The 230,686-nt window shown below is 70.3% G+C and carries 197 protein-coding genes, 1 tRNA gene, 2 pseudogenes and 4 riboswitches (1 of these 204 only partly in view); of the genes and pseudogenes, 94 read left to right on the top strand and 106 right to left on the bottom strand.

Going from position 1 to position 230,686, the window contains the following annotated elements; genetic code table 11:
• A protein-coding gene (locus GCN81_RS21590) for an alpha/beta fold hydrolase (RefSeq protein ID WP_156726256.1) crosses the window boundary here: on the top strand, positions 1-457 show its 3' portion. 419 nt of this gene lie to the left of the window's left edge; only the last 457 of its 876 coding nucleotides appear in the window; its start codon lies beyond the left edge, outside the window; the stop codon is at positions 455-457.
• Positions 458-571: 114 nt separating this feature from the next.
• Here the strand turns inward: GCN81_RS21590 and pruA are convergent, their stop codons facing one another.
• A complete protein-coding gene (pruA, locus tag GCN81_RS21585; protein WP_156726255.1) occupies positions 572-2,203 on the bottom strand; it encodes an L-glutamate gamma-semialdehyde dehydrogenase in 1,632 nt (543 codons plus the stop codon).
• Positions 2,204-2,336: 133 nt separating this feature from the next.
• Entirely contained in the window at positions 2,337-3,263 is a 927-nt protein-coding gene (locus GCN81_RS21580; protein WP_156726254.1) for a proline dehydrogenase family protein, read from the bottom strand.
• A gap of 218 nt (positions 3,264-3,481) precedes the next feature.
• Between GCN81_RS21580 and GCN81_RS21575 the strand changes: the two genes are divergently transcribed.
• Entirely contained in the window at positions 3,482-4,714 is a 1,233-nt protein-coding gene (locus GCN81_RS21575) for a PucR family transcriptional regulator (RefSeq protein WP_156726253.1), read from the top strand.
• 116 nt (positions 4,715-4,830) lie between these two features.
• On the opposite strand, the gene serA is transcribed toward GCN81_RS21575, so the two are convergent.
• The 6 genes from serA to GCN81_RS21545 form a co-directional block, all read right to left on the bottom strand.
• Positions 4,831-6,432, bottom strand: a complete 1,602-nt coding sequence (gene serA / locus GCN81_RS21570; RefSeq protein ID WP_156726252.1) for a phosphoglycerate dehydrogenase — start codon at positions 6,430-6,432, stop codon at positions 4,831-4,833.
• A 398-nt stretch (positions 6,433-6,830) separates the two neighbouring features.
• Positions 6,831-7,832, bottom strand: coding sequence for a ketol-acid reductoisomerase (gene ilvC, locus GCN81_RS21565; protein WP_156726251.1), 1,002 nt, complete (start codon positions 7,830-7,832; stop codon positions 6,831-6,833).
• A gap of 160 nt (positions 7,833-7,992) precedes the next feature.
• Positions 7,993-8,517, bottom strand: a complete 525-nt coding sequence (gene ilvN, locus GCN81_RS21560; RefSeq protein ID WP_156726250.1) for an acetolactate synthase small subunit — start codon at positions 8,515-8,517, stop codon at positions 7,993-7,995.
• Between the two features lie 26 nt (positions 8,518-8,543).
• On the bottom strand, positions 8,544-10,445 hold the full coding sequence (locus tag GCN81_RS21555; RefSeq protein WP_156726249.1) for an acetolactate synthase large subunit: 1,902 nt from the start codon (positions 10,443-10,445) through the stop codon (positions 8,544-8,546).
• Between the two features lie 202 nt (positions 10,446-10,647).
• Positions 10,648-13,851, bottom strand: coding sequence for an EAL domain-containing protein (locus GCN81_RS21550; RefSeq protein ID WP_156726248.1), 3,204 nt, complete (start codon positions 13,849-13,851; stop codon positions 10,648-10,650).
• Between the two features lie 208 nt (positions 13,852-14,059).
• A complete protein-coding gene (locus GCN81_RS21545; RefSeq protein ID WP_156726247.1) occupies positions 14,060-15,013 on the bottom strand; it encodes a 2-hydroxyacid dehydrogenase in 954 nt (317 codons plus the stop codon).
• A gap of 82 nt (positions 15,014-15,095) precedes the next feature.
• Between GCN81_RS21545 and GCN81_RS21540 the strand changes: the two genes are divergently transcribed.
• The 3 genes from GCN81_RS21540 to GCN81_RS21530 all read left to right on the top strand — a co-directional run bounded on the left by GCN81_RS21540 (position 15,096) and on the right by GCN81_RS21530 (position 17,571).
• The gene (locus GCN81_RS21540) at positions 15,096-16,094 is read left to right on the top strand and encodes an aldo/keto reductase (RefSeq protein WP_156726246.1); all 999 of its coding nucleotides are present in this window, start codon (positions 15,096-15,098) and stop codon (positions 16,092-16,094) included.
• A gap of 100 nt (positions 16,095-16,194) precedes the next feature.
• Positions 16,195-17,367 carry a PQQ-dependent sugar dehydrogenase gene (locus tag GCN81_RS21535; protein ID WP_231626885.1) on the top strand — a complete coding sequence of 391 codons (1,173 nt, stop codon included), beginning with the start codon at positions 16,195-16,197 and terminating at the stop codon, positions 17,365-17,367.
• A gap of 24 nt (positions 17,368-17,391) precedes the next feature.
• Positions 17,392-17,571 carry a DUF6191 domain-containing protein gene (locus GCN81_RS21530; protein WP_156726245.1) on the top strand — a complete coding sequence of 60 codons (180 nt, stop codon included), beginning with the start codon at positions 17,392-17,394 and terminating at the stop codon, positions 17,569-17,571.
• An 8-nt stretch (positions 17,572-17,579) separates the two neighbouring features.
• Here GCN81_RS21530 and GCN81_RS21525 read toward each other — a convergent pair whose 3' ends face one another.
• The 13 genes from GCN81_RS21525 to GCN81_RS21470 form a co-directional block, all read right to left on the bottom strand.
• The gene (locus tag GCN81_RS21525) at positions 17,580-20,651 is read right to left on the bottom strand and encodes a helix-turn-helix transcriptional regulator (RefSeq protein WP_156726244.1); all 3,072 of its coding nucleotides are present in this window, start codon (positions 20,649-20,651) and stop codon (positions 17,580-17,582) included.
• A 197-nt stretch (positions 20,652-20,848) separates the two neighbouring features.
• Positions 20,849-21,016 carry a hypothetical protein gene (locus GCN81_RS31980; RefSeq protein ID WP_197287729.1) on the bottom strand — a complete coding sequence of 56 codons (168 nt, stop codon included), beginning with the start codon at positions 21,014-21,016 and terminating at the stop codon, positions 20,849-20,851.
• Between the two features lie 187 nt (positions 21,017-21,203).
• Entirely contained in the window at positions 21,204-21,821 is a 618-nt protein-coding gene (locus tag GCN81_RS21520) for a hypothetical protein (protein ID WP_156726243.1), read from the bottom strand.
• An 82-nt stretch (positions 21,822-21,903) separates the two neighbouring features.
• Positions 21,904-24,114 (bottom strand): MMPL family transporter, encoded by a 2,211-nt coding sequence (locus GCN81_RS21515; protein ID WP_156726242.1) that lies wholly within the window; start codon positions 24,112-24,114, stop codon positions 21,904-21,906.
• A 188-nt stretch (positions 24,115-24,302) separates the two neighbouring features.
• Positions 24,303-25,814, bottom strand: a complete 1,512-nt coding sequence (gatB, locus tag GCN81_RS21510; RefSeq protein WP_156726241.1) for an Asp-tRNA(Asn)/Glu-tRNA(Gln) amidotransferase subunit GatB — start codon at positions 25,812-25,814, stop codon at positions 24,303-24,305.
• A 16-nt stretch (positions 25,815-25,830) separates the two neighbouring features.
• On the bottom strand, positions 25,831-26,070 hold the full coding sequence (locus tag GCN81_RS21505) for a hypothetical protein (protein ID WP_156726240.1): 240 nt from the start codon (positions 26,068-26,070) through the stop codon (positions 25,831-25,833).
• Positions 26,067-27,572, bottom strand: a complete 1,506-nt coding sequence (gene gatA, locus GCN81_RS21500) for an Asp-tRNA(Asn)/Glu-tRNA(Gln) amidotransferase subunit GatA (RefSeq protein ID WP_156726322.1) — start codon at positions 27,570-27,572, stop codon at positions 26,067-26,069. The genes GCN81_RS21505 and gatA overlap by 4 nt, the downstream gene beginning before the upstream one ends.
• 23 nt (positions 27,573-27,595) lie before the next feature.
• Complete coding sequence (gatC, locus tag GCN81_RS21495; RefSeq protein WP_015036350.1) at positions 27,596-27,892, bottom strand: Asp-tRNA(Asn)/Glu-tRNA(Gln) amidotransferase subunit GatC; 297 nt, start codon at positions 27,890-27,892, stop codon at positions 27,596-27,598.
• A gap of 475 nt (positions 27,893-28,367) precedes the next feature.
• Positions 28,368-30,503 (bottom strand): putative bifunctional diguanylate cyclase/phosphodiesterase, encoded by a 2,136-nt coding sequence (locus GCN81_RS21490; RefSeq protein ID WP_156726239.1) that lies wholly within the window; start codon positions 30,501-30,503, stop codon positions 28,368-28,370.
• 303 nt (positions 30,504-30,806) lie between these two features.
• On the bottom strand, positions 30,807-33,008 hold the full coding sequence (gene ligA, locus GCN81_RS21485) for an NAD-dependent DNA ligase LigA (RefSeq protein ID WP_156726238.1): 2,202 nt from the start codon (positions 33,006-33,008) through the stop codon (positions 30,807-30,809).
• An 88-nt stretch (positions 33,009-33,096) separates the two neighbouring features.
• Positions 33,097-34,113, bottom strand: coding sequence for a methionine synthase (locus tag GCN81_RS21480; RefSeq protein WP_156726237.1), 1,017 nt, complete (start codon positions 34,111-34,113; stop codon positions 33,097-33,099).
• A 49-nt stretch (positions 34,114-34,162) separates the two neighbouring features.
• On the bottom strand, positions 34,163-34,852 hold the full coding sequence (locus GCN81_RS21475; RefSeq protein WP_156726236.1) for an SDR family oxidoreductase: 690 nt from the start codon (positions 34,850-34,852) through the stop codon (positions 34,163-34,165).
• 20 nt (positions 34,853-34,872) lie between these two features.
• A complete protein-coding gene (locus GCN81_RS21470; RefSeq protein WP_156726235.1) occupies positions 34,873-35,412 on the bottom strand; it encodes an LOG family protein in 540 nt (179 codons plus the stop codon).
• Between the two features lie 53 nt (positions 35,413-35,465).
• Between GCN81_RS21470 and GCN81_RS21465 the strand changes: the two genes are divergently transcribed.
• Complete coding sequence (locus GCN81_RS21465; RefSeq protein WP_156726234.1) at positions 35,466-35,792, top strand: DUF427 domain-containing protein; 327 nt, start codon at positions 35,466-35,468, stop codon at positions 35,790-35,792.
• Between the two features lie 41 nt (positions 35,793-35,833).
• Here GCN81_RS21465 and GCN81_RS21460 read toward each other — a convergent pair whose 3' ends face one another.
• The gene (locus tag GCN81_RS21460) at positions 35,834-36,241 is read right to left on the bottom strand and encodes a RidA family protein (RefSeq protein ID WP_156726233.1); all 408 of its coding nucleotides are present in this window, start codon (positions 36,239-36,241) and stop codon (positions 35,834-35,836) included.
• A gap of 224 nt (positions 36,242-36,465) precedes the next feature.
• Between GCN81_RS21460 and GCN81_RS21455 the strand changes: the two genes are divergently transcribed.
• The 3 genes from GCN81_RS21455 to GCN81_RS21445 all read left to right on the top strand — a co-directional run bounded on the left by GCN81_RS21455 (position 36,466) and on the right by GCN81_RS21445 (position 39,258).
• A complete protein-coding gene (locus GCN81_RS21455; protein ID WP_156726232.1) occupies positions 36,466-36,852 on the top strand; it encodes an amino acid ABC transporter permease in 387 nt (128 codons plus the stop codon).
• Positions 36,853-36,856: 4 nt separating this feature from the next.
• Positions 36,857-38,698: an alpha/beta hydrolase gene (locus GCN81_RS21450; RefSeq protein ID WP_231626884.1), complete on the top strand. Its 1,842-nt coding sequence runs from the start codon at positions 36,857-36,859 to the stop codon at positions 38,696-38,698.
• Between the two features lie 98 nt (positions 38,699-38,796).
• Positions 38,797-39,258 carry a hypothetical protein gene (locus GCN81_RS21445; protein WP_156726230.1) on the top strand — a complete coding sequence of 154 codons (462 nt, stop codon included), beginning with the start codon at positions 38,797-38,799 and terminating at the stop codon, positions 39,256-39,258.
• Between the two features lie 39 nt (positions 39,259-39,297).
• On the opposite strand, the gene mnmA is transcribed toward GCN81_RS21445, so the two are convergent.
• Positions 39,298-40,419 carry a tRNA 2-thiouridine(34) synthase MnmA gene (gene mnmA, locus GCN81_RS21440; RefSeq protein WP_156726229.1) on the bottom strand — a complete coding sequence of 374 codons (1,122 nt, stop codon included), beginning with the start codon at positions 40,417-40,419 and terminating at the stop codon, positions 39,298-39,300.
• A gap of 86 nt (positions 40,420-40,505) precedes the next feature.
• Between mnmA and GCN81_RS21435 the strand changes: the two genes are divergently transcribed.
• On the top strand, positions 40,506-41,156 hold the full coding sequence (locus tag GCN81_RS21435) for an N-acetylmuramoyl-L-alanine amidase (protein WP_156726228.1): 651 nt from the start codon (positions 40,506-40,508) through the stop codon (positions 41,154-41,156).
• Between the two features lie 54 nt (positions 41,157-41,210).
• Here the strand turns inward: GCN81_RS21435 and GCN81_RS21430 are convergent, their stop codons facing one another.
• Entirely contained in the window at positions 41,211-42,431 is a 1,221-nt protein-coding gene (locus GCN81_RS21430) for a cysteine desulfurase family protein (RefSeq protein WP_156726227.1), read from the bottom strand.
• A gap of 53 nt (positions 42,432-42,484) precedes the next feature.
• Here GCN81_RS21430 and GCN81_RS21425 point away from each other — a divergent pair, with 53 nt between their 5' ends.
• Positions 42,485-43,327 (top strand): alpha/beta fold hydrolase, encoded by an 843-nt coding sequence (locus tag GCN81_RS21425; protein ID WP_156726226.1) that lies wholly within the window; start codon positions 42,485-42,487, stop codon positions 43,325-43,327.
• Positions 43,328-43,347: 20 nt separating this feature from the next.
• Here GCN81_RS21425 and GCN81_RS21420 read toward each other — a convergent pair whose 3' ends face one another.
• From GCN81_RS21420 to GCN81_RS21380, 9 genes are all read right to left on the bottom strand, one after another.
• Complete coding sequence (locus GCN81_RS21420) at positions 43,348-44,196, bottom strand: thioesterase family protein (RefSeq protein WP_156726225.1); 849 nt, start codon at positions 44,194-44,196, stop codon at positions 43,348-43,350.
• 71 nt (positions 44,197-44,267) lie between these two features.
• Positions 44,268-44,948: a trimeric intracellular cation channel family protein gene (locus GCN81_RS21415; protein WP_231626883.1), complete on the bottom strand. Its 681-nt coding sequence runs from the start codon at positions 44,946-44,948 to the stop codon at positions 44,268-44,270.
• A 55-nt stretch (positions 44,949-45,003) separates the two neighbouring features.
• Positions 45,004-46,074 carry an ABC transporter ATP-binding protein gene (locus tag GCN81_RS21410; RefSeq protein ID WP_156726223.1) on the bottom strand — a complete coding sequence of 357 codons (1,071 nt, stop codon included), beginning with the start codon at positions 46,072-46,074 and terminating at the stop codon, positions 45,004-45,006.
• Positions 46,071-47,186, bottom strand: a complete 1,116-nt coding sequence (locus GCN81_RS21405) for an ABC transporter ATP-binding protein (protein ID WP_156726222.1) — start codon at positions 47,184-47,186, stop codon at positions 46,071-46,073. The genes GCN81_RS21410 and GCN81_RS21405 overlap by 4 nt, the downstream gene beginning before the upstream one ends.
• 4 nt (positions 47,187-47,190) lie before the next feature.
• Positions 47,191-48,144, bottom strand: a complete 954-nt coding sequence (locus GCN81_RS21400) for an ABC transporter permease (protein WP_156726221.1) — start codon at positions 48,142-48,144, stop codon at positions 47,191-47,193.
• A complete protein-coding gene (locus GCN81_RS21395) occupies positions 48,144-49,148 on the bottom strand; it encodes an ABC transporter permease (RefSeq protein ID WP_156726220.1) in 1,005 nt (334 codons plus the stop codon). Before GCN81_RS21395 ends, GCN81_RS21400 begins: the two co-directional genes overlap by 1 nt.
• Before the next feature lie 142 nt (positions 49,149-49,290).
• Positions 49,291-50,976: an ABC transporter substrate-binding protein gene (locus GCN81_RS21390; protein ID WP_156726219.1), complete on the bottom strand. Its 1,686-nt coding sequence runs from the start codon at positions 50,974-50,976 to the stop codon at positions 49,291-49,293.
• Between the two features lie 229 nt (positions 50,977-51,205).
• Positions 51,206-52,000, bottom strand: a complete 795-nt coding sequence (locus GCN81_RS21385) for an enhanced serine sensitivity protein SseB C-terminal domain-containing protein (RefSeq protein ID WP_156726218.1) — start codon at positions 51,998-52,000, stop codon at positions 51,206-51,208.
• 108 nt (positions 52,001-52,108) lie between these two features.
• Entirely contained in the window at positions 52,109-52,897 is a 789-nt protein-coding gene (locus GCN81_RS21380) for an enhanced serine sensitivity protein SseB (RefSeq protein ID WP_156726217.1), read from the bottom strand.
• A gap of 132 nt (positions 52,898-53,029) precedes the next feature.
• Positions 53,030-53,127: riboswitch (glycine riboswitch) on the top strand.
• Positions 53,128-53,285: 158 nt separating this feature from the next.
• Here GCN81_RS21380 and gcvT point away from each other — a divergent pair.
• The 6 genes from gcvT (at position 53,286) to GCN81_RS21350 (ending at position 60,191) form a co-directional block, all read left to right on the top strand.
• Entirely contained in the window at positions 53,286-54,413 is a 1,128-nt protein-coding gene (gcvT, locus tag GCN81_RS21375) for a glycine cleavage system aminomethyltransferase GcvT (RefSeq protein WP_156726216.1), read from the top strand.
• Positions 54,414-54,545: 132 nt separating this feature from the next.
• Positions 54,546-54,923: a glycine cleavage system protein GcvH gene (gene gcvH, locus GCN81_RS21370; protein WP_156726215.1), complete on the top strand. Its 378-nt coding sequence runs from the start codon at positions 54,546-54,548 to the stop codon at positions 54,921-54,923.
• 29 nt (positions 54,924-54,952) lie between these two features.
• Positions 54,953-56,212: a serine hydroxymethyltransferase gene (gene glyA, locus GCN81_RS21365; RefSeq protein WP_156726214.1), complete on the top strand. Its 1,260-nt coding sequence runs from the start codon at positions 54,953-54,955 to the stop codon at positions 56,210-56,212.
• A gap of 333 nt (positions 56,213-56,545) precedes the next feature.
• Positions 56,546-57,928, top strand: coding sequence for an L-serine ammonia-lyase (locus tag GCN81_RS21360; RefSeq protein WP_156726213.1), 1,383 nt, complete (start codon positions 56,546-56,548; stop codon positions 57,926-57,928).
• 82 nt (positions 57,929-58,010) lie between these two features.
• Positions 58,011-58,697 (top strand): intradiol ring-cleavage dioxygenase, encoded by a 687-nt coding sequence (locus GCN81_RS21355; RefSeq protein ID WP_156726212.1) that lies wholly within the window; start codon positions 58,011-58,013, stop codon positions 58,695-58,697.
• A gap of 129 nt (positions 58,698-58,826) precedes the next feature.
• Positions 58,827-60,191 (top strand): DUF2254 domain-containing protein, encoded by a 1,365-nt coding sequence (locus GCN81_RS21350; RefSeq protein WP_156726211.1) that lies wholly within the window; start codon positions 58,827-58,829, stop codon positions 60,189-60,191.
• Positions 60,192-60,307: 116 nt separating this feature from the next.
• Here the strand turns inward: GCN81_RS21350 and GCN81_RS21345 are convergent, their stop codons facing one another.
• Positions 60,308-61,621: a cysteine desulfurase gene (locus GCN81_RS21345; protein WP_156726210.1), complete on the bottom strand. Its 1,314-nt coding sequence runs from the start codon at positions 61,619-61,621 to the stop codon at positions 60,308-60,310.
• On the bottom strand, positions 61,608-62,987 hold the full coding sequence (locus GCN81_RS21340) for a family 2B encapsulin nanocompartment shell protein (protein ID WP_156726209.1): 1,380 nt from the start codon (positions 62,985-62,987) through the stop codon (positions 61,608-61,610). Before GCN81_RS21340 ends, GCN81_RS21345 begins: the two co-directional genes overlap by 14 nt.
• 391 nt (positions 62,988-63,378) lie before the next feature.
• Here GCN81_RS21340 and GCN81_RS21335 point away from each other — a divergent pair, with 391 nt between their 5' ends.
• Together GCN81_RS21335 and GCN81_RS21330 are read left to right on the top strand one after the other, a co-directional pair.
• Positions 63,379-64,077 carry a GNAT family N-acetyltransferase gene (locus GCN81_RS21335; protein ID WP_156726208.1) on the top strand — a complete coding sequence of 233 codons (699 nt, stop codon included), beginning with the start codon at positions 63,379-63,381 and terminating at the stop codon, positions 64,075-64,077.
• A gap of 50 nt (positions 64,078-64,127) precedes the next feature.
• A complete protein-coding gene (locus tag GCN81_RS21330; RefSeq protein ID WP_156726207.1) occupies positions 64,128-64,514 on the top strand; it encodes a VOC family protein in 387 nt (128 codons plus the stop codon).
• Positions 64,515-64,559: 45 nt separating this feature from the next.
• On the opposite strand, the gene GCN81_RS21325 is transcribed toward GCN81_RS21330, so the two are convergent.
• From GCN81_RS21325 to glgX, 6 genes are all read right to left on the bottom strand, one after another.
• On the bottom strand, positions 64,560-65,228 hold the full coding sequence (locus GCN81_RS21325) for an ADP-ribosyltransferase (RefSeq protein WP_325065123.1): 669 nt from the start codon (positions 65,226-65,228) through the stop codon (positions 64,560-64,562).
• A gap of 101 nt (positions 65,229-65,329) precedes the next feature.
• On the bottom strand, positions 65,330-66,529 hold the full coding sequence (locus tag GCN81_RS21320; RefSeq protein ID WP_156726205.1) for a YncE family protein: 1,200 nt from the start codon (positions 66,527-66,529) through the stop codon (positions 65,330-65,332).
• Positions 66,529-67,317 (bottom strand): polysaccharide deacetylase family protein, encoded by a 789-nt coding sequence (locus tag GCN81_RS21315; protein WP_197287743.1) that lies wholly within the window; start codon positions 67,315-67,317, stop codon positions 66,529-66,531. Before GCN81_RS21315 ends, GCN81_RS21320 begins: the two co-directional genes overlap by 1 nt.
• Before the next feature lie 390 nt (positions 67,318-67,707).
• A complete protein-coding gene (locus GCN81_RS21310; protein WP_156726203.1) occupies positions 67,708-68,316 on the bottom strand; it encodes an ATP-binding protein in 609 nt (202 codons plus the stop codon).
• Between the two features lie 146 nt (positions 68,317-68,462).
• Positions 68,463-69,239, bottom strand: a complete 777-nt coding sequence (locus tag GCN81_RS21305; protein ID WP_156726202.1) for an enoyl-CoA hydratase/isomerase family protein — start codon at positions 69,237-69,239, stop codon at positions 68,463-68,465.
• A 9-nt stretch (positions 69,240-69,248) separates the two neighbouring features.
• The gene (gene glgX, locus GCN81_RS21300) at positions 69,249-71,528 is read right to left on the bottom strand and encodes a glycogen debranching protein GlgX (RefSeq protein ID WP_156726321.1); all 2,280 of its coding nucleotides are present in this window, start codon (positions 71,526-71,528) and stop codon (positions 69,249-69,251) included.
• 220 nt (positions 71,529-71,748) lie between these two features.
• Between glgX and GCN81_RS21295 the strand changes: the two genes are divergently transcribed.
• The 16 genes from GCN81_RS21295 to GCN81_RS21220 all read left to right on the top strand — a co-directional run bounded on the left by GCN81_RS21295 (position 71,749) and on the right by GCN81_RS21220 (position 97,873).
• Entirely contained in the window at positions 71,749-72,975 is a 1,227-nt protein-coding gene (locus GCN81_RS21295) for a L,D-transpeptidase (RefSeq protein WP_156726201.1), read from the top strand.
• Positions 72,976-73,149: 174 nt separating this feature from the next.
• Complete coding sequence (locus tag GCN81_RS21290) at positions 73,150-74,412, top strand: L,D-transpeptidase (RefSeq protein WP_156726200.1); 1,263 nt, start codon at positions 73,150-73,152, stop codon at positions 74,410-74,412.
• 82 nt (positions 74,413-74,494) lie between these two features.
• Positions 74,495-75,469 carry a LysR family transcriptional regulator gene (locus GCN81_RS21285; RefSeq protein ID WP_156726199.1) on the top strand — a complete coding sequence of 325 codons (975 nt, stop codon included), beginning with the start codon at positions 74,495-74,497 and terminating at the stop codon, positions 75,467-75,469.
• Positions 75,470-75,581: 112 nt separating this feature from the next.
• On the top strand, positions 75,582-76,991 hold the full coding sequence (locus GCN81_RS21280) for a carbohydrate-binding protein (protein ID WP_156726198.1): 1,410 nt from the start codon (positions 75,582-75,584) through the stop codon (positions 76,989-76,991).
• A 332-nt stretch (positions 76,992-77,323) separates the two neighbouring features.
• Complete coding sequence (locus GCN81_RS21275; RefSeq protein WP_156726197.1) at positions 77,324-79,372, top strand: M4 family metallopeptidase; 2,049 nt, start codon at positions 77,324-77,326, stop codon at positions 79,370-79,372.
• A gap of 230 nt (positions 79,373-79,602) precedes the next feature.
• Complete coding sequence (locus GCN81_RS21270; RefSeq protein ID WP_156726320.1) at positions 79,603-80,184, top strand: AMIN-like domain-containing (lipo)protein; 582 nt, start codon at positions 79,603-79,605, stop codon at positions 80,182-80,184.
• A 99-nt stretch (positions 80,185-80,283) separates the two neighbouring features.
• The gene (locus tag GCN81_RS21265) at positions 80,284-82,092 is read left to right on the top strand and encodes an ABC transporter ATP-binding protein (protein ID WP_156726196.1); all 1,809 of its coding nucleotides are present in this window, start codon (positions 80,284-80,286) and stop codon (positions 82,090-82,092) included.
• The gene (locus tag GCN81_RS21260) at positions 82,089-83,990 is read left to right on the top strand and encodes an ABC transporter ATP-binding protein (protein WP_231626880.1); all 1,902 of its coding nucleotides are present in this window, start codon (positions 82,089-82,091) and stop codon (positions 83,988-83,990) included. Before GCN81_RS21265 ends, GCN81_RS21260 begins: the two co-directional genes overlap by 4 nt.
• Positions 83,991-84,200: 210 nt before the next feature.
• Positions 84,201-86,864, top strand: coding sequence for an alpha-glucan family phosphorylase (gene glgP, locus GCN81_RS21255; RefSeq protein WP_156726195.1), 2,664 nt, complete (start codon positions 84,201-84,203; stop codon positions 86,862-86,864).
• Positions 86,865-87,341: 477 nt separating this feature from the next.
• Positions 87,342-89,351, top strand: a complete 2,010-nt coding sequence (locus tag GCN81_RS21250) for an alpha-1,4-glucan--maltose-1-phosphate maltosyltransferase (protein ID WP_156726194.1) — start codon at positions 87,342-87,344, stop codon at positions 89,349-89,351.
• Positions 89,348-91,066 (top strand): maltose alpha-D-glucosyltransferase, encoded by a 1,719-nt coding sequence (gene treS / locus GCN81_RS21245; protein WP_156726193.1) that lies wholly within the window; start codon positions 89,348-89,350, stop codon positions 91,064-91,066. Before GCN81_RS21250 ends, treS begins: the two co-directional genes overlap by 4 nt.
• 57 nt (positions 91,067-91,123) lie before the next feature.
• Complete coding sequence (locus GCN81_RS21240; protein WP_156726192.1) at positions 91,124-92,569, top strand: maltokinase N-terminal cap-like domain-containing protein; 1,446 nt, start codon at positions 91,124-91,126, stop codon at positions 92,567-92,569.
• Positions 92,570-92,609: 40 nt separating this feature from the next.
• Positions 92,610-94,922 carry a 1,4-alpha-glucan branching enzyme gene (gene glgB, locus GCN81_RS21235; protein WP_156726191.1) on the top strand — a complete coding sequence of 771 codons (2,313 nt, stop codon included), beginning with the start codon at positions 92,610-92,612 and terminating at the stop codon, positions 94,920-94,922.
• A 145-nt stretch (positions 94,923-95,067) separates the two neighbouring features.
• Positions 95,068-97,266, top strand: coding sequence for a serine/threonine-protein kinase (locus GCN81_RS21230; protein WP_231626878.1), 2,199 nt, complete (start codon positions 95,068-95,070; stop codon positions 97,264-97,266).
• A gap of 68 nt (positions 97,267-97,334) precedes the next feature.
• Entirely contained in the window at positions 97,335-97,619 is a 285-nt protein-coding gene (locus GCN81_RS21225; RefSeq protein ID WP_156726190.1) for a type II toxin-antitoxin system Phd/YefM family antitoxin, read from the top strand.
• Entirely contained in the window at positions 97,616-97,873 is a 258-nt protein-coding gene (locus tag GCN81_RS21220) for a Txe/YoeB family addiction module toxin (RefSeq protein WP_156726189.1), read from the top strand. Before GCN81_RS21225 ends, GCN81_RS21220 begins: the two co-directional genes overlap by 4 nt.
• A 194-nt stretch (positions 97,874-98,067) precedes the next feature.
• On the opposite strand, the gene GCN81_RS21215 is transcribed toward GCN81_RS21220, so the two are convergent.
• The 3 genes from GCN81_RS21215 to GCN81_RS21205 all read right to left on the bottom strand — a co-directional run bounded on the left by GCN81_RS21215 (position 98,068) and on the right by GCN81_RS21205 (position 101,327).
• Positions 98,068-100,371, bottom strand: coding sequence for a HelD family protein (locus tag GCN81_RS21215; RefSeq protein WP_197287726.1), 2,304 nt, complete (start codon positions 100,369-100,371; stop codon positions 98,068-98,070).
• 190 nt (positions 100,372-100,561) lie between these two features.
• Positions 100,562-100,897, bottom strand: coding sequence for a thioredoxin family protein (locus GCN81_RS21210; protein WP_156726187.1), 336 nt, complete (start codon positions 100,895-100,897; stop codon positions 100,562-100,564).
• Positions 100,881-101,327: a MerR family transcriptional regulator gene (locus GCN81_RS21205; RefSeq protein WP_156726186.1), complete on the bottom strand. Its 447-nt coding sequence runs from the start codon at positions 101,325-101,327 to the stop codon at positions 100,881-100,883. Before GCN81_RS21205 ends, GCN81_RS21210 begins: the two co-directional genes overlap by 17 nt.
• 143 nt (positions 101,328-101,470) lie before the next feature.
• Between GCN81_RS21205 and GCN81_RS21200 the strand changes: the two genes are divergently transcribed.
• The 5 genes from GCN81_RS21200 to GCN81_RS21180 all read left to right on the top strand — a co-directional run bounded on the left by GCN81_RS21200 (position 101,471) and on the right by GCN81_RS21180 (position 106,200).
• A complete protein-coding gene (locus tag GCN81_RS21200; RefSeq protein ID WP_156726185.1) occupies positions 101,471-102,043 on the top strand; it encodes a hypothetical protein in 573 nt (190 codons plus the stop codon).
• 196 nt (positions 102,044-102,239) lie between these two features.
• The gene (locus tag GCN81_RS21195) at positions 102,240-102,440 is read left to right on the top strand and encodes a DUF397 domain-containing protein (protein WP_156726184.1); all 201 of its coding nucleotides are present in this window, start codon (positions 102,240-102,242) and stop codon (positions 102,438-102,440) included.
• Positions 102,437-103,045, top strand: coding sequence for a DsbA family protein (locus tag GCN81_RS21190; protein WP_231626876.1), 609 nt, complete (start codon positions 102,437-102,439; stop codon positions 103,043-103,045). Before GCN81_RS21195 ends, GCN81_RS21190 begins: the two co-directional genes overlap by 4 nt.
• A gap of 122 nt (positions 103,046-103,167) precedes the next feature.
• A complete protein-coding gene (locus GCN81_RS21185; protein ID WP_156726182.1) occupies positions 103,168-104,178 on the top strand; it encodes a TAXI family TRAP transporter solute-binding subunit in 1,011 nt (336 codons plus the stop codon).
• A gap of 15 nt (positions 104,179-104,193) precedes the next feature.
• The gene (locus GCN81_RS21180; protein WP_197287725.1) at positions 104,194-106,200 is read left to right on the top strand and encodes a TRAP transporter permease; all 2,007 of its coding nucleotides are present in this window, start codon (positions 104,194-104,196) and stop codon (positions 106,198-106,200) included.
• Positions 106,201-106,217: 17 nt separating this feature from the next.
• Here GCN81_RS21180 and GCN81_RS21175 read toward each other — a convergent pair whose 3' ends face one another.
• The gene (locus tag GCN81_RS21175) at positions 106,218-106,898 is read right to left on the bottom strand and encodes a maleylpyruvate isomerase family mycothiol-dependent enzyme (protein ID WP_325065122.1); all 681 of its coding nucleotides are present in this window, start codon (positions 106,896-106,898) and stop codon (positions 106,218-106,220) included.
• A 115-nt stretch (positions 106,899-107,013) separates the two neighbouring features.
• Between GCN81_RS21175 and GCN81_RS21170 the strand changes: the two genes are divergently transcribed.
• A complete protein-coding gene (locus tag GCN81_RS21170; protein WP_156726179.1) occupies positions 107,014-107,481 on the top strand; it encodes a MarR family winged helix-turn-helix transcriptional regulator in 468 nt (155 codons plus the stop codon).
• 74 nt (positions 107,482-107,555) lie between these two features.
• On the opposite strand, the gene GCN81_RS21165 is transcribed toward GCN81_RS21170, so the two are convergent.
• Positions 107,556-109,313, bottom strand: coding sequence for an MFS transporter (locus GCN81_RS21165; protein ID WP_156726178.1), 1,758 nt, complete (start codon positions 109,311-109,313; stop codon positions 107,556-107,558).
• A gap of 111 nt (positions 109,314-109,424) precedes the next feature.
• Here GCN81_RS21165 and GCN81_RS21160 point away from each other — a divergent pair, with 111 nt between their 5' ends.
• The gene (locus GCN81_RS21160) at positions 109,425-110,087 is read left to right on the top strand and encodes a TetR/AcrR family transcriptional regulator (RefSeq protein WP_407698000.1); all 663 of its coding nucleotides are present in this window, start codon (positions 109,425-109,427) and stop codon (positions 110,085-110,087) included.
• Between the two features lie 166 nt (positions 110,088-110,253).
• On the top strand, positions 110,254-110,970 hold the full coding sequence (locus GCN81_RS21155; protein WP_407697999.1) for a helix-turn-helix domain-containing protein: 717 nt from the start codon (positions 110,254-110,256) through the stop codon (positions 110,968-110,970).
• Positions 110,971-111,051: 81 nt separating this feature from the next.
• Here the strand turns inward: GCN81_RS21155 and GCN81_RS21150 are convergent, their stop codons facing one another.
• Positions 111,052-112,077 carry a 6-phosphofructokinase gene (locus GCN81_RS21150; RefSeq protein WP_156726176.1) on the bottom strand — a complete coding sequence of 342 codons (1,026 nt, stop codon included), beginning with the start codon at positions 112,075-112,077 and terminating at the stop codon, positions 111,052-111,054.
• 240 nt (positions 112,078-112,317) lie between these two features.
• Here GCN81_RS21150 and pta point away from each other — a divergent pair, with 240 nt between their 5' ends.
• From pta to GCN81_RS21115, 7 genes are all read left to right on the top strand, one after another.
• Positions 112,318-114,432, top strand: coding sequence for a phosphate acetyltransferase (gene pta, locus GCN81_RS21145; RefSeq protein ID WP_156726175.1), 2,115 nt, complete (start codon positions 112,318-112,320; stop codon positions 114,430-114,432).
• Entirely contained in the window at positions 114,429-115,673 is a 1,245-nt protein-coding gene (locus tag GCN81_RS21140) for an acetate kinase (protein WP_156726174.1), read from the top strand. The genes pta and GCN81_RS21140 overlap by 4 nt, the downstream gene beginning before the upstream one ends.
• A gap of 113 nt (positions 115,674-115,786) precedes the next feature.
• Positions 115,787-117,217, top strand: coding sequence for a pyruvate kinase (pyk, locus tag GCN81_RS21135; RefSeq protein ID WP_156726173.1), 1,431 nt, complete (start codon positions 115,787-115,789; stop codon positions 117,215-117,217).
• A 204-nt stretch (positions 117,218-117,421) separates the two neighbouring features.
• On the top strand, positions 117,422-118,654 hold the full coding sequence (locus tag GCN81_RS21130) for a helix-turn-helix domain-containing protein (protein ID WP_267904597.1): 1,233 nt from the start codon (positions 117,422-117,424) through the stop codon (positions 118,652-118,654).
• Positions 118,655-118,760: 106 nt separating this feature from the next.
• On the top strand, positions 118,761-118,997 hold the full coding sequence (locus GCN81_RS21125; RefSeq protein ID WP_156726172.1) for a hypothetical protein: 237 nt from the start codon (positions 118,761-118,763) through the stop codon (positions 118,995-118,997).
• 294 nt (positions 118,998-119,291) lie between these two features.
• A complete protein-coding gene (locus GCN81_RS21120) occupies positions 119,292-119,480 on the top strand; it encodes a hypothetical protein (RefSeq protein WP_156726171.1) in 189 nt (62 codons plus the stop codon).
• 327 nt (positions 119,481-119,807) lie between these two features.
• A complete protein-coding gene (locus tag GCN81_RS21115) occupies positions 119,808-120,365 on the top strand; it encodes a Uma2 family endonuclease (RefSeq protein WP_156726170.1) in 558 nt (185 codons plus the stop codon).
• A 247-nt stretch (positions 120,366-120,612) separates the two neighbouring features.
• Here the strand turns inward: GCN81_RS21115 and GCN81_RS21110 are convergent, their stop codons facing one another.
• The 3 genes from GCN81_RS21110 to GCN81_RS21100 are packed head-to-tail and all read right to left on the bottom strand — an operon-like array spanning position 120,613 to position 121,976.
• Positions 120,613-121,023 (bottom strand): PIN domain nuclease, encoded by a 411-nt coding sequence (locus GCN81_RS21110; RefSeq protein ID WP_156726169.1) that lies wholly within the window; start codon positions 121,021-121,023, stop codon positions 120,613-120,615.
• Positions 121,020-121,286, bottom strand: coding sequence for a type II toxin-antitoxin system VapB family antitoxin (locus tag GCN81_RS21105; protein ID WP_156726168.1), 267 nt, complete (start codon positions 121,284-121,286; stop codon positions 121,020-121,022). Before GCN81_RS21105 ends, GCN81_RS21110 begins: the two co-directional genes overlap by 4 nt.
• A 39-nt stretch (positions 121,287-121,325) precedes the next feature.
• A complete protein-coding gene (locus GCN81_RS21100) occupies positions 121,326-121,976 on the bottom strand; it encodes a TetR/AcrR family transcriptional regulator (protein WP_156726167.1) in 651 nt (216 codons plus the stop codon).
• Positions 121,977-122,322: 346 nt separating this feature from the next.
• Between GCN81_RS21100 and GCN81_RS21095 the strand changes: the two genes are divergently transcribed.
• The 4 genes from GCN81_RS21095 to GCN81_RS21080 all read left to right on the top strand — a co-directional run bounded on the left by GCN81_RS21095 (position 122,323) and on the right by GCN81_RS21080 (position 126,516).
• Entirely contained in the window at positions 122,323-123,297 is a 975-nt protein-coding gene (locus GCN81_RS21095) for a tetratricopeptide repeat protein (protein ID WP_156726166.1), read from the top strand.
• A gap of 630 nt (positions 123,298-123,927) precedes the next feature.
• Positions 123,928-124,560 (top strand): DUF6230 family protein, encoded by a 633-nt coding sequence (locus GCN81_RS21090; protein ID WP_156726165.1) that lies wholly within the window; start codon positions 123,928-123,930, stop codon positions 124,558-124,560.
• Between the two features lie 140 nt (positions 124,561-124,700).
• Positions 124,701-125,204 carry a DUF6114 domain-containing protein gene (locus tag GCN81_RS21085; protein WP_156726164.1) on the top strand — a complete coding sequence of 168 codons (504 nt, stop codon included), beginning with the start codon at positions 124,701-124,703 and terminating at the stop codon, positions 125,202-125,204.
• 106 nt (positions 125,205-125,310) lie between these two features.
• Positions 125,311-126,516, top strand: a complete 1,206-nt coding sequence (locus GCN81_RS21080) for a hypothetical protein (protein ID WP_231626872.1) — start codon at positions 125,311-125,313, stop codon at positions 126,514-126,516.
• Between the two features lie 84 nt (positions 126,517-126,600).
• On the opposite strand, the gene GCN81_RS21075 is transcribed toward GCN81_RS21080, so the two are convergent.
• The 3 genes from GCN81_RS21075 to GCN81_RS21065 all read right to left on the bottom strand — a co-directional run bounded on the left by GCN81_RS21075 (position 126,601) and on the right by GCN81_RS21065 (position 129,266).
• On the bottom strand, positions 126,601-128,301 hold the full coding sequence (locus GCN81_RS21075; RefSeq protein WP_156726163.1) for an acyl-CoA mutase large subunit family protein: 1,701 nt from the start codon (positions 128,299-128,301) through the stop codon (positions 126,601-126,603).
• 74 nt (positions 128,302-128,375) lie between these two features.
• Complete coding sequence (locus tag GCN81_RS21070; protein ID WP_156726162.1) at positions 128,376-128,702, bottom strand: DUF3817 domain-containing protein; 327 nt, start codon at positions 128,700-128,702, stop codon at positions 128,376-128,378.
• Positions 128,703-128,756: 54 nt separating this feature from the next.
• Complete coding sequence (locus GCN81_RS21065; protein ID WP_156726161.1) at positions 128,757-129,266, bottom strand: MarR family winged helix-turn-helix transcriptional regulator; 510 nt, start codon at positions 129,264-129,266, stop codon at positions 128,757-128,759.
• A 163-nt stretch (positions 129,267-129,429) separates the two neighbouring features.
• On the opposite strand from GCN81_RS21065, the gene GCN81_RS21060 reads away from it, so the two are divergent.
• Positions 129,430-130,488, top strand: coding sequence for a glycoside hydrolase family 6 protein (locus GCN81_RS21060; RefSeq protein ID WP_231626871.1), 1,059 nt, complete (start codon positions 129,430-129,432; stop codon positions 130,486-130,488).
• Between the two features lie 48 nt (positions 130,489-130,536).
• Here GCN81_RS21060 and glxA read toward each other — a convergent pair whose 3' ends face one another.
• From glxA to GCN81_RS21025, 7 genes are all read right to left on the bottom strand, one after another.
• Entirely contained in the window at positions 130,537-132,492 is a 1,956-nt protein-coding gene (gene glxA / locus GCN81_RS21055; RefSeq protein ID WP_156726160.1) for a radical copper oxidase GlxA, read from the bottom strand.
• A 3-nt stretch (positions 132,493-132,495) separates the two neighbouring features.
• Positions 132,496-134,373, bottom strand: a complete 1,878-nt coding sequence (locus GCN81_RS21050; RefSeq protein WP_156726313.1) for a glycosyltransferase family 2 protein — start codon at positions 134,371-134,373, stop codon at positions 132,496-132,498.
• A gap of 179 nt (positions 134,374-134,552) precedes the next feature.
• Complete coding sequence (locus GCN81_RS21045; protein WP_156726159.1) at positions 134,553-135,221, bottom strand: TetR/AcrR family transcriptional regulator; 669 nt, start codon at positions 135,219-135,221, stop codon at positions 134,553-134,555.
• On the bottom strand, positions 135,218-135,907 hold the full coding sequence (locus tag GCN81_RS21040; protein WP_156726158.1) for a DUF4166 domain-containing protein: 690 nt from the start codon (positions 135,905-135,907) through the stop codon (positions 135,218-135,220). The genes GCN81_RS21045 and GCN81_RS21040 overlap by 4 nt, the downstream gene beginning before the upstream one ends.
• Positions 135,904-136,608, bottom strand: coding sequence for a hypothetical protein (locus GCN81_RS21035; RefSeq protein WP_156726157.1), 705 nt, complete (start codon positions 136,606-136,608; stop codon positions 135,904-135,906). Before GCN81_RS21035 ends, GCN81_RS21040 begins: the two co-directional genes overlap by 4 nt.
• A 150-nt stretch (positions 136,609-136,758) precedes the next feature.
• Positions 136,759-137,052, bottom strand: coding sequence for an MTH1187 family thiamine-binding protein (locus tag GCN81_RS21030; protein ID WP_156726156.1), 294 nt, complete (start codon positions 137,050-137,052; stop codon positions 136,759-136,761).
• A complete protein-coding gene (locus tag GCN81_RS21025; protein WP_156726155.1) occupies positions 137,049-137,414 on the bottom strand; it encodes a DUF3817 domain-containing protein in 366 nt (121 codons plus the stop codon). The genes GCN81_RS21030 and GCN81_RS21025 overlap by 4 nt, the downstream gene beginning before the upstream one ends.
• Positions 137,415-137,515: 101 nt before the next feature.
• On the opposite strand from GCN81_RS21025, the gene GCN81_RS21020 reads away from it, so the two are divergent.
• The 4 genes from GCN81_RS21020 (at position 137,516) to GCN81_RS21005 (ending at position 140,179) form a co-directional block, all read left to right on the top strand.
• Complete coding sequence (locus tag GCN81_RS21020; RefSeq protein ID WP_156726154.1) at positions 137,516-138,154, top strand: AIM24 family protein; 639 nt, start codon at positions 137,516-137,518, stop codon at positions 138,152-138,154.
• A complete protein-coding gene (locus GCN81_RS21015; protein ID WP_156726153.1) occupies positions 138,154-138,804 on the top strand; it encodes an AIM24 family protein in 651 nt (216 codons plus the stop codon). The genes GCN81_RS21020 and GCN81_RS21015 overlap by 1 nt, the downstream gene beginning before the upstream one ends.
• A complete protein-coding gene (locus GCN81_RS21010) occupies positions 138,801-139,517 on the top strand; it encodes an AIM24 family protein (RefSeq protein ID WP_231626870.1) in 717 nt (238 codons plus the stop codon). The genes GCN81_RS21015 and GCN81_RS21010 overlap by 4 nt, the downstream gene beginning before the upstream one ends.
• Positions 139,518-139,702: 185 nt before the next feature.
• Positions 139,703-140,179, top strand: coding sequence for a MarR family winged helix-turn-helix transcriptional regulator (locus GCN81_RS21005; protein WP_156726152.1), 477 nt, complete (start codon positions 139,703-139,705; stop codon positions 140,177-140,179).
• Positions 140,180-140,240: 61 nt separating this feature from the next.
• Here the strand turns inward: GCN81_RS21005 and meaB are convergent, their stop codons facing one another.
• Both meaB and GCN81_RS20995 read right to left on the bottom strand, forming a co-directional pair.
• Positions 140,241-141,197 (bottom strand): methylmalonyl Co-A mutase-associated GTPase MeaB, encoded by a 957-nt coding sequence (gene meaB, locus GCN81_RS21000; RefSeq protein WP_156726151.1) that lies wholly within the window; start codon positions 141,195-141,197, stop codon positions 140,241-140,243.
• Positions 141,198-141,330: 133 nt separating this feature from the next.
• Entirely contained in the window at positions 141,331-142,533 is a 1,203-nt protein-coding gene (locus GCN81_RS20995) for an acetyl-CoA C-acetyltransferase (RefSeq protein ID WP_156726150.1), read from the bottom strand.
• A gap of 140 nt (positions 142,534-142,673) precedes the next feature.
• Here GCN81_RS20995 and mce point away from each other — a divergent pair, with 140 nt between their 5' ends.
• From mce to GCN81_RS20960, 7 genes are all read left to right on the top strand, one after another.
• Positions 142,674-143,114: a methylmalonyl-CoA epimerase gene (gene mce / locus GCN81_RS20990; protein ID WP_156726149.1), complete on the top strand. Its 441-nt coding sequence runs from the start codon at positions 142,674-142,676 to the stop codon at positions 143,112-143,114.
• Positions 143,115-143,399: 285 nt separating this feature from the next.
• Positions 143,400-147,359, top strand: a complete 3,960-nt coding sequence (gene scy, locus GCN81_RS20985; RefSeq protein ID WP_156726148.1) for a polarized growth protein Scy — start codon at positions 143,400-143,402, stop codon at positions 147,357-147,359.
• A 183-nt stretch (positions 147,360-147,542) separates the two neighbouring features.
• Complete coding sequence (locus GCN81_RS20980) at positions 147,543-148,484, top strand: coiled-coil domain-containing protein (protein WP_156726147.1); 942 nt, start codon at positions 147,543-147,545, stop codon at positions 148,482-148,484.
• A gap of 94 nt (positions 148,485-148,578) precedes the next feature.
• A complete protein-coding gene (locus GCN81_RS20975) occupies positions 148,579-149,640 on the top strand; it encodes an ATP-binding cassette domain-containing protein (RefSeq protein WP_197287723.1) in 1,062 nt (353 codons plus the stop codon).
• A gap of 4 nt (positions 149,641-149,644) precedes the next feature.
• Positions 149,645-150,415 (top strand): ABC transporter permease subunit, encoded by a 771-nt coding sequence (locus GCN81_RS20970; RefSeq protein ID WP_156726145.1) that lies wholly within the window; start codon positions 149,645-149,647, stop codon positions 150,413-150,415.
• 162 nt (positions 150,416-150,577) lie between these two features.
• On the top strand, positions 150,578-151,798 hold the full coding sequence (locus GCN81_RS20965) for an ATP-binding cassette domain-containing protein (RefSeq protein ID WP_156726144.1): 1,221 nt from the start codon (positions 150,578-150,580) through the stop codon (positions 151,796-151,798).
• Positions 151,798-152,700, top strand: a complete 903-nt coding sequence (locus GCN81_RS20960) for an ABC transporter permease subunit (RefSeq protein ID WP_156726143.1) — start codon at positions 151,798-151,800, stop codon at positions 152,698-152,700. Before GCN81_RS20965 ends, GCN81_RS20960 begins: the two co-directional genes overlap by 1 nt.
• A gap of 11 nt (positions 152,701-152,711) precedes the next feature.
• Here GCN81_RS20960 and GCN81_RS20955 read toward each other — a convergent pair whose 3' ends face one another.
• Entirely contained in the window at positions 152,712-153,059 is a 348-nt protein-coding gene (locus tag GCN81_RS20955; protein WP_197287722.1) for an ATP/GTP-binding protein, read from the bottom strand.
• A gap of 233 nt (positions 153,060-153,292) precedes the next feature.
• Between GCN81_RS20955 and GCN81_RS20950 the strand changes: the two genes are divergently transcribed.
• The gene (locus GCN81_RS20950; protein WP_156726142.1) at positions 153,293-154,321 is read left to right on the top strand and encodes an LLM class flavin-dependent oxidoreductase; all 1,029 of its coding nucleotides are present in this window, start codon (positions 153,293-153,295) and stop codon (positions 154,319-154,321) included.
• Between the two features lie 138 nt (positions 154,322-154,459).
• On the opposite strand, the gene GCN81_RS20945 is transcribed toward GCN81_RS20950, so the two are convergent.
• Complete coding sequence (locus tag GCN81_RS20945; protein WP_156726141.1) at positions 154,460-154,852, bottom strand: SCO5389 family protein; 393 nt, start codon at positions 154,850-154,852, stop codon at positions 154,460-154,462.
• 256 nt (positions 154,853-155,108) lie between these two features.
• On the opposite strand from GCN81_RS20945, the gene nucS reads away from it, so the two are divergent.
• Positions 155,109-155,780: an endonuclease NucS gene (nucS, locus tag GCN81_RS20940; protein WP_156726140.1), complete on the top strand. Its 672-nt coding sequence runs from the start codon at positions 155,109-155,111 to the stop codon at positions 155,778-155,780.
• A gap of 264 nt (positions 155,781-156,044) precedes the next feature.
• Here the strand turns inward: nucS and GCN81_RS20935 are convergent, their stop codons facing one another.
• The 3 genes from GCN81_RS20935 to GCN81_RS20925 form a co-directional block, all read right to left on the bottom strand.
• Complete coding sequence (locus GCN81_RS20935) at positions 156,045-158,690, bottom strand: P-loop NTPase family protein (protein WP_156726139.1); 2,646 nt, start codon at positions 158,688-158,690, stop codon at positions 156,045-156,047.
• Between the two features lie 258 nt (positions 158,691-158,948).
• Positions 158,949-159,263: an STAS domain-containing protein gene (locus tag GCN81_RS20930; RefSeq protein ID WP_156726138.1), complete on the bottom strand. Its 315-nt coding sequence runs from the start codon at positions 159,261-159,263 to the stop codon at positions 158,949-158,951.
• 168 nt (positions 159,264-159,431) lie between these two features.
• Positions 159,432-160,280, bottom strand: coding sequence for a 3-hydroxyacyl-CoA dehydrogenase family protein (locus GCN81_RS20925; protein ID WP_156726137.1), 849 nt, complete (start codon positions 160,278-160,280; stop codon positions 159,432-159,434).
• A gap of 213 nt (positions 160,281-160,493) precedes the next feature.
• Between GCN81_RS20925 and GCN81_RS20920 the strand changes: the two genes are divergently transcribed.
• The gene (locus GCN81_RS20920) at positions 160,494-161,066 is read left to right on the top strand and encodes a cob(I)yrinic acid a,c-diamide adenosyltransferase (protein ID WP_156726136.1); all 573 of its coding nucleotides are present in this window, start codon (positions 160,494-160,496) and stop codon (positions 161,064-161,066) included.
• A gap of 13 nt (positions 161,067-161,079) precedes the next feature.
• Here GCN81_RS20920 and GCN81_RS20915 read toward each other — a convergent pair whose 3' ends face one another.
• A complete protein-coding gene (locus GCN81_RS20915) occupies positions 161,080-161,649 on the bottom strand; it encodes a hypothetical protein (protein ID WP_156726135.1) in 570 nt (189 codons plus the stop codon).
• 180 nt (positions 161,650-161,829) lie between these two features.
• Between GCN81_RS20915 and GCN81_RS20910 the strand changes: the two genes are divergently transcribed.
• Complete coding sequence (locus tag GCN81_RS20910; protein WP_231626869.1) at positions 161,830-163,026, top strand: sensor histidine kinase; 1,197 nt, start codon at positions 161,830-161,832, stop codon at positions 163,024-163,026.
• Positions 163,023-163,697 carry a response regulator gene (locus GCN81_RS20905; RefSeq protein WP_156726134.1) on the top strand — a complete coding sequence of 225 codons (675 nt, stop codon included), beginning with the start codon at positions 163,023-163,025 and terminating at the stop codon, positions 163,695-163,697. The genes GCN81_RS20910 and GCN81_RS20905 overlap by 4 nt, the downstream gene beginning before the upstream one ends.
• A 74-nt stretch (positions 163,698-163,771) precedes the next feature.
• On the opposite strand, the gene GCN81_RS20900 is transcribed toward GCN81_RS20905, so the two are convergent.
• The 25 genes from GCN81_RS20900 to GCN81_RS20780 form a co-directional block, all read right to left on the bottom strand.
• Positions 163,772-164,218 (bottom strand): DUF2550 domain-containing protein, encoded by a 447-nt coding sequence (locus tag GCN81_RS20900; RefSeq protein WP_156726133.1) that lies wholly within the window; start codon positions 164,216-164,218, stop codon positions 163,772-163,774.
• Positions 164,219-164,417: 199 nt separating this feature from the next.
• Positions 164,418-164,795: a F0F1 ATP synthase subunit epsilon gene (locus tag GCN81_RS20895; RefSeq protein WP_156726132.1), complete on the bottom strand. Its 378-nt coding sequence runs from the start codon at positions 164,793-164,795 to the stop codon at positions 164,418-164,420.
• 129 nt (positions 164,796-164,924) lie between these two features.
• The gene (gene atpD, locus GCN81_RS20890; RefSeq protein WP_156726131.1) at positions 164,925-166,379 is read right to left on the bottom strand and encodes a F0F1 ATP synthase subunit beta; all 1,455 of its coding nucleotides are present in this window, start codon (positions 166,377-166,379) and stop codon (positions 164,925-164,927) included.
• Complete coding sequence (locus GCN81_RS20885) at positions 166,379-167,311, bottom strand: F0F1 ATP synthase subunit gamma (protein ID WP_156726130.1); 933 nt, start codon at positions 167,309-167,311, stop codon at positions 166,379-166,381. The genes atpD and GCN81_RS20885 overlap by 1 nt, the downstream gene beginning before the upstream one ends.
• A gap of 20 nt (positions 167,312-167,331) precedes the next feature.
• Positions 167,332-168,936: a F0F1 ATP synthase subunit alpha gene (gene atpA, locus GCN81_RS20880; RefSeq protein WP_156726129.1), complete on the bottom strand. Its 1,605-nt coding sequence runs from the start codon at positions 168,934-168,936 to the stop codon at positions 167,332-167,334.
• A 176-nt stretch (positions 168,937-169,112) separates the two neighbouring features.
• On the bottom strand, positions 169,113-169,934 hold the full coding sequence (locus tag GCN81_RS20875; protein WP_156726128.1) for a F0F1 ATP synthase subunit delta: 822 nt from the start codon (positions 169,932-169,934) through the stop codon (positions 169,113-169,115).
• Complete coding sequence (locus tag GCN81_RS20870; RefSeq protein ID WP_156726127.1) at positions 169,931-170,470, bottom strand: F0F1 ATP synthase subunit B; 540 nt, start codon at positions 170,468-170,470, stop codon at positions 169,931-169,933. Before GCN81_RS20870 ends, GCN81_RS20875 begins: the two co-directional genes overlap by 4 nt.
• A gap of 40 nt (positions 170,471-170,510) precedes the next feature.
• Entirely contained in the window at positions 170,511-170,747 is a 237-nt protein-coding gene (gene atpE, locus GCN81_RS20865; RefSeq protein WP_156726126.1) for an ATP synthase F0 subunit C, read from the bottom strand.
• An 82-nt stretch (positions 170,748-170,829) separates the two neighbouring features.
• Positions 170,830-171,624, bottom strand: coding sequence for a F0F1 ATP synthase subunit A (atpB, locus tag GCN81_RS20860; RefSeq protein ID WP_156726309.1), 795 nt, complete (start codon positions 171,622-171,624; stop codon positions 170,830-170,832).
• Between the two features lie 236 nt (positions 171,625-171,860).
• On the bottom strand, positions 171,861-172,298 hold the full coding sequence (locus GCN81_RS20855; protein ID WP_156726125.1) for a hypothetical protein: 438 nt from the start codon (positions 172,296-172,298) through the stop codon (positions 171,861-171,863).
• Between the two features lie 251 nt (positions 172,299-172,549).
• Positions 172,550-173,920, bottom strand: a complete 1,371-nt coding sequence (locus tag GCN81_RS20850) for an MraY family glycosyltransferase (RefSeq protein ID WP_156726124.1) — start codon at positions 173,918-173,920, stop codon at positions 172,550-172,552.
• 135 nt (positions 173,921-174,055) lie between these two features.
• Positions 174,056-175,345 carry a serine hydroxymethyltransferase gene (locus GCN81_RS20845; protein WP_156726123.1) on the bottom strand — a complete coding sequence of 430 codons (1,290 nt, stop codon included), beginning with the start codon at positions 175,343-175,345 and terminating at the stop codon, positions 174,056-174,058.
• Positions 175,346-175,442: 97 nt separating this feature from the next.
• A complete protein-coding gene (locus GCN81_RS20840; RefSeq protein ID WP_156726122.1) occupies positions 175,443-176,093 on the bottom strand; it encodes an arsenate reductase/protein-tyrosine-phosphatase family protein in 651 nt (216 codons plus the stop codon).
• Positions 176,090-176,737 carry an L-threonylcarbamoyladenylate synthase gene (locus tag GCN81_RS20835; protein ID WP_156726121.1) on the bottom strand — a complete coding sequence of 216 codons (648 nt, stop codon included), beginning with the start codon at positions 176,735-176,737 and terminating at the stop codon, positions 176,090-176,092. The genes GCN81_RS20840 and GCN81_RS20835 overlap by 4 nt, the downstream gene beginning before the upstream one ends.
• A 116-nt stretch (positions 176,738-176,853) precedes the next feature.
• On the bottom strand, positions 176,854-177,699 hold the full coding sequence (gene prmC, locus GCN81_RS20830; RefSeq protein ID WP_156726120.1) for a peptide chain release factor N(5)-glutamine methyltransferase: 846 nt from the start codon (positions 177,697-177,699) through the stop codon (positions 176,854-176,856).
• 83 nt (positions 177,700-177,782) lie between these two features.
• On the bottom strand, positions 177,783-178,862 hold the full coding sequence (gene prfA, locus GCN81_RS20825; protein WP_156726119.1) for a peptide chain release factor 1: 1,080 nt from the start codon (positions 178,860-178,862) through the stop codon (positions 177,783-177,785).
• 106 nt (positions 178,863-178,968) lie between these two features.
• Complete coding sequence (rpmE, locus tag GCN81_RS20820) at positions 178,969-179,187, bottom strand: 50S ribosomal protein L31 (protein ID WP_156726118.1); 219 nt, start codon at positions 179,185-179,187, stop codon at positions 178,969-178,971.
• Between the two features lie 192 nt (positions 179,188-179,379).
• Positions 179,380-180,495, bottom strand: coding sequence for an LCP family protein (locus tag GCN81_RS20815; RefSeq protein ID WP_156726117.1), 1,116 nt, complete (start codon positions 180,493-180,495; stop codon positions 179,380-179,382).
• A gap of 200 nt (positions 180,496-180,695) precedes the next feature.
• A complete protein-coding gene (gene rho, locus GCN81_RS20810; protein WP_156726116.1) occupies positions 180,696-182,828 on the bottom strand; it encodes a transcription termination factor Rho in 2,133 nt (710 codons plus the stop codon).
• 386 nt (positions 182,829-183,214) lie between these two features.
• Positions 183,215-184,132, bottom strand: coding sequence for a homoserine kinase (thrB, locus tag GCN81_RS20805; RefSeq protein ID WP_156726115.1), 918 nt, complete (start codon positions 184,130-184,132; stop codon positions 183,215-183,217).
• Positions 184,133-184,434: 302 nt separating this feature from the next.
• On the bottom strand, positions 184,435-185,514 hold the full coding sequence (thrC, locus tag GCN81_RS20800; RefSeq protein WP_156726114.1) for a threonine synthase: 1,080 nt from the start codon (positions 185,512-185,514) through the stop codon (positions 184,435-184,437).
• Between the two features lie 12 nt (positions 185,515-185,526).
• Positions 185,527-186,825 (bottom strand): homoserine dehydrogenase, encoded by a 1,299-nt coding sequence (locus GCN81_RS20795; RefSeq protein ID WP_156726308.1) that lies wholly within the window; start codon positions 186,823-186,825, stop codon positions 185,527-185,529.
• Between the two features lie 120 nt (positions 186,826-186,945).
• Positions 186,946-188,337, bottom strand: coding sequence for a diaminopimelate decarboxylase (lysA, locus tag GCN81_RS20790; protein ID WP_156726113.1), 1,392 nt, complete (start codon positions 188,335-188,337; stop codon positions 186,946-186,948).
• Positions 188,338-188,353: 16 nt separating this feature from the next.
• Positions 188,354-189,403, bottom strand: coding sequence for an ArgS-related anticodon-binding protein NrtL (gene nrtL, locus GCN81_RS20785; protein WP_156726112.1), 1,050 nt, complete (start codon positions 189,401-189,403; stop codon positions 188,354-188,356).
• 168 nt (positions 189,404-189,571) lie between these two features.
• A complete protein-coding gene (locus tag GCN81_RS20780) occupies positions 189,572-190,123 on the bottom strand; it encodes a response regulator (RefSeq protein ID WP_156726111.1) in 552 nt (183 codons plus the stop codon).
• Positions 190,124-190,289: 166 nt separating this feature from the next.
• On the opposite strand from GCN81_RS20780, the gene GCN81_RS20775 reads away from it, so the two are divergent.
• A tRNA-Arg gene (locus tag GCN81_RS20775) sits at positions 190,290-190,361 on the top strand.
• A 350-nt stretch (positions 190,362-190,711) separates the two neighbouring features.
• Here the strand turns inward: GCN81_RS20775 and GCN81_RS20770 are convergent.
• The 3 genes from GCN81_RS20770 to GCN81_RS20760 all read right to left on the bottom strand — a co-directional run bounded on the left by GCN81_RS20770 (position 190,712) and on the right by GCN81_RS20760 (position 193,232).
• Positions 190,712-191,440, bottom strand: coding sequence for a hypothetical protein (locus GCN81_RS20770; protein WP_156726110.1), 729 nt, complete (start codon positions 191,438-191,440; stop codon positions 190,712-190,714).
• Between the two features lie 207 nt (positions 191,441-191,647).
• Positions 191,648-191,965: a hypothetical protein gene (locus GCN81_RS20765; protein ID WP_156726109.1), complete on the bottom strand. Its 318-nt coding sequence runs from the start codon at positions 191,963-191,965 to the stop codon at positions 191,648-191,650.
• 37 nt (positions 191,966-192,002) lie between these two features.
• Positions 192,003-193,232 carry a tyrosine-type recombinase/integrase gene (locus tag GCN81_RS20760; protein WP_231626867.1) on the bottom strand — a complete coding sequence of 410 codons (1,230 nt, stop codon included), beginning with the start codon at positions 193,230-193,232 and terminating at the stop codon, positions 192,003-192,005.
• A gap of 316 nt (positions 193,233-193,548) precedes the next feature.
• Between GCN81_RS20760 and GCN81_RS20755 the strand changes: the two genes are divergently transcribed.
• From GCN81_RS20755 to GCN81_RS20745, 3 genes are all read left to right on the top strand, one after another.
• The gene (locus GCN81_RS20755; RefSeq protein ID WP_156726107.1) at positions 193,549-193,812 is read left to right on the top strand and encodes a CopG family transcriptional regulator; all 264 of its coding nucleotides are present in this window, start codon (positions 193,549-193,551) and stop codon (positions 193,810-193,812) included.
• Positions 193,809-194,222, top strand: coding sequence for a DNA-binding protein (locus GCN81_RS20750; protein WP_156726106.1), 414 nt, complete (start codon positions 193,809-193,811; stop codon positions 194,220-194,222). The genes GCN81_RS20755 and GCN81_RS20750 overlap by 4 nt, the downstream gene beginning before the upstream one ends.
• A gap of 352 nt (positions 194,223-194,574) precedes the next feature.
• Positions 194,575-195,381, top strand: coding sequence for a hypothetical protein (locus tag GCN81_RS20745; protein WP_156726105.1), 807 nt, complete (start codon positions 194,575-194,577; stop codon positions 195,379-195,381).
• Between the two features lie 36 nt (positions 195,382-195,417).
• On the opposite strand, the gene GCN81_RS32515 is transcribed toward GCN81_RS20745, so the two are convergent.
• A complete protein-coding gene (locus tag GCN81_RS32515; RefSeq protein WP_231626866.1) occupies positions 195,418-195,555 on the bottom strand; it encodes a hypothetical protein in 138 nt (45 codons plus the stop codon).
• 534 nt (positions 195,556-196,089) lie between these two features.
• Here GCN81_RS32515 and GCN81_RS20735 point away from each other — a divergent pair.
• The 6 genes and pseudogenes from GCN81_RS20735 to GCN81_RS32510 form a co-directional block, all read left to right on the top strand.
• A pseudogene (locus tag GCN81_RS20735) lies at positions 196,090-196,338 on the top strand (transposase); the annotation flags it as partial.
• A 224-nt stretch (positions 196,339-196,562) separates the two neighbouring features.
• A riboswitch (cobalamin riboswitch) is annotated at positions 196,563-196,771 on the top strand.
• Between the two features lie 43 nt (positions 196,772-196,814).
• Positions 196,815-197,852: an ABC transporter substrate-binding protein gene (locus GCN81_RS20730; protein ID WP_156726104.1), complete on the top strand. Its 1,038-nt coding sequence runs from the start codon at positions 196,815-196,817 to the stop codon at positions 197,850-197,852.
• Positions 197,849-198,913 (top strand): FecCD family ABC transporter permease, encoded by a 1,065-nt coding sequence (locus tag GCN81_RS20725; RefSeq protein ID WP_156726103.1) that lies wholly within the window; start codon positions 197,849-197,851, stop codon positions 198,911-198,913. The genes GCN81_RS20730 and GCN81_RS20725 overlap by 4 nt, the downstream gene beginning before the upstream one ends.
• Complete coding sequence (locus GCN81_RS20720; protein ID WP_407697998.1) at positions 198,910-199,788, top strand: ABC transporter ATP-binding protein; 879 nt, start codon at positions 198,910-198,912, stop codon at positions 199,786-199,788. The genes GCN81_RS20725 and GCN81_RS20720 overlap by 4 nt, the downstream gene beginning before the upstream one ends.
• Positions 199,789-199,853: 65 nt before the next feature.
• Positions 199,854-200,074: riboswitch (cobalamin riboswitch) on the top strand.
• Between the two features lie 177 nt (positions 200,075-200,251).
• A complete protein-coding gene (gene metE / locus GCN81_RS20715) occupies positions 200,252-202,570 on the top strand; it encodes a 5-methyltetrahydropteroyltriglutamate--homocysteine S-methyltransferase (protein WP_156726102.1) in 2,319 nt (772 codons plus the stop codon).
• Between the two features lie 208 nt (positions 202,571-202,778).
• Positions 202,779-202,892 (top strand): annotated as a pseudogene (locus GCN81_RS32510) (DNA-binding protein); the annotation flags it as partial.
• Positions 202,893-202,950: 58 nt separating this feature from the next.
• On the opposite strand, the gene GCN81_RS20705 reads toward GCN81_RS32510, so the two are convergent.
• From GCN81_RS20705 to GCN81_RS20695, 3 genes are all read right to left on the bottom strand, one after another.
• Complete coding sequence (locus GCN81_RS20705; RefSeq protein ID WP_156726101.1) at positions 202,951-203,718, bottom strand: TIGR03943 family putative permease subunit; 768 nt, start codon at positions 203,716-203,718, stop codon at positions 202,951-202,953.
• A complete protein-coding gene (locus GCN81_RS20700) occupies positions 203,715-204,767 on the bottom strand; it encodes a permease (RefSeq protein WP_407698002.1) in 1,053 nt (350 codons plus the stop codon). Before GCN81_RS20700 ends, GCN81_RS20705 begins: the two co-directional genes overlap by 4 nt.
• A gap of 171 nt (positions 204,768-204,938) precedes the next feature.
• Positions 204,939-205,583 carry a class I SAM-dependent methyltransferase gene (locus GCN81_RS20695; protein ID WP_156726100.1) on the bottom strand — a complete coding sequence of 215 codons (645 nt, stop codon included), beginning with the start codon at positions 205,581-205,583 and terminating at the stop codon, positions 204,939-204,941.
• A gap of 301 nt (positions 205,584-205,884) precedes the next feature.
• Here GCN81_RS20695 and GCN81_RS20690 point away from each other — a divergent pair, with 301 nt between their 5' ends.
• The 5 genes from GCN81_RS20690 to GCN81_RS20670 all read left to right on the top strand — a co-directional run bounded on the left by GCN81_RS20690 (position 205,885) and on the right by GCN81_RS20670 (position 211,421).
• Positions 205,885-206,991 carry a radical SAM protein gene (locus GCN81_RS20690; protein ID WP_156726099.1) on the top strand — a complete coding sequence of 369 codons (1,107 nt, stop codon included), beginning with the start codon at positions 205,885-205,887 and terminating at the stop codon, positions 206,989-206,991.
• A complete protein-coding gene (locus GCN81_RS31970; RefSeq protein ID WP_197287721.1) occupies positions 206,984-207,898 on the top strand; it encodes an Rv1678 family membrane protein in 915 nt (304 codons plus the stop codon). The genes GCN81_RS20690 and GCN81_RS31970 overlap by 8 nt, the downstream gene beginning before the upstream one ends.
• Before the next feature lie 84 nt (positions 207,899-207,982).
• Positions 207,983-208,903: a putative selenate ABC transporter substrate-binding protein gene (locus GCN81_RS20680; RefSeq protein WP_156726098.1), complete on the top strand. Its 921-nt coding sequence runs from the start codon at positions 207,983-207,985 to the stop codon at positions 208,901-208,903.
• Positions 208,900-209,646, top strand: a complete 747-nt coding sequence (locus GCN81_RS20675; protein ID WP_156726097.1) for a phosphonate ABC transporter ATP-binding protein — start codon at positions 208,900-208,902, stop codon at positions 209,644-209,646. Before GCN81_RS20680 ends, GCN81_RS20675 begins: the two co-directional genes overlap by 4 nt.
• Positions 209,643-211,421 (top strand): PhnE/PtxC family ABC transporter permease, encoded by a 1,779-nt coding sequence (locus GCN81_RS20670; protein WP_156726096.1) that lies wholly within the window; start codon positions 209,643-209,645, stop codon positions 211,419-211,421. Before GCN81_RS20675 ends, GCN81_RS20670 begins: the two co-directional genes overlap by 4 nt.
• Before the next feature lie 105 nt (positions 211,422-211,526).
• Here GCN81_RS20670 and cobN read toward each other — a convergent pair whose 3' ends face one another.
• Complete coding sequence (gene cobN / locus GCN81_RS20665) at positions 211,527-215,132, bottom strand: cobaltochelatase subunit CobN (RefSeq protein ID WP_156726095.1); 3,606 nt, start codon at positions 215,130-215,132, stop codon at positions 211,527-211,529.
• 120 nt (positions 215,133-215,252) lie between these two features.
• Positions 215,253-215,341: riboswitch (cobalamin riboswitch) on the bottom strand.
• Positions 215,342-215,482: 141 nt separating this feature from the next.
• Between cobN and GCN81_RS20660 the strand changes: the two genes are divergently transcribed.
• Genes GCN81_RS20660 through GCN81_RS20650 form a run of 3 tightly spaced genes read left to right on the top strand, consistent with a single transcriptional unit; the run spans position 215,483 to position 218,999 of the window.
• A complete protein-coding gene (locus GCN81_RS20660) occupies positions 215,483-216,826 on the top strand; it encodes a nitrite/sulfite reductase (protein WP_197287737.1) in 1,344 nt (447 codons plus the stop codon).
• Positions 216,823-217,464, top strand: a complete 642-nt coding sequence (locus GCN81_RS20655; RefSeq protein ID WP_156726093.1) for a precorrin-8X methylmutase — start codon at positions 216,823-216,825, stop codon at positions 217,462-217,464. Before GCN81_RS20660 ends, GCN81_RS20655 begins: the two co-directional genes overlap by 4 nt.
• A gap of 8 nt (positions 217,465-217,472) precedes the next feature.
• Complete coding sequence (locus GCN81_RS20650; protein ID WP_267904596.1) at positions 217,473-218,999, top strand: precorrin-2 C(20)-methyltransferase; 1,527 nt, start codon at positions 217,473-217,475, stop codon at positions 218,997-218,999.
• Positions 219,000-219,031: 32 nt separating this feature from the next.
• Here GCN81_RS20650 and GCN81_RS20645 read toward each other — a convergent pair whose 3' ends face one another.
• Positions 219,032-219,799 (bottom strand): cobalt-precorrin-6A reductase, encoded by a 768-nt coding sequence (locus tag GCN81_RS20645; protein WP_156726092.1) that lies wholly within the window; start codon positions 219,797-219,799, stop codon positions 219,032-219,034.
• An 18-nt stretch (positions 219,800-219,817) separates the two neighbouring features.
• On the opposite strand from GCN81_RS20645, the gene GCN81_RS20640 reads away from it, so the two are divergent.
• Positions 219,818-220,972, top strand: coding sequence for a cobalt-precorrin-5B (C(1))-methyltransferase (locus tag GCN81_RS20640; RefSeq protein WP_156726091.1), 1,155 nt, complete (start codon positions 219,818-219,820; stop codon positions 220,970-220,972).
• 45 nt (positions 220,973-221,017) lie between these two features.
• Here GCN81_RS20640 and cobM read toward each other — a convergent pair whose 3' ends face one another.
• On the bottom strand, positions 221,018-221,767 hold the full coding sequence (cobM, locus tag GCN81_RS20635; protein ID WP_156726090.1) for a precorrin-4 C(11)-methyltransferase: 750 nt from the start codon (positions 221,765-221,767) through the stop codon (positions 221,018-221,020).
• Positions 221,764-223,059 carry a precorrin-6y C5,15-methyltransferase (decarboxylating) subunit CbiE gene (gene cbiE / locus GCN81_RS20630; RefSeq protein ID WP_197287720.1) on the bottom strand — a complete coding sequence of 432 codons (1,296 nt, stop codon included), beginning with the start codon at positions 223,057-223,059 and terminating at the stop codon, positions 221,764-221,766. The genes cobM and cbiE overlap by 4 nt, the downstream gene beginning before the upstream one ends.
• Before the next feature lie 174 nt (positions 223,060-223,233).
• On the opposite strand from cbiE, the gene GCN81_RS20625 reads away from it, so the two are divergent.
• Complete coding sequence (locus GCN81_RS20625; RefSeq protein ID WP_156726088.1) at positions 223,234-224,349, top strand: amidinotransferase; 1,116 nt, start codon at positions 223,234-223,236, stop codon at positions 224,347-224,349.
• Positions 224,350-224,452: 103 nt separating this feature from the next.
• On the opposite strand, the gene GCN81_RS20620 is transcribed toward GCN81_RS20625, so the two are convergent.
• Complete coding sequence (locus GCN81_RS20620; protein WP_156726087.1) at positions 224,453-225,601, bottom strand: alkaline phosphatase PhoX; 1,149 nt, start codon at positions 225,599-225,601, stop codon at positions 224,453-224,455.
• A 99-nt stretch (positions 225,602-225,700) separates the two neighbouring features.
• On the opposite strand from GCN81_RS20620, the gene GCN81_RS20615 reads away from it, so the two are divergent.
• The 3 genes from GCN81_RS20615 (at position 225,701) to GCN81_RS20605 (ending at position 230,162) form a co-directional block, all read left to right on the top strand.
• Positions 225,701-225,868 carry a hypothetical protein gene (locus GCN81_RS20615; protein ID WP_156726086.1) on the top strand — a complete coding sequence of 56 codons (168 nt, stop codon included), beginning with the start codon at positions 225,701-225,703 and terminating at the stop codon, positions 225,866-225,868.
• A gap of 47 nt (positions 225,869-225,915) precedes the next feature.
• Positions 225,916-228,411 (top strand): SpoIIE family protein phosphatase, encoded by a 2,496-nt coding sequence (locus GCN81_RS20610; RefSeq protein WP_156726085.1) that lies wholly within the window; start codon positions 225,916-225,918, stop codon positions 228,409-228,411.
• A gap of 86 nt (positions 228,412-228,497) precedes the next feature.
• Positions 228,498-230,162 carry a GMC oxidoreductase gene (locus GCN81_RS20605; RefSeq protein ID WP_156726084.1) on the top strand — a complete coding sequence of 555 codons (1,665 nt, stop codon included), beginning with the start codon at positions 228,498-228,500 and terminating at the stop codon, positions 230,160-230,162.
• An 11-nt stretch (positions 230,163-230,173) separates the two neighbouring features.
• Here GCN81_RS20605 and GCN81_RS20600 read toward each other — a convergent pair whose 3' ends face one another.
• Positions 230,174-230,665, bottom strand: a complete 492-nt coding sequence (locus GCN81_RS20600) for a carboxymuconolactone decarboxylase family protein (RefSeq protein ID WP_156726083.1) — start codon at positions 230,663-230,665, stop codon at positions 230,174-230,176.
• Positions 230,666-230,686 lie beyond the last annotated feature (21 nt).

Here is a 230,686-nt window from a genome sequence, read left to right as displayed (position 1 = left end):
GGAGGGCTGGGCGCCCGTGCTCGCGTTCATCGCGGACCCGACGAATCCGGAGACCGCCGCGCCGGTACGGGCCATCCGCTCGCTGGAGGGCATCCGGTGGCAGTACACCCACGGGGTGCCGGACCCGACGCTGGTCAGCCCGGACGCGTACCACCATGACGCCGCCCTGATGGCGCGTGAAGGACAGGACGCGATCCAGCTCGGCCTGATCGGTGACTACGGCAGCAACTTCGACCTCTACCCCGCCTTCCAGGAGTACTTCCGCGACTCGCAGGTGCCGCTGCTCGCGGTCTGGGGCGCCCATGACGAGATCTTCGTCCCGGATGGCGCCCTCGCCTTCCAACGCGACCTGCCCAAGGCCGAGGTGCACCTGCTGCCGACCGGGCACTTCGCCCTGGAGACCCACGCGGCACAGATCGCCACGCTGATCGGTGACTTTCTCGCCAGGAACCCATAGGTCCGCGAGGCCCGGGAAGAACGCACACCGCCCCCGTCCGGGGTGCAGGCCGGACGAGGGCGGTGGTCGGTGGGGGCGGGCCCCAGGCGTGGGGGCGGGCCCCCGAGGCGTGGGTCAGCCCATGTGCGGGTAGCGGTAGTCGGTCGGCGGGACCAGCGTCTCCTTGATGGCGCGGGTCAGCGTCCAGCGCATCAGGTTCTGCGGGGCGCCCGCCTTGTCGCAGGTGCCGGACGCGCGGCCGCCGCCGAAGGGCTGCTGGCCGACGACAGCGCCGGTCGACTTGTCGTTGATGTAGAAGTTGCCCGCCGCGTAGCGGAGCTTGTCCATCGCGTCGGCGGCCGCCGCACGGTCACCGGCGATGATCGAACCGGTCAGGGCGTACGCCGAGACCGACTCCATCTGGGCCAGCATCGTGTCGTACGCGTCGTCCTCGTAGACGTGGACCGCGAGGATCGGGCCGAAGTACTCCGTGGTGAAGACCTCGTTGGCCGGGTCGGAGCACTCGATGACCGTGGGGCGGACGAAGTAGCCCACCGAGTCGTCATAGCTGCCACCCGCGATGATCTTGCAGGTCGGGTCCGTCGCCGCGCGGTCGATCGCCGCCTTGTTCTTGGCGAAGGCACGGTCGTCGATCACGGCGCCCATGAAGTTCTCAAGATTGGTGACATCACCCATCTTGATGGCGTCGACCTCGGTCGCGAACTCCTCGCGCAGGCCGCTCTCCCAGAGCGAGCGCGGGACGTACGCGCGCGAGCTCGCCGAGCACTTCTGGCCCTGGAACTCGAACGAGCCACGGGTCAGCGCCGTCTTCAGGATCGCCGGGTCGGCCGACGGGTGGGCGACCACGAAGTCCTTGCCGCCGGTCTCGCCGACGATGCGCGGGTACGACTTGAACTTCTCGATGTTGTTGCCGACCGTCTTCCACAGGTGCTGGAAGGTCTTGGTCGAGCCGGTGAAGTGGATACCCGCGAGGTCCGGGTGGCTGAGCGCCACGTCGGAGACCGCGAGGCCGTCGCCCGTCACCAGGTTGATGACGCCCTTCGGCAGACCCGCCTCCTCCAGCAGCTTCATCAGCAGCACGGCGGCGTGGGTCTGCGTCGGGGACGGCTTCCAGACCACGACATTGCCCATGAGGGCCGGGGCGGTCGGCAGGTTGCCCGCGATCGCGGTGAAGTTGAACGGCGTGATCGCGTAGACGAAGCCCTCGAGCGGGCGGTGGTCCAGACGGTTCCAGACACCCGTCGAGTTCGCGACCGGCTGCTCGGCGAGCAGGTCACGGGCGTACTTGACGTTGAAACGCCAGAAGTCGATCAGCTCACAAGGCGTGTCGATCTCGGCCTGCTGCGCGGTCTTCGACTGGCCCAGCATGGTGGAGGCCGCGAGGGTCTCGCGCCAGGGGCCGGACAGCAGCTCGGCCGCGCGCAGGATGATCGCGGCGCGGTCGTCGAAGGACATCGCGCGCCAGGCCGGGGCGGCGGCCAGGGCCGCGTCGATCGCGTCCTGCGCGTCGGCCTCGGTGGCGTTGGCGTACGTGCCGATGACGGCCTTGCGGTTGTGCGGCTGTACGACGTGGAAGCGCTCGCCGCCGCCCATCCGCTTCTCGCCGCCGATGGTCATCGGCAGGTTGATCGGGTTCCCGGACAGCTCCTTGAGCTTCGCCTCCAGGCGGGCGCGCTCCGGGGAGCCGGGAGCGTAGGAGTGAACCGGCTCGTTGACCGGCATGGGGACCTGGGTTACAGCATCCATGACGCCGAATCTCCTTAGGGGGTAGCGGGGGTGTGTGAGTCGGTTGCCAGCTCGGCCACGGGCATCGTCAGCCGTTGCGTCCTAGGCAGTCGAGTCCTAGGCAGTCGAGTCCTAGGCGGTTGAGTCATAGGCATCAGCCTCGGCTCACCAGCGAGCGCAGGAAGAACGCGAGGTTGGCCGGGCGCTCGGCGAGACGGCGCATGAAGTAGCCGTACCAGTCGGTCCCGTACGGGATGTAGACACGCATGCGATGCCCTTCGGCGACCAGACGCCGTTGCTCGGCTTCGCGGATGCCGTACAGCATCTGGAACTCGTACTCATCCAGTTTGCGCCCGTTGCGGCGGGCGAGCTCCTGACCGATGGCGACCATCCGCGGGTCGTGTGAGCCGATCATCGGGTAGCCCTGGCCCGCCATCAGGATCTTGAGGCAGCGGACGTACGCCTTGTCGACCTCGGCCTTGTGCTGGTACGCGACGGACGCGGGCTCGTTGTAGGCGCCCTTGACCAGCCGCACCCGCGAGCCTTCCCCGGCGAGTGCGTGGCAGTCGTCCTCCGTACGGAACAGATAGGACTGGACGACGGCGCCGGTCTGCGGGAAGCGCTCGCGTAGCTCGGCGAGGATCGCGAGGGTGGAGTCGACCGTGGTGTGGTCCTCCATGTCGAGCGTCACGGTGGTGCCGATCTCGGCGGCGGCCTCGACGACCGGGGTGACGTTCTTGAGGGCCAGGTCATGGCCTCCGGGGAGCGCCTGACCGAACGCGGAGAGCTTGACCGACATCTCGGCGCGCTCGCCAAGGCCGAGCGGCTTCAGGGAGTCGGTGAGCGCGAGATACGCGTCGCGGGTACGGAGTGCCTCGGCCGGGTCGGTGATGTCCTCGCCGAGGTGGTCGAGGGTGACTTCCAGGCCCTTGTCGGCCAGTCCCTGGACGGCACGCATGGACTCGTCGAGATGCTCGCCGGCGACGAAGCGGTCCACGACGGGGCGGGTGACCGGCGCGGCCGAGACGATACGACGGATGAGGTCGCTGCGCGCGGCGGCGAGGAGCACGGGACCCAGCACAGGGCACCTCCACGAAAGTGGGACGAATGTTGGCCGAACCCCGCTGGTGGGCTGCTTGGGCGCTCTCCCGAGCACCTCTGCGAACACCCCTGTGAACCCAGCGGGAACAGCACGGAGAACCACTGTGAAACCTAAGGATCGCTCCCTTCGCTAGCCATCGACAGCTGTCACGCATCCGTGTCCCGGATCTCAGACAATTGTATGAAGCGAGGGCGCCGATGCCGCAGAATGGCTGGGTGAAGGGCGACTACCAGGAACTGGTCGACGAGGTCTCGGCGCTGCTCGGCGCCCCCGCGACGCTGGAGGACCGCGATTTCGGGCTGATCGCGTTCGGTGCGCACGACAGCGACGACGACAGCGAGATGGACCCGGTCCGCACCCGGTCGATCCTGACCCGCCGCTCGACCCCGGCGGTGCGGGCCTGGTTCGAGGAGTACGGCATCGCGCGGGCGAAGGGTCCGATGCGGATTCCGGCGGCGCCGGACGCGGGGGTGTTCCGGGCGCGGCTCTGCCTGCCGGTACGCCACCGGGGTGTCGTCCACGGCTATGTCTGGCTGCTCGACACCGACCCGGGCCCTTCCGACGCCCAGCTGGCCGCGGCCATGGAGGTCACGGAGCGCATCGGTGTGCTCCTCGCGGACGAGGCGTCGGCGGGCGACGAGGTGGCCCGCGAGTTCCGCGCGGCCCTCGCCGCCGACCAGGACTGGCAGCGGGACACGGCGATGGCGGCGCTCCGGGCGGCCCTGGGGCCGGGAGCGGACGACCTGTTCGTCCTCGTCTGCGTCACGCCCTGGCCCACCGACGACGCCCGCAAGATCCCTGGCACGGTAGCGGTCTGCACACTGCCGTGGCCCGCCCCGACCACCGCCGCACCCACCCACGCCGCTCCCACCCACGCCACGCACGCCCTCGCCGCACTGGTCCGGGTGCGCTCCGCCGGGGCCCTGTCCCCCGCGCTGACCGCGGCCCACCGGCTACTGGAGTCGCTGGGCACGGGGACGGGAGCCAAGGCCGGACCCGGGGCCGGGTCTGGGCATCGGGGCGCGGCGGGAATCGGTGGGGTGCTGCGCAGGCTGGCGGGCCTGTCGACCGGATGGGCGCAGGCGGCCGCCGCCGCGCGCAGTGCCCTCGCACAGCCCGCGCTCGGCCCGGTCGCCGAGTGGTCGGCCATCGGGCCCTACCGCCTGCTCACAGCGCTACCCGCGGGCGCCGCGCGCGACCCCTCCGTACAGCCGCTGCTCTCCCCGGCCCAACTCGAACTCGCCCGCACGGCAGAGGTGTTCCTCGACCACGCCGGACAGGCGGGGCGCACCGCCGCGGCGCTCGGCATCCACCGCCAGACGCTCTACTACCGCCTGTCGCGGGTCGAGCAGCTCACCGGCCTCGACCTGGACGACGGCCAGCACCGCCTGCTCCTGCACATGGCGCTCAAGGCGGCCCGCCTGGGGTGAGCCCCTGGCTTCGAACCGGGTGCGTACGCGGGCGGGGCCGGTCACCGTGCGTACGGTGACCGGCCCCGCCGACGTGCTCCAGCGCGGGGGCTGACGCGCAGATCAGTTCGCGCGGATCAGTCCGTCAGGTTGACCGAGCGCGCTGAGGTCGCGCCGATCTCCTCGGCCAGCTCCGCGAGCACCGCGGGCGGCACCGTGTCGTCGACCGTGAGCACCGCGAGGGCCTCGCCGCCGACGTCCGCGCGGGAGACCTGCATGCCGCCGATGTTCAGCCCGGCTTCGCCGAGTACCCGGCCGACCGTGCCGACGACGCCGGGGCGGTCGGCGTAGCGCAGGACCGCCATGTGGTCGGCGAGCGCCAGGTCGATGTCGTGCTCGCCGATGGCGACGATCTTCTGCAGGTGCTTGGGCCCGGCCAGCGTGCCGGAGACCGCGATCTCCTCGCCGCCGGTGAGGGTGCCCCGCACGGTGACCATGTTGCGGTGGTCGGGCGACTCCGAGCTGGTGGTCAGCCGGACCTCGACGCCGCGCTCCTGGGCGAACAGCGGAGCGTTGACGTAGGAGACCGTCTCGTCGACGACGTCCTCGAAGACGCCCTTGAGCGCGGAGAGCTCCAGGACCTTGACGTCGTGCTGGGTGATCTCGCCGTACACCTCGACGTCGAGGCGTACCGCGACCTCGCCCGCCAGCGCGGTGTAGATCCGGCCCAGCTTCTCGGCGAGCGGCAGGCCCGGGCGTACGTCCTCGGCGATGACCCCGCCCTGGACGTTGACCGCGTCCGGTACCAGCTCACCGGCGAGCGCGAGGCGCACCGACTTGGCGACGGCGATACCGGCCTTCTCCTGGGCCTCGTCCGTGGACGCGCCGAGGTGCGGGGTGCAGACGACCTGGTCGAAGTCGAAGAGCGGGGAGTCGGTGCACGGCTCCTTGGCGTAGACGTCAAGACCGGCGCCCGCGACCCGGCCCTCCTTGAGGGCGGAGAACAGCGCCTCCTCGTCGACGATGCCGCCGCGCGCGGCGTTGACGATGCGGACGCTCGGCTTGACCTTGTGCAGCGCCTCGTCACCGATGAGACCGAGGGTCTCGGGGGTCTTGGGCAGGTGCACGGTGATGAAGTCCGAGACCTCGAGCAGCTCGTCGAGGGTCAGCAGCTTCACGCCCATCTGCGCGGCGCGCGCGGGCTGTACGTACGGGTCGTACGCGACGATCTTCATGCCGAAGGCGGACATGCGCTGGGCGACCAAGACGCCGATGCGGCCGAGACCGACGACACCGAGGGTCTTCTCGCTGAGCTCGACGCCGGTGTACTTGGAGCGCTTCCACTCGTTGTTCTTGAGCGCGGTGTTGGCCTGCGGGATGTTGCGCGCGGTGGCGATGAGCAGGCCGCAGGCGAGCTCGGCGGCGGTGACGATGTTGGACGTCGGGGCGTTGACGACCATCACGCCGGCCTTGGTGGCGGCGGACACGTCGACGTTGTCCAGGCCGACTCCGGCGCGGGCGACGACCTTCAGCTTCTTCGCGGCGGCGATCGCCTCGGCGTCGACCTTGGTCGCGGAGCGGACCAGGATCGCGTCGACGTCGGCGATGGCGGGGAGCAGCTCGGCGCGGTCCGCTCCGCTGCAGTGCCGGATCTCGAAGTCCGGACCCAGCGCGTCCACGGTGGCGGGCGACAGCTCTTCGGCGATCAGTACGACAGGTTTGGCAGGGTTCGAGCTCACGTGTGTCCTCACAAGTCCATTGCGGACGGCCGTCCCGACGGCCGCAGGCGGTGGGAGGGGAAGCGGCGCCGGGGAATTGCGGGTGCGTTCCCGCGTCGTTCGGTGCGTGCTCTCGGCGTGCCGGACGAAGGTCCTCGTAGCGGAGCTACTAGGACCTTTGGCCGGTGCGGCGAGAGTGCGTGCCGGGCGGCGTGGGGATGTGCCTGAAATTCCTCGGGGTCGCTTTGCCGCGTGGAAGACGCACGACGCTGTGGGCCTGACGCGTATGTGGTGTGCAGTCTAGTGCCGACGCGCGGCGGGTTTTCCGCCTGAGCGGAAGGATCACCCATCCGTGGTTGGACGGGCTGTCCAAAGGTGTGCGGCGGGCCGGACCGCCGGTCCGGCCCGCCGCGCTTGCCTCAGGCCTCGTCGTTGTCGACCCAGCTCATGAGCTTGCGGAGCTCCTTGCCGGTGGTCTCCAGGAGGTGGTTCTCGTCCTGCTTCTTGTACTCGTTGTACTTGGGCAGGCCGCTGTGGTACTCGGCCATCCAGTTCTTGGCGAAGGTGCCGTCCTGGATCTCGGCGAGGACCTTCTTCATCTCGGCCTTGGTGGCGTCGGTGATGATCCGCGGGCCGGTGACGTAGTCGCCCCACTCGGCGGTCTCGGAGATCGACCAGCGCATCTTCTCCAGGCCGCCCTCGTACATGAGGTCCACGATGAGCTTGAGCTCGTGCAGGCACTCGAAGTACGCGATCTCCGGCTGGTAGCCAGCCTCGGTCAGGGTCTCGAAGCCCGCCTTGACCAGCGCGGCCGTACCGCCGCAGAGGACGGCCTGCTCGCCGAAGAGGTCGGTCTCGGTCTCCTCGGTGAAGGTCGTCTTGATGACACCGGCGCGGGTGCCACCGATCGCCTTGGCGTACGAGAGCGCCAGCGCGAAGCCGTTGCCGGTGGCGTCCTGCTCGACGGCCGCGATGCACGGGACGCCACGGCCCTCTTCGTACTGGCGGCGGACGAGGTGGCCCGGGCCCTTGGGAGCGACCATGGCGACGTCGACACCGGCCGGGGGCTTGATGAAGCCGTAGCGGATGTTCAGGCCGTGGCCGAAGAAGAGGGCGTCGCCGTCCTTCAGGTGCGGGGCGATGGACTCCTCGTACACCTTCGCCTGCAGCGGGTCCGGAACCAGGACCATGATGACGTCGGCCTCGGCGGACGCCTCGGCGGGGGTCACCACGCGCAGGCCCTGCTCCTCGGCCTTGGTCTTGGACTTGGAGCCCTCGTGCAGACCGACGCGGACGTCGACGCCCGAGTCGCGCAGGGACAGCGCGTGGGCGTGGCCCTGGCTGCCGTATCCGATGACCGCGACCTTGCGGCCCTGGATGATGGACAGGTCTGCGTCGTCGTCGTAGAACAGCTCGGCCACTTGAGGTCTCTCCTTGGTGATGGCGGCAGCGGATGCCGGGTTACCCACACAGTACGTGCGGGTGGGGGGTGCGTTGACGGTCAGTCTCGGGATGCGGGACGTGGGTCGCGGGCCACGGGTCCTAGTGAGGCGACCCGCGGCCCGGGGGTCGAGAAGGCTCTCAGGCCGAGCGGTCCAGGGCGCGCAGGCTGCGGTCCGTGATGGAGCGCGCGCCCCGGCCGATGGCGATCGTGCCGGACTGGACGAGTTCCTTGATGCCGAAGGGTTCCAGCATCTTGAGCATCGCCTCCAGCTTGTCGCTCGATCCTGTGGCCTCGATCGTGACTGCCTCGGGCGAGACGTCCACGGTCTTGGCGCGGAAGAGCGAGACGATCTCGATGATCTGGGAGCGCGTCTCGTTGTCGGCGCGCACCTTCACCAGAACGAGTTCACGCGCGACGGCCGCCGCGTCCTCGAGTTCGACGATCTTCAGGACGTTGACGAGCTTGTTGAGCTGCTTGGTGACCTGCTCCAGCGGCAGATCCTCGACCTGCACCACGATGGTGATACGGGAGATGTCGGGGTGCTCGGTGACGCCGACGGCGAGCGAGTCGATGTTGAAGCCGCGGCGGGAGAACAGGGCGGCGATCCGGGCCAGGATGCCGGGCGTGTTCTCGACCAGGACGGAGAGTGTGTGCTTGGACATGGGCTTGAAGCTCTCTCTCGGCTCTCTCAGTCGTCTTCGTTGTCGCCGAAGTCGGGGCGGACACCCCGGGCGGCCATGACCTCGTCGTTGGAGGTGCCTGCGGCGACCATCGGCCACACCTGGGCGTCCTCGTGGACGATGAAGTCGACCACGACGGGTCGGTCGTTGATGGCGTTGGCCTTGGCGATCACCGCGTCCAGCTCGGCCGGGTCCTCACAGCGCATCGCGACGCAGCCCATGGCCTCGGACAGCTTCACGAAGTCCGGGACGCGGGTGCCCTTGCGGGCGCCCTCGCTGGCGCCGACCTGGGAGCCGGGGCTGCCGTGGCCGGTGTCCTCGGCGTGCAGCACGGTGTTGGAGTACCGGCCGTCGTAGAACAGGTTCTGCCACTGGCGGACCATGCCGAGCGCGCCGTTGTTGATGATCGCGACCTTGATCGGGATGTTGTTGAGCGCGCAGGTGACCAGTTCCTGGTTGGTCATCTGGAAGCAGCCGTCGCCGTCGATCGCCCAGACCGGCGCCTCGGGCTTGCCCGCCTTGGCGCCCATCGCGGCCGGGACCGCGTAGCCCATCGTTCCGGCGCCGCCGGAGTTGAGCCAGGTCGCGGGCTGCTCGTAGTCGATGAAGTGGGCGGCCCACATCTGGTGCTGACCGACGCCCGCGGCGAAGATCGTGCCCTTGGGGGCCAGCTGACCGATGCGCTCGATGACCTGCTGCGGCGCCAGGCTGCCGTCGTCGGGCTGGTCGTAGCTGAGCGGGTAGGTGTCGCGCCAGCGGTTGAGGTCGTTCCACCAGGCGGCGAATCCGCTGGCCGCCTCCTCGCCGAGCGCACCCTCGCTGTGCTCGGCCTGGACGGCCTGGACCAGGTCGGCGATGACCTCGCGCGCGTCGCCGACGATCGGCACGTCGACCGCGCGGTTCTTGCCGATCTCGGCCGGGTCGATGTCGGCGTGGATGACCTTGGCGTACGGGGCGAAGCTGTCCAGCTTGCCGGTGACGCGGTCGTCGAAGCGGGTGCCGAGCGCGATCAGCAGGTCCGCCTTCTGCAGCGCGGTGACGGCGGTGACCGCACCGTGCATGCCGGGCATTCCCACGTGCAGCTCGTGACTGTCGGGGAACGCGCCGAGCGCCATCAGTGTGGTGGTGACGGGAGCTCGGGTGAGTTCGGCGAGGACCTTCAACTCGGCGGTCGCGCCTGCCTTGAGGACGCCACCGCCGACGTACAGGACCGGGCGCTTGGCCTGGCCGATCAGCTTGGCGGCCTCACGGATCTGCTTGGCGTGCGGCTTGGTGACCGGGCGGTAGCCGGGCAGGTCGTGGGTGGGCGGCCAGCTGAAGGTCGTACGGGCCTGCAGGGCGTCCTTGGCGATGTCGACCAGGACCGGGCCCGGGCGGCCGGTCGAGGCGATGTGGAAGGCCTCGGCGATGGTGCGCGGGATGTCCTCGGCCTTGGTGACGAGGAAGTTGTGCTTGGTGATCGGCATGGTGATGCCGCAGATGTCCGCCTCCTGGAAGGCGTCCGTGCCGATGGCCTTGGAGGCGACCTGGCCGGTGATCGCGACCAGCGGCACGGAGTCCATGTGCGCGTCGGCGATCGGGGTGACCAGGTTGGTGGCGCCGGGGCCGCTGGTCGCCATGCAGACGCCGACCTTGCCGGTGGCCTGCGCGTACCCGGTGGCCGCGTGACCCGCGCCCTGCTCGTGGCGGACCAGGATGTGGCGGACCTTGCTCGAGTCCATCAGCGGGTCGTACGCGGGCATGATGGCGCCGCCGGGAATGCCGAATACCGTCTCGGCGCCGACTTCCTCGAGAGAACGAATGAGGGACTGCGCACCCGTCACATTCTCGACGGGGGCGGACTGGTGTCCTCCGGAACGGGGCCGCGGCTGCGGATGGTGGGCCCCGGTGGCCTGCTCGGTCATCGGCATTCTCTTCTCGAAGCTAAGGGTGATTTGCGAGGGTATGTGCGGTGCCAGTGCAACAAAAAACCCCTCGTGCCCGGAGGCAAGCGAGGGGAGCGCGTCGGTGCGTTCGCTGAGTCTTCACGACTCGGCTTCAGCCGACGCGCTTTCCAAGTACGAGAATTCGGGTGCGCATGACAGTGACCTTCCCTCTGGAGCCCTAGGACTGTCAAGTGGGTGGGACGGCCGTCTCATTATGTGAGCGGCCGATCGTGTCATCGATGAGCCTGACCGCGCCGTTGCCCGAACCGTTGATCACGCTGTTGACCTGGCCGTTCGTGCCGTTCTTGGTGCCGTTCTTGGTGCCGTTCCTACCGCCGCCTCCCACGGGGCCACCGACGCGCACCGGTTCGATCGGGCCATGCGGCAGGGGGTAGTGGCCCCCGGTCAGCGCACGGCGCAGCCGGTACTCGTCCAGCGGGCCGGAGAAGGCCATGCCCTGGCCGTGCGTACAGCCCATGGCGCGCAGCGCGACCACCTGCTCGGGCAGGTCGACGCCGTCCGCGACGGAGCGCAGCCCCAGATCGGCGGCGATCCGCAGCAGGCCACTGGTGATCTTGTGCAGCCGGGCGGACTCCACCACGCCCTCGACCAGGGAGCGGTCCAGCTTGAGTACGTCGACGGGGAGGCGGCGCAGTGCGGTGATCGCCGCGTGACCACTGCCGAAGCCGTCCAGCGCGATGCTGACGCCCAGCCTGCGCAGCGCGGTGAGGCGGCGCTCCAGGTCGTCGAGGGAGACCCGGGCGTCGCTGTCGGCCAGCTCGATGACCAGGGCGCCCGAGGGCAGCCCGTGCCGGGTCAGCAGCGCCTCGATGGAGCCAAGCGGCAGGGACCGGTCAAGGAGTCGGTGAGCGCTCATCCGGACGGCGACCGGGACGGCGAGTCCGCTGCGGCGGCGCTCGGCCGCCTGCTCTACGGCCTCTTCGAGCATCCAGCGCCCGAGCTCCGGGGAGCGGTCGCCCGCGGCGGCGGGCTCGGAGTCGGCGACGCGCAGGAACTCCGCGGGAGTGAACAGGATGCCCTGGGACGACCGCCAGCGGGCCTGGGCGCAGACCGAGGTGATCCGGCCGGTGTCCAAGCTGACCACGGGCTGGTGCAGCAGGGCGAACTCGCCGTCGTGCAGCGCGGAGCGCAGCCGGGTGGCCAGTTCCGACTTTCGGACGACTTCGGACTGCATCTGGGGGGCGTAGAGCACGACGCGCCCCTTGCCCGCGGCCTTGGCGCGGTACATCGCGAGGTCGGCGTTACGCAGCAGCTCGCCCGCGGTGACGCCGTGTTCGGCGAAGGCGACGCCGATGGACGCGGCCACCCGTACCTCGCGGCCGTCGATGGTGTACGGCTCGGAGAGGGCGAGCCGCAGCCGGTCGGCGAGCTCGCGGATGTGGTACTCCCGAGCGGCGCGGTCGCGGGTGCCGTCACCGAGGATGAGGGCGGCGAACTCGTCACCGCCGAGCCGGGCGGCGGTGTCCCCGGAACGTACGGAATCGGCCAGTCGCCGTGCCGCCTGCACCAGCAGCTCATCGCCCGCCTGGTGGCCGATGGTGTCGTTGACGGCCTTGAAGCCGTCGAGGTCGATGAAGAGCACGGCGGTGCCCCGGTCGCTGCTGCGTCGGCCGCCGAGTGCCTGTCCGACGCGCTTGGTGAACAGTGCGCGGTTGGGCAGGTCGGTCAGCGGGTCGTGCTCGGCGTTGTGCTGCAACTGCGCTTGCAGACGGACGCGTTCGGTGACGTCCCGGCTGTTGAAGATCAGGCCGCCCTGGTGGCGGTTGACGGTCGACTCGACGTTGAGCCACTCGCCGGATCCGGACTTGAAGCGGCATTCGATACGGGTCGTGGGCTCGTCCATGGGCCGGGCGGTGAGGAACCTGCGGATCTCGTGGGCCGCCTGGCCGAGGTCCTCCGGGTGGATGAGCATGGCCAGTTCCGTGCCGACCAGTTCCTCGGCGTCGCGGCCCCAGACTCCGGCGGCGGCCGGGCTGACGTACCGCAGGATTCCGCTGGGCGCGGCGATCATGATGACGTCGCTCGATCCCTGCACGAGGGAGCGGAAGTGGTTCTCCTTCTGGGCCAGTTCCTGGGTGAGCGAGATGTTGTCCAGGAGCATGATGGCCTGGCGTACGACCAGCGCGAGCACCACCGTGCAGGCCGTGACGAGGACGACCCGGTCGACACTGCGGCCGTTGAGTACGTTGTTCAGGATGCCCAGTGTGCAGACGGCGGCGGCCAGATACGGGGTGAGGGCGGCCAGCGAGCCACCGATCGGGCGGGTGACCTGGCCGCCGCGGCGCACCATGCTCGCCCAGTGCTCGTCGGTCCGCTCGGCGCTCCCCTGCGCGTAGGCGGTGTCCTGCACGTACGCATACCCTTCGCTGCCGGGCCGTGGCGTGACCCAGGGGGCGTAGGCCAGGAGCAGGGAGCCCGCGAACCAGCCCGCGTCCAGGATCTCGCCGGACTGATAGGTCTCCCGCAGCAGCGGTGAGGTGAACAGGGCGTCACACAGGACGGTCAGGGCGAGTGCGGCGACCGCGGTGTTGATCGCCGAGCGGTTCGCCGACGTACGCCGGAAGTGCAGCACGAGCACCATGCTGACCAGCGCGATGTCCAGCAGTGGATAGGCCAGTGAGAGCGCGGCGTGGGGGACGCTGGTGTCGTCGAACTCGGCGGTGTGCGCGAGCGCCAGGCTCCAGGACAGGGTCAGCAGGGAGCCGCCGATCAGCCAGGAGTCCAGCCCCAGACAGACCCACCCGGCCCGGGTGACCGGCCGCTTGGCCAGCACCAGCAGTCCGACGATGGCGGGCGGCGCGAAGCACAGGAAGAAGAGGTCGGCCATGCTGGGCGTCGGCACCGGAACCCGCAGCACGACCTCGTACCAGCCCCAGACGGCGTTCCCGATGGCCGCCATCGCCGAGGACAGGGCGAACAGCAGCCAGGCGGGTCGAAAGCGGCTCTGCCGGGTGCGGGCGTAGAGGAAGCAGGAGACGGCGGCCGTCGCGGCGGCCAGGCTCAGCCCGAAGTCCCCCATGATGAGGGCGAGGCGCTCGGAGCCCCAGCCGAGGGCGGAGCCCGTTGCGTAGGCCGCGCAGATCACCGCGAGCACCAACTGCGGCACCAGGCCCGTCGTCCGGCCGCCCCCGGGGGCGGCGCCGACGGCCGGCCACACACCGGGGGTGCTCACGGGGCCGCCTGGTTCTGCTGGGTCCGCGGCGTCGAGCCGCTCTGCCGGGTCCCGCTCGGCCGGGTCCCGCTCAGCTGGGTACCGCTCAGCTGGGTACCGCTCCGACAGGTCCTGGGAGTCGCCGGGCGCCGGCGCCAGCCCGTCAGGGAGCGCGAGGGTCGTCGGCGACGTCCTCGCCGCGTCGGATGGTTCGTGCATAGGCCGTGCATCGCCCGTCGCCCCCCTCGCTGTCTGATATCTCCCCGGCGCCGAACTCCGCGTGGCGCTGCCCCAGTCGGGACGATACACCAGTCTCGTCACTCAGGGACATAGCGTCTCTACGCTCCGTGACGACCAGGAAGAATGTGGGCACGGGGTGCGCATGAGCGATCGCTGAGCGTACGTAAAGCGACTGCCGCGGCGACGGCTACCCGGCGGTGAGGACGACGTTGTCCAGCGGTTCCCCGGCCACGTAGCGCGTCACCTGCCGCGCGAGCAGCCGCTTGGCACGCGGCCAGAACGCGGAGGAACTGCCGCCCACATGCGGGCTGATGAGGAGGTTCGGAGCATGCCACAGGGGGTGCCCCTGGGGCAGCGGTTCCGGGTCGGTGACATCGACGGCGGCGCTGATCCGGCCGGTCGCCAGTTCGGCGACGAGGGCCTCGGTGTCGACGACGGGGCCGCGGGCGACGTTCACCAGCAGGGCGCCGTCCTTCATCCGGGCCAGGAAGTCCGCGTTCGCCAGACCTTGGGTGGTCTCGGTGAGCGGCGTGGAGAGGATCACGACGTCGGCTTCGGGCACCAGGGAGGGCAATTCGGAGAGCGGATGTACGGCGCCGCGCGCCGTGGTGCGTCCGGAGCGCGCGACGCGCGCCACCCGCGCGCACTCAAAGGGGGCGAGCCGGTCCTCGATGGCGGCGCCGATGGACCCGTAACCCACGATCAGTACGGACTTGTCGGCGAGCGCCGGATAGAAGCCGGAGCGCCACTCCTCCCGCTGCTGCCCGCGGACGAAGCCGGGGATGTCGCGCAGCGAGGCGAGGATCAGCGCGAGCGTGAGCTCGGCGGTGGAGGCCTCGTGCACCCCCTTGGCGTTGCACAGCCGCACCCCGGGGCGCAGCAGCCCGAGTCCCGGCTGTACATGGTCGATGCCCGCGGTCAGGGTCTGGACGACGGCGAGCGACGTCATCACCGACAGGGGGCTGATGGAGACCTCGGTGGACTTCATGTAGGGGACGGCATAGAAGCCGCAGCCGGCGGGGTCCCCGGGGAAGTCCCGGTCGCCGTCCCAGTGGCGGTAGGTGGGCCCCGGCGGGAGACCGGGGACGTCCTCGGCGGGGAGCGGGAGCCAGATCTCGCCGTATGTGTTCGGGTCGTTCATGGTCAGGAGGCTATGCGACGCTGCTCCGGGCCCAGAGGTTAGTTTGGGGCCTCGGGTTTGGCAGGTGGGAGGGCACAGGCAGGTGGAGCGCAGGACGATCGGCGCGGGGGCGCTCGATGTGGGCGCGATCGGGCTCGGCTGTATGCCGATGAGCTGGGCGTACACGGGATCGCGGCAGCGTGGGGAGGAGTCGCTGCGTACCGTGCACAGCGCGCTCGACGCGGGCGTGAGCCTGCTCGACACCGCGGACATGTACGGCCCGTTCACCAACGAGCTGCTGGTGGGACGGGTGCTCCGGGAGCGCCGCGCGGACGCCTTCGTGTCGACCAAGTGCGGGCTGCTCGTGGGTGAGCAGCACATCGTGGCCAACGGCCGCCCCGGGTATGTGAAGCGGGCCTGCGATGCCTCGCTGCGACGCCTGCAGACGGACGTGATCGACCTGTACCAACTGCACCGGGCCGACCCGGAGGTGCCCGTCGAGGAGACCTGGGGCGCCATGGCGGAGCTGGTCACGGCGGGCAAGGTGCGGGCGCTCGGGCTGTGTGCGGTGGGGGCGCGTGCGGGCCGCAGGGCCGGGGCGGCGCTCCATGACGGAACGATCCGGCAACTGGAGCGCGTCCAGCAGGTCTTCCCGGTGAGCGCGGTGGAGGCCGAGCTGTCGGTGTGGTCGCCGGAGGCGCTGGACGCGCTGCTGCCATGGTGCCGGTCGCGCGGAGTGGGCTTCCTGGCGGCGATGCCGCTGGGCAACGGCTATCTGACCGGGACGCTGACGCCTGGTCAGGGCTTTGAGCCCGATGACGTACGGGCCCGCCATCCGCGGTTCACGTCCGAGATGATGGCCGCGAACCAGCCGGTGGTGGCCGGGCTGCGGCGGGTCGCCGAGCGGCACGGACCCGAGGTGACCCCGGCTCAGGTGGCGCTGGCCTGGGTGTTGACGCGGGGGCGGCAGGTGGTGCCGGTACCCGGGGCCAAGCGGGAGCGGTGGGCGGTGGAGAACGCCCGGGCCGCGTCGCTGGAGCTGACCGCGGCGGATCTGACGGAGATCGCGGAGCTGCCCGCGGCGCAGGGGTCGTGGGACTGACCTCGTCCCCTTCCGGCGCGAGTGAACGGGAACCTTTGGGGCGGCCGCGGTGTATGAAGAGGAGAAGGAGTCAACGGCCACCGCCGAAGGGACTGCAATCGTGCGACGTACTGCTGTGGCTGCCGTAGGAGTCACCACCGCGCTGCTCCTCGCGGCGGGCTGCACATCGGACAGTGACGACGGGCCGGTCTTCCCAGGGAAGGACGACAGCGCGGCGCCGAGCGGCCCGTCGCCCTCGGGCGTCGCGGATCAGGCACCGCCCGCCACGGGGTCGGCGAAGGTCGTGGACACCGTCACCGAGGACCTTGAGTCGCCCTGGGGGCTGGCTCCGCTGCCCGACGGCGATCTGCTGGTCTCCTCGCGGGACGAGGGAACGATCACCCGGGTCGACGGGGACAGCGGGAGGAAGACCGAGCTCGGCTCGGTGTCCGGAGTCGACCCCGGCGGCGAGGGCGGCTTGATGGGCCTGGCTCTCTCCCCGTCGTTCGCCTCCGACCGCATGGTGTACGCGTACTTCACCACGGCGTCGGACAACCGCATCGCCCGGATGCGGTACGACGAGGAGCGGCCCGACGGCAGGCAGCTCGGCGAGCCCTCCACGGTCCTGCGGGGCATCCCCAAGGGCATCAACCACAACGGCGGGCGGATCGCCTTCGGCCCGGACAAGATGCTCTACGCCGGAACCGGCGAGACGGGCGACCCGGACCTGGCGCAGGACAAGGAGTCGCTGGGCGGCAAGATCCTGCGGATGACCCCGGACGGCCAGCCCGCCGAGGGGAATCCGGAGGCGGACTCGGTGGTGTACTCGTACGGTCACCGCAATGTGCAGGGCCTCGCCTGGGACAAGGACAAGCGACTGTGGGCGTCCGAGTTCGGCCAGAACACCTGGGACGAGCTGAACCTGATCGAGGCGGGCGAGAACTACGGCTGGCCGGAGGTGGAGGGCGGGGCGACGGGCGACGGTGGGGGCGGGGGCGAGTTCACCGATCCGGTCGTGCAGTGGAAACCGTCCGAAGCCTCGCCGAGCGGCATCGCCTGGGCCGATGGGTCGGTCTGGATGGCGGGGCTGCGCGGGCAGCGGCTGTGGCGCGTCCCGCTCGACGGAACTGAGCCGGTGGCCAAGCCGCAGGCGTTCCTGGCGGACGAGTACGGGCGGCTGCGGACGGTGGTGTCGGCGGGCGACGGCAAGCTGTGGGTGGTCACGAATGAGACGGACTCGCGGGGAACGCCCGAGGAAGGCGATGACCGGATCCTGCTCGTGGAGATCGAATAGATCGAATAGGTGGTGGGAGGCACGATGTTCAACATGTTCGAGGAGTTGTTCTCTCCGGGACGCAAGCACACCAACGAGGAGCGCAAGCGCCTGGAACTCACCCGGGTCGACCTGAACGACGCCGACCCGGGAAACGGCCCGATAGACCTCACCTCGGGCAAGGTCACCGTCCGCCTGCCGACCCGGCAGGCGGACGACGGCTGACAAACAGATCAGGCCCCTGCGCGCTGCGGCTCGGCGGGGAACAGCCGTAGGCGGTGGGCCAGGGCCGCTGCCTCGCCTCGGCCGGAGACGCCCAGCTTGGCGAGGATGTTGGAGACGTGGACGCTCGCCGTCTTCGGGGAGATGAAGAGTTCCTCGGCGATCTGGCGGTTGCTGCGGCCGACCGCGACGAGGCTGAGCACGTCCCGCTCCCGGCTGGTGAGGCCAAGCGACTGGGCCGGGTCGTCGGGGGCCTGGGCGGGGGCGGGCACCGACGGCGCCGGTCCGGACAGGGTGAGCCGGGCGCGCTGGCTGAGCTGGGTGATGTCCTCGGCGAGCGGTCGGGCGCCGAGCCGCTCCGCCACCTCGCGGGCCTGGCCGAGCAGCCCGGCGGCCCTGCGGCGTGCGGCGTCGTCCGGGGCGGCCGAGAGCAGGGCTTCGGCGAGGCGGTGCTGTACCTGGGCCAGGTCGTAGGGGCGCTCCAGGGGCTGGAAGGTGTCGAGTGTCTCGTCCCAGTCGGCGACCGTGTCGCGTCCCTCGGCGCGCAGGAGTTCGGCGCGGACCCAGCGCTCGTATCCCTTCCAGACGGGCACCAGGGTCGCCACGGGCTTGGCGACGGCCCGGATACGTGCGATGGCCTCGCCGCGGCCGGGCTCGGCCGCGGGCAGCCCACGGGCGGCGGCCTCCGCCTGGGCGGCGACCAGGAGCAGCGGCCAGACATAGCGCCGCGCGCCTGCGGGAAGGCCGTGCTGGGCTGCCTTGGCCAGGCCGTCCCGGACATCCTGAAACCGGCCCCCGGCTGCGGCGATGGACATCTCCAGGCGGGCCAGCGGAATGACGTCCTGCGGTACGGGGTCATGGCTGCCGAAGTGCTCGCGGGCCGCCTCGAGTTCCGTTGCCGCCGTGGCCACGTCTCCCCGGGCCAGCGCCAGGCTCGCGAGCAGCCGGGACGCCGTGCCCCGTGGGTGACGGCTGGTCGACTTGCGACGGGCCCACAGCGCGGCCTTGGCGGACTCCTGGAACCGGCCGAGAGACAGGAGTGACTCGGCCTTGTTGGCCAGGAGCCAGGCCTTGGCGTCCAGCCCTCGGTACGCGCGGCAGCGTTCGGTGCCCTCGGTGGCTATCTCGACCGCTTCGCTCGAACGCCCGACGCCTTCCAGCTCGGATGTGAGGTTGATGTAGCTGCGGCCGGTCTGCGAGGCCAGGCCCTGCTCGACCACGCGCTTCTTGACGTCGTACATCTCGGCGAGTCCGGTGTCGATGTCGCCAGCGTCCACCAGGATGCCGCCGTAGGTGAGCCGCGCGTGCAGTTCGATGCGCTCGGCACCCAGCATGCGCGCGTACTCGACGGCACGCTCGGCCGCCTCCAGGCTCTCCGCTCCGGGTTCATGCAGCATGCCCCAGGCGGCGGCGACGGACAGCACTTCGGCGTGCACTTCGGACGGCGGCAGGCCACGCACCAACTCCTGCGCGGCGGCGATCTCCTGCCAGCCGTCGCTGCGGCCCAGGGCGGAGCACAGCCAGGAACGCTGCACCCAGAACCACGCCGACCGCAACGGGTCGCTCGCGTCGTCCAGCAGCCGCAGGGCCTGCTTGGTGATCTTCAGGGCGCGCTCCCGCTCGCCGCAGAGCCGCCCCGCGACGGTCGCTTCGGCCATCAGGTCCAGGTAGCCGAGCGGGGTGGTCTCGGGGTCGCAGCCGCAGGGCGGGTACGCCTCGGCGTAGTCCACGGGGCGCAGGGCGTCCCGTACCTCCTGCGGCACGTCCTCCCACAGCTCCATCGCGCGCTCCAGCATCCGTAGTTGCTCGGAGTGCGCGTGGCGGCGCCTGGCCTCGACGGAGGCGCGCAGCACGGCGGGCAGGGCCTTGGCCGCGTCGTGGGCGTGGTACCAGTAGCTGGCCAGGCGCGGGGCACGCTGATCGGCGCGGACCAGCGAGGGGTCCTCTTCCAGGGCCTCGGCGTAGCGGCGGTTGAGCCGGGAGCGCTCGCCGGGCAGCAGGTCGTCGCTGACGGCCTCGCGGACCAGGGAGTGCCGGAAGCGGTAGCCGTCGCCGTCGTCGCTGGCCAGCAGGATGTTGGCGCCAACCGCCGACCGTAGGGCCTCGATCAGGGTGTCCTCGGTGAGGCCCGCGACGGCGGCCAGGAGTGCGTACTCGACCGTGGAGCCGCCTTCGGCGACGAGCCGGGCGATGCGCTGGGTGTGCTCGGGCAGTGCCTCGACCCGGACGAGAAGGAGGTCGCGGAGAGTGTCGGGCAGGCCTGTGGTGCAGCCCTCGTCCTGGGCGGCGGCCAGTTCCTCCACGAAGAAGGCGTTGCCGTCGGAGCGCTGGAAGACCTGGTCCACCAGGGATTGGTCCGGCTCGGCCGCCAGGATTCCGGCCAACTGGCGGCGGACTTCCAGCGGGGTGAAGCGGGCCAGCTCGATCCGCCGGACGGTGCGCAGCCGGTCCAGCTCCGCGAGCAGGGGGCGCAGCGGATGGCGGCGGTGGATGTCGTCCGCGCGGTAGGTGGCGATGACGACGAGACGGCCACGGTGCAGGGTGCGGAACAGGTACGAGAGTAGATGGCGGGTCGAGGCGTCGGCCCAGTGCAGGTCCTCGATGACAAGAACGACGGTGCGCCGCGCGGCGATCCGCTCCAGGAGGCGGGCGGTCAGCTCGAAGAGGCGGGCGGTGCCCTCCTCGTCACTGGGGCCCGACCTGGCGTACGGCCCCCGGCTCACTTCGCCGATCTCGGGCAGCAGCCTGGCCAGTTCCTCCTCCTGGCCGTCGGCGGCGGCGGCCAGTTCGTCGGGCAACTGTCTGAGCAGGGAACGCAGCGCGGTGGAGAAGGGAGCGAACGGCAGCCCCTCGGCGCCTATTTCGACGCAGCCGCCGAGCGCCACGACGGCGTCCTCCCGGCAGGCCCCGGCGGAGAACTCCTCGATGAGCCGGGTCTTGCCGACCCCGGCCTCACCTCCCACCAGCAACGCCTGCGGCTCGCCCGCGGCGGCGCGGGCGAGCGCATCGTTCAGGGTGGCCAGCTCACTTGTGCGGCCGACGAACACGGGGCTGAGGGACCTGTTTTCCACAGCGTTGAGCATCGCACAGGGGTCTGACAGCGCGGCACTCGTTTTCGGCGCTCCCGAGCACCTCGGGCGCCTGCCGGAAACCCGCGCGCCCGCAGGTCGTGGACCTGCGGGCGCGGGGATGGCGGACGGTGGGATGGCGGACAGTGAGCGGGCGGGCGGTGGGATGGCGGGCCAGGGGGTCGCCGTGTCCTGGCCCGCCTGGGCCCGGCTCACGCGGCGCGGGCGAAGCGTGACCGCCAGGACCGCGCTCTCACCTGCCCTTCGGGTTCTTGCTCGGCGATGTCGCGACCGGTGCGGGCCTGGGCGGCCAGGCGGTGGGCGTCGGCCTCGCGGCGCAGGTCGGCCTGGCGGATCTGGTGCAGCGCGTACGTGTACATCTTGGTCTCCCCCGGTGGGTTGTCGTATCGCTCTCTGCGATGTCTCCACTTTCGCCTCCCAGGGGGTACCGCCACATCGGGAGATCGCCGCATCTCTGACGGGACCAGGGCCTTAGGCCGCCCTAGGAGGAGTCCTAGGACGGTCCTGGGGCGGCCTAAGGCCCCGGCCGCCAAACCGCCATCCGCCTTAGGCGGATGGCAGGCCGAGGATCAGACCCGCGTACTTGGCGATGGCCAGCAGCAATCCCAGCACGCCGAGTACCACCCCGGCCCAGGCGACGGACGTGACCCAAGGAGCCTGAACTCGCCCGGAGGTGCCGAACGCGGGCCTGGCCAGCACCACGGCTCCCACCACCAGCGCGGCCAGCGCGAAGGCGCCGCCGATCAGGGCGGTGAGCTGCCAGGAGTCGCCGTACATGGCCTGGATCTGCTGGGCGACGCTGGCGCTCTGCTGGGTCTCCAACTGGCCGATCAGCGTGGAGCGGGCGGCGGCGACCGTGCCGACCCAGCTGCCGGTCATCGCCACGACCGCGAGTCCTACGGAGACGATCGCGGCCGCGCCCTGGCCGACTCCCGTACGGGGCTTGTCGCCGACCACGGCTGAAAGCTCGGCGTCGTCGGCGTCGTCGGCGTCGTCGCTGTCGCTGTCGGCGGTGTCGTCGAGCGGGGCTTCCGCCTCGCTCGCGTGGTCGGTGTCGGTGTCGGTGTCGGTGTCAGTAGCGTGCCCGGGCTCGTTCTCGGCCTCAGCCTCGGTGGCGTTCCCGTCCGCGCTAGCGGCTTTGTCCTGGTTCGTCGCAGTCGTCATACGGCGCACGCTAGGTGCCCCGCCTGAGAGCTTCCTTCACACCAGGCCTCCCGTCTGAGAGAGGCCTTAACGCCCCAGGCCACTAGCGGGACGCGCCCACCTCGACCCGCTCCGGCTCCTCGCCCTCCCGCTGCCCGGGAAGCACCGGCGTACGGAGGTCGGGCGGCTCGATACTGATCCTCGGCAGCCACCGGTCCAGCCACTTCGGCAGCCACCAGTTCGCGCCGCCGAGCATGTGCATCAGCGCGGGCACCAGCAACGTCCGCAGCACGAACGCGTCCAGCGCGACTGCCGCCGCCAGCGCGATGCCGAACATGGCGATCACCCGGTCACCGCTCAGCACGAACGCCAGGAAGACCGAAATCATGATCACGGCCGCCGAGTTGATCACCCGGCTGGTCTCGGCGAGGCCGACGCGTACCGCCCGCCGGTTGTCGCCGGTCTCCAGCCACTCCTCGTACATCCGGCTGACCAGGAAGACCTGGTAGTCCATCGAGAGCCCGAAGAGTACGGACACCATGATGACCGGCAGGAACGGCTCGATCGGCCCAGCCCGCCCGAGGCCGAGCAGCTCACTCCCCCAGCCCCACTGGAAGATCGCGACCACCACGCCGAACGACGCGGCGACCGCGGCGACGTTCATCGCGGCGGCCTTGAGCGGGATGCCGATGGACCGGAACGCGAGCAGCAGGAGCAGGCTTCCGAGGCCGATCACGACCCCCACGAAGAGAGGCAGCTTCCCGATGATGACCTCGGCGAAGTCGTCGTAGCTCGCGGTGATCCCCCCGACGTACGTGTCGACCGACGCTCCGGCCCCCGGCAGCACCTCGTCGCGCAACTGGCTGACCAGGTCGCTGGTGGCCTTCGACTGCGGAGCCGAATCGGGGACGACGGTCAGGAAGCCGATCTCGCCGTTCGGGGCGTACGTCACCGGGGTGACCGATGCGACGCCATCCGTGTCCCGCAGCGTGTCACCGAGCCGGTCGAGAGCGACCGTGCCCTGCGGGCCGTGAACCTCGCCGACGACGGTCAGCGGCCCGTTCACGCCGGTGCCGAAGCCCTCGGCGAGCAGGTCGTAGGCCTGCCGGGTGGTGGCGCTCGTGGGGTTGTTGCCCTGGTCGGATGTGCCGAGCCGGAGCGAGAGCGTGGGCAGCGCGAGCGCGGCCATCAGCAGCAGCGCGAGCGCGCCCAGCGCCTTGGGGCGGCGCTCCACGAACGCCGACCAGCGGGCGGCGAAGCCGGTGGGAAGCTCGGGCTGCGGGCCGTGCTCGTCGAGCCGTCGGCGCTCACGCCGGGACAGCGCCCGGGGTCCGATGAAGGAGAGCAGGGCGGGCAGCAGCGTCACCGACGCCGCGACGGTGAGGAGGACGGTGAGCGAGGCGGCGATCGCCACGCCGTTGAGGAAGTTCAGCCGCAGGATCAGCATCCCCAGGAGCGCGATACACACGGTGGCGCCCGCGAAGACGACCGCGCGCCCGGTGGTGGCGACCGCGTTCTCGGCCGCCTCGCGCACCGGAAGGCCGCGTTTGAGGCCACGTCGGTGCCGGGTCACGATGAACAGCGCGTAGTCGATACCGACGCCGAGGCCGACGAGCATGCCGAGCATCGGGGCGAAGTCGGCGACCGTCATCAGATGGCCGAGCAGTACGGTGCCCGCGTACGCCGTACCGACGCTGACCAGCGCGGTGGCGATCGGCAGCATACTGGCGGCGAACGAGCCGAACGCGAGGAAGAGGACAACGGCGGCGACGGCGACTCCGACGGCCTCCGCGATATGCCCGCCCGGCGCCTCGGTGACCCCTATGGCCGTGCCGCCGAGTTCCACCTGCAGGCCATCGGCCTCGGCGGCCTTGGCGGTCTTGACGACGGTCGCCACCTGGGCCTCGTCGAGCTCGTTGGCGGGCTTGTCGAAGGCGATGGCGGCGTAGGCGGTGTGCCGGTCCTGGCTGATCTGCGCCTCGCCCGCCGCGTGGTACGGGCTGGTGACGGAGGCGACGCCGGGCAGTTCCGCGACCTTGTCCAGCGTCTCGGCCATCGTGTGCTGGACGTCGACGGCGCGCACCGTGCCCTGGTCCGTGTGCCAGACGATAGTGCCGGTTTCGCCACCGAGGTCGGGGAAGCCGGACTTCAGCAGTTCGGTGGCGCGGCCCGAGTCAGTGCCGGGGACCTTGTAGTCGTTCGAGTACGCGGACCCGGCGATCTGGGCGGCGGCGCTGACGCCGCCCAGGGCGAGCAGCCACAGAAGAACGGTGACGAGTCGGTGCTGTACGCACCACCGTGCGATGACTGCCACGCAGTTGCTCCCTGTGTTCGTTATCCGCGGCGGGAAACAGCCCGTGACGTACGCACGCTCGCACCCGTTCCTCGCCCACTTTTACAGTAGGAAGAGATCATTTGTCCTTTTCGTGTTTCTCTTCACAGCGCGAAGGGCGGTGCACCGGTTGATCCGGTGCACCGCCCTCGCTCACACGACGCGTGGCGTCAGCCCTCGACGCCCAGCTTCTGCAGGATGAGTTCCTTGACGCGGGCCGCGTCCGCCTGGCCGCGGGTGGCCTTCATGACGGCGCCGACCAGCGCACCGGCCGCGGCGACCTTGCCGCTACGGATCTTGTCCGCGATCGCCGCGTTGGCCGCGATCGCCTCGTCCACGGCCGCGGTGAGCGCGCCCTCGTCGGAGACGACCTTCAGACCGCGCTTCTCGACGACGGTGTCCGGGTCACCCTCACCCTTGAGTACGCCGTCGATGACCTGGCGGGCCAGCTTGTCGTTCAGGTCGCCCGCCGCGACCAGCGCGGTGACCCGGGCGACCTGGGACGGGGTGATCGCCAGCTCGTCCAGCGCACGGCCGGACTCGTTGGCGCTGCGGGCCAGCTCGCCCATCCACCACTTGCGGGCGGACGCGGCGTCCGCGCCCTCCTCGATGGTGGCGGCGATCAGGTCGACCGCGCCCGCGTTGAGGATCGACTGCATGTCGTGCTCGGAGACGCCCCACTCCTCGCGCAGCCGGTTGCGGCGCACCCGCGGCAGCTCGGGGAGACCCTTGCGGAGCTCCTCGACCCACTCGCGCGCGGGAGCCACCGGGACCAGGTCCGGCTCCGGGAAGTAGCGGTAGTCCTCGGCGTTGTCCTTGATCCGGCCCGCGGTCGTGGAACCGTCTTCCTCGTGGAAGTGCCGGGTCTCCTGGACGATGGTGCCGCCCGACGACAGGACGGCCGCGTGCCGCTGGATCTCGTAGCGGGCCGCGCGCTCGACGCTGCGCAGCGAGTTGACGTTCTTCGTCTCGCTGCGCGTACCGAAGGTCTCGGTGCCGTGCGGACGCAGCGACAGGTTGACGTCGCAGCGCATCTGGCCCATCTCCATCCGGGCCTCGGAGACGCCCAGCGCCTTGATCAGCTCGCGCAGCTCGGCGACGTACGCCTTGGCGACCTCGGGTGCGCGCTGGCCCGCGCCCTCGATCGGCTTGGTGACGATCTCGATGAGCGGGATTCCGGCGCGGTTGTAGTCCAGCAGGGAGTGCGAGGCGCCGTGGATACGGCCGGTCGCGCCACCGACGTGGGTCGACTTGCCGGTGTCCTCCTCCATGTGGGCGCGCTCGATCTCGACGCGGAAGACCTCGCCGTCCTCCAGCTGGACGTCCAGATAGCCGTTGAAGGCGATCGGCTCGTCGTACTGCGAGGTCTGGAAGTTCTTCGGCATGTCCGGATAGAAGTAGTTCTTCCGGGCGAAGCGGCACCATTCGGCGATCTCGCAGTGCAGCGCGAGGCCGATCTTGACGGCGGACTCGACGCCGATCGCGTTGACGACCGGGAGGGAGCCGGGCAGGCCGAGGCAGACGGGGCAGGTCTGCGAGTTGGCGTCGGCACCGAGCTCGGTGGAGCAGCCGCAGAACATCTTCGTCTTGGTGCCGAGCTCGACGTGGACCTCAAGGCCCATGACGGGGTCGTACGTCGCCAGAGCGTCCTCGTACGACGCCAGGTCAGTCGTGACAGTCACGGTGAAACTTTCCCTCTCAGCCCAGCAGGACGTCGTCGTCGCCCAGGCGCTTCAGCTCGCGGTAGAGCAGAGCGATGCCGGTGGCGATGGCGGCGGCGGAGACGACGGCGTCGACCAGCTGGAGCGTGTCGTGCTCATTGCGGGCCTTCTTGGCCCGCTTGATCACGCTGATCGCGCCGAACGCGGTGGTGCCGATGGACAGATACGTACCGGCCTTGGACTTCTTGAAGCCCTTGGCCTTGGCCAGCGTGCTCACAGCGACGGAGCCTCCTCTAGCAGCGGGTGGCCCCACTTTTCCACGAAGGCCGCCTCGACGGCAGCTCCGACCCTGTACAGCCGGTCGTCCTTCATGGCGGGGGCGATGATCTGCAGACCGACCGGAAGGCCGTCCTCCGGCGCGAGGCCGCAGGGCAGCGACATGGCGGCGTTGCCCGCCAGGTTGGTCGGGATGGTGCACAGGTCGGCAAGGTACATCGCCATCGGGTCGTCCGCGCGCTCACCGATCGGGAAGGCGGTGGTCGGCGTGGTCGGGCTGACCACCACGTCCACCTGCTCGAAGGCCTTCTCGAAGTCCTGGGTGATCAGGGTGCGGACCTTCTGGGCGCTGCCGTAGTACGCGTCGTAGTAGCCGGAGCTGAGCGCGTACGTGCCGAGGATGATGCGGCGCTTGACCTCGTCGCCGAACCCGGCCTCACGGGTGAGCGCGGTGACGTCCTCGGCGGACTTGCTGCCGTCGTCGCCGACCCGCAGGCCGTAGCGCATGGCGTCGAAGCGGGCCAGGTTGGACGAGCACTCGGAGGGCGCGATCAGGTAGTACGCGGAGAGGGCGAGGTCGAAGGACGGGCAGTCCAGCTCGACGATCTGGGCGCCCAGCTCCTTGAGCAGCTCGACGGACTCGTCGAAGCGCTGCATCACACCGGCCTGGTAGTGCTCGCCGCGGAACTGCTTGACGACGCCGACGCGCATGCCCTGGACCGAGCCGTTACGGGCCGCCTCGACGACCGGCGGGACCGGGGCATCAATGGAGGTGGAGTCCATCGGGTCGTGGCCCGCGATCGCCTCGTGCAGCAGGGCCGCGTCCAGGACCGTACGGGCGCAGGGGCCGCCCTGGTCGAGGCTGCTGCTGAACGCCACCATGCCGTAGCGGGAGACGCCGCCGTAGGTCGGCTTGACGCCGACTGTGCCGGTGACGGCGGCGGGCTGGCGGATGGAGCCGCCGGTGTCGGTGCCGATGGCGAGCGGGGCCTCGAAGGAGGCGAGGGACGCGCTGGAGCCGCCGCCGGAGCCGCCGGGGATGCGGGTGAGGTCCCAGGGGTTGCCGGTCGGCCCGTAGGCGCTGTTCTCGGTGCTGGACCCCATGGCGAACTCGTCCATGTTGGTCTTGCCGAGGATGACGACGTCGGCGTCCTTGAGCTTCTTGGTCAGCGTCGCGTCGTACGGCGGGACCCAGCCCTCGAGGATCTTCGAGCCGACCGTGGTCGGCATGTTCATGGTGGTGAAGATGTCCTTGAGCGCGAGAGGTACTCCGGCCAGCGGGCCGAGCTTCTCGCCGCTGGCCCGCTTCTCGTCGACGGCGCGGGCCTGCGCGAGGGCGCCCTCACGGTCGACGTGCAGGAACGCGTGCACCTTCTCGTCGACGGCCTCGATCCGGGCCAGGTGGGCCTCGGTGACCTCGACGGCGGTGAGCTCGCCGGAAGCGATCTTCGCGGCGATCTCGGCCGCGGTGAGCCGGATGATCTCGGACTTGCTGTCCGTCATATCTGTCATGTCCGTCATGGTGATTAGTCCTCCCCCAGGATCTGCGGCACCTTGAAACGCTGCTGCTCCTGGGCCGGGGCGCCGGAGAGCGCCTGCTCGGGGGTGAGCGACGGACGGACCTCGTCCGCGCGCATGACGTTGGTCAGCGGCAGCGGGTGGGAGGTCGGCGGTACGTCTTGGTCGGCGACCTCGGAGACGCGGGCGACCGCGCCGATGATGTCGTCGAGCTGGCCGGCGAAGTGGTCGAGCTCTTCGCCCTTCAGCTCCAGACGCGCCAGCCGTGCGAGGTGGGCGACCTCCTCGCGCGTGATGCCAGGCATGCGGATCCTCACGGGGTGACTGTGATGGTGTTGGGGCCAATCCTATGGGCCCAGGCCCCATGCCCGTGAAACGGTTAACCGGCGCGACGCCGATCGTGCTCCCAGGGCTGAGCCAATCCCGCGGCACGAGCTGCCCGACCCCACCGCGCCGAGCGTCCCGACACCGGCCTGCGGCCGGGGTCTCCGCACCCACTCGCCCGTATGCAGGGGCGCGGGAGCGAGGGCACTGGACGCCGCAGTCGCCGACGGCGCTGCGCCCCCCACACACAAGGGCCACCCGCACCCGACAACGCAACCCGCACGGGTGGTGCGGGTGGGAACCACGCCCGGCCGCAGGCCGGGCACACCCACCACCGGCCCGAGGCCACCAACGACACACACAGCCGACGCGCCGCAGGCACACCCGCCCCACAGGGCGCACCCGTCTCCGCAGGGGGCACCCCTCTCCGGAACGCGCCCCGGCGCAGCCGAGCGGCTAGTTCACAACTTGGCCGGACGGCCGCTCCGCCTCCTGCGGCGGGGCGGCGGCCCCCGCGTCGGCCTCCGCCGCAGCGGCCCGCGCCGCCGCCAGCAGTTCGGCGGGCCGCTGCCACCCGCGCGACCCCCGCGCCCGTAGCCACGCCGTGGTCTCCTCGGGCGGCATCGCCGCGGCGACCAGCCATCCCTGCACGGCGTCGCAGCCAAGGTCCCGCAGCCGCTCCCAGGTCTCGTCGTCCTCGACGCCCTCGGCGACGACCAGCAGGCCGAGGGAATGCGCCAGGTCGACCGTGCAGCGGACGATCTCCGCGTCCTCGTTGTCGACGGCGAGCCGCGCCACGAAAGACCGGTCGATCTTGAGTTCGCTCACCGGAAGCCGCCGCAGGTGCACCAGTGAGGAGTACCCGGTCCCGAAGTCGTCGAGCGACATCTTCACGCCGTGCCCGGTGAGCCCCGCCATCGTGTCCGCGGCCCGCTGTGGGTCCTCCAGCAGCACATGCTCCGTTATCTCCAGTTGCAGCGCGCCCGCCGGGACCCCGTGCCGGGCGAGCCGCGCGGCGACCGAACCGGCGAATCCCGGCGTGTGGACGTCCCGTGGCGAGACGTTGACGGCGACCGGCACCTTCAGGTCCTGCGCCTGCCAGCGCGCGACCTGGGCGAGCGCGGTGTCCAGCACGTACTCGGTCAGGTGGGGCATCAGCCCCGACGACTCGGCGATCGCGATGAACTCGTCCGGCGGCACCTTCCCCCGCTCCGGATGCACCCAGCGCACCAGCGCCTCAAGCCCGGCCACCTGGCCGTCGAAACGGACCTTGGGCTGGTAGTGCAGCTCGACCTCGTTGGCGTCCAGGGCGCGGCGCAGGTCGCCCAGCAGGCCCAGCCGGTCAGGCGTGTTGGAGTCCCGCTTGGACTCGTAGACCTCCACGCCCGTACGGTCCCGCTTGGCCTGGTACATCGCCACGTCGGCCCGCCGCAGCAGCCCCTCCGCGTCGACGGCGTGGTCAGGGAAGACGGCGAGCCCGGCGCTGGCTTCGAGCACCAGGGTCAGCCCGTCCAGGTCGAGCGGCGAACTGAGCTCGGCGACCAGCGTGCGTGCCACCCGCTGCGCGCTGGTCGTGGAGTCGCAGGTCGGCAGGAGTACGGCGAACTCGTCGCCGCCGAGCCGCGCGGCCTCCGCCCCGCGCGGCAGTGCCTGCCGCAGCCGGTCAGCGATCTGCAGCAACAGCCGGTCGCCCGCGAGGTGTCCGAGCGTGTCGTTGACGGAGCGAAAGCGGTCCAGATCGATCAGGACGAGCGCGGAGCGCGCGCCGACCCGCTCGGCGTCGTCCAGGGCGGTCCAGGTCCGGTCCAGGAGCCACTGCCGGTTGGGCAGCCCGGTGAGCGGGTCGCGCAGTTGCTCCTCGGCTCTGGCCCGGGCGATCCACAGCGTGGAGTCGAGCGCGATCAACGGGACCGCGAAGAGCGGCAGCAGGACCGGCAGCGCGACGGCGACCACGCAGATCAGTGGCGCGATGCCGAGCAGCGCCACACCCACCAGGCCCTGCCTGACCAGCGCCGGACGGGCGACGTTCGGCAGCCCTACGGGGCGCGGCGCGTGGACGTACCACACCAGCAGGCGGGTCACCACGAGATACGCGGCCGCCGCCAGAGCCACCTCGGGGATGGTCCAGAGGCTCCAGCTCTCTGGTTCCCAGGGGTGTTCCGCCGAGGGGTGCTTGCCGAAGGCGTGGAGCACCAGGGCGCCCGCGCCGATCCCCAGGACGTCGACCGCGCCGTGCACCATGCTCTGGCGTCTGCGGCCGCTGCGCACCGCGCCGACCAGAACGACCACGGTGAGGCTGACCATCGCGGCCGGAACCCAGCCGTAGAGCAGCAGGACGGCGAGGCTGAGGGCGGCGCCCGAGCCGGTGCCGCCCCACCAGCGCTCGCGGCCGAGTGCGACCAGGTGGGCCACGATGATGCCGGTGAGCACGGCGAGGGACCAGCCAGCGGCCGATCCCGGGAATAAGGCCTGGCCGTCGGAGAGCGTGCGGAGGAGTCCCACCGCTAACAAGGCAGTGGCCCCGGCCACGACAGCGACCGGGAGGAATCGGTGCGTCCGCGAGGCCTGCGTGGCACTCTCGGTCGGTTGCATCGGCATCTTCTCGCCTACTGGTAGGGTGAGTTCGCCCTTTGGGCGGCATTTCAGCCGTTTCGGTCTACCGCAGAGGCTGCGGTACGTGAAGTCTGCGGAGCTCGTGTAAACCCCGCCCTGCGAGGGCTGGACTCCCTCCGCTCTCGGAGACCGAGAACCCACCACCCGATGAGGCACGGCAGGCGCACACTTCAACAGTAGGCCGCAGAAGGCGTCCAGGGGCGGCGGTCGTTCACGGTTGCCCGAATGCGACCCGGCCACCCGTATGCATCTGGTATGCGCTGAACGGGTGGCCTTCAACCGCTACTCGCCGGTCGAATCCTCCGTCGGCAGCGCCACTTCACGGGCGGCGTCCGGACCCTGTTCCAGCAGGACAGTGAGGCCCTCTTCGTTGAGGACCGGAACCTTCACCTGCATCGCCTTGTCGTACTTCGACCCGGGGTTGTCCCCCACCACGACGAAGGACGTCTTCTTGGAAACTGACCCTGTCACCTTCGCGCCCTGGCTCTGCAGCGCCTCTTTTGCGCCATCCCGTGTATGCCCCTGCAAGGTGCCGGTGACAACTACCGTAAGGCCCTCCAGCGGCCGCGGGCCGGTGTCCTCGGCGCCTTCCTCCTCAAGCCGCACTCCCGCGGCCTGCCACTTGCGCAGGATCTCCCGGTGCCACTCCTCCGCGAACCACTGCTTGAGCGAGGCGGCGATCCGCGCCCCGACTCCCTCCACCGCGGCCAGTTCCTCCTCGCTCGCCTGCTCGATCCGCTCCAGGGAGCGGAACTCGCGGGCCAGCGCCTCGGCGGCCACCGGTCCGACGTGGCGGATGGACAGGCCCGTGATGATCCGGGCGAGCGGGCGCTCCTTGGCCGCCGCGATGTTCTCCAGCATCGCCAGCGTGTTGGCCTTGGGCTCGCCCTTCTGGTTGGCGAAGAAGGTGACGATCTTCTCCTCACCGGTCTTCGGGTCCCGCTTGGGCAGTCCGCTGTCCTGGTCGAGTACATACGACTTGATGGGCAGCAGCTGCTCGACGGTCAGGTCGAACAGGTCGCTCTCGTCGCGCAGCGGCGGCTCGGCGGGCTCCAGTGGCTGAGTGAGGGCGGTCGCCGCGACATAGCCGAAGTTCTCGATGTCCAGACACTTACGGCCCGCCAGGTAGAACAGTCGTTCCCGCAGCTGGGCGGGGCAGGAGCGGGAGTTGGGGCAGCGCAGATCGATGTCCCCTTCCCTTTCCGGCTTCAGCGGCGTCGCGCACTCGGGGCACTCGGCGGGCATCACGAACTCCCGCTCGCTGCCGTCCCGCAGGTCAGCGACCGGCCCGAGGATCTCGGGGATGACATCCCCGGCCTTGCGCAGCACCACCGTGTCTCCGATGAACACGCCCTTGGCCTTGACCACTTCCTGGTTGTGCAGGGTGGCGAACTCGACCTCGGAGCCCGCGACGGTGATCGGCTCCACCACCGCGTACGGCGTCACCCGGCCGGTGCGTCCGACGCCGACCCGGATGTCCACCAGCTTGGTGTTGACCTCCTCGGGCGGGTACTTCCAGGCGATCGCCCAGCGCGGCGCGCGCGAGGTCGAGCCGAGGCGCCCCTGGAGCGGGATCTCGTCCAGCTTGACGACGACGCCGTCGATCTCGTGCTCGACGGAGTGGCGGTTGTCGCCGAAGTACGCGATGAAGTCCCGTACGCCCTGGAGGTCGCCGACCACCTTGTTGTGCTGGGCGGTGGGCAGGCCCCACTCGTGCAGCAGCTCGTAGGCGTGCGACAGGCAGTCGATGTCGAAGCCCTCGCGGGCGCCGATGCCGTGGACGACCATGTGCAGCGGCCGCGTCGCGGTGACGCGTGGGTCCTTCTGGCGCAGCGAGCCCGCCGCGGCGTTGCGCGGGTTGGCGAACGGCTTGTCACCGCCCGCCACCAGGCGGGCGTTGAGCTCCTCGAACCTCTCCATCGGGAAGAAGACCTCGCCGCGGATCTCGACGAGGGCGGGAACGCGGTCGCCCTTGAGGCGGTCGGGGATGTCCGAGATCGTCCGGACGTTCGGGGTGATGTCCTCGCCGGTGCGGCCGTCGCCTCGGGTGGCGGCGCGGGTCAGGCGGCCGTTCTCGTAGGTGAGGTTGACCGCGAGTCCGTCGATCTTCAGTTCACACAGGAAGTGGTGGTCGGGTGTGCCGACGTCCCTGGCGACCCGCTCCGCCCAGGTGGCCAGCTCGGCGTCGTCGAAAGCGTTGTCCAGGGACAGCATGCGCTCGCGGTGCTCGACCGAGGTGAACTCGGTCTCGTAGGCGCCCGCGACCTTCTGGGTCGGCGAGTCCGGCGTCCTGAGCTCCGTGTACTGCTCTTCCAGGGCCTCCAGGGAGCGCAGCAGCTTGTCGAACTCGCCGTCGCTGATGACCGGCTGGTCCTTCACGTAGTACCGGAAGCGGTGCTCCTCGATCTGCTCAGCGAGCTGCGCGTGCTTCTCGCGCGCCTCCGAGGGCGCCACTGTGTGCTGTGCGTGCTCTTCGCCGGCCACCGTCTCAGTCCTCCCGTAGTCCCGATAGTCCCGTCGCCGGGGGTGCCCCGTCGCCGGGATGTCCCGCCGCGGGACAGCTCACGCGTGATTACTCAGGGTTGTCCGCAAGTGATCGCGCGGCCCGGACGCAATGGGCGAGCGCCGCACGGGCGTACGCGGGTGAAGCCCCCGCGAGACCGCACGACGGTGTGACCACGACCGACCCCGCGAGACTCCCCGGAGCCAGCCCCAGCCTGCGCCACAACGTCCTGACACCACTGACGTTACTGGCAGGGTCTGACAATGCGGCGTCGGCGGACGGTACGACGCCCGCGAACAGCTGAGTCCCCGCCTCGACGGCCTCGCCGATCGTCTCCTCATCACGCTCGGTGAGGAGAGAGGCGTCGAAGGACACCCCCGCGGCCCCGGCCCTGCGCAGCAGCGCGAACGGCACGTCGGGGGCGCAGGAGTGCACGACCACCGGCCCGTCGTGCACCGCCACCAGATCGCGCAGCGCGCTCTCCACGGTCTGCCGGTCCACGGCCCGGTGGGTGCGGTACCCGCTGGCCGTCTTGATCTGCCCGCGCAGCACGGCCGTCAGGGACGGCTCGTCGAGCTGGAGCACCACCTCGGCGCCCGGCACCCGGCGCCGTACCTCCGCGAGATGCTCCGCGAGCCCCTCCGCGAGCGAGCCCGCGAGGTCGCGGCAGGCCCCGGCGTCGCCGAGCGCGGACTCGCCGTTCCTCCGCTCCAGCGCCGCGGCGAGCGTCCACGGCCCGACGGCCTGCACCTTCAGCGGCCCCCGGTACCCCTGGGTGAACTCCTCCAGGGCATCGAGGTCCTCCCCCAGCCACGACCGGGCCCGCCGGGTGTCCATCCCCGGCCGGTCCCCGATCCGCCAGCCGCTGGGCTCCACGCGCGCGTACACGTCGACCAGCAGCCCGGCGGTCCGTCCGATCATGTCGGCGCCGGGCCCGCGCGCGGGCAGCTCCGGCAGAAACGGCATGCCTTGTTCCGGGGTCTCAAAGGTCCCGGCGACGGTTCTCGCGGCTTCCCGCGCGTCGCCTCCGGGCATCGAACCGACCCCGGTGGCGGGGCCCCAGCTGAACTTGCTCTTTTCGCTCACCCCGGAAGCGTACGGAACGCCACTCGCTCCAGCCTCGATGGAGCCGTGCTCACCGCCCGGGGCGCACCGAGAGGTCATTGACCTCCGCGTCGTGCGGCAGGTCGATCGCCATCAGGATCGTGGTCGCGACGGACTCCGGGTCGATCCAGCGGGACGGCTCGTACTCCTTGCCCTCCTGCTGGTGGACCTTGGCCTGCATCGGGCTCGCGGTACGCCCCGGATAGACCGAGGTGACCCGAACGCCGTTCGGCTTCTCCTCCTGCCGCAGCGAGTCGGCGAGCGCCCTGAGTCCGTGCTTGGAGGCGGCGTACGCGGACCAGTCGGCGTGCGCGTTGAGCCCGGCACCCGAGTTGACGAAGACCACATGCCCCTGTGTGAGCCGCAGTTGGGGCAGGAAGTGCCGGGTGAGCTCGGCCGGGGACACCAGGTTCGCGTTCAGCTGCGCCTGCCAGACCTTAGGGGTGAGCTCCCCGACGGGCCCGAGGTCGACGACACCCGCGATATGCAGCAGGGAGTCGACCCGGTCCGGGAGGCTCTGGTGCGAGAAGGCCCAGGACAGCCGCTCCGGGTCCGCGAGGTCCCCCACGAGGGTACGGGCGCCGGGGTACTCGGCGGCGAGCTCCTTGGCCCGCCCCGCGTCCCGCGCGAGCAGCACCAGCTCGTCCCCGCGCGCGTGCAGACGGCGGGTAACAGCCGCGCCGATGCCGGAACCAGCCCCAGTGATCACATGTGTAGCCATACCGACATGATGACACCCCCCTACTGGGTTCCGACCGACTCCTCCAGATAGGCGAGCGCGGCCACCGGCTCCTCGGCGAAGAACACCAACTCCGTGAGCGGAAGGGGCAGGAAGCCCTCGTCCTCCATCCGCCGGAACTGCTCCTTCAGCCCGTCGTAGAACCCTGCCGTATTGAGCAGCACGACCGGCTTGTCGGTCTTCCCGTGCTTCTTCAGCTCCATGATCTCGGTGGCCTCGTCCAGCGTGCCCGTCCCGCCCACCATGACGACGACAGCGTCGGCGTTCTCCAGCAGCAGCGCCTTCCGCTCGGCGAGGTCCCTGGCGATCACCATGCGGTCGACTCCAGGGCGCGTCTTCGCCGCGAGGAAGTCCACCGACACCCCGACGAGCGCCCCGCCCGCCGCCTCTACCCCGTCGGCCACGACCTTCATCAGCCCGACGTCCGAGCCGCCCCACACCAGCGTGTGCCCTCCCTTGGCGAGGAGTTCGGCGAATTCCCGGGCCGGTCGGGTGTAGCGCTCGTCGAGGTCAGCCGCGGAGAGGAAGACGCAGATATTCATGACCACAGGGTAGGCGCGGGAAGAACGCGCGCCGGGCGTCTGCTGTAGGAGGTATGACCACCACAGGACACAAGATCACCATCGAGCAGGGCACGGACCCGGTACGGGTCACCCACCAGGGCCAGATCGTCGCGGAGAGCTCCCGCCCCCTGCTGCTCCACGAGACGGGCTACCCCGTGCGCTACTACCTGCCTCCCCAGGACGTACGCACCGACCTCCTGACCCCGTCCGAGACGCACACGTACTGCCCCTTCAAGGGAACGGCCTCCTACTGGTCGCTACCGGAAGCGGCGGACCGGGTGTGGGCGTATCCCGACCCGAAGCCGGAGGTGGCCCAGATCAAGGACCACTACTGCTTCTACGAAGTAGAAGCCCTCTAACGACACGTTCGACCGATGACACCCTCGGCACCCTGTCCGTCTCAGTCGAGGACCGCTGTGGCTTCGACTTCGACCAGATGCTCGGGTACGTCCAGTGCCGCGACGCCCAGCAGCGTGCCCGGCGGCACCGGGGTGCCTCCCAGCTTCGGGGCCGCCCGAGTGATCCCCTCCAGGAGCTGGGGCATCTTGTCGGGGGTCCAGTCGACGACGTAGACGGTCAGTTTTGCCACGTCGGCGAAGGAACCACCCACCTCGGCCAGGGCGGTGCCGATGTTGAGGTAGCACTGCTCGACCTGAGCGGCGAGGTCGCCCGCGCCGACGGTGCCCCCGTCGGCGTCCCAGGCGACCTGCCCGGCGATGAAGACCAACTTCGATCCGGACGCGACCGACACCTGCCGGTAGGCGTCGACTTCCGGTAGTCCGCTGGGGTTTACCAGAGTGATGGACATGCCGCCTGCCTCCTCATTGGTTTCTTGTGGTTACTCAGGAACCGTAAGAGAGTGGCCGCTGACATGGAAGAACGCACTTTTCAGTGACCGGGGAACCCGACGGTGACCAGCGTGAAGGGGTAGGCGGAGGGCGTAGGCGGAGGGCGCTGCCGCCCGTCCCGTGTCCAGCGGCGTCGCCTCCTCGTTGCCCCTGCTGAAGCAGCGGAACGGGGAGGGTGCCGACGGTGGCCTGGGACGAGTGGGAACGGCTGAAGGCCGACGCGGCGGGGCAGAAGTCCGCACGCGGTACCGGTCAACTCCGGCACAGCGACAAGCCGTGGACGGACGCGACGACCGTCGCGCGGGAGTTGCGTTCCAGCATGGCCACGGGCAGGACCGACCTGAGCCAGGCGCACGGCGACGTCGCCGCCGGGACAACGGGGCTGGCGAGCGCGGCCGCCCTGAAGACCGTGCTCACATCCTGGGAGAGGCGGTTGGAGTCCGTACGGGACGAGTGCGGGGCGCTGGCTCCGAAGCTGCGCCAGGCGGCGAAGGAGCAGCGCGGGACCGACGCGGGCGTGAAGTCGGACGTGGACTCGGTGCGGGTTCCTGACGGAGGGCTGCGGCGGTGACCCGGTGCTGAGTTGGCAACAACTGCGGGACCTGGACTGTTCCCGTCTGACGGACGCCGCCGACGGCTGGGGCAAGGTCAGCAACCGTGCCGATGCCGCGCGGGACCGGGTGGACGCGGAGATGACCGGCCGGTTGGCGAAAACGCAGGAGGGCGAGGCGGCCCAGGTGGTGGTGCGGCGCCTGCGGCGGCTGAACCGGAACTTCGCGTACCTGTACACCGAGTGCGGCCTGATCCGCTCGATGCTGAACGGCCTGGCACACGAGCTCCAGGCTCCGCAGAAGCGCCTGAAGGGGGCGCTGGAGGACGCGGCGTCCTTGAACTTCACGGTGAACACGAACGGTTCGGTGAGCTACCCGCCCGCTGGCGAGGACCTCACGCAGGGCAACGGCTCCAAGCACCCCGGGGGCTCGGCGGCCGGACGCGGCTCCCTCTTCGACCCACGGCCGCCGTCCCCGGACGGGCGGCTGCTCCCCGGCGGGGGCACCCCCCTGCTCCCCGCCCTCAACCCGAACCACGCCAAGGCCGAGGCCATCGCCGACCGCATCGCCCACGCGCTATGCGAAGCGAACGACATCGACGGCCGCTTCAGCCGCGCCCTGAACAAGCTCAGGGCGGAGCCGGGCCTCACCGTCAACTCGGCCACCTGGACGGACGCGGCCGGGGACGCGGACGCGGTGCGCGACATCGCGTACAAGTACCTGAAGGACGACTTCCCGCAGGACAAGTCCCCTGCCGAACGCAAGGCGTGGTGGGACAGCCTGTCCCCGGAGCGCCGGGAAGAGTACCTGGCGGTGTACCCGGACCTGATCGGGAACCTGGACGGGATTCCGGCGGAGGTACGGGACCGGGCCAACCGCGACAACCTGCGGTTGCTGATCGGACAGTTGGAGGGTCAGGACGACGACAAGTCGAGGACGATGCTGGCTGCCCTGAAGGACATCGACAGGCAGCTGGCGGAGAACGTCCGGGACCGCCTGGAGCTGGGCAAGGAGCCGCCGCCCCCGATGTACCTGCTCGGAATCAGCGACGAGGGCAACGGCCGGGCGATCGTCTCCTACGGAAACCCCGACACGTCGAGGAACGTTTCGGCGTTTGTTCCAGGTCTCGGTTCGAAATTGGACACCGCGTTCACGGGAGACGACGGCTTGAAACGGGCATTGGACACCGCCAGAGGGGCCCAGCGATACGATCCGTCCACTGCCTCCATCGCCTGGCTCGGATACGACGCACCACAACTCCCGGCTGAGAGTCTCGCGAACAACACGGACATCGCACTCACGGGTAACGCCAAGGCCGGGGCATCCTCATACAACGAGTTCATGGCTGGCATCTCCGCAACCAACGAGACCCCTGATCCGCGTGTCACCGCGATTGGTCACTCATACGGTTCCCTCACCGTCGGACAGGCCGCCCAGCAACCGGGTGGCATCACGGGCGCCGACAACATCATCCTGGTTGGCAGCCCAGGAACCGGCGCGAACTCCGCACAGGATCTGAACGTCGACCAGGGCCACGTCTTCGTTGGCGCAGCCGACAACGACCTGGTAACCAAAGCCCCCTCTAAGGAACATACTGCAGCAGCCTTGGCGTTCCCCGGACCCATCGGTGTCGCAGTCGGACAGGTTGCCGACCCAGGAAATGACAACCTCTGGTTCGGTAGAGATCCGGCCAGCGAAGCATTCGGCGCCACACGCTTCGAAGTGAACAACGGCCCGCATGTCATCACGGGGGGCGTTGACGCGCATACCAACTACTTTGACCCGAAAGCCGACAGGGTGTCCGCAGACAATATCGCCAGGATCGTCGCAGGCGAACCCAATATCAAGACAGAAGAGCGGCGATGAAATTCAAGCCCCTGCTGGCAGCCGCATCAGCAGCGACGCTACTGACGAGTTGCACGGCGATTGAATCGGCAAGTCAGTCCGGAAAGAGGTGCCCCGACATGAACATGCAGGAGGCGGCAGAGCAAGCGGATGTGATTCTTGACAACACACTCAACACCATCAAGCCGGGGGTCCAGTGGGCGCACGGGATCACCTCTGCGGGGCACGAGAGCATCTCGCGCGACCGCACTGTCATGACGATCATTTCGGATGAACGGCGCGGCGCGTTCCTCGGAATCGTTGAGCGTTTCTGGAAGGAGAGCGGATACACCATTAAGTCAGTCAACAGCAGCGAGCGGACTCCGGCGATTTTCGCTCAATCCCCTGACGGCTTCGGGATCTCCCTGATCATCGGCGGTAAGGGCCAGGCCTACTTCGTAGTAGACAGCCCTTGCGTCCAGAAGTCCGACGTCGCCGACCCCACCACTCCCCCCAGCTACCAGGGCGAGTACCCCCTCCCCCGCCCCAACGTCCACTCCGACTTCTGGTCCGCCAACACTCCACTTCCACCCAATCCATAACTCGGCAGACGGGGTGCCGGTCCGGCTCTTGAGGTCCGGTCAGGCCACAGCCGAAGCGCGCCGCGTCGTCGCGATCGTGGCCGAGCCGACCACCCGCGTCCCGTCGTACAGCACCACCGCCTGACCGGGGGCCACCCCCCGTACCGGCTCCGTGAAGGTGATCTCCAGGGCGTCGTCGGCCAGCTCGGCCGTCACCGGCGTCTCGTCGCCGTGGGCGCGGAGCTGGGCCGTGTACGAGCCAGAGCCGGTCGGCGGGGTGCCGCACCAGCGGGGCTTGATGGCAGTGAGGGCGGTGACGTCGAGGGCGTCGACCGGGCCGACCGTGACCGTGTTGTTCACGGGGGAGATGTCCAGGACGTAGCGCGGCTTGCCGTCGGGCGCGGGAGTGCCGATGCGGAGGCCCTTGCGCTGGCCGATGGTGTAGCCGTACGCGCCCTCGTGGGTGCCGAGCTTGGTGCCGGACTCGTCGACGATGTCGCCCTCGGCCTTGCCGAGGCGGGAGGCGAGGAAGCCCTGGGTGTCGCCGTCCGCGATGAAGCAGATGTCGTGGCTGTCGGGCTTCTTGGCTACCGCGAGGCCACGGCGCTCGGCTTCCGCGCGGATTTCGTCCTTCGTCGTAGTCGTGTCGCCGAGAGGGAAGAGCGCGTGGGCTAGCTGGCGCTCGTCGAGGACGCCCAGGACGTAGGACTGGTCCTTGGCCATGTCGGAGGCGCGGTGGAGTTCGCGGGCGCCGTCCGCGCCACGGATGACCTGGGCGTAGTGGCCGGTGCAGACCGCGTCGAAGCCGAGGGCTAGGGCCTTGTCCAGGAGCGCGGCGAACTTGATCTTCTCGTTGCAGCGCAGGCAGGGGTTCGGGGTGCGGCCCGCCTCGTACTCGGCGACGAAGTCGTCCACCACGTCCTCGCGGAAACGCTCGGCGAGGTCCCAGACGTAGAACGGGATGCCGATCACGTCGGCGGCGCGGCGGGCGTCGCGGGAGTCCTCGAGGGTGCAGCAGCCTCGGGCGCCGGTGCGGAAGGACTGCGGGTTGGCCGAGAGCGCCAGGTGCACTCCGGTCACGTCGTGTCCCGCTTCGGCGGCCCGGGCGGCGGCGACGGCGGAGTCCACGCCGCCGGACATGGCGGCGAGTACGCGGAGGGGGCGCTGGGGGGTCTCAGTCATAACCCTTCCAGGGTAGTCGGAACCTTTGGGTGGGTCTCAAGCGTTTCTCGGGGCACAGAGGCGACGGCAGGGGGAGGTGTTGGTCCATGGCCAAGATCAGCAGGCGGGCGCTGCTCATAGGGGGCGGAGCCACCGTCGCGGCCGGTACGACGGCCGCCGTGTACGGCGAGGAGTTGTCGCGGCTGTACTGGCGGCTCCCGGGGGTCGACAAGCAGCGCACCGAGGGTGAGGTGGACCACCCCGGAGTGCGCTGGATCGCGGCCTCGCGCGGCAATCTGCGGTATGCGAACCGCCCGTCGGACTACCGGATCGACCGCATCGTGATCCATGTGACACAGGGCAGCTTCGCTACGACACTGCGGGTGTTCCGTGATCCGCTGCACGCCGCGGCAACTCACTATGTGATTCGCGCCAAGGACGGGCACATCGCGCAGATGGCCCGCGAGCTGGATGTCGCCTTCCACGCGGGGAATCGTGATTACAACGAGCGCAGCGTCGGGATCGAGCACGAGGGGTTTGTGGACAAGCCCTCGTCTTTCACGGATGTGATGTACCGGTCGTCGGCGAAGTTGTCGGCCGACATCTGTCGGCGGTACGAGATACCGGTGGACCGGGAGCACATCGTGGGACATGTGGAGATACCCGGGACGGATCACACCGATCCGGGTCCGCACTGGGACTGGGATCGGTATATGCGGCTCGTGCGGGAGGCCGCGGACTCCCGCGAGAGCGCATAGGCGCTACGCCGTCAGGACAGACCCGTACTTCCGTCAGGGCAGACCGCGCTCCCGTCAGGACAGGCCCGCCGTCCGGGCCCGTTCCACCGCAGGGCCGATCGCCTGTGCCACCGCTTCGACATCCGCCGTGGTCGACGTGTGGCCGAGCGAGAAGCGCAGGGTGCCGCGGGCCAGGTCGGGGTCCGTGCCGGTGGCGAGCAGGACGTGGCTCGGCTGGGCGATGCCCGCCGTGCACGCGGAGCCGGTGGAGCACTCGATGCCCTGCGCGTCGAGGAGCAGGAGGAGGGAGTCGCCCTCGCAGCCGGGGAAGGTGAAGTGGGCGTTGGCGGGCAGCCGCCCGAGCAGGGAGGCAGAGCCTGATGCCGGGGCCGAGGCCGGGGCCTGGGGCGGACCCTGGGGCGGGGCGCCGCCCAGGATCGCGTCCGAGACGGCCGCGCGTACCGCCGCGATCAGGTCGTCGCGCAGGCCGCCGATCTCGCGCGCGAACCACTCCTGGCGTTCGGTGGTGATCCGCGCCGCCTCCGCGAAGGCGGCGATCGCGGGGGTGTCCAGGGTGCCGGAGCGGACCTGCCGCTCCTGGCCGCCGCCGTGCAGCACGGGCACCGGGGTGTACTCGCGGCCGAGCAGCAGTGCCCCGATGCCGTAGGGGCCGCCGATCTTGTGGCCGCTGACCGTCATCGCGGCGAGGCCGGATGAGGCGAAGTCCACCGGGAGCTGGCCCACGGCCTGTACCGCGTCGGCGTGCAGGGGGACGCCGAACTCCGCTGCGACATCGGCCAGTTCGCGGACGGGCTGGACGGTGCCGATCTCGTTGTTGGCCCACATCACGGTGGCGAGCGCGACGTTGCCGGGGTCGCGGGCGATGGCCTCGCGCAGCGCCTCGGGGTGTACCCGGCCCACGGTGTCCACGGGCAGGTACTCGACGGTGGCGCCCTCGTGCTCGCCGAGCCAGTGGACGACGTCCAGTACGGCGTGGTGCTCGACGGGGCTGGCCAGCACGCGCGTTCGGCGCGGGTCCGCGTCCCTGCGGGCCCAGTACAGGCCCTTCACGGCGAGGTTGTCGGCCTCGGTGCCGCCCGAGGTGTAGACGACCTCGCTGGGGCGGGCGCCCAGTGCTTCGGCGAAGGTTTCACGGGCCTCCTCGACCGTGCGGCGTGCCCGGCGCCCCGCGCCGTGCAAGGAGGAGGCGTTGCCGACGGCGGTGAGCTGGGCGGTCATCGCCTCGACCGCCTCCGGCAGCATCGGAGTGGTCGCGGCGTGGTCGAGGTAGGCCATGGTGGCCGCAATTCTACTGACAGGACGCGACAGGAGTCATTAGGGTTATGGTCATGACAGTAGAAGACGCCTGGGTTCTCGACCGTACGTTCCCGAGCTCGTCCGGTGAAGTCCGTTGGGCCGCGCTCGGCTCACCGGAGCTGCCGCCCGTCGTCCTCGTGCACGGGACACCGTTCTCGTCGTACGTCTGGCGGGCCGTGGCGCGGGCTCTGGCACGCGACCACCGGGTCTACGTCTGGGACCTGCCCGGTTACGGCGCGTCCGAGAAGCACCCGGACCAGGACGTGACCCTGGGCGCGCAGGCGCGGGTCTTCACCGAACTGCTGGACCACTGGGGTCTTGACCGGCCCGCCGTGGCCGCCCATGACTTCGGCGGCTGCGTCGCCTTGCGCGCCCATCTGCTGCACGGCGCCCGGTACTCCCGGCTCGCCCTGGTCGACCCGGTGGCGCTGGCGCCCTGGGGCTCACCGACGTACCGCCACCTCGGCGCGCACGCGGAGGTCTTCGAGCAGCTGCCGCCCGCGCTCCATCGGGCGCTGGTGCGCGAGTACGTCGGTTCGGCGAGCCACCAGGGGCTGCGTCCGGCGGTACTCGACCGGCTGGTCGATCCGTGGTGCACGGCGGAGGGGCAACGCGCCTTCTACCGGCAGATCGCGCAGAACGACCAGCGGTTCACCGATGAGATCCAGGGCCGGTACGGGGAGTTGGAGCTGCCTGTGCTGATCTGCTGGGGCACCGAGGACAGCTGGATTCCGGTGGCCAAGGGGCACGAGCTGGCCAAGGGGATCCCCGGCGCCGAGCTACGGCTGATCGCGGGGGCGGGCCATCTCGTACAGGAGGACGCGCCCGCGGAACTCACGGCGGAGCTCAGCCGTTTCCTGCGTACCGCTCTGTAGCGGACGCGACCGAAGGCCTGTCAGTCGCGCGGCGCCCGTGCCAGTTGGCGGGACTGGGCTACCAGGCGGTCGGCGCTGTCCCAGACCTCGGCGTCTTCCTCCAGGAAGCCGCCCGCCAGGTTGCGGGTGGTGATCGCGATGCGCAGCGGGCCGGGGGCCGGGCGGCAGCGCACGTGCGCGGTCAGCTCGACCGTCGGGACCCAGCCCTTGAGGCCGATCTCGAAGGCGGTGGGCGGGAGCGCGTCGACCGCGAGGAGGAGGGAGAGCGGATCGTGGTCGCGGCCGTCCGCGAGGCCGAACCAGCCGCGCATCTCACCCCTGCCCGACGGGGCCCCGAGCGCCCAGCCGAGCGTCGCCGGGTCCAGCTTCAGCCACAGGCGGTCGGTGATCGCGGAGGAGCCGGGGATGGGGGCGGGGCTGTCGTCAGGGCCGAAGCACTGCTCGACCGGCGGGATCGCGGGCGGCGTCGCGCTGGTGCGCACGTCGTCGGGGAGCGCGTCCAGGTCTCCGTACGAGGCCACGGCCCTGATCCGCTCGACCTCACGGCCCTCCTCGTCGTACTGGAAGAGCGAGGCCTGGCCGGTGGACAGGCTGCGGCCCGAGCGGACCAGCTCGGTACGGATGACGGCGGGACCCGGCTGGGACGCTGTCAGATAGTGCGCCGAGATCGTGAACGGGTGCGGGTGCGGCAGTGCCTCGCTGAGCGCGCGGCCGAGCATGGCCAGGAGATAGCCGCCGTTGACGGCCGTGATGATCGTCCAGCCCGCCGAGAGCTCCGCGTCGTAGACGCCGGGCTCGCGCAGGGTCACCGCGGTGTCGCGGTCGAACTCGCTGGCCCCGATGGCTACCTCTGTCATGCCCTGAGTCATGCGATAAACGCTACAACAGGAAACTACTAAGCGGTAGCTTTTTCTCTGAGCCGCCTCACCACACGTACCCGCTACGCCTCCCCCTCCACCCCCGCCGACCTGCGGTTCCAGGCGCGCGGTGCCCTCCAGTGGTAGTGGATCGCGAGCAGCCGGAGCACGAAGGCGGTCACCGCGGCCAGCGCGTTGGTGAAAAAGTTCAGCGCGTCATAGCGGATGCAGAGGGCCACGATCACCGCCCCGACGATGGCCGGTACCGCGTACAGATCACGGTCCCAGCGCAGCAGCCTCGGCGAGTCGTTGGCGAGTACGTCGCGCAGCACGCCGCCGCCCACGGCCGTGGCCAGGCCGAGCAGGGCGGACGCGGTCAGGCCGAGCCCGTACTCGTATGCCTTGACCGTGCCGGTGACACAGAAGAGGCCGAGCCCGGCCGCGTCGAAGACGCTCACGGCACCGTTGATCCGCTCCACCTCGGGGTGCAGGAAGATCACCAGGACTGCCGCGAGGAGCGGGGTCACGAAGTAGCCGAGCTCCGTGAACGCCGCAGGGGGCACCGCCCCGATCACCACGTCGCGGAACAGCCCCCCGCCCAGCGCGGTGACCTCGGCCAGCACCGCGATGCCGAAGACGTCGAAGTTCTTGCGTACGGCGAGCAGTGCGCCGGAGATCGCGAAGACGAAGATCCCGGCGAGGTCGAGTCCGTGCTGGACGGAGGGCGAGAAGACGTCGGTGAGGTCGGTGAGGTCCTGGAGCACCTGGCAATTGTGCCGGGTGCTCCAGGCCTCCCCGGTCCCGGCTGGGTCGGGACGCTCAGGGCGCGACCACGCTGGCCGGTTCCCTGCCTTCCTTCGCATCGTCCTCGTCGGCCGCCTCCCCGGCCCGGACCACGGTCCCGGCCGCGATCTCGGCGGCGTAGTGGCACGCCACCTTGTGCCCGTCGCCGAGGTCCGTGAGCACCGGGCGCTCGGTGTCACACAGGGTGTCCTGCTTCCACGGGCACCGCGTGTGGAAGCGGCAGCCCGTCGGCGGACTGGACGGCGACGGCAGGTCGCCCTGGAGCAGAATCCGCTCGCGGTCGTCCTCGACCGAGGGGTCGGGGATCGGCACGGCGGACATCAGCGCCCGGGTGTACGGGTGCTTCGGCTCCGCGTACAGCGCGTCGCTGGGCGCCTCCTCCACCAGCGAGCCCAGGTACATCACCCCGATGACATCGGAGATGTGCCGCACCACCGCGAGGTCGTGAGCGATGACCACATAGGTCAGGCCCAGCTCCTCCTGAAGCTCCTCCAGGAGGTTGACCACCTGCGCCTGGATGGACACGTCGAGCGCGGAGACCGGCTCGTCGCAGATGATCACATCGGGCTCCAGGGCCAGCGCGCGGGCGATGCCGATGCGCTGGCGCTGTCCGCCGGAGAACTCGTGCGGATAGCGCGACAGGGAGTTCTCGGGGAGGCCGACCTTGTCCAGGATGCGCAGGATGCGCTCCCGCCGCTCCGCCTTGTCGGCGCCAATGCCGTGGGCCTCCATGCCCTCGGCGAGCGTCGACTCGATGTTCTGCCGCGGGTCCAGGCTGCCCAGCGGGTCCTGGAACACCATTTGCAGCCGACTGCGTTGGCGGCGCATCTCTTCGGGTGGCAGCTTGGCCAGGTCGGTCCCGTCGAAGACGACCTCACCGTTGGTGATGTCGACCAGCCGCAGGATGGCCCGGCCCAGGGTCGTCTTGCCGCAGCCGGACTCGCCGACCAGGCCGTACGTCTGTCCGGCCTCGACCGAGAGCGAGACGCCGTCGACCGCGTAGACATGGCCCACCGTTCGGTCGAAGAAGACGCCCTTCTTGATCGGGAAGTGGACCTGTACGTCGCTCAGTTCGAGCAGGCTCATGACGGGGCCTCCGTCTTCTTGGCAGCAGCTACGGGGGACTCGCTGGCCACATCGGCGGCGTCGGCCACGTCGGCACCAGCCGCATCGGCGGCGTCGGCCACATCGGCGTCGGCCACATCCGCGCCGACCACATCGGCCGCGGGCAGCACCGGATTGACGCACCGTACGTGATGCGCGGGCTCCCGTGGTTCGGTCAACTCGACGGCTCCGCTGAGGCATTCCAGGGTGTAGGAGTCACAGCGGGGCGCGAAGGCACAGCCGTCGGCCCAGTCGATCCGGTCGTTGATGGAGCCCCGGATCGGCTTGAGCGGCTCACCACGCGGCGCGTCCAGGCGCGGGATGGAGCCGAGCAGCCCGTGCGCGTACGGGTGGGTCGGCGCCTCGAACAGCGCGCGCCGCCCGGCCGACTCCACCACCTTGCCCGCGTACAGGACGTTGACCTCGTCGCACAGTCCGGCGACCACCCCGAGGTCGTGGGTGATCATCAGCAGTGCGGTGCCCTCCTCGTCGACGAGTTCCTTGAGGAGTTCCAGGATCTGCGCCTGGATCGTCACGTCGAGCGCGGTGGTCGGCTCGTCGGCGATCAGCAGGCGGGGCGCGCACGCCACGGCCATGGCGATCAGCGCACGCTGCCGCATTCCGCCGGAGAGCTGGTGCGGATACTCCTTCAGCCGCCGGGTCGGGTCCGGGATGCCGACGCGGTCCAGCAGGTGCGCGGCCTCCTTACGGGCTGCGGCGCCCTTCAGGCCCCGGTGCCGGGAGAGGATCTCGGTCACCTGGACGCCGATCGGGACGACCGGGTTCAGCGAGGAGAGCGGGTCCTGGAAGATCATCGCGATCTGCGAGCCCCGCAGATCACGCAGGCGGCTCTGGCTCATGGTGAGCAGGTCGCCGCCGTCGAACTCGGCCCGGCCCCCGAGCCGTACGCCACGGTCGGGCAGCAGGCCCATCAGGGCGAGCGAGGTGACGCTCTTACCGCACCCCGACTCGCCGACCAGGCCCACGACCTGGCCCTGGTCGACATCGAAGGACACCCCGGACACGGCCTTGATGTCCCGACGGCCTCGTCCGGTGAACGTGATGGACAGTTCGTCCACAGAAAGCAACGCCATGTCATCAGCTCCGCAGTTTCGGGTCGAGCGCCTCACGCATGGCCTCGCCGAGCAGGGTGAAGCCCAGGGCCGTGATGATGATGCCCAGCGCCGGGTAGACCGCGAGCATCGGTGCCTGGTCGAAGTACTTCTGTGACTGGGCGAGCATCACGCCCCACTCCGGAACGGCCGCGTCCGGGTTACCGAGGCCCAGGTACGACAGTGCCGCGGCCTCGATGATGGCGGTGGCCAGGCTCAGCGTCGTCTGGACGATCACCGGGCTCAGCGAGTTGGGCACGATGTGCGCGAGGACGATACGCCGTCTGCGCACCCCGAGCGCTCGGGTGGCGAGCACGTAGTCGGAGCCGCCCTGAGCGAGCATCGAACCGCGCAACAGGCGGGCGAAGATGGGGATCTGCACGACACCCACGGCGATCATGACCGTGGTGATGCTCTGCCCGAGCATCGCCGCGATGCTGACCGCGAGCAGCAGCGAGGGCAGCGCCAGCATCATGTCGATGAAGCGCATGATGACGGAGTCGATCCGGCCGCCGACCTTGCCGCCGAGCGTCGCGGCCGCGCCGGACACGGTGCCGATCAGAGCGCCGATGGCCAGACCCAGCAGCGTGGAGACGATGCCCACGAGCAGCGTCTGCCGGGCGCCGACCAGAATGCGGGAGAACTGGTCACGGGCCAGGTGGTCCAGGCCGAACCAGTTCTCGCCCCGCATGCCGATGAATATGCCCTGGTTGGTACGGACTTCACCGCGCCACAGCTGGGCGGTGGGGTCGTACGGGGCGACCCAGGGCCCGAGGACGGCGAGGATCACGAACATACCGATGATGCAGCCGCCGATGACGGCCATCTTGCTGGCCCGCAGCCGCCGCATCGCCTCGACCCAGAGGCTGCTGCCCGTACTGGTCTCGCTCTGGGCGGTGAGTTCCGCGAGCCGGTCGATCTTGTCGGTCTTGGTGCTCATCAACGCACCCGCACTCTCGGATCAATGAGGCTGTACGCCAGGTCGACGAGCAGGTTGATGACGACGAAGACCAGCGCGATGAACAGGATGAAGCCGACCAGCACGGGGTAGTCGCGGCCGTCGATGCCGGTCTTGAGGAACGAGCCGATACCGCCGAAGGCGAACACCGACTCGGTGAGCACCGCACCCGACAGCAGGCTGCCGGTGAGCAGGCCGACCGCGGTGACGACGGGCAGCAGCGCGTTCCGCAGCACATGGCGGCCGCGTACGACGCGCTGGTGCAGGCCCTTGGACTCGGCGGTACGGACATAGTCCTCGCCGAGGACTTCCAGGACGCTGGCGCGGGTCATCCGGACGATCACGGCGAGCGGGATCGAGGACAACGCCACGGCGGGCAGCATCAGGTGGCTGAGCGCGTCCCAGGCCGCGTCGAACTCGCCGGTGAGGACGCCGTCCAGGACGTAGAAGCCGGTCACCTCGGTCGCGTCCATGCCCGTGGACAGGCGCCCGAAGCTGGGGAACCAGCCCAGTTCGACGGCGAACACGGCCCGGAGCAGGAAGGCCAGGAAGAAGACGGGAATGCAGATGCCGAGCAGCGATCCGGACACCGCGGCCACGTCAAGCCAGCCGCCGCGTCGCCGGGCGGCGAAGTAGCCGAGCGGCACACCCACCAGTACGGCGAGCAGGATGGCGGCCAGGCCGAGTTCCACGGTCGCCGGGAAGCGCAGGGCGAACTCGTCCCACACAGGCTGGCCGGTCTGGGACGAGGTGCCCAGGTCAAGCTGGACCAGCCGCTTCAAGAAGCGGCCGTACTGGACGTACCAGGGCTGATCGAGCCCCAGCGCCGCTTCGATCTGCCGTACGTCCGCTTCCGAAGCCCGCTCACCGAGCATGGCCGCCGCGGGCCCGCCAGGTAGGCGGTTCAGCCAGACAAACAGCAGGACCGACAGGCCCAGCAGGGTGGGTATCAGCTGTAGCAGTCTTCGTACGACGAGTCGCAGCACCCCGCATGCCCCTTTCTCACTCTAAGCAGCGCGTCCGCCCGGCCGCCGGGGTGGCCGGGGCCGGACGGACGCGTACTGGATCGGGTGGTACGTGTCTTACTTGGTGCGTCTTACGCGTGATGCGTCCTACGCGTGGTGCGTCTTACTTGAAGGTGATCTCGCCAAAGTTCTCCTGCGTCAGCGGGGAGACCTTGGGCGGGTTCACGTTCTTGGCGAACGCGAGGCCGGGCGGGGACGAGGAGATCGGGACGCCGGGGATGAAGTCCATGACGACCTCGTTGGCCGCCTTGTAGAGCTCGGTGCGCTTGGTGGCGTCCGGCTCGGTGGAAGCCTTCTGCAGGGCGTCGAAGACCTTGTCGTTCTTGAAGCCCCACTGCTTGTCGTAGCTGTCGAACCAGGTGCCGATGAAGTTGTAGCCGTCGTTGAAGTCACCGGTCCAGCCGAACAGGTACATCGGGCACTCACCCGTGGTGACGGCCTTGACGTAGTCCGGGTTCCACTTCATGGCACGCGGCTTGACCTTGATACCGGCCTTCTCCAGGTCGGTCTTCATCAGCTCGTACATGTCAGCCGGGGCGGGCATGTACGGGCGGGTGACCTCGGTCGGGTAGCAGAACTCGATCGTCGGGCTCTTCTCACCGGCGGCGGCGAGCAGCTTCTTGGCCTTGTTCACGTCGTAGTCGTACGTCGTGACCTTGTCCGAGAACCCGGCCACGGTGTCCGGCATGAACTGCGAGGCCACCACGCCACCCTCGGGCAGCTGGGTGTCGACGATGTTCTTCCGGTCGATCGCGTGCGCGATCGCCTGCCGGACCTCCTTCTTCTTCAGCGGCCCGGCACCCTTGTTGTCCTGGGTGAAGCCCATGTAGAAGATGTTGAAGACGTCACGGACGGGCGTCTGGAAGCCGCCCTTGGACAGCGTCTCGACGTCGGCGGGCGCGACCAGGTCGTAGCCGTGGATGTCACCGGCCTGCAGCGCCTGGCGGCGGCCTTCCTCGGTGTCGATGGTGCGGAAGACCAGCTTCTCGACACCGGCCTTGTCGCCCCAGTAGTCGTCGAAGCGGTCCAGGGTGATTTCCTTGTTGCCCTTGTTCCACTCCGAGATCTTGAACGGCCCGGTGCCCGCGACGACGCCAGCCTTCTGGCTGTACGCGGGACGCTTGATCGCTTCGCCCTCGCCGGTGGCGCCCTGCTTCGCGTAGGCGTCGACCGACTTCGGGGAGTGGATGGCCAGCGCCTGGAGCGAGAAGCCGCCGGGCAGGTTCGCGGTGGCTTCCTTCACCTTGATGACGGGCGTGAGCTCGTCCTTGGCGGTGCAGCCCGCGTAGTTGGCTTCCGGGGTGTCCTTGTCCTCGTTCTTGGCGAAGCCACCCATGATCGCGCGCCAGTAGTACGCGATGTCGCTGTTCTGGTCGGAGCCGGTCTTGTTGAACCAGAAGTCGTAGTTCTTGCAGACCACTTCGGCGGTGAGCTTCTCACCGTCGTGGAACTTCACGCCCTTGCGGAGGTTGAAGGTCCACTCGGTGGCGTCCTCGTTGGACGACCACTTCTCGGCGAGGCCGCCGACCAGGTCCGTACCGCCCGGCTTGTGCTCGATGAGCGCCTCGAACGCCTGGCGGGTGACGCGGAACGTCTCACCGTCGGACGACAGCGCCGGGTCCAGCGAACTCGGGTCACCAGCCGCTCCGAAGACGAAGGTGCCGTCGCCCTTGCCCTTGCCCTTGGAGCTGTCGTCGTCACCACGCTCGCTGGAGCATCCAGTGGCGACCACCGCGACCGCGAGGGCCGCCGTGACCGCACGCGCGGCACCTGTTCTAAGTATTCGCATGGTTTCCCCAGTGGTCAGCACAGCCGAGAGACAGTGAACTTCGCCGCACCATACAGTCACCGCTCACCATGGTGAACGTTCCGCATAGCGGTGATATCCATCTGAGACCCAGAGGGCCAACAAACCACCCACGCAAGGGACATCGCGCCCATGGCGCCCATCCCGCGCCCAACGCCCCATCAGCAGCCACCTCCAACGAAACAGGACCCCACCGGTGGTGGGGTCCCGTTCAGTAAGTACTGGGCGCGGCAGGCGGGTAGCCGTACCCCGCGGGAGCGGGCGCTGGTGCGTGCGCCTCACGGTCGTAGAACGGGCGGGCGCTCGCTCGCAGCCACATCGCGACCGGGTCGTACGCGTCCGACATCGCGACCGTCGACACCGGCAGCCCCTCCGGGACCGCCATGATGGCCTGCCGCATCATCGCGCGCACCGCGTCCACCGACGCCGCGGTGGTGTCGTAGACGTCGAGTCCGATGGCCAGGTACGGCTGGCCGAGTACGGGCTGTACCCAGGCGCGGCGCAGCGAGCGGACCGCGGGGGTGCGGTGGGCGTGCTGGCTGAGCTGCGCGTAGAACTGCGGCAGGTCGATGGTCGGCTCGGACAGCCGCAGCGGACCCGCGGGCAGCCGGTCCAGGCCGGTGGCGATCCGGCGCAGATCGAGCCAGGGGATACCGACGCCACCGCCCGGCGCGTGCGGGTTCAGCCAGATCCCGTAGTGGTCGGGGTAGAGGGCGCGGGCCGCGTCGAGGCCGCTGACCACCTCGTGCGCGCGGTTCCAGCCGGAGGCGGCGAGCTCCTGCGCGGAGGTGACACAGGGGGCGTATCCGACGCCGTCCACGTCCATGTTTCCGTACTGGGCGTCCGGTGATCCGGCCTGGCCGTGCCAGAGCAGCATCCAGACCCGCCCGGACGCGGGGTCGGCGAGTGCCCGCAGCAGCGCCTCGTACGCGTCGTAGCGCCCGGGTGTCACCTGGCGCAGCATCTGCTCGATCTGCCCGGCCGCAGCCGCGCCCGACGCGCTCACCGTCGACCGGCCCCCTTTTGCCACAGTCCCGTACACCATTGCCGCTTCTCCCCGTCCCGGTGTGAACCGGGTGATGACCCCACCTTATGCGGCCGCACCGACACCGGTTCAGCCCTGCCGGGCATAGAACGGCCGCACCGTGTCGAGCATCCAGTCGCCGACCCGGTCCTGGGCCACATCGAGCAGCACCAGGTTCACCGGCCAGGCGACCGGAACCCGGCCCAGTGCGCGGCCGAGTGCGTCCATGGGGAGGTTACGGGCGGGGCCGTCCCACTGCGAGACCTCCACGCCGACGAACATCACCGGGTCGCCGCCCTCGATGCTCGCCAGGCACCGGCGCGCGCTGCGCACCACGCCTGTGGCCTCGAACTCCTCGGCGGCCACGGACAGGAAGTCCACGGGGTCGACCTGCCAGTCCGGCTCGAAGAGCCGCACCCGGCCGCCGCTGGCGGGGCCGTCCAGCGGCGTACGCCCGGCCCGGCACAGCTCCGCCACGCCCGCGGGCGGCACCGGGACACCGACAGCGCCGTCCGGGTTCACGGCGATCCCGACCTGCGGGGGCAGGCCCCGAGCGAATTCGACGGCGGGCGCCACGGTGTACGCCATCAGCTCCCCGGCCACGCGCTTGAACTGCTGCTCGGAGCTGAAGACCGGCACGTAGGCGGCGCCACCGAGTTCCACCATGGGCAGGTCGAGGTCCGGGCTGCCGGGGCCCCCGCCGTTCGGCAGCGGCACCCAGAGCTGGCTACGGCCGAGCACCTCGATGATCCGTCCGGCCACGGAGGGTGACGGCTCGGCGTCGACCGACGCCGCGAGCACCTCTTCGAGCTCGTTGCCTGGCCAGCCCTCGTACGGAAGGCCGTACCCGCCCGCTGCGCCCTGCGCCGGAATGTCCATCTGCACCCTGCCTGCTCGCCACCGCTCCGTCTGCGCATCGACCTTAACTCCGCCCAGGTCCGGCCGGGACGGGACGGCGGGAGTCGTGCAATGATGTGCCAGCTAACTGCGTCCAACTCCATACAGGCCGCTTGAATCCGCGCGGGAGAGTCCCTGGCCGACACTGGTCGGGGCGCCGAAGGAGCAAGACCCTCCCTTGAATCTCTCAGGCCCCGTACCGCGCGGATGAGGCAACTCTGAAAAGCGGGTCGGCCCTTTTCTGGTCCGGCTCCACCCAAGGTGCAAGCCCCTGTCCGCGTGTACGTGTGGCCGGGGCGAACCTCTCAGGTTTTGATGACAGATGGGGAGGATTTTCGTCCTCGCCAGTCATGCCCTGGGAGCCCTAACGATGAGCAACGCCCCCCGTCTCACCGCACTCGATGCCCTGCACCGGTCACTGGGCGCGACCATGACCGACTTCGCGGGCTGGGACATGCCGCTGCGGTACGCCAGTGAGCGCGACGAGCACAACGCCGTCCGCACCCAGGCCGGTCTCTTCGACCTCTCGCATATGGGCGAGATCACCGTCACCGGCCCGCAGGCCGTCGACCTGCTGAACTACGCCCTGGTCGGCAACATCGGCTCGGTCTCCGCAGGCCGCGCCCGCTACACCATGATCTGCCAGGAGGATGGCGGGATCCTGGACGACCTGATCGTCTACCGCCTCGCCGACACCGAGTACATGGTCGTCGCCAACGCGGGCAACGCCCAGGTCGTCCTGGACGCGCTGACCGCCCGCGCCGACGGCTTCGACGCCGTCGTACGGGACGACCGGGACGCGTACGCCCTGATCGCCGTGCAGGGCCCGGAGTCCCCCGGCATCCTGAAGTCGGTCACCGCCGCCGACCTGGACGGCCTGAAGTACTACGCGGGCCTGCCGGGCACGGTGGCCGGGGTCCCGGCGCTGATCGCCCGTACCGGCTACACGGGCGAGGACGGCTTCGAGCTGTTCGTGGCGCCCGGCGACGCCGAGAAGCTGTGGCAGGCGCTGACCGAGGCGGGCGCGCCCGTCGGCCTGATCCCCTGCGGCCTGTCCTGCCGGGACACACTGCGCCTGGAGGCGGGCATGCCGCTGTACGGGCATGAGCTGACGACCGCCCTGACGCCCTTCGACGCCGGTCTCGGCCGGGTCGTGAAGTTCGAGAAGACCTCACACGGCGATGACTTCGTCGGCCATGACGCGCTGGCCGCGGCCGCCGCGAAGGCCGAGACCGCCCCGCCGCGCAAGCTGGTCGGCCTGATCGCCGAGGGCCGCCGCGTGCCGCGCGCCGGATACCCGGTCGTCGACGCCGACGGCACGGTGATCGGCGAGGTCACGTCCGGAGCGCCGTCCCCGACGCTGGGCAAGCCGATCGCGATGGCGTACGTGGACGCCGCGCACGCCGCGCCGGGCACGGCCGGGGTAGGCGTGGACATCCGGGGCAAGGCGGAGCCGTACGAGGTCGTCGCCCTGCCGTTCTACAAGCGCCAGAAGTAGCGCGCTACACGCTCCAGAAGTAGGGCACCCCGCGTTCGCCGCGGGCACCCCTTTCGGGCAGCGCCCTCACCTCGACTGCCTCTTGAGTACCTCGTTCACCACCACTCCCCCGCGTACAGGAGAATTCAGGCCATGAGCAACCCCCAGCAGCTGCGTTACAGCAAGGAGCACGAGTGGCTGTCGGTCGCCGAGGACGGCGTATCGACGGTCGGCATCACGGAGCACGCGGCCAACGCGCTCGGTGACGTCGTCTTCGTTCAGCTCCCCGAGGTCGGGGACACCGTCACCGCGGGCGAGACCTGCGGTGAGCTGGAGTCCACCAAGTCGGTCAGCGACCTCTACTCGCCGGTCACCGGCGAGATCGTCGAGGCCAACCAGGACGCCGTGGACGACCCCTCACTGGTCAACTCCGCCCCGTTCGAGGGTGGTTGGCTGTTCAAGGTGCGCATCACGGAGGAGCCGAAGGACCTGCTCTCCGCGGACGAGTACACCGAGTTCTCCGGCTCCTGAATCTCCTGAGAATCCAAGGACGTATGCCGATGTCGCTTCTCAATTCCTCCCTGCACGAGCTCGACCCGGACATCGCCGCCGCGGTCGACGCCGAGCTGGACCGCCAGCAGTCCACCCTCGAGATGATCGCCTCGGAGAACTTCGCTCCGGTCGCGGTCATGGAGGCCCAGGGCTCGGTCCTGACCAACAAGTACGCCGAGGGCTACCCCGGTCGCCGCTACTACGGCGGCTGTGAGCACGTCGACGTGGTCGAGCAGATCGCAATCGACCGGATCAAGGCGCTGTTCGGCGCCGAGCACGCCAACGTCCAGCCGCACTCGGGCGCCCAGGCCAACGCGGCCGCGATGTTCGCGCTGCTGAAGCCGGGCGACACGATCATGGGTCTGAACCTGGCGCACGGCGGGCACCTGACCCACGGCATGAAGATCAACTTCTCCGGCAAGCTCTACAACGTGGTCGCGTACCACGTCGACGAGCAGAGCGGCGAGGTCGACATGGCCGAGGTCGAGCGCCTCGCCAAGGAGTCCAAGCCGAAGCTGATCGTGGCGGGCTGGTCGGCGTACCCGCGCCAGCTGGACTTCGCCGCCTTCCGCCGGATCGCCGACGAGGTCGGCGCGTATCTGATGGTGGACATGGCCCACTTCGCGGGCCTGGTCGCGGCGGGGCTGCACCCCTCCCCCGTACCGCACGCGCATGTGGTCACCACCACCACGCACAAGACGCTGGGCGGCCCGCGCGGCGGTGTGATCCTGTCCACGCAGGAGCTCGCCAAGAAGATCAACTCCGCGGTCTTCCCTGGTCAGCAGGGTGGCCCGCTGGAGCACGTCATCGCGGCCAAGGCGGTCTCCTTCAAGATCGCCGCGTCCGACGACTTCAAGGAGCGCCAGCAGCGCACCCTGGAGGGCGCGCGGATCATCGCCGAGCGGTTGGTCCAGGAGGACACCAAGGCGGTGGGCGTGAGCGTGCTCTCCGGCGGTACGGACGTCCACCTGGTCCTGGTCGACCTGCGCGAGAGCGAGCTGGACGGCCAGCAGGCCGAGGACCGTCTCCACGAGGTCGGCATCACGGTCAACCGCAACGCGATCCCGAACGACCCGCGGCCCCCGATGGTCACCTCGGGTCTGCGGATCGGTACGCCCGCGCTGGCCACCCGTGGTTTCGAGGCCGATGACTTCCGCGAGGTCGCGGACATCATCGCCGAGGTGCTCAAGCAGTCGGCCGACACCGAGTCGCTGAAGGCCCGCGTCTCGGCGCTGGCCGAGAAGCGCCCGCTGTACCCGACGCTGTAGTCCGTACGGTCACGAAGGGCCCGGCCCGCGGTCCCGCTCCGCGTGCCTGGGCCGGGCCCTTCTCCGTACGCAGCCGTACGCAGCCGTACGCAGCCGTACGCGCGGCTGCCCACCGCCGCTCCACTCCTGCTCCCCTCCTGCTCCGCTCCTGCTCCCCTGGCGCTTCTCGGGTGTTTCCCAAAGCGCGTTACGCTCGATTCACCGAGTACCCGGCAACACCGGCAACGCGGACATAATCCGCACCCCCTCCGCCGGACCCGCTTTTGTCCCACTCCCCCCACCCCTTCACGGCCTGCCCGCACACCCCACGAGCAGACATAGGAGTCCGCCACCGTGGCTATTTCCGTATTTGACCTCTTCTCCATCGGCATCGGCCCATCCTCATCGCACACGGTCGGTCCGATGCGGGCCGCCCGGATGTTCGTGGGCCGCCTGAAGAAGGACGGGCTGCTCGCCCAGACCGACTCGGTGCGCGCCGAGCTCTTCGGGTCGCTGGGCGCCACGGGGCACGGCCACGGCACCCCCAAGGCCGTACTTCTGGGCCTGGAGGGACACTCTCCGCGCACTGTGGACGTGGAGAGCGCCGACGACGAGGTCGCGCGCATCCGCTCCACCGGCAGGCTGCGGCTGATGGGCGCGGAGATAGGCGACGCCCACGAGATCGCCTTCGACGAGCCGAACCAGCTGATCCTGCACCGCCGCCGCTCACTCCCGTACCACGCCAACGGCATGACGCTCTTCGCGTACGACGCCTCGGGCGCCCCGCTGCTGGAGAAGACGTACTACTCCGTGGGTGGCGGCTTCGTCGTGGACGAGGACGCGGTCGGCGAGGACCGGATCAAGCTGGACGACACCGTCCTGAAGTACCCGTTCCGCAGCGGCGACGAGATGCTGCGCCTCGCCAACGAGACGGGCCTGTCCATCTCCTCGCTGATGATGGAGAACGAGAAGGCCTGGCGCACCGAGGACGAGATCCGCGAGGGCCTGCTGGAGATCTGGCGGGTCATGCAGGCCTGCGTCTCGCGCGGCATGTCCCGCGAGGGCATCCTGCCGGGCGGCCTGAAGGTACGCCGCCGCGCCGCGTCGTCCGCCCGCCAGCTGCGCGCCGAGGGCGACCCGCTGCTGCACCGCAGCGAGTGGACGACGATCTACGCGATGGCGGTCAACGAGGAGAACGCGGCGGGCGGCCGCGTGGTGACCGCCCCAACCAACGGCGCCGCGGGTGTCCTGCCCGCCGTCCTGCACTACTACATGCACTTCGTGCCCGGCGCCGACGAGGACGGCATCGTGCGCTTCCTGCTCGCGGCGAGTGCGATCGGCATGCTCTTCAAGGAGAACGCCTCGATCTCCGGCGCCGAGGTCGGCTGCCAGGGCGAGGTCGGCTCGGCCTGCTCGATGGCGGCGGGCGCGCTGGCCGAGGTGCTCGGCGGCACCCCGGAGCAGGTGGAGAACGCCGCGGAGATCGGCATGGAGCACAACCTGGGCCTGACCTGCGACCCGGTCGGCGGCCTGGTGCAGATCCCGTGCATCGAGCGCAACGGCATGGCGGCGGTCAAGGCGGTCACGGCGGCGCGGATGGCGATGCGCGGCGACGGCAGCCACAAGGTGTCCCTCGACAAGGTCATCAAGACCATGAAGGAGACCGGCGCGGACATGAAGGTCAAGTACAAGGAGACGGCGCGGGGCGGGCTCGCGGTCAACGTCATCGAGTGCTGAGCGTCACCGCGGGGTTTACTGGGTCGTGGTTCTGTCCGTAGAGGTCGTCCGTCCCGTCCGCCCGCTCCGAAGGGGGATCACCATGTCCGCGCCCCGCAGGACAGTCCTGGCCGCCGCGGGGTTCACCGCGGCGGCGCTGACGGTGCCCGGGTGCGGCGCCAGTGGTGGCTCCGCTGACGAGGAAGCCACGGGTTCGGGGTCCCCGAGCCCCCGTACCCCCGACTGCGCGCTGTCCCCCGAAGCCACCGAAGGCCCGTTCTACCGTGACCTGAAGCTGGTACGTCGGGACATCACCGAGGGGCGCCCCGGAGTCCCGCTCCGGCTGCGCTGCACCGTCCTGGACACCGCCACCTGCGAGCCGCTGCCCGAAGCCTCCGTCGACATCTGGCACGCCGACGCCGAAGGCGTCTACTCCGGCTTCGAAGAGGGGCGCGGCGCGCGGTTCCTGCGTGGGGTTCAGGTCACCGACCGCGCGGGCACCGCCACGTTCGAGACCATCGTCCCGGGCTGGTACACCAACCGGACGATGCACATCCACATCAAGGTCCACGTCGGCGGGGACACCGTCCACACCGGCCAGCTCTACTTCGACGAGGAACTGGCCGAGGCGGTGACCGGTGCCCAGCCCTATGCCCAGCGCCAGGACCCCCGTACCGGAAACGCCGACGACTCCCTCTTCGCCCAGGGCGGGGACCAGTCGGTCCTCAAGACCACCGGTTCCGTACGGACCGGGTATCAGGCGGCGATCTCCCTGGGCGTCCGCAGCTGACGGCTGGCCCGCGTCGCCGGTCGTCGGCCGTCGGTCGTCGGCCGTCGGTCGTCGGTCGTCGGTCGTCGGTCGTCGGTCGTCGGTCGTCTCGGTGATGCCGGAATCACGCCGTATGGCTAGGTTTGGGGCATGGGTCGCGGGACGTGGTCGAAGTGGTACCTCACGCGCCACCGGCTGCGCGCGCCCCGTATCTGGCCGGTGCCGGTCGTGCTGCTGGGTGCGGGCCTGTTCCTGTCGTGGCTGTTCCCGCTGATCGACCGTGAGGTCACCTATCTGGAGGACGAACTCGGCGAGACCTTCTTCCGCTATCTGGACGCTGGTTCGATGGCCACCCTGCTCTCCGCCGTCGCGGGCGGCATGATCACGCTGACCGGTCTGGTCTTCACCGCGATCACGCTGGCCATGCAGTTCGGGGGCTCACAGCTGTCGGTGCGCGTGGTGCCGATGCTCCAGCAGGACTGGGTGATGCGCTGGGCGATGGGCACGTTCATGGCCACGTTCGTCTACACCCTGATGATCTCGGTGCGGCTCGCGGTGGGCCAGGAGGACTACCGGCCGGTCATCTCGATGTTCTTCGCCATCGCGCTCTCGGTGGTCTGCGCGGTGCTGTTCTTCGCGCTTGTGGCGCGGGTGACGGCCACCCTGAACTCGGGGCAGCTGCTGCGGTATCTCGCCGCCGAGGGGCGTCGGGCGGTGGATCGTACGCATCCGAGGCACGGGGCGGCCGGGGAGCCACCCCTCGCCGAGGCCTCCTCCGGGTCCCGGCCCGCAGACGGCGCCGGCGCCTCCGCCGACCCGGAGGTGATCCGGCTCGGCGCGCCGCCCAAGCGCGGCCAGATCCTGATCGCCTGCCACAAGGAGGGTCTGGAGCGCATCGCCCGCAGGACCGGCGCGCGCATCCAGCTGGTCCCGGTGTTCGGGGACTTCGTCGCCCAGGAGGCCCCGCTGTTCCTCGTACGCCCGGGCGCCAGACCGGTCCGCCGCGAGGACCTGACGCGCTGCCTGCTGTTCGGCGCCACGTACAGCGCGGGCATCGACCCGGCGGGGGCGCTGCGCTCGTTCGTCGACATCGCCCTCAAGGCCCTCTCCCCCGGCATCAACGATCCGGGGCGCGCCGTACAGTGCCTCGACCACATCGAGGACCTGCTGGTGCTGATCGCGCCCCGGCTCGCGGGGCGGCCCCCTGGCGAACCGGCCGAGTTCTTCCGGCACCGGACCCGCTCCTGGGCCGACTACGTCTGCATCGCCACCGACGAGATCCGGCACTTCGGGGCCACCTCGATCCAGGTGCAGCGGCGCCTGCGCGCGCTGTACGCCACGGTCGCCGAGGTCTGCTCGCCGGATCAGGTGGCCCCGCTGCGGTCGCGGCTGGCGACGATGGACGCGGAGGTCTCCGGGCAGTGGCCGCAGGACCTCGACCGGTGCCTGGCCCGCCGCCCCGACTCGCAGGGCCTGGGCACCGAGAACGGCGACACGCTGGGCGGGGTCGGATAGTCGGGCCGATGACCCCGTACGCCCGTCCGCCGCCGGTCCGCCGCTCCGGTCGGGGTGACGCGCGGAGGGGGCGTGCCGTGTCGCCACGGCACGCCCCCGAGTCGCGGGGAGGCGACTCAACCCGCCTGCTGTCGCAGGCTGGTGAGGGATGAGACCAGTGCGTCCACCTCCTCCGGGGTGTTGTACAGCGCGAGCGACGCGCGGGCCGCGCTGTCGAGGCCGAAGTGGCGCAGCGCGGGCTGCGCGCAGTGGTGACCGGCCCGGACGGCGATCCCGTCCCGGTCGAGCCAGTCGGCGACGGTCGCCGGGTCGAATCCGGCGAGGGTGAAGGTCAGGACGGCGATACGGTCCGGGGCCGCGCCCACCAGCTCAAGCCCCGGCACGGTGGCCAGGGCCCGCTGGGCGTATGAGAGGAGCGCGCCCTCGTACGCGGTGACGGCGTCCCGGTCCAGCGCGGTCAGCCAGTTCAGCGCGGAGAGCAGGCCGACCGCTCCGGCGATGTGCCCGGTGCCCGCCTCGAAGCGGTGCGGGACGGGCGCGTACGTCGTTTCGCCGAAGTCGACCGAGTCGATCATGTTGCCGCCGCCCTGCCAGGGCCGCATCGCCGCCAGCAGCTCCGGCTTGCCGTACAGCGCGCCGATGCCGGTCGGGGCGAACAGCTTGTGCCCGGAGAACGCGTAGAAGTCGGCGTCCAACTCCCGTACGTCCACCGGGAAGTGGGCGACCGCCTGGGCGCCGTCGACCAGCACCCTGGCCGCGTGACGGTGCGCCAGCGCGATCATCTCGCGCAGCGGCGGCACGGTGCCCAGCACGTTGGACGCATGGCTGATCGCGACGAGCTGGGTCCGGTACGAGAGCAGGTCGGCGTACGCGTCGACGTCGATCCGCCCATCCGCGAGGAGCGGCACCGGGACCACCCGGGCGCCGCGCTCCTTGGCGATCAGCTGCCAGGGGACGATGTTGGAGTGGTGCTCCAGGGCCGGGACCAGGATCTCGTCACCGGGGCCCAGGTTGTCGCGTCCCCAGCTCTGGGCGACCAGGTTGATCGCCTCGGTGGTACCACGGGTGAAGACGATCTCCGCGGGCGAGGGGGCGCCGAGGAACGCGGCGACCGCGGCCCGGCTCTCCTCGAACACCGCGGTCGCCTCGCGGGCCATGGTGTGCGCGCCGCGGTGGATGTTGGAGTTGGCGACGCCGTAGAACGCGCCGAGCGCCTCGATCACCTGGCGGGGCTTCTGGGTGGTCGCGCCGTTGTCCAGCCAGACCAGGGGGCGGCCGTTGACGGGACGGTGCAGCACCGGGAAGTCGCGTCGGACCGCTTCGGGGTCGAAGGGGCCGCCCGCGGTGCTGGGGCTCATCGCGGGCGGCGCCGCCACGAGGCTCTCCACAGCCCCGGGGCCAAGGCCTCCGCCAGGGTCAGGAGTAGTCATGGTACTTGGACACCTCGACGTTCTGGAGGACCGCGACCGCGTCCTCGACCAGCACCGCGGTGCTGAAGTACGCGGTCATCAGATACGAGGTGATGGCCTTCTGGTCGGTACCCATGTTCCGCATGGACAGGCCGGGTTCGACCTCGTCCGGCACCGACGCCGGACGCAGCCCCACCACGCCCTGCTCCGCCTCGCCTATCCGCATCAGCAGGATCTCGGTCGTACCGAGCCCGGCCCCACCGCTGAACCGCACCTTGTCGGACGGCAGCAGCGGCACCCCACGCCAGGTCAGCAGTGGGCTGCCGAACCGGCTGTCGGTCACCGGGGGCACCCCACGCCGGGTGCACTCGCGGCCGAACGCGGCGATCGCCTTGGGGTGGGCCAGGAAGTAACCGGGCTGCTTCCAGACCTTGGTGAGCAACTCGTCCAGGTCGTCGGGCGTGGGCGCGCCGGTCCGCGTCTGGACGCGCTGCCCGGGGGCGACGTTGTGGAAGAGCCCGAACTCGGGGTGGTTGAGCATCAGGTTCTCCTGACGCTCGCGCAGCGCCTGGATGGTCAGATGCGCCTGCTCCCGCGTCTGGTCCATGGGCTGGTTGTAGAGGTCCGCGACCCGGCTGTGCAGCCGCAGCACGGTCTGCGCGAGGCTCATGTGGTATTCGCGCGGCGCGCCCTCGTACTCCGCGTAGGTGCCCGGCAGTTCCGGCTCCCCGACGTGCCCGCCGGAGAGCTCGATGGGCACCTCGGCGCCCGGCATGTCGCCGCTCGCGCCGTAGGTCTCCACGGCGGCGCGCAGGGCGTCGTCGCGCTCGGTCAGGGTGGTGAGGTCGGTGCGTTCGACGCACAGGGCCACACCCGATGTCAGGGCCTGCACCCGATACGGCAGCGGCTCGGCGCGCGTCCAGCTGTCCAGGTCGAAGAACTGCCCGTCGCCGATGACCTCGACCAGGGCGTCTTCGCCGTACCGCCCGGTGAGGCGCTTCTCCGCGCGCCCGCGCACCAGCACCCACAGCCGGTTGGCGACATCGCCCTCGGAGGCGAGCGTGTCCCCGGCCTCGAAGCTGACCGCGGTGAACCGCTGGGCCAGCGCGACGAGTAACTCCGCGTCGGCGTCCCGCAGATAGGGCAGCTCACGCAGGTCTTCGGGTACGACGGCGTGGGTGCCGTTCTCGCTGTACGTGGCGATCCGGTCATCGCCTATCTGGAAGCTGAGACGACGGTTGACCCGGTAGACGCCGGATTCGACGTCCACCCAGGACAGCGCGCGGAGCAGATAGCGCGGGGTGATGCCGCGCATCTGCGGGGTGGTCTTGGTGGTGGTGGCCAGTTGCCGTGCGGCATCCGGGCCAAGCGTCAGTCGATCACTCATGCGACGTACTCCTCTGGGGGCATGCCGGGGCATGGAGGACGGCCGCAGCGGGGCGTGTGAGCACCGCTCCGGCCATCCCCTGGACGAGGCCCGATCGTTGTGTTGACCGAAGTGCGACACAAGAGGGCAATTTGCTGCACAGGCCGGAATCGTTCGCTGCCAATGAATGCCCGAATTACTACAGAAATCGACAACTTCGGCTCCGCGCACCGCACAAACCAGGGCCACGCCCCAAGCCCGCCCCCACCAGCCGGGCACCGACCGGAAGATCACCCAGGCGCCTTTACCTGGCAGGCAAAGCGCCGAGTTTGGCGCTATTCCTATGGCGGCTCGGCAGTACGATCACCGAACAGGCCTGGGAGGCCTGCGAGTTCGCGAGAGGAACCCTCGGATGACGACGACAGCGGCAGTCTCACAACCCAAGGGAGAGCCCCCGCCGCCCCTACGACGGATCCTCGACGCGGCGGCCCGCGGCCAGTTCCCCCCGCCCGACGGCGCCACCACCGTCCTCCCCCAGCCCAGCCACCGGGACGCCGGGGTGATCGCCTTCACCGCGCACTCCGTGATCTTCACGGACGAGGACCCGGCCTGGGTCCGCGCCGCCCTCGCCGCCACTGCCTGCGACGCCCTGGCCGCGACCATGAACCCCCGCTTCCTCACCGCCCTGATGGACCGCACCGGCCGCACGACGGACACCATCGACGTCCTCCACACCGCTACGGCCCTCCCCGGCGCCCCCTCGCTCCCCCTCACGCTCCCCGCCCCCCTCCAGGAGATCCGCGACCCGGGCCACCCCCGCGTGACCCGCGCCCGCAAGCGCCGCGACGAGGTCCGGGTCTGGGCGGCCGACGGCGGCGTGGTCGTCCTGGGCCGGGGCATAGCGGGCCGCTGGGAGGTGGCCATCGAGGTGGCCGAGCCCGTACGCCACCAGGGCCTCGGCCGCACCCTGGCCAGAGCAGCCCGCCACCTGCTCCCACCCGACACCCCCCTCTGGGCCCAGGTCTCAGCGGGAAACGCCCGCAGCCTCCGCGCCTTCCACGCCGCGGGTTACCGCCCCGTCGCCTCGGAAGCCCTCCTGACCGCCCCCTGACGCCTGGGCGGCCGATGGATGAGCCCTCCGTCTCCGGGTACCCGGTCCGCATGACAGCACCGAGCGACAAACAACCCGTACTCGTCCTGGACGCCCAAGACGCCCAAGACCTCGCGGAGTTCTACGCGAGGTTCTTGGGCGCGACCGCCCGGCCCACCACGAACCCCGAGTTCATCGAGATCGTCGGAGAGCGCGGCATCGTTCTGGCCATCCACCGGAAGCACACCTACGCACCACCCAGCTGGCCTCGACCGGAGAACTCCCAACAGGCCCACCTGAGCATCCTGATCGCCCCGGACGACATGGACGCGGCGGAGCGTGAGGCCATCTCCCTCGGAGCGACCCCTGTCGACACGGACAGCTCCGCGGTGCCCGGCAACAGTCGCATGTACGCGGACCCGGCGGGCCACTCCTTCATCCTGGCCGCCGCGCACTAGGCTGTCGCACGCGGCGAACACGCTCCGGAGCGTTCGCGAAGCGGGTCAGCTGCCGGTGGGGTGGTAGTGGGGGTTGCTGCGGCACTTGGACATGATTTCGGTGCGGGTTTCCTTGTTGATCGGGCAGACGCCGATGACGAACTCGCGTGCGATGCCGCCGGGGAAGGCCACCTCGACCTGGTCGGCGTACTTGTGCGTGTCGCCGATGGTTTTGTTGACGTCGATGCCGTGGGGGGCGTCGATGTAGTAGTTGAAGGCGCCGGGCTTCAACCACTTCGCCCACTCCTTGAACAGGTCGTGGTCGTAGCTGGTGGAGACGAAGGGGGACGGCTGGTTCTTGAGGACGTAACTCTCCAGGTCGTACTGGCCGTTCACCGTGTCCTTGGGGTGGAAGCCCTCCTTGAAGACGACCTCGGGACCACGGCCGTCCGCGCGGTAGAGGGTCTTGCAGTCGTCTCGGAACACCGGCTCCGGGGTGATCCTGTTGAGGTCGATGGGGCGTACGGCCGCCGCGTGCAGTTTGTCCGGGAAGACCGGGCAGGAGGGCGGAGTGAACGCGGCGGGCGCGGAAGCAGGTGTGGAAGCGGGCGCGAGGGCGGGCGCGGGCGGGAGCGCGGGCGGGGCCGCGGCTTCGGTGGCGGCCGCGGGGACCAGGAAGGCCGTCAGGGACAGGGTGACGGCAGCGGCCCGCCGCCGCAGGCGAGTAGTGATCACGGGAGTCATGGTGATCAGCATCTCGGTGTCGCGGTGGCGGGCCGTGGACTGTCACCCGAAGGTGAGTGTGTCCGTGTCGCGAGACGGCAAGTCCTCGCGTGTCAGCGGAAGATGCCCGTGTGGCCCAGTGAGTAGCGGCCCGGCTGCGGGTACACCGTCAGACCGTGTGGGCCGCCGCCGACGGGGATACGGGCCAGCTGGACGCCGGTCTGGGTGTCGATGGCGTACACCTCGTCGTCGTAACGCCCGGAAAGCCAAAGCACCTTGCCGTCGGCGGAGATGTTGCCCATGTCGGGGCTGCCGCCGTCCGGAAGCCACCACTTCTTGGTCAGCTTGTTCTTGGCGAAGTCGAAGACCGAGATGGAGCCCTCACCGCGGTTGGGGACGAACATCTCCTTGGAGTCACGGCTGATGTAGAGGCCGTGGCAGCCCTTGCCGGTGGGCAGGAGGGTTGGTTCGGTGAACTTCTCGCCGTCCAGGACCCACATGCCGTGGGCCTTCATGTCGGCGATGTAGAAGGTCTTGCCGTCCGGGGAGATCTTCACGTCCTGCGGCATCGCGCCCTTGAAGGGGAGCTTCTGCTGGCCGATGACCTTCATCTTCTCGGTGTCCACCTTGAGGAGTTCACCGGAGAACTCGCAGGAGACGATGAAGTAGCGGCCGTCCAGGGAGAAGTCGGCGTGGTTGACTCCTGCGCAGGTGACCGGCTCCGTGTGCACCCGGTCCATGGTGTGCGGATCGCGGAAGACCAGCTCGCGGTCCATCGAGGCCATCACCACGGCGTGCTTGCCGTTCGGCGTGAAGTAGAGGTTGTACGGGTCGTGCACCTCGACCGGCTTGCCCGCCTTACCGTTGGCCGGGTTGATGGGCGTGAGCGTGTGGCCGCGGTTGTTGTTGACCCAGAGGGTCTTCATGTCCCAGGAGGGGACGACGTGCTGGGGCTGGACGCCGACCGGGATGGTCTCGATGACCTCGTACTTCTCGGGGTCGATGACCGAGACCGTGTTGGAGTGGGTGTTGGGGACGTACACCCGGTGCGGGAAGTCCTTGACCACGGGGGAGAGTTTGTTCGGCCGGTTGGCGGCGTAGATGTCCGTGGGGTCGAGCACCGGTGGCATACCGGGCAGTCCGTAGATCGGCTTGGGGCCCGTGGGCTTGTCGGGCTTGGCGGGAGCCTTCTCGCCGGTCGCCTCGCTCGCGGACGTGTCGTCGCCCGGACTCGCGCAGCCCGCGAGGAGCGCTCCGGTGGCCAGCAGGGCGCCGACGAGCAGCGCGCGGGTGCGTTGGGTGAGGTGCAGCATCAGGTCAGCAGCTCCGTGGTGGTGACCGCGCTCAGGCCGCGGCGTTCGATTTCTTCCAGGACGGCGGGCAACGCGGCGACCGTGTCCGCGTACCCGAAGTGCAGGCTCACCACCGATCCCTTACGGACCTGGCCGGCCACCGTGCGGATGACGGCCGTGGCGCCCGGCGAGGTGAAGTCGAGAGAGTCGAGGTCGTACGAGAGGACATGCGGGTATCCCGCGCGGTGGGCCAGCCGTTGGACCAGGGGGCTCGCCCGATGGGCACGGGAGGGACGGAACCAGGCGCCGATGGAACCGGTCAGTCGGCGCAGGCGCTGGGCGCAGGCGGTGATCTCCGCGTACGCCTGCTGCTCCGGCATGGTGTTGATGTCGAGGTGGCGTTGGGTGTGGTTGCCGAGTTCATGGCCGCCGTCGAGGATGCGGCGGGCCATGGTGGGGTGTGCGTCGAGCCAGCGGCCGACGGCCAGCACAGTGACCCGGGCACCGGCGCGCTCGGCCTCGGTGAGCAGGGCGCGGGCGGTGGCGGGGTCGCCCTCGCCGTGGAAGGTGAGGGCGACGCGGGCCCGGTCGGGGGGTCCGTGCTCGATCTGGGCGGGGCGGCCGGGGAAGCGGCGTGGGCCTGGGGCGGGGGGTGCGGCGGACCGTCGCGCGACGTCGGGGGCGCGCTGTGCGGTGGAGCAGCCGGTGGCGAGTGTCCCGGTCAGGGCGAGCAGGGCACCGGCACGCAGGGCACCGCGGCGGTCGGTCGTGGTCACGCGTCCATTTAAGGGGCGAAAGCCCCGGATCATCATGATTGACCGGATTTTTGCCCTTTGCGGGTCGGGGTGCCGACGAGGAAGTAATGGAGTGGCGAGCCACTGAACACTTAGCTCGCAGCTTATTTAGGCAGCATTTATAAGGCGAGTGTGCTAGATCACCAAGGATTCATCTTTGAGATGGGGTGATTTGGGGTGGTATGTACGAATATAGGTGTTTGGATCGGAGGGCGGCGATCTGCCATAGTCGGAGCCAACGACCCCCATTGACCCGGGCCAGGTCGTCAAGGCGGCCGCGGATCACACCCCTGAAGATCCCGGCGCCCCCCATGGAAGCCCCCGCGGCGCGCCACACCACGGCGCGAGGGGGCTTCCGTGCGTACGGGGACCGCCGTCGATGCGGCCCCGCTCAGCGACCTCGACTCAGCGGTCGGCGATCCGCATCTCGAACCACGTCGTCTTGCCGCGCGGCAGCAGATCCACGCCCCACCGGTCGGAGAGCTTGTCCACCAGAAAGAGCCCCCGGCCGCTGATGTCCAGCTCATGAACCGGCATCAGACACGGCAGCCCGCGCGAGGGGTCACGCACCTCGACCCTTATCCAGCCGCGCCGTCGGTCCATCCGCAGCCCGAACACCCGGGCGCCGGTGTGCCGTACCGCGTTGCCGACGAGTTCGGAGACCAGGAGCACGGCGATTTCGGCGACCTGCGGGGAGAGCGCCCACTGGCGCAGTACGACCACCTGGGTGAGGCGACGCGCGGTCCCCGCCGACTCCGGCCGGGACGGCAGCGGGACCTCTGCCTCCGTCGGGTTACCGAACAACTCCAGTGCTTTGAGCGCCCGTTCGTCCTCGACGGCCGGTGTCCATCGCACCGCGGTCACACTCCCGTGCCGCCGCGCCGACTCACTGCCCTCCAGCCCCGCCATGCCCCCATCATGGCCGGACAGCACGGCTCTTGGGGGCTTTCCAGGGGAATACGCCCCCCGGAACCAACGGTTCCGGGGGGTCGATTCGGCATATGCCGAAGGCACTTAAGATCTCGTTACGGCCTACCTGAGCTGCGATAACAATCCGTCGAGGAATGATCACACACAGTCCGCAGCGCGCCATGCTTAAGGTTGACTTAAGGCGCAGATAAGGTTCCCCAAGGGGGGTAACCCGGTCAACTGACGCTGCCTCAGAGGAATTTCGCCTTGCCCGGGCCCTCATCGACGAAGCTGCGCATCCCCCGCTCGCGGTCCTCGGTGGCGAACAGCCCGGCGAACCAGTTCCGTTCGATCGCGAGGCCGGTGGTGATGTCCGTCTCCAGGCCCGCGTCGATCGACTCCTTGGCCGCGCGCAGCGCGATGGCCGGTCCCTGGGCCAGCTTCGCCGCCCAGGCGTGCGCCTGCTCGTACACCTCGGCGGCCGGGACGATCCGGTCCACCAGGCCGAGCGTGAGGGCCTCGTCGGCCTTCACCATCCGGCCGGTGAAGATGAGGTCCTTCGCCTTGGACGGGCCGACCAGGCGGGACAGCCGCTGGGTGCCGCCCGCGCCCGGGATCAGGCCGAGCAGGATCTCCGGCTGGCCCAGCTTGGCGTTGTCGGCGGCGATGCGGTAGTCGGCGCAGAGCGCCAACTCGCAGCCGCCGCCGAGGGCGTAGCCGGTGACGGCGGCGACGACCGGCTTGGGGATCTGGGCCACGGCGGTGAAGGCGTCCTGCAGGCCCCGGGACCGTACGACCATCGCCGCGTGGTCCATGGCCTGCATCTCCTTGATGTCCGCGCCAGCCGCGAACACCTTCTCACCGCCATAGATGATCACAGCGCGGACATCGTCGCGGCGGGCCGCCTCTTCGGCGAGCTCCTTGAGCCGGTCCTGGGTGGCGATGTCCAGGGCGTTCATCGGCGGGCGGTCCAGGCGAAGGGTGCCGACGCCATCGGAGACTTCGAGATTCACGGTCGTGGAGGTCATGGAGGCAGGTTAACCGTGACTAACGGGGGTGGGGGCGGTGGCGGGGGCGGTGCCGTTCGTCACAGCCGGTACCGCTTTCAGGAGCAGCACCGAGCGCGCCGGGAGCGTCACGGCCGCACCCGCCCCGTACAGCCTGCCGGGGGCCGTGCCCTGCTCCTCCAGCGAGGTGTCCACCACGACCTCGTACGAGCCTGCCCAAGGCGCCCCGGGCAGGACGAACCTCGCCGCCTCGTCGCTCGCGTGCAGCACCGCCAGAAAGCTGTCGTCCTCCACCGGCGCGCCCCGCGCGTCCCGCCCCGGGATGTCCCGCCCGGACAGGTACATCCCCACCGTCGACGCCGGCGCGTACCAGTCCCGCTCCGTCATCTCCGTACCGCCCGCCGTGAACCAGGCCAGATCCCGCAGCCCGTCCGCCGCGTGCGCCCGCCCCGAGTAGAACGCGCGGCGGCGCAGCACCGGATGGGCGTGGCGCAGCGCGGTGAGCCGGGAGGTGAGCGCGAACAGTTCACGCCAGCCAGGCTCTCCGGGTTCGCCGGGCTGTTCGAGCAGCGACCAGTCCAGCCAACTGGTCGGCCCGTCCTGGCAGTAGGCGTTGTTGTTGCCGCCCTGGGTGCGCCCCATCTCGTCCCCCGCGACCAGCATCGGCACCCCGGTGGACAGCAGCAGCGTGGTCACCAGGTTCCGCAGCTGCCGCCGCCGCAGGGCGGTCACGGCCGGGTCGTCGCTCTCGCCCTCGGTGCCGCAGTTCCAGGAGCGGTTGTCGTCGGTGCCGTCGCGGTTGTCCTCGCCGTTGGCCTCGTTGTGCTTGCGCTCGTAGGTGACCAGGTCGCGCAGGGTGAACCCGTCGTGCGCGGTGACGAAGTTGACCGAGGCGTACGGCCTGCGCCCGCCCCACGCGTACAGGTCGCTCGACCCGGAGAGCCGGTACCCCAGGTCCCGTACATCAGGCAGCGCGCCACGCCAGAAGTCGCGTACCGCGTTCCGGTAGCGGTCGTTCCACTCGGTCCACAGCGGTGGGAAGGCGCCCACCTGGTAGCCGCCCGCGCCCACGTCCCACGGCTCGGCGATCAGCTTCACCCGGCGCAGCACCGGGTCCTGGGCGATCACCGCGAGGAAGGGGGACAGCATGTCGACATCGTGGAAGGACCGGGCCAGTGCCGCCGCCAGGTCGAACCGGAAGCCGTCCACGCCCATCTCGGTGACCCAGTAGCGCAGCGAGTCGGTGATCAGCCGGAGCACCTGGGGCCGCACCACATGCAGCGTGTTGCCGCAGCCCGTGTAGTCCGCGTAGCGGCGCGCGTCCGACTGCAGCCGGTAGTAGCCGCCGTTGTCGATGCCGCGCAGCGAGAGCATCGGCCCCAGCTCGCCCGCCTCGGCGGTGTGGTTGTAGACCACGTCGAGGATGACCTCGATGCCCGCCGCGTGCAGCGCCCGCACCATCTGGCGGAACTCGCCGACCTGCTGCCCGGTGCTGCCGCTCGCCGCGTAGGCCGCGTGCGGAGCGAAGTAGCCGATGGAGTTGTAGCCCCAGTAGTTGCGCAGGCCGCGCCGCAGCAGATGGTCCTCGTGCGCGAACTGGTGCACGGGCAACAGCTCGACGGCGGTCACGCCAAGGCGCTGGAGGTGGTCGATGGCGGCGGGGTGGGCGAGACCGGCGTAGGTGCCGCGCAGGTGTTCGGGGATGGCTGGGTGGAGCTTCGTGAAGCCTTTCACATGGAGTTCGTAGATGATCGAGTCGGCCCAGGGGGTCTTCGGCCTGCGGTCCTCGCTCCATTCGTCGCCGGGCGCCTCGTCGTGCACCACCACGCCCTTGGGGACGTACGGCGCCGAGTCGCGGTCGTCGCGCACGGTGTCGGCGATGTGCTGCTCGGGCCAGTCGCGGACGTGGCCGTAGACCTCGGGGGGCAGCGCGGTGTAGCCCTGCCCGGCCGGGCCGTCGGCCGCGTCGACGGCCTTGGCGTACGGGTCCAGGAGCAGCTTGGCGGGGTTCCATCGGGCGCCGGTCCACGGGTCCCAGCGGCCGTGCACGCGGTAGCCGTACCGCTGGCCTGGGAGCACACCCGGGACGAAGCCGTGCCAGATCTCGTGGGTCAGTTCGGTCAGCGGGCAGCGGGTCTCCCGGCCCCGCTCGTCGAAGAGGCAGAGTTGGACGGCCTCGGCTCCGCCCGCCCACAGGGCGAAGTTGGTGCCGGTGGCTCCGTCGGGTCCGGCCTTGAAGCGCGCGCCGAGCGGGGTGGGGGCGCCGGGCCAGGCCGGGCGGGTACTGGGGGTGGCCTGGGTGCTGCCCACCGTGGCCTGGGTGGCCTGCGTGGTCTGGGTGGTCTGGGTGCTGCCCGGGGTGGCCGGTCCGCTTCCGTCGGAAACGGACCCGGTCGACTCCCGCTCGGGTGCCCTCGTCACCTGTCAGCCTCCCGCGGCTCGATGGGACCGTGGTCCTCCCCCTCTGTTGTGCCCCCAACCGGGCCCGCACTCACGTTTCCCACGGAGGGGGGCGGTCGTTGGGGACCATGTGAGACAGCATGCGAGACGCGCGCGGCGCGCAGGGGCCGCACTGGCCGCGGTACTGACCTGGGCAGCACTACTGACCGGCTGCTCCGTGGACGGAATCGGTACGGTGTTCGGGAAGCAACGCGCGCCCGCCGACGCCATTCAGGTCACCCCGGACGACGGCGAGCGGGACGTCCCGGCCAACGCGGGGCTCGAGGTGCGGGTCCCTGACGGCCGCCTGGAGTCGGTGACGGTGGTCAGAGACCAGGACGCCCGGGAGCACCCGGTGCCGGGCCGGATCTCCACCGACGGGCTGAGCTGGGAGCCCGACGACAAGAAGCTGGCGCTCGCCGCCAGGTACGTGGTGGACGCGGTCGCCCTGGACGGCCACGGCCGCCGCCAGGCCCGCCGCACCACCTTCACGACGTACGTTCCCGACGAGCGCTTCATCGCCTATGTGACCCCCGAGAACCGCTCGGTCGTCGGCACCGGAATGATCGTCTCGCTGGAGTTCAACCGCGAGGTCAAGGACCGCGCCGCCGTCGAGCGCGCCATCAAGGTCACCGCGGACCCCGCCGTCCCGGTCGCGGCCCACTGGTTCGGCGCGTCCCGCCTGGACTTCCGTCCCAAGGACTACTGGCGGCCCGGCACCGAGGTCACCGTCGACCTGGCGCTGCGCGACGTACAGGCGGCACCCGGCGTCTACGGGCTCCAGCACAAGACGTTCGGCTTCACGATCGGCCGTAGCCAGGTGTCCCTGGTGGACGCGGAGAAGAAGACTATGGAGGTACGCAGGGACGGCGAGCTGGTCTCCACCGTCCCGATCACCGCGGGCGCCGCCAAGACCACCACGTACAACGGGAAGATGGTGGTCACCGAGATGCTCGAGGTGACCCGGATGGACGGCGCCACCGTCGGCTTCACGGACAGCGACGGCAAGGGCGAGTACGACATCCCCGACGTGCCGCACGCCATGCGGCTGACCACGTCGGGAACCTTCCTGCACGGAAACTACTGGGCGTCGACGGACACCTTCGGGAAGGCGAACGTCAGCCACGGCTGTGTGGGGCTGCGCGATGTGAAGGGCGGGGACCAGGACACCCCCGCGCGCTGGTTCTTCGACGGCAGCCTGATCGGCGATGTGGTCGAAGTGCGCAACTCCCGCGACAAAACGGTCGCACCCGACAACGGCCTCAGCGGCTGGAACCTGAACTGGGCCAAGTGGCGGGCGGGCTCGGCCCTGCGCTGAGACGCACTGCGGCAGACCCGGCAGCGAACGTCCGAGCAGTTGGTTCCGAACGGTGACAATCGCGCGGGCCCATACCCCCTGACCATGTGATTACCTGACGCCGTGCGCTGGGTGGGGCCTGGCCACATGGCCGGATGGCGAGCCTGACCAGGGCCGTGCGAGGGGAGAACGAACGTGAACGGGCGACCGATATCGGGGGCATCGGTTGGGGTGCGGCGGCGGCGCCGTGGCGCGGGGCCGCTGGCCCTGGCGCTCGGCGCCGTACTGCTGGCGACCACGGCGTGCGGACCGGGTGACTCAGGCAAGGGTGGGGACGGAGACGGGAACGGCGGCAAGAAGGCCGGCGCCGACCCGACGCCCACCGACAACCGGCCCTCCGAGGCGGTGGTGGCGGTCGCGCCCAAGGACGGCGCCGAGGCCGTCGCCACCAGCGGGACCCTGAAGGTCACCGCGGCCAAGGGCAAGCTGACGAAGGTGACGGTCAAGGACACCGCGGGCAACACCATCCCGGGCGAGATAGCCAAGGACGGCGCCTCTTGGAAGCCTGCCCTGCACCTGGCCGCGTCGACCAAGTACAAGGTGCACGTCACGGCGAAGGACTCTGCGGGCCGGACCGCCGCGAAGGACACCTCCTTCACCACACTGACCCCGCAGAACACCTTCATCGGCCACTTCACGCCGGAGGACGGCTCCAAGGTCGGTGTCGGGATGCCGGTCTCGTTCAACTTCACCCGCGGGATCACCAACCCCGCCGACGTGGCGAGGGCCATCGAGGTCACCGCCGAACCCAAGGTCGAGATCCGGCACAAGTGGCACGGCAACGACCGGCTGGACTTCCGCCCGGAGAACTACTGGAAGCCCGGCACCAAGGTCTCCGTGAAGCTCAACCTCGACGGCGTCGAGGGCCGCGACGGCGTGTACGGCACGCAGGCCAAGACCGTGAAGTTCACCGTCGGCCGCAGCCAGGTGAGCGTGGTCGACGCCAAGAAGAAGACCATGACGGTGAAACGGGACGGCAAGACCCTCAAGACGATCCCGATCACCGCGGGCGCGCCCTCGACCACCACGTACAACGGCCAGATGGTCATCACCGAGAAGCTCCCGGTGACCCGGATGGACGGCGCCACCGTCGGCTTCGGCGGCGAGTACGACATCAAGGACGTACCGCACGCGATGCGGTTGTCGACCTCGGGCACGTTCATCCACGGCAACTACTGGGCGAGCGCCTCCACCTTCGGCTCGGAGAACGTCAGCCATGGGTGTATCGGACTGCGTGACGCGCGCGGCGGCTATGACGACAAGACGCCGGGCGCCTGGCTCTTCAAGAAGTCGATGATCGGCGATGTGGTCATCGTGAAGAACTCCAAGGACAAGCAGATCAAATGGTTCAACGGCCTGAACGGCTGGAACCTGGCCTGGGACGAGTGGGAGAAGTAGGGGAAGGCAGGGAAGTCAGGGAAGCAGCATTGGTCTGGACCGGAGTCTTGCCCCCGCACGCGGCGCGGACCAAGCTCACCCTATGGACCTGGAGTTGCGGCATCTGAAGACGATCCGCGCGATCGCCGACGCGGGCAGCCTCACCAAAGCCGCCACCGCACTCGGTCTCGCCCAGCCCGCGCTCAGCACCCAGCTGAAGCGTATCGAACGCATCCTGGGCGGGGAGCTGTTCGAGCGCGGGCGGCACGGGGTGCGGACCACCGCGCTGGGGGATTTCGTACTGGACCGCGCTCGCGTCGTCCTGCCCGCGGTGAGCGGCCTCCAGCGGGAGGCGGCGCGGTTCGCCCACGCGGCCGACGAGGGACGCGGCTTCCGGATCGGCGGCACACACGGCCCGCTGCTGGGCGGTCTGGTGGACCGGCTCGCGACGGCCTGTCCCGGAGCGCGGGTGACGACGCACACCTCGTGGTCGGAGCGCGAGATCGCGGCGCTGACGGCCGAGTCGCGGCTGGACTTCGCGCTGATCGGGACCTGCGGCGCGAGCCAGCCGCCGGAGGGCGAGCGGCTGATCTGGCGGGAAATCGCGCGGGACCCGGTGTTCGTGATGCTCGCCACCGACCATCCGCTGGCCGGGTGCGCGGAGATCGACCTGGCCCGTCTGTCGGCCGAGTCGTGGACGGACGTGCCGGGCGACGGCTGCTTCGGCGACTGCTTCACGGCCGCCTGCGCCCGGGCGGGGTTCACGCCGGCCGGTGTGTACGAGACGGACACCGCGTCATGCGTCCACCTCGTCCAGGTCGGCCGGGCGGTCGGGCTCTGCCGGGCGACCTTCCCACCCACCGCGGGCGTGGTGACCCGGCCTCTGACGGGCGCTCCGCTGACCTGGCGGCATCTGCTCGGCTGGCATCCCGCGGGACCGGCCGCGGCCCACGCGCCCGCGGTGTACGCACAGACGCGCGCGGCGCACACGGACGCGGCCGCCCGCAGTGACACGTACACGGCCTGGCTCGCCGACAGCCACCATCCCATCCATAACACTGGGCAAAGGGTCAACTGACAGCTTCTGAAGAGAAGTTCACGGTTCTACGGTTTCGGCGACTCCACCTCCCCGCGAACTCCGCATCAACGTTCGCATCGCACTCCGCATCGAAACCGAGGAGACCTCCCCCATGCTCCACAGAAACGCCAAGGGCGCGGCAGCCGCCGCACTGGCCGCGGTCGGCGCGCTCGCGCTGACCGCGTTGCCTGGCACGGCGATGGCCAAGACGGCCGCCCCGGAACCCCCCACACACTCCGCCACCCAGTCCGCGACCCTGTCCGCCGCGGAGACAGCCGCCGTGACCGAGGCCTCCCCCGGTCTCCTCAAGGCCATGCAGCGCGACCTGGGCCTCACCGCCACCCAGGCCAAGCAGCGCCTGGTCAACGAGGCCGAGGCGGGCGCCGTCGCGGGTGCGCTGCGGAGCACCCTGGGCGCCGACTTCGCGGGCGCCTGGGTTCAGGGCGCCGACTCCGCGCGACTCACCGTGGCCACCACCGACGCCTCGGACGTCAAGGCGATCGAGGCCAAGGGCGCGCGGGCCAAGCTCGTACGGCACTCGACCTCGGAACTCGACGCGGCCAAGGCGGAGTTGGACCGGGCCGCGAAGAAGGCCGCCAACAAGTCCGTCGCCCAGGACGCCCCCGTCTGGTTCGTCGACCTCGCATCGAACAGCGTCGTCGTCCAGGCGGTCAAGGCGTCGGCGGCCAAGAAGCTGGTCGCCGCGGCGGGCGTCGACGCGGCGCTCGTACGGGTCGAGAAGACCGCCGAACGCCCGCGCCCGCTCTACGACATCGTGGGCGGTGACGCGTACTACATGGGCAGCGGCGGCCGTTGCTCCGTGGGCTTCTCCATCACCCGGGGCAGCCAGCAGGGCTTTGTCACGGCCGGGCACTGCGGGCGCGCGGGCACGACGACCCGGGGCAGCAACCAGGCGGCGCAGGGGTCCTTCCAGGGGTCCATCTTCCCCGGTCGCGATATGGCCTGGGTGCTCACCAACTCCAGCTGGACCGCGACCCCGTACGTCCGTGGCTCCGGCGGCCGCCTGATGCCGGTCGAGGGTTCCACGCAGTCTCCGGTAGGCGCGTCGATCTGCCGTTCAGGGTCGACCACCGGATGGCACTGCGGCACCATCCAGCAGCACAACACCAGTGTCACCTACCCCGAGGGCACCATCTCCGGGGTGACCCGGACCTCGGTCTGCGCGGAGCCGGGCGACTCGGGCGGCTCCTACATATCGGGCACCCAGGCGCAGGGCGTCACCTCGGGCGGCTCGGGCAACTGCCGCAGCGGGGGTACGACGTTCCACCAGCCGGTGAACCCGATCCTCCAGCAGTACGGGCTGACGCTGAAGACCACGTCGGGCGACCCCGGTGACCCGGGCGACCCGGGTGAGCCCGGCGGCAGCTGGTCCGCGGGCACCGTCTACACGCCGGGCGACCAGGTCACGTACGGCAACGCCACGTACCGCTGCATCCAGGGGCACCAGGCGCAGACCGGCTGGGAGCCGCCGAGGACCCCGGCGCTCTGGCAGCGGCTGTGAGCTGACGGGCCGTTGAGGCACTGAGGGGCTGAAGCGCCGAGGCGCTGAGGCGTCGACGGGGCCGCGCATCGGGGGGTGCGCGGCCCCGTACGCGTACGCCGGGTGCGCGTACCTGCCGCACTACACCCGCCACACGTACGCCTGGCACAGACACGCCAACTGACCGGATAACGAACGTCGTTAACCGTTCAGCGTGCGTTTTGAGCCAACATGTTGACGCGCCCCTGACACGCATAGGGGTCTGCTGTCACTCTTCCGAGGATCGGGCGCGCGGCACCCCCCACGTTCCGTGCGCGGTTCTCTGAGCTCCATCACACGTACAGGAGTCAGTGTTGAGATCACTCTCAGGCAGACGCACCTCCCACACCCGCGCCAAAGCTACCGGCGCTCTCATCGCCGCCACTGCCCTGCTCGCCGTAGGCATCCAGACCTCCGTCGCGGGCGCCTCAACCCCCCAGGCGGCCGCACCCGCCGCCGCGGACAAGGGAGCCGACCCCGGCGCCCTGCCAGCCAAACTCTCGCCCGCCCAGCGCACCGCGCTGATACGCGAGGCCGACGCGTCCAAGGCGGAGACCGCCAAGGAGCTCGGCCTCGGCAAGAAGGAGAAGCTCGTCGTCCGCGACGTCGTCCAGGACCGGGACGGCACCACGCACACCCGCTACGAACGCACCTACGGCGGACTCCCGGTGCTCGGCGGTGACCTGATCGTCAGTCAGGACAAGTCCGGCGAGGCGGAGTCCGTCTCCAAGGCGTCCACGGCGAAGCTGAAGGGCATCGCCACCAGCGCCAAGATCGCGGCGTCCACCGCCGAGAAGCAGGCGCTGGGCGCGGCGAAGGCCGAGGGCGCCAAGAAGCCCGCCGCCGAACAGGCCCCGCGCAAGGTCGTCTGGATGGCCGACGGCGAGCCGACCCTCGCGTACGAGACGGTCGTCGGCGGGCTCCAGAAGGACGGCACCCCGAACGAGCTGCATGTCGTCACGGACGCCGCCTCCGGCGCGAAGCTGTACGAGTGGCAGGCCGTCCACAACGGCGACGGGCACACGCAGTACAGCGGCGACGTCGAGCTCGGCACGGCGCGGTCCGGCAGCAACTACACGCTGTCCGACACCAACCGCGGCAACCACCGTACGTACAACCTGAACCGCGGCACGTCCGGCCAGGGCACGCTCTTCTCGGGACCGGACGACGTCTGGGGCAACGGCACTCCGCAGAACCTGGAGACGGCCGGCGCTGACGCCCACTACGGCGCGGCGCTCACCTGGGACTACTACAAGTCCGCGTTCGGCCGTGACGGCATCCGTGGCGACGGCGTCGGCGCGTACTCGCGCGTCCACTACGGCAACAACTACGTCAACGCCTTCTGGCAGGACAGCTGCTTCTGCATGACGTACGGCGACGGTGACGGCAACGCCAAGCCGCTGACCTCGATCGACGTGGCCGCGCACGAGATGACCCACGGGCTCACCTCATCCACCGCCGGTCTGCGCTACAGCGGCGAGTCCGGCGGCCTGAACGAGGCCACCAGCGACATCATGGCCGCCGCCGTCGAGTTCGCCGCGAACAACTCGAAGGACCTCGGCGACTACCTCGTCGGCGAGAAGATCGACATCCGTGGCAACGGCACCCCGCTGCGCTACATGGACAAGCCCAGCCGGGACGGCAACTCCAAGGACTACTGGTACTCGGGCATCGGCAATGTCGACGTCCACTACTCGTCGGGCCCGGCGAACCACTTCTTCTACCTGCTCTCCGAGGGCAGCGGCAAGAAGACCGTCAACGGGGTCGACTACGACTCGCCGACCTCCGACGGGCTTCCGGTGACCGGCATCGGCCGCGAGAAGGCCGCGCTGATCTGGTACAAGGCGCTCAGCACCAAGTGGGGCACCACGACCAACTACGCCGGCGCGCGCACCGGCACCCTTGAGGTGACCGCCGACCTGTACGGCGGCGACAGCGACGAGTACAAGGCGGTCCAGCACGCGTGGGCCGGAGTCAACGTCGGCGAGCGGCCCGACGACGGTGGTCCGGGCGAGCCCGGTGACACGTACGAGAACGGCACCGACGTCCAGATCCCGGACTACGGCTCAGCCGTCACCTCGTCGATCACCGTCGACCGGGACGGCAACGCGCCGAGCGCCCTGAAGGTGGGCGTGGACATCGAGCACACCTGGCGCGGTGACCTGGTCATCGACCTGATCGCCCCGGACGGCACGGCGTACCGCCTGAAGAACGCCAGTGGCGGTGACTCGGCGGACGACGTCAAGGAGACCTACACGGTCAACGCGTCGTCGGAGACGGCCGCGGGGACCTGGAAGCTGCGGGTGCAGGACGTGGCCCGCTGGGACACCGGCTACATCAACAGCTGGAAGCTCACCTTCTGAATCTGGAAGCTCACCTTCTGATCAGAAAATGATCGGCCGAGAATGCCGCGTCCGTGCCCCTGGCGTTGCCAGGGGCACGGACGCGTGACACCAGCCGGACGCGGGCTGGCGGTTGAGGCATCTGGCGAGATTCCCTGTTTGCTCCCGTCTGGTGTACAACCTTCCAGCCGCCGGGCTGTCTCACTAAGCAGCGGAGTGACACGACACCCGATGCGACCCAAGGGGACATGATGCGACGGACTGGAGCGGTAGCGGCGGTACTCGTGCTCGCGGGTGCCACGCTGGGGATGGCGGCGGGCACCGCGGGCGCGGCCCCAGCGGAGGGCTCGCGAGCGGCGGCAGCGACTGTCTGCCCGACGGGCTGGGGCAGCGGCACCAAGAGCGGTACCTTCACGGGCGCCGAGCACCTGAAGAACATCAGAACCGGAAAGCACGAGTGCTTCGACCGCATGGTGTTCGACGTGCCCGGCGGCGGCAACGAGATCGGCTACTACGTCCAGTACGTGGACCAGTTCTACACGGACCCCGCGGGCCAGCACATACCGGTCGCGGGTGGGGCGATACTCGACATCCACGTCGGCGCGTGGAGCTACGATCTGGAGGCGGGCGAGCAGACCTACCCGGGCAAGGTGGGCGAGCCGCTGCCCGACGTGAACATCAGCGGGTACAGCACCTTCCGGGACACCCGGTACGGCGGCACCTTCGAGGGCCAGACCCAGGTCGGTCTCGGCGTCCGCGCCCGACTGCCGTACCGCGTGTTCCAGTTGAACGACCGGGTCGTGGTCGACGTGGCCCACAGCTGGACGAGCTAGGACTGGTTCTTCTCCAGGTCAGCGATCACGAGCCGATCTTGGACGGCGGGTGAAAAACCCGTTGGGGGCTGTCAGTGGTGAACCCTAGGCTCGCTCCTGATGTCCGCTGACCACGCGCCCGAAGCCGCGCCCCCCAAGGACCGATCCGCCGTACGTTCCCTGCTGCGTCTGTGGCCGTACGTGCGGCCGGTGCGGGCGCGGCTGTCCGTCGCGGCAGTGGTGGCGATCGTCGCCTCGTGTGTGGCGCTGGTCATCCCGCTGGTGCTCAAGTGGATCGTGGACGGGCCGGTGGCCGCGGGTGATCCGGGTGGGGTGTGGCTGGGTGCGCTGCTCCTGCTGGTGATCGGTGTGGGCGAGGCGCTGCTGTTCGGGTTTCGGCGGTGGTTGGTGGCGCGTCCGCTGGCCGGGGTCGAGGCCGCGATGCGGGCCGATCTGTTCCGGCATCTGCAGCGCCTTCCGGTGGCGTTCCATGACCGGTGGGCGTCCGGGCAGCTGCTGTCCCGGGGCACCACGGATCTGATGCTGCTGCGGATGTTCCTCGCCTTTCCGTTGACGTTCTTGCTGGTCAACGGCGTGACGATCCTGGTTGGCGTGATCATTTTGCTGGCTCAGGAGTGGACGCTCGGGCTGGTGATCCTCGGTCCGGTGATTCCGCTGGTGGTCATCTGCTCGATCTTCGAGCAGCGCTATTCGCACGCCGCGCGGCGCGCGCAGGACCAGGTCGGGGACCTCACCACGGTCGTCGAGGAGAGCGTGCTCGGGGTCCGGATCATCAAGGGCTTCGGCCGCCACCGCGCGCAGGCGCGGGCCTTCAGGGAGCTGTCCCACACCCTGCGCGGCACGGAGCTGCACAAGGCCCGGCTGCTCGCCGGGATCTGGGCGGCCATCGTGCTGCTGCCCGAACTGGCCGTCGGCGCCGCCCTGGTGCTCGGCACGGTGCAGGTGGCGGACGGGACGCTGTCGGCGGGCACGCTGGTCGCCTTTCTGTCGACGGCGCTGGCGCTGCGCTGGCCGGTGGAGTCGATCGGCTTCCTGCTGGCCATGAGCCAGGAGGCGGCTACGGCGACGGATCGGTACTTCGAAGTACTGGACGCGGAGCCGGAGTCCGCGTCGGATCGCCCTGCGGGCGAGCGGATACCCGGCCGCCCGGCAGGCTCGGCTGGGCTCCAGTTCCACGGCGTGCGGTTCCGCTACCCCGACGCCCCCGCTGACGCGGCCCCCACCCTGGACAGGATCGACCTGCGCATCAGGCCCGGCGAGACGCTGGCGCTGGTCGGCGCGACCGGCAGCGGAAAGACCACGCTCACCGCGCTGGTCCCGCGCCTGCACGAGGTGACGGGCGGCAGGATCACGCTCGACGGCCAGGACATCACCGAGATGCCCCGGGAGCGGCTGCGCGAGCTGGTGGCCGTCGCCTTCGAGGAGCCGACGCTGTTCTCCGCCACTGTCGGCGACAACGTCCTGATGGGCGCCGACCCGAAGGCCGGGGACGCGGAGCTGTGCCGCGCCCTGGACGTCGCTCAGGCCGACTTCGCGCACGCGCTGCCGCACGGCACCGCGACCCAGGTGGGCGAGCAGGGCCTGAGCCTGTCCGGTGGGCAGCGCCAGCGGCTCGCCCTGGCCAGGGCCGTGGTGGGTCGCCCGCGCTTTCTCGTACTGGACGATCCGCTGTCGGCGCTCGACGTCCACACCGAGGCTTTGGTCGAGGCGGCGCTGCGGCGGGTTCTCGCGGACACCACCGCCCTGGTCGTGGCGCACCGCCCGTCGACGGTGCTGCTCGCCGACCGCGTCGCGCTGCTGTCCGGCGGCCGGATCGCCGCCGTCGGCACCCATCAGGAACTGCTCCGTACCAACGCCGAGTACGCCTGGCTGATGTCGGGCGCCCCGATCCCTGAGGAGGCCCGTTGACGACCACGGTGGACAACCAGCCCGCGGACGTCGACCCGCCACCGCCGCCGCACGAGCCGGAGAAGGGTCAGGCGCAGGGGCAGGCGCGGGAGCAGGCGCAGGAACAGGACGCGTTCTCGCAGGACACGCTGCCCGCCCCCGACGGCGCGACCGGCGCCCTGCTGCGCTCCCTGCTGGCCCCGCTCAAGGGCCGGGTCGCGTTCACCGCCGTCCTGCTGCTGCTTCAGCAGGCGGCCGTGCAGGCGGGCCCGCTGCTGGTCGCGTACGCCATCGACCGCGGCGTACCGGCGGTCCGCGCGAACGACTACGGGCCGCTGATCGCCGTGGCGGTCGGCTACGCCCTGTGCTCGCTGGGCGGTGCCGCGCTCCAGTACGGCTTCATCCGGTCCGCGGCCCGGGTCAACCAGGACGTCCTGCTCGATCTGCGCGGCCGGATCTTCCGGCACGCCCAGGCGCTGTCCGTCGATTTCCACGAGCGCTACACGTCTGGACGGCTGATCTCCCGCTCCACCACCGACGTCGAGTCGCTGCGGGAGCTGCTCGACGAGGGCCTCCAGGAACTGATCACCGTCATCCTGTCCACCGCCTACATCCTGGCCCTGCTGCTCTGGCTTGACCTGGGCATCGGCGGCGTCGCGGTGGGCTCCTTCGTCCTGCTGTATCTGCTGGTACGCGTCTACCAGCGCCGGGCGGCGGCGGTCTACCGGAAGCGGTCCACCGCGATCGCCGCGGTCATCGTGAAGTTCACCGAGACCCTGAACGGCATCCGGCCGGTACGGGCCTTTCGGCGCGAGCGGGCGAACGACGCCGAGTTCCACCGGCTCAACCGCACCCACGAGCACACCAACGGCGACGCGATGCTGGAGATGGCCCGCTATGTGGTCGGCTCTCGGCTGGTCGCCAACACCGCGGTCGCCGGGATGGTCCTCTGGGGCGCCTACCGAGTCGCCGACGACACCCTGGCGCTCGGCGTGCTCGCCGCCGCCGTCCTCTATCTGCGGCGGCTGTACGACCCGATCGACCGGCTTGGGATGTTCCTGAACTCCCACCAGTCGGCAGCCGCGTCGCTGGAGAAGATCGCGGGCCTGCTGGCCCAGGCGCCGACCGTCCCCGAGCCCGCCGCACCCCGCGAGCTCCCGGCGCTCGCCTCCCAACACCCCGGCCGCGCGGTCGAGTTCAGCGGCGTGTCGTTCTCGTACCGCACCGGCGGCGAGGTGCTTCCGCGCTTCGACCTGACCATCCCCGCTGGTCAGACAGTGGCCGTGGTCGGCTCCACCGGCGCGGGCAAGTCCACCCTGGCCAAGCTGCTGGCCCGCTTCTACGACCCGACCGACGGCCGGGTCCTGCTCGACGGCACCGACCTGCGTGACCTGGCGGTGCCCGAACTGCGGCGCGGGGTGGTCATGGTGACGCAGGAGGCGTTCCTGTTCTCCGGCACGGTCGCCGAGAACATCGCCATCGGCCGCCCGGAGGCCAGCCGCGAGGACATCGAGCGCGCCGCGAAGGCGATCGGCGCGCATGACTTCATCGCGGCTCTCCCGGACGGCTACGACACCGATGTCCGCAAGCGCGGCGGCCGCATCTCCGCGGGCCAGCGCCAACTGGTCGCCTTCGCCCGCGCCCTGCTCGCCGACCCGGCCGTACTCATCCTGGACGAGGCGACCAGCTCCCTCGACGTGCCTGGTGAGCGGGCCGTACAGCGGGCGATGGACACCGTGCTGCATGGGCGCACGGCGGTGGTGATCGCCCACCGGCTCTCCACGGTGGAGATCGCCGACCGGGTCCTGGTGATGGCGGACGGCCGCGTGGTGGAGGACGGAACCCCGGCCGAACTCACCGCGAGCGAGGGCCGCTTCGCGCGGCTCCACCGCGCCTGGCGGGACAGCCTGGTGGGCTAGGGGCGCCTCCCAGGGCCTGTTGCGACAGCGGATCAAGCACATCAGAGGTGTCCCCCTGGCCGACGCGGGCGCGCGGCGGCCAGGGGGACACCCGCGCCCCTCCTCCCCCAGCCGCCCCCTCGTGCGCCGCGTGCGCCGTGGCAGGGTGGGGGCTCGCGCCGCTACCGTCGGGAGCGCCCGCATGCCACAGCGCACCGAGGGAGCCCGACCGTGAAGGCTATGCGTCGGTTCACCGTACGGCCCGTACTCCCCGACCCTCTCCAGCCGCTCAGCGATCTCTCCCGCAATCTCCGCTGGTCCTGGCATACCGCAACGCAGGAGCTCTTCCAGTCCGTCGACCCTGGGGCCCGAACCCAGGACCCCTGCCGCCTGCTCGGCCAGGTACCGACCGCGCGGCTCACCGAACTCGCCGACGACCCCCAGTTCCTGAGTCAACTTCAGGCCGCCGCCGACGATCTGCGGGAGTACCTGGAAGGCCCCCGCTGGTACCAGGAGCAGCAGAGCCAAGCGCAAGGCGGCGAACTTCCGGAAGGCGGCGAACTTCCCGCCGCCATCGCCTACTTCTCGCCCGAGTTCGGGATCACCGCCGCGCTGCCGCAGTACTCGGGCGGGCTCGGCATCCTGGCCGGTGACCATCTGAAGGCGGCCAGCGACCTCGGGGCGCCGCTGGTCGGGGTCGGACTGCTGTACCGGCACGGCTACTTCCGGCAGTCGCTGTCCAGGGACGGCTGGCAGCAGGAGCACTATCCGGTCCTTGACCCGCACGAGCTGCCGCTCACGCCGCTCCGCGAGGCGGACGGCACGGCGGCTCAGGTGGCGCTCGCGCTGCCCGGCGGGCGGTCGCTGCGGGCGCATATCTGGCTGGCCGATGTGGGCCGGGTGCCGCTGCTGCTGCTCGACTCGGACGTCGAGGACAACGACCCGGGCGAGCGTGACGTGACGGACCGGTTGTACGGCGGCGGCAGCGAGCACCGGCTGCTCCAGGAGATGCTGCTCGGTATCGGCGGGGTGCGCGCGGTCCGTACGTACTGCCGCCTCACCGGCCACCCGCACCCGGAGGTGTTCCACACCAACGAGGGCCACGCGGGCTTCCTCGGCCTGGAGCGCATCCGCGAACTCACCCACGAGGGGCTGGACTTCGACGCGGGCCTGGAGGCGGTGCGGGCCGGAACGGTGTTCACCACGCACACCCCCGTGCCCGCCGGTATCGACCGCTTCGACCGCGAGCTGGTCGCCCGGCACTTCGGCGACGGGGCCGAACTGCCGGGCGTCGACGCCGAACAGGTGCTGCGGCTGGGCATGGAGACCTATCCGGGTGGTGAGCCCAACCTGTTCAACATGGCGGTGATGGGCCTGCGGCTCGCTCAGCGCGCCAACGGCGTCTCGCGCCTGCACGGCAGCGTCAGCCGCGGCATGTTCGCGGGTCTCTGGCCGGGCTTCGACGCGGACGAGGTGCCGATCAGCTCGGTGACCAACGGGGTGCACGCCCCGACCTGGGTGGCGCCCGAGGTGTTCCGGCTCGGCGCGCGGCAGATCGGTGAGCGGCGGACCCAGGACGCGTTGAGCGTCGGTGATTCACCGCGCTGGGACGCGGTCGCCGAGATCGGCGACCAGGAGATCTGGGAGCTGCGGCGTTCCCTGCGCGAGCAGTTGGTGGGGGAGGTACGGCAGCGGCTCGGCGTCTCCTGGCGTCAGCGCGGCGCGGCGGAGACCGAACTGACCTGGCTGGACGGAGTGCTTGACCCGGATGTGCTGACCATCGGGTTCGCCCGCCGGGTCCCCTCGTACAAGCGCCTCACGCTGATGCTGCGCGACCGCGACCGGCTGATGGAGCTGCTGCTGCACCCCGACCGGCCAATCCAGATCGTGGTGGCGGGCAAGGCGCACCCCGCCGACGACGGCGGCAAGCGCCTGATCCAGGAGCTAGTGCGGTTCGCGGACGACCCACGGGTACGGCACCGGATCGTGTTCCTGCCGGACTACGGCATGGCGATGGCGCAGAAGCTGTACCCCGGTTGCGATATCTGGCTGAACAACCCGCTGCGCCCCCTGGAGGCCTGCGGCACCTCCGGCATGAAGGCCGCGCTCAACGGCTGCCTCAACCTGTCGGTCCTGGACGGCTGGTGGGACGACTGGTTCCAGCCGGACTTCGGCTGGGCCATCCCGACAGCCGACGGCACGGCGGTCGACGCGGACCGGCGCGACGAGCTGGAGGCGACCGCGCTGTACGACCTGCTGGAGCAGCGCATCGCGCCGCGCTTCTACGAGCGCGGCCCCGGCGGGCTCCCTGACCGGTGGATCGACATGGTCCGCCAGACCCTGACCACGCTCGGCCCGAAGCTGCTGGCCGGTCGCATGGTCCGGGAGTACGTGGAGGGGCTCTACGCCCCCGCGGCCCGTGCCCACCGCGCCCTGGACGCCACGGCGGCACGGGAGTTGGCGGCGTGGAAGAGCCGGGTCCGGGCGGCCTGGCCCTATGTCGCCGTCGACCACGTGGAGGCGGCGGCGGCCCAGGCGGACCGGCCGGTGGGTGCGGGCAGCGAAGAGCTGGGCTCGACGCTCGCGCTGCGGGTGCGGGTCAGGCTCGGTGAACTGCGGCCCGACGATGTGGAGGTGCAGGCGGTCACGGGCCGGGTCGACCCCGAGGACCACCTCACGGACACCTCGGTGACGGGCCTCAAACCCGCCGCGGGGCCCGACCTGGAGGGGCGCTGGATCTACGAGGGCCCGCTCGCCCTGGATCGTACGGGGCCCTTCGGCTACACCGTACGCATTCTCCCCGCGCACCGGCTGCTGGCGAGCGGCGCCGAACTCGGGCTGGCCGCGGTGCCTTCCGAGGGCACGGGTGAGGTGGCGGGGGTGCTCCTGCGCTGACCACTGGCGACGGGGGAGGCCCGGGCGGCATGGGGGACCACCCGGGCCGGTATGGGAGCGTGCGGGCGTGCCATGTGAGAAGAGAGTGGCATTTCCGCCACGGTCATGTCATCGGGATGAACAGAGGTTGGCTGGAACTCGTCCGGTGTACGGCCACTCCCATCCGATATACGGACCAGGCGCCAACTCGCCGCCGCGACACCGCCACCTCGCCGCCACCTCTCCGCGACATCGCCGCGACTTCGCCGCGACTTCGCCGCGACTTCGCCGCCACACCGCCACTCTCCGCCATCTCGCCGCTGCGAAACACGACTCAAATCCGCGCGCCTTACTGAGCAGTCCGTCTTGTCTGATCCCTTACGCGCTAGTAAGCAACAAAGCACCGGATTGCCCACCACGACGTGGCGGGAAGGCTCCCCCCGTGCGCTCCGTACCACCGACCCCGCCGTACTCTCCGAACCCTCTTCAGGTGGTCATGTGAACTCATCCTCAGGACGCATCCCCGTCCTGGACGTCCGCCCGAGCGTCGACTGCGGCCGCCGCCCAGCGAAGGCGGTGGCCGGTGAGACCTTCCAGGTCACCGCCACCGTCTTCCGCGAAGGCCACGACGCGGTCGCCGCCCAGGTCGCACTCGTCGACCCCCGGGGCCGTACGGGCCCGCTGATACCGATGCGCGAACTGGCCCCAGGCACCGACCGCTGGGGCGCCGATGTCACCCCCGACACCGAAGGCGACTGGACGTTCCACGTCGAGGCCTGGAGCGATCCGGTCAGCACCTGGCGGCACCGCGCGCGGATCAAGATCCCGGCCGGGCAGGACACCGAACTGACCCTCGAAGAGGGCGCCCAACTCCACGAACGAGCCGCCGCCCAGGCCCCCGAGCCGCACTCCCGGCACACCCTGAGCCAGGCCGCCGCCGCGCTACGGGACATCACTCGCCCCGCACCGGCCCGGCTCGCGGCGGCCCTGACGCCCAGCGTGGACGAGGCGCTCGCCCGCCACCCGCTGCGCGAACTGGTCACCGCCTCCGCCCCGCTCCCGCTCAGGGTGGAGCGGCCACGCGCCCTGTACGGCTCCTGGTACGAGTTCTTCCCGCGCTCCGAAGGCGCCGTACTGCGCGAGGGCGAGCCGCCCGTCAGCGGCACCTTCGCCACGGCCGCCAGGCGCCTGCCCGCGATCGCCGCGATGGGCTTCGACGTCGTCTACCTGCCGCCCATCCACCCCATCGGCACCACCCACCGCAAGGGCCGCAACAACACCCTCTCGGCCGAACCGCACGACGTCGGCGTGCCGTGGGCCATCGGCTCCCCGGACGGCGGCCACGACGCCGTGCACCCCGACCTCGGCACACTCGACGACTTCGACGCGTTCGTCCACGCGGCGGCGGACCTCGGCCTGGAGGTCGCCCTGGACTTCGCGCTCCAGTGCTCTCCCGACCACCCTTGGGTGGACAAGCACCCCGAGTGGTTCCGCCACCGGGTCGACGGCAGCATCGCGTACGCCGAGAACCCGCCGAAGAAGTACCAGGACATCTACCCGCTCGACTTCGACCAGGACCTGCCAGGCCTCATCACCGAGACGTTACGCATCCTGCGGTTCTGGATCGACCACGGCGTACGGATCTTCCGCGTCGACAACCCGCACACCAAGCCGCTGCTCTTCTGGGAGCGGGTCCTCGATTCCGTCCGGCGTACCGACCCCGATGTGATCTTCCTGGCCGAGGCGTTCACCCGGCCCGCGATGATGCACCGGCTCGCCGCGATCGGCTTCCAGCAGTCGTACACCTACTTCACCTGGCGCACCACCAAGCGGGAACTCACCGAGTACGCCACCGAACTCACCGGCGAAGCGGCCGCGTACATGCGCCCCAACTTCTTCGTGAACACCCCCGACATCCTGCACGCCTACCTCCAGGACGGCGGCCGCCCCGCCTTCGAGATCCGGGCGGTACTCGCCGCTACCCTCTCCCCCACCTGGGGCGTCTACAGCGGATACGAACTCTGCGAGAACACCCCGCTGCGCCCCGGCAGCGAGGAGTACCGGGACGCCGAGAAGTACGAACTACGCCCGCGTGACTGGGAGTCCGCCGAGCGTGCGGGCCGTTCCCTGGCACCGCTGATCACCACACTCAACCGGATCAGACGCCGCAGCCCCGCCCTGCGCCAGTTGCGGGACCTGCACTTCCACCACGCCGACAACGACGCGGTGCTCGCGTACTCCAAGCGGCAAGGTTCGAACACGGTTCTGGTGGTCGTCAACCTCGACCCCCACCACACCCAGCAGGCCACGATCTCGTTGGACATGCCGACGCTCGGGCTTGACTGGCACGAGAGCGTGCCGGTGCGCGACGAGCTCACCGGCGAGACCTACCACTGGGGCAGGGCCACCTACGTACGCCTGGAGCCGGGCCGCGCGCCCGCTCCCGCGCATATCTGCACCGTCCTGCGACCGTCCTCACCGTCCCCCGGAGGGTCACCCACATCATGATCGTCAACGAGCCTGTCCCGGACACCTTCGAGGACACCCCCGCCAAGGACCGTGACCCCGACTGGTTCAAGCGCGCCGTCTTCTACGAGGTCCTGGTCCGCTCCTTCCAGGACAGCAACGGCGACGGCATCGGCGACCTCAAGGGCATCACCGCCAAACTGGACTACCTCCAGTGGCTCGGCGTGGACTGCCTCTGGCTGCCGCCGTTCTTCAACTCCCCGCTCCGCGACGGCGGTTACGACGTCTCGGACTACACGTCCGTACTCCCCGACTTCGGCGACCTGGCCGACTTCGTGGAGTTCGTGGACAGCGCGCACCAGCGCGGTATGCGGGTGATCATCGACTTCGTGATGAACCACACCAGCGACCAGCACCCGTGGTTCCAGCAGTCCAGAACCGATCCGGAAGGACCGTACGGCGACTACTACGTCTGGGCCGACGACGACAAGCAGTACCAGGACGCCCGGATCATCTTCGTCGACACCGAGACCTCCAACTGGACCTTCGACCCGGTCCGCAAGCAGTACTTCTGGCACCGCTTCTTCTCCCACCAGCCGGACCTCAACTACGAGAACCCGGCCGTCCAGGAGGAGATCATCTCGGCCCTGCGCTTCTGGCTCGATCTGGGCATCGACGGCTTCCGTCTCGACGCGGTCCCGTACCTCTACGCCGAGGAGGGCACCAACTGCGAGAACCTGCCCCGCAGTCACGCGCTGCTCAAGCGGGTCCGCATGGAGATCGACGCCCACTATCCGGACACCGTGCTGCTGGCCGAGGCCAACCAGTGGCCGGAGGACGTCGTCGACTACTTCGGCGACTTCGCGGCGGGCGGCGACGAGTGCCATATGGCCTTCCACTTCCCGGTGATGCCACGGATCTTCATGGCGGTACGCCGCGAGTCCCGCTATCCGGTCTCCGAGGTGCTGGCGAAGACCCCGGCGATCCCGTCCGGCTGCCAGTGGGGCATCTTCCTGCGCAACCACGACGAGTTGACGCTCGAGATGGTCACGGACGAAGAGCGCGACTACATGTACGCCGAGTACGCCAAGGATCCCCGGATGCGCGCCAACATCGGCATCCGGCGCCGTCTGGCCCCGCTGCTGGACAACGACCGCAACCAGATCGAGCTGTTCACCGCGCTACTGCTGTCGCTGCCCGGATCGCCGATCCTCTACTACGGCGACGAGATCGGCATGGGCGACAACATCTGGCTGGGCGACCGGGACGCCGTACGCACCCCGATGCAGTGGACCCCGGACCGTAACGCGGGCTTCTCCTCCTGCGACCCGGGACGGCTCTACCTCCCCACGATCATGGACCCGGTGTACGGCTACCAGGTGACGAACGTCGAGGCGTCGATGTCGTCCCCGTCCTCGCTGCTGCACTGGACCCGTCGGATGATCGAGATCCGCAAGCAGAACGCGGCGTTCGGACTCGGCTCCTACACGGAACTGCCGTCCACGAACCCGGCCGTGCTCGCCTTCCTGCGGGAGGCCCCGGGGCCAGGCTCAGGCGACGACGACCTCGTGCTGTGCGTCAACAACTTCTCGCGGTTCCCGCAGCCTACGGAGCTGGACCTGCGCGCGTATAAGGGGCGGCATCCGGTGGAGCTGATCGGCGGGGTGCGCTTCCCGGCGATCGGCGAGTGGCCGTATCTGCTGACGCTGGCCGGGCACGGCTTCTACTGGTTCCGGCTGCGCTCCGAACACAGCTAGGACAGGCACAGGCCCTAGCACTCTTCCCTGTCCGCCCCAGCGGAAGGACGCGATGCCATGTCGGAAGCCCACACCCGTCCTGGACGCCCCGGTGCACCTGGCGTACCTGGTGCGACCGCCGTCGCTCTGCTCTCCTCGCTCGATCCGCTGCTGCGTCGGTGGCTGCCGGAGCAGCGTTGGTTCGCGGGCAAGGGCCGGGAGGTCAGCGGCTTCGAGCTGGTGGCGGCGACGGAGCTGCTGCCGCCCACGGCGTCGCCTGGGCTGCTGCATCTGTTGGTACGGGTGCGGCAGCCGGTGGTGGTGCCGGGACAGGGGGTGCCGGGGCCATCGGTGCCGCCGGGGCCGTCCGTGCCTCCCGCCGACTGCTATCAGCTGCTGCTCGGCGTGCGGCCGACCCTGCCGCCGCACCTCGCGCCCGCGCTGATCGGCCGCCCGGCGCGGGGGCCACTGGACGGATGGACCGTCTACGACGCACTGGGCGACCCACGGCTCGCGGAGATTCTCCTGGAGCGGCTACGGATTCCGGGGCGGATCGGCGGGCTCAGCTTCGCACGCGACGAAAAGGTGGAGATCCCGGCGAACCTGACGGCGCGCGCGCTCGGCGCCGAACAGTCCAACTCCTCGATCGTGTACGGCGACACCTACGTCCTGAAGCTCTTCCGCCGGGTGGTGCCCGGCATCAACCCGGACCTGGAGCTGCCGCTGGCCCTCGCGCGCGCGGGGTGCGGGCGGGTGCCAGCGCCGGTGGCGTGGTTCCACGCGGCGTCGGCGACGCCTGGTGAGCCGTACGTACTCGGCCTGCTCCAGCCCTACCTGGCGGGCGCCGAGGACGGCTGGGAGCTGGCCCTGCGGATGCTCGCCAAGGGCGCCGACTTCACCCTGGACGCGGCCGCGCTGGGCCGCGCCACGGCCGAGGTGCACGACGCGCTCGCCGCCGCGCTGCCCAAGGTGACCCTCGGCAGGCCACAACGGGAGCTGATCGCCTCCGGGATGCGCGAGCGGCTGGCCGCGACCGCGCGGGCGGTGCCCGCGCTACGGCCGTACGCGGCGGGACTGGCCGACGCGTTCGACGCGGTGCGGGGGCCCGCGGGCGAGGAGTTCGGGTACGCCCAGCGCGTGCACGGCGATCTCCACCTCGGCCAGTGCCTGCGCGCCCGCACCGGGTACTGGTCCCTGATCGACTTCGAGGGCGAGCCCGTACGCCCACTAGCCGAACGGCGCCTCCCGCAGCCACCCGTGCGCGATGTGGCCGGCATGCTCCGCTCCTTCGACTACGCGGCCCGCTCACACCAGCCCTGGTCACCCCGGTGGGCCGCCGACTGCCGGACCGCGTACTGCACGGGATACGCGGAGGTGTCGGGCCGGGACCCGCGCGCGGAGGCCGTACTGCTGCGCGCCTACGAGACGGACAAGGCCGTGTACGAGGTCCTCTACGAGGCCCGGCACCGCCCTGACTGGCTCCCCGTACCGCTGGCCGCCGTACGCCGACTCGCCACTGGCTGACCACCCACGCCCGCCCTGAGGACTTAGGAGGCGCACCTCCGTGACCGCCCGCCGCCCGCCCCGCCAGCCGTCCACCAAGGCCAAGCCCAAGTCCGATCCCAAGTCCGACCCCAAGGCCAACACCACGGTCGACACCACCGCCAGCACCACGGCCAGCACCACACCGAACGCCCAGGTCCCCCGCTCCGACCGCGCCCGCCTCCTCGATGGCTCGCACCACGACCCGCACTCGGTACTCGGCGCGCACCCCGTCCCCGACGGCGTGGCGTTCCGCGTGCTGCGCCCGTACGCCCTGAAGGTGACCGTCATCGCCGACGGCTTCCGCGCCGCACTGCACGACGACGGCGAGGGTTTCTTCACCGGCGTGCTCCCGCTCCCCGAGCCGGTCGCGTACCGCCTCCTGGTCACGTACCAGGACACCGAGCTCGACACCCACGACCCGTACCGCTTCCTTCCATCCCTCGGTGACTTCGACCTGCACCTGATAGGCGAGGGCAGACACGAACAGCTCTGGCGGGCCCTGGGCTCGCAGCCCATGACACACCAGGGCGTGACCGGCACCCGCTTCACCGTCTGGGCGCCGAACGCGCGCGGTGTGCGGATCGTCGGGGACTTCAACTACTGGGACGGCACCGGCTTTCCGCTGCGCTCGCTCGGGCGCTCCGGCGTCTGGGAGGTGTTCGTTCCCGGCCTCGGTGAGGGTGAGCTCTACAAGTACGAGATCACCAGGCCGGACGGTTCGAAGACGCTACGCGCCGATCCACTGGCCCGCCGCACGGAGGCACCGCCCGCCAACTCCTCGATCGTGCACGCCTCGCACCACGTCTGGCGGGACACCGACTGGATGACGGCCCGGGCCACCCGCCGCCCCGTCCACACCGCACCCTTCTCGGTCTACGAGATACACCTCCCGTCCTGGCGCCCAGGCCTGACCTACCGTCAACTGGCTGACCAGCTCCCCCCGTACGTCAAGGACCTGGGCTTCACCCATGTCGAGCTGATGCCTGTCGCCGAGCACCCCTTCGGTGGCTCCTGGGGCTACCAGGTCACCGGCCTCTACGCACCGACCGCCCGCCTGGGCACCCCCGACGACTTCAAGTACCTCGTGGACGCGCTGCACCGCGCGGGCATCGGCGTCCTGATGGACTGGGTCCCCGCGCACTTCCCGCGCGACGACTGGGCACTGGCCGAGTTCGACGGAAAGCCGCTGTACGAGCACGAGGACCCGGCGCGGGCCGCGCACCCCGACTGGGGAACCCTGGAGTTCGACTACGGCCGCGACGAGGTCCGCAACTTCCTGGTCGCCAACGCGGTGTACTGGTGCGAGGAGTTCCACCTCGACGGGCTGCGCGTGGACGCCGTCGCCTCCATGCTCTACCTCGACTACTCACGCGAGGACGGCGACTGGACGCCGAACGCGCGCGGCGGCCGCGAGAACCTCGACGCGGTGGCCTTCCTCCAGGAGCTGAACGCCACCCTGTACCGGCGCGAGCCCGGCATCGTCACCATCGCCGAGGAGTCCACCGCGTGGGACGGCGTCACGCGCGCGACGCACCACCTGGGGCCTGGTGGCTTCGGCGGCTTGGGCTTCGGCCTGAAGTGGAACATGGGCTGGATGCACGACTCACTCGCGTACATGTCCAAGGAGCCCGTCCACCGCAAGCACCACCACAACGAGATGACCTTCTCGATGGTGTACGCGTACAGCGAGAACTACGTCCTGCCCATCTCCCACGACGAGGTGGTGCACGGCAAGCGGTCCCTCGTCTCCAAGATGCCCGGCGACTGGTGGCAGCAGCGCGCCAACCACCGCGCCTACCTGGGCTTCATGTGGGCCCACCCCGGCAAGCAACTCCTCTTCATGGGCCAGGAGTTCGCCCAGGGCGCGGAGTGGTCCGAGGCGCACGGCCCTGACTGGTGGCTGCTCGACCCGTCGTACGGGGCGGCGGCCGACCACCTGGGCGTACGCGACCTGGTCCGCGACCTGAACACGGTCTATCTGCGCTCGCCGTCCCTGTGGGAGCGGGACACCGACCCCGGGGGCTTCGCCTGGGTCGTCGGCGACGCGGCCGACGACAACGTCCTCGCCTTCCTCCGCTACGACGCCGACGGCTCCCCGCTGCTGGCCGTCTCCCACTTCTCCCCGGTGGTCCGGCACGCGTACCGCTTGGGGGTGCCGGACGACGTCCCGGCCTGGACGGAGGTCATCAACACGGACGCGGCGCGCTACGGCGGGAGCGACGTCGGCAACCCGCCCGCCCTCAAGCCGGACGCGTCCCCCGCCCACGGCCGCCCGGCCAGCCTGCGGCTGACCCTGCCGCCGCTGGCGACGGTGTGGCTACGGCCCGCGTGACACCCCCATCTGCTCCAACTCCGCCCTCCGGGCCTGCTCCTGGGGGGTCTGACCCGTACCGGATGGGCGCGCCCGGTGAGTAGCCATACGCCTGGGTACGCTGTCGTCCGCAATGGTGCAGGCGTCAACAGGAGAGGCTGGTGGGATGGCCCGCTTCACGGTTCTCGAGTCCAGCGATCCCCAGCAGGTGGGCCAGTACCAGATCGCCGCGCGGCTCGGGGCGGGCGGTATGGGGCGGGTGTACCTGGGCCGTTCGCCCAGTGGCCGTGCCGTTGCCGTCAAGGTGATGCGGCCGGAACTGGCCGAGGATGCCGGTTTCCGGCAGCGCTTCGCCCGTGAGGTGGCGGCCGCCCGGCGGGTGACCGGGTTCTTCACCGCCGCCGTGGTGGACGCCGATCCGGACGCCTCGCCGCCATGGCTGGCCACGGCGTACGTGCCGGGGATGTCGCTTCAGGAAGCGGTCGGCGCGCACGGGCCGCTGCCCGCGCAGTCGGTACTGGCCCTCGGCGCGGGGCTGGCGGAGGCACTGGACGCCATTCACCGGGCGGGGGTGATCCACCGGGATCTGAAGCCGTCCAACGTTCTGCTGACCGGGGACGGTCCGCGGGTCATCGACTTCGGGATCTCGGTGGCGGCCGACGCGACGGCGCTGACCCAGACCGGCGCGGCGATCGGCACTCCCGGCTTTATGTCGCCGGAGCAACTGCGGGACCTCCCGGTCGGGTTCGCCAGTGACACCTTCGCACTGGGTGCGGTGCTGGCGTTCGCCGCGACCGGCGGCAGCCCGTTCGGTACGGGGGCGACCCACGCGCTGCACTACCGGGTGGTTCATGAGCAGCCGCGACTAGGGGAGGTACCAGAGCCGCTGCGCGATCTCCTGGCGCGCTGCCTGGAGAAGGACCCGGAGCACCGGCCCGCCGACGCCGCGCTCATCAGCGAACTGGCGCGGGCGGCCGGTGGCGGACAGGAGCAGGAGGGTGTGGCGGGGCTGCTCTCCGGGGCCGACTGGCTGCCCCCGGCGGTCGCGGCGGCCATCGTGGACCACGAGGGCGAGCCAGGCGGGGCGCACCCCCCGACGGAGGCTGGGGTCCATGCGCTGCGGACGCAGACCGCTGCCGCACCGCCGCCACCGCCCGCCGCGCCGCCCTCGGTGCCCTCGGTGCCCTCGGTGCCCGCGCCGCCCGCGCCGTTCGTAGCGCCCTCCGCCGGACGGACGCGCCGCCAGGCGCTGACCGCCATCGTCGGCCTGGCGGCAGCCGGTGGTGCGGCGGTGGCCGGGTGGCGGGTCTTCGGCGCCGGTTCGAAAGGTGGCGAAGACGACCCCGGCACGGCAGGAACCGGCGGCACCGGAGACAAGGAGCCGCGCGCCGAGGGGCCCGACGTGTCCGGGTACTCCGCCGGTGAGGTGCTGTGGACGATCGAAACGGCCGAGGCGGTGGTGTCGCCGGTCATCGTCGGCGATTCCCTCTGCTTCGTCTCGGACCGTACGGTGTACAGCGTCGACGCCGGGACCGGCAACGAACGCTGGTCGCACCGCCTCGACAGGCGCGCTGGCCCGCCGATCTCTGGCGGCGACACCCTCTACTGCAGCAACAGCGGCAAGCTGACGGCCCTGGCCAGCGAGACCGGCAAGCAACGCTGGTCGGTCGCCGTGGACGAGCGCATCTCTCCCCCCACCAGGCCCGCCGACGGAACGCTGTATGTGGCCAGTACGAACGGCCAGGTGTACGCGTACGCGGCCGACACCGGCGCGGAGCGGTGGGTGTACGAGATCGGCGAGTGGATCAACTCGTCCCCGGTGGTCGCGGACGGCACGGTCTTCGTGGGCGGCTACGACCGCAACGTCCACGCGATCGACGCCGCCACCGGGGACCGACGCTGGATCTTCCCCACCAAGGCGGCCGTACAGGACAGGCCGGTGGTGGCCGACGGCACCGTCTACGTCGGCGCTGCGGACGAGAGCTTCTACGCCCTTGACGCCGCGACCGGCAAACAGCGCTGGGTGCATCGCACCAACGGGGATGTGCTGGCCGCGGTCACGGTCGCGGACGGCACGGTCTACTCCGGCAGCAGAAAGGAACGCGTGGTCTACGCCATCGATGCCGCGACCGGCAGGCAACGGTGGACCTTCACCACACGGGCGTTCGTGATGGAGGCCGTGCGCGTGCAGGACGGGACCGTCTACGGCGGCAGCTTCGACGGCACGCTCTTCGCCCTCGACGCCACCACCGGAAAGCTGATCTGGAGTACCCCCACCTGGGAACGTATATCGGGCGTCCCGGCGGTCGCGGACACCGTTGTGTACAGCGGCAGCAGGAAGGGCGTGCATGCGGTGGTCCGCTGAGCGCCACCCACGCCACGCCGGTGCGACTGGTACCGCATTCCCGTACCAGTCAATGAGAGGGAAAGCTCATGGCCATAACCGCCTCCGAAGCCCGCGCCCGCCTGTTCCCACTCATTCAACAAGTCAACGACGATCACGAGCCGGTAGAGATCACCTCCAAGGGTGGTGATGCCGTTCTCATGTCCGCCGACGATTACCGCTCCTGGCAGGAGACCGTTTACCTGCTGCGATCCCCGGCCAACGCCGCCCACCTCATGGCCGCAGTCGCCGCTGACAAGGCCGCTGACACCCCCGTGATCACCAGGACCACGGAGGAGCTGAAGGCCTTGGCGGAAGGAGAAGGTGACCGGTGAGGGACGTCCGGTTTCGTCCCAGCGGCTGGGACGACCTTCTGTACTGGCAGTCGACGGACAAGAAGCTGTTCCGTAACCTCGTCCGCCTCATCGGAGAAGTCCAGCGCGACCCGTTCACCGGCATCGGCAAGCCCGAACCCCTGAAGGGCGACCTGTCCGGCTACTGGTCTCGCCGCATCGACGACGAACACCGCTTTGTCTACCGGGCCACCGAGAAGGAGGTCGTCATCCTCAAGGCCCGCTACCGCTACTGACCACAGTGAGGGGCGCACGTAGAAACCAGGTCAGGTCCACGGCGAGTTCGGCGCCCGGCCAGCCTGCGGCTGACGCTGCCACCGCTGGCGACAGTGTGGCTACGGCCCGCGTGACACCAACCAGCCCGGCCGGCGTTTGAGGCCAATCCTTAAGCCCGTCCGGCGAGGACTTTCGGGAAGGGGCGGGGTGGGGGCTAATTCCCTGCCCCCAGCCCCAATCCCACCGGCAGCGTCCCCGTGTACAGCACCCCCAGCGTCTGCGTCGCCCGAGTCAGCGCGACATACAGATCGCTGGTCTTCAGCTCAGCGGGCTCGACGACAATCACCGCGTCGAACTCAAGCCCCTTCGACTGCCGCGCGTCGAGCAGGACGACCCGCCGCGTCAGGTCAGGTGCGCCCCCGGCCACCACCCCGTCCAGCCGCGCCGCCAGCTCCTCATGGAGCGTACGGGGCGCGATCACCGCGAGCCGCCCCTCGGCCGGAAGATCACGGGCGACGGCGTCCGCCACCGCGCCCGGGAGGTCGGTCGTGGCTCGCACCCACGGCCGCACTCCCGTCGCCCGTACCGAGCGCGGCGGCTCGAACTCCGGGTTCCGCGCCCGCAGCACCCCGGCCGCCAGCTCCATCACCTCGGCCGGAGTCCGGTAGTTGACCCCGAGCCGTACCAACTCCCAGCGGTCATCGACGTACGGCGCGAGGATCGACGTCCACGATCCGCACCCCGCCTCGTCCCCGGTCTGCGCCGGGTCGCCGACGAGCGTCATGGACCGCGTCGGCACGCGGCGCATCAGCAGCCGCCAGGCCATCGGCGACAGCTCCTGCGCCTCGTCCACGATGATGTGCCCGAACGCCCACGTCCGGTCGGCCGCCGCCCGCTCCGCGGCGCTGCGATGGTCGGCTTCCTCGTGCCGCTCGGCCATCCGCTCCGCGTCGACGATGTCGTGCGCGAGCAGCACCTCCGAGTCCTCGTCGTCCTTGTCCTCGAACTCGTAGGTACGCGAGGCGTACGACACGTCGAGCACGCCCTGCGCGTAGTCGATGCGCTGCTGCCGCTCGGCCTCCTCGGCGGCCCGCGCGGCGGAGTCGTCCACGCCGAGCAGTTCGGCGGCCTCGTCAAGGAGCGGCACGTCGGCCGGAGTCCAGGAAGCACCGGCACCCCGCTGGATCACCTTCTGGATCACCTTGGCGTCCGCGTCGGGCAGATACCCCTCCGGCTCCGCCAGGAAGTCGGCGATCAGCCGCTGCGGGGTGAGCGCGGGCCATAGCGAGTCGATCGCCGCGTGTACGTCCGTGCTGGTGGCGATCTCCTTGCCCAACTGGGCGACGTCATCGGGTCCCAGCAGGTTCGGCCCGCCGAACGGATCGGCCCCGAGCCGCTCGACGAGCTGGTCGGTCAGAGCATCGATGATCTGGAAGGCGAAGTACGGGCGGGCCAGGTTGTGCGGCAGGTGCTGCGCTCGCGCGTACGCGCGGGCGTCCTCCGCCATGGCTCGCTCCAGGAACAGCGTCCCGTACCCCTCGTGGTCGATCTCCAGCACCGGGTCAGGCACCGACTGCCGCGCCCGCACCACCGCCGCGATCACGTCGGCCATGTCCGCGCGCCCCTTCACGGCGGCCGCCTCCGCGCTCTCGGTTCCTTCCGCGTGCACCCCCGGGAACAGTTCTCCCAGAGTCGCCAGCAGCACACCCGTCTCACCCAGCGAGGGCAGCACCTCACCGATATAGCCGAGGAACGCCGGGTTCGGCCCGACGATCAGTACCGCGCGCTTGGCCAGCACCTCGCGGTGCGCGTACAGCAGATACGCGGCTCGATGCAGCGCCACCGCGGTCTTGCCGGTACCTGGGCCGCCCTCGACGACCAGGACGCCCTGGTGCGGGGCGCGGATGATCCGGTCCTGCTCGGCCTGGATGGTCTGCACGATGTCGCCCATCCGGCCGGTCCGGGCGGCGTTCACGGCGGCGAGCAGGACGGCGTCGCCGTTGGGGTCCTCGTATCCGGTACGGCTGGTGTCCCCGACGTCCAGGATCTCGTCGTGCAGCGCGGTGACCGTACGCCCCTGGGTGGTGAGGTGGCGTCGGCGGCGCAGCCCCATCGGCGTATGACCGGTGGCGAGATAAAAGGGCCGGGCGACGGGCGCGCGCCAGTCGATCAGCAGCGGAGTGCGTTGTTCGTCGTCGGCGCGGATTCCGATACGCCCGATGTGATGGTGGATCGCCGCGCCATCCGACGTATCCGCGCCCTCCGCGCCCTCCGCGCCTTCCGCGCCGCCCTCAGGTACGGCCGCGAGATCAATTCGCCCGAAACAGAGCCCGGATTCGACACCGTCCAGCTCGGCGACTTCCCGGCTACGCTCCTCAGCGACCACATCCCGTTCGAGCCGCGCCTGCAGACCCCGCCCCACCTGCTCCAACGCCCTGCGCGCCTGCTCCTGGGCCTCGGCGCGGAGCGCGTCGAGACGGCCATACAGGCGGTCGATGAATTGCTGCTCGTTCTGCAATTCAGCAGAGTCCCCGGTTGACAATTCGACTCCTCGTGGGATACGGTGCCTTTAGTCGGCCCCCACTGAGGGGCCTTTTCTGTACCTATACAGAAACACCCAATATACCCAGAGGAATACCCCGGCCGTCAAACAGCCGGGGTATCGCTGTTAAGGCCGAGGAACGCCGAAGCCGAAGTACGCCCTCGGCTCAGAGGACGTCCGCCAGCTCACCCAACAGCTTCCGCTTCGGCCGCGCCCCCACCATCGACCGCACCGGCTCACCACCCCGGAAGACCACCAGTGTGGGCGTAGACAGCACGCCGTACGCGATCGCCGTCTCCGGACTGGCGTCCACATCGACGGCCACGACCTTGAGCCTCTCGCCCTCCTCCCGCGCGACCGTGCTCAGTACGGGCGCCAGCTGTCGGCACGGCCCGCACCACTCGGCCGTGAACTCGACCAGTACGGGCAGCCCCGCCCCCAGCACCTCCCGCGCGAAGTCCGCGTCGGTCACCACCGCCACACCCTCAGGCCGTGCGCCCATGACTGCCCCTCTCCGTCCCCAGTTCACATCGTGGCTCCGGACCGCCCGGAACCGCCGCATCGGCCACCAGCGCGTCCCGCGCCCGCTCGGCCCGCGCCAACTGCGCGCCGACCTGAGCCCGTACGCCCTGCAACTGCCCGATCAGCGCGTCGAGTTCCTCGACCTTGCGCCGGTAGACGGCGAGCGAGTCCGGGCAGGAATCCCCCTCCGGATGCCCGGCCCGCAGACACTCCACGAACGGCCGGGTCTCCTCCAGCTCGAACCCGAAGTCCCGCAGCACCTGAATCTGCCGCAGCAGCCGCAGATCCTCGTCGCCGTACGTCCGATACCCATTGCTCGTCCGCCGTGCGGGCAGTAGCCCCAGGGACTCGTAGTACCGCAGGGCCCGCGTGGTCGTCCCGGCCTTCTCGGCCAGCTCTCCGATGCGCATACGTTCGACGGTAGACGTTGACGCCGACGTCAAGGCCAGTCCGTGGCTGGCCAGGAACCCCGCACCCGAACAGCCGTACGCCCCCACGGCATAATCAATCGTCCCGCTCGCCCCCGTCTCCGTACGCCGGAATGGAGTCCTTCGTGAAACGCCCGCTGCTGGCAGTCGCCCTCGGCCTGCTCGTCCTCACCGGCTGCGGCACGGAACGCGCCAGCGACTCGGCCCGCACCTCGCCGGGCCCATCGGCCTCGCCCACGTCGCAGGACACCGCCCTCGCGAAGCACGACCGGCTCTTCCAGGACGTGGCGGCCCGCTGCACGGACAGCACCCCGAGCCCCTCGCCCACCAGGTCGGCGGACGGCGAGCCGCCGAACCCCGAGGCGGAGAAGTACGCCGAAAACCATGCGTACAAGCGGACCATGCCGCTCAAACCCGACGCCCAGTGCCGGGGCCAGGCCCACGCCGACCGCATCACCAAGGCCCTGTCCACGGGAGACGTACGCGACAAGCAGGCCTTGAGCGCCGCCCTGGAGAAGCTGTCCTACCCGAAGAACGGCACCCAGATCCACGCCGTGGGCGAGACCCTCGTCTTCTCCCTCTTCATCCCCGAGACGGGCCCCTGCCTCTCAGGCAAGGTGACCTCCCCCGACGCCGAGGTCACCCCCCACGGCCCGTACATGGAGGGCGGCTGCACGGAACCCACCGGCGGCCACTAACGCATACGCCCGCCCCGCGGCCCCACGCCCCTCAGGCTGGGGCGCCGGAAGCCCCCGCTGCCATGCGCGCACGTACCGTCTTACCGAGCGTTGGGCGCACGATCCAGGTGATCCCCTTCCGCTGGGGATACCGCTCGACCAACGACTTCGCCATCCTCGACTTCAACGACCAGCTTCCGGCGAGAGTTGTAGGCCCATGACCACTCAGTTCACCGCACCCGAGCATGCCTGGCGCAAGTCGTCCTACAGCGAACCGAACCTGAACTGCGTCGAGATGGCCGACGTGATCCCCGCCCCACACCCCGCCATAGCCATCCGCGACTCCAAGAACCCCACCGGCCCCGCCCTCCTCTTCCCGCCCTCCGCCTGGGCCGCCTTCCTGGACCAGTGGAGGTGAGTGCGGCGTACCAGCCCGTCGACTTCTGGTTCGACCCCGTGTGTCCGTACACCTGGGTCACCTCGCGCTGGTTGCGCGAAGTGGAGCGGGTGCGGGACATCGACGTGCGGTGGCGGGTGATGAGTCTCGCCGTGCTGAACGAACACCTGGACGTCGACCCGGAGGACCCCGAGGGGCAGTGGGGCGAGTACCTGCGCGCCCCGTCTCGGGTGTGTGCCGCTGTACGGGAGCGGCACGGCAGCGCGGCGCTGGGGGCGTATCTCGACGCGCTCGGCGCGCGGCTGCACGAGCACGGGGACTGGGAGGGCGTCGGGCGAGCCCTCCAGGACGCGGGGCTGCCGACAGAGTTGGCGGGCGTGGCGTGGAGTGATGAGTACGACCCCGTGGTGCGGGCCTCGCACGAGGAGGGCATCGCGCTGGTCGGCACCGGGGTGGGGACGCCCGTGCTGTCCGCGCCCGGTGTCGGGGCGCTGTTCGGGCCCGTCGTCTCACCCGCGCCGCGCGGCGAGCGGGCCGGGCGGCTATGGGACGGGGTGCTGCTGATCGCGGGTGTGCGGGGGTTCCACGAGCTGAAACGGGCCGCCGCTGAACCGGACTTCGGCTGAGGGACGAGAGACGCACGGGGTTTGACTCGTCCCGTTCCCTGGGCAGATGGGAGCGAGTACGTCGATCAATCTCACGCCCAGACCAGCTCGTGGAATCAGACCAGCTCGTGGAAGGAGTCGTCGTGCGGAGTCGTTCCCTCACGATGGCGACGGCCGGCGCCCTCGCGCTGCTGCTCGCCGCCTGCTCACAGCCTGCGGAGTCGGGTAGGGACTCGGGGTCGGGAAGGAAGGACCTGTCGATCGCGACCGGCACCAAGGAGGGCGTCTACTACCCGGTGGGCGGCTCCATGGCCGAGATCATCAAGGACGACGTCGACGGTGTCACCGCCACCGCCGAGGAGACCGCCGCGTCGGTCGAGAACATGCGGCTGCTGGCGTCCAAGGAGAGCGACCTCGCCATCGTGCAAGGCGATGTCGCCTACCAAGCGGCCAATGGGCAGGGCGACTTCGACGGGAAGAAGATCGACAACCGGGCGCTGATGGTGCTCTACCCGAACGTCTACCACGCGGTGTCCCTCAAGTCCGTACACGACAGCAAGAAGCTGGACTGCTTCAAGGACGTCCAGGGCAAGCGCTTCTCGGTCGGCGCGCGCGGCAGCGGCAACGAGGTCGCGACCAATCTCGTACTGGACGCTCTCGACCTGTCGCAGAAGGACCTGAAGGTACAGCGGTACGCGTACGGCGAGACCGCGCGGGCGCTGCGCGAGGGCCAGATCGACGCGGGGTCCTGGGTCGTCGGTGAAGGGCACGCCACGCTCAAGGAGTTGGAGGCGAGCGAGCCGATCCATCTCGTCCCCGTCTGCGCCGACGAGCAGAAGAGCATCACAGACAAGTACTCGTTCTACGCGCCGCACACCATCAAGGGCGGGACCTACACGACGGTCAGCGAGGACGTGCCGACCATCGCTCTGTGGAACCTCCTCGTGGTGCCCGCCGACTACCCGGAGGACCAGGCCTATGACGTGGTGAAGGCCCTGTACGAGAACATCGCCGAGATCAACAAGGTGTACCAGCCGGGCGCGAAGTACCTGAGCCTGGAGTCGCTAAAGCACAGCACGGTCCCGCTGCACCCGGCCGTCATCCGGTACGCCGAGGAGCAGGGCGTCGAGATCCCGGCCGATCTCAAGCCCTGACGCCGGATGACAAACGTGACCGCTGAGTCCCAGGCCCCGCAGGACCCCCAGGCCTCCGAGGCCCCGCCCGCCCCACCCGCCCCGCTCTGGCACCGGCTGGCCGCCGAGCGCTGGGGCGACGGGCGGGCCGCCACGGCCGTGGGGATCGCCACCCTGGTGATCGCCGTCGCGCTGGGCGCCTTCCAGCTCTACACCGCCGTCCAGTTGGACATGGACGCGTACATCCAGCGCGCGCTGCACCTGATGTTCGTGCTGGTGCTGGTGTTCCTGCTGAAGGGGCGGCGCGGCCTGCTCGCGGCGAGCCTGGACCTGGTGCTCGTGCTGGTCGCTGTCGCGGTCATGGTCTACCCGGTCGTGTACTTCGACGAGATCGCCCGCCGTACGGGCGATCCGACCACCGCCGACCTGGTCATGGGCGGCCTCGCGATGCTGCTGCTCCTGGAGGCGACCCGCCGGACCATCGGGCTGTTCATGGTCCTGGTGATCGTGGGGTTCCTGGCCTACGCGTGGTTCGGGCCCTGGCTGCCGGACGCGATCGCGCACCGTGGCTTCACCATCCAGCGCATCATCCACCACAGCTATCTCTTCCAGGGCGGGATCTTCGGCATCCCGCTGGGCGTGGCCGCGACCTTCGTCTTCATGTTCATCTTCTTCGGCGCGGTACTGGAGAAGACCGGTGGCGGCGCCTTCTTCATCAACACCGCGACCGCCCTGACCGGCAGGTACCGGGGCGGGCCCGCGAAGGCGGCGGTCGTCGGCAGCGCGTTCATGGGGTCGGTCTCGGGCAGTGCGATCGCCAACGCGGTGACCACCGGGACGTTCACGATCCCGCTGATGCGGCGGGTCGGCTACAAGCCCCACGAGGCGGCCGGGGTGGAGGCCGCGGCGTCCACGGGCGGGCAGTTGCTGCCGCCGATCATGGGCGCGGGCGCGTTCATCATGGCGCAGATGAGCGGGATTCCGTACACCGAGATCGTCAAGGCGTCGATCATCCCCGCGCTGATGTACTTCGTCACGATCTTCTTCTTCGTCGACATCCTCGCGCGTCGCGGAGGCCTGTCCGGCCTCTCCGGCCCCGACCTTCCCGCGCTGCGCCCCGTCCTGGCCTCCGGCTGGCACTTCGTGATCCCGTTCGCCGTACTGGTGTGGCTGCTGGCCGAGGACAGGACGCCGCTGGTGGCGGGGCTCTACGCGACGGTCGCACTGACCGTCGTCGCCCTGACCCGCGTCGCCTACGCGAGGCTGCGCGCCCGCGAGGGCCTCGACCTGCGGGCGGTGGCCAGCGGTACGGGCGAGGCCTTCGTGATCGCCGCGCGGAACACCCTGGGGGTCACCGTCGCCACCGCGGCCGCCGGGATCGTCGTGGGAATGGTCGGGCTGACCGGGCTCGGGCTGAAGTTCTCCAGCCTGATGGTGGACCTGGGGCAGGGCCAACTGCTGCTCACCCTGCTCACGGTCGCGGTCGCGTCCCTGATCCTGGGGCTCGGCCTCCCCGTCACCGCCTCGTACGTCGTCCTGATCGTGCTGGCGGGACCGGCGCTGACCGACCTCGGGCTGCCGGTGATCGTCGCGCACATGATCGTGTACTGGTACAGCCAGGACTCCAACGTCACCCCACCGGTCGCCCTGGTCGCCTTCGCCGCTTCCGGTATCGCGGGGTCGAGCCCGACCCGGACGGGCTTCGCCGCCTGGAAGTTCGCGAAGGGGCTCTATCTCATTCCGGTGATGATGGCCTACTCGCCGCTCCTCGGGGGCGGCACGCCCCTGGAGATCGCGGCGGCGGCCGCCTCCGGGACGCTCGCGCTGCTCGCCTTCGCGGTGGCCATCGAGGGCTACTGGCTGACGCCGGTGAACCTCGCCACCCGTCTGGCCCTTGGCCTGGCGTCGGTGCTGCTGCTGGTTCCCGCCCTGCTGTCACCGGACGAGCCGCTGCTGGCGGGGGTACCGGGGGCGGTGCTTGTCGCGATCGTACTGGCACTACAGGTACGCGGACGGGAGCGGGCGCCGAAGACCGCTCCCTGACCCGACACCGACCGCGCTCAGAGTTCGTTCTTCGACTTCGGCTTCGGCTTCGGCTTCGGTTGTACGGAGGTCTCCAGGCCGGGGCCCACCAGGTGCGGGCGTGCCGCCTGTTCGCGTCCCGTGAGCAGAAGCAACAGCGCGGCGATCGGCCCCCGGATCTCCGGTCCTTCGCCGCGTTGCCAGTCCGCGTCGGTGGCGGTCAGGCGGCGGTCCCCCAACCGCCGCCTGACCTGGAAGGGATAGCTCATGCGGTACACCCGGTCGGCCGCGTCGCAGGCGGCGTCGACCGGCATCGGGCGCTCGCGGCCCACCGCCAGGGCGATGTCCTGGCCGTGCACCAGGATGTCGAGCAAGGACTCGCGCCGCGTCGTGCCGACTACCGGGCGGTGCCAGCCGACCAGGGCGCGCAGGTCGGCGGCGATCTGGTCGGGGCGGCGGGACGCTGCCTGACGGCACGCGGTGTCGTGGATCATACGGTCGAAGTTGCCGCGGGCGCGGGCGAGTTCGACCAGGACCCGGCCAAGGCCGATGCGCGGGGCGAGGGTGAGGTGTGCGGCGACGTCCCGTACCCGCCAGCCCTCGCACTGGGTCGGGAACTCCCACTCCGCCGGGCTCAGTGTGTCGAGCAGCCCGGCCAGGCTGAGCCGTTCCCTGTCGACCGCCTGCCAGCGCTCCTCGCCGGTCAGTGTGCCGCTCATGGTGACCACCGCCTACAGGAATGGTAAGCTTCCCTGACTAAATTAGTCAGATACACTGACCAATGTCAAGCCGACAACGGCACGTCGCAACGTCAAGTCAGAGGGAGCGGGACGGATGTCCGGGGAGGTCGCCGGGGAACAGGCCACGGACGGGCAGGAGCTCAACGTGGGACTACTGCTGTTCATCCCCTACCGGGCCATGGAGGACCGGATCTTCGCCGCGCTCGCCGAGGCGGGGTTCGACGACTTCACCGTCGCCCAGGCCCGGGTCATGCAGCGCATCGGCCCCGACGGCACCCGCCTCACCGACCTCGCCGAGCAGGCGCAGATCACCAAGCAGACGGCGGGGTTCCTGGTCGACCGCCTTGAGCGCGCGGGTTACGTCGAACGAGTCCCCGACCCCCGCGACCGGCGGGCCCGACTGGTGAAGATCGCCGCTCGCGGGGCCGCGGCGATCCCGGTGGCCGAGAGCGTGGTCGCCGAGGTGGAGGCGGAGTGGGCCGCGCACCTCGGCAAGCGCCGGATGGCGCAGTTGCGCGAGACCCTGACGCGACTGCGGGAGATCACCGACCCGTACGCATGACCGTGCGCCCGTACGAGGATTCGTACGGGCGCACAGGTGGCGCTACGCGCGCGTGCCCCCGCGCGCGGACAGCTTCAGTCGCGGTCGCCCGCGGATACAGAATCGGCTGCGGCCTTGGACGCGACCTTGGAGTCGGCCTTGGAATCGGACGCGGACTCGCGGTCCGCCGCCTCCTCCACCGACCCCGCCGACTCGGCTTCCGCGCCGCCCCGGCGGTGACGCGGCAGCAGTACCGCCACCAGCACCGTGCCGACGCCCAGGATCACCGCGCCGATCAGGCTCGTATGCGCCACCGAGTCGCTGAACGCGGCGCCCACCGAGTCCGCCATCTGCCGGGCCCCGTCGGCGAGTTGCTCCGCCTGGCCCTTGAGCTGCGCGGCCTGCTCGGGGGTGCCCGCCTGGGCGGCCTTGCCCGCGACTTCCTTGGCCTGATCGCCGATGCCCTGCGCTACGGCGTATCCGGCGCCCACCGAGTCCTGCGCGGTCTCCAGCGCGCCAGCCGGAAGCTTGGCGTCCGATGCCGCCGCCGCGTCGGAGAGGTTCGTCGAGTACGTGCTCGCCAGTACGGACCCGAGTACGGCGATGCCGAGCGAGCCGCCGAGTTCGATCGAGGTGTCGTTGACCGCGCCGCCCACGCCCAGTTCGGCCTCCGGGAAGGCGCCCATGATCGCGTCGGTGCAGGGTGACAGCGCGAGACCGATGGCCAGGCCGAGGATCATCAGCGGGGCGAGGAAGGCGTCGTACGACGAACCGCTGTCGATCTGGGTGAGCAGCGCGAGCGCCGCCGTACCGCCGACCATTCCGGCCGTGACGGTGATCTTCATGCCGATGCGCGGGGTGAGGTACCCGGTCAGCGCGGAGCCCACGAAGACCGCACCGGCCAGCGGCAGCATCCGTACGCCGGTCTCCAGCGGGTTGTAGCCGAGGACGAACTGCAGGTGCTGGGTCAGGTAGTAGAACGCGCCGAAGACCGCGAGGAAGAAGAGCGCGACCGCGAGGTTCGAGCCCGCGAAGCCGCGGTTCAGGAAGCGGCGGACGTCGAGTACGGGGTGCGGGTGGCGCAGCTCCCAGACGATGAAGAGGACGAGGGCGACGGCCGCGATGACCGCCGAGCTGATGGCGCCCACGCCCCAGCCGAAGTGCGGCCCGTCGATGATCATGTAGATCAGCGCGCCGACCCAGACGACGGAGAGCAGGCCGCCGACGTAGTCGATGCTGCCGTGCCGGGCGGCCTTGGACGGCGGTACGAGGGTGAGCGTGCCGATGATCGCGACGACGGCGACGGGCACGTTGATCAGGAACGTCGAGGCCCAGCCGTGGCTCTCCAGGAGCAGTCCGGCGACCAGCGGTCCGGCCGCGATCGCCAGGCCCGCGGTGGCGGTCCACATCACGATCGCCTTGGCCCGTTCGGCGCGCGGGAAGGTCGCGGCGAGCAGCGAGAGCGTGGCGGGCATGATCATGGCGGCGCCGACGCCCATCACGGCACGGGCCGCGATGACGCCGGTGGCGCTGTCCACGAGGGAGCCCGCGACGGCGCCGCCGCCGAAGACGACCAGGCCGAGTATGAGGGCGCCACGGCGGCTGTACTTGTCGCCGATCGCGCCGAGCAGCAGCATCAGCGCCGCGTACGGGACGGTGTAGCCGTCGATGACCCACTGGAGGTCGGCGCTGGTGAGGCCGAGGTCCTGAGTCATGTCGGGGGCCGCGACGGTGAGCGCCGTGTTGGCCATCACGATGATCAACAGACTCAGGCAGAGCACCAGCAGTGCCCACCAGCGACGGGCGTAGGGCCCGTCCATCTTCTCTACCGGCTCGTCGATGACGAGGCGCATCCGGTGCCGCCTTCCCTTGGAACTCAATCTGCACAGCTATGTGCAACTACACAGTGATGTGCAAGTTACGTGATTGCACAGGGCTGTGCAAATGGAGGAGGGCTGTGCAGAATGGACGGCATGACCACGGCCCGCAGCACCACGGCCCGCGACGCCGCTACCCCCGTTGCCCCCGTCGGCGGCGGCCGCGCGGACGCCAACCGCCGCCGCATCCTCGACGTCGCCTTCGCCGAGCTGCTGCGCGACCCCGACGCGTCGATGGACCAGGTGGCCCGCGCGGCGGGGGTCGTGCGCCGTACGGTCTACGGCCACTTCCCCAGCAGGGACGCGCTGATCAGCGCGCTCACCGACAACGCCGTCGAAGCGGTCGCCGCCACCCAGGCCCAGGAGTATCCCGACGCGTCGGACGCCGCCGAGGAGCTGGCCCGCCGCACCCTGGCCGTCTGGCCGATCGCCGACCGCTACCGGCTGCTGGTCTCGCTCGCCCAGCGCAGCGTGACGATGGCGGGCATCAGGCAGCGCCTCGCGCCGGTCCGCGAGAACCTGACCCAACTGCTGCGCCGGGGCCTGGACGCCGGGGTCTTCGCCTCGCCGCTGCCGCCCGAAGCGTTGGCGTACGTCCATGAACAGGTGCTGTTCGGCCTGATGGAGGCGGTCAACGACGGCACACTCCCGGCCGGCCGGGCGGGCGAGTCCGCCGCGGCGACGGCCCTGATCTCGGCCGGAGTCCCGGTCACGCGCGCGACGGAACTGGCGGCCCGGCTCGGCCGTTAGACGCCGTACGGGGGCGCGGATCCCGTACGGGGCACAGATCCCGCGCAGATCCCGTACCGTATCCATGAGCGGAGGGTGACCCGCCGGTAACAATCATCGTAGGTTCCTACGAGTGGTGGTCCTGGGGGAACGCACCGTAGTCGTCAAGGACCACTACCCCTAGCGTGTGCCCGTGCACCAGATCCAGCCATCCCCGCCCGTCCCCCCGTTCAACGCTCCCGCGGCCCGTCGACTGCGCCAGGCGCTGGGCATGGCTACCGGCCATGTCGCGTACGGCATGTACGCCTCGTACGGGCTGACGCATATCACCGCCGACACCATCGACGCCTGGGAGCGCGGCCGGGCCACCCCGACGGCCACCGAGCTGGCTGCGCTCGCCGGGGCCCTGTGGTGCGCGCCCGCCGAGCTCATGGGCGCGGCGACGACGCTGCGGGAGCACCGGCTGGCGCGGGGGCTGGCCCCGGAGGACGTGGCCCACGCGGTCGGCGTCGGCCTGGCGGCGTACGTACGGATGGAAGAGTCCGGGAAGTGGCGGGGTAACGAGCGGCAGACGGCCGCCCTGTCCGAGGCGCTCGGGCTCTCGGCGCGGGACTTCGCCACGGTCACCGGGCTGGACGAGAAGCTGGCGGACATGCTGCGCAGCGCGGTGACCACCCGCTGGCAGGCGTACACCCGCCCGATCGCGAAGGTACTGCCGCTGGAACGGTCCCAGCTGGACACCGCGCTGGAGCGGCTGCACGGCGACTACCAGTCGATGATGGTCGGCACGCTCAGCTGGGGCGGCGGCAGCGGCTCCGATGACGCGGCGGGCAAGCGGTTCCTGGACCAGATCCTGGACCACTTCTGGTCCCGGGTCGCCCCGGGCCCCCGCCACCGCGCCTGACGCCAGGGCGGGCAGTCTGTCAGGCCCGGCAGCCCCCAGGCCCGACAAGCTCAGGCCCGAAGCCCAGGCCCAGCAACCCCCTCAGAAGACCGACTCCGCCTCCGCCATCCGGTACTCCGGAACCGTCTTGAGCGCGGTGACCGCGTCCGCGAGCGGCACCATGGCGATGTCCGTGCCGCGCAGGGCGGTCATCTTGCCGAACTCGCCCCGGTGGGCGGCCTCGACCGCGTGCCAGCCGAAGCGGGTCGCGAGGACCCGGTCGTACGGGGTCGGGGTGCCGCCCCGCTGGACATGGCCGAGGATGACCGGCCGGGCCTCCTTGCCGAGGCGGTGCTCCAGCTCGTGGGCGAGCGCGGTGCCGATGCCCTTGAAGCGCTCGTGGCCGTACTGGTCGACCTCGCCCTTGCCGTAGTCCATGGTGCCGTCGGCCGGGTGCGCGCCCTCGGCGACGCAGATGACCGCGAACTTCTTCCCGCGGGCGAATCGTTCCTCCACCATCTTGCAGAGGTCGCCGGGGTCGAAGGGCCGCTCCGGCAGGCAGATGCCGTGGGCGCCGCCCGCCATGCCGGACTCCAGGGCGATCCAGCCCGCGTGGCGCCCCATCACCTCGACGACCATCACGCGCTGGTGCGACTCGGCGGTGGTCTTGAGGCGGTCCATCGCCTCGGTCGCCACGCCCACCGCGGTGTCGAAGCCGAAGGTGCGGTCGGTGGACGAGATGTCGTTGTCGATCGTCTTCGGGACTCCGACGACCGGCATTCCGGCGTCCGAGAGCATCCGCGCGGCGGTCAGCGTGCCCTCGCCGCCGATGGGGATGAGGGCGTCGATTCCGAGCTGCTTGGTGAGTTCGGGGGCGTTGGCGACGGCCTCCTGCAGGCGGCCCTTCTCCAGCCGGGTCGAGCCGAGGATGGTGCCGCCGCGGGCCAGGATGCCGCTCACGGCGGTCAGGTCGAGCGGTCGGTAGTGCCCGTCGAGCAGCCCCTTGTAGCCGTCCTCGAAGCCGATGACCTGGTCGCCGTGGGCCGCGACGGCGCGGTGCACGACCGACCGGATCACTGCGTTGAGTCCAGGGCAGTCGCCGCCCGCGGTGAGAACTCCGATACGCATCGTGCCAAGTCTCCTGCTCGCTAGTGGTGCGCGTGAGCCGGGTTCCGATTGTTTCACGGGTCGTCACCGCCCGCTGCTTCCCCTACTCCACCGGAAGGGACCTTAATGGAGTCCGCTGACCGGTACCCTGGGGCCCTTTGTCCGGCGGGCGCCCTATCCACCCTCCGGAGTATTGTCAAGAGGACAAGCCCGCCATAGCGGGTACTTTTTCATGAGCGAGCGACGAAACGGAGAGCACGCGTGACGCGCAGCGTGTACGTGACCGGGATCGACCGGGGCGACGGCCGCCAGGTCATCGAGCTGGGAGTGATGGAACTCCTGACCCGTCAGGTCGACCGGGTGGGCGTCTTCCGCCCCCTTGTGCACGACGGCCCGGACCGCCTGTTCGACCTGCTGCGGGCCCGCTACCGACTCGGCCAGGAGGCGTCCTCCGCGTTCGGCATGTCGTACGCGGACGCCTCGGCGCTACAGGCCGAGAAGGGCACCGACGAACTCGTCTCCCGACTGGTGGGCCGCTTCCACGAAGTGGCCCACGACTACGAGGTGGTGCTGGTACTCGGTACCGACTTCGCCCACACCCAGCTCCCCGACGAACTGGCCCTCAACGCCCGGCTCGCCAACGAGTTCGGCGCCTGGGTGCTGCCGGTAGTCGGCGGCAAGGCGCAGGACACCGACTCGGTGCGCGCCGAGGCCCGTAACGCCTTCCGTGCCTACGAGGCGCTCGGCTGTGACGTACTGGCCCTGGCGGTGAACCGGGTCGCGCCCGAGGACCGCGCGCTCATAGCGGAGCGGCTCGGCGCCCGGCTGCCGGTGCCCTGTTACGTGCTGCCCGACGACCCCGCGCTCGCCGCGCCCACGGTCGCGCAGATCACCCACGCGCTGGGCGCGACGGTGCTGCTCGGCGACGACGCCGGACTGGCCCGCGACGCGCTGGACTTCGTCTTCGGCGGCGCCATGCTGCCGAACTTCCTGAACGCCCTGACCCCCGGCTGCCTGGTGGTCACCCCCGGCGACCGCGCCGACCTGGTGGTGGGCGCGCTCGCCGCGCACAGCGCCGGTACGCCGCCCATCGCGGGCGTGCTGCTCACCCTGGGCGAGCGGCCGACCCCCGATGTGCTGCGGCTCGCCGAACGCCTGGCGCCTGGCACCCCGGTCCTCTCGGTGGCCGGGAACTCCTTCCCCACGGCGGGCGAGCTCTTCGCACTGGAGGGGAAGTTGAACGCGGCGACGCCACGGAAGTCGGAGACCGCGCTGGGTCTCTTCGAACGCTACGTGGACGGGGCCGAACTCCTCGACCGGGTCCAGGTCTCGCGGAGCGACCGGGTCACTCCGATGATGTTCGAGCACAAGCTGATCGAGCAGGCCCGCTCCGGCCGCCGCCGCGTGGTGCTGCCCGAGGGCACCGAGGAGCGGGTGCTGCGCGCGGCGGACGTCCTGCTGCGCCGGTCGGTGTGCGAGCTGACGCTGCTCGGCGATGTGGAGGCGATCCGGAAGAAGGCCGCCGACCTCGGTGTCGACCTGGCGGGCGCCCAGCTCATCGACCCGCAGACGTCGCCGATGCGGCAGAAGTTCGCCGAGGAGTACGCCCAGCTGCGGGCCCACAAGGGCGTCACGGTCGAGCTCGCCCACGATGTCGTCTCGGACGTCAACTACTTCGGCACGCTGATGGTGCAGAGCGGCCTGGCCGACGGCATGGTCTCCGGCTCGGTGCACTCCACGGCGGCGACGATCCGGCCCGCCTTCGAGATCATCAAGACTAAGCCGGACGCCAAGATCGTGTCGTCGGTGTTCTTCATGTGCCTGGCCGACAAGGTCCTGGTGTACGGCGACTGCGCGGTCAACCCGGTCCCGAACGCCGAGCAGCTCGCCGACATCGCCGTCCAGTCGGCGGCCACCGCCGCCCAGTTCGGCGTCGAGCCGCGTATCGCCATGCTGTCGTACTCGACCGGGACCTCGGGCTCGGGCGCGGACGTCGACAAGGTACGGACGGCCACCGAGCTGGTGCGCGAGCGCCGCGAGGACCTGATGATCGAGGGACCGATCCAGTACGACGCCGCGGTGGAGCCGTCCGTGGCGGCGACCAAGCTGCCGGGCTCGGAGGTCGCGGGCCAGGCCTCGGTGCTGATCTTCCCGGACCTCAACACCGGTAACAACACCTACAAGGCCGTGCAGCGTTCGGCCGGCGCGATCGCGGTCGGCCCGGTGCTCCAGGGTCTGCGCAAGCCGGTCAACGACCTGTCCCGGGGCGCGCTGGTCCAGGACATCGTCAACACGGTCGCCATCACGGCGATCCAGGCCCAGACCACCCCCGACCCCACCGCCGCCCCGACTCAAGAGAGCACCATCCGCCGATGACCGCGACCCCGACGCCGCCCCCGAACCCGACTCGTATCCTCGTCCTCAACTCCGGCTCCTCGTCGGTGAAGTACCAGCTCCTGGACATGCGCGACAGCTCGCGTCTCGCCGTCGGCCTGGTCGAGCGGATCGGCGAGGAGACCTCCCGCCTCAAGCACACCCCGCTGACCGAGGGCACGGAGGGCGAGGGCGCGCAGGCCCGCGAGCTGAACGACCCGATCGCCGACCACGAGGCCGCCCTGAAGGCCGTCGCCGCCGAACTGGCAGCCGACGGACTGGGCCTGGACTCCCCCGAGCTGGCGGCCGTCGGCCACCGGGTCGTACACGGCGGGAAGTCCTTCACCAGCCCCACCGTGATCGACGACGAGGTGCTCGCCGAGATCGAACGCCTGGTGCCGGTCGCCCCGCTGCACAACCCGGCGAACATCACCGGTATCAAGGTCGCCCGGGATCTGCGCCCCGACCTCCCGCAGGTCGCGGTCTTCGACACGGCGTTCCATACGACGATGCCGGAGCACGCCGCCCGGTACGCGATCGACGTGGCGACCGCCGACGCGTACCGCGTACGCCGCTACGGCTTCCACGGCACCTCGCACGCGTACGTCTCGCGGGAGACCGCGAAGCTGCTCGGCAAGGCGCCCGAGGACGTCAACGTGATCGTGCTGCACCTGGGCAACGGCGCCTCGGCGTCCGCGGTCAGGGGCGGGGTGTGCGTGGACACCTCGATGGGCCTGACCCCGCTGGAGGGCCTGGTGATGGGGACCCGCTCCGGCGATCTCGACCCGGCCGTGATCTTCCACCTGTCGCGGGTCGCCGGGATGTCCATCGACGAGATCGACACCCTGCTCAACAAGAAGAGCGGCATGGTCGGCCTGTGCGGGGACAACGACATGCGGGAGATCACCCGCCGCATGGACGAGGGTGACGAGCAGGCCAAGCTGGCCTTCGACATCTACGTACACCGGCTGAAGAAGTACATCGGCGCCTACTACGCGGTGCTCGGCCGGGTGGACGCGGTGGCCTTCACCGCGGGCGTCGGCGAGAACGCCGCCCCGGTGCGGCAGGCCGCGGTCGCGGGTCTGGAAGAGCTGGGCCTCGCGCTGGACGCGGAGCGCAACGCAGTGCGCGGCGACGAGCCGCGGCTGATCTCGGTGAACTACTCGCGGGTAGCCGTGGCCGTCGTACCGACCGACGAGGAACTGGAGATCGCCACTCAGGCGTATGCCCTGGTCAGCCCATGATCGGGGCGGCGGGCACGCCCTCCTGTGCGGGCACACCTGAGCGCACCTCCGCCCATTTGGACCTTCCGCCAGACGGAATATTCCGCTCTGAAACAAACCGATAGGATCGCCTTATGCGCCGTTCCAAAATCGTCTGCACACTGGGCCCCGCCGTCGACTCGTACGAGCAGCTGAAAGCGCTCATCGATGCCGGTATGAACGTGGCCCGTTTCAACTTCAGCCACGGGTCCCACGCAGAGCACCAGGAGCGTTACGACCGCGTCCGCCAGGCTGCCGATGACACCGGCCACGCCATCGGCGTCCTGGCCGACCTGCAGGGTCCCAAGATCCGCCTGGAGACCTTCGCCGAAGGCCCCGTCGAGCTGGTGCGCGGTGACGAGTTCACCATCACCACCGAGGACGTCCCGGGCGACAAGTCCATCTGCGGCACCACCTACAAGGGCCTGCCCGGCGATGTCGCCAAGGGCGACCAGATCCTGATCAACGACGGCAACGTCGAACTGAAGGTGACCGACGTCAACGGCCCCCAGGTCAGGACAATCGTCATCGAGGGCGGAGTGATCTCCGACCACAAGGGCATCAACCTGCCCGGCGCGGCCGTGAACGTCCCCGCGCTGTCCGAGAAGGACGTCGAGGACCTGCGGTTCGCCCTGCGGATGGGCTGCGACCTGGTCGCCCTCTCCTTCGTACGGGACGCCAGCGACGTCAACGACGTCCACAAGATCATGGACGAGGAGGGCCGCCGGGTCCCCGTCATCGCCAAGGTCGAGAAGCCGCAGGCCGTCGCCAACATGGAGAGCGTGGTCGCGGCCTTCGACGCGGTCATGGTGGCCCGTGGTGACCTGGCCGTCGAGTACCCGCTCGAGAAGGTCCCGATGGTGCAGAAGCGCCTGGTGGAGATGTGCCGCAGGAACGCCAAGCCGGTGATCGTCGCGACCCAGATGATGGAGTCGATGATCACCAACTCGCGGCCGACCCGCGCCGAGGCGAGCGACGTCGCCAACGCCATCCTGGACGGCGCGGACGCGGTCATGCTGTCCGCCGAGTCCTCGGTCGGCGCGTACCCGATCGAGACGGTCAAGACCATGTCGAAGATCGTCCAGGCGGCGGAGCAGGAGCTGCTCGCCAAGGGCCTCCAGCCCCTCGTCCCCGGCAAGAAGCCCCGCACCCAGGGCGGCTCGGTCGCCCGCGCGGCCTGCGAGATCGCGGACTTTCTGGGCGGCAAGTCGCTGGTCGCCTTCACCCAGTCCGGCGACACCGCGCGCCGCCTGTCCCGCTACCGCGCCGAGCAGCCGATCGTGGCCTTCACCACCGAGGTGTCGACCCGCAACCAGCTGGCCCTCAGCTGGGGCGTCGAGTCCCGCATCGTGCCGCACGTCGACAACACCGACGCGATGGTCGACCTGGTCGACGCCGAGCTGCTCAAGCTCAAGCGCTTCAACGAGGGCGACATCATGATCATCACCGCCGGTTCGCCCCCCGGCGTACCCGGCACGACCAACATGGTCCGGGTCCACCACCTGGGCGGCGGCGAACGCGACTGAGGTCGTACGCGCACCGGCCGCGAGCGCGCGGCCGAGCGTGGGCCGGTGGGCCGCACCCCTGGGCGGAGGGGGTGCGGCCCACTTTTGCGTCTCAGGCAGGCGTCAACGCAAGTCCTCACGAGGGACGTTATCGATTGCTGCCCAAGGGCAGGACACCGGCCGTACGCTGGCCGAAACGGCCAACGCCACACCGGAGGGGCACACGTGGACATCCCCGAAGACCTCAGCATCGGCGAACGAATCAGACTCCTGCGAGAGTCCCGAGGCATGTCCCGCCCGATCCTCGCCGGACTGTGCGGACGCGGCCCGGACTGGCTGAAGAAGATCGAGACCGGGGAACGTGAGCTGCGCTCCCACACTCTGCTGCTCAACCTCGCGGCCGCGCTCCAGGTCTCCGACCTGTCCGCGATCACGGGCCGCTCATCGGACGTCGCGGCTACCGTCCCGCTCGGCAGGCTCAACCACCCCGGCATGCCAGCCATCTGGGCCGCGGTGATGAACCGCGCCCTGACTCCGGCCACGGACGGCACTGCCAACGTTTCCGCGCTCCAGGGGCGCGCTGACCAGACCTGGCGGCTGTGGCACACCTCCGCACGCAACCGCACCGAGGTAGGCGCGCTGCTGCCCGACCTGATCCGCGACGCCGAGGCCGCCGTGCGCGCGCTGGGCGGTACGGAGCGCAGGGACGCCCTGGTGGTGCTCTCCGACGTCTACCGGCTCACGGGACAGGCCACCGCCTACGTGGCCCCGGCCGAACTCGCCTGGGTCGTAGCCGACCGGGCCCTGTCGGCAGCACAGGACGCCGACCAGCCCGCCGCCATCGCCGCCGCCGCGTGGAACATGGGCAACATCCTCCGTGAGACCTCGTACCCGGATGAGGCGTTGCGCGTCGTCACCGAGGCCGGGGACCTGATCCGCCCGCACCTCGATGGCGCCCCGGACGACTGGCGCGGCGTCTACGGCGCACTCCAGCTCCACGCCGCTGTCACCCACGCCCGCGAAGGGCACGAGGGCGACGCGTGGCGCTACTGGGACAAGGGCCACCAAGTCGCCAAGTCCCTCCCGAAGGCATACGTCCACCCCTCCACGGTGTTCAGCCGCGCCAACGTCGATTTCCACGCCGTCAGCGTCGCCACCGACCTGCGTAGCTCCGGTAAGGCCCTGTCGCTGGCCGACGACATCGACCCCGACGTGATGCCCTCCCGAGAGCGCCGCGCCCGCCTGTGGGTCGAGGTAGCCCGCGGACACCTCCAGCGCGGGGACCGCACGGCTGCCCTGCACGTCATGAAGCTCGCCCACGAGATCGGCGCCGAGACCGTCACCTTCACCCCGTCGGCCCGCGTGGTCGCCGCGGACCTGTGGCGTAAGGCGCCGCGCGCCCTGCGCGGGGAGGCCGGGCGCCTAGCTGAAGCGGTCGGCGTGACCGCCACTGGGTGAGTAGAGGGGCACCTTGAGTCACGGGGACAATCTGTCCCCGTTTCCCGTCCGGCGACCCCCTACGGTGACGCTCCCGAAACGGACCGTCTACCCATCGGGAGTTCCCATGGCCAACCTCGCCCAATGGCACGCCTCACCTCAGCGAGGAGGCGCAGCACACAGCGACGGCGGCACCAGAGAGATCCGCGTACCGCTGTCGCTGTTCCTGTTCGACGAGCACCAGGTGGACATAGAACTGGTGCTCGCCCGCGTCGAGGGTGAGGAACTGCTGGCGGGGCTGCGCTCGGCCCTCGCCGCCTCGGCGGAATCCTCGCTGCGGACACGCCCGGAGGCGGTCCAGTGAACGACGAACCTACGCCCGTCGAGCTAGGCGCCGCGCCCGAGCCAGAGTCCGCGCTTCGTCCGGTGAGCATGCACCCGCGCGTGGGTGCGACGGCGGGGGACGCGGAGCGCACGAACCTCACCACCTCCGTGACCTTCCTCGCCCCGCCCCGGCAAGGAGGTGCGGAGTGAGCCCAGTGTGGGACAACGACCGCAACCGCGACGCATACGTAGCACTGCTCAACCACGCATCCGAGTGCCCGGCATGCCGCACGGGCCCGGTTCTGTGCCCGGACGGTAAGGACCTGGCGGACGTGTGGCGTACAGCCCGGAGGGAGGCGAACGCGTCGTGATCTGCTGCCGCTGCGACCGGGCGATCAGGCCAGGCGAGAAGTACGAGAAGACCGTCCACGACCGGGCGACCGGGGTGCCGTTGGTCGTCTACAGCCACCGCGCTCACGCCGACTGCACGGCACCGGGATTGCGCCCGAAGCGGCACGGATGACCGGTCGGCGCACGGTCACCCGCGCCCACACTCGGCCACAAGGCCGATCCTGCTCACCGGCTCCGCCTGGTACGCAGTCGCCCAGACGGCCAGGCCGGTCGAGTACCGGGCAGCCTGCGGGCCCTGATCGAGACCCTGGCGACACAGCTCACTGACGAAGCGGTTTGCCCCGCGCCGCCAACCACACCACCGCGCTCTTCGCCGGATGAGGACGGTGGCCGTGGCGGTCGGGGCCAGCAGGACCAACAGAACGCGCCCGGCCCGCCGCTTACCTTTCCGGTCATACAGTGGGGGGACGTTGAACCTCATAGCCTGCGAGGACACCCGATGAGCGCCCAGCCGCACTCCTACGACGGCGTTGATCCCGAGCACGCCCTCAAGTACGCCGTACAGCACATGCCCGAGGGCACTCGGGTCCAGCTCGTAGAAGGACAGTTCGAGATCATGACGCCGACCTGGGCCCACGAGAACGCGGCCGACCTCATCCGCGAGCAGATCGGGCCCCGCATGCGGGAACTTGGCATGCGTGCGGGGTCGGGGAACCTCGATCTGCCCGGAACGCCGAACTACTACGTGCCCGACCTTGCCGTGGTGCCCAGCGAGGCGGCGAAGACCGAGGGCGCGCTCCTGCCCTCGGACACCGAACTCATCGTTGAGGTCACCTCCCCCTCGAACGGCGAGACGGACCGGATCGTCAAGCGACGCCGCTACGCGCAGTACAGCGCACCGCTCTACCTGCTCGTGGACCGGCAGGACGGCACTTGCACGCTGTTCTCCGAGCCTGGCCAGCTCGGCTACACCACCGCGCAGGGACCGTACCCCTTCGGTACGCCCGTCCACCTGCCCAGCCCGTTCAATGTGGACCTGGACACCACCGGCTTCTGACGTGCCTCGGCAGGCGAACGCGTCGTGATCCGCTGCCGGGTTGGTGCGGACTTTCGGATGCCTCTTCCATCCAGCAAGGGAGCGTGGCAAGCCAGCTGACCGTCGCTGACGGGGGTCGGGGGGAGGCGTTCATGGTGACGGTGACCCGACGGGAAGAGGCCCGGCGATTCAAGGCCCAGGCCCAACAGCTTCCCGGGACTTGAGCGCGCGCCGCCACCGCATGCGAGCGCGACCAAGCCGTACTGCCCTACGGGCGCCGAACGTCCCGCTGGTCGAGGTCTTTCAGGATGCGGGCGACGGTGGCGAAGTCGTTGTCGCGGTGTAGCACGGTCAGGCCGTGGTGGGCGGCGGTGGCGCACAGAATCAGGTCGATGACTCCGGCTGAGCGGTGCTGGCCGTTCTGAGTGAGTTTGTATTGGGTGGTGTTCACCCAGCGCCAGGCGCCCTTGGGGATATGCACGGCGCCGTAGAGGGAGGACAGCCTCTCGTCGATTTCGTCGCGGTCGGCGGGTCCGGTAGCGCTATAGAGGATCTCCGCGCGGGTGGCCTCGCAGATGCCGATGGCGCCGGTCTCGATCTCCGCATCCCACCGGTTGACGGCTTCGGGGTGCGTGGACAGATGGACATGGGCACTTGTGTCGATCAGATAGCGGATCACACAGCGCCCTCGGCGGGGGTGGCCTGTTGGCCGGGGGTTTCGCCGTGCTGGGCCGCCTTACGGGCTTGCCAGTCCTTCTCCAGTTGGTCGAAGTCGCCGCGTGCGCCGCGTTCGGCGAAGTACTGGGCGGCCTGGCGGCGCTTGTGACGCTTTATGACCTCTTCGAGGGCGGTGTTGATGGTGTCCTTCTTGGTGGTGGTGCCGAGCAGTTTGGCGGCTTCGGCGAGTACGTCGTCGTCGAGGTCGACGTTGGTTACGGACATGATCCCCCTTCCGTGGGTCATGTGGGATCTGTTCCCATATTACCCACGTTCCATGGGCGGAGCCACCGCCGTCAGGCCGTTCAGGATCAGGTGGGTGAAGGCGTGGGCCCAGGCCTCGTCGATGGGTTCTGAGGAGACCAGGGTGCGGTGGACCACCGCGCCCGCGATCACGTCGAAGATCAGGGATGACGTGCGGGCCGCCACGGCCGGGTCGGTTTCCGTGGGGAGTTCGCCTCGGGCCTGGGCTCGGGCGCGGCCTTCCAGGACCAGGCGCTTCTGGCGGTCGACGATGGAGGTGCGGATGCGGGCCTGGAGTGCGGGGTCGTGTGTGGACTCGGCTACCACCGCCATCAGCGCCGTCTTCGTCTCCGGGCGGTCGAGGAGCTCGGCGAACCGTAGGACGACGCCCTCCACGTCGGCGGCGAGACTGCCCCGGTCGGGGAGGTCGAGCTCGTCGAAGAGCAGGGCTACCGCGTCGATGACCAGCTCGCTCTTGTTCGCCCAGCGGCGGTACAGGGTCGTCTTGGCGACCTTGGCGCGGCTGGCCACATCGCCCATCGTCAGCTTCGACCAGCCCAGTTCGACGAGCGCGGCCCGGGTCGCCTCCAGGATCGCGGCGTCCGCGGCGGCACGGCGGGGGCGGCCGGTGCGCGGGCTGAGGCCGGGGCCGGAGCTGGGGCTGCTGGACATGGGCTCGACTGTACTCACGGGTTACTCGTGTGCCGTGGCCGAGATCACTGCCGGGGCCTGTCGGCAGGCCGGGGGATGCAGTTACGCTACGACCCGTAGCGAAACCTCATACGTGAGGCGGAGCGACAACCACTGGCGCGAGGGTGGGGACCCAGCGTCGACCCGGGCTTTCTCGGGGAGGTCAGAGATCGCGGTCTGTCCGTACGCCCCGCAAACCGGCGGGAGGCTGCGGACAGCCGCGGTCCATCCCGTACCTGTGAGGGCGGCCCCGCACTCGGGATGGCGACGCGATGCCGGATGTCCAGGCGCTTTTCGCGGTCGCGCGCCGAGGGGGGAGGATAGGGGCATGCAGCCACGGAACATGTCCATGAGCGGAGTCGTCGACCTCGCCGCGGTGAAGGCGGCCCAAGAGGCCAAGGCGAAGGCGGAGCAGGCGCGCGCCGAACAGGCCAGGCAGGGGGGCGGCGGTGCCGTACCGCCGACCAGCCTGGTGATTGACGTAGACGAGGCCGGATTCGAGAACGACGTCCTGCAGCGTTCCGCCGAAGTGCCGGTCGTCATCGACTTCTGGGCCGAGTGGTGTGAGCCCTGCAAGCAGCTCAGCCCGCTGCTCGAGCGCCTCGCGGCCGAGTACAACGGCCGGTTCGTGCTCGCGAAGGTCGACGTCGACGCCAATCAGATGCTGATGCAGCAGTTCGGAATCCAGGGGATTCCGGCGGTCTTCGCGGTGGTGGCCGGGCAGGCCCTGCCACTCTTCCAGGGGGTCACGCCCGAGCCGCAGATCCGGGCGACCCTCGACCAGTTGATCCAGGTGGCCGAGGAGCGCTTCGGGCTCACCGGCATCACCGTCGAGCCCAGCGCCGAGGGCCCGGCGCCCGCCGAGGCGGCCCAGGAGCCGGCCGGTCCGTACGACGCCCTGCTCGAGGCCGCCGTACAGGCGCTGGACGCCGGTGATCTCGGCGGCGCGGTACAGGCGTACAAGAACGTCCTCAGCGACGACCCGGGCAACACCGAGGCCAAGCTGGGCCTCGCCCAGGCCGAACTCCTGCGGCGCGTCGAGGGTCTGAACCCGCAACAGGTACGCAAGGACGCGGCGGACAAGCCGGGCGATGTCGCCGCGCAGATCACCGCCGCGGACCTGGATCTGGTGGGCGGCCACGTGGAGGACGCCTTCGGACGGCTCGTCGACACGGTCAAGCGCACCGCGGGCGAGGACCGGGACGCCGCGCGGGTGCGGCTCCTGGAGCTCTTCGAGGTGGTCGGGTCCGATGACCCGCGGGTGGCGGCGGCCCGTTCGGCACTTGCCAGGGCGCTCTTCTGACCCAGAAGTAAGAAGTCTGACCCAGAAGTAAGAAGTAGGGGCGAAGTACGGAAGAAGTACCGGTCCAGTGGCCGCGCTTTACCGAAAATTGGTAAAGCGCGGCCACTGTTACTTGGAGTAACCCACCCTCGGCCACCCGTACGCACCTGTCCGTCATTTCCGGATGAATGACCCGCGCACGGCCCACCCTGAGTACAGTCCTGGGCGCTGCGTCGAGATCAGGGTTACCGCGCCTTTACCCACGAGTAACGAACCCTCTTGTGCGGGCGCCGTCCATGCACCACGATCGGCGACGCTCGGTCCATTCCGGTAGCCCGACAGCCAGTTCGGGACACGGGTCGTGGGTCCCCACCGAGTGGCCTGAGGCGCGCGCCGAAGGCCATCAGGGCAGGGGTGCCGCCATCCGGCGGGGTCCTGTCCGCCAGGTCGTGTGTCCTCAGTGAGCAGTAAGGCAGTGAGGCGCGGCCAGTGGTTGTCGCTCGGGAGTGATCGCCGGTGACGCGGGCGCGGTGCGCGCCGACGCAACGGGCGCTCTCCTTCCCGAGGACGTAGCACTTCTCCCATCCCTGCCCGGCTGAGCCGCCGAGGAGCAGTCAGGGCCGGGGTGTACGTCCGCGAAGGAGGAAAGTCATGGAATCCGTGGCTCGTGGCGGAACCCGATGGAAGCGGTTCGCCGTGGTCATGGTGCCGAGCGTCGCGGCGACCGCCGTGATAGGTGTCGCCCTCTCGCAGGGTGCGCTCGCGGCATCGTTCAATGTGTCAGGTCAGCAGTTCAAGCTGACCGTCGCCAAGCTGGAAGGCGAGGGATTCGTCCAGTACGGGGCGTTGGACAACACCCCGGACGGCAAGAAGCCGGTCGCCGTGGTCGGCCTGGACTCGGCCAAGATCACCGAGCTGTGCCAGTCCGTGGTGATTCCGGTACCGGTCTTCGGCGATGTGTCGATGAACCTCACGGCCGGTGCCAAGGGCGGCCCCAAGGTCGAGGCCAAGAAGCTCTACATCGACGCCGACGACCTGTCGACCGACGCCACGTTCACCAACATCGACATCGGCGTCTCGATCGACTCCACCACCAAGGGCCCCGGCCCGTCGAAGGTGGGCAAGGACGGTCAGGGCTCGTACGTCCCGGGCTCCTTCGCCCAGCAGGCGGAGAGCGTGGTGTTCACCGACGTCAAGCAGCGCGCGTGGGCCACCACGGCGGGCACCTTCAAGCTCTCCGGCCTCAGCATGAAGGTCAAGAAGGGCAAGCACGAGTGCTACTGAGGCACGCACCTCGCTGACCGGCCGGGTGCGGGTTGTTGTGGGTGCGGGGCGTCGGTGGCCAGGCCACTGCCCACCGGCGCTCCCGTGCCCGTACCGGCACATCACACAGAACCATCGCCTTTCCCGAGGAGCTGTACGACATGAGCGCCGACGAGCGAGGAGGGCTGGGCGGCAAGCTCGGCCGGATGCGCCGATCGTTCCGAGGGTGGCGCGGTCAACGCCCGTTCTGGGGCGGTCTGCTGACCCTCCTGGGTGGCATCCCGATCATGTACTTCCCGTACGCCAGCATCCCGCTGGGTGCGTTGACGATCAGCATGTCGACCACGGCGGGCGCCGGATCTCTGATCATCGGTGTGCTGCTGGTCGTGCTGGGGCTGACCTTGTGGTTTCAGACGCAGTCGCGTGTCTTCGCGGGCGTCGCGGCGATTCTGCTGGCGCTGGTCTCGTTGGTGGTGTCCAACTTCGGCGGCTTCGTGATCGGTTACCTGATGGCGCTGATCGGTGGTGCGCTGGGCATCTCCTGGGTGCCGGACAAGTCGAGGGCCGCGGGCGAGGACGCCGTGGACACCGAGGACGCCGTGGACGCCAGCGCGGGAGCGAGCCCGACCAACGGCGGAGCGAACGGGAGGCACAGTGCTGGGTGACGACGTGCGGGCTCCTGAGGACGGGGCCGCCGCCACGGACAGGCCCCGGGGCAGGTCCGGGCCACGGCACGCAGCCCCCAGGAAGCCGCTGCTGACGAGGTTGCAGATGCCCGCGGGCAAGGCGATATCCCTCGCCGCGATGCCCAGTGCCGTACTCATGGGCATGGGCCTGACACCGACGCTCGCACAAGCCAAGCCGCAGCCGGACAACCCTTTCCGGGACGGCCCGTGCGTCACGGCCCCGGACACCGAGGCCGAGGACAACACCGCCGAGGACGCGGACGAGACCGAGGACGCGGACGGCGCGACCGAGGGACCCGGAGAGGCCGACGCCTCGGCGAGCCCGGAGCCCTCCGACTCCAAGGAGCCGACACCCTCACCTTCCGCGAGCGCGTCCAGCTCCGGCCCCCCTGCAGCTGAGCCCACCCCGTCGCCCTCCCCGTCCGTGTCGGACGAGCAGCCCGCCGCGCCGGAGCCGAGCCCCTCACCGTCCGCGACGAAGAACCCACTGGACCCGCTGGGTGTCGGAGACGCGCTGAAGCAGTTCGGTGAGGACGTCCGGGACTTCCTCACACCGGACGACAAGCAGGACACAGACACGGATACGGACACGGATACGGACACGGAGGACGCTGACGGCACAGAGTCCCCGTCGCCCACCGCGCCGGACACAGTCAAGGACGCGGCGGACAAGGCAGATAGAGCCGACAAGGCCGAGAACCCAACGAACACCGAAGCCGACGCCAGCCCCGAACCCTCACCCGAGGCGACCACCCCCGCCGCGACTCCCACCCCCGACGACCCCCTGGCCCCCGACGCGGACGGCAAGGTGCCCTTCCCCTGCGTCGTCGAGAAGAAAGTCGCGGGCGACGACGAGACCCCACCGGCCCCGATCCCCAACGACCCCTGGGAGCTGGAGGCGAGCTCCCTGCTCCTCAAGGGCCTCGACTACAAGGGCGTCGTCAACCTCCGCACCCCAGACGGCCGCGTCAAGCAGGCGCTGAAGTTCACCGTCGACAACGGCACGGACATCGGCGACCTGCACCAGATCGTGCCCGGCCCCGGCGGCAGGAGGTACCACGTCGAGGCGGCCAAGGGCTCCACGTCCACCATCCGCGACGGCCAGACGATCATGTACACGGAGCGTCTGGAGGGCAACCTCTTCGGGCTGATCCCGATCGTCTTCGACCCGGAGAACCCGCCCCCGCTGAACGTCCCGATCGCGTACTTCACCAAGGTGAAGGTGACCCAGGCCGCGCAGTTCGGCGGCACCCTGCATGTCCCCGGTCTGCACCAGTCGATCAGCGGCTGACCCCCCTGGCCCGCACCCTGACCACCCCACACGCGCCGCGCCCCGCCAGAAGTCGCCTGGCAGGGCGCGGCGCGCGTACAGACATCAGAAGCCCGGCGGCTCCGTGTACGTGCCCCACTCGTCCCGCAGCGCGTCGCAGATCTCGCCGAGGCTGGCCTCCGCGCGGACCGCGTCCAGCATCGGCCCGATCATGTTCGACCCGTCGCGTGCGGCGCCCAGCATCGCCTCGATGGCGGCGCGCACCTTGGCGTCGTCCCGGCCGCTCTTACGGTCGGCGAGTACCCGTACCTGCTCGCGCTCGACCTCGTGGCTGACCCGCAGGATCTCCAGGTCACCGGTGACCGAGCCGTGGTGGGCGTTCACGCCCACGACCCGCTTGTCGCCCTTCTCCAGCGCCTGCTGGTACTGGAAGGCGGACTCGGCGATCTCGCCGGTGAACCAGCCGTCCTCGATGCCGCGCAGGATGCCGGAGGTGATCGGCCCGATGGGGTGCTTGCCGTTCGGGTGGGCCCGCAGGCCGCGCTCCTTGATCTGGTCGAAGATCTTCTCCGCGTCGGCCTCGATGCGGTCGGTGAGCTGCTCGACGTACCAGGAGCCGCCCAGCGGGTCGGCGACGTTGGCGACGCCGGTCTCCTCCATCAGCACCTGCTGGGTGCGCAGCGCGATCTCGGCGGCCTGCTCGGACGGCAGCGCGAGGGTCTCGTCGAGGGCATTGGTGTGCAGCGAGTTGGTGCCGCCGAGTACCGCGGACAGGGCCTCGACCGCCGTACGTACGACATTGTTGTACGGCTGCTGGGCGGTCAGCGAGACACCGGCGGTCTGGGTGTGGAAGCGCAGCCACTGCGCCTTGTCGGTCTTCGCGCCGTAGACCTCCTTCATCCAGCGGGCCCAGATCCGGCGCGCGGCACGGAACTTGGCGATCTCCTCGAAGAAGTCGAGGTGCGCGTCGAAGAAGAAGCTGAGCCCGGGCGCGAAGACGTCCACGTCCATGCCGCGGCTGAGGCCGAGCTCGACGTATCCGAAGCCGTCCGCGAGGGTGTACGCCAGCTCCTGCGCGGCCGTCGCGCCCGCCTCACGGATGTGGTAGCCGGAGACCGAGAGCGGCTTGTACGCGGGGATGTCGCGGGCGCAGTGCTCCATCAGGTCGCCGATCAGGCGCAGATGGGGCTCGGGCTGGAACAGCCACTCCTTCTGGGCGATGTACTCCTTGAAGATGTCGGTCTGGAGTGTGCCGTTGAGTACGCCGGGGTCGATGCCCTGCCGCTCGGCGGCGACGAGGTACATACAGAAGACGGGTACGGCGGGCCCGGAGATCGTCATCGAGGTGGTGACATCGCCGAGCGGGATGTCCTGGAACAGGACCTCCATGTCGGCGGCCGAGTCGATGGCGACCCCGCAGTGCCCGACCTCGCCGAGCGAGCGCGGGTCGTCGGAGTCGCGGCCCATCAGCGTCGGCATGTCGAAGGCGACGGAGAGTCCGCCGCCGCCGTTGCCGAGGATCTGCTTGTAGCGCTCGTTGGTCTGCTCAGCGTTGCCGAACCCGGCGAACTGGCGGATGGTCCAGGTGCGGCCGCGGTAGCCGGTCGGGTACAGCCCACGGGTGAAGGGATACTCGCCGGGCCAGCCGATCCGCTCGAATCCCTCGTAGGTGTCCCCCGGCCGTGGCCCGTAGACCGGCTCGACGGGATCACCCGAGAGCGTGGAGAAATCGGCGTCCCGCTTCTTCGCGGAGTCGTACCGGGCCTGCCAGCGGCGGCGGCCCTCTTCGATGGCGTCAGCGTCCATACCCACGAATTTACTAGGACGTCCTAGTAAATGTCGATGGGCAGCCGCCGCGCGTTGCTCGCGCGGCGGTGGAGTTACGCCTTAGCGACCGCCTGCGGACTGTCCGTGATCAGCGCCCTGGCCTCGCGGGTGATCTTCGGCTCGACGAAGAACGAGGCGACGGGGATGCACCCCGCGGCCAGCACCCACAGGAGCTTGCCGAACGGCCATTTCGCCTTGGAGCCCAGGTCGAAGGCGAAGATCACGTAAATAATGAACAGCACCCCGTGGATCTGGGAGATCACCATGGTGTCACCGGCATCGAAGCCGTACTTCGCGATGATCGCCACGGTGAAGACCAGCAGCCAGACGGCGGTGATGTACGCCATCACCCGGTAGCGGGACAGCACATTCGACTTCATGGCATTGAGCGTAACCGCGCGCGACGGGCGATCTTCGCGCGGGTTGGGCTGAGGCTAAGCCTCCTCGAAGTCGTGCGCGGCCACCCGCAGCGGGCGCAGCATCGCGAAGATCTCCGCGCACTCCTCCGCGTCGTACGTCCCGAGCCCGAAGTCCATCGCCATCAGGTCGCGGGTGGCGGCGTCGACGGTCTCGCGCCCCTTGTCGGTGATCGAGGCGAGGGTGCCGCGCCCGTCGTTCGGGTTGGGCCGCTTGGCGACCAGGCCGGACCGCACCAGCCGGTCCACGGTGTTGGTCACCGACGTCGGGTGCACCATCAGCCGCTCGCCGATCTTGGACATCGGCAGCTCACCCGCCTTGGAGAAGGTGAGCAGCACCAGCGCCTCATAGCGCGCGAAGGTCAGTCCGTACGGCTTGACCACCGCGTCGACCTCGGCGAGCAGGATCTGGTGGGCGCGCATGATCGAGGTGATCGCGGCCATGGACGGCACGGAACCCCAGCGCTGCTTCCAGAGTTCGTCGGCTCGGGCGATGGGATCGAAGGGAAGGCTGAGCGGCTTCGGCACGCAGCTGACCCTACCGGCCGGTCATATCGCGGTCAGCCCCGTCTCGGAGTTCGGGCGACGGGCGGCTCGAAGTGATGCGTACGGGTGTGGCAGCCAGGCATGACCTGCGCCTTATGCCAGGATTACCCGGAATCATCCGCGCGCCGTCGTCCCAGGGGGCTGGATGTCCGCCTTTCCCACCCGCACCGCACACCTCACCCGTGCCATCAGGACGGCCGCCGCCGTAGGCGCGCTGGTGCTCATGCTCGGCTGCTCGTCGGAGCCTGAGCCTGAGCCACGGGAGGCGGCGCTGGTACGCGGGCCGTCCAACGCCACCCCGTCGGCCGGCACGTCCACGGCCGACGACAGCCCCTTCTGGGTGGACCCGGACAGTCCCGCCGCCCGGCAGGCCGACCAGTGGCGTGCGCAGGGCCGCGCCCAGGACGCCGAGCTGATCGAGCGCATCGCGTCCCAACCGGTCGCGGTGTGGCCCGCGGGCGACGATCCGGGGCCGATGGTGCGGACGGCCAGGGACGGCGCCGCGCGGGACGGGCGCACCGCCGTCCTGGTGGCGTACAACATCCCGCACCGCGACTGCGGGCAGTACTCGGCGGGCGGCGCCCACAGCGTGGACTTCTACCGGCAATGGCTCAGCGCCTTCGCGGACAACATCGGGGACGCCAAGGCGATCGTGATCCTGGAGCCGGACGCGATCCCGCACACCGTGGACGGCTGCACCCCCGCGGTGTTCCACCAGGAGCGCTTCCAGTTGCTCGCGGAGGCGATCGACCGGCTCAAGCAGCAGCCGAACGTCAAGGTGTACCTCGACGCGGGCAACCCCGACTGGATCAAGAGCCCGGAGAAACTGGCCGGGCCGCTACGGAACTCGGGGATCGCGGCCGCCGACGGCTTCGCGCTGAATGTCTCCAACTTCCAGACCGACAGCGCCGTACGAACGTACGGGCATCAGCTGTCGCGGGTGCTCGACGGCATGCCCTTCGTCGTCGACAGCAGCCGCAACGGCAACGGCCCGCTGCCCGGCGCCCGGACGGACGCCTGGTGCAACCCGCCAGGCCGCGCGCTCGGCAAGCGGCCGACCACCGACACCGGGGACCCACTGATCGACGCCTACCTGTGGATCAAGCGCCCAGGCGAGTCGGACGGCGAGTGCCGCGGCGGACCCAAGGCGGGCAAGTGGTGGCCCGACTACGCGCTCGGCCTGGCCCGCAACAGCAAGGCATAGGACCGTCGGAGCACCGAGGGAGAGCACCGGCACACCTGCCGCACACGCTCACTTGACGTGGATCCACTGGGCCTCGGACGGTGTCCCCTCGCTGTCGATGGCGAACACCATGTACCAGCCGGGCGGCACCAGCGCCTTGTCGTCCGGCACGGTCACGGTCACGGAGTCCTCGCCCTTGGACAGTTCCAGGGCGATCGAGCGCTGTTCGACATCCGTGACGTGGGTGACGGCGCTGGGCCGCATCAGCCGCGCCCGCTCGATCCGCTGCGGGTCCTTGGTCTTGAAGGTCGCGCGCCCCTTCTGGTCCAGCTCCTGGGGGCCGTCGCTGAGGACTGGCCGGTCGTCCTGGTTCTTGTGCAGGTACGGCGGCGTGTAAACCTCCACGCGCTGCTCGAAGGTCCCCAGCTTGGTGTTCTGCTTGTCGGCGAAGAGCGGGTCGGAGCCGAAGGTCGCCACCCGCCCGTCGGGCAGCAGCAGCGCCTCGGCGTGGTAGTTGCGGCCGACGGTGGGGTCGGCGGCGGGGGTGAAGGCGTTGGTCTGGGGGTCGTAGAACTGCGCCTTGAGGACGTCGCTGGCACCCCGGCCCCGGTAGTCCTTGGAGCCGCCGGTGGTGAACACCGAGTCGTCCGGCAGGATCACGCTGTTCAGGTAGCGGGTGCCCTGTGGGAGGCGGGGGCCGTCCTCAAAGGCGGGGTTGTCGTCCTTCAGGTCGATCAGTGCCGTACGGGCGGTCGACTTCGTCGACTCACCGACGCCACCGCCGCCGAGGATCATCACCTTCTGGTCCTGCGCGGGAGGCAGCAGCAGGGAGGCCGCCGTCTCGGTCTGGTTGATGTCGGTGAGGCCGGGGACCTTCTCGAAGGTGTTCTTCTTCAGATCCCAGATCCCGGGAGTACGGCCCTTGTCTGCTGGTCCGTAACCGGCGTTGGCGGCCGGGTAGAAGAGCTTGCCGCCCTTGGTCAGGAAGAGCGCGGGGTAGGTCGGGAAGTAGCGGGTCGGGCCCTTGGACCACTTCTTGGTCTTGGGGTCGTAGATCTCGTTGTCGCCCGGGTCCACCACGCCGACCTCGTCGAGCCCGGAGACAGCCAGCACCTTGCCGTTGTCCAGGGTGACCAGGGTGGGGTACCAGCGGGCCTTCTTCATCGGGTCGACGGGAATGTACTTCTCGGCCTTGGGGTCGAACTCGTAGGCCGCCTTGATTCCCTGGAAGTCCTGGTCCTCGGTGGTGAGTTTCTGGGCGATGCCATAGACGTTGTCCGCGTCCTTGCCCTTGAGGCCGACCACCTCGTACTGCGCGGCCTGCGTGGTCAGCCCGCCGGGGCCCTCCTTGACGGCTTCCACGAAAACCTGGACCTCGGAGGCGGTCACCTTGGTCTTCCAGGGCTTCATCGCCCCCGACTTGGAGTAGCTGATCTCGAATTCGCGCTTGGCCTTGGGGACGGTCACATCCGCCCGGGTGACGTACTCCACGCCGGTGGGCGACCGGAACCTGGTGCCCTTCTTCAGCGTGACCGGGGCGTCCGGGCTCTCGTTCTTCACCCGCATCGCGCCGCCAGCCCGTGTGACGTCGTCGCCCAGGACCTCGTAGCGGGCCGTGCCGCCGGCCACCAGCAGACGCCCGTCCGGCAGTTGGGAGTGGCCCGCGCAGAAGAAATCCTCGGGCGTCTCGATCGTCTTGAAGGAGTTGTCCTTCGGGTCCCACAGGGTGGTCGAGAAGGTGCCCGCGTCGAACTGCGCCTGGTTGTTGCCCGAGCCCGCCACCAGGAGCACCTTGCCGGTGTGCAGCAGGGCGGCGTGGATGGCGTTCAGCTGGTAGCCCTCGGGGAGGTCCATGGTCTTCCAGGAGCCGTACCTCGCCTTGTAGCCAGGCTGGGCGATCTTGTAGTCGTGGTACTTCTCCTCGGCGAACGAGACAGCGGCCGGGGCGTTCAGCGCCGCGAGCAAGGTGGCCGCTCCGACGCCGAGTACGGTCTTCTTCAGCCGCTTGCTTGGCCGGTACGCCATAGCTCAGTTACCTCCTGTCGTCGTGCTGGAGACGGTTCCGGAGACCGTGCTGGAGACGGGTCCGGAAACGGTGCTGGACACCGTTCCGGAGACGGTGCTGGAGACCGTTCCGGTGACGGTGCTCGCCACCGTGCTGGATGTGGCGAACGCGGGCTCCGGCTCGCCTTCCGCGACCGGGACGCGCCGAGGCTGCCGGGCCGCGGACCTCCCGCGTCCGCGTAGCTGGCCGCAGCCCCAGACGGTGACGGGCGCGAGCGAGAGGGCCAGGGCCAGGAAGGCCCAGGTCCGCATCGCCACATGACTGTGGTCCAGAACGAACGACGCCGTCAGCGCGCTGGCCACCACGACCGCCCAGCCGAGGTGGATACGGAAGGTCAGCAGCCGGTCCGGGCTGGCGTCGCCGCCCTTGGGGGTGACCACGAACCTGCTGGGCAGCCGGAGCGCGGCCTCGCCCAGCGACTTGGCGTAGATGGGTGCGGAGAGCGCGGACATCACCATGCCCGCGAGGCCGCCGGATCCCTCGGGTTCGTGCGGGGAGACGTTGTGGCGGCGGTTCCACAGGTACAGGCCGATCTGCAGGGCCGCGGCGTCGCTGTAGAGCATCAGCCAGATCGACGCGGCGACCTGGGTTCCGGAGGCCCCGAACCACAGGAAGAGCGAACAGCTGAGGATGCCGAGTACCCAGGTGAGGGCGGCCATCGGGTAGAAGACCAGCATCAGTGAGTAGTTGAAGAGGCGGCCCGGTGGCATCCGGAAGATTCCGCGCCAGTACTGCTTGATGAGGGTCTCGTACGTCCCCCGTGACCAGCGCATCTGCTGGGTGAAGAAGTCCGTCCAGGACTCCGGGCCCTCGCCGACGGCGAGCACGTCCGGGGTGTAGACCGAGCGCCAGTGGCGGCCGGTGTCCGGATTCCTTCGGCGGTGCAGTTCGAAGCCGGTGGCCATGTCCTCGGTGATCGAGTCATGGAGGCCGCCGACCTGCTTCAGCGCGGATATCCGTACGGCGTTGTTGGTGCCGACGAACATGGGGGCGCGATAGCGGTTGCCCGCGCGCTGGATCAGCGCGTGGAAGAGGAACTGCTGGGACTCGGCCGCCTTGGTGACGGCGCTGGTGTAGTTGCCGTACACCTGCGGTCCGACGACGAAGGCGATGTCCGGGTCACGGAAGTAGCCGAGCATCCGCTCCAGAAAGTTGGGGAGCGGTACGTGGTCGGTGTCGACGGACGCGAAGAACTCGTATCCGTCGCCGTGCAGGGCGAGCCAGGCGTTGTAGTTTCCGTGCTTGGTCTTCGCCTTGTGGGCGCCCTTCTTACGGTTCCACTCGGGGACCCCGCGCCGGGTGAAGTGGCGTACGCCGAGCTCCGCGCAGAGCGCCTTGGCGGCGCTGTCGTCGCCCTCGTCCAGGAGCCAGACGTCGAGCGGGCCGTCGTGGCGCAGGGCGACGGCGCCCTCCAGGGTGGCCCGGACCATGGATATCGGCTCCTTTCCCGGTACGTACGTGGTGAGGAACGCGACGCGGGTGCCGGGGCGCGGCCTGACCGGTATCGGGTCTCTGGCGACCATGGTGGCGTGGGCGATCGAGACCACGTTGATGAGCATGAACAGCTCGATCAGACCGATCGCGATGAGCATGGTCATGTCGAGACCGACCAGCCACCGGTCAGCTCCCTCGCGCCTGGTCCAGTTGGACGGCCAGACGAGATAACCGAGCAGCAGCGCGGTGAGCAGCGGCGCCATGCACATCATCAGGATGGCGCGTATTCGGTGTGGCTCTCGAGACAGGAGCTTTCGGTACCGCACCTGGTACGGGCCGGGTTCCGGCTCGGTGAGCGGTCCGGCCAGCCTGCTGTGGGTGTCGTAGTCGTAGCCCTCCGGCCGCACAGCGCCCTCCAACCGATCGAACGTGCCGATATCCCCACACAAGGGGAGATTTGTCGGCGTGTCGAACGGGAGACGGCCGTGCGAGCGGTTTTCGTTTCGCCGGGTTTGGCGATCTCGGAGCTGGGGCGCGTCGCGGGTGCGGTCTGAGTCCGCGCCGCTGACGCGCTCGCTGGGTGCGCTCAGCGGCGGGTCGTACGGCGCAACCGGTGCCGTACCGCGCGCTGGGCGACGGGGCCGAGCTCCTCCAGCGCCGCGACCAGCACGGTCAGCTGCTCCAGGGCATCCAGGGCGCGCTGCGCGCCGCCGGGGTCGACACCTTCGTACAGCTCGATTCCGACGAAGGAGGCGGCGACGGCGCGGGCGAGGCCCACCGGGTCGGCGAACTCGCCGAGCGGCGTGGTGGCCAGCACCCGGGCCAGCACCTTCTCGATCTCGGCCATCCACAGGTCGAGACCGGCAGCGGTGGCGGGGGCCAGGCGCGGCTGGGTCTGAGCACCCGCGAGAAGCTGGCCCAGTACGGCGACGTGGCCGAGTTCGCGCTCCCGCGCGTGCATCTCCCGCCCGAAGGCCAGCAGCTCGGCGAGGCTGGTGACCTCGTCGAGCCGCTCGCGGTAGAGCGCGACGCGCTGCTCCGTGCCGTACCGGCAGGCCGCGGCGAGCAGCTCGTCGACCGAACCGAAGTGGTAGAAGACCAGCGCCTGGTTGACGCCCGCGGCGGCGGCGACGGTACGCGCCGAGGTCTTGGCGATGCCCTGCTCGGTGAGGGTGCGCAGCGCTCCGGCGAGCAGCTTCTCCTTGGTCTCCTGGCTCTTCGCGGTTTCGGCGGCGGCCTTGCTCGCCGGGCTCACGCGCGGGCCTCCTCGCGCACCGGGCGCAGCCCCGGGCGTACGCCGCACCGCCGGACGTCCGCGTACGACGCCGTGAAGGATCCCTCGTACCCGAAGAGCGGCCCGAAGCGGCGGTTGGTGACGCGGACCCGGATACGGAAGCGGCCGCTGCGGTCGTCGAAGGACTCGCGGACCTCGGCGTCGGCGCCGATCAGCTCGGGAACCCGGACGTCGACGGGCCCCTCCCGGAAGCGGTGTTCTGAGGAGCGGATGACCAGACCGCCCCGGCCGTCCGTGGAGAAGTGCAGCTCGGACGCGAGGTGTTGGTGGGTGCCGAGGTAGTCGAGGACGCGGTCGCCCTGAGTGGCGAGGACCATCTGGGCGTCGAAGCGGCGGGGGCCGCCGGGGAGTTGGAAGGTACGCACGAAGCTCACCGTCTCACGGCCGTAAGTGTCGCTGTACGGCACGTTCTCGATGACGAACGGCACATCGCGGCCCGCACGGGGCACCAGGATGTTGCGGACGCCGCCCACGGCGAGGAACGGCTTGACGAAGCTGCCCCCGTGCCAGACGCGGTCCATCACGCCGCGCCCGGTGCAGGCCTCGCCGCTCGCGAGCCCGACCGAGAACCGGCGCTGGAGCGCGGGGTGGAGCCGGTCGAACTCGGCGCCCATGGCGGTGCGGAAGATCGAGGCGGCCTGGCTCATCGCGACTCCTGGGGGGCGAGGGTGTGGAGGATCTTCGGGGCACGCGCGCGCAGCGGCGGTTTCCGCAGACAGCGGCGGGCGGCGGGGGTGGTCGGCAGCGGTCGCAGCAGCGCGGCGAGTACGGCGATGAGCACCCCGGCCGCTGGCGAGAGCAGCGCCACGCCCCCCACACACGCCAGCCGCAGCAGCACCTCGGCGAGTGCGGACAGCAGCGAGTGCTCGGGGCTGACCCCACGCTCCAGCCAGATCCGCAGCCGGTCGAAGGACCAGGCGGTGGCCCAGCCCATCAGCGGCCGGAAGACGAGCCGGTCGGCCAGGCTCCCGAAGCGGCCCCAGCGCGGCCGGTAGTCGTACCCGGTGATGAAGCGGACGCCGCCGCCGTCACCGTCTGGGACGTACCGCCAGTAGCCACTGCCCTCTTCGATGAGGGACAGCGGGTGCGGTGAGCTGAACCGCAGGGCGGAGGTACGAGTGCCGTCCGGCCGGTGCCGCTCACCGGCGGAGATCCCGGTGCCCGCGACGGTGAGGCCGGGCAGCACCCGGGTGCTGTACCGGAAGTGCTGCGGCTCCCCCGGGGCCATCGGCAGGTAGTCGATCTCGGTGAAGCGCAGGTCCCAGCGCTGATGCTGGGCCGGGTCCTGGCTGTGGGACCAGAGCGCGTCGATGTCGGTGCGGATGCGTGCCTCGATGTACAGACTCACGGAACCCCCCACGTCAGGCATGTTTGAGCGACTGCTCAAAATGAAGGTACAGAGTTTTGAGCAGTCGCTCAACTCTCGGCTGCGAGAAACCCCCGACCGATATCGGCCGGGGGTTCGGGGTGTTCCAGCGGGCGAGCGTGAGCGCGAGCGCTAGGCGGACAGGTGACGCTCCACGGTGGCCACCTTGGAGCTGAGGCCGTCCGTCACGCCGGGGCGGATGTCCGCCTTCAGGACCACGGAGACCCGGGGCGCCCGCGCCTCCACCGCCGCGACGGCACGCTTGACGACCGCCATCACCTCGTCCCACTCACCCTCGATCGAGGTGAACATCGCGTCGGTGTGGTTCGGCAGCCCGGACTCACGCACCACGCGGACGGCATCGGCGACGAGTTCCCCCACATCCTCGCCGACGCCGAGCGGAGTGACCGAGAAGGCGACGATCATGCGCCGACGGCCCCTTCCTTCTCGCCCTCCTTGCGGGCCCGTGCGGCGATGACCGCGCCGACCGCGTCCTCGGCCTCCTGCTTGAGCTTGCGCTCGGCGAAGAAGCCGCCGGCCGGAAGCACCGAGAGGACGAAGTACAGGGCGGCGCGCTTGACGTCCCACCTCGTGCGGTTCCAGGCGTCCAGCCAGAAGATCACGTACAGGATGAAGAGCACTCCGTGGATCGCGCCCATGACCGGCACCGCGTTGAAGTCCGTGGTGCGCTTGAGCACCGAGCAGACGAGCAGCAGCAGGAAGGAGATGGCCTCCGGCGCGGAGACCAGACGGAGGCGGCGGAGGGCGGATGCGGTCTTGATGTCCACGACGGGGGCACCTTCGGTGGGAGGAAACGGAGTCTCCTCAGAGTACGTATCAGCCGTGGGGATCTGTCGGCGGGCCACCCCTGACGGATACGGTCACCCTCGTGGCAACGTTCCGACTCCAAGGCAGCAGGGTGCTCGCCGTCGACCTGACCGGGGACGCCGTCAAGGCGAAGAACGGCTCGATGGTCGCCTACGACGGGCAGATGACCTTCAAGAAGATGACCGGCGGCGGTGAGGGCCTGCGCGGCGCGGTGACCCGCCGTCTGACCGGCGAGCAGATGGCCGTGATGGAGGTGAGGGGACAGGGGGTCTGCTACTTCGCGGACCGGGCCAGCGACATCAACCTCGTACGACTGCACGGCGACAAGCTGCACGTCGAGGCGAGCAATCTGCTCTGCACGGACGCCGCGCTGCGCACCGGCACCACGTTCACCGGGCTACGCGGCGCCTCGCAGGGCAACGGCCTGTTCACGACCGTCGTGGAGGGCACCGGGCAGGCCGCGCTCATGTCGGAGGGTCCGGCCGTCGTGCTGCGGGTCGCGCCCCAGTTCCCGCTGATCGTCGACCCAGGGGCGTATATCGCGCACCAGGGGCAGCTGAACCAGTCCTTCCAGTCCGGTGTGAACTTCCGCACGTTCATCGGGGAAGGCTCGGGAGAGGCGTTCCAGATCCGCTTCGAGGGCGACGGTCTGGTCTACGTACAGCCCAGCGAGCGCAACACGATCGGAGGGAACCTCTGATGGCGTTCCGCGAGCTCAACTCCAAGATGGTCGAGGCCACGATCACTCCCGGGCAGCGGCTCTTCAGCCAGCGTGGCGCGATGCTCGCGTATCGCGGCGAGGTCTCGTTCACGCCCAGCATCCAGGGCGGGCAGGGCGGCCTGGGGTCGATGATCGGGCGCCGGGTGGCGGGCGAGGCGACGCCGCTGATGACGGTCGAGGGCAGCGGCACGGTGCTGTTCGGGCACGGCGGTCACCACATCCAGGTGATCAACCTGGCCGGGGACACCTTGTACGTGGAGGCGGACCGGCTGCTGGCCTTCGACGGGTCGTTGCGGCAGGGCACCATGTTCATGGGCTCCCAGGGCGGCGTGATGGGCATCGTACGCGGCCAGGTCAGCGGCCAGGGGCTGTTCACGACCACGCTCGAAGGGCATGGCGCGGTGGCCGTGATGGCGCACGGCGGGGTCATCGAGGTCCCGATCACTCCGCAGCGCCCGGTGCACGTCGACCCCCAGGCGTACGTCGCGCACCACGGCGACGTACGCAACAAACTCTCCACCGCGATCGGCTGGCGCGACATGGTGGGCCGCGGCTCGGGCGAGGCCTTCCAGTTGGAGCTTTCCGGCAGTGGCACGGTGTTTGTCCAGGCATCCGAAGAGAAGTTGTGAGCGACTCAGTGACCCACGGTCCCGTGATCTACGACCCGACGACGCTGCCGGTCGATGACAACGTCAACGCGTACACCTTCTGTGTGGACCTCGACGGCAGCCAGTGGTTCCTGCAGAAGGGCAAGATGATCGCCTTCTACGGGGCGATCGAGTTCAACGGCATCGGGCATGGCCCGCTCGACAACCTGGTGCGTTCGAGCTTCCACTCGCCGCTGCACGCGAGCGACTGGGTGGTCGCCCAGGGCAAGGGCAAGATGCTGCTCGCCGACCGCGCCTTCGACGTCAACTCCTTTGATCTGGACGAAGGCAACCTCACCATCCGATCGGGGAACTTGCTCGCGTTTCAGCCAAGTCTCCGGCTGAAGCAGTCGATTGTGCCCGGCTTTGTGACGCTGATCGGTACGGGGAAGTTCGTCGCCGCGTCCAACGGCGAGGTGGTGTTCATGGAGCCGCCGATCCGGGTCGACCCGCAGGCGCTGGTGGGCTGGGCGGACTGCCCCTCGCCGTGCCACCACTACGACCACGGGTATCTGCGCGGATTCCTGGGCGGCGTACGGGGTCTGACGGGGCTCGGGGGTACATCGGGCGAGGAGCACCAGTTCGAGTTCGTCGGCGCGGGAACGGTACTGCTGCAGTCGAGCGAGGCGCTGCTGGACGAGCGGGCGACGGGGGCGGTGCCGCGCCAGGACGGGGTGCCGGGGCAGGCGCGGTAGGCCGGGTGGCAGGTGGCGGGGGGTATCCGGCCAGGTCGGCTACCCCCTGCATCACTCCGTGCGGTGAGCGGTAGTCTGCGGAGTGTGACATCGAACGCGTGCGCCCCTGGCGTACCGCGTCCGAGTGCCGCGTCGAGACGACCCCTCATTCATTTACATTTCAACTTCTTAGGTAGAATCGATTTATGGAGACCGAGACGGCCACCCCCTGGCTGACCGACGCCGAGCAGTGCGCCTGGCGTACCCATCTGGACGTCAGCAGGCTGCTGATGCACCAGCTTGAGAAGGACCTCCAGCCCTTCGGGCTGACCAACAACGACTACGAGATCCTGGTCAACCTCTCTGAGGCGGAGGAGCTGCGCATGCGGATGAGCGATCTGGCCACCTCGACCCTGCAGTCCAAGAGCCGGCTCTCGCACCAGATCACCCGTATGGAGAACGCGGGCCTGGTCCGCCGGGCGAACTGCGAGTCGGACCGGCGCGGGCTGTTCGCCGTGCTCACCGACCATGGCCTGGCCACCATGCAGAAGGTCGCGCCGCACCATGTGTCGTCCGTACGCAGGCACTTTATCGACATGATCGACCCCGAGCGCCTGCAGGAGCTGCGGGCGACCCTGCAACCCGTCGCCGAGCACCTCCGCGAGCAGCGCGGCCGGAGCTAGGGCCTAGGGCCTGCCCCTCGGCTAGCGGCCTCCCGCACCCGGACTGTCAGCGCTTGGGCTGTCAGCGCTCGGTGAGGCCCGCCACCAGCTGGTCGGCCGCCGCGTACGGGTCCAGCTCACCGGCGGTGATGCGCTCCGCCAGGGCGCTCAGGCGCCGATCGCCGTGCAGATCGCCGATCCGCTCCCGCAGGGCCGTGACCGCGATGGTCTCCACCTCATGGGACGCCCGGGCCAGCCGCCGCTCCGCGAGCGCGCCCCGCTCCTCCATCCAGGCACGGTGCTTCTCCAGCGCCTCGACCACCTCGTCGATGCCCTCACCCCGGGCCGCGACCGTCTTCACGATGGGCGGCCGCCAGGCGCCAGGGCCCCGGGACTCGCCGAGCCCCAGCATGTGGTTGAGCTCGCGGGCGGTGGCGTCGGCGCCGTCCCGGTCCGCCTTGTTGACCACGTAGACGTCGCCGATCTCCAGGATTCCGGCCTTCGCCGCCTGAATGCCGTCGCCCATGCCGGGCGCGAGCAGCACCACCGAGGTGTCCGCCTGCGAGGCGATCTCGACCTCGGACTGTCCGACACCCACCGTCTCGACCAGGACCACGTCGCAGCCCGCCGCGTCCAGCACCCGGATGGCCTGCGGCGCCGCCCAGGCCAGGCCGCCGAGGTGGCCGCGGGTGGCCATGGAGCGGATGTAGACGCCGGGGTCGGACGCGTGCTCCGACATCCGGACCCGGTCACCGAGCAGCGCGCCGCCGGAGAACGGCGAGGACGGGTCGACGGCCAGGACGCCGACCCGCTTGCCCGCCCTGCGGTAGGCGCTGACCAGTGCCGAGGTCGAGGTCGACTTACCGACACCGGGCGAGCCGGTGAGGCCGACGACGTACGCGCCGCCGGCCAGCGGCGCCAGCGCGGCCATCACCTCACGCAGCTGTGGGGACGCCCCCTCCACGAGCGAGATCAGCCGGGCCACGGCCCTCGGCCTGCCCTCCCGGGCCTGGGCCACCAGCTGGGGGACGTCCACCATCACAACTCCGTTCTCCGGGCGGGTCTGTCGAGCCGCGTACGCCGATCATTCGCGTACGCGGCTCAGCGGATCAAGTGCGTACGGGGATCACGCGCCTCCACGTACGCGGATCACGCACTCCTGCGTACGCGGATCACGCGCGCGGCACCCGCACGATCAGCGCGTCACCCTGACCGCCGCCACCGCACAGCGCGGCCGCGCCCGTGCCACCGCCGCGCCGCTTCAGCTCCAGCGCGAGATGCAGCACCAGACGCGCGCCGGACATGCCGATCGGGTGGCCCAGGGCAATCGCGCCGCCGTTGACGTTCACCTTTTCCGGCGTAACGCCGAGGTCCTTCATTGACTGCACGGCGACCGCGGCGAAGGCCTCGTTGATCTCGATCAGGTCGAGGTCATCGACGGCGATGCCCTCCTTGCTGACCGCGTGCTTGATCGCGTTGGACGGCTGGGACTGCAGCGAGCTGTCCGGGCCCGCCACATTGCCGTGGGCACCGATCTCGGCGATCCAGTCCAGGCCCAGCTCGATGGCCTTGGCCTTGCTCATCACCACGACCGCCGCCGCGCCGTCGGAGATCTGCGAGGCCGTACCGGCCGTGATCGTGCCGTCCTTGGCGAAGGCCGGGCGCAGCTTGCCGAGCGACTCGGCGGTCGTCTCGGCGCGGATGCCCTCGTCCTGCGCGAAGACGACCGGCTCGCCCTTGCGCTGCGGGATCTCGATCGGGGTGATCTCGGCCTCGAACAGGCCGTTCTTCTGGGCGGCGGCGGCGCGCTGGTGGCTGAGCGCGCCGATCTCGTCCTGCTCGGCGCGGCCGAGGCCCAGGCGGGTGTTGTGCTTCTCGGTGGACTCACCCATCGCGACGCCGTCGAAGGAGTCGGTCAGGCCGTCGTACGCCATCGAGTCGATCATCTCGATCGCGCCGTACTTGTGGCCCGCGCGGGAGTTCGGGAGCAGGTGCGGGGCGTTGGTCATGGACTCCTGGCCACCGGCCACCACGATCTCGAACTCGCCGGCGCGGATGAGCTGGTCGGCGAGCGCGATCGAGTCGAGGCCGGAGAGGCAGACCTTGTTGACGGTGAGCGCCGGGACGGACATCGGGATGCCGCCCTTGACCGCGGCCTGGCGGGCGGGGATCTGGCCCGCACCGGCCGTCAGCACCTGGCCCATGATCACGTACTGCACCTGGTCGCCGCCGATACCGGCGCGGTCGAGAGCGGCCTTGATCGCGAAGCCGCCGAGGTCGGCGCCGGAGAAGGACTTCAGTGAGCCCAGCAGACGCCCCATGGGCGTACGGGCCCCGGCGACGATCACCGAAGTCGTGCTGTTCGTTCCAGACATGAGGCACGGCCCCTTGGATGAGAGGGAGTGAACGAGGGTTTACTTGCAATGTACTGACCGGTACCCGCCAGCGTCACCGGCCAGCCAGTGTGATCGCGCGCACGTTGCGTAATCACGCCTGGAGACGCTGCACTGGAGAGATGCTGACGCGCATCGACCACATCGGAATCGCTTGTTTCGATCTCGACAAGACAGTTGAGTTCTACCGCTCCACCTACGGATTCGAGGTGTTCCACACCGAGGTCAACGAAGAGCAGGGCGTACGTGAGGCCATGCTGAAGATCAACGAGACCTCGGACGGCGGTGCCACCTATCTCCAGCTTCTGGAGCCCGTCAACGACGAGTCCACCGTCGCCAAGTGGCTGGCCAAGAACGGCGAGGGTGTCCACCACATCGCCTTCGGCACCCCGGACGTGGACGCGGACGCCGCGGCCATCGGGGGCAAGGGCGTCAGGGTGCTGTACGAGGAGCCCCGGCGCGGTTCCATGGACTCCCGGATCACCTTCCTGCACCCCAAGGACTGCCATGGCGTACTGACCGAACTCGTCACTTCTGCCCCGGAGCCGCCAGCCGAGCACTGATGTCCCCATACCTGGGCCGGTAGGGTGAGGGGCGATCGCCCGGCGTGCCGGGCGATCGCGGTCCGGGGTCCGGGTTTCGGGGGGCAAGCATCGGGGCAGCGGTCCCTACTGCCCCGTTGATCTGACACCATTCCCCGGGGGCCCCGTTCAGCGGATGGGCGGAGCTCGCTTGGAGAGGCTTGCGACCAGGAGTGGGGTCTCCCCTGCTCGAACGAGCTGAGGGCTTGGAGTGGGGTCTCCCCTCTCGAAGCGAGCTGAGAGCTTGGGGAAGGATGGGACCGCGCAGTGCGGGGCTACGAACGCCAGGAGGCTGACGTCGACCACCTCTCACGGTTCGAAGCCGAGATGGAACGGCTGAAGACCGAGCGGGAGAAGGCCGTCCAGCACGCCGAGGACCTCGGCTATCAGGTCGAGGTGTTGCGCGCCAAGCTCCACGAGGCGCGGCGCAACCTCGCGAATCGCCCTGCCTACGACAGCGCTGACCTCGGCTACCAGGCCGAGCAGCTGCTGCGGAACGCCCAGGCCCAGGCCGACCAGCTGCGCGCCGACGCCGAGCGGGAACTCCGCGACGCCCGCGCGCAGACCCAGCGCATCCTCCAGGAACACGCCGAGCAGCAGGCCCGGCTACAGGCCGAGTTGCACGGCGAGGCGGTGTCCCGGCGGCAGCAGCTCGACCAGGAGCTCGCCGAGCGGCGGCAGACCGTCGAGTCGCATGTCAACGAGAACGTCGCCTGGGCCGAGCAGCTCAGGAACCGCACCGAGCAGCAGGCCCGCCGGCTGCTCGACGAGTCCCGCGCCGAGGCCGACCAGGCGCTGGCCGCCGCCCGCGCCGAGGCCGCCCGGCTCACCGCGGAGGCCAGCCAGCGCCTCAGCGGCGAGGCCGAGGCCGCGCGCGCCGAGGCGGAGGCGATCCTGCGCCGCGCCCGCGCCGACGCCGAACGGCTGCTGAACGCCGCGTCGACGCAGGCCCAGGAGGCCACCGACCACGCCGAGCAGCTCCGCTCCAGCACCGCGACCGAGGCCGAGTCGTCCCGCCGCCAGGCCACCGAGCTCAGCCGCAATGCCGAGCAGCGGATGCAGGAGGCGGAGACGGCGCTTCGCACGGCGCGCGGCGAGGCCGAGAAGGTCGTCACCGAGGCGAAGGACGCGGCGGCCAAGCGGCTGGCCGCGGCCGACGCCGCCAACGAACAACGCACCCGCACCGCCAGGGAGCAGGTCGCCCGGCTGGTCGACGAGGCCACCAAGGAGGCCGAGACCGCCAAGGCCGAAGCCCAGCAGGCACTGGCCGACGCCCGCGCCGAGGCCGAGAAGCTGATCGCCGAGGCGCGCGAGAAGGCCCGTACGGAAACCGCCGAGGAGGCCGCGTCCCAGCTGGCCACCGCGGCCCGTACCGCTGAGGAGGTGCTCACCAAGGCCTCCGCCGACGCCAAGGCGACCACCGCCGCCGCGACCGAGGAGGCCGAGCGCATCCGCCGTGAGGCCGAGGCCGAGGCCGACCGGCTGCGGGACGAGGCCCACGACATCGCCACCGAGCTCAAGGGCGCGGCGAAGGACGACACCAAGGAGTACCGCGCCAAGACCGTCGAGCTCCAGGAGGAGGCGCGGCGGCTGCGCGGCGAGGCCGAGCAGCTGCGCGCGGACGCGGTCGCCGAGGGCGAGCGCATCCGTGGCGAGGCGCGGCGCGAGGCCGTCCAGCAGATCGAGGAGGCGGCCAGCTCCGCCGAGGAACTGCTGACCAAGGCCAGGGCCGACGGCGACGAGCTGCGTACGGCCGCGACCACCGAGGCCGAGCGGGCGCGCACCGAGGCCATCGAGCGCGCCACCACGCTGCGCAGGCAGGCCGAGGAGACCCTGGAGCGCACCCGCGCGGAGGCCGAGCGGCACCGCGCGGAGGCCGCCGACCAGGCCGAGGCGATCAAGGCCGAGGCCGAGCGGGCGGCCCAGCGGCTGGCGGACGAGGCCGAGCAGAGCATCACCCAGCGGCAGACCGAGGCCGCCGCCGAGATGGAGCGGCTGCGCACGGAGGCCGAGGAGCGGCTGACCGCTGCCGAGCAGACGGTCAGCGAGGCCAGCGCCGAGGCCGAGCGGCTGCGCCGGGAGGCCGCCGAGGAGACCGAGCGGCTGCGCGCCGAGGCCGCCGAGCGGGTGCGTACGCTCCAGGCGCAGGCCGAGGCGGAGGCCGAGCGGCTGCGTACCGAGGCCGCCGCCGAGGCCGCCGAGAACCGCGCCGACGGCGAGGCGGCCGCGGCCCGGCTGCGCAGTGAGGCGGCCGGTGAGGCGGAGCGGCTGAAGACCGAGGCGCAGGAGAGCGCCGATCGGGTACGGGCCGAGGCGACCGCCGCCGCCGAGCGGGTCTCCGCGCAGGCCGCCGAGGAGCTGTCCGCGGCTCAGGAGGAGGCCGGCCGCCGCCGCCGCGAGGCCGAGGAGCTGCTGACCGCCGCGCGCGCCGACGCCGACCGTGAGCGGGAGCGGGCCGGTGAGCAGAGCGAGGAGCTGCTCGCGGCGGCCCGCAAGCGGGTGGACGAGGCGCAGGCCGAGGCGCACCGGCTGGTCGAGGAGGCGGACCAGCGGGCCACCGACCTGGTCGCCGCCGCCGAGCTGACCGCCCAGCAGGTGCGCGACTCGGTCGCCGGGCTTCAGGAGCAGGCGGAGGAGGAGATCGCCGGGCTGCGGTCGGCCGCCGAGCACGCCGCGGAGCGCGTCAGGACCGAGGCCCAGGAGGAGGCCGACCGGGTACGGGCGGACGCCCACGCCGAGCGGGAGCGGGCGGCCGCCGACGCCACCCGGCTCAGGACCGAGGCGCAGGAGGAGACCGACGCCGCCAAGGCGCTGGCCGAGCGCACCACGACGGAGGCGATCACCGAGGCCGAGCGGGTCAGGTCGGAGGCGTCCGAGCACGCCCAGCGGCTGCGTACCGAGGCGTCGGACACGGTGGCGTCCGCCGAGCGGGACGCGTCGCGCACCCGCGCCGAGGCCCGCGAGGACGCCAACCGCATCCGTGGCGACGCGGCCGCCCAGGCCGACGCGCTGATCAGCGAGGCGACCAGCGAGGCCGAGCGGCTGCACGAGGAGACGACCGCCGAAGCCGAGCGGCTGCGCACGGAGACCATCGCCGAAGCCGAGCGGCTGCGCACGGAGTCGATCGCCGAAGCCGAGCGCGTACGCGACGAAGCGACCACTGAAGCGGAACGGCTCCGTACCGAGTCCACCGCCGAGGCCGAGCGGCTGGTCGCCGACGCGACCTCCGAGGCCGAGCGGCTGCGCGCCGAGGCCGCCGACAACGTCGGCAGCGCGCAGCGGCACGCCGAGCACACCCGCGCCGAGGCGGAGCGGGTCAAGGAGGACGCGGAAGCCGAGGCCGAGCGGCTCAGGAGCGAGGCGCGGGCCGAGGCCGAGCGCACCCTGGACGAGGCCCGGAAGGAAGCCAACAAGCGGCGCAGCGAGGCCGCCGAGCAGGTCGACCTGCTGGTGTCGGAAGCCGCGGCCGAGGCGGACAAGCTGGCGGCGGACGCGCAGGAGAAGGCCCGCAAGGCCACCGCGGACGCCGAGGAGCAGGCCGACACCATGGTCGGCGCCGCCCGCAAGGAGGCCGAGCGGCTGGTCGCCGAGTCGACCGTCGAGGGCAACTCGCTGGTGGAGAAGGCCCGTACGGACGCGGACGAGCTGCTGGTCGGCGCGCGCCGGGACGCCACCGCCATAAGGGAGCGCGCCGAGGAGCTCCGCAACCGGATGACCACCGAGATCGAGGAGCTGCACGAGCGGGCCCGGCGGGAGTCCGCCGAGACGATGAAGTCGGCGGGCGAGCGGTGCGACGCGCTGGTCAAGGCCGCCGAGGAACAGCGGGCCGAGGCGGAACGCAAGGCCAAGGAGCTGATCTCGGACGCCAACTCCGAGGCCGGGAAGGTCCGGATCGCCGCCGTGAAGAAGGCCGAGCAGCTCCTCAAGGAGGCCGACCAGAAGACGGCCAAGACGCTGCGCGAAGCCGAGCGGGTCAAGAGCGAGGCCGAGGCCGAGGCCGAGCGGCTGGTCGAGGAGGGCAAACGTGAGCTGGAGGTGCTGGTCCGCCGCCGTGAGGACATCAACGCCGAGATCTCCCGTGTCCAGGACGTCCTCGAGGCGTTGGAGTCTTTCGAGGCCCCGACCGGCGGTGCCCCGTCGGGCGGCGGGTCCGCCGCAGGCGGTGGCGTCAAGGCGGGGGCTACGGTGGGAGCCCCTCGTTCGGGTGGCAAGCAGTCAGAGGGCTAGCGCGAACGTCATGTCCTGTGCTCTACAGGGACATTCCGCCGCGGCCCTGGCAAGCGTTCCGACGGTTAGCCACCCAAAAGGAGGTTCATTCTCCAGATCAAACGGGCAACTGCTCGATGACACGCCGCCTCGGCCCCTAGGATTCCCCCTATCACCTCACCGGTCTCATTCGACAGGAACCCAATGAGCGACACTTCCGCCTCCCCTTACGGCTTCGAGCAGGTGCGGCGTGGTTACGACCGCGCTCAGGTGGACGACCGCATTTCCAAGCTCGTCTCCGACCGCGACAGCGCTCTGGCACGTATCACCGCTCTGGAGAAGCGCATCGAGGAACTCCACCTCGAGACGCAGAACGCTCAGGCCCAGGTCGCCGACGCGGAGCCGTCGTACGCCGGTCTCGGCGCGCGCGTAGAGAAGATCCTCCGGCTCGCCGAGGAGGAGGCCAAGGACCTGCGCGAGGAGGCCCGCCGCGCGTCCGAGCAGCACCGCGAGCTCGCCGAGTCCGCCGCCCAGCAGGTGCGGAACGACGCCGAGGCGTTCGCCGCCGAGCGCAAGTCCAAGGCCGAGGACGAAGGCGTACGGATCGTTGAGAAGGCCAAGGGCGAGGCGACCGTCCTGCGGACCGAGGCGCAGAAGGACGCCCAGTCCAAGCGCGAGGAAGCCGACGCGCTGTTCGAGGAGACCCGCGCCAAGGCCGCCCAGGCCGCCGCGGACTTCGAGACGAACCTGGCCAAGCGCCGCGAGCAGTCCGAGCGCGACCTGGCCTCGCGTCAGGCCAAGGCCGAGAAGCGGCTCGCGGAGATCGAGCACCGCGCCGAGCAGCTGCGCCTGGAGGCCGAGAAGCTGCGTACGGACGCCGAGCGCAGGGCCCGCCAGACCGTGGAGACCGCGCAGCGCCAGGCCGAGGACATCGTGGCCGACGCGAACGCCAAGGCGGACCGTATCCGCAGCGAATCCGAGCGCGAGCTGGCGGCGCTCACCAACCGCCGCGACTCGATCAACGCCCAGCTGACCAACGTCCGCGAGATGCTGGCGACGCTGACCGGCGCGGCCGTGGCCGCCGCCGGAACGCCGGGCGAGGACGAGCCGGCCACCCGCGGTGTCCCGGCCCAGCAGTCCCGGTAGTTGGTACGCGAGCCCGGACACGGGCTCTCAACGGGGTCAGGCCCGCCGCCACGCCAAGTGGCAGCGGGCCTGACCCCGTCTTAGCGTGGTCGGCATGATCGAGCTCGCGGGCCTGACCAAGCGATACGGCGAGAAGGTCGCGGTGAACCAGCTGACCTTCACCGTCCGACCGGGCGTCGTCACCGGCTTTCTGGGCCCGAACGGCGCGGGCAAGTCCACGACGATGCGGATGATGCTCGGCCTGGACCGCCCCACCTCGGGTGACGTCCGCATCGACGGCAGGCACTACGACCAGATCCGGCACCCGCTCAAGTACATCGGCGCCCTCCTGGACGCCAAGGCCATGCACGGCGGCCGCAGCGCCTTCAACCACCTGCTGTGCCTGGCGCAGTCCAACGGCATCCCGACCCACCGCGTCCACGAGGTGCTGGACACCGTCGGTCTCACCTCGGTCGCGAAGAAGAAGGCCAAGGGCTTCTCCCTCGGCATGGGCCAGCGCCTGGGCATCGCGGGCGCCCTGCTCGGCGACCCGAAGATCCTGATGTTCGACGAGCCGGTCAACGGCCTCGACCCGGAAGGCATCCACTGGATTCGCCATCTGATGAAAGGCCTCGCCGCCCAGGGCCGCACGGTCTTCGTCTCCTCCCACCTGATGAGCGAGATGGCGCTGACCGCGGACCATCTGGTGGTCATCGGACAGGGCCGGTTGCTCGCGGACACCGCGATGGCGGACTTCATCCGGGACAACTCCCGCAGCTACGTCCGGCTGCGCTCACCCCAGCAGGAACGACTGCGCGATGTGCTGCACGACGCCGGGATCACCGTGGTGGAGGCCGGGAACGGCACCCTCGAGGTGGACGGGGTCCCCGCGGCGCGGCTGGGGGAGCTCGCCGCTCGGTGGGGGCTCGTCCTGCACGAGCTGAGCCCGCAGCAGGCCTCGCTTGAGGACGCCTTCATGCAGCTCACCGCCGAGTCGGTGGAGTATCACGCGCATTCCCAGGCGGGTCCGCCGGACACCAACGGCTGGGACGCGACCGGCTGGGGCTCTCCGCAGAACCCGCGGCCCCCGGAGTCCCCGCCGCCCCCGCAGCCGCCGCCGTCCACAGAGCCGCCGCAGTCACCGCAGTCACCGCAGTCACCGCCGAAGGAGAGCTGACCGGATGTCCTCGACGCGCGTACTGAGGTCGGAGTGGACCAAGATCAGGTCGGTCGCGTCGACCGTGTGGACGCTCGGGCTCGCCGTGGTCGTCACGATCGCCCTCGGGATGTTGATCAGCCTTCTGGTGAAGAACGACTTCGACAACCTGAGCGCGAATGAACGCCGGGCCTTTGACCCGACGTTTATCAGTTTCGCCGGGATGAGTCTCGGGCAGTTGGCAATGATCGTCTTCGGTGTGCTGGTGGTGTCCAACGAGTACAGCACCGGAATGATCCGTACGTCATTGGCCGCGGTTCCCCAGCGCGGAAAGTTTCTCTTCAGCAAGATCGCGGTGGCGACCGCACTCGCTCTGGTGGTCTCCCTCGCCACCAGCTTCGCCGCTTTCTTTCTCGGGCAGGCCATGCTGGGCGATCACCGGGCCGCGCTCGGCGACACCGGGGTGCTGCGCGCGGTGATCGGCGGCGGGCTCTATATGACGCTGATCGCGGTGTTCTCGATGGGAGTCGCGGCGATGTTGCGCAGCCCGATGCTGGCGCTCGGCATTCTGATGCCGTTCTTCTTCCTGATCTCCAACATCCTGGGCAATGTCCCCGCCACCAGGAAGGTCGGCCAGTATCTGCCGGACCAGGCGGGCAGCAAGATCATGCAGGTGGTCAGCCCGATCGACGACGACACCCCGTACGGACCCTGGGGCGGCTTCGCCATCATGGTGCTCTGGGTGGTGGTGGCGGTGGCCGGAGGGTACGCCCTGCTCAAGAAGCGAGACGCCTGACAGCTGACAGCTGACAGCTGACAGCTGACAGGCAAAATAGTTGAGGCTTCACTCAACTAGTCCCGGCATTCCGGAAACCGTCAGCGTGTCGCTATCCTCCTAAGCCTTACGGGGGAGCACACGAGTGCCCCGACACCATGACCTTGTCGATGGGTGCGCAGCATGATCGAGGCAGTCGGCCTGACCAAGCGCTATGGCGCCAAAACAGCCGTGTACGACCTTTCCTTCCAGGTACGGCCCGGCGCCGTCACCGGCTTCCTCGGACCCAACGGTTCGGGCAAGTCGACGACGATGCGCATGATCCTGGGGCTCGACCAGCCGAACGCGGGCCGGGTGACCATCGCCGGGCACCCCTACCGGAGCCTGCCCAACGCGCCCCGCCAGGTCGGCGCCCTGCTGGACGCCAAGGCGGTGCACGGCGGGCGGCACGCCCGCAACCACCTGCTCTGTCTGGCCCAGCTGTCCGGTATCCCGGCCCGCCGGGTCGACGAGGTGCTGGGCGTGGTGGGTCTTCAGGACGTAGCGAAGAAGCGCTCCAAGGGCTTCTCGCTCGGTATGGGCCAGCGGCTGGGGATCGCCGCCGCGCTGCTCGGCGACCCGCAGGTGCTGCTCTTCGACGAGCCGGTCAACGGCCTGGACCCGGAGGGCATCCTCTGGGTGCGCAACCTGATGAAGCGGCTGGCCTCCGAGGGCCGTACGGTCTTCGTCTCCTCGCACCTGATGAGCGAGATGGCGCTGACCGCGGACCATCTGATCGTGATCGGGCGCGGGCAGCTGATGGCCGACATGAGCGTCAAGGACTTCATCTCGGCGAACTCCGCGGACTTCGCCCGGGTGCGTACGCCGGGGACCGAGCCCAAGCAGCGCGAGAAGCTGACCGCCACGCTGACCGAGGCGGGCGGCCAGGTGCTGCCCGAGCAGGACGGGGCGCTCCGGGTCACCGGTCTTCCGCTCTCCCGGATCAGCGACCTCGCGCATGACGCGGGTGTCCGCCTCTGGGAGCTCTCGCCGCACCAGGCCTCACTGGAGGAGGCGTACATGCGGATGACCCAGGGCGCGGTGGACTTCCGCTCCACGACCGACCAGCGGGCCGGGCTCCAGCAGCAGCTGGCCGCGCCCGTCCTGGCGGGCCAGCCGCCGGTCCCCGGCCAAGGTCAGCCGGACTGGTACGCGCCTCCGCCGCCGCAGCAGGGCGGCGGCCAGCCGTTCGCGATGCCGCAGCCCGCGCCGCAGGCCCCGCAGGCCCCGGGCCAGCCCAACCCGTACGCCCCGCAGCCCGCCGCCACCCCCGCGTCCCCAGCGACCCCGGCGCCCGCGGCCCCCGCCACACCTCCCGCCGACCTGACCAAGCCCGGCAGCAAGCCCACCACCGAGGACGCCTGATGACCACGCCGCCGATGCCGTCCACGCCACAGCCGCAGGCCCCCGCACAGGCCCCCGCGCAGGCCGGACCGGCCGCCGCGGGCGCCCCGCCGTTTCCGGGGCAGGCCGGGGCCACGTACACCTCGCCGATTCCGATCAGGAGCACCCACATCGGGGACGCCATCGCCTCGGAGTGGACGAAGATCCGGTCGGTGCGCTCCACCGTGTGGACGCTCGGGATCATGATCTTCCTGATGCTGGGCCTCGGGCTGCTCATCGCCTGGGGGGTCAGCTACGACGACGGCGAGCTTGTGGACGTGCCCGCCCTCACGCTCGGCTTCACCGGCGTCCTGCTCGGCTCGCTCTGTGTCATCACCCTGGGCGTGCTGACCGTCTCGTCCGAGTACGGCACCGGCATGATGCGCACCACGCTCACCGCCTGCCCCAACCGGGGCCGGGTGCTCGCCGCCAAGGCGCTGGTCTTCTTCGCCCTGGTGTTCACGATCACCACGGTCACCGCCACTGTGGTGGCCGTACTACAGACCTCCATGGTCGACGCGGTCGACGCCACCGGATCCGAGTGGCTGCGCGGGACGGTCGGTGTCGGCTGCTACATCGCTCTGCTGGGTCTGATCTCGCTCGCCGTCGGGTCGCTCGTACGGCACTCCGCGGGCGCGATCACCATCATGCTCGGCGTCGTACTGCTGCCGCTGGTGGCGGCCATGTTCCTGTTCGCGGAGTCCATGGAGGAGCTGCGGCGGGGGCTGCTCGAGTACTCGATCCCCAGCCAGCTGAGCGTGCTCTACGGCAACACCGTCACGGATTCCGGGCCGCAGGGCTGGACGCCGGTCCTGTTCATGCTGGTGCTGGCCCTGGTCGCGCTGGGCGGGGCCCTCGCGGTGCTGGAGTCCCGCGACGTGTAGGCCCGCCCCGCTCAGTAGCGCGGAGCGTTCCGGGACCGTCGTACCCCCGAGGTGCGGCGGTCCCGTGCGTTCCAGCACGCCTTGTGCCAGTGCCGACGGTCGTCCACACCGCCGAACTCGGGCCAGGCCACCACATGCGGCATCACGGACGGGATCTCCTGGTCACAGCCGGGACAGCGGTACGACTTGCCCGCGGCGCTCGCGCCCGCCACATGGCGGACCGAGAACTCCTCGCCCTGCCAGGTCTCCGTGTGCTGAAAACCGCCGTACCGTTCGCCACGGTCCTCGTCCGTACCCCTGCCGGATGAGGAAGCGGCACCACCGCGACGGGACGACACACGGTTCTTGCGCGGGGACACGGGCACACCTCACCGGCCGTACAGGGACTCAACTGTTCTGTCCAGCCTACGCGGCACGCGTCGGGGGTAAGCGCTCCTCCGCACATTCCCCGCACATCCCCACCCTGTTCGCGACACTGGCTCTCATCATTAAATGAGCCAACCTTCATGGTGGACCGTGCCTTTGGCACGTGTCACGCGTTGTTGCCGATAGGGGGAGTTGCCGCGTCGGCGCCGAGGAGGCAGGAGTCGCCATGCGCGTAGGAAGTTTCGTACTGGCCGCACAGTTCCCGGGCCAGGGCCAGGGGGAGGCACTACATCGCGCGGTACGCACCGCGGAGGTCACCGAGGAGGCCGGACTCGACGCGGTCTGGCTCGCCGAGCACCACTTCGTGCCGTACGGCGTCTGCCCATCCGCCGTGACGCTGGCCGCCCTGCTGCTCGGGCGCACCCGGCGCATCCGGGTCGGCACGGCGGTCTCGGTGCTGCCGACCCAGCACCCGGTGGCACTCGGCGAGCAGGCGGCCCTGCTGCATCTCACCAGCGGCGGGCGGTTCTCGCTCGGCGTGGGGCGTGGCGGCCCCTGGGTCGACCTGGAGGTCTTCGGCTCGGGCCTGCGGGCGTACGAGGCCGGGTTCCCCGAGTCGCTCGATCTGCTGCGTCGCTGGCTGAGCGAACCCCGCGTCTCGGCCACCGGGGAGCACTTCGCCTTCCGCGAGGTCGCCGTCGTACCCCGCCCGGACGAGGCGCTCAGCGGGCAGGAGGGGCCGGAGGTGATCGTGGCCTGCACGTCACCCGCGAGCGTGCGGCTGGCGGCGGAGCGGGGGCTCCCGATGCTGCTCGGGATGCACGTCGGGGACGAGGAGAAGGCCGACATGGTCGCCGCCTGGCGGAGCCACGCACGGGCGGCGGGGCACAGCCCGGACCTGGTGGCGGAGGCCGCTCATGTCTCGGCCGGAGTGGCGCAGGTCGCCGACCGCACTCCACAGGCCAGGGAAGCGCTGCTGAAGGCCATGCCAGGTTGGCTGAAAGCGGGTCTTGACGCCCATGTCACCGTGGACGGGCGCGTGCGCGCGATGCGCGATCCGGTGGCGTACACCGAACTGCTGTGCGAGATCCACCCGGTGGGCACACCACGGCTGTGCGCGGACCGGCTGGCGGCGACCTCGGAGCGTACGGGCATCACGCGCTTCGCGCTGCTGGTGGAGGGCTCCGGCGACCTGGCGGCTACGGAGGAGAACGTACGGCGGCTGGGTGCCGAGGTACTCCCCAGGCTGAGCTGATCGCCGTCGCACGCACCCGCGCGCACATCGGCCACGGGGCACAGGCCACCGGGCACAGGCCACGGGGCACATGCCACCGGACCGGGCTGCCGCCCCGGACAACTACACCTCCCGCGTACGGGGCGACAGCGACTGGGCTCAGCAGTCCCTGAGTTCCGGTGACTGGTTCAGCAACTGGCCCCTGATCGAGGTGAAACGGGCCAGCCGGTCGTCAACCGCGGAGTCCAGCGGAAAGACCGCGACACGATGACAGTTCTGAAATGCGAGGCGCACTCCGAAGTGCCGCTCCAGGGCACCACGTATCGCGTCACTCGCCAGCGCACGCAGAAGCTGACCACGCGCCTGCTCGTTGGGCGGCGGCGTCTGGTTGTCGGCGAACTCACCACCGTCGACCTTCAGCTGTGCCACCAGGGAGCTGACCATCTCCCACGCAAAAGGCAGGGAGGTCCGGACGCAGTCGACGAAGGCGGCTTCGTCGACCTCGCCTCGCTCGGCCTGTTCCAACAGTGCCGGTGAGACGTCGAGCGACATGAGTTCTCCTCTCGCGCCCCCGGGCGTCCGGGGGCTGACGGACAGGCCAGGAGCTCGCCTACGCAGCGTGCACGCGCCGCGACCTCCCGCTTATACGGTAAGCATCGTGTCCTCCCCGCACCAGGAGAATGCGCGCACAACTGGCCAAAAACGAACAGGGGTCAACTGGATATAAGGGGCGGCCCAATGGGCCCGAGGCGACGGACGTGACGGGCGAATCGCGTGGGACCCCGGAGGTCGAGTAGCGTTGCCGACCATGCGTCTTGTCATCGCCCGCTGCTCCGTGGACTACGCGGGCAGGCTCACCGCCCATCTGCCCCTCGCGCCCCGTCTGATCCTGGTCAAGGCGGACGGCAGCGTCTCCATCCACGCGGACGACCGGGCCTACAAGCCCCTCAACTGGATGTCACCGCCCTGCACGCTCAAGGAGGGCACCGGCGACGACGCCGGTGTCTGGACTGTCGTGAACAAGGCGGGCGAGAAGCTCATCATCACCATGGAGGAGGTGCTGCACGACTCCTCGCACGAACTGGGCGTGGACCCCGGCCTTATCAAAGACGGCGTGGAAGCACACCTCCAAGAGCTGCTGGCCGACCGGATCGAGACCCTCGGCGAGGGCTACACCCTGATCCGCCGTGAGTATCCGACCGCGATCGGCCCGGTCGACATCCTGTGCCGGGACGCGGACGGCATGACCGTGGCCGTGGAGATCAAGCGGCGGGGCGAGATCGACGGCGTGGAGCAGCTCACGCGCTATCTCGAACTCCTCAACCGCGACCCGCATCTGGCGCCCGTGCGCGGTGTCTTCGCGGCTCAGGAGATCAAGCCGCAGGCGCGTGTCCTGGCGACCGACCGGGGCATGGGATGCGCGGTCCTCGACTATGACGCGCTGCGCGGCATCGAGGACGACAAGCTCAGGCTCTTCTAGTGCCCCGGCAGGCAACGTTCGCCCGTTAAGGAGCGGCGTCCGGTGCGTGCTCTCGGCGTGCCGGGTGCGAGCCCTCGTACTGGATGTACTTGGGCTTGTGCCCGGTGCGCCGAGAGTGCGTGCCGGGCGTCGCGACGGGGCGAATGTTGCCTGTTGGGGCACTAGCGACCCAGGCTCCTCGCACGCGTACACAGCACGGTGCCGCGCCACCCGGGAGGTGTTCCGGGTGGCGCGGCACCGTCGTGTTCAGCGGCACCGTCGTGTTCAGATGACGGGGTCCGACCCGCTCGGTGAGCTGGCGGCGCTGCCGCTGCTCGCTGGGGCGCTGCTGCTCGCTGGAGCGCTGCTGCTCGCGGGTGCGCTGCTGCTGGCCGGGGCGCTGCTCTTCACCGGTGTGCTGGATGTCGGGGCGCTCGCCGTCGAGGTCTCCGGCGGCTCCTCGGTGGTGGGCTCCGGCTCGGGCGTGGTCGTCGGCTCCGGGTCCGGCGTCGTGGGGTCCGGGTCCGGCGTGGTCGGGTCCGGGTCGGGGTCCGGGTCGGGGGCGGTCGGCTTGGGTGTGGTCGGGTCCGGGGATGTGGGGTCCGGGTCGTCCGACGTGGTGGGGTCCGGGGAGCTGGGCTGCGTACCGGAGGCGGACGGGTCGGGTGTGGCCGACGGGTCGGCGGTGCCGGACGGGTCGCCCGGCTCGCCGGTGCCGTCCGGGCGCGCCGTGCCGCGGGCCACGTCGGGGCCGCCGCCGTTACCGGGACGGCTGGTGGCCGGGGCTCCGCCGGTGTCCTTGTCCGCCCGGTCGGCGGGGAGACCGCCGTCGCCGCCGTCCTCGCTGGCCGACTGGTCCGGCTTGACGCTGTTGGGAGGCGGCTCCTCGCCGGAGGTCGCGCCGAGGGTCACCACCGTGCCCAGTACGGCGGCGAGCAGGGCGCCCGCCCCCGCGGCGGCCAGATTGCGCCGGGCGCTGCTGAAGAGGGTGCGGCGGGTCCCGGCCGTTGACAGACCAGCACCTCCGGATACCGGGCCCTGCTGCCGGGTGACCAACGTCTCGTCCGGTGTGTACTGCGGCGTGGGGAACGGCAGGGCCGCGGGTACACCACGCGGCGGCGACGCCGACTCCTCGTACCGCGCGGCCGGCACCTCCTCGCCCGCTGGCGTGCGCCCGCCGTGCACGGCGCCGCCCGAGCGGTCGGCGACCAGCGCCAGGGCCCGCCGGCCGGCGACCGTGCCGCGCTTGTCCGCGAGCACCCCGCGCATCCCGATGGATGCCTCCAGCTCGGCGCGGGCCCGGTCCAACTGGCCGCCGAGGAGCGCGAGTATGCCGAGGTCGTGGTGGAAGTACGCCTCTTCGGCGACCTCTCCGGCCAGCCGTGCCGCCTCCAGACCGGTGCGCAGCGCCCGCTCCCAGGCGCTCCAGCCCAGCCCGGCCGCGAACGCCGGTGCCGCTGTCCGGGCCAGCAGCACCGCGGTGCTCAACTGCCCGGAGTCACCGCCTGGCACCTGTGCGGTCAGCGCGGCCAGCAGCGCGTCCGCCTCGGCGACGGCCCGCTCCGGGGTCACCGACGGGTGCCCGGCCCACCAGGCGTAGTGCTGAGCGGCGGTGTGCGCCCGCTCGGCGCTGTCATCGCCGTACCCGCCCGCCAGCAGCTGGGTCAGCACCCCGGCCGCGAGCCGGTGGCGCGCGCCGACGGGGGTGACCAGGGCGACGCCGGCCAGTTCGCCGAGTGCGGCGTCCGCGTGGGTGTCACCGACCAGGGCGGGCAGATGCGCCTGGTGCGGTACCTCACCGCCGAGCGCGACGGCGAAGCGCAGCGTGGCGCGGGCCGACTCGCTCAGCCGCGAGGCGAGCAGTACGGCGGGCGCGGCGCCTTCGGCGATGCTCGGCAGGGGTACGTCGTGACCGTCCTCGGCGTCGAAAGGCGCGTCGTGGGGAGCGGCACCCGGGCCGTCGAAGTAGCCGTACGCGTCGAAGGCGCCAGGGTCGGCGCGCAGTTGGTCGCGCTGTCTGAGCAGGGCCCCGGCCTGGACGAAGCGCAGCGGCAGCCCCTCGGACTCGAACCACAGGTCACCGGCCCAGGCTGCCTCGTCCTCGGTGAGCGTCCGGTCCACGCACCGCTCAAGGAGCTCCAGGCCGCCACTGCGGCTGAGCCCGCCGAGGAAGACCTCTTCGAGGTGCGAGTCGGGCGAGGGTGCGGCGACCTCGGGCGTCGCGGCGAGCAGGAAGGCGCACTCGGGCGTGGCGTCGAGGAGTTCGTCCAGGGCCGGTCCGCCGAATTCGAGGTCGTCCACGACGACGACCGCTCCGACGCCGCTGACCAGCTCAAGGAGTTCGCCGCGGTCGGGGCGGTGACGCTCGGCCGTGAAGGCGGCGGTGTAGAGGTCGAAGAGCAGGTCGGCGGCAGTGCGGCGGTGGCCGCTCAGGCGAATGACGCCGTCTGGCGCGAGGTCCGCGCAGTCGTCCGCGACGGTGTCGAGCAGGCTGCTGCGGCCCGATCCGGCGGGTCCGGTGAGCCGCACCGAGCGCCCGCGCGCGAGCAGGCGTACGAGCCGCTCACGCTCCTCCTGGCGCTCCAGGAGCGGCGGCACGGTCCCGGACCCGGCCTCGCCGCTGGGCGCCAGGGGCCGCTGAGCGGACCGGTTCAGCTCGGCTCGCTCGGTGGGGCTGTACTTCCGGGGCGTGGGCGGCTGCTCACCCGGCGGACATGGCTCGATCTCGCTGCCGTCGACGGGGTTGACCGTCAGCAGGAAGTCGCCCGAAACCAGTTGGACCACGCGGGCGGGCACCGGCCCGCCGCGGTCGGGAGTGAGCGCGTCACGCGGCGGGCGCGGTGGACCCGCGCCGCCCGGGGTGCCCCCGCGCTCACCGAAGTCGCCGCTGTCGTGACCGTGCTCTTCCGGTCCCTTATGTGTCGAATCCATGGATAAAGCCCCCCAAAAGCGTCGTATGCGTCGGCTCCCCGGCCTTTCGCACACTCCCCTCGGGCCTCGCGGCCCGACGGAACCCCCTCCGTCGCATCTGGTCCGGCACTCCCCGCCGCCCGTATCCGGGCAAGGGTGAGCGACCGAACCATAGACCGAGCCCCAGTATCGCGGAACACCCGGGGTCCCGCGCCGTCCACGACGTCACAGTCTTATGAGGATTGCGCGCCTGGACCAGGCTGCTCCCGCTTCGGACTCTTACAGCGGGTGTGCGCCGATTCCGCCTTCGATCGCCAGGATGCGATGCAGCCGGGTCGCCACCAGCAGCCGCTGTGTCTGCGGCGGTACGTTGCGCAGCACCAGGCGGCGGCCGCAGCGGCCGGCCTGGCGGTGCGCCCCCATGATCACGCCGAGCCCGGTGGCGTCCAGCGCGTCGAGACCCGAGAGGTCGACGACGAGGTCGCCGACCCCTTCGTCCAGGGCCGCCTGCAAGACCGTCCGGGCGTCCGCCGCGCTTCGGACGTCGAGGCGGCCCCCGACGGTCAGCTCGGCGTGGTCGCCCCTGATGTGCATATGCGCTCCCGAGAGTGCCGCGTAGTCATGCCACCGTTGTCACTGTGGTCTCATGTCATCTCACTGAACTGACTGGCCTACGGGTACAGAAGTTGTCGTCCGTAAGCGAACCGATACCCAATTCACCCGCGAGAGGGACCTCTTGTGGGCTTTCGGTGCTCAGTGACGTCAGTACTGGTAGTACCCCTGGCCGCTCTTACGCCCGATGTCGCCCGCGTCGACCATGCGGCGCATCGCCTCCGGCGGAGCGAACTTCTCGTCCTGGGACTCGGTGTAGATGTTCTCCGTCGCGTGCAGCAGGATGTCGACGCCGGTCAGGTCGGCGGTCGCCAGCGGCCCCATGGCGTGGCCGAAGCCCAGCTTGCAGGCGATGTCGATGTCCTCGGCCGACGCCACACCCGACTCGTGCAGCTTGGCGGCCTCGACGACCAGGGCCGAGATCAGCCGCGTGGTGACAAAGCCCGCCACGTCGCGGTTGACGACGATGCAGGTCTTGCCGACCGACTCGGCGAACTCCCGGGCCTTGGCGAGGGTTTCGTCGCTGGTCTTGTAGCCGCGCACCAGCTCACAGAGCTGCATCATCGGCACCGGCGAGAAGAAGTGGGCGCCGACGACCCGCTCCGGACGCTGCGTCACGGCCGCGATCTTGGTGATCGGGATGGCGGAGGTGTTGGAGGCGAGGATCGTCTCGTCCTTCACCAGTTCGTCGAGGGTGCGGAAGATCTCGTGCTTGACCTCCAGCTTCTCGAAGACGGCCTCGACCACGACATCGGCGTCGGCGGCCGCGCCCAGATCGGTGGTGGTGGTGATCCGGTCCAGCGCCGCCTCGGCGTCCTCGGCGCTCAGCTTGCCCTTGGTGACGAACTTGTCGTACGAGGCCTTGATGCCGTCGGTACCGCGCGTGAGGGCGGCGTCGGTGACATCGCGCAGCACCACGTCCCAGCCCGCCTGGGCGGAGACCTGAGCGATCCCGGCCCCCATGAGTCCGGCTCCGATGACGGCGAGCTTCCTGGCCACTGTGCGATCCCCTCACGTACTAACACGCTGTTTACGTGTGCTCACGGCGGAGACTAGTGCCCGTGAGGCCCGTTCGGGGCATGACGAGATGCGCGTCACGCCCTATCTGACGGAGATCACACCCTGAGGGCTCAGCAGCCCGTCCGCACGGCGTAGTTGAAGGGCTTTTCGCCCGGTAAACCTCGTCGGCTTCCACGCAGTAACCTCGGCTACATGGTCATTCTGTCGCGCATCTACACCCGTACCGGGGACAAGGGCACCACCGCCCTCGGAGACATGAGCCGTACGGCCAAGACCGATCTGCGGATCTCGGCGTACGCCGACGCCAACGAGGCCAATGCCGCCATCGGCACGGCCGTCGCCCTCGGGCAGCTTCCGGAGGAGGTCATCAAGGTCCTGGTCCGGGTCCAGAACGACCTGTTCGACGTGGGGGCCGATCTGTCGACGCCCGTCGTCGAGAACCCCGAGTTCCCACCGCTGCGCGTCGAGCAGGCCTACATCGACAAGCTGGAAGCGGACTGCGACCACTTCAACGAGCGGCTGGACAAGCTCCGCTCCTTCATCCTGCCTGGCGGCACTCCGGGCGCGGCGCTGCTGCACCAGGCGTGCACCGTGGTCCGCCGGGCCGAGCGGTCCACCTGGGCGGCGCTCGAGGCGCACGGCGACGTGATGAACGCGCTGACGGCGACGTACCTCAACCGGCTCTCCGACCTCCTGTTCATCCTCGCGAGGACGGCGAACAAGGAGGTCGGCGACGTGCTGTGGGTACCGGGCGGCGAGCGCTGACCAGGCGACGCGGCTAGAGCTTGCTCAGGGGCCGCTCTTCGGCGGTCCCCGCGGGGGCCTGCTTCGGGAAGAGCGTGTAGCTGGCGGCGATCACCAGATTGATGCCGATCACGAGGAGCATCGTCGTCTGCCACGACCGCAGCGAGCTGATCGAGCCGTCCCCGCCCACGTACCAGACCGCCCCCTGGAGCAGTGCCAGGGCGACACCCGCCGCGAGTGTCCAGTGCGCGGCGACCTTCCACTCGTGGACGGCCCGCGCCCTCCCGTACTTCGGCGGCCTGACCGGCGGCGGGCCGCCCGCGAACCGGTGCGCGAACCGCGCGTCCGCCCACTTGATGGTGCGGTGCCCGAGGCCCACCGAGAAGCCGATGTAGACGGCGGCCAGACCGTGCTTCCAGTCCGGTTCCGCGCCGTTCTTCAGGTCGATCGCCGTCACGACGAACAGCACGAGTTCCAGCAGCGGCTCGCAGAGCAGCACGGCCAGGCCCGCGCGCGGCATCCTGGCCAGATAGCGCAGCGAGAGGCCGCCCGCCAGCAGCACCCAGAATCCGACTTCGCAGATGATGATCAACGTGACGATCACGGCGTCTCTCCTCTCTCCTCTCGGGACCACTCCGACAGGCTCAAGCGTCCCGCCGCTCGGAGGCCGGATCGTCGTCGCCAGTGACGAAGTGCGACTGCATCCTTCGATGTAGCCGCTGAGGCCTGAACCTCACCCGAGGTACGGACGCCAGGGCGCCGCTCGCCGTGTTGGATAGGGGACGTGACACCGCTCCCCCGCCCACACCGCGACGACGTGCTCATCGCCGTCGTCGGCCTGCTCGGCGGCCTGCTGATGTGGGCGCTCGGCCTGTCGACGGGCGGCACGCGGGTGCTCGGCGAGTCCTGGACGCCGCTGCCGCTCGCGGTGATGGCCGCGATGGTGCTGCTCCGCAGGGCCGCACCGGCCATCGCGCTGCTGGTCGGCACGTTCGCGCTGGTCGCGGACCAGCTCACCTCCAGCAGCCTGGTGACGGTCGTGCTGTACGCGGATCTCTTCTACGCGGCCGTGCTGTACGGCACCCCGGCGGCCGCCCGCCGCCTCCCCTGGATCGCCGCGCTCGGCACCGTCGCGGTGACGGTCGGCACCCTGGCCCTCATCCGCGAACCGGAGGCCCTGCTCGTCGGCGTGGTCACCGGTTTTGTGACGGTCGGCCCCGCCACCACCGGAGTGGTCGTACGCAACCACCGGGACGCCGCCGAGGCCGCCCGGCTGCGCGCCGAGCAGACCGCGCTGCTCGCCGAGATGGACCGGACCCAGGCCGTCACCGCCGAGCGCGCCCGGATGGCCCGCGAACTCCACGACATGGTCGCGAACCATCTCTCGGCGATCGCGATCCACTCCACCGCCGCCCTCTCCATCGACCGTCCGCAGACGTCCCGGGACGCGCTCGGGGTGATCCGCGAGAACAGCGTCGAAGGACTGGCCGAGATGCGCCGCCTGATCGGCCTGCTCCGCGCGTCCGGCGCCGAGCGCGAAGCCACCGCCGCCCCCACCCTGGACGGTCTCGCCGCCCTGGTGGAGCAGGCCCGCGCGGGCGGCTCGTCCAGCGGTCTGACCTTCACCCTCGACGACGCCCGCCGCAGCACCTCGCGCCGCCTTCCGGCACCGGTCGAGCTGGCCGCGTACCGCATCGTCCAGGAGTCCCTGACCAACGCGCTCAAGCACGCGGCACCCGGTGCGGTGTCGGTGGCCCTGGCGCAGCACGATGGCTCCCTGACGGTCCGGGTGACCAGCCCCTTCGGGGACCGCCCCGGGCCCCGCGCCCCGGGTTCCGGGGCGGGTCTGGTGGGCATGCGCGAGCGGGTGGCGCTGCTGGGCGGTGAGCTCACGGCGGGTCCGTCCGCCGATGGGCCCAAGGGGACGAAGGTGTGGCGGGTCGCGGCGGCCCTGCCGACGAACGAGGAGGAGCAGGCATGACCCCCGAGGCACAGGCACCCCAGCGGCCGATCCGGGTGCTGGTCGCCGAGGACCAGTCCGCCGTACGCGCGGGTCTTGTCCTGATTCTGCGCAGCGCGCCGGACATCGAGGTCGTCGGCGAGGCGGCGGACGGCGAGCAGGCCGTGCAGCGGGCCCGGGAGCTGCGGCCTGACCTGGTGCTGATGGACGTCCAGATGCCGCGCCTGGACGGGGTCTCGGCGACCCGGCAGGTCGTCGACGAGCGGCTGGCCGATGTGCTGGTGCTGACCACGTTCGACCTGGACGAGTACGTCTTCGGGGCGCTGCGCGCGGGCGCCAGCGGCTTCCTGCTGAAGAACACCGAGGCCCAGGACCTGCTGGACGCGGTGCGCACGGTCGCCCGTGGCGACGGACTGATCTCCCCGGCGGTGACCCGGCGGCTGATCGCCGAGTTCGCCGCGAAGTCCGCGCCCTCCGCCTCGGCGCCTGACCCCGCCGTCCTGGACGCGCTGACCCGGCGTGAGCGTGAGGTGCTGGGCAGCCTGGGCGGGGGCCTGTCGAACGCGGAGATCGCGAAGCGGCTGGACATGGCGGAGGCCACGGTGAAGACCCATGTCAGCCGTCTGCTGGCCAAGCTCGGCCTCCGCAGCCGCGTACAGGCCGCGGTACTGGCGCGGGAACTGGACGTCTGACAGCGACCGGGCGGAGAGCACGCGGGCTCTGACGGACTGCGAGTACGGGCTCTGACGTCCGGTGGGTGAGGGTCCTACGCGACGTTGACGCGCTGACCGGGCGGGGCCGCCTCCAGCCAGGCGAGGAAGCCGGTGAGCGCGTCCTCGCTCATCGCCAGCTCCAGGCGGGTGCCCCGGTGGCGGCAGCCGAGTACGACCGCGTCCGAGAGCAGCGCGAGCTCCTCCTCGCCCTCCGGGGCGCGGCGGTCGACGACCTCGATCGACGAGCGCTCAAGGAGGTGGCGGGGCCGTGGGGCGTACGAGAAGACCCGGAACCACTCGACGCGGTCGCCGTTGTAGCGGGCGACGCCGTAGCTCCAGCCCTTGCCCGAGGTGTCGGTCTCGTCCGGGATGTTCCAGCGCAGACTGCAGTCGAACGTGCCACCGGAGCGCTGGATCAGCCGTCGGCGCAGGCCGAAGACGAAGAGCCCCAGCAGCACCAGTACGACCACCAGCGCGCCCACAAGCAGAGCGAGGAACATCAACGCTGACCTCCTCGCATCATCCAGACGGGGTTTCCCCTGCTTGAGCCTAGTCGAGCGAGCCGACCGCCCTGCCGGGGACACTTCTCTCGTAGCGGTACCGCTATCCGTGCTGCTATCCGTACTGCCTCAGCCGCGGCCCGGTCTGGAAGGTCCAGTCCCGGCCGCGGCTGAGTCATCTGTCTGTGGTCGCGCTCGTTCAGCGCGCCGCCGTCACCGCACGGATGCGGACCTCGGCGCGCCGCTCGGCGGCGGCGTCAGCCTCCGCCTTGGCACGCTCGAGAGAGCGCTCCGCACGATCGACGTCGATCTCGTCGGCCAGCTCGGCGATCTCCGCCAGCAACGAGAGCTTGTTCTCCGCGAACGAGATGAAACCGCCGTGCACAGCCGCGACGACGTTCTCGCCGCTGCTGGTACGAATCGTCACCGAGCCAGACTCCAGCACACCGAGCAGCGGCTGGTGACCGGCCATGACGCCGATGTCGCCGGACGTGGTGCGCGCGACGACCAGGGTCGCCTCGCCAGACCAGACGTTACGGTCCGCGGCGACCAGCTCGACATGCAGCTCAGCAGCCAAGGGGGCTCCTCGGGTCACCACCCGGCGGTTGAGCCGGGTGTTGGGTCAAATTCTAGTGGGCGTTTCGCGGGGGGCGGGACGGACCCCGCCCCCCGCGACAAGCACGGTGCTTTTAAGCGGGCCCCGGCGTCAGGAGACGCCGAGCTCCTTGGCCTTGGCCTTCAGGTCCTCGAGGCCACCGCACATGAAGAACGCCTGCTCGGGGAAGTGGTCGTAATCACCGTCGATGATCGCGTTGAACGCGGCGATCGACTCGTCCAGCGGCACGTCCGAACCGTCCAGGCCGGTGAACTGCTTGGCGGCGTGGGTGTTCTGCGACAGGAACCGCTCGACACGGCGGGCGCGGTGGACGACCAGCTTGTCCTCTTCGCCCAGCTCGTCGATACCGAGGATCGCGATGATGTCCTGGAGGTCCTTGTACTTCTGCAGGATGCCCTTGACGCGGCTGGCCGCCTCGTAGTGCTCCTTGGTGATGTAGCGCGGGTCCAGGATGCGGGACGTCGAGTCCAGCGGGTCAACCGCCGGGTAGATGCCCTTCTCCGAGATCGGGCGCGACAGCACGGTCGTCGCGTCGAGGTGCGCGAAGGTCGTGGCCGGGGCCGGGTCGGTCAGGTCGTCCGCGGGGACGTAGATCGCCTGCATCGAGGTGATCGAGTGACCACGCGTCGAGGTGATGCGCTCCTGGAGCACACCCATCTCGTCCGCCAGGGTCGGCTGGTAACCCACCGCGGAGGGCATACGGCCGAGCAGCGTGGAGACCTCGGAACCGGCCTGGGTGAAGCGGAAGATGTTGTCGATGAAGAACAGCACGTCCTGCTTCTGCACATCGCGGAAGTACTCCGCCATGGTCAGACCGGCCAGGGCGACGCGCAGACGCGTGCCCGGCGGCTCGTCCATCTGGCCGAAGACCAGCGCGGTCTTGTCCAGAACGCCCGACTCTTCCATCTCGTCGATGAGGTCGTTGCCCTCACGCGTGCGCTCACCGACACCGGCGAACACGGAAACGCCCTCGTGCAGCTTCGCCACACGCATGATCATTTCCTGGATGAGGACGGTCTTGCCGACACCGGCGCCACCGAACAGACCGATCTTTCCACCCTTGACGTACGGGGTGAGAAGGTCGACGACCTTCAGGCCGGTCTCGAACATCTCGGTCTTGGACTCGAGCTGGTCGAAGGCGGGGGCCTTGCGGTGGATCGCCCAGCGCTCGGCCTCCTTACCGTTCTCCTCCGGCAGGTTCAGCACCTCACCAAGGGTGTTGAACACCTTGCCCTTGGTGAAGTCACCGACGGGCACCGTGATGCCCTTGCCGGTGTCGCTCACCGGGGCCTGGCGGACCAAACCGTCGGTGGGCTGCATCGAGATGGTGCGGACCACGCCGTCGCCCAGGTGCTGGGCGACCTCGAGGGTCAGCGTCTTCTTCTTGCCGTCCTCGGCCGGGTCAGCGACCTCGACGTGCAGCGCGTTGTAGATCTCCGGCATCGCGTCGACGGGGAACTCCACGTCGACGACCGGGCCGATGACCCGCGCGACGCGGCCAGTGGCCACGCCAGCGGCAGGGGCCGTCTCAGCTGTGGTGGTCATTACTTGTCACTCCCCGCGGTCGCGTCGGCCAGGGCACTCGCGCCGCCGACGATCTCGCTGATTTCCTGGGTGATTTCGGCCTGTCGGGCCGCGTTGGCAAGCCTGGAGAGGTTGTGGATCAGGTCTCCGGCGTTGTCGGTGGCCGACTTCATCGCGCGGCGGCGTGCGGCGTGCTCGGAAGCGGCCGCCTGCAGCAACGCGTTGTAGATCCGGCTCTCGACATACCGCGGCAGCAGGGCGTCGAGGACGTCCTCGGCCGACGGCTCGAATTCAAACAGCGGTCGGACCTCAGCACCTTGCTTGAAGACCTCCGCCGATTCCTCGGCAGTGCTCGAAGCGAGGGTGAGCGGCAGCATCCGCTGCTCGACCGGCGTCTGCGTCATCATCGAGACGAACTCGGTGAAGACGATGTGGAGCTCGTCCACGCCGCCATCGGCCGTGTCCCGCGTGATCGACTCGATCAGCGGCGCCGCGACCCGCTTGGCGTCCGCGTAGGTCGGGTTGTCGGTGAAGCCGGTCCACGACTCCGACACCCCACGGTCCCGGAAGTTGTAGTACGCCAGACCCTTGCGACCGACAACGTACGTATCGACGTGCTTACGCTCGTTCGTCAGCTGCGTGGTGAGGTGCTCGGCCGCCTTGATGGCGTTCGACGAGTACCCGCCGGCCAGACCGCGGTCGCTCGTGATGAGCAGGACTGCGGCCCGGGTCGGGTTCTCCACCTCGGTGGTCAGGGCGTGCTTGTTGTTCGCACCGGTGGCCACCGCGGTGACCGCGCGGGTCAGCTCGGTCGCGTACGGAGCCGAGGCCGCCACCTTGCGCTGCGCCTTGACGACACGCGAGGCGGCGATCATCTCCATCGCCTTGGTGATCTTCTTCGTCGCGGTGACGGACCGGATGCGACGCTTGTAGACCCGGAGCTGGGCTCCCATGAGTCAGGTCCCTTCCGTCGTCACTTCGAGCCGTCAGCAGCGCCGGCAGCCGGAGCGTCCTCGCCGATCAGCTTGCCGTCCGAGGTCTCGAACTGCTTCTTGAAGTCCGCGATGGCGTCCGAGACGGCGGCCAGGGTGTCGTCCGACATCTTGGCGCCCTCCTTGATGGAGGTCATCAGGCCCTGCTCCTTGCGGTGCAGGTAGTCCAGCAGCTCGCTCTCGAAACGGCGCACGTCGGCGACCGGTACGTCGTCCATGCGGCCGGTGGTGCCGGCCCAGACGGAGACGACCTGGTCCTCGGTGGCCATCGGCTGGTACTGGTCCTGCTTCAGCAGCTCGACCATCCGCTGACCGCGCTCGAGCGAGGCCTTGGACGCGGCGTCCAGGTCGGAACCGAAGGCGGCGAACGCCTCCAGCTCACGGTACTGGGCGAGGTCCACACGAAGGCGTCCGGAAACCTGCCGCATCGCCTTGTGCTGCGCGGAACCACCGACTCGGGAGACGGAGATACCGACGTTCAGCGCGGGGCGCTGACCGGCGTTGAACAGGTCCGACTCCAGGAAGCACTGGCCGTCGGTGATGGAGATGACGTTGGTCGGGATGAACGCCGACACGTCGTTCGCCTTGGTCTCGACGATCGGCAGACCCGTCATCGAGCCCTTGCCCATCTCGTCGGAGAGCTTGGCGCAACGCTCCAGCAGACGCGAGTGCAGGTAGAAGACGTCACCCGGGTAGGCCTCGCGCCCCGGCGGGCGGCGCAGCAGCAGAGACACGGCGCGGTAGGCGTCGGCCTGCTTCGAGAGGTCGTCGAAGATGATGAGGACGTGCTTGCCCTCGTACATCCAGTGCTGGCCGATGGCCGAACCGGTGTACGGCGCAAGGTACTTGAAGCCGGCCGGGTCGGACGCCGGGGCGGCGACGATGGTCGTGTACTCCAGCGCGCCGGCCTCTTCGAGCGCACCACGCACGGAGGCGATGGTGGAGCCCTTCTGGCCGACGGCGACGTAGATGCAGCGCACCTGCTTGTTCACGTCGCCCGAGCGCCAGTTGTCACGCTGGTTGATGATCGTGTCGACGGCCAGGGCGGTCTTGCCGGTCTGGCGGTCGCCGATGATCAGCTGACGCTGGCCACGGCCGATCGGGGTCATCGCGTCGACGGCCTTGTAGCCGGTCTCCATCGGCTCGTGCACCGACTTACGGACCATGACGCCCGGAGCCTGCAGCTCCAGGGCGCGGCGGCTGGACGTCTCGATCTCGCCGAGGCCGTCGATCGGGTTGCCGAGCGGGTCGACAACACGGCCGAGGTAGCCCTCGCCGACCGCGACCGACAGGACCTCGCCGGTACGGCTGACCGGCTGGCCCTCTTCGATGCCGCTGAACTCACCGAGGACGACCGCACCGATCTCGCGCTCCTCGAGGTTGAGGGCGAGGCCGAGGGTGCCGTCCTCGAACTTCAGCAGCTCGTTGGCCATGGCCGAGGGCAGGCCCTCGACCTTCGCGATGCCGTCGCCGGCCACGCTGACCGTACCGACCTCCTCGCGCGAGGCCGCGTCCGGCTTGTACGCCTGGACAAAGTTCTCCAGCGCGTCCCGGATCTCCTCCGGCCGGATCGTGAGCTCCGCCATCTGGGTTCCCTGCTCTCCTTGTTGGGCCCGAAGTTTCTTTGGGGGTCTGGGGCTGTGCCGCGAGCGGCTTCGCCGCGGGCCCCCAGAAAAACTGTGCATCTTCTGCACGGCCCAACTCGGGCCGTTAGCAATGCTTGTTGAGTTGGTGTGACGACTTCCGGTGACGACGTGCGTCGTCAGCCGGCCATCCGCCGGTTCGCGTCTTCCAGACGGTCCGCGATGGAGCCGTTGATGACCTCGTCACCGACCTGCACCCTGATCCCGCCGAGGACCGTGGGGTCCACGTCGAGGTTGAGGTGCATGTCCCGGCCGTACAGCTTGGCCAGCGCACCGGCCAGCCGCCGCTTCTGTCCGTCGGACAGCGGTACGGCCGAGGTGACCACCGCGACCGTGCGGTTACGGCGGTCGGCGGCCAGCTTGGACAGGGACTCGAGTCCCGCCTCCAGGCTACGTCCCCTGGGACGGGTCACAAGACGCTCGATCAGCCGCTCGGTGGTCGGCTCCGCGCGGCCGCCGAGCAGGCTGCGCAGCAGCTCGCCCTTGGCCTGCGTCGCGCCGCCACGGATGGTGAGCGCGGCACGCAGCTCCGTGTTGGACGCGACGATCCGGCCGAACCGGAACAGCTCGTCCTCGACGTTGTCGAGCGTGCCCGCCTGCTGGGCGGCGGTGAGGTCGGCGGTGTCCGCCAGCTCCTCCAGCGCGTCCACCAGGTCACGCGAGGCCGACCAGCGGGCCCGTACGAGACCGCCCACCAGGTCGATGGTCTCGCCGCCCACCTGGTCGCCGAGCAGCCGCCCGGCCAGCTCAGCCTTGGCCTCGCCGGACTGCGCCGGGTCGGTCAGGACCCGACGCAGCGAGACCTCGCGGTGGAGCAGCGCGGTGACCGACGCCAGTTCGGCGCCCAGCTTGGCCGCGTCGACCGAGGTGTTGTCGGTCAGCGCGTCCAGCCGCTCGCGTGCGGCGGCCAGCGCCGCACGGCTCGCTCCGTGCGCACTCATCGTGCCGCCTCGGCCTTCTCCTCGAGCTCGTCGAGGAAACGGTCGATGGTGCGGCTCTGCCGGGCGTGGTCGTCCAGCGACTCCCCGACGAGCTTTCCGGCCAGGTCGGTGGCCAGCTTGCCCACGTCCTGACGGAGCGCCGTCGAAGCCGCCTTCTTGTCGGCCTCGATCTGGGTGTGACCGGCAGCGATGATCTCCTCACGCTGCCGCTGGCCCTCGGCACGCATCTCGGCGATGAGCGTGGCGCCCTGCTCCTGCGCCTCCTGGCGCAGGCGCGCGGCCTCGTGACGCGCCTCGGCGAGCTGAGCCTTGTACTGCTCAAGAACGCTCTGGGCCTCGGTCTGCGCGGCCTCGGCCTTCTCGATGCCGCCTTCGATCGCCTCGCGACGCTCGTCCAGGGCCTTGTTGATGGCCGGGAGGAGCTTCTTGTAGAAGGCGAAGAAGACGATGCCGAAGGCGATCAGGCCGATGACGATCTCCGGCCAGACCGGCGCCAGAGGCGACTGAGCCTCCTCGGCTGCCAGATACCAGTTCATCGTGGTGGACCTTTCCTCGGGTGTGGCTACGGCCGAAACATCAGGTGACGATGAACGGAACGACGAAGCCGATCAGGGCGAGGGCCTCGACGACGGCGAAGCCGAGCAGCATGTTCTGGCGGATCAGGCCAGCGGCCTCGGGCTGGCGGGCGATGGCCTGCACGCCGTTACCGAAGATGATGCCGATGCCGATACCCGGGCCGATCGCGGCGAGGCCGTAACCGATGGTGCCGACGTTGCCGTTGACGGCCGCGAGGGTCTCGAATGCAGCAGACATGTCCGTGGTTCCTTCTCTTGGTGGGCCGGTGGAGGGTGCGTCCACCGGACGTCATGGGGGGCCGGAGGTGGCTGGGACCTGCTCAGTGCGCTTCTTCGAGCGCCTGAGAGAGGTAGGTGGCGGTCAGCACGGTGAAGACGTACGCCTGCAGTGCCTGGATGAAGAGTTCGAAGACGGTGAGGATCAACGTCATGACGAACGAGGCGGAGGCGTAGACCGTGCCGAGCACGCTGCCGAGCATGTACCAGGTCGCGATCGTGAAGATCAGGATCAGGATGTGACCCGCGAACATGTTCGCGAAAAGTCGGACCGCAAGCGTGAACGGGCGCACGAAGACATTCGAGATGAACTCGAGCGGCGTCAGCAGCACGTAGATCGGCTTGGGCAGACCGCTCGGCACACACAGGTTGCGAATGCCGCCGACGAATCCGTTGGTCTTGAACGTCACCGTCATGTAGGTGACCCAGACAACGAGCGCCAGACCGACCGGATAGGCGATCACCGAGCTGACCGGGAACTGCGCCAGCGGAATCAGCGCCCAGAGGTTCAGCATCCAGACGAAGAAGAACAACGACACCAGCAGCGGGACGAACGGTTCGCCCTTCTTGCCGATGACTTCCTTGGCGATGCCGCGGTGCACGAAGTCGTACAGCGCTTCGGCGACCATCTGGAGCTTGCCGGGTACGACCTTGGCCTTGGAGAAGCCAGCCCAGAAGAACGCCAGGATCAGGAAGGTACCGATGAGCGCGAGCAGCATCGGCTTGTTGAATTCGACAGGCCCGATGGTGAAGATCGGCTCGAAGATGAACGACCACACGCTGGGGGCGGGGAAGCCGCACCCCTGGAACAGGTGACAGTCGGTCTCGAATGCGAGCATCTGGGCGTCAGCAGTCACCAGGAGCTCCTTCTGCGTGGCGCATGGATACGGCAACCTCGTTGAGTCTGAGCGGCGGGGCAGCCGCAGGTCGGCACCGGTGTGGTCTTACAAGGAAGTGGCGGCGGACAGGCGCAGAGCCTCGCGATGTGGCAGGCGTCAGCTCTGGTGCCCGCGCCCGCAGTGCCGCAGTCGGGATCGGACGATAGCAGCCCGTCACGTGAGGACTTATACCGGCCCTACTTTTCACGCGACGCTCCCGTCCCATGGGAGTCACCTTCAGCGGCGGGGTCCACGTAAAGGGTCTTCCCCTTCAGCTGGGCAAGCGCCTGCGCCACGATCCACACGACAACGGCGATCACCAGGGTCAACGCGAAAGCCTTGTGGTGAAAGACCGTGGTGTTCCTGACCGCGAGGATGAAGACCAGCAGGATCACGAGCTGAACGAAGTAGACCATCAGCGCCATGCCCTGGAGGAGTTGGGGCATGGCCTTGGCTACGTACTGCAGCCCGACCTGCCCGGCTCCCATGAAGAGAATGACCACCAGCGAGCCCAGGATCGCTCCGAAAGCGCCCTTACCACCGACGGCGACTCCACTGACCACGGCGGCGAGAACGCCGACCGCGGCCGCGGGTACGACCATCGGGAAGAGCGTGCGTAGGGCACTGGACTGCATGGCGGCAAGGCTCCACTTACTGAAGGGGACGAGTTGTCGTCATGAACGAGCGTAAGCCCGGGTCAGGTGGGGCTTCGCATGCCACCGGACCGTCGGACGACGGCCAAACGGCCCTACCCCGGGATCTCGTGAACGGTATCACAAACTATTTGATGAGGTCTTTACCTAGCGAGTGTGCCCACTGTCACACATGAGGGCTAATGCGCGCGCCTGAGCGCCGAGTTGGGCGTCATGCCTGCTATGGGGCCTTCTCAGCGCGAGGCGCTGTCCGCTTTACGGCGAATTGCGAAACGGGATCGAGTGCCAATCGCCGTTGATCCGTTGACGCCTCCCGGACGGCTCGCCGTCACAGGAGCCTCCGCGGCCTCAGCAGGTTCCTCCAGCACCTCAGGCCCCTCAGGCCCCTCAGGCACAGAGGTCGCGGCCGCCTCGGTCGGCTCGGTTACGGGCCGCCGAACACGGCGGTAACGCGGCGGTACGAAGGACTGGGCCCAGAGCGGGGCCCGAGGCGTGAAGCGGGGCAGCAGGAGCAGGACCAGACCGACCGCGCTGAGGGCGACCAGGACCAGGACGATCCACATCGAGGCCGAGTTCACCGAGTAGGCGAGGGTGCCGAAGGCGATCAGGCCGGACCAGAAGTACATGATCAGCACCGCGCGGCTGTGCGAGTGCCCGATCTCCAGGAGCCGGTGGTGCAGGTGGCCCCGGTCAGCGGCGAACGGCGACTGGCCGCGCCAGGTCCGCCGGACGATCGCCAGCACCAGGTCAGCGGCCGGTACGGCGATGATCGTCAGCGGCAGCAGCAGCGGGATGTACACCGGCACCGTCTGGTGCACGGCCGCCTTCTCGGAGCCCGCGAAGAGGTTCATCGCGTCCGGGTCCACCTGACCCGTGATGGAGATCGCGGCCGCCGCGAGCACCAGGCCGATCAGCATTGAGCCCGAGTCGCCCATGAAGATCCGGGCCGGATGCATGTTGTGCGGCAGGAAGCCGAGGCACATGCCCATCAGGATCGCCGCGAAGAGCGTCGCCGGGGCGGCGTCCTCAAGCCCGTAGCCGTACCAGATCCGGTACGCGTACATGAAGAACGCCGTGGCCGCGATACACACCATCCCGGCCGCGAGCCCGTCCAGGCCGTCCACGAAGTTGACGGCGTTGATGGTGATCAGCACCAGCGCGACGGTCAGCAGGGTGCCCTGCCCCTGGGTCAGCGAGACCGAACCGACGCCCGGCACCGGCAGCCACAGGATCGTCAGGCCCTGGATCACCATGACGCCCGCGGCGACCATCTGCCCGCCCAGCTTGACCAGCGCGTCCAGCTCGAACTTGTCGTCAAGGACGCCGATGATCCAGATCAGGGCGGCGCCGGAGAGCAGCGCCCGGGGCTCGTTGGACTGCTCGAACACCGGCTTCAGGTTGGTCAGATGGGCGGCCACCAGCAGACCCGCGCAGAGACCGAAGAACATAGCGATGCCACCGAGCCGCGGCGTCGGCTCACGGTGCACGTCCCGCGCGCGGATCTCCGGCATCGCCCCGGCGACGATGGCGAACTTCCGCACCGGCCCGGTCAGGAGATAGGTGACCGCAGCCGTGACGCAAAGCGTCAGCAGATATTCACGCACGGGCTTCCCCACTGGTATCGCTGGCCATCTGAGCCCCACACACTAGCCGTGTGCGCATACGGTTAGGGACTTCCGGGTAGCGAGGATGGTTGCACGGAATGCCCGCCGACCACGCCGACGGGCTGCGCCTACCCGCTACCGGGCGGAATACAGCGGCGGATACGGCGGGAATCTCTCGGCGAGCGCACGCACCTCGTCCCGTACCTTCCGCACACCTTCGGCCTGATCCCCGTCCTCACGGAGCGCGGCCGACACCAGTACGGCGATGCGGGCCATCTCCGCCTCGCGCATGCCCTGGGTCGTCACGGCCGCGGTACCCAGCCGCAGCCCACGTGCGTCGCCGTGCGGCAGTGCGCACACGTCGACGACCAAGCCAGCCCCGCCGAGCAGTCCTCGCGCGCTACGGGCGTCGCTGGCGCGCGGGGCCGGGTCGGCGACGATGAGGTGGGTGTCCGTACCGCCGGTGGCGATCGTGAGGCCCTCGGTGGCCAGGCCGTCGGCCAGCACCCGGGCGTTGGCGACCACCTGATGGGCGTACGCCGTGTACGCGGGCGTGGCCGCCTCGCCGAAGGCCACCGCCTTGGCGGCGATCGTGTGCATCTGCGCGCCGCCCTGCGTGAAGGGGAAGACCGCCCGGTCGATCCGTTCCGCCAGCGCGGACCGGCACAGCAGCAGGCCGCCCCGGGGGCCGCGCAGCACCTTGTGGGTGGTGGCGCAGACGACGTCCGCGTACGGGACGGGGCTCGGCGCCGCTCCCCCGGCGACCAGGCCGATGGGGTGCGCGACGTCGGCGATCAGGTAGGCGCCGATCTCGTCGGCGAGCTCGCGGAAGGCCGCGTAGTCGATGTGCCGGGGATAGGAGATCGAACCGCAGACCAGGGCCTTGGGGCGGTGGGTGCGGGCCAGCGTGCGCAGTTGCTCGTAGTCGATCAGGCCGGTCTCGGCGTCGACTCCGTAGCCGATGAACTCGAACCAGCGCCCGGAGAAGTTGGCGGGCGATCCATGGGTGAGGTGGCCGCCGTGCGGCAGGCCCATCGCGAGCACCGTGTCACCGGGGCGCAGCAGCGCGGCGTACGCGGCCAGCACGGCCGACGACCCGGAGTGCGGCTGGACGTTCGCGTGCTCGGCGCCGAAGAGCGCCTTGGCCCGCTCGACGGCGAGCCGCTCGGCGACGTCGACCACTTCGCAGCCGCCGTGGTGGCGGGCACCGGGGTACCCCTCGGCGTACTTGTTGGCGAGCGGCGAGCCGAGGGCCGTCAGGACGGCCAGGGAGGTGAAGTTCTCGGCGGCGATCAGCTGGAGGCCGGAGCACTGGCGCTCCAGTTCAGCGCTCAGCACGTCGGCGAGCTCGGGGTCCTGGCGCCGCAGCGCGTCGAAGTCCGCGGGCGCTGTGCGGGCGGCGGTGGGTTCGGTGCTGACCGGCATGTTCGGCTCCGGGCCTCGCAGGGGTGGCCCCTCCAATGTAGGACGGCCCCTGACGGCGCGCCCGGCTGACGGCGCGGCCGACAGCCGGGGGCCAGCCCTACGCGCGCGCCGGAAGCCCCGTCAGGGCTGTGACGACCGGGTCGAGGGCCACGTTGATCTCGTCGCCGATGGAGCGGAAGAACGGGAGCGGTGCCCCGTACGGGTCGTAGACCTCGTCCGCGTCCGCTGTGGGCGCCAGGAGCCAGCCGCGCAGGGCCGCCGCGGCCCGTACCAGGGCGCGGGCCCGGTCGACCACGCTGTCATCGAGTGGATCCGGCAGCGTGGCCGGGTCTATGGCCCGTACGAGGCGGGTGAACTCCTTCAGGGTGAAGGTGCGCAGTCCGGCCGAGTGGCCCATGGAGATGACCTGGGCGCGGTGGTCCCGGGTCGCGGTGAGGACCAGGTCGGCGCGGATGACGTGCTCGTCCAGGAGTTCCCGCCCCATGAAGCCGGAGGAGTCCGCGCCGAAGTCGGCGAGCACCGCCGCCGCGTTGGTCTCCATGGGCGCGCCCTCGTGCCCCCAGGTGCCCGCGCTCTCCACGAGCAGGCCGCCGGTACGAGGGTCGCCGAGGCGGTGGGCCAGGGCATGGCGGTGCAGCCGCTCGGTGATCGGCGAGCGGCAGACGTTGCCGGTGCTGACGTGGAGGATGCGGAAGTGGTCCGTGAGTCCGGGAAAGCCCGCTATGCCACGCCCCTCGGGGGCCGTCAACTGGCCACCTCGAGGTCGGGTACGACCTTGCGGAGCTCCTCCGCATCCAGCGCTCCCTCGCGCAGCAGCAGGGGGGTCTTCCCGGTGACGTCCACGATCGAGGAGGGGACGATGCCGGGGGTGGGTCCAGCGTCCAGGTATACGGAGATGGAGTCGCCGAGCATCTCCTGCGCGGCGTCGCAGTCCTCGGGGGCCGGGTGCCCGCTGAGGTTCGCCGACGAGACGGCCATCGGGCCGACCTCGGTGAGCAGTTCGATGGCGACCGGGTGCAGCGGCATCCGGACCGCGACCGTGCCGTGGGTGTCCCCCAGGTCCCACTGCAGGGACGGCTGGTGCCGGGCGACCAGGGTCAGCGCGCCGGGCCAGAAAGCGTCCACCAGCTCCCAGGCCTGCTCGGAGAAGTCGGTGACCAGGCCGTGCAGGGTGTTCGGGGAGCCGATCAGGACGGGCGTGGGCATGCCACGGCCCCGGCCCTTGGCGAGCAGCAGGTCGTTGACGGCCTCGGGGCTGAAGGCGTCGGCCCCGACGCCGTACAGGGTGTCCGTGGGCAGCACGACCAGCTCGCCTCGGCGGACGGCGGACGCGGCCTCGCGCAGACCAGTCGCGCGGTCGGTCGCGTCGTTCGTGTCGTATCGCCGTGCCATCTAGCGTGCCTCCTCGTACGCGTGCATGGTCCTGGTGTTCCCGCTGTTGCTGCTGTTGCTGGTGCTTCTGCTGTTTCTGGTGCTTCTCGTCGTCGCGGTCGCGGTCGCGCTCCGCATCACGGCATCGCCTTGCGGGCGGTCGCGAAGCGCGGCCGGTTGTTCAGGTCAGGGTGGTCCGCGGCGTCCGCCCAGCCCCGCTGCTCGGTGAAGACCCACGGCACCTGGCCGCCCTGGGTGTCGGCGTGCTCGACGACGACCACGCCGCCGGGGCGCAGCAGCCGGTGGGCGGTGCGCTCGATGCCGCGGATCAGGTCAAGTCCGTCCTCGCCGGAGAACAACGCGAGCTCGGGGTCGTAGTCACGGGCCTCCGGAGCGACATACTCCCACTCGGTGAGCGGAATGTACGGCGGGTTCGAGACGACCAGGTCGACCTGGCCGTTCAGCTCGGGCAGCGCGGTCAGCGCGTCTCCCTGGCTGAGCGCGACGCGGGTCCCCTCGACGTTCTTCCGCGTCCAGACCAGGGCCTCTTCGGACAGCTCCACGGCGTGCACCCGCGAGCGCGGCACCTCCTGGGCCATGGCCAGCGCGATCGCGCCCGAGCCCGTGCACAGGTCGACGATGAGCGGCTCGACCACGTCCATCGCGCGGACGGCGTCTATGGCCCAGCCGACGACGGACTCGGTCTCCGGGCGCGGGGTGAAGACGCCGGGCCCGACCTGGAGCTCCAGATAGCGGAAGAAGGCGCGTCCGGTGATGTGCTGGAGCGGCTCGCGGGCCTCGCGGCGGGCGATGGTTTCCCAGTAGCGCGCGTCGAAGTCCGCGTCCTTGACGCTGTGCAGCTCGCCACGCTTGACGTCGTGCACGAAGGCGGCGAGTTCCTCCGCGTCGTGACGCGGCGACGGCACACCGGCGTCGGCCAGCCGCTGGGTGGCCTGGGCCACCTCGGCGAGCAGAAGGTTCACGCGCCTACCCTTCCCAGCTTGCTTACTGGCTGCTTGATCACTGGGCTGCTTGATTACGGGACTGCGATTGCTGGACTGCTTGATTACTGGGCCGCGGCGAGCTTCGCCGCGGAGTCCGCGTCGACACAGGACTGAATCACCGCGTCCAGCTCCCCGTCGAGCACCTGGTCCAAGTTGTACGCCTTAAAGCCGACCCGGTGGTCCGAGATGCGGTTTTCCGGGAAGTTGTACGTACGGATCTTCTCGGAGCGGTCAACCGTGCGGACCTGGCTGCGACGGACGTCCGAGGCCTCCTTCTCGGCCTCTTCCTGCGCCGCGGCGAGCAGCCTGGAGCGCAGGATGCGCATGGCCTGCTCCTTGTTCTGGAGCTGGCTCTTCTCGTTCTGACAGGAGGCGACGACGCCGGTCGGCAGGTGCGTGATGCGCACCGCCGAGTCGGTGGTGTTGACGGACTGACCGCCGGGGCCGGAGGAGCGGTAGACGTCGATACGGAGATCGTTCGCGTGGATCTCGACGTCCACGTCCTCGGCCTCGGGGGTGACCAGCACCCCGGCCGCCGAGGTGTGGATGCGGCCCTGGGACTCGGTGGACGGCACCCGCTGGACGCGGTGTACCCCGCCCTCGTACTTCAGTCGCGCCCACACGCCGTGGCCTGGCTCGGTGGCACCCTGGCCGCCCTTGGTCTTCACGGCGACCTGAACGTCCTTGTAGCCGCCCAGCTCGGACTCGGTGGAGTCGATGATCTCGGTCTTCCAACCGACGCGCTCCGCGTACCGCAGATACATCCGCAGCAGGTCACCGGCGAACAGCGCCGACTCGTCGCCGCCCGCGCCCGCCTTGATCTCCAGCAGTACGTCCTTGTCGTCGCTGGGGTCGCGCGGGACGAGGAGCAGCCGCAGCTTCTCGGTGAGCTCCTCGCGCTGGCGCTCCAGGACCTTGACCTCGGCGGCGAACTCCGGGTCGTCGGCGGCCAGTTCCCGGGCCGTCTCGATGTCGTCGCCGGTCTGCTTCCAGGAGGTGTACGTCGCGACGATCGGCGTCAGCTCGGCGTAGCGCTTGTTGAGCCTGCGCGCGTTCGCCTGGTCAGCGTGGACCGAAGGGTCGGCGAGCTGCTTCTCAAGGTCGACGTGCTCGCCGACCAGTTCCTCGACCGCCTCGAACATCTCCGGACTCCTGGATCTTCGTACGACATATGGGCTGGACCGACCAAAAAACGCCGGTCCTGGTCCCCCCTGGGCGGGAGCGACCGAGGACCGGCGCAGTGGCTCGCTACTTGGTGCCGGCAGCCTTGCCGAAGCGGGCCTCGAAGCGGGCCACACGGCCACCGGTGTCGAGGATCTTCTGCTTGCCCGTGTAGAACGGGTGGCACTCGGAGCAGACCTCGGCACGGACGGTGCCGGAACCGATGGTGCTACGGGTGGTGAACGACGCGCCGCAGGTGCAGCTGACCTGGGTCTCGACGTACTCGGGGTGGATGTCGCGCTTCAAGGTGTCTCCTAGTTTCGGGAGGGCACCGGGTCGCACGAGCGGGATGCTCGTCCGTGAACCGGGGCCGACGTACCAGTCTGCCAGGACCGGCCGTATCTCCCAAAACCGAGGGGGGTCCTGATCTATTCCGGACCTGGTCCGCACACGATCCGCACACGCTCCGTGCCCGCGCCGGGGCCGTACGAGAGGGGATCAGTCGTCCTTCACGACCGAGCCCGCCTCACCCTTGTCGCCCGCCGAGTCCTTGGTCGCCTCGGCCGGGATCGGCCGGTCCGCCAACAGGGCGTCCCACACCAGCTGGGTCTCCTTCGGCAGCGGCACCACACGGTTCCGGTCGATGACGTCGTAGGCCACGGGGAGGGTGACCATGTTCATGTTCTTCGAGTCGATGCCCTTGAGGCCGAGCGCGAAGCTGGCCAGGTCCTTGGCCTTCTTCAGCTCCGAGTCGGTGGTGAGGGAGCTGGTCGCGGTCTCCGCGAGGTCGAAGAGCTTCTTCGGGTTGGTGAGGATGCCGATCTCGTTGACCTGCGTGATCAGCGCCTTGATGAAGGCCTGCTGGAGCTGTATGCGCCCCAGGTCGCCGCCGTCGCCGACGGCGTGCCGGGTGCGTACGAGACCGAGGGCCTGCTCGCCGTTGAGCTGGTGGGTACCGGCCTGGAGGTCGAGGTGGCTGTCCTCGTCCTTGATCGCCTTCTCGGTGGTGACCTCCACGCCGCCGAGTTCGTCGATCAGGTTCTTGAAGCCGGAGAAGTCGACCTCGAGGTAGTGGTCCATGCGGATGCCGGACATCTTCTCGACGGTCTTCACGGCGCAGGCGGGGCCGCCCACCGAGTACGACTCGTTGAACATCCTGCGCTCGCCGCCGGGGTCCGTTCCGCCGTCCTCGGTCGGGCACTCGGGTCTGGTCACCAGCGTGTCCCTGGGGATGGACACGACGCTGGCCTTCTTACGGCCCTGGTAGACGTGCACGATCATCGCGGTGTCCGCGCGGGCGCCCTCGTCACCGCCGCCGTACTCGCCGTTGGCACCGGCCCGGGAGTCGGAGCCGAGTACGAGGATGTCCATCGAGCCGTTGTCGACGTTCTCGGGGCGGTCGTCGCCGAGCGCTCCGTTGATGTCGACGCTCTTCAGGTTGCCGTCGAGCCGGAAGTAGACGTAGCCCAGTCCGGTGCCGCCGAGCACCACCACGGCCGCTGTGGTCCAGCCCGCGACGGTGAGTGCCGTCTTGCGCCCATTGCGCGGCTTGCGGCGGCGGCCGCCGCGTCGCCGCCCGGATATGTCGCCCGAGGGCCCGCTCTGCTCGCCCATGTACTCCTCAGTCCTCGTCGTCGGCGGTACGGGTACCCCCAGCTCAGTACTCAGTCGTCGTCTGTCAGACGTTCAATCCACAAAAAGGGTTGCACGGGACATTAGGAGCCTGTCTAAGAGTTCTCTGAGAAGGCATGCCAAAGGGCCGCCCCCGTCACCGAAGTGACGGGGGCGGCCCCAGGTGGTGCGCTGTCGCGAGGTCAGTCGTTGCCGTTGCCCGGCGACGGGGTGTTCGTCGCGATCTGCATCAGGAACTCGGCGTTCGACTTGGTCTGCTTCATCTTGTCCAGCAGCAGCTCGATCGCCTGCTGCGAGTCGAGCGCGTGCAGCACCCGGCGCAGCTTCCAGACGATCTTGAGCTCGTCGCTGTTGAGGAGGATCTCCTCCTTGCGGGTGCCGGACGGGTCGACGTCGACCGCCGGGAAGATCCGCTTGTCGGCGAGCTTCCGGTCCAGCTTGAGCTCCATGTTGCCGGTGCCCTTGAACTCCTCGAAGATCACCTCGTCCATGCGCGAGCCAGTGTCGACCAGCGCGGTGGCCAGGATGGTCAGCGAGCCGCCGTCCTCGATGTTGCGCGCGGCACCGAAGAAGCGCTTCGGCGGGTAGAGCGCGGTCGAGTCGACACCACCGGACAGGATGCGTCCGGAGGCGGGGGCCGCGAGGTTGTACGCACGGCCCAGGCGGGTGATCGAGTCCAGCAGGACGACCACGTCGTGACCCAGCTCGACGAGGCGCTTGGCACGCTCGATGGCCAGTTCTGCGACGGTGGTGTGGTCCTCGGCGGGGCGGTCGAAGGTCGAGGAGATGACCTCGCCCTTCACCGACCGCTGCATGTCGGTGACTTCCTCGGGACGCTCGTCCACGAGGACGACCATGAGGTGGCACTCGGGGTTGTTGTGGGTGATCGCGTTGGCGACCGCCTGCATGATCATGGTCTTACCGGTCTTCGGCGGGGCCACGATCAGGCCTCGCTGACCCTTACCGATCGGCGACACAAGGTCGATGATGCGGGTGGTCAGCACGCCCGGGTCGGTCTCCAGGCGGAGCCGGTCCTGCGGGTAGAGGGGGGTCAGCTTCTGGAACTCCGGCCGCCCGCGACCGGATTCGGCCGCCATGCCGTTCGCGGAGTCCAGGCGCACCAGCGCGTTGAACTTCTCGCGGCGCTCGCCGTCCTTGGGCTGGCGCACGGCGCCGGTGACGTGGTCGCCCTTGCGCAGGCCGTTCTTACGGACCTGGGCGAGCGAGACGTACACGTCGTTCGGGCCCGGGAGGTAGCCGGAGGTACGGATGAACGCGTAGTTGTCGAGGATGTCCAGGATGCCCGCGACGGGGATCAGGACGTCGTCCTCGGAGACCTGCGGCTCGTTGCCGAAGTCCTCGCGGCCACGGCGGCCACGACGGTCGCGGTAGCGGCCGCGGCGGCCACGGCGGCCACCCTCGTCGTCAAAGCCGCCGTCGTCCTCGGGGCCGCGCTGGCCGCCCTGGCGCTGCTGTCGGCCCTGGCCGCCGCCCTGCTGGTCGTCGCCCTTGCCGCGGCGGTCGCCACGGTCACCGCGGTCACCACGGTCGCGGTCGCCGCGGTCACCACGCTCGCCGCGGTCACGGCCACGGTCACGGCGGTTGCCGCGGTCACGGCCACGGCCCTCGGCGCCGCCCTCCTGGGCGGAGCCGCCCGCGGCGGACTCGGCCTTGGTCTCGGGCTGGGCCTCGGTCTTGGTATCGGCCTTCGCCTCGGTCACCGTGTCAACGGCGGCCTCGGCCTTGGCGGCGGGGCTGGAGACATCGGCGGTGGCCCGGCGCCGACGGCGCTCGGTGACCGGGGCGTCGTCACTCGCGGGCTGGCCGGGAATCTCGATCTGCTGCTGGGACACGGCCTGTTGGGCCTTGTCCTGCTGGCTCTTCTGGGCCTTGTCAGGCTTGTCCGCCTTGTCGGCGGCCTTCGCGCCCTTGGCGTCCTTGTCGGTCTTGTCGGCCTTCGGCGCGGTCTCGGCGTCACCCGTACGGGACTTGGACGTCGCGCGGCGCTTGGGCTTGGTCTCGGCGGCAGCGGAGTCATCCGCGGGCGCGGCGCTCTTGGCCGGAGCCGCGCCGCCGCCCGCCTGGGCCTCCTTGATGACCTCGATCAGCTGGCTCTTGCGCATCCGCGCGGTGCCCCTGATCCCGAGGCCGGACGCGACCTGCTGCAGCTCTGCCAGCACCATGCCCTCAAGGCCGGTACCGCGGCGCCGCCGCGTGCTACCGGAGGCCCCGGCAGGCGCTGCGGAGGCGTCCGTGGCGGGCGCGGCAGCGGTCTCGTCGACACGTGCGCCCATCAGATCGGTGGTGTCGCTCACGAAGGGTCCTTCCCTGGAGCGGACGTCGGCCTGTCTGGCTCGGCGACCGGTTGTGCTGTCCGACGGGGTCCTGAGTGTGTAGGGACCTGGCCGGGGCGGTGGTCCGCCAAAACGGCGGAAGAGGTCATGTGATGACGACGAGTCCGAAGCAGTGCCACCGGTTGTGCTGTGTCACTCGGCTCGGTCACGCCGGTTCCGGAGCGTGCTCGGCACTGCTCAACGCGCGGCATCAAGCAGTTTGGGAGGCTCCCGGAAGAAGGTCTGTCCCCAATTCTTTACCTGGCGGGGACACGAAGCACCACGCCATGCAGCTGTCGGGTGCAGACTTGAGGTTAACACTACCGGACCCAATAAATATTCCCCCTCTCTTCGCCGCCATGCGGCTTTCACTGCGCAAGCGGCAGCACACTCGCTCCCGCGAGATCGAGGGCGAGGCGGTTGGCCGCCCACCCCGGACCCGCGAGTCGCGCGACCTTGTCGGCCGCACTGTCCTCGGTCAGCGCGAGCACCGTGGGGCCCGCGCCGGAGATGACCGCGGGGATGCCGTCCCCGCGCAACCGCTCCACCAGGGCGACGCTCTCCGGCATGGCGGGGGCGCGGTACTCCTGGTGCAGACGGTCCTCGGTGGCGGGCAGCAGCAGCTCGGGGCGCCTGGTCAGGGCCTCTACGAGCAGGGCCGCCCGGCCCGCGTTGGCCGCGGCGTCCACATGGGGGACGCTCCGTGGCAGCAGTCCGCGGGCAGTCTCGGTAAGCACCGGCTTACTGGGCACGAAAACCACCGGAACGATGGAATCGGCGGGCTCCATCCTGATCGCCCGCCCCGCTCCCCCGTCCATCCAGGAGAGCGTGAAGCCGCCGAGCAGGCACGCGGCGACGTTGTCCGGGTGCCCCTCGATCTCGGTGCCGAGCTCCAGCAGCGCGGCGTCGTCCAGCTTGGCGTCGCCGCCTATGGTCACCGCGCGGGCGGCCATGATTCCGGCCGAGATGGCGGCCGACGACGAGCCGAGGCCGCGGCCGTGCGGGATGCGGTTGGCGCAGACGACCTCCAGGCCGCGTGGCTGCCCGCCGAGCAGGTCGAACGCGGTGCGCAGGGATCGTACGAGCAGATGGCTCTCGTCGCGCGGGAGGGTTTCGGAGCCCTCGCCCGCGATGTCGACGTGCAGCCCGGAGTCGGCCACCCGGACGACGACGTCGTCATACAGACCCAGCGACAGGCCGAGGGCGTCGAAGCCCGGGCCGAGATTGGCGCTGGTGGCGGGGACGCGCACCCTGACGGCGGCGGCGCGGAAAGCTGGACCGGCCATCGCTCGATGACTCTCCTTGTTGAGCTGCGGGTTTTCGAATTTGTCGCGAGAGGCAGAAACACCCGAAGGCCGCCGCGACGGCCGCTACCGACGGCACCGCTGGCATATGCGGCGGGGCGGGTTTCAGTACAGCCTATCGAAGGAAGGTTCTGCGGCGACATAGGGCGCACAGGAGGCGCACGATGCGTGTCGTAAGCCCCCCATGCCCCCACTGCCCCGGGGTGGGTGGTTTTGGAGGGAAACCGATCGCTGACCGATCGCTCGATTTCCGCCACGCCTCCCTGCGTTACGTCATGACCACCCTACGCGAGACCGAGGCGCTCCGCAGCGGCGGCCGCGTCGACGGGAACCGTGACCGGCTGCGGGGCTCCGGCGACCGCCCAGTCCGGGTCCTTGAGGCCGTTGCCGGTCACCGTGCAGACGATGCGCTGGCCCTTGTCGACCTTGCCCTCTTCGGTCGCCTTGAGCAGACCCGCGACGGACGCGGCCGACGCGGGCTCCACGAAGACACCCTCGCGGGAGGCCAACAGCTTGTAGGCACGCAGGATCTGACGGTCCGTCACCTCATCGATGAGGCCGCCCGACTCGTCCCGCGCGGCCTCGGCGAAGGCCCAGGAGGCCGGGTTGCCGATCCGGATCGCGGTGGCGATCGTGGACGGGTCCTTGACGACCTCGCCGCGCACGATGGGGGCGGAACCAGAGGCCTGGAAGCCCCACATACGGGGGGTGTGCGTGGCCATGTCGTCCGCCGCGTACTCCTGGTACCCCTTCCAGTACGCCGTGATGTTGCCGGCGTTACCGACGGGCAGTACGTGAAGGTCCGGGGCGTCGCCGAGCGCGTCCACGATCTCGAACGCGGCGGTCTTCTGGCCTTCGATACGTACCGGGTTGACCGAATTGACCAGTGCCACCGGGTAGTTCTCGGACAAGTTTCGCGCCAAAACCAGGCAGTCGTCGAAGTTGCCGTCGACCTGGAGGATCTTCGCGCCGTGCACCAGGGCCTGGCCCAGCTTGCCCATCGCGATCTTGCCGGTGGGCACCAGTACGGCGCTGACCATCCCGGCCTTGCCGCCGTAAGCAGCGGCAGACGCCGAGGTGTTGCCGGTGGAGGCGCAGATGACCGCCTGCGCGCCCTCCTCCTTGGCCTTGGAGATGGCCATGGTCATGCCGCGGTCCTTGAAGGACCCGGTGGGGTTCGCGCCCTCGACCTTGAGGTGCACCTCGCAGCCGGTGAGCTCGGACAGCACCTCAGCGTGGACGAGCGGAGTGCCGCCCTCGCCGAGCGTGACCACGGGCGTCTTCTCGCTCACGGGCAGACGGTCGCGGTACTCCTCGATGATCCCGCGCCACTGGTGGGCGCCGGTTCGGGTAACGGGCGACATGGCCATCGTTCCTTACTCTCCTTCAACACGCATGATGCTGGCGACACCACGCACGGTGTCGAGCTTGCGCAACGCCTCGACGGTCCCGTCCAGGGAGGCGTCGGACGCGCGATGGGTGACGACGACCAGTGACGCTTCGCCGGCCTCGCCCAGTCGGCCCTGCTGGCGCACCGTGTCGATCGATACGCCATGCTCGGCGAAGACCGTCGCGACCTGGGCGAGTACACCCGGCTTGTCGGCCACGTCGAGGCTGATGTGGTACCGCGTGACGACCTCGCCCATCGGGCTCACCGGCAGGCGGGTGTACGCGGACTCGCCGGGCCCGGTGGCCCCCGCGAGCTTGTTGCGGCAGACGGCGACCAGGTCGCCCAGTACCGCGGACGCGGTGGGCGCGCCGCCCGCGCCGGGACCGTAGAACATCAGCTGCCCGGCGGCCTCCGACTCCACGAACACCGCGTTGTACGCCTCGCGCACGGAGGCCAGCGGGTGGCTGAGCGGGATCATCGCCGGGTGGACGCGGGCGGTGACCGATCCGCCGTCGGCCGCGCGCTCGCAGATGGCGAGCAGCTTGATGGTGCAGCCCATCGCGCGGGCGGAGGCGAAGTCGGCGGCGGTGACCTCGCTCATCCCCTCGCGGTACACGTCATCGAGACGTACGCGCGTGTGGAAGCCGATTCCGGCGAGGATCGCGGCCTTGGCGGCGGCGTCGAAGCCCTCGACGTCGGCGGTCGGGTCCGCCTCCGCGTAGCCGAGCGCGGTGGCCTCGTCGAGGGCCTCCTGGTACCCGGCGCCGGTGGAGTCCATCTTGTCGAGGATGAAGTTGGTGGTGCCGTTGACGATGCCGAGGATGCGGTTGACCTTGTCGCCCGCGAGGGACTCGCGCAGCGGCCTGATCAGCGGGATCGCCCCGGCGACCGCGGCCTCGTAGTAGAGGTCGCGGTCGTGCTCCTCGGCGACGGCGTGCAGGGCGGCGCCGTCCTGGGCGAGCAGCGCCTTGTTGGCCGAGACGACCGACGCGCCGTGCTCGAAGGCGGTGGTGAGGAGCGTACGAGCGGGCTCGATGCCACCGATGACCTCGACGATCACATCGATGTCGCCCCGTTTGACCAGCGCGGTCGCGTCGGTCGTGATCAGCTCGGGGTCGATGCCCTCACGCACCCGGTCGGGGCGGCGGACCGCCACGCCCGCCAGCTCCACCGGGGCGCCGATCCTGGCCGCCAGGTCGTCGGCGTGCGTCGTCATGATGCGCGCCACCTCTGAGCCGACTACCCCACAGCCCAGCAGCGCCACCTTCAGCGGACGCGTACGCATCATCCGACCTCACTTCTCGCACTTCAATGGTTGAACCAGTCTCACCCACCGGAACGGACTTTCTATCCACAGTCCGGATCCTGAGATGTCTATTTCATCACCCGACATCATCACCCGACATCACCCGACGTCGAGGCGAAGGAGATCCTCCTCCGTCTCACGCCGGACCACCACCCGCGCCTGACCGTCCTTGACCGCGACGACGGGCGGACGGAGTGCGTGGTTGTAGTTGCTGGCCATAGAGCGGCAGTACGCACCGGTGGCGGGGACGGCGAGCAGGTCGCCCGGCGCCAGGTCCGCGGGCAGGAAGGCGTCCTTGACCACGATGTCACCACTCTCGCAGTGCTTGCCGACCACCCGGGCCAGCATCGGCTCGGCGTCGGAGCGGCGGGAGACCAGGGCGACGCTGTACTCGGCGTCGTACAGCGCGGTGCGGATATTGTCCGACATGCCGCCGTCGACCGAGACGTACGTACGCAGCCCCGGGAGCGGCTTGACCGTCCCCACCTCGTACAGCGTGAAGGCGGTCGGCCCGACGATCGCGCGGCCCGGCTCGACCGAGATTCGCGGGGTGGCCAGCCGTGCGGCCTCACACTCACGGGTGACGATCTCGCCGAGTGCCTTCGCGATCTCGTGCGGCTCGCGGGGGTCGTCATCCGAGGTGTACGCGATGCCGAGGCCGCCGCCGAGGTCGATCTCGGGCAGCTCGACGCCGTGCTCGTCCCGGATCTCGGCGAGCAGCCGCACGACGCGACGCGCGGAGACCTCGAAGCCCGCCATGTCGAAGATCTGCGAGCCGATGTGGCTGTGGATGCCGATGAGTTCCAGGCTGTCGAGCTGGAGTGCGCGGCGTACGGCCTCGGCGGCCTGGCCGCCGGCGAGACCGATGCCGAACTTCTGGTCTTCGTGGGCGGTGGCGATGAACTCGTGAGTGTGCGCCTCGACGCCGACGGTGACGCGGATCTGCACCCGCTGCCGCTTGCCGAGCCGCTGCGCGGTGTGCGCGACGCGGGCGATCTCCTGGAACGAGTCGAGCACGATCCGCCCGACCCCGGCCTCGATGGCCCTCTCGATCTCCGCCAGGCTCTTGTTGTTGCCGTGGTACGCGATGCGCTCGGCGGGCATTCCGGCGCTGAGGGCGACGGTCAGCTCCGTGGCGGAGCACACGTCGAGATTGAGCCCCTCTTCGTCCAGCCACCTGACGACGGCGCGCGAGAGGAACGCCTTACCGGCGTAGAACACGTCCGCGTCGGAGCCGAAGGCGTCCCGCCAGGCCTTGCACCGGGAACGGAAGTCGTCCTCGTCGAGGAAGTAGGCGGGGGTACCGAACTCCTCGGCGAGCTGGGTCACTTCCCTGCCGCCGACGGTGACGACACCCTCGGGATTACGGCTGACGGTGTGCGCCCAGACCTTCTCGTCCAGGGCGTTCAGGTCGGCGGGCGGTGCGTGGTAGTGCCCCTCGGGCAGGACGTCGGCGTGGCGGGGCCCGGCGGGGTGGGCGGAACGGCTCATGACGGTGTCGTCTCTCTCACAGGAATTCGGGTGCGCTGATGCCGAGCAGGGACAGGCCGCCTGCGAGCACCGTCCCGGCGGCTTCGGCGAGCGCGAGCCGGGCGCGGTGGGCGGCCGAGGGTTTCTCGTCGCCGAGCGGGAGGACGGTGTGCTGGTAGGCGAGTACGGCGTCGGCGAGGGGGACCAGCTGGCGGGCGAGCCGGTCGGGGGCGCGGTGGTGGGCGGCGGCTTCGAGTGCGGCGGGGTACGCGGAGAGGGCTTCGAGGAGCGCGACGGACTCGGCGTCGGTGTCCGTGGTGACAGTGTCCGTACCCGTATCCGTACCCGTATCCGTATCCGGCCCGAACCCAAGATCAGCGGCATGACGCACCAGAGCACACGTACGGGAGTACGCGTACCGCACGTGGAACAACGGATTGCTCTCGTCCTGCACCAGCAGCCCGGGCCCGAACTCGGGACGCTCCCGCACATCACACGTGAGCAGCGCCCAGACGACGGCATCCGCCCCGAACTGCCGCAGCACATCACTCGCGCCACTCGGCAGGGGCCTCACCGGCAGCACCTCCGCCCCGTCCAGCACGTCGGTGCCGTCCAGCGCCACTCCCGCCCGCGCGCCCTGCGTACGCAGAAGCCGCACGACCGCCTGAGTCACCACCTGGGCCCGCAGCTCGTCGGCGGCCCGGAACGTCACGGTCCGCCCGGCCATCGCGTCCCCGTACCCGTACCGCCCGCGCTGCGCGCAGACCGTACGCACCAGCTCCTCGCGCCCACCACCGGCCAGCGTGAAGTTCAGGAACCCCGGCCCGGTGATCTCCACCCGCTCGATGACCCGCTCAATGCCAGGCACCGCGGCGATCCGGCCACGCAGCAGGTCCGCGACCTCACGGGGCGGCCGTCCCGCCGGACCCGCGAGCCGTAGGGCGATGTTCGTGGCGTAGTCGCCGGTCCCACCGGGGCGCGGGCGCTCGACCACGACCCGTGCGGGCACGGCCACACGCAGTTCACCCTCGTCGACAGCGCGGCGCACGGCGCGCAGCACGGTACGGGAGAGATCGGCGGGGGTCACGGGATAAGCGTATGGGAGGAGGGGGGTGGGAAGGCGAACCCATTAGCCCGACTTCCCGCAATGCGGACACCTCGAGCCGGGCCCCAGCCTCACCGCGCCCACCAGCACCCCACCACCAGCACGGCGCGGGCCCCGCATCACCAGCACGGCGCGGGCCCCGCCCCACCCTCAGCGCCGCGCGGGCCCGGCCCCGCGCTCGCACCCCTGATCCGCCCGCCCCGGGGCCAGCCCAGCGGACTCGGCCGCCCCGGCCCCCTGGCCTGTATGCCCCGTATTCCGCGGATCCCCCGGACGGCGCCCCTGATCGACCAACTTCCGTATGGTCCGCACCAGTTCACCCGGCTCGAAGGGCTTGGTCAGGAACGCGTCCACGCCCACCTCCAAGCCGCTCTCCACCTCGTACTGGGTGCAGGCACTCACGATCACGATCGGCAGATCCCGCGTCCGGGGGTCCGCCCGCAGCCGCGCGGCGGTCCGCAGCCCGTCAAGGCGGGGCATCACCACATCGAGGGTCACGGCGTCAGGCCGCACCTGATGGACGGCGTCCAGGCACTCGGCACCATCGGCCGCGGTCACGACCTCGAAGCCCTCCAGCTCGAGGTTGACCCTGATCAGCTGCCGGATGACCTTGTTGTCGTCCACAACAAGCACGCGGCCGGACGCCCCTGGCACAACTCGAGCGTAGGTCCGCGCCCGCCACCGCGTCCGGCTTTTCCCCACTTCCACCCCTGCGGGCACCCCGCGCCCGCAACGCCCCGACTGACCTGCGCCCCACCCCTGATACCCCCGAGACGCAGGCGACGGACGTGACGCCAAATACCCGTACCGGGGCACCCCGGTTGAGCTGGTAGTGTTCTACCCGTCGCCGCTCACGAGCGCCCGACACGCCCCCGTAGCTCAGGGGATAGAGCAACGGCCTCCGGAGCCGTGTGCGCAGGTTCGAATCCTGCCGGGGGCACTCCGGAAACAAGCTCTGGCCTGCGAAAATGCAGGTCAGGGCTTTATTTGTGCATGCCAAAACAGCAACGGTCATTTGGGCCGTATGCAAGTGACTGCCATCAGCCTGCTGACCAGGCAGTTCGCAGCCTCAGCCCCGAGAGGCCACGGCTTCCCCCGTCCCGCGTACAGAGCATCAGACCATGTATGGGACATACGCGGGATGAAACGCCGCGTCGGCCCCGCCCGAACCCTTGATCGCCGGGCTTACACCTCGCTGGCCTGCTGCTTTCCTGACGAGTCGATCAAGCAATGCAACGGAGGCGGGACCGTGTGCTTTTCGCGAGCGGCCCAACTGCCGACCGGTTAGCGTCAGCCGGGCGGAACAGCCTCAGGGCCCATGTCGCACTCGTCCCACGCCGCCAAAAGCGTAGACGCCGGCGAGGCCCAGTCCTCCGTGCCTTCGAGCAAGTTGACGGCCGTCATTGAGCCCCCTGCCGCGAGGAGTTCAGCGCCGATGCCCTGGGGAACCCACAGGGCGGCCGTCCCCCGGCCCCACTCCACCGCGACCACCGCCAACTCCCACAACCTCAGCGGCTCATGTACGTCCCCGGCGTACGTCGACCGGGCCCGCGTTGGTATCCGCACCCCGATCAGACACCACGGCTGTCCGGCTGACTGCTCGGCCCAGTCCGAGGTCAGGCGCTCCAGCGACTCCTCGGCCTCCTCCCGCCCCTTTCGGCGGCGCCCCAGAGCTGTGTCCAGTTCCTGGAGGGCTGCGAGCGCCGCATCGGCGAGCGGCTTGGCGTCCCATCGGGCACGCGCACACCAAGCCCGCCAGATCTTCCGCAGTACCTCGGACGCCTCGCGGTCGAAGATCCCAAAGGCGATGTCGGCCGTCAGTGCGGGTAGGGGCAAATGGGCGACCGCCGATCCCTCAACGAGTGCCCGGGGCACGTAGAGCCCTGCTAGCCGACGCCGCTGGCGCTCGGCGCGCTCCTCATATGCCGTGATCCTGGTCTGGGCCCAGGTACGCAGCCAGAGGAACTGAACCAGGCCCTCATTGGCTGTGATCAGCAGATCCTGTGTGTCCCGCCACATGGCCAGCAGATCGTCCCGACACGCCCTGGCCCGCGTGTGGCGGTCCCACGCGACCGTGTCGTCCTCGTCCTGTGCTCGCCCCGCGACAGCAGGCGCGCCGCCTCCGCGACGTCGGCCTCGCCCGGGAGGCCGTCCTCCGGCTCCGTTTCGTCGGACCGTAGGCGCGCCAGGGCGTCGAGAGTGTCGAGGAAAACCGGCCAGCGGCCGTCAGTGGGCAGCGTCCAGCGGCAGCTCCAGTTCGTGCAGAGCCGTGCCAGCGTTGAGGGGGAAGTCGACTCTACGCACCACAGATGCCTTGCGCAGCTGGGGGCAGTCTTCGACGGCATGGAGGAGCCCCGTGTCAGAAGCCGCGGTGTAGCCGGGCAACGCCGTGCCCTCGAAAGGGCCCTGCGGTGTACCCGCATCGATACAGCGCCCCAGCACAACAGACAGCTTTCCGGTGTCTGACGCAGGCATGGCACCGACAGTAATCGACGGCACTGTGCCGCAGGGGCGCGCGACCTCGATCATGCTGTGGGCCGCCACGGGGGGCCTCCTCCCTCCGAATCAGGGCCCGCGAGAGCTACTCGTATTCGTGCAGGAGCCGGTCGATGCGCTGGTTGGCGATCTCCTGTCGCCCGTACAGGCATATCGCATAGCGGGTCATGAGGACCTCGACGCTGTTTCCGGCGCGTTCGGCGACCTCGGTGGGGTCCACGCCGGCGTTGAGCCAGGTAGATAGGGCCGAGTGGCGCAGGTCGTAGGGGCGGGCCGCGAGCGGCGAGCGCGCCAGGTCGGGCGGGAGGGCGAGCTGGCGGGCCTCGTGCCAGGCATGGTCGTAGGTACTGGAGCCGACGATGCCGCCGCGCTCGTTGAAGAAGAGCCGCCCGTCGTCCGCGGTGCCGAAGGTGTCGATGCTCTGGCGCCAGATGGACACCAGCTCGGGTGAGAGCGGCACGGGCCGGGTGTCATCGACCGGGCGGCACTTCAGACCGCGCTCGTCGTGAGTTTCGCCGGTATCGGTCCACCGCGTGCCTGTTTGCGGCAGGGTGCGGTGCAGAGTCACCTCACCCCAGCCCTCGGCGGGCAGGGCGCAGTCCGCCAGGTTCACCGCGACGGCTTCGGCGGGACGCAGTCCGGCGTAGTACATCCCGGCGAACAGGCCAACCAGCCGCCGCCCGCGCGCCCGGTGATAGCTACCGACGTAGGAGACCGCACGCAGCAGGTCGCGGGCCTGGGCCGGGTTGGCGACCACCCGAGGGTCGACCTGGTCGACGGGCTTGGCCACGGTCCACCTGATCGGAGCAAGGGGGTCAGCGGAGAGCTGGTGCTGCTCGATGGCGTAACGCACCGCGTTGACCAGAACCTTGTGCTTACGCCGTTGAGTCTCGGCCGCGGCAACCAGCCCGTCCCGCCTGAGCCGCAGGGCGCCCAGTACGGACCGCATGACGGCCGGATCCAGCAGATCGGCGAGCGGACGCGAGGCTCCCGCCACCCAACGCAGGGCCAGCCGGACATCGGCCGGTGTACGGCGCGGCTCCGGGCACGGGACAACGAACGCCCAGCCCCGCAACGCACGCTGCAGTACTTCATCACTCGGACGGCCGCGTAGGTCCCGAAGCATCGCCTGAGTGATCGCGTACAGCGACTCGTTGGTGTCGTCCCGGGTCTTCGCCGCGATCAACGGCCAGCGCATCTCCACATACTCGACGGCGAAGGCGTACCAGCTGATCCCGACCGTGCGTCCCCCGAGGCGCGCTACGGCTACCTGCCGTGAGGGCCGACACGTCGGCGCCGCCTCGCTGAACGGCACGCAGTAGCGCGGTGCCGAATTCGTCGGCCACCGCCGCGATATCCGCCGCACAGCTCTGGTGTCGGCTGACCACACCCCTTCCACCACTTCTACTCCTGAGGACGCCATGTGCCTGAGATACAGATCTCCTCATCACGTCCACCGCCTCTCTGACCAGGTGAACACCCCAGGGCGCGGCTTCAAAGCCCTGCCTCTACAAACGCCACGGCAGCGTCGCCGCACATCTCAAGCGCGGCTAAACCTCACATCAAAGCGTGCAACGCGGCGAACTCCGCCGACCCCACCTGACGGGAGGATGAGAGGTAGCATGAGTAGCATGAGTGAGCCCACCGGCAAGTACTCGATCACCATGCCACGCGACATCGCTGAAGCCGCCCGGACCCGCAGCGGCCCCTCCGGACTGTCCGCCTACGTCGCCGCCGCCGTCGCCCGCCAGATCGAACGCGACAACCTCAACGAACTCATCCAGGTCGCAGAAGCCGAACACGGCCCCATCACCGACGACGAGATCCAGGCACTGCGCGACCAGCTCACCCAGGCCCGGCAGGACCAGGCCCACGGCGGGGCGGACGCCGCGTGACCCGTTCCCCCGCCCGCCCCGGCGGCACCCTCGTCCTGGACAGCGAAGGACTGGCCAAGGCCGTCCTTCGCGACCGCACGGTCACCGGCTGGCTCGCCCTGGCCCGCGCCGACGACATGCGCGTCACCACCTCCGCAGCCACCCTCGTGGAAGTGGTCCACCCAAGGATCAACCGCCCGGCCCTGGAATGGACCTTGTCCCGCCTCGTCGTCGAACCAGTCACCGAACCGATCGCCCGCCACGCCGCCGCGCTCCTCGCCGACGCCGCCCTGCACGGCCACAAGTACGCTATCGACGCCATACTCAGCGCCACCGCCCTCGCCGCCCCTGGGCCCGCCACGATCCTGTCCTCCGACCCCGAGGACCTCGCCACCCTGTGCGGCACGCGCGTCACGGTCATCAAGATCTGAGCTCGGCGCGCCGTGGCACCACAGGGCTCCCTCGTGGAGGCGATGGCGGGGTCCGCATCGGCACGATGCTCCGGTTCAAGGACCTCGAATACCAGCGCCTGATGATCGTCGGCCTACCTGACCTGGTCTGGCACCACCCCCGCTCTACGCGCAAGTGAGACACCAGCCACCTGTCGCCACATTCGCGGCCCTCGTACGGGGAGAGCCGTGTGCGCAGGTTCGAGTCCTGCCGGGGGCACTCCGCCTCAACCAGCGCGATGGTGCGGGCCGTCAACTGCCACCAGGCACGAGCGTGTGACCCTGCGCAGGAAAACCGCGTGTCTCATGGCTGGGCCCGTGATACTTCAGGCCCATGACATCAGCATCGCTCGAAGATCGCGTGAGGAAGTGGCTGTCGGACCAGGGCTATCCGCTGGAGATGCGCGTAGCGCGCATCACCGGAGCAACGGGTGCCGGCTGGGATCACGGCCGCGTTTACCTGGATCCAGTAACCGGCAAGACACGCGAGATCGATCTCATGGGGTACTTCGATCGAGCAACGTGGTCCGACCCACCGTTCTCCGTGCACGTCATCTTCGAGTGTAAGCACACTCGCGACAAACCCTGGATCCTGTTCTGCACTGACCGTCCTGGCATACGCCCGCGTGGGTTCGTTCGATCGGTTCCCGCGACCACTCACGCCAAAGGCGCCATCACCGCGACGCTAAAGGAAGCCCACCGTACCGAGGATGACTCTCCCATCACCTCCATGGACATGTTCCGTCCACCCGGAGGGCTCATCGGATTCAACCTCGCTCGCGCGCATACAGATAATCAGGACACAGCTTTCCATGCCATGCGTGGAGTCTCAGGCGCAGCAGAAGCAACAGCACAGGATATCGGTAAATATGGCCACGCCGTCCTGTACCTACCGGTGATCGTAATCGATTCTCCTTTGATGCAATGCTTCCTGCCCGACGGGCACGACGATGTAGAACTGACAGAGACCGGAAGAGGAGTGCTCCTCTACCCGACAGGCCCGGGGTCCCGGACCCTCATTCATGTCGTGACTGTCGAGGCACTGCCGGAATTTCTGGGACGCGTAGCATCAGAGAGCGAAAATCTCCGCTCTCTCGTGGCCCCGCACCTTCGACCACCAGGAGGCTCCTCCGGCCGCTAGAACGAGAGGAGCCTTCAACATCACTCATTCTTCAAGTCAGTCGAGTCCCTTTTCGATCTTCTGATTCATCGCCGCTTCCTGGCCGTAGATGCACCCCTCGTAAACGCGGTGGATCACCTCGGGCGAGTTACCCACCTGGCGGGCGACCTCGGCCACCGGCACGGGCACGGGCACGGGCACGCCAGCGTTCAGCCATGTCGTGATGCATGTATGCCGCAGGTCGTACGGCCGCCCTCGAGGATGGACGCCTGAAGATCCGGCGGGAACGCGTACTCCCAAGCGTCCCGCCACACTCGCCAACAGGTACTGCTACCTACGAGACCGCCCCCGCTCGTTCGTGAACCTTGCCGGGAGAAGCAATCAGCCTTCCTGAGCCCCACAGCCTCACTCGGGCGGAGACCCGCGAAGTACATGACCGCGTAGAAACCCACCAGGCGCCGCCCCTGTTTGCGGTCCCACGTCCCAACTTACGAGACCGAGGCGAGGAGTTGAGCAACCTGCGTCCTGTCATGGGCGCCGGCGCATGCGGCGGCACGCTCCGGCGTCCACAGCCCGTAGACCATGAGGTACCGCACGTGCGCGATCTCTCCGGCCGCACACTCTGAGACGTAGTGCCACGCCGGGGTGTTGGACTTAGACGACATCTCATTTGGTCAACTCGGTAGGCTGTCGGCTGTGGTGAGGATCGTTGAGCGGCTGGTGCCGGACGACCGTGAAGTGCTGGCTGCCATCGTGTTCGTGGCGACGTCCGGCTGCACCTGGCAGCAGTTGCCTGCCGCATCGTTCGGGCCGACGGGCGCGACGGCTCATCGCCGCTTCACCGAGTGGACGACGGCCACGGTGTGAGCCAAGCTCCACCGCCCGGTCGTCGACGAACTCGGCTCCTGTGGCGAGTTGGACTGGTCTCGGTGCGCGATCGACTCGGTGAACATGCGGGCCTTGAACGTAGCCCTGACCCGGGCCACCAAGCGGCTTTGCACCATCGCCGTCCAGCCCGCCTGACGGCTCGGCGCCCGCGTCACCGCCGCGGGCGCACCCGGCATCACGCGGCCTGGTCCAAGTCGACGACGTTCAGATCCCCTTCACGCGGCAGGGTGAAGGCGACGTCATCGGGAGGCACAACGTTCGCAGCGAGGGGATGTGCGGTGGAGTCGGACCCTTCGGCATGTTAGGTAAGGCTATGGTAACTTCCGGACGCCAGTCGGACCTGTGAGCGCGGCTGTACGCGTGCACGGGTCAGGGAATCCGGTGAGAGTCCGGAACTGACGCGCAGCGGTGAGGGTGACGGGCGGGGCGACAGCCACTGGAGGACGGCCACGGCCGGGTTCCGGGAAGGTGTCCCGCCGGGGTGATCCCGAGTCCGAAGACCTGCTGGCAACCGACCGTCCGAATCGGGCCCCGCGCATGGGCCCCGACGCCAAGGAAGCCGCACCGTGCACCTGCCACGTTCCGTCCGCTGTTCCGTCCTGCTCCTCTCCGGAGCGTTGTTGCTGTCCGCCTGTGGTGGTTCGGGTTCGTCGGGCGACGGGGCCGGGGAGTCCGCTGGCGCCCAGGCTGTCACGCTCGACAACTGCGGGAAGAAGATGACGGTCAAGGCTCCGCCGAAGCGGGCCGTTTCCCTGAACCAGGGCACCACCGAGATCCTGCTCTCCCTCGGCCTGGCCGACCGCATCGTGGGCACCGCCACCTGGACCGACCCGGTCCTCAAGGGACTGGAGAAGGCCAACGCGAAGGTGCCGCGGCTCGCCGACAACGCACCCTCGTTCGAGAAGGTACTCGACACCGAACCGGACTTCGTCGCCGCCTCGTTCACCTCCACCCTGAGCAAGGGAGGAGTGGCCTCCCGGGAGGAGTTCGCGAAGCTGGGCGTGCCGACCTACCTCTCCCCCGCCGACTGCGAAGGCACCAAGGACAAGGGCGCCAGCGACGGGATCCGCACCGAGCCGCTGGCCATGGACGCCGTCTACCGGGAGGTCGGGGAGCTGAGCCGGATCTTCGGGGTCGAGGAGCGCGGGAAGAAGCTGGTCACCGAGCTCAAGGACCGGGTCGCGAAGGCCACGTCCGGGATCGACGCCAAGGACGCCACCGTCCTGTACTGGTTCGCCAACCAGGAGTCGCCGTACATGGCGGGCTGCTGCGGCGCCCCCGGCATCATCACCAACGCCCTCGGAGCCAAGAACGTCTTCGACGACACCACGCAGGAGTGGCCGCAGATCAACTGGGAGACCGTCGCCGACCGCAACCCCGGCGTACTGGTCATCGGTGACCTCGTCCGCAAGAAGCAGACCGCCGAGACCGCCGCGAAGAAGATCGCGTTCCTGGAGTCCAACCCGGCCACCAAGAACATGGACGCGGTGAAGAAGAAGCGGTACGTGCTGCTCAGCGGGCAGGCCATGAACCCGACGATCCGCACGGTCGAGGGCGTGGAGAAGGTGGCCGCGGCGCTGCGCGAGTACGGGCTCGACGGATGACGACCGCCCTGCGGTCGCCCGGAGCACGCTGGCTGCGGGCGGCCTCCGGCGCGCTGCGCGAAGTGGCCGGTCTGGGCGTCGGACTGGCGGTGCTCGCCGCGTCCGTCGCCGTGGCCATCACCATCGGCCCCGCGGACATCGGGGTCGGGGACGTCTGGTCCGTGGTCGCCTCCCACCTGGGCTGGGGTACGACGGAGCTGACCCCCATCCGGGACGGCATCGTCTGGAACCTGCGGCTGCCGCGCACCCTGCTCGCCGCGGTGTGCGGTGCCGGGCTCGCCGTGTGCGGGGCGGTGATGCAGTCGCTGCTGCGCAACCCGCTCGCCGACCCCTTCGTCCTGGGCGTCTCCTCGGGTGCGTCGACCGGCGCCGTCGTCGTGGTCGTGCTCGGCGCGGGCGGCAGCGTGCTGTCCCTGTCGGGGGGCGCGTTCATGGGCGCGCTCGTCTCGTTCGCGCTGGTGCTGCTGCTCAGCCACATCCTCGGCGGGACGACGGACCGGGTGGTGCTGGCGGGAGTGGCCGCGATGCAGCTGTTCTCCGCGCTGACGTCGTTCGTGGTGATGACGGCGGCCGACGCGGAGACCACCCGGGGCGTGCTGTTCTGGCTGCTCGGGTCGCTGAGCGGCGCCGGCTGGACCGACGTATGGCTCTGTCTGGCCGTCCTGGTGCTCGCCCTGGTCGTGTGCCTCGGCCACGCGCGCACCCTGGACGCCTTCGCCTTCGGCCAGGACGCGGCGGCCACCCTCGGGGTGGCGGTCGCCGGGACCCGGCTCGTTCTGCTGTGCGTGACCGCGCTGCTGACCGCCGCGCTGGTCAGCGCGGCGGGCGCGATCGGCTTCGTCGGCCTGGTGCTGCCGCACGCCGCCCGCGCCCTCGTCGGCCCGGGGCACAGCAGGCTGCTGCCGGTCACCGCCATCGCCGGGGCGGTGTTCCTGGTGTGGGCCGACACCCTGGCCCGTACCGTCCTCGACCCCCAGGAGGTGCCGGTGGGCGTGGTGACCTCGCTCGTCGGCGTCCCGGCGTTCGTCCTGATCCTGTACCGCACGAGGAGGATGCGATGACGACCGGCGATGCCATGACGACTGGCGATGCGATGACGACCGGCACCGAGCGGCTGGGGTGCGACGCCCGGCCGCCGCACCCCAGGCAGCTGCCTACCCTCGCCGCCGACCGCGTGAGCCGTGCCATCGACGGGCGGCTGATCCTCGACGGCGTCAGCCTCACCCCGCGCCCCGGCTCCGTGACCGGGCTGCTCGGCCCCAACGGCTCCGGCAAGTCGACGCTGCTGCGGCTGCTGTCCGGTGTGCTCGCCCCCGTATCCGGTGTCGTCACGCTCGACGGACGCCCCCTGCCCGAGTGGGGGCGGCGTGCCGTCGCCCGGCGCGTGGCCGTCGTCGAGCAACACGCCGACACCCTCGTCGAGCTGACCGTCCTCGAGGTCGTCCGCCTCGGCCGCATCCCGTACCGCCGCGCCTGGACACCCGCGGCCGAGGCGGACGATAGGGCCGTACGCACCGCCCTGGAGCACACCGGGCTCACCGACCGCGCCGACCAGCCCTGGCACACGCTCTCCGGCGGCGAGCGCCAGCGCGTCCAGATCGCCCGCGCCCTCGCCCAGGAACCCCGCGAGCTGCTGCTGGACGAACCGACCAACCATCTCGACATCCAGCACCAGCTCGACCTGCTGAACCTGGTCACCGAACTGCCCGTCACCAGCATCATCGCCCTGCACGACCTGAACCTGGCGGCCATGCACTGCGACCAGGTCGTCGTACTCCGGAAGGGCCGGGTGGTGACCGCCGGCACCCCGGCCGCCACCCTGACCGAGTCCCTGATAGCCGACGTCTACGGCGTACGCGCCACGGTCACCCGCCCCGGTCCTGACGACCGGCCGCACATTCGCTTCCTGGGGACCGTCGCCGGGGCCCGACCGTAGCCGAATTCGCCCCAGTCGCCGCGGTGATGAGGGACATACCGCTCCGCTCCGGCGCGCTACCCCGTAGGCTGGCCCGTGCAGCTGGTTCGCCCCGTCCGCCAGGCGGGATGCGTCGTAAGAGGGAACCCGGTGGGAATCCGGGACTGCCCCGCAGCGGTGAGTGGGAACGACCGCCGTCACACGCACTGGGTCCGAGAGACGGATCTGGGAAGCGACGGCCATTAGGTGTCCTGAGCGTCAGGGCGTGCCCGCGAGTCCGAAGACCTGCCAACTGCCCGCGTGCGAACCACTCGTGCGCGGACATCCCGGTGACCCCGAGGGCGGGTCGGCGTACATACCGACGGACGAGAACCGCGCTTTCGCGCACGCACGCACGCTCGTACCGTCCGTTTGGTTCGTCACCCCTTCGCGCTCTCGTCCCGTTGCCGGGATCTCAGGGATTCATCTCGCGAAGGAGATCTCCGTGACCACCAGGACCGCAGCCGCGGCAGCACGCGCCACCGTGTACGGCTACCCGCGCCAGGGCCAGGGCAGAGAGCTGAAGAAGGCCATCGAGGGCTACTGGAATGGCCGCGTCACCGCCGACGGCCTCCGCTCCACCGCCGCCGAACTGCGGCGCGCCAACTGGCAGGAGCTGGCCGGGGCCGGTATCCACGAAGTCCCGACCGGCGACTTCTCGTACTACGACCACGTGCTGGACACCACCGTCATGGTCGGGGCGATCCCCGACCGGCACCGGGGCGCCGTCGACGCCGACGCCCTGGACGGCTACTTCGCCATGGCACGCGGCACCCAGGACGTGGCGCCGCTGGAGATGACGAAGTGGTTCGACACCAACTACCACTATCTGGTCCCCGAGTTGAGCCCCGACACCGTCTTCACCGCCGACTCGGGCCAGCAGGTCGCGGAGCTGAGGGAAGCCCTCGCGCTGGGCCTGACCGCCCGGCCCGTCCTGGTCGGCCCCGTCACCTACCTGCTGCTCGCGAAGCCCGCCCCCGGCGTCGCCGCCGACTTCGATCCGCTCACCCTGCTGGACCGCCTGCTGCCGGTGTACGCCGAGATCCTCGCCGACCTGCGCGCCGCGGGCGCCGAGTGGACGCAGCTGGACGAGCCCGCCCTCGTAGCGGACCGCACTCCGGCCGAACTGAACGCCGCCGCCCGCGCCTACCGGGACCTCGGTGCCCTCACCGACCGGCCGAAGCTGCTGGTCGCCTCGTACTTCGACCAGCTCGGCGACGCCCTGCCGGTCCTGGCCAAGGCACCGGTCGACGGGCTCGCCCTGGACTTCGCCGAGGCTTCCGCCGCGAACCTCGACGCACTCGCCGCCGTCGGTGGACTGCCCGGCAAGCGCCTGGTCGCGGGGATGGTCAACGGTCGCAACATCTGGGTGAACGACATGGAGAAATCCCTGGCCACCCTGGGCACCCTGCTCGGGCTGGCCGACCGGGTCGACGTCGCGGCCTCCTGCTCCCTCCTGCACGTACCGCTCGACGCAGCGGCGGAGCGGGACATCGCACCGCAGATCCTGCGCTGGCTCGCCTTCGCCCGGCAGAAGACCGCCGAGATCGTCACCCTCGCCAAGGGCCTCGCCCAGGGCACCGACGCCATCGCCGCCGAACTCGCCGCCAACCGCGCCGATCTGGCCTCCCGCACCGGCTCCCGCATCACCCACGACCCGGCCGTCCGCGCCCGCACCGGCGCGGTGACCGAGGCCAACGCACGCCGCTCACAGCCGTACGCCGAACGGGCCGCCGCCCAGCGCGCCCACCTCGGGCTGCCCCTGCTGCCGACCACCACGATCGGTTCCTTCCCGCAGACCGGCGAACTCCGCGCCGCACGCGCCGACCTGCGTACAGGCCGCATCGACACCGACGGCTATGAGGAGCGCGTCAAGGCCGAGATCCAGGAGGTGATCTCGTTCCAGGAGAAGGCGGGCCTCGACGTCCTCGTACACGGCGAGGCCGAACGCAACGACATGGTCCAGTACTTCGCCGAGCAGCTCACCGGCTACCTCGCCACACGACACGGCTGGGTCCAGTCGTACGGCACCCGCTACGTCCGGCCGCCGATCCTGGCCGGTGACATCTCCCGCCCCGAGGCGATGACGGTGCGCTGGACGTCGTACGCCCAGTCCCTGACCGCCAAGCCCGTCAAGGGCATGCTCACCGGGCCGGTCACCATGCTCGCCTGGTCGTTCGTCCGCGACGACCAGCCGCTCGGCGAGACGGCCCGCCAAGTCGCCCTCGCCCTGCGCGACGAGGTCAACGACCTGGAGGCGGCCGGGACGTCGGTGATCCAGGTGGACGAGCCCGCGCTGCGCGAGACGCTGCCGCTGCGCACCGCCGACCATGCCGGGTACCTCGCCTGGGCCACGGAGGCGTTCCGCCTCACGACCGGTGGCGTGCGGCCGGACACCCAGATCCACACGCACATGTGCTACGCCGAGTTCGGCGACATCGTCCAGGCCATCGACGATCTCGACGCCGATGTCATCAGCCTGGAGGCCGCCCGCTCCCACATGCAGGTCGCACGCGAGCTGGCCGAGCACGGCTACCCACGCGAGGCCGGACCGGGCGTGTACGACATCCATTCCCCGCGCGTGCCCAGCGGTGCCGAGGTAGCCGCCCTGCTGCGCAAGGGACTTGAGGCCATCCCCGTCGCGCGGTTGTGGGTCAACCCCGACTGTGGCCTGAAGACCCGTGGCTGGCCCGAGACCCGCGCGTCCCTGGAGAACCTGGTCGGCGCGGCCCGCGTGGTCCGGGCCGAGTTGTCTCCGTCCTGACGTGGAGCGGACGGCCGGGAGGGCGCGGCCGAGAGGGTACGGCTCTGCACCCTCCCGGCCGTCCGCGGCGGGCGGTCGGCCCGGCTGCGCGAAGTCCTGGAGGCCATAGGGACTTGGGCCATGGCGGTGCCGGATCACCCGAGGCGGACGTCTCTGACTGACATCGATGTCGCGGGTAACGACGCCCTGCCGCTCCGAGGCCGGCCATGGGGCCCTGGAGTGGGCCCTTTCCCGGCTCGTAGTCGAACCGATCAGTGAGCCGATCGCCCGCCACGCCGCGGCCTTGCTCGCTGACGCCGGGCCGCACGGCCACGCGTGCGCGAGGCTCGGGCGTCGGCCTCCTGAGTGGCGCATCGCGGGGACCGCGGGCAGTCCAGGAACTACCAGTTCTCGTAGGGGCTTTCCGGCTGGGGTACGCGCTTCACCGTCGTGGCGTCCAGGGTGGGGGGCCAGGCCTCGTCCGTGCCCGGGGTGCCCTTGGGGTGCCAGGTGCCGGTGATGGTGACCCAGGTGCCGGGTGGCGGGGCGGGGGCGTCGCGGATCGCTACCTTGATCGGGCGGGAGTCGGCCGCGCAGCAGGAGATCTGGAGGCGGGTGGCGTACCAGGTGCCGTCGGGGTCGCGGGTGACGAACCCGGTCAGGCGTACCGCGCGGCCTGTCATCGACCCGCCGCTGTCGTATACGGCACGGGAGGTGAACTGGTTGAGCGTGAGGTCGACCGGGTCCCCGGCGGGCAGGGCGTCGAAGGTGCCGACTCGTTGGGCGATGCGCGCGGCCTCCTCGCGTTCGGCGCTGTACGAGCCGAGGGCGGGCGGTGGGAAGAGCAGCAGGGCCGCCGCTGGGATGGCCAGGAGCCAGCCGACTCGGGGGCCGCTGGTGTGGTCGTGGCCGTGGCCGTGGTTGGTGGACTCGTGCTCGTGCTCGTGCTCGTGTTCGTGTTCGTGCTTGGTCTCTTGTGGCTTTCTGGACGCGGTCCAGGCCGCTACGGCTCCCAGGAGGCCCAGCGTGATCAGCAGGCCGCCCGACAGGATCAGGTACGGGCGCAGGCTCGCCTTCACGTACCGCAGGTAGACCTCGCTGAACAGCGAGATCCTCAGCACCGCGGCCCCGCACAGGACCAACAGGCCCGCCTGGACGTTCCGCCTCACAGCAGCCACCACCCCACCAGCACACTGCTCGCCACCGCGACCACCCAGGTGGCCGCCGAGAAGCGGATCGCGAACGCGCGCCCGAACGTGCCCGACTGAAGCGCGATCAGCTTCAGGTCCACCATCGGGCCTACGACCATGAACGCGAGCCGCGCGGTCGGCGAGAAGCCCGTCAGGGAGGCCGCCACGAACTCGTCGGCCTCCGAACACACGCACAGCAGCACCGCGAGCACAGCGAGCAGCAGCACCGATAGCCACGGCGACTCCGTGAACGCGGCCAGCATCGAACCCGGCACCACGATGTTGAACGTCGCCGCGGCCGCCGAGCCCACCACCAGGAAGCCGCCCGCGTGCAGGAAGTCGTGTTGCACGCCGCCGCGGAACTCCCCCCAGCGGTCCCCGGGGCTCGTAGGCGTCTGAGCCGCCGGGCGGCGCCCGCGCGGCGGCAGCCACTTGTCGCTGCCGAAGCGGACCCACAGCCAGCCCATCACCACGGCCGTGGCCAGCGAGGCGACGAGGCGGCCGACGACCATCTCCGGGCTGTCCGGGAAGGCGATGGACGTGGCCACGAGGACCACCGGGTTGATGGCTGGCGCCGACAGCAGGAAGGCCAGCGCGGCCGCCGGGGCGACCCCGCGCCGCATCAGGCTGTCGGCCACGGGCACCGACGCGCACTCGCAGCCCGGCAGGACGACACCGGCCGCACCCGCGACGGGCACGGCCAGCGCCTGGTTCCTGGGCAGCAGGCGGCGGAAGACCTGTTCCGGCACGAAGGCGCCGATCGCCGCCGACACCAGCGTGCCGAGCATCAGGAACGGCACGCCCTGGACGACCACGGCCGTGAACACCGTCCACCACGCCGCCACCGCCGGTCCGTACCGGCCCCAGAGGTCCCACGCGAACATCGGTCCGAGCACGCTCGCCACAGTGGCGATCACCAGCAGCGCGGTCCCGCCGACCACCACGTAGACGAGACCGCGTGCGGCCAGGCGCGCCCCGTCAGCCACACGTCGCAGGTCACGCCCATGACGGCCCCGGTCACGGCGCACGTCTGAGCGCACGTCTGAGTGCACGTCACCGCGCACGTCCGGGCGCACCTCGCCGTGCACGTCCGGGCGAACCGCGCCGCGCACGTCCGGGCGCACCGCGCGGCGGCTCTCCTGCTCGTCCACGTCCGGAGAGTAGCGGTCCTGGCCCCCGCCCCCTCCCCTAGGGTCCGCTCAGCGGCGGCGCAGCAACACCGCCGTGAACTGCTGCGACGTGCCCCACGGCGTGAGGTGGTCCTCGCCTGCGGTGTCGACCAGCTCGTAGCCGGGGAACTGGGCGGCGAGTTCGGCGTGGGTGTAGCGGACGATGGGCAGGCCGCTACAGGTGGTGGGGCCGTCCGGGCCGAAGGTGGCCACCACGAGCCAGCCGCCCGGCCGCAGTGAGCGCTCCAGCGAGGCGAGGTAGTCGGCGCGCTCCTCGGGCTCGGTGAGGAAGTGGTAGACCGCGCGGTCGTGCCACAGGGCGTACGTGCGGCCCATCCGCAGGTCGAGTACGTCAGCCATGGTGAGCACGACGTCGGCCCCGGCCGGGCCGAGCCGGTCCCGGACGGTGGCCAGGGCGGTGGTGGAGAGGTCGACCGCCGTCAGGTCCCGGTAGCCGCGTTCGAGCAGGTGGTCCACGAGGGTGGACCACCCGGCGCCGACGTCGATGATCGGCTCCTCGCAGCCGAGTCCTGTCTGGTCCACCAGGCCCAGGGAGAGCCCCGGGACCGACTGCCACCAGGACACTCCGTCGACGTCCTTGCTGTGGTGGACGTCTTCCCAGTACTCCGTCCGGGTCGCTGAGTTGTCGGGGCGCGATGTGCCGTGCTGGGTCATGGTGGTGAGCGTAGACCGGGTGGGGAGAGCCTGTGTCTGAACCCCCGTCGTTCGCGCGGAGCGCGGGCGCAGCGGCGGTCGGTGCGTGCCCTCGGCGTGCGGGGTCGCAGGTCATGTGGCGGAGCCACCTGTCCTGCGGCGCCGTGCGGCGAGGGTGCGTGCCGGGCGTCGGGGCGCAGGCGGGGGTTCAGACACAGGCTCTCAGGCCCGGCAGTACGACGAGTCGGCGTCCGGGTTGGCGTCAGCGTTTCGTAAGGAGCGATCCGATGCGGGGCCTGCCCGCCGTCACTACGGTGACAGCATGGTCGAACAGGCACATGCTGGTCAGAAGCCTCAACCCGGCGGGCCCCTCGGCGAGGTCGGGGCGCTCGTCGACGGCGGTGACATGGACTGCGGCAGCGGTCTGCTGCTGCTGATTACCCGCGCGATGCGGCGGCTCGAAGCCGGGCAGCTGCTCGGTGTCCGCAGCGCGGAGGTCAGTGTCGTCACCGACCTGCCCGCCTGGGCCGATCTGATCGGGCATGAGGTCGTCACCGAGGTCGCCGAATCGGCCGACGGGCCCTGGTGGTTCGCCGTACGCAAGGCGGGCAGGCCCGCTGCGGCGGTCACGGTGTTCACTCCGGGTGAGCGGATGCCGGTGGGCCGACGGCTGTGGATCTACACGAACTTCGACTGCAACCTGGCGTGCGCCTACTGCTGTGCCGAGTCGTCCCCGAAGGCGGCCGCCCGGCGCTTTGGCACGGACCTCGCCACCGAGGTGTTCGGGGAGTTCACGGCCCAGGGCGGGCGGGAGGTGCTCTTCACCGGTGGTGAGCCCTTTATGCACCCCGAGCTCGGTGCCCTGATCGCGGCGGCGGACGGTCTGGAGCGCACCGTACTGACCAACGGGATGATCTTCGGCAAGGGCACCCGCCGGGAGACCCTCGAGAACCTGGACCGCGATGTGGTCCTCCAGATCAGCCTCGACTCGGCCACCCCCGAGGTGCACGACCGGCAGCGCGGCGCGGGCTCGTGGAATCGGGCGGTCGACGGCATCACGCTGGCGCGCTCGCTCGGATTCCGGGTACGGGTGGCCGCCACGCTGTACGACGAGGACCCCCAGGGCGTCGAAGCGCTGCACCACCGGCTCGACGCGGCCGGGATCGCGATGCCGGACCGGATCATCCGGCCGGTGGCCCATGAGGGCTTCGCCGACAAGGGCGTACATGTCTCCCTTGAGGGTCTTGAGCCCGAGCCGACGCTCACGGCGGACGGCGCCTGGTGGCATCCCGTGGCGGTCACCGATCCGCATATGCGGATCGCCGACGCCCCGCTGCCGTTGTCCGAGGTCTTCGGCGTCGTACGGGACACGCTCGCCGTCCAGGACGCCGCCGCCCAATCGGGACGTGAGGTGTTCCGCTGTGCCTGACACTCGCTCACTGCTCGCGCCCGTACGGTGGCTGCTGGCCCCCGCGACCGACGAGGTCCGTCGCGAACAGGCCTACGCCGCCGTCTTCCTGCGCGTCCTGCTCGGTCTGATGTGGCTCTACAACGTGGTGTGGAAGCGGCCACCGGACTTCGGCGAAGACGCCGACAAGGGGCTCTTCCACTTCACGTCCTTCGCCGTGAGCGACCCGGTGTTCCCGCCGTACAGCTGGGTCGTGGAGCATGCCGTACTGCCCAACATCGAGGTATTCGGCTGGCTGGTGCTGCTGGTCGAGACCGCCCTCGCGGTGCTGCTGGTGACGGGTGCCTGGGTGCGGGTGGCCGCCGCGCTGGGGGTGGCCCAGTCCGTGGCGATCGGGCTCTCGGTGGCGTTCGCGCCGAACGAATGGCCCTGGTCGTACTGGCTGATGATCGGCGCGCATGTGGTGATCCTGTTCTCCTCGGCCGGGCGGGTGTTCGCCGTCGACGCGGTACGGGCCCGGGTGGGCTCCGCCCGGACGCTCGGCCTCGTGTGGGGAGCGGTCGCGGTGGTCGTGGGCGCCTACAGCGTGGTGGCGTCGGCCGATGAGCCGCTCGCCCGGCTGGGTTCCGGCCTGGCGTCCACCGACTGGTCGCTCAGCCTCGGCAGGTACAACCTCGTCGGCGGACTGGTGCTGCTCGTGGTTGGTGCCCTGGTGCTGGTGGTCGCCCGAAGTCAGCTCGCCGTACTGGGCTGGGCGGCGGCGGCCGTCGGTGTGGCGGGCGCGGTGTCGCTGTACGCGCAGATCGGGTTCAGCGATCCGCTCCTGGGCGGCTCCGCGACCTCGGCGGCCTTCCTGCTGTCCGTCGCGCTGGTCGGCGGGGTGATGGCCCACGCCGGGCGCCGGACGTCGCCGGGCGTCGCCGCGTGACCGACATCCCGGCCCTCCCGATAACCACCCTCCCGATAACCACTCCGGAACCACTCCGGAACCACTCAGGACAAGGAAGTGCGCATGCCTCAGAGGCCGATAGGCCGTCGCGGTCTGCTCCTCGGCGCCGGAGCGACGCTGCTGCTGAGCGCCTGCGGCAGCGGCAGCGGCAGCGGAGCCGGAGCGGACGCGCGCCCCCTCGGGATCGCCGCCATCCCCGACCAGGACCCGGAGCTGCTGGGCAGGCTCTACCCCGCCGTGGCCAAGCGGTTCGCCGACGCGACCGGCCTCGACGTGGTCTACCGTCCTGTCACCGACTACACCGCCGTAGTACGCGCCTTCGAGATCGGCGACGTACACCTGGCCTGGATGGGCGGGCTGACCGGCGTCCAGGCGCGCGAGCGCAGGCCGGGCTCCACCGCCCTCGCGCAACGCGACATCGACGCCGACTTCCGCAGTCTCTTCATCGCCCACAGCAGTGCGGGGCTGCGGCCGTTCACGACGATGGACGGGCTGCGCGGCCTCGCGGGGCACACCCTCACCTTCGGCAGCGAAACGTCCACCTCCGGGCGGCTGATGCCCGAGTACTTCATGCGGCAGGCCGGACTCAAGACGAGCGCGCTGCGCGGCACAGCGGGCTTCTCCGGCTCGCACGACGCCACCATCGAACTCGTTGCCAGCGGCAGCTTCGAGACCGGAGCCGTCAACGAACAGGTCTGGAAGTCCACCGTCGCGGCAGGCGACGTCGACGAGAGCAAGGTGGCCGTGCTGTGGCGCACCCCCGGCTACGCCGACTACCACTGGCTTGCCCGCCCGGACCTCGACAAGACCTTCGGCGACGGCACCAGCGAGAAGGTGCTGGACCTGCTCCTGGGGCTCGACCACCGCGACGCCGAGGACGCCGAGCTGCTGAAGCTCTTCGGCGCCAAGTCGTTCGTACGGACCAGGAATTCGGCCTACGACCAGATCGAGGACGTGGCCCGCGACCTGGGGCTGCTGCGGTGACCGACGCCACGCCGGTCCTCAGGCTCAGCGGCGCGGGACACCGGTTCGGCTCGCACGAGGCGCTGCGCGCGCTGGACCTCACCGTCCACGCGGGGGAACGCGTAGCGGTACTCGGCACCAGCGGCGCCGGTAAGAGCACCCTGCTGGCCCTGCTCAACGGATCACTGGAGCCGACCACGGGCACCCTGGAGGTCTTCGGCGAGAACCCGGCACGGCTGCCGGCCGCACGGCGGCGGCTGCTCCAGCAGCGCATCGGCTCGGTCAGCCAGCACCTCGCCCTGATCGAGCAGGTACGGGTGCTGCACAACGTCAACGCGGGCCGCCTCAGCCAGTGGAGCACGCCCCGCGCGCTGGCCTCGCTGGTCTGGCCGCGTTCGCTCGACGTGGTACGGGACGCGCTCGACCGCGTCGATCTGGGCTGGGCGCTGCACGAACGCACCGAGCGGCTGTCGGGCGGCGAGCGGCAGCGGGTGGCCATCGCCCGGCTGCTGGTGCAGTCGCCGGACCTGGTGGTGGCCGACGAGCCCGTCTCCAGTCTCGACCCGGTGCGCGCCGCGGGAATCCTCGGCCTGCTCGGCACCGGAACGGCCGTCCGTACGCTCGTGGTCAGCCTGCATCAGCCCGCGCTCGCCCGCGAGCACTGCACGCGTGTGGTGGGCCTGCGCCACGGTGAGATCGTCCTCGACAGCCCGGCCGCCGACGTGAGCGACGCGGCCCTGCACCAGCTGTACACGCTCACATGACGCTCCGACTCAGCGCCCCGCCGCCCCAGGCGGCCGCGTCCACACAGGGGCGAAAGGCCGTCAGCGGAGGGACGGTACTGCTCCGCAAGCTCAGCGCGCTGGTGGCCGTGACCGCCCTGCTGCTCTGGGCCGTGCGGCGGGCCCTCCCCGCGGGGAGCGATCTGGTCAACTGGGGCGGCCTGGCCCTGCTCGACGACCTCGCGGCCACCGTACTGCGCCCCTCCCTGGAACCCGACTTCCTCCAGGTGGTGCTGGAGGCGACGGCGACGACGCTCGCGCTGGCCCTCCTCGGGACGGCCGGGGCGCTGGTGCTGGGTCTGGTCGGCGGGCTGATCCTCAGCGATGTGGCGTGGGGTGACGCGCCGCCTTGGCCGGTACGGGTGGGGCGGCTGGTGTTGCGCGGCGTGCTGGTGGCCGTTCGCTCGGTTCACGAGTTGGTGTGGGCGCTGCTCTTCGTCAGCGTGCTCGGCCTCGACCCGCTCGTCGCGGTCCTGGCGCTCACCCTGCCGTTCGGGGCGCAGAGCGCCCAGGTCTTCGGCGAGACCTTCGACAGCGTGCCGGACGCGCCGCTACGGGCGCTGCGCACCGCCGGGGCCCGGCCGTTCTCCGCCCTGGCCTACGCCCTGCTGCCGGGTACGGCGCCGCTGCTGCTGTCGTACTCCTTCTACCGGTTCGAGTGCGCGCTGCGGTCCGCGGTCGTGCTCGGGGTCGCTGGGGTCGGCGGCCTGGGATTCGAGCTCACCGTGAGCCTCCAGTCCCGTAACTGGGGCGAGGTCTGGACGCTGGTCGCGACGCTCCTCGCGCTCGCGGGAGTGGTCGAGCTGTGGAGCAATCGCGTCCGCTCCGATGTCGCCGTGGTGACCTGCGCCGACTGGTCGGTCGGACACGAGCGGCCGCGCGAGGCGGGCCAGTCGGCAAAGGGGCAGGCGGCAAAGGGGCAGGCGGCAAAGGGGCAGGCGCCGAAGGGCCGGTCGCCCGATGGGCTGTCGCGCTCGACCCGCTGGTCCCTGATGCTGGTGCTGCCGACGGTCGTCCTCGCCTGGTGGTGGGTCGGCCTCTCCCCGGCCGGGCTCACCTCGCCCCGCACCCACGAGCTCACCGCTCAACTGATCGGCGACATGTGGCCGCCCGAACTCCCCGACGGCGGTATGCGGGTGCTGGCCGACGCCACCTTCGACACCCTGGCCATGGCCGTACTCGCCATGGTGGTGGCCGTCGTGATCACACTGCTGGTGGGCCCCTGGGCGAGCCGCCCGCGAGCCGACCGCCGTGGCCCCGCGGCCTGGGGCCGATGGACCGCCTGGTGGGTGTCCCGGCTGCTGCTCCTGGTGTTGCGGTCGATCCCCCCGACGGTGTGGGCCGTGGTCGCGCTGCTGGCTCTCTTCCCCGGCGTACTGCCCGGGGCGCTGGCGCTGGGGCTCTACACCGGGGGCGTTCTCGGCCGGCTGGTCGCCGAGGCCTGGGAGACGATGGATCTGCGGCCCCGGGACTCGTTGCGCGACTCCGGCGTACCCCGCGTGGTCGCGGCCGTGGCGTCCGTGGCACCGCCGTCCGCGAACCATCTGCTCACGTACACGCTCTACCGGTTCGAGATCTGCGTACGCGACACCGCCATCGTCGGTGTCGTCGGCGCGGCGGGTCTTGGCCGACTCCTCAGCGAACGCCTCGGGGCCTTCGACTTCTCCGTGGTCACCAGCGTCCTGCTGGCATCGCTGCTGGTCAGCCTCACGGTCGAGTGCGTCGGACGCCGACTGCGGCGCGCGCTGCGGACCTAGCGACAAGGCGACAAGGCGACAAGGCGACAAGACGCCGAGGCGGGCGGGCGCGGTCTGCGCGCCCGCCCGTCGGTCACTCGCCCGTCGGTCACTCGCCCGTCGTCGTCACTCGCCCTCGAGGTCCCCCTCCGTCTCCAGGTACACCTGCCGCAGCGCCTCCAGCACCGCCGGGTCCGGCTTCTCCCACATCCCGCGCGACTGCGCCTCCAGCAGCCGCTCGGCGATGCCGTGCAGGGCCCACGGGTTGGCCTGCTGGAGGAAGTCGCGGTTGGTGGGGTCCAGGACGTACGTCTCGGTGAGCTTGTCGTACATCCAGTCGGCGACCACGCCCGTGGTGGCGTCGTAGCCGAAGAGGTAGTCGACGGTGGCGGCGAGTTCGAAGGCGCCCTTGTAGCCGTGGCGGCGCATCGCCTCGATCCACTTGGGGTTGACCACCCGGGCGCGGAAGACGCGGGAGGTCTCCTCGACGAGCGTGCGGGTGCGGACCGTCTCCGGGCGGGTGGAGTCGCCGATGTACGCCTCCGGGGCCGTCCCGCGCAGTGCGCGGACGGTGGCGACCATGCCGCCGTGGTACTGGAAGTAGTCGTCCGAGTCCGCGATGTCGTGCTCGCGGGTGTCCGTGTTCTTCGCGGCGACCGCGATCCGCTGGTACGCCGTCTCCATCTCCTCGCGGGCCGGGCAGCCGTCGAGTTCGCGGCCGTAGGCGTAGCCGCCCCAGACCGTGTAGACCTCGGCGAGGTCGGCGTCGGTGCGCCAGTCGCGGGAGTCGATGAGCTGGAGCAGTCCGGCGCCGTACGTGCCGGGGCGGGAGCCGAAGATACGGGTGGTGGCCCGGCGTTCGTCGCCGTGGACCGCCAGGTCGGCCTGGGTGTGGGCGCGGACGAAATTGACGTCCGCGGGCTCGTCCAGGGACGCGGCCAGCCGTACGGCGTCGTCAAGCAGCCCGATCGTGTGCGGGAAGGCGTCGCGGAAGAAGCCGGAGATGCGCAGCGTGACGTCGACGCGGGGGCGCCCCAACTCCTCGTACGGGATGGGCTCCAGGCCCGTGACGCGGCGCGAGGCGTCGTCCCAGACCGGGCGGATGCCGAGCAGGGCCAGGGCTTCGGCCACATCGTCGCCCGCCGTGCGCATCGCGCTTGTCCCCCACAGCGAGAGGCCGACCGAGGTGGGCCAGTCGCCGTTGTCGGTGCGGTAGCGCTCCAGGAGGGAGTCGGCGAGTGCCTGGCCGGTCTCCCACGCGAGGCGGGACGGGACCGCCTTGGGGTCGACGGAGTAGAAGTTGCGGCCCGTCGGAAGGACGTTGACCAGGCCGCGCAGCGGGGATCCTGAGGGGCCTGCCGGGACGAAGCCGCCGTTCAGGGCGTGGACCGCGTGGCCCAGTTCCGCCGTGGTCCCGGCGAGCCGCGGAACGACCTCGCGAGCGGCGAACTCCAGGATGGCGGCGACCTGTTCGCCCTGGTCGGTGGGGACGGCCGCCAGGTCCCAGCCCGCGTCGTCCATCGCCTGGACGAGCGCGCGGGCCTGTGCCTCGGTGGCATCGGCGGCCGTACGGCCCGGTGCCGACTCGTCCAGACCCAGGGCCTCGCGCAGGCCGGGAAGTGCCGAGGAGCCGCCCCAGATCTGGCGGGCGCGCAGGATGGCGAGGACCAGGTTGACCCGGTCGGCGCCGGCCGGCGGATTGCCGAGTACGTGCAGACCATCGCGGATCTGGGCGTCCTTGACCTCGCACAGCCAGCCGTCGACGTGCAGCAGGAAGTCGTCGAAGCCGTCGTCGTCCGGGCGGTCGGCGAGGCCCAGGTCGTGGTCCAGCTTCGCGGCCTGGATGAGGGTCCAGATCTGGGCGCGGATCGCCGGGAGTTTCGCCGGGTCCATGGAGGAGATCTGGGCGTATTCGTCGAGGAGTTGCTCCAGGCGCGCGATGTCGCCGTACGACTCGGCGCGGGCCATCGGCGGGACCAGGTGGTCGATCAGCGTGGCGTGCACGCGGCGCTTGGCCTGGGTGCCCTCGCCCGGGTCGTTGACCAGGAAGGGGTAGATCAGCGGCAGGTCACCGAGCGCGGCGTCGGGGCCGCAGGCGGCGGACAGGCCCGCGTTCTTGCCGGGCAGCCACTCCAGGTTGCCGTGCTTGCCGAGGTGGATCATCGCGTCGGCACCGAAGCCGCCGTCGTCGGCGGAGGCCGCGATCCAGCGGTAGGCGGCCAGGTAGTGGTGCGAGGGCGGCAGGTCGGGGTCGTGGTAGATGGCGATGGGGTTCTCGCCGAAGCCGCGCGGGGGCTGGATCAGGATGAGCAGATTGCCGCGGCGCAGGGCGGCGAGGACGATGTCGCCCTCCGGGTTGCGGCTGCGGTCGACGAACATCTCGCCCGGTGCCGGGCCCCAGTGCTCCTCGACGGCGGAGCGCAGTTCCGCGGGCAGTGTGTCGTACCAGCGGCGGTAGTCCGCGGCCGGGATACGGACCGGGTTGCGGGCCAGCTGCTCGTCGGTGAGCCAGTTCTGGTCGTGGCCACCCGCCTCGATCAGCGCCCGGATCAGCTCGTCGCCGTCACCGGACGCGAGGCCCGGGATGTCCTCGGCCGGGCCGAAATCGTAGCCCTCGTCGAGGAGTCGGCGCAGCAGCGCCACCGCGCTGGCGGGGGTGTCCAGGCCGACCGCGTTACCGATCCGGGAGTGCTTGGTCGGGTACGCGGACAGGACCAGGGCGAGGCGCTTGCTGGCGGCCGGGATGTGCTTGAGGCGTGCGTGGCGTACGGCGATTCCGGCGACGCGGGCGGCGCGCTCGGGGTCGGCCACGTACGCGGGAAGGCCGTCGGCGTCGATCTCCTTAAAGGAGAACGGCACGGTGATCAGGCGGCCGTCGAACTCGGGTACGGCGATCTGGCTGGCGGCGTCCAGCGGCGAGACGCCCTCGTCGCTCTCCTCCCAGGCGGTCCGCGAGCCGGTGAGGCACAGGGCCTGGAGGATCGGGACGTCCAGGCCGGTGAGGGCGCCCGCGTCCCAGGACTCGTCGTCGCCGCCCGCGGATGCCTCGGCGGGCTTGGTGCCGCCCGCCGCGAGGACGGTGGTCACGATGGCGTCGGCGGCCCGCAGTGCGTCGATCAGCTCCGGCTCGGGGGCGCGGAGGGACGCCACGTACAGCGGAAGGGGCCGTCCGCCCGCGTCCTCGATGGCGTCGCACAGCGAGCTGATGAAGGCGGTGTTGCCGCTCATGTGGTGGGCGCGGTAGTAGAGCACGGCGACCGTCGGGCCTGTGACGTCCCGTGCCTCATCCGCCTCCCGTGCCTCGCGGTCCAGTGGGCCCCAGGTGGGGGCGGGCGCGGGCGGGTCGAAGCCGTGGCCGGTGAGCAGCACGGTGTCGGAGAGGAAGCGGGCGAGCTGTTCGAGGTTGCCGGGGCCGCCGTGCGCGAGGTAGGCGTGCGCCTCGGCCGCGATGCCGATCGGGACCGTGGAGGCGGCCATCAGCTGGGCGTCGGGGGCCTGTTCACCGGTGAGCACGACAACCGGCAGACCGCTCGCGGTGAGCTGGTCGAGGCCGTCCTGCCAGGCACGGACCCCGCCCAGGAGGCGTACGACGACCAGGTCGACGCCGTCGAGCAGGGCCGGGAGGTCGTCGAGCGCGAGCCGGGAGGGGTTGGCGAAGCGATAGGTCACCGGGCCGGTCGCGGCGCGCGCGCTGAGCAGGTCGGTGTCGGACGTCGACAGGAGCAGGAGCATGCGGCGGCGGCCTTCCTCGGGGTGTCCGCGCCCCGGGGTTGTGTCGGAATGGGGTTTCCCCTGCTCTGGCGACTCCGCGCGAATCGGTCGAATCGAGCGAAGTCAAGAGCGTGGGGAAGGGAGTTCCTGGCTCACCCGGCCACCGTCCTGACGGACTGAGGCCGAGCTCACAGTGGCGGGACCGCGCCGGATTCACACCGGGCTTCCTCCCCTGTCGCCGTGGTGGCGTTGGCGGACCGCGTGATCCACCGAGGGTCATAGTAAGGGCGAGGGGAAGCGCTGGGGGGCGAGGGGAGGCGACGGGAAGCTATGGCCCAAGCGCGGAGCTTACGGTTCGTGTGATGGTCGGTATGCTCGCCGCCATGCCCACCGCCCCCGCAGGTTCTCCGCGCCCTGACGCGATGCGTCCACGGCAGCGCGACGACGCCTGTCCAGGAGCTTTGCGTCTGCATAGCGCGGACGATGGCGCGCTCGCCCGTGTCCGGATTCCGGGCGGTGTGCTGACGGCGCGGCAGGCGCTGGCCCTGGGGGACGCGGCCAGGCGGCTCGGCGACGGAGACCTCCACCTCACCTCGCGCGGCAACGTGCAGTTGCGCGGGCTGGACAGCGGGGATGGCCTGGAGCTGGCCGAGTTGCTTGACGCGGCGGGACTGCTGCCGTCCCGCGCCCACGAGCGGGTGCGCAACATCGTCGCCTCGCCGCTCTCCGGGCTCGACGGACAGGGGCTTGTGGACGTACGGCTGTGGCTGCACGCCCTGGACGCGATGCTGTGCGAGAGCGAAGCTGCGATCGCGTTGTCGGGCCGTTTCCTGTTCGCCATCGACGACGGGCGGGGGGATGTGGCGGCGCTCGGCGCCGACATCGCCCTGCGGGCGGCGGGAGGTGAGTGCGCGTGGGTATCGATCGGTTCGGAGACGCTTACCGTCGCTACGGAGGATGCTCCCCGGGCCGCGCTGCTGGCCGCCGAGGCGTTCGTCACAGCGAGCGCGGCGGGCGAGGCGGGCGAGGCGAGTCAGGGACGCGCCTGGCGGATGGGGGAGCTGCCCGGCGGTCCCGAGGAGTTGGCGCGCGAGGTCGTACGACGGCTGCCTACGGCCGCGCGATCCGCCGAGGCTCCGCGCGGTACGGGGGTCCTGGGTCCCGCCGCTGCTCCGGGTCCCGCTGCTCCCGGTCCCGCGCCGGGCGTCATCACCGGTCCCGGCGGCAGGCGGTCGCTGTCCGTACTGGCCCCCCTGGGCAAGCTCACCGGTGAACAGTGGGATGCCCTCACCCAGCACGGCGGCGAGCTGCGGCTGACTCCTTGGCGGGGCATCGTCCTGCCGGACGTGGCCGCCCATGGGGTGCCCGCTCTGGAAGCCCTGGAAGCTCTGGAGGCTGTGGGCCTGGTCACCGACCCAGCCTCACCCTGGGTTGGTGCGGGTGCCTGCGTCGGTCGTCCCGGCTGTGCCAAGTCCCTGGCGGATGTCCGTACGGACGCGGCGGCGGCCCTCGACAGCGAAGGCGCCGGTACGAACCCGCTGCCCGTGTACTGGTCGGGCTGCGAACGCCGCTGCGGCCGACCGCGCGGCGACCACGTCGACGTGGTCGCCCGCACGGACGGCTACCGGGTCACCGTCGTACGGGACGGATATCCCCGTACCACCGATGCCGCCGCCAGCGTGGCGGCGGCACGCACCACGAACGTCAACGGATGAGCGAGAGCACAGTGTTCGACTACGAGAAGGACGGCGCGGCCATCTACCGCCAGTCCTTTGCCACCATCCGCGCGGAGGCGGACCTCGCGGCCCTGCCCGCTGACGTCAGCCAGGTCGCGGTCCGGATGATCCACGCCTGCGGCATGGTCGACCTCGTACGCGACCTCGGCCACACCCCGGACGTGGTGGCCCGCGCCCGCGAGGCCCTGCGTGCGGGCGCGCCCATCCTCTGCGACGTGCAGATGGTGGCCAGCGGCGTGACCCGCAAGCGGCTGCCCGCCGACAACGACGTGCTGTGCACGCTCTCCGACCCGTCGGTCCCGGCACTCGCCGCGAAGATGGGCACCACGCGCACCGCCGCCGCCCTGGAGCTGTGGCGGGACCGCCTGGAGGGTGCCGTGGTCGCCGTCGGCAACGCGCCCACCGCGCTCTTCCGTCTGCTGGAGATGATCGAGGAAGGCGCGCCCCGTCCGGCCGCCGTCATCGGTGTGCCGGTTGGCTTCGTCGGCGCCGCCGAGTCCAAGGACGCCCTGGCCGCACACCCGTCGGGCCTGGAGCACCTGGTGGTACGCGGCCGTCTCGGCGGCAGCGCCATCGCCGCCGCCGCGCTCAACGCGATCGCGAGTGAAGAAGAGTGAGCGACAACGTGAGCGACAAGGTGAGTGGCAACGTGAGCGCCGACGCGAGCGGCAAGCTGTACGGCGTCGGGCTCGGCCCCGGTGACCCGTCCCTGATGACCGTCCGGGCCGTCGAGGTCATCGCCGAAGCGGACGTGATCGCGTACCACAGCGCCCGGCACGGCCGGTCCATCGCCCGCTCGATCGCGGCGAAGCACCTGCGCGCCGACCACGTCGAAGAGCGCCTGGTCTACCCGGTGACGACGGAGACCACGGACCACCCCGGCGGCTACAAGGGCGCCATGGAGGAGTTCTACGCCGAGGCGTCGGCCCGGCTCGCCGTACACCTGGACGCGGGCCGGACGGTCGCGGTGCTCGCGGAAGGCGACCCGCTCTTCTACGGCTCCTACATGCACATGCACAAGCGACTGGCCGACCGGTACGACACCGAGGTGATCCCCGGAGTCACCTCCGTGTCCGCCGCGGCGGCCCGCCTTGGCACCCCGCTGGCTGAGGGCGAGGAGATCCTCACCATCCTGCCGGGCACGCTGCCCGAGGACGAGCTGACCGCGCGCCTCGCCGCGACGGACACGGCCGTGGTGATGAAGCTGGGGCGTACGTTCCCCAAGGTGCGCCGTGCGATGGAGGGTTCGGGGCGGCTGGGCGAGGCCCGGTATGTCGAGCGGGCCACCATGGACGGGGAGCGGGTCGCCGAGTTCGCTGACGTGGACGCGGAGTCGGTGCCGTACTTCTCGGTGGGTGTGCTGCCGAGCCGGGTCGACGTCGAGCGGCCCGCGACGCGGGAGCGGGGTGAGGTCGTGGTGGTCGGGACCGGCCCGGCTGGTCCGCTGTGGCTGACGCCCGAGACGCGGGGTGCCATCGCCGCCGCCGACGACCTCGTCGGCTACACCACGTATCTGGACCGGGTGCCGGTACGGCCCGGTCAGGTCCGGCACGGCTCGGACAACAAGGTGGAGTCGGAACGCGCCGAGTTCGCGCTCGACCTCGCCCGGCGCGGGCGGCGGGTCGCGGTGGTCTCCGGCGGCGATCCGGGGATCTTCGCGATGGCCACGGCCGTGCTGGAGGTCGCCGCCCAGCCGGAGTACCTGGACGTCCCGGTGCGGGTGCTGCCGGGCGTGACCGCCGCCAACGCGGCCGCCGCCCGCGCGGGCGCCCCGCTCGGGCACGACTACGCCACGGTCTCCCTGTCCGACCGGCTCAAGCCATGGGAGGTCATCGCCGAGCGGCTGCGCGCCGCCGCCTCGGCGGACTTGGTGCTGGCGCTCTACAACCCCGGTTCCCAGAGCCGTACCTGGCAGGTGGGCAAGACCCGCGAACTTCTGCTGGAGCACCGGGCGCCGGACACGCCGGTGGTGGTCGCGCGGGACGTGGGCGGCTCCGGCGAGCGGGTCCGGATCGTACGGCTGGCCGACCTGGACCCGGCCGAGGTCGACATGCGTACGGTGCTGCTGGTCGGCTCCTCACAGACGCGGGTCGTACGGCGCGGGGACGGCGAGGAGATCGTCTGGACACCCCGCCGCTACCCGGAGGCCTGAACCGTCGCGGCGCCGCACTCGAAGACGCGCTCTCAGGCGGCGCCGCCCTGGTCCAGGCGTTCCTGGAGCCAGCGCAGCGCCTCCGTGGGGTCGGCGGCGACGGGCACGCCCTCCGGGACGGGCGGCCTGCGGACCACGACCACGGGCAGCCCGGCCTCGCGCGCGGCCGTGAGCTTCGGCGCCGTGGCCGCTCCCCCGCTGTCCTTCGTCACCACGACGTCGACGCGGTGGCGGCGCAGCAGCTCGCGCTCCCCGTCGAGGGTGAAGGGGCCGCGGTCGAGCAGCACCTCCATCCGGGGCGGGTGCGGGGGTTCGGGCGCGTCGACCGACCGTACGAGGAACCACAGGTCGTCCGCCGCGGGGTGCGCGAACGCGGCCAGGCCCATCCGCCCGGTGGTGAGGAACACCCGGCTGCCCAGCGTGGGCAGCAGCTCCGCGGCCTCCGCCAGCGAGCCGACCTCGTGCCACCGGTCGCCCGCACCGGGGACCCAGCCGGGTCGCCGCAATGCGAGCAGGGGAACATGGGTGGCGGCGGCGGCCCGCGCCGCGTGGAAACTGATGGTCCCGGCGAAAGGGTGGGTGGCGTCGATGAGCACGTCCACCTCGTGCTCGCGCAGCCAGGCCGCCATCCCGTCGGCCCCGCCGAAGCCACCGACGCGCACCTCGCCCGGTGGCAGTCGGGGGCTGGCGACCCGCCCGGCGAGTGAACTGGTCAGTTTCAGGCCACCGTCGCTCGCGGAGTGCAGCAGCTCGGCCAGTTGGCGGGCTTCCGTCGTTCCGCCCAGTATCAGTACGTGCATGAAAGCCCGGGTCCGTTCATGAGTGGTGAGGCACACAGCGGTGGTGAGGCGCAGGGTGTCCCCGAGGCGCAGGGTGGACGTGCCGCCCAACTCAAGCACACCGGTCTGCGCCCCGGCTGGACGACCGGCGCCTGCGCGACCGCGGCCACGACAGCCGCGTACACCGCCCTGCTGACCGGCGACTTTCCCGACCCGGTGACCATCACCCTGCCCAAGGGGCACACGCCGTCGTTCGCGCTGGCCGCCGAGGAGCTGGCCGACGGGCACGCGATGGCGGGGATCGTCAAGGACGCGGGTGACGACCCGGACGTCACCCACGGCGCGCTGGTCCGGGCCACGGTGCGGCGGCTGCCGGCCGGAGCCGGAGTGGTCTTCCAGGCCGGTCCCGGCGTGGGCACCATCACGCGCCCGGGCCTGCCCCTGCCGGTGGGCGAGCCCGCCGTCAACCCGGTCCCCCGCCAGCTGATGCGCGACCACGTCGCCGAGGTCGCCGCCCGGCACGGCGGCACCGGCGACGTCGAGATCACCGTCTCCGTCGACCATGGCGAGGAGATCGCCCGCTCCACCTGGAACCCGCGCCTGGGCATCCTCGGCGGCCTCTCCATCCTGGGCACCACCGGGATCGTGGTGCCGTACTCGTGCTCGGCGTGGATCGACTCGATCCGGCGCGGCGTGGACGTGGCCCGCGCGGCCGGGCGCTCGCATGTCGCCGGGTGCACCGGCTCGACGTCCGAGAAGACGGTCGTCGCCGAGTACGCGCTCCCCGAGGACGCCCTGCTGGACATGGGCGATTTCGCGGGCGCGGTACTCAAGTACATCAGCCGCCACCCGGTGGACCGGCTGACGATCTGCGGCGGCTTCGCCAAGCTCTCCAAGCTGGCCGCGGGCCACCTCGACCTGCACTCCGGCCGCTCCCAGGTCGACAAGGGCTTCCTCGCCGAGCTGGCCCGGCGCGGCGGCGCGGACGACGCACTGGCCACGGAGGTGGCGGGCGCCAACACCGGACTCGCCGCGCTCCAGCTGTGCCTGGCGGCCGGGGTGCCGCTCGGCGACCTCGTGGCGGCGGCGGCCCGCGACGAGGCCCTCGCCGTGCTGCGCGGGGCGCCGGTCGCGGTCGACGTGATCTGCGTCGACCGGGCGGGCACGGTGGTGGGCCGCAGCGCGGTGGCGTAACGACCGCGCCGCTGTCCACCTGACTACCTGACTACCTGTCTGCCGTCAGCAGACGTGCCGATCCCGCTCAGGCGAGTACAGGTGGCTGTCCCCGAACTGCTCCGCCCCCAGCGTCCGCCCGACCATGATCACGGCGGTCCGCAGGATGCCCGCCTCCTTCACCTTCCCGGCGATCTCGTCGAGCGTGCCGCGGAGGATCAGCTCGTCGGGGCGGGAGGCGTAGGCGACGACGGCGGTGGGGCAGTCGGCGCCGTAGTGCGGGAGCAGTTCATCGACTACGCGATCCACGTACTGGACGGCGAGGTGCAACACGATCAGGGCGCCGCTCCGGCCGAGTGTGGCCAGGTCCTCACCCTCGGGCATGGCGGTGGCGCGCTGGGCGACGCGGGTGAGGATCACCGTCTGGCCGACGGTCGGCACGGTCAGTTCCCGCTTCAGGGCGGCGGCCGCGGCGGCGAAGGCGGGCACGCCGGGGACGACCTCGTAGGGCACGCCCTCGGCGTCCAGCCGCCGCATCTGCTCGGCGACCGCGCTGAACACGGACGGGTCGCCGGAGTGCAGCCGGGCCACGTCATGGCCCTCCTGGTGGGCGCGGAGCAACTCGGCGGTGATCTCGTCCAGGTTGAGCTGGGCGGTGTCCACCAGGCGGGCGCCTTGCGGGCATTCGGCCAGCAGTTCGCGCGGGACCAGGCTGCCCGCGTACAGGCAGACCTGGCAGGCGGCGAGCGTACGGGCGCCGCGCACCGTAATCAGGTCGGCGGCGCCGGGGCCAGCGCCGATGAAGTACACGGTCATCTGTTGTCCGCTCCTGGAAGGGGGTTGAGGGTCTTCTGGACGGCCCACTGGGTCACCGGCATCGCCTGCCGCCAGCCGGTGAACCCGCCGACGGGCACGGCGTGCGCCACCGCCAGTCGCACCAACTCGCCGCCATGGCGCCGGTAGGCGTCGGCGAGCAGCGCCTCGGACTCCAGCGTCACGGTGTTGGCGACCAGCCGACCGCCGACGGGCAGCGCGTCCCAGCACGCGTCGAGCAGACCGGGCGCGGTGAGCCCTCCGCCGACGAACACGGCGTCGGGGGACGGGAGTCCGGCCAGGACAGCGGGCGCGGCCGCACCGACGACACGTAGGGACGGCACGCCCAGCCGGTCGGCGTTACGCGTGATGCGCTCGGCCCGTACCGGATCGCGCTCGACGGTGACCGCCCGGCACGAGGGGTGCGCCCGCATCCACTCGATCGCGATCGACCCGGACCCACCGCCGACGTCCCACAGCAGCTCGCCCGGCGCGGGCGCGAGCGCGGCCAGGGTGGCGGCACGGATGTGCCGCTTGGTGAGCTGCCCGTCGTGTTCGTACGCGTCGTCCGGGAGTCCGGGCACGCCACCGAGCCGCAGCGCGTCCGGAGCCCGCCGGCACTCGACGGCGACGATATTGAGGGGATCACCGGGTGCCTGCGCCGCGGACCAGCCGTCAGCGGAGACCTCCCCCGTCATATGTTCCCGGGGTCCGCCGAGCTGCTCCATGACCCGCATCCGGCTCGGCCCGAAGCCACGCTCCCGCAGCAGCCCGGCGACCTCGCCAGGAGTACGGGCGTCCGCGCTGAGCACCAGCAGCCGCCGCCCGTCGTGCAGCGCCGCGGCGAGGCGGGCGGTGGGCCTGCCGACGAGCGTGACGACCTCGACGTCCTCCAGCGGCCATCCGGCGCGGGCCGCGGCATAGGAGACCGATGAGGGGTGCGGCAGCACCCGCGGGGCGTCGCCGAGCTCCTCGACGAGGGCGCGTCCGATGCCGTAGAACATCGGATCACCGCTGGCCAGCACGGCGACCCGGCGCCCCTCGTGCGCGGTGAGCAGCCCGGGAACGGCGGGACGCAACGGCGACGGCCAGACGACCCGCTCCCCCGCGCATTCCGGGGGCAGCAGAGCGAGTTGCCGTGCTCCTCCGATCAGCACCTCCGCGTCGCGCAGGGCGGCACGGGACGTGTCCGGGATGCCCTCCCACCCGTCGGCTCCGATCCCGACGACGGTCACGGCGGAGGACGGTCCTGACGGTCCTGGTCGTGCGGGGATCACTGCGCGGTACCTCGGCATTCGGGGGGCGACAGGCCCGCACTCTACTGACCCGCCGACTCTACTGGCCCGCCGCCCGCATCCCTGTGCCGGGTGTCGGGGTGGCTGGCGGGTGGGGTGGCTGGCGGCTCTGGGGGGACTACGCTAAAAAGGGCTTGTTGGGTTACCGATTGCCGCGAGCGAAGGTGGCCGCGCATGACAGTAGTGCAGAGGCCCGATGCCGTGGAACCTCTCGTTTCGCCGGTCAGTTCACACAACGAGTGGGACCCGCTGGAGGAGGTCATCGTCGGGCGTCTCGATGACGCGACGATTCCGTCCAGCCATCCGGTGGTGTCCTGCAATATCCCGCCATGGGCGGCGCGGTTGCTGGGGCTCGCCGCAGGTCGCAAGTATCCGCGCGTGCTGATCGAACGGGCGCAGCGGGAGCTCGACGCGTTCATCGAGCTGCTGGAGTCACTCGGCGTCGTCGTGACCCGGCCGGACGCGGTCGACCACAGTCAGTCGTTCAGCACTCCCGACTGGACGTCGCGCGGTTTCTGCAACACCTGTCCCCGGGACAGCATGCTGGTGATCGGTGACGAGATCATCGAGACCCCGATGGCGTGGCCGTGCCGATATTTCGAGACCCACTCGTATCGCCCGATCCTCAAGGACTACTTCCGGCGGGGGGCGCGCTGGACGGCGGCGCCGAGGCCGCAGCTCACCGACGCGTTGTTCGAGCCGGATTACCGTAGTCCGACCGCCGACGAGCCCATGCGCTATATCCTCACCGAGTTCGAGCCGGTGTTCGACGCGGCGGATTTCGTACGTGCGGGGCGCGATCTGTTCGTTACGCGAAGCAATGTCACCAACGGCATGGGCATCGAATGGCTGCGCCGCCATCTCGGCGATGGCTATCGCATCCACGAGGTCGAGAGCCAGTGCCGCGCGCCGATGCACATCGATACGACGTTTCTCTTGCTCGCGCCGGGCAAGGTGCTGGTCAATCCCGAGTACATCGACGTCGACCGGCTGCCCGACGTGCTGAGCTCCTGGGACGTGCTGATCGCCCCCGAGCCGAATCCGATCGACGAGCGCCTGCTCAGGGTCACCTCGATGTGCGGCAAATGGCTCAGCATGAACATTCTCATGATCGACGAGAAGCGGGTGATCGCGGAGCGGCATCACACCGAGATGCTGCGCGCGCTCGAACGGTGGGGGTTCGAGCCGATTCCCTGCGATCTGCTGCATTACGCGCCGTTCGGTGGCTCCTTCCACTGCGCGACGCTCGATATTCGACGCCGCGGCACACTCGAATCGTATTTCCCCTAATCCCTTAGCCCCCTAGCCGCTTAGCCTCTTAGCCTCTTATCCCCTTGATCCGTTACGGGGTGGAGCCCCGCCGCGCACCGCGGCGGAGCTTGCCCGCGAGAGGTCAGAGTGAGGTGCGGAAGGGGCCCGTCACCTCGTAGGTGATGCCGCCGCTGCTGGAACCGGAGGTGCCGCGCTGGGAGGAGAAGTAGAGGCGGTCGCCCGCCGGGTTGAAGGCCGGGCCGCAGATCTCGGAGGAGGACTGACCGGTGATGCGGAGGAAGGGGGCGACCACGTCGTCGGGCGTGATGACGCAGATCTCCATGTTGCCGCCGTCCTCGGCGACGTACAGGTCACCGACGCTCGCGCCGGTGATGTTGTCGACGCCGGTCAGGGGCGCACCGCTGACGTTGTCGTCGTACACGACGGCGAGGGTGTTGGCGGCGGCGTCGTAGGCCCACACCCGGTTGTCCCCCTTCGTGGTGAAGTAGCAGATGTCGGCGCGGTAGTGGCAGCCCTCGCCACCGTTGAACTTCTTGGCGCCTGAGACCTGTTTACGGGTGGTGGTGGGGTGGCCGTCGGGGTCGGGGACGTTGGCCCAGGAGAGGACGCCTGATATCTCTCTCAGCACCTGGAGGGTGCCCGACGACAGGTCGCCCCAGGTGTCCGGCACGAACCGGTAGAAGCAGCCGTCGCTCTTGTCCTCGGTCAGGTAGATGACCTCGCGCACCGGGTCGGCGGCGGCGGCCTCGTGGTTGAAGCGGCCCATCGCGGTCCGTCGGACGGCGGGGTTCACGCCCCACGGGTCGGTCTCGTACACGTATCCCTTGTCGACCTCCTCGCAGGACAGCCAGGTGTTCCACGGGGTGGCGCCGCCCGCGCAGTTGCGGTGGGTGCCGGACAGGATGCTGTACGCGCCGGTTATCGAGCCGCCGCTGTTGAACCGCACCGCGCTGACGCCACCCGCACCACTGCTCATCTCGGCGTTGGAGACGTAGATCCACCCCGAGCCGTCCGCGAAGCAGGCGCCGCCGTCGGGGGCCCGGTGCCAGACGTGGCTGGTGCCGGGCACCGTCTGCGTGGAGCGGGCGATCACCCGGCTGGTGAAGCCGGACGGGAGCATGATGCCGTTGGCGTCGGCCGACTGCAGAGAACCGTACGGGCTCGGTCCTGGCAGGGCGGGATAGGCGGCGGCCTGCCGCCACAGGGAGCCGGAGAAGGCGGCGGCTCCGGCGCCGAGGACAGCGCCACGGAGAAGCGTACGGCGTTCCATGTCTACTCCTTGGTCGATTTTTTCGATGATGAGGAGCGCTGGACACCGTGGAGAGTAGGACCAGCCATGTGCCGTGGATAAGGCCCTGTCGCGTGAACGATGGGCGACCAACAGTGGGTCCGGACGCATGGCGTCGACGTCGAGGGTCTGGTCGCCGCACTCGATGAACCGCCGCCGTCCGCGCTCACCAAGGCCAGCCCCCACCTCCCCGACGAAGCCGGACGCCCCCTCCACGCGGCGCCACTGGAGGAGCGCCGCCTCCGCTGAGAGGGTTCTGACGTGCGCGGGGTCGCTCGCAGGGGCACGCTGGCTAGATGAGCGGGAAAGCGGCTGCCGAAGGTGCCCCCGTGGGTGCTCCGTCGGCCGGTGCGACCGCGGGGGAGGATGGGTTCGCGCTGCTGATCGCGCATGCCTGTGCGCGGGCGGTCGCGGCCGTCGGTGGGCATGCGGGGAGTCTGTATCTGCGCTCCCAGAACCCCGGTGAGCTGCGGCTCGCCGTCATCGCGGGGCTGCCGGTGCGCCTGTTCGGACCGTGGTCGCGGATGCATGTGAACCGGCCCTTCCCGGTCGCGGATGTCTACCGTCTGGGCCGGCCGGTCAGCCTCACCGACTCGCAGGAGGCGATGCGGCGCTACCCGCAGCTGATGGCGGGCCTGCCCTTTGACTTCGGGACGCTGTACGCGCCGATCATGGCCGGGCGGGAGAAGTTCGGGGTACTGGTGGCCGTACGCCGTCCCACCCCGGGCACCCCGGCGACCAGCGGGGACCGGCGGCGGATGCACCGTGCCGCGCAGCGCCTCGGCGCCACACTGTCGGAGCTGGCCGCGGCGGGGGCACCCGTCGGGTGGAACGACGCCCCGGTGTCCGTCCAGTTGCCGGAGGTCACGGTGCAGCCGGTGCGCATCGGGCACTACGACTGGGATCTCGGCACGGGTCTGCTCGACGGGGACGCGGAGATCCGCGCGATCCTCGGCCTGGCCCCCGGCGACCTTCCCGCCACCCTGGAGACCCTGGTCAGGCGGGTCGCGCCGGAGGACGCCTACGGGCTCGGGGCCGCCGCCTTGCAGGCCGCCGACCAGGACCGCCCCGTGGCGAGCAGGATGCGGCTGCTGGGTGCGGACGGACACCCGCACCTGGTGGAGCTGACCGCGCGGCGCATCCCGCCGGACGCCGACGCCCTGCACGGCCGCCTGACCGGGCTGCTGGTGGATCTCGGCACCGGGATCGTCGCGGCCGGGGCTCCCGACCAGCTCCCTGACGGCGTCATCTCACTGGACCGCTTCGGCAGGGTCGTCCACGCCAACGACCGGGCCGAGGCCCTGGTCGGCCGGAGCCTCAAGCAGCTGGCCGGGCAGGTGCTGTGGGAGGCCGTTCCCTGGCTGGGCAGCGCGGCGTACGAGGACCACTACCGGTCCGCGCTGCTGTCCCTGAACCCCGTGCACTTCGCTGCCTGCCGGACCCCGCAGCAGTGGCTGTCGGTGTCGCTGTACCCCCGCCGTGACGGGATCAGCGTCACTTTCACCGCGGTGGACGAGCCCTCGTACACGCCCACGTCCGTGGTGCGGCCGGGCGTGGGTCTCGGGTCACCCGCCGACCGCGCCGCCGCGCTCTACCGCCCGGTCGCCCTGGCCATCGCGCTGACCGAGGCGGTCACCGCGCGTCAGGTGTCGGCCGTGGTGACCGAGGAGCTGCTGCCCGCGTTCGGTGGCCGCCAACTGGCGATCTACCTCCTCCGGGAGGGCCATCTCCACCTGGCCTGGGAGACCGGCTTCCCGCACGGCTTCCTCGACCGGTTCGACGGCGTCGGACTCGACGCCCGGCTGCCAGGGGTGGAGACCCTCACCTCGGGGCGGCCCATCTTCTTCGAGTCGATGGAGCTCCTGGCCTCGGCCTACCCCGGCATCCCGCTGGACGCACACAGCGGAGCCCGCGCCTTCCTGCCGCTGATCGCCTCCGGACGGCCGGTCGGCTCGTGCATTCTCGGCTTCGACCAGCCACGCGGCTTCAGCCCCGAAGACCGTACGGTCCTCACCGCGCTCGCCGGACTGATCGCGCAGGCCCTGGAGCGTGCCAGGCGCTACGACTCCGAGGCCGCGCTGGCCCGCGGGCTCCAGGACGCGCTGCTGCCACAGGAGCTGCCGGTCCGCGATGACGTGGACACGGTCGGGCGCTATCTGCCGGGCACCCACGGCATGGACGTGGGCGGCGACTGGTACGACGTCGTGGAGACCGAGCGGGGGCTCGCCCTCGTCATCGGCGACGTACAGGGCCACGGCGTCGCGGCCGCCGCGACGATGGGACAACTCCGCAGTGCGGTACGCGCCTTCGCGCTCTCCGGAGGAGCACCCCAGGAAGTGATGCGCGGCACGAACCGGCTGCTCATCGACCTGGCACGGGACCAGATCGCCAGCTGCTGCTACATCGTCCTCGACCCGGTGACCGGCCTCGCCCAGGCCGTACGCGCCGGGCACCCACAGCCGCTGCTGCGCCACCCCGACGGACGCACCGAAGTGCTGGACCTGGCGGGTGGCGTCGTACTCGGCGTGGATGGGGAGGCGTCGTACGGCCTCACCGAACTGCGGCTGGAGCCCGGCGCGGTGCTCGCGCTCTACACCGACGGTCTGGTGGAACACCCGGGCACGGACATCGACGAAGGTGTCGAGCTGCTCCGACGGTCTCTCGCCACCAGCGAGTTCTCCTCGCTCGTCGACGTCTCCAACAAGTTGATCAACGAGGCACGGACCGCGACCGAACGCCCCGACGACATCGCGCTGCTCCTGGCTGCTCGGCGCGCGGAGCGTACGCCGTGACAAAAGTTACTTATCGGTATGCGGTGACTTCGTAAGGCAGCGGCAGTAATACGTGTTCTCATTCCGTCGAGAGTGAGGAACATCACATGACCGCCACTGTCAGGCACAACGCGAGCTCGCCGGGTGTGACCCGGCGCGGATTCATCGCTGGAACAGGTTCTCTTATCGGCGCCGCGACCCTCGCGGGGCACGCCACACCGGCTTACGCGCAGGCCGACCCCGGCGCCCACGTCCAGGCCCTGGTGATCGGGACCGGCTACGGCGGTTCGGTCGCCGCGTTGCGGCTCGCCGAGGCCGGGGTCGAGGTGCACATGGTCGAGATGGGGATGGCCTGGGACACCCCGGGGCCGGACGGGAAGATCTTCGCCAACACCACAGCGCCGGACTTCCGTTCGTTCTGGCTCCGCACCAGAACCAGGCAGCCGATCAGCCAGTTCCTCGGCTTCCCGCTCGACAAGAACGTGCCCTGCTACACCGGCATCCTGGACGCCGAGGACTTCGGCGGGATCACCGTCTACCAGGGACGCGGGGTCGGCGGCGGGTCGCTGGTCAACGGGGGGATGGCGGTCACGCCCCGGCGCGAGAACTTCGGCGCTGTGCTCCCGTCGGTCGACGTCGACGAGATGTACGACGTCTACTATCCGCGCGCCAACGCGGGCCTCGGCGTCAGCGACGTCGACCCCGGCTGGTGGGAGACGACCGACTGCTACAAGTACGCGCGGGTCGGCCGTAAGCACGCCGAGCGCTCCGGGTTCCCGTTCGTCTTCGTACCGAACGTGTACGACTGGGAGTACATGGCGCAGGAGGCGACCGGGTCCGTACCGAAGTCCGCGCTGGCCGGTGAGGTCCTGTACGGCAACAACCACGGCAAGAAGTCGCTACGCCAGACCTACCTGGCCGCCGCCCTGGCGACCGGCCGGGTCACCATCTCGCCGCTGCACAAGGTCACTTCCGTGGCCCCGGTGAGCGGCGGAGGCGGCAGCGGAGGCGGCGGCAGCCCGGGGTACGCCGTCGTCATCGACCAGATCGACACCGGCGGCGCCACCACCGCCACCCAGACCGTCACCGCGGACACGGTGTTCTTCGCGGCCGGAAGCGTCGGCACCAGCAAGCTGCTGACCCGGCTGAAGGCGACCGGCGTACTGCCCGGCCTGAACGGCGAGATCGGCAAGGGCTGGGGCGACAACGGGAACGTCATGTGCGGGCGGGCCAACCACCTGTGGGACCCGACCGGCAAGCTCCAGTCCGCCATGCCCACGGCCGGGATCGACAACTGGGCCGCGGGCGGCGCGTTCGCCGAGGTGGCGCCCCTGCCGACCGGGATCGAGACCTACGCCTCGTTCTATCTGTCGATCACGAACAACCCGCACCGCGCGGAGTTCTCCTGGAACGCCGGGTCGGGTGCGGTGGAACTGAACTGGCGGACCGCGTGGAAGCAGCCGTCCATCGCCGCCGCCAAGACGATCTTCGACAAGATCAACTCAAAGGAGGGGACGATCTACCGGACCGACCTCTTCGGCGCGTACAAGATCTGGGGCGACCATCTCACGTACCACCCGCTCGGTGGCGCGGTGCTGAACCGGGCGACCGACAACCACGGGCGGCTGCACGGGTATACGGGCTTGTACGTCATCGACGGATCGCTCATCCCCGGCAACGCCAGCGTCAACCCGTTCGTCACCATCACGGCGCTCGCCGAGCGGAACATCGAGTCGCTCATCGCCACTGACTTCCAGGCGCTGAGGCGCTGAGGCGCTGACCGCTAGGCGGTGTGCGGCGGCAGGACGCACACAGCGTCCAGGCCCAGTACGTGATTGAGGCGCCCGAACGCCAGCCAGGAGCCGATACTCATGCTCAGCTCCACGATCTCGCGCTGGCTGTAGTGGGCGGTCATCCGGGACCAGAACCCGTCGTCGCCGTCCAGACCGTGGTGATCCAGGGCGTACCGCTCGGCGTACTCGGCGGCCAGGCGGGTGCGGTCGTCGAAGGCGTCGGTGGTACGCCACTGGGTCACCGCGTCAGCGAAGGCGTCCTCGACCTTCTCGCCGTCCCGTTCGGTACGCCAGTCGAGGCAGAAGAGGCAGCCGTTGATCTGGGCGATCCGCAGCCGCGCGGCCTCGAACTCGCGTAGGCCGAGGGTGGTGTGCTCGTACACGGCGAGCGAGAAGGCGGAGGCCGCCGTGCCGATGCCGGGGACCAGCTCGCCCCAGACGTACCCGATCGCGTCCTTGCCCTCGGGGATGTCGATGTTCATCGCGGACTCCTTCTCAGGGTG

This window comes from Streptomyces apocyni (genome assembly GCF_009739465.1).
Lineage (GTDB): Bacteria > Actinomycetota > Actinomycetes > Streptomycetales > Streptomycetaceae > Streptomyces > Streptomyces apocyni.
The sequence above is the reverse complement of the archived record's forward strand: the minus strand, read 5'-3'. Positions and strand labels throughout refer to the sequence as shown.

Bases quoted from the DNA above. Each gene is read 5' to 3' on its own strand.
- pruA (WP_156726255.1), bottom strand. From the start codon at position 2,203: ATGGATGCTGTAACCCAGGTCCCCATGCCGGTCAACGAGCCGGTTCAC.
- GCN81_RS21575 (WP_156726253.1), top strand. From the start codon at position 3,482: ATGCCGCAGAATGGCTGGGTGAAGGGCGACTACCAGGAACTGGTCGAC.
- ilvN (WP_156726250.1), bottom strand. From the start codon at position 8,517: ATGTCCAAGCACACACTCTCCGTCCTGGTCGAGAACACGCCCGGCATC.
- GCN81_RS21555 (WP_156726249.1), bottom strand. From the start codon at position 10,445: ATGCCGATGACCGAGCAGGCCACCGGGGCCCACCATCCGCAGCCGCGG.
- GCN81_RS21550 (WP_156726248.1), bottom strand. From the start codon at position 13,851: ATGCACGAACCATCCGACGCGGCGAGGACGTCGCCGACGACCCTCGCG.
- GCN81_RS21545 (WP_156726247.1), bottom strand. From the start codon at position 15,013: ATGAACGACCCGAACACATACGGCGAGATCTGGCTCCCGCTCCCCGCC.
- GCN81_RS21530 (WP_156726245.1), top strand. From the start codon at position 17,392: ATGTTCAACATGTTCGAGGAGTTGTTCTCTCCGGGACGCAAGCACACC.
- GCN81_RS21525 (WP_156726244.1), bottom strand. From the start codon at position 20,651: ATGCTCAACGCTGTGGAAAACAGGTCCCTCAGCCCCGTGTTCGTCGGC.
- GCN81_RS31980 (WP_197287729.1), bottom strand. From the start codon at position 21,016: ATGTACACGTACGCGCTGCACCAGATCCGCCAGGCCGACCTGCGCCGC.
- GCN81_RS21520 (WP_156726243.1), bottom strand. From the start codon at position 21,821: ATGACGACTGCGACGAACCAGGACAAAGCCGCTAGCGCGGACGGGAAC.
- gatA (WP_156726322.1), bottom strand. From the start codon at position 27,572: ATGACGGACAGCAAGTCCGAGATCATCCGGCTCACCGCGGCCGAGATC.
- gatC (WP_015036350.1), bottom strand. From the start codon at position 27,892: ATGCCTGGCATCACGCGCGAGGAGGTCGCCCACCTCGCACGGCTGGCG.
- GCN81_RS21490 (WP_156726239.1), bottom strand. From the start codon at position 30,503: ATGCAACCGACCGAGAGTGCCACGCAGGCCTCGCGGACGCACCGATTC.
- GCN81_RS21475 (WP_156726236.1), bottom strand. From the start codon at position 34,852: ATGGCTACACATGTGATCACTGGGGCTGGTTCCGGCATCGGCGCGGCT.
- GCN81_RS21470 (WP_156726235.1), bottom strand. From the start codon at position 35,412: ATGAATATCTGCGTCTTCCTCTCCGCGGCTGACCTCGACGAGCGCTAC.
- GCN81_RS21465 (WP_156726234.1), top strand. From the start codon at position 35,466: ATGACCACCACAGGACACAAGATCACCATCGAGCAGGGCACGGACCCG.
- GCN81_RS21460 (WP_156726233.1), bottom strand. From the start codon at position 36,241: ATGTCCATCACTCTGGTAAACCCCAGCGGACTACCGGAAGTCGACGCC.
- GCN81_RS21445 (WP_156726230.1), top strand. From the start codon at position 38,797: ATGAACATGCAGGAGGCGGCAGAGCAAGCGGATGTGATTCTTGACAAC.
- mnmA (WP_156726229.1), bottom strand. From the start codon at position 40,419: ATGACTGAGACCCCCCAGCGCCCCCTCCGCGTACTCGCCGCCATGTCC.
- GCN81_RS21435 (WP_156726228.1), top strand. From the start codon at position 40,506: ATGGCCAAGATCAGCAGGCGGGCGCTGCTCATAGGGGGCGGAGCCACC.
- GCN81_RS21430 (WP_156726227.1), bottom strand. From the start codon at position 42,431: ATGGCCTACCTCGACCACGCCGCGACCACTCCGATGCTGCCGGAGGCG.
- GCN81_RS21425 (WP_156726226.1), top strand. From the start codon at position 42,485: ATGACAGTAGAAGACGCCTGGGTTCTCGACCGTACGTTCCCGAGCTCG.
- GCN81_RS21420 (WP_156726225.1), bottom strand. From the start codon at position 44,196: ATGACTCAGGGCATGACAGAGGTAGCCATCGGGGCCAGCGAGTTCGAC.
- GCN81_RS21410 (WP_156726223.1), bottom strand. From the start codon at position 46,074: ATGAGCCTGCTCGAACTGAGCGACGTACAGGTCCACTTCCCGATCAAG.
- GCN81_RS21405 (WP_156726222.1), bottom strand. From the start codon at position 47,186: ATGGCGTTGCTTTCTGTGGACGAACTGTCCATCACGTTCACCGGACGA.
- GCN81_RS21400 (WP_156726221.1), bottom strand. From the start codon at position 48,144: ATGAGCACCAAGACCGACAAGATCGACCGGCTCGCGGAACTCACCGCC.
- GCN81_RS21390 (WP_156726219.1), bottom strand. From the start codon at position 50,976: ATGCGAATACTTAGAACAGGTGCCGCGCGTGCGGTCACGGCGGCCCTC.
- GCN81_RS21380 (WP_156726217.1), bottom strand. From the start codon at position 52,897: ATGGACATTCCGGCGCAGGGCGCAGCGGGCGGGTACGGCCTTCCGTAC.
- gcvT (WP_156726216.1), top strand. From the start codon at position 53,286: ATGAGCAACGCCCCCCGTCTCACCGCACTCGATGCCCTGCACCGGTCA.
- gcvH (WP_156726215.1), top strand. From the start codon at position 54,546: ATGAGCAACCCCCAGCAGCTGCGTTACAGCAAGGAGCACGAGTGGCTG.
- glyA (WP_156726214.1), top strand. From the start codon at position 54,953: ATGTCGCTTCTCAATTCCTCCCTGCACGAGCTCGACCCGGACATCGCC.
- GCN81_RS21355 (WP_156726212.1), top strand. From the start codon at position 58,011: ATGTCCGCGCCCCGCAGGACAGTCCTGGCCGCCGCGGGGTTCACCGCG.
- GCN81_RS21350 (WP_156726211.1), top strand. From the start codon at position 58,827: ATGGGTCGCGGGACGTGGTCGAAGTGGTACCTCACGCGCCACCGGCTG.
- GCN81_RS21345 (WP_156726210.1), bottom strand. From the start codon at position 61,621: ATGACTACTCCTGACCCTGGCGGAGGCCTTGGCCCCGGGGCTGTGGAG.
- GCN81_RS21340 (WP_156726209.1), bottom strand. From the start codon at position 62,987: ATGAGTGATCGACTGACGCTTGGCCCGGATGCCGCACGGCAACTGGCC.
- GCN81_RS21335 (WP_156726208.1), top strand. From the start codon at position 63,379: ATGACGACGACAGCGGCAGTCTCACAACCCAAGGGAGAGCCCCCGCCG.
- GCN81_RS21330 (WP_156726207.1), top strand. From the start codon at position 64,128: ATGACAGCACCGAGCGACAAACAACCCGTACTCGTCCTGGACGCCCAA.
- GCN81_RS21320 (WP_156726205.1), bottom strand. From the start codon at position 66,529: ATGCTGCACCTCACCCAACGCACCCGCGCGCTGCTCGTCGGCGCCCTG.
- GCN81_RS21315 (WP_197287743.1), bottom strand. From the start codon at position 67,317: ATGATCCGGGGCTTTCGCCCCTTAAATGGACGCGTGACCACGACCGAC.
- GCN81_RS21305 (WP_156726202.1), bottom strand. From the start codon at position 69,239: ATGACCTCCACGACCGTGAATCTCGAAGTCTCCGATGGCGTCGGCACC.
- GCN81_RS21285 (WP_156726199.1), top strand. From the start codon at position 74,495: ATGGACCTGGAGTTGCGGCATCTGAAGACGATCCGCGCGATCGCCGAC.
- GCN81_RS21280 (WP_156726198.1), top strand. From the start codon at position 75,582: ATGCTCCACAGAAACGCCAAGGGCGCGGCAGCCGCCGCACTGGCCGCG.
- GCN81_RS21270 (WP_156726320.1), top strand. From the start codon at position 79,603: ATGCGACGGACTGGAGCGGTAGCGGCGGTACTCGTGCTCGCGGGTGCC.
- GCN81_RS21265 (WP_156726196.1), top strand. From the start codon at position 80,284: ATGTCCGCTGACCACGCGCCCGAAGCCGCGCCCCCCAAGGACCGATCC.
- treS (WP_156726193.1), top strand. From the start codon at position 89,348: ATGATCGTCAACGAGCCTGTCCCGGACACCTTCGAGGACACCCCCGCC.
- GCN81_RS21240 (WP_156726192.1), top strand. From the start codon at position 91,124: ATGTCGGAAGCCCACACCCGTCCTGGACGCCCCGGTGCACCTGGCGTA.
- GCN81_RS21230 (WP_231626878.1), top strand. From the start codon at position 95,068: ATGGCCCGCTTCACGGTTCTCGAGTCCAGCGATCCCCAGCAGGTGGGC.
- GCN81_RS21225 (WP_156726190.1), top strand. From the start codon at position 97,335: ATGGCCATAACCGCCTCCGAAGCCCGCGCCCGCCTGTTCCCACTCATT.
- GCN81_RS21210 (WP_156726187.1), bottom strand. From the start codon at position 100,897: ATGGGCGCACGGCCTGAGGGTGTGGCGGTGGTGACCGACGCGGACTTC.
- GCN81_RS21205 (WP_156726186.1), bottom strand. From the start codon at position 101,327: ATGCGCATCGGAGAGCTGGCCGAGAAGGCCGGGACGACCACGCGGGCC.
- GCN81_RS21195 (WP_156726184.1), top strand. From the start codon at position 102,240: ATGACCACTCAGTTCACCGCACCCGAGCATGCCTGGCGCAAGTCGTCC.
- GCN81_RS21175 (WP_325065122.1), bottom strand. From the start codon at position 106,898: ATGAGCGGCACACTGACCGGCGAGGAGCGCTGGCAGGCGGTCGACAGG.
- GCN81_RS21170 (WP_156726179.1), top strand. From the start codon at position 107,014: ATGTCCGGGGAGGTCGCCGGGGAACAGGCCACGGACGGGCAGGAGCTC.
- GCN81_RS21165 (WP_156726178.1), bottom strand. From the start codon at position 109,313: ATGCGCCTCGTCATCGACGAGCCGGTAGAGAAGATGGACGGGCCCTAC.
- GCN81_RS21160 (WP_407698000.1), top strand. From the start codon at position 109,425: ATGGACGGCATGACCACGGCCCGCAGCACCACGGCCCGCGACGCCGCT.
- GCN81_RS21150 (WP_156726176.1), bottom strand. From the start codon at position 112,077: ATGCGTATCGGAGTTCTCACCGCGGGCGGCGACTGCCCTGGACTCAAC.
- GCN81_RS21140 (WP_156726174.1), top strand. From the start codon at position 114,429: ATGACCGCGACCCCGACGCCGCCCCCGAACCCGACTCGTATCCTCGTC.
- pyk (WP_156726173.1), top strand. From the start codon at position 115,787: ATGCGCCGTTCCAAAATCGTCTGCACACTGGGCCCCGCCGTCGACTCG.
- GCN81_RS21125 (WP_156726172.1), top strand. From the start codon at position 118,761: ATGGCCAACCTCGCCCAATGGCACGCCTCACCTCAGCGAGGAGGCGCA.
- GCN81_RS21115 (WP_156726170.1), top strand. From the start codon at position 119,808: ATGAGCGCCCAGCCGCACTCCTACGACGGCGTTGATCCCGAGCACGCC.
- GCN81_RS21105 (WP_156726168.1), bottom strand. From the start codon at position 121,286: ATGTCCGTAACCAACGTCGACCTCGACGACGACGTACTCGCCGAAGCC.
- GCN81_RS21100 (WP_156726167.1), bottom strand. From the start codon at position 121,976: ATGTCCAGCAGCCCCAGCTCCGGCCCCGGCCTCAGCCCGCGCACCGGC.
- GCN81_RS21095 (WP_156726166.1), top strand. From the start codon at position 122,323: ATGCAGCCACGGAACATGTCCATGAGCGGAGTCGTCGACCTCGCCGCG.
- GCN81_RS21090 (WP_156726165.1), top strand. From the start codon at position 123,928: ATGGAATCCGTGGCTCGTGGCGGAACCCGATGGAAGCGGTTCGCCGTG.
- GCN81_RS21085 (WP_156726164.1), top strand. From the start codon at position 124,701: ATGAGCGCCGACGAGCGAGGAGGGCTGGGCGGCAAGCTCGGCCGGATG.
- GCN81_RS21080 (WP_231626872.1), top strand. From the start codon at position 125,311: ATGCCCGCGGGCAAGGCGATATCCCTCGCCGCGATGCCCAGTGCCGTA.
- GCN81_RS21075 (WP_156726163.1), bottom strand. From the start codon at position 128,301: ATGGACGCTGACGCCATCGAAGAGGGCCGCCGCCGCTGGCAGGCCCGG.
- GCN81_RS21070 (WP_156726162.1), bottom strand. From the start codon at position 128,702: ATGAAGTCGAATGTGCTGTCCCGCTACCGGGTGATGGCGTACATCACC.
- GCN81_RS21060 (WP_231626871.1), top strand. From the start codon at position 129,430: ATGTCCGCCTTTCCCACCCGCACCGCACACCTCACCCGTGCCATCAGG.
- glxA (WP_156726160.1), bottom strand. From the start codon at position 132,492: ATGGCGTACCGGCCAAGCAAGCGGCTGAAGAAGACCGTACTCGGCGTC.
- GCN81_RS21040 (WP_156726158.1), bottom strand. From the start codon at position 135,907: ATGAGCCAGGCCGCCTCGATCTTCCGCACCGCCATGGGCGCCGAGTTC.
- GCN81_RS21030 (WP_156726156.1), bottom strand. From the start codon at position 137,052: ATGATCGTCGCCTTCTCGGTCACTCCGCTCGGCGTCGGCGAGGATGTG.
- GCN81_RS21015 (WP_156726153.1), top strand. From the start codon at position 138,154: ATGGCGTTCCGCGAGCTCAACTCCAAGATGGTCGAGGCCACGATCACT.
- GCN81_RS21005 (WP_156726152.1), top strand. From the start codon at position 139,703: ATGGAGACCGAGACGGCCACCCCCTGGCTGACCGACGCCGAGCAGTGC.
- meaB (WP_156726151.1), bottom strand. From the start codon at position 141,197: ATGGTGGACGTCCCCCAGCTGGTGGCCCAGGCCCGGGAGGGCAGGCCG.
- GCN81_RS20995 (WP_156726150.1), bottom strand. From the start codon at position 142,533: ATGTCTGGAACGAACAGCACGACTTCGGTGATCGTCGCCGGGGCCCGT.
- mce (WP_156726149.1), top strand. From the start codon at position 142,674: ATGCTGACGCGCATCGACCACATCGGAATCGCTTGTTTCGATCTCGAC.
- GCN81_RS20980 (WP_156726147.1), top strand. From the start codon at position 147,543: ATGAGCGACACTTCCGCCTCCCCTTACGGCTTCGAGCAGGTGCGGCGT.
- GCN81_RS20975 (WP_197287723.1), top strand. From the start codon at position 148,579: ATGATCGAGCTCGCGGGCCTGACCAAGCGATACGGCGAGAAGGTCGCG.
- GCN81_RS20970 (WP_156726145.1), top strand. From the start codon at position 149,645: ATGTCCTCGACGCGCGTACTGAGGTCGGAGTGGACCAAGATCAGGTCG.
- GCN81_RS20965 (WP_156726144.1), top strand. From the start codon at position 150,578: ATGATCGAGGCAGTCGGCCTGACCAAGCGCTATGGCGCCAAAACAGCC.
- GCN81_RS20960 (WP_156726143.1), top strand. From the start codon at position 151,798: ATGACCACGCCGCCGATGCCGTCCACGCCACAGCCGCAGGCCCCCGCA.
- GCN81_RS20950 (WP_156726142.1), top strand. From the start codon at position 153,293: ATGCGCGTAGGAAGTTTCGTACTGGCCGCACAGTTCCCGGGCCAGGGC.
- GCN81_RS20945 (WP_156726141.1), bottom strand. From the start codon at position 154,852: ATGTCGCTCGACGTCTCACCGGCACTGTTGGAACAGGCCGAGCGAGGC.
- nucS (WP_156726140.1), top strand. From the start codon at position 155,109: ATGCGTCTTGTCATCGCCCGCTGCTCCGTGGACTACGCGGGCAGGCTC.
- GCN81_RS20935 (WP_156726139.1), bottom strand. From the start codon at position 158,690: ATGGATTCGACACATAAGGGACCGGAAGAGCACGGTCACGACAGCGGC.
- GCN81_RS20930 (WP_156726138.1), bottom strand. From the start codon at position 159,263: ATGCACATCAGGGGCGACCACGCCGAGCTGACCGTCGGGGGCCGCCTC.
- GCN81_RS20920 (WP_156726136.1), top strand. From the start codon at position 160,494: ATGGTCATTCTGTCGCGCATCTACACCCGTACCGGGGACAAGGGCACC.
- GCN81_RS20905 (WP_156726134.1), top strand. From the start codon at position 163,023: ATGACCCCCGAGGCACAGGCACCCCAGCGGCCGATCCGGGTGCTGGTC.
- GCN81_RS20900 (WP_156726133.1), bottom strand. From the start codon at position 164,218: ATGTTCCTCGCTCTGCTTGTGGGCGCGCTGGTGGTCGTACTGGTGCTG.
- atpD (WP_156726131.1), bottom strand. From the start codon at position 166,379: ATGACCACCACAGCTGAGACGGCCCCTGCCGCTGGCGTGGCCACTGGC.
- GCN81_RS20885 (WP_156726130.1), bottom strand. From the start codon at position 167,311: ATGGGAGCCCAGCTCCGGGTCTACAAGCGTCGCATCCGGTCCGTCACC.
- atpA (WP_156726129.1), bottom strand. From the start codon at position 168,936: ATGGCGGAGCTCACGATCCGGCCGGAGGAGATCCGGGACGCGCTGGAG.
- GCN81_RS20875 (WP_156726128.1), bottom strand. From the start codon at position 169,934: ATGAGTGCGCACGGAGCGAGCCGTGCGGCGCTGGCCGCCGCACGCGAG.
- GCN81_RS20870 (WP_156726127.1), bottom strand. From the start codon at position 170,470: ATGAACTGGTATCTGGCAGCCGAGGAGGCTCAGTCGCCTCTGGCGCCG.
- atpE (WP_156726126.1), bottom strand. From the start codon at position 170,747: ATGTCTGCTGCATTCGAGACCCTCGCGGCCGTCAACGGCAACGTCGGC.
- atpB (WP_156726309.1), bottom strand. From the start codon at position 171,624: ATGCTCGCATTCGAGACCGACTGTCACCTGTTCCAGGGGTGCGGCTTC.
- GCN81_RS20855 (WP_156726125.1), bottom strand. From the start codon at position 172,298: ATGCAGTCCAGTGCCCTACGCACGCTCTTCCCGATGGTCGTACCCGCG.
- GCN81_RS20845 (WP_156726123.1), bottom strand. From the start codon at position 175,345: ATGCCGGTCAGCACCGAACCCACCGCCGCCCGCACAGCGCCCGCGGAC.
- GCN81_RS20835 (WP_156726121.1), bottom strand. From the start codon at position 176,737: ATGGCACGGCGATACGACACGAACGACGCGACCGACCGCGCGACTGGT.
- prfA (WP_156726119.1), bottom strand. From the start codon at position 178,862: ATGTTCGAGGCGGTCGAGGAACTGGTCGGCGAGCACGTCGACCTTGAG.
- GCN81_RS20815 (WP_156726117.1), bottom strand. From the start codon at position 180,495: ATGGGCGAGCAGAGCGGGCCCTCGGGCGACATATCCGGGCGGCGACGC.
- thrB (WP_156726115.1), bottom strand. From the start codon at position 184,132: ATGGCCGGTCCAGCTTTCCGCGCCGCCGCCGTCAGGGTGCGCGTCCCC.
- thrC (WP_156726114.1), bottom strand. From the start codon at position 185,514: ATGTCGCCCGTTACCCGAACCGGCGCCCACCAGTGGCGCGGGATCATC.
- GCN81_RS20795 (WP_156726308.1), bottom strand. From the start codon at position 186,825: ATGCGTACGCGTCCGCTGAAGGTGGCGCTGCTGGGCTGTGGGGTAGTC.
- lysA (WP_156726113.1), bottom strand. From the start codon at position 188,337: ATGAGCCGTTCCGCCCACCCCGCCGGGCCCCGCCACGCCGACGTCCTG.
- GCN81_RS20770 (WP_156726110.1), bottom strand. From the start codon at position 191,440: ATGTGGCGGGACACACAGGATCTGCTGATCACAGCCAATGAGGGCCTG.
- GCN81_RS20755 (WP_156726107.1), top strand. From the start codon at position 193,549: ATGAGTGAGCCCACCGGCAAGTACTCGATCACCATGCCACGCGACATC.
- GCN81_RS20745 (WP_156726105.1), top strand. From the start codon at position 194,575: ATGACATCAGCATCGCTCGAAGATCGCGTGAGGAAGTGGCTGTCGGAC.
- GCN81_RS20725 (WP_156726103.1), top strand. From the start codon at position 197,849: ATGACGACCGCCCTGCGGTCGCCCGGAGCACGCTGGCTGCGGGCGGCC.
- GCN81_RS20720 (WP_407697998.1), top strand. From the start codon at position 198,910: ATGACGACCGGCGATGCCATGACGACTGGCGATGCGATGACGACCGGC.
- GCN81_RS20695 (WP_156726100.1), bottom strand. From the start codon at position 205,583: ATGACCCAGCACGGCACATCGCGCCCCGACAACTCAGCGACCCGGACG.
- GCN81_RS20690 (WP_156726099.1), top strand. From the start codon at position 205,885: ATGGTCGAACAGGCACATGCTGGTCAGAAGCCTCAACCCGGCGGGCCC.
- GCN81_RS20680 (WP_156726098.1), top strand. From the start codon at position 207,983: ATGCCTCAGAGGCCGATAGGCCGTCGCGGTCTGCTCCTCGGCGCCGGA.
- GCN81_RS20670 (WP_156726096.1), top strand. From the start codon at position 209,643: ATGACGCTCCGACTCAGCGCCCCGCCGCCCCAGGCGGCCGCGTCCACA.
- cobN (WP_156726095.1), bottom strand. From the start codon at position 215,132: ATGCTCCTGCTCCTGTCGACGTCCGACACCGACCTGCTCAGCGCGCGC.
- GCN81_RS20660 (WP_197287737.1), top strand. From the start codon at position 215,483: ATGCTCGCCGCCATGCCCACCGCCCCCGCAGGTTCTCCGCGCCCTGAC.
- GCN81_RS20655 (WP_156726093.1), top strand. From the start codon at position 216,823: ATGAGCGAGAGCACAGTGTTCGACTACGAGAAGGACGGCGCGGCCATC.
- GCN81_RS20645 (WP_156726092.1), bottom strand. From the start codon at position 219,799: ATGCACGTACTGATACTGGGCGGAACGACGGAAGCCCGCCAACTGGCC.
- GCN81_RS20640 (WP_156726091.1), top strand. From the start codon at position 219,818: ATGAGTGGTGAGGCACACAGCGGTGGTGAGGCGCAGGGTGTCCCCGAG.
- cobM (WP_156726090.1), bottom strand. From the start codon at position 221,767: ATGACCGTGTACTTCATCGGCGCTGGCCCCGGCGCCGCCGACCTGATT.
- cbiE (WP_197287720.1), bottom strand. From the start codon at position 223,059: ATGCCGAGGTACCGCGCAGTGATCCCCGCACGACCAGGACCGTCAGGA.
- GCN81_RS20625 (WP_156726088.1), top strand. From the start codon at position 223,234: ATGACAGTAGTGCAGAGGCCCGATGCCGTGGAACCTCTCGTTTCGCCG.
- GCN81_RS20620 (WP_156726087.1), bottom strand. From the start codon at position 225,601: ATGGAACGCCGTACGCTTCTCCGTGGCGCTGTCCTCGGCGCCGGAGCC.
- GCN81_RS20615 (WP_156726086.1), top strand. From the start codon at position 225,701: ATGGGCGACCAACAGTGGGTCCGGACGCATGGCGTCGACGTCGAGGGT.
- GCN81_RS20610 (WP_156726085.1), top strand. From the start codon at position 225,916: ATGAGCGGGAAAGCGGCTGCCGAAGGTGCCCCCGTGGGTGCTCCGTCG.
- GCN81_RS20605 (WP_156726084.1), top strand. From the start codon at position 228,498: ATGACCGCCACTGTCAGGCACAACGCGAGCTCGCCGGGTGTGACCCGG.
- GCN81_RS20600 (WP_156726083.1), bottom strand. From the start codon at position 230,665: ATGAACATCGACATCCCCGAGGGCAAGGACGCGATCGGGTACGTCTGG.